The sequence below is a fragment of the beta proteobacterium MWH-UniP1 genome (assembly GCA_036362785.1).
Classification (GTDB): domain Bacteria; phylum Pseudomonadota; class Gammaproteobacteria; order Burkholderiales; family Burkholderiaceae_A; genus Lacustribacter.
Map to the genome: position 1 here is coordinate 1 of CP143625.1, position 229044 is coordinate 229044.

Genomic DNA, 229044 nt, shown 5'->3' on the forward strand with positions numbered 1-229044 from the left:
CTGTGGATAACTCTTGGTCTCAGGTAAAATTCGGCCCATGGAATCCCTCTGGCAAGACTGTCTTTTGCATTTTGAACGCGAGCTGCCTAGCCAGCAGTTTCAAACCTGGTTCAAACCCCTTGAATTGCTTCGTATTGACCAAGACGGCCAATACAGCAAGGTGGTTTTGGCCGCCCCCACCCGGTTTAAGCAAGGGTGGGCCAAAAGCCAGTTCACCCAATCCCTGTCTTCTTGGTGGTCACAGACTCTGGGCACCCCAGTGGATCTCGAAATCGAGGTTTCTGGCCCAGAAGCACTTCAAGACAGCCAAACCAGTCAAAAAAACAGCCAACAAGCCGAAAACCAAAGCTTGGTGTCAGACACCCCAGAAAATACAGGGACACCCAAGTTAGCCGCCCATCAGCCGGCCAAAGCCAATCCAGACCAAGACGATGCCCAGCGGCAACAAAGTCGATTAAACGGCGACTGGACTTTCGATACCTTCGTGCCCGGTAAAGCCAATCAGCTTGCCCGCGCGGCAGCACTTCAAGTGGCCGACAATCCGGGCAAGGGTTACAACCCCCTGTTTTTGTATGGGGGCGTGGGACTCGGTAAGAGCCACTTGATTCATGCGGTCGGTAACGCCTTGCTGCAGCAAAATAAAAATGCGCGGGTCAGATACATCCATGCAGAAGCTTATGTCAGCGACGTGGTCAAGGCCTATCAAAGGAAATCTTTTGATGAATTCAAACGCTACTACCACTCTCTTGATCTGCTGTTGATTGACGATATTCAGTTTTTTGCTGGTAAACAACGCACCCAAGAAGAATTCTTCTACGCCTTTGAGGCCCTGATTGCCGCCCAAAAGCAAATCATCATTACCAGTGACACCTACCCCACCGAGCTTGGCGAAATCAATCCGAGACTGGTTACCCGATTTGCCTCTGGCCTGACGGTAGCGATTGAGCCACCCGAATTGGAAATGCGGGTAGCGATCCTGATGAAAAAAGCGGAACAAGAGAGTTTCCCATTACAGGAAGAGGAAGCTTTTTTTATTGCTAAACAACTCCGCTCTAACGTACGCGAGTTGGAAGGGGCCCTGAAAAAAATCATTGCCTATTGCGGCTTTCATCAGACCAAACCCTCTATCGAGGTGGTGAAAGAAGCCTTGAAAGACCTGTTGTCGATTCAGAAAACTTCTATTTCGGTCGAGAACATACAAAAGTCCGTGGCAGATTTCTACAACATTAAAGTCGCCGATATGTATAGCAAACGCCGGCCGGCCAACATTGCCATGCCGCGTCAGATCGCCATGTACTTGGCCAAAGAACTGACCCAGAAAAGCTTTCCCGAAATCGGTGACCTGTTTGGTGGGCGCGATCACACCACCGTTCTTCATGCAGTGAAAAAGGTATCCGAACAACGCCAGCGCAATGCCGAGCTTAACCACCAGTTACATATCTTGGAACAACAACTCAAGGGATAAATTGTGGATAACCAACAACAACCCAAGAACAACTCAGAGTGGTTGACACAACGACAAAAGGTTGTGCACAACACCAAGACCTTATTCAATTTTTATCCACAGACTTTTACAACCCGTATCACCAAAGCGGTTCTTGCATTGCGGGGCTTATGCACAGAAAAACAGGCCCTTATCTATGACTACTACTTTTTGAAAGTATAAACATCATGAATCTGATCAAAGCACAACGTGATGCGCTTTTAAAACCACTACAAACCGTTACGGGTATTGTGGAACGGCGACATACCCTACCGATTTTGTCCAATGTTCTGATTAACAAAACCGGAACACAGGTGTCATTTTGCTCAACAGACATTGAGATGCAGATCAAAACCCAGTCAGAGATGGGCTCTGGATCTGACGATCTCGCCACCACGGTAGCGGCGAGAAAACTATTAGATATCTTGCGAGCCTTATCGGATCAGCAAGAAATCTCCATGTCGTATGCCAATAAAAAGTTGGTTCTTGCACAAGGCAAATCAAAATTTAGTCTGCAAACACTTGCGGCAGAAGAGTTCCCCACGGTCACTGTTGCAGATGACTATCCTGCCAAGGTTGAATTAAGCCAAAAGGCGTTAAAGCACTTACTGCATCTTGTTCACTTTGCCATGGCGCAGCAAGATATTCGTTACTATCTCAATGGCCTATTGCTGGTGATTGATAAAGACAGTCTAAAAGCGGTTGCAACCGATGGCCACCGTTTGGCTTTTTCGGCAGTGAAATCAGGTGATGCAGGTGTCAACATTTCTAATGCGGGTGACCGGCAAGAGGTAATTTTGCCGAGAAAGGCTGTTTTGGAGTTACAACGGCTTTTGTCTGAATCTGATGAATCCGTCACCATTGAACTGGCCGCCAACCAAGCTCGTTTCCGCTTTGATCAGATTGAACTCATCTCAAAATTAATTGAAGGAAAATTCCCTGATTACCAACGTGTGATTCCTGTGGGTCACTCGAAACTGATCACACTCGATCGCGAAATCCTGTTGGGTTCTTTACAGCGTGCGGCAATTCTAACCACCGATAAATTCAAAGGCGTGCGTCTCACGTTGTCCGCTGGCTTATTGCGAGTTTCCAGCACCAACGCCGAACAAGAAGAAGCTTCTGAAGATCTAGAGGTGGATTACTCTGGAGACCCAGTGGATATTGGGTTTAATGTTCAATATCTCTTAGATGTTTTATCCAACCTCAAAAACAAGACGGTTGAAATTGCCTTGCAAGATCCAAATGCAAGTGCGCTAATCACTACCCCAGAAGATCCAGAATTTAAATATGTTGTGATGCCGATGCGGATTTAAGTTTAAAAACCACTCACCGCATCACCCCATCAAAGGAGTATTACGTTGATCTTTAGTCCGACCCAAAAGTATCAAGAGCAGCAAGATAGTGAACAGGCCCAGGGTTATGGTGCCTCCTCCATCAAGATGCTCAAAGGCCTTGAGGCAGTTAGAAAACGCCCCGGCATGTACATTGGTGACACGCATGATGGCAGTGGTCTGCACCATATGGTGTTTGAGGTGGTGGACAACGCGATTGACGAGGCTTTGGCGGGCCATTGCGACGATATTGTGATTACCATTCATACCGATAACTCCATTTCAGTAACTGACAATGGCCGTGGTATCCCAACCGATATTCACAAAGACGATGAGTTTGGTCGGTCAGCTGCTGAGATTGTGATGACTGAGCTGCATGCCGGCGGTAAGTTCGACCAAAACAGCTATAAAGTGTCTGGTGGTTTGCATGGTGTGGGTGTGTCGGTGGTTAACGCTTTATCAGACTGGTTACGACTGACTATTCGCCGTAATGGCCAAACCCATGCCATGGAATTTCGGGCAGGGGAACGCGTTGAACCCTTAAAAGTTGTTGGGCCAACAGATCGGCGCGGCACCGAGGTTCATTTCTTGGCCAGCGCGGAAATTTTTGGTGATGTCAATTTCCACTTCGATATTCTGGCCAAACGTCTGCGCGAACTAAGCTTTCTCAATAACGGCGTCAAAATTCGCCTGGTGGATCAGCGCGAGGGCAAAGAAGAAAACTTTGCGTTTTCTGGTGGTGTGCAGGGCTTTGTGCAATATATCAATCGCTCTAAAACAAACCTTCACCCAACTGTTTTTTATGTCAGTGGCGAAAAAGACAACGTTGCCGTAGAAGCCGCCCTGCAATGGAACGATAGCTACAACGAAAACGTTTTGTGCTTTACCAACAACATCCCCCAGCGTGACGGTGGTACACATTTAACGGGTCTTCGTGCCGCAATGACCCGTGTTCTGAACAAATACATCAGTGAATCTGAGCTAGCAAAAAAAGCAAAGGTCGATACCTCGGGCGATGATATGCGCGAAGGGCTGAGCTGTGTTTTATCAGTGAAGGTACCCGAGCCCAAGTTCTCTTCCCAGACCAAAGACAAGCTTGTTTCAAGTGAAGTGCGCCAGCCTGTAGAAGACGTGGTCGGCAAAGCCCTTGAAGAGTTTTTGCTGGAACACCCCAACGACGCAAAAGCAATCTGCAGCAAGATTGTGGAAGCAGCCCGTGCCCGTGAAGCGGCCCGTAAGGCCCGCGAGATGACCCGCCGTAAGGGGGTTTTAGACTCTTTTGGGTTATCTGGAAAATTAGCAGACTGCCAGGAACGAGACCCCTCCAAGGCCGAGTTGTATTTGGTCGAGGGCGATTCCGCTGGTGGCTCAGCCAAACAGGGCCGTGACCGAAAGTTTCAGGCGATCTTGCCACTAAAAGGCAAAATTCTGAATGTTGAAAAAGCACGTTTTGACAAACTGATTGCTTCTCAAGAAATCGTCACGTTGATTCAGACCTTGGGCACAGGCATTGGCAAAGACGACTACAACCCAGACAAGCTTCGCTATCATCGCATCATCATCATGACCGATGCTGATGTTGACGGTTCACACATTCGCACCCTGTTGTTGACTTTTTTCTACCGTCAAATGCGTGAGCTGGTTGAGCGTGGTTACATTTATATTGCCCAACCACCGCTTTACAAGGTCAAACACGGCAAAGAAGAGCGCTACATCAAAGATGATGCGCAGATGCAGGAATACCTATTGGCGATTGCCCTGCAAGATGCACAAATTCAAGCGCCGGCGGGGCAGCAAGAAGCCCCCAAAGATTTATCCGACTTGGCAAAGACTTATCTGCAAGCCAACAACGTGATTCAACGGCTTTCGAAAATCATTGATGAACAACTCTGCCGCGCGGTGTTGGATGGCGTGAAGCTGGATCTCTCGACCAATGAAACGGCTATTGCCACTGCTGACACATTGCAAAAATGGATGAATCAGCAGCAAGTGCAGCTTGGCGCACAAGATTCACAGCTGAAGGTTTTTGCAGAATTTAATAGTGACAAAGAAAAATGGCGCTTGAAAATAGAGCGGCCTCATCACGGCAATGTTCGGTTGACCAGTCTTGATGCAGATTTTCTAAATACCGAAGATTACAAAACACTCACGCACGCCGCTCAGACACTGAAAAGCGCCGTACCAGCCGGAACTACGGTCTCTCGCGGCAAGGGTGAGCAAGTCAAGTCCGTTCAGGTGCGTGATTTTGGTCAAGCGATGGAGTGGCTGCTTCAAGAGGCTGAGCGTGGTCTATCGAAGCAGCGGTACAAAGGTCTGGGGGAAATGAATCCAGAGCAGCTCTGGGAGACCACCATGAATATTGAGAGCAGAACTTTGTTACAGGTGAAGATTGAAGACGCCATTGCGGCAGACAGTATCTTCACCACTTTGATGGGCGAAGAGGTGGAGCCCCGCCGACAATTTATTGAAGACAATGCCTTGCGGGTTGCCAACCTAGATGTCTGATCGACCGCTCAGTTTATGAACGATTGGACACCCTGTAAAAGTTGCCCTTATGCCGGTTGACTTAACAGATCAGCTTGTCATCGCGCTTTCATCGCGGGCGCTTTTTGATTTCGAGGAAGAAAATCGAATCTTTGAGCAATCCGATGACCGGGCCTATATGCAGCTTCAGAGCGAGCGTATGCAGACACCGGCAAACCCGGGTGTTGCCTTTCCTTTGGTTCGCAAACTACTGTCGTTTAATTCCCCCGATCGGCAACGCGTAGAAATTGTGGTGTTGTCTCGAAATGATCCTGTTTCTGGTCTGCGGGTATACCACTCAGCACAGGCCCATGGGCTGCCGATTCAACGGGGAGTGTTTACACGGGGCCGATCCCCTTACCGTTACCTGAAATCACTTGGCGCCCACCTTTTTCTTTCCGCCAACGCATCGGATGTCGAACAGGCCCTGCAGGCGGGCTATCCGGCAGCTCACGTGTACCCCCACTCGGCAAAGTCTGTCGAGAACTTTCCAAATGAATTGCGGATTGCCTTTGACGGAGATGCGGTGCTGTTTAGTGACGAAGCCGAGCGCATTTATCAGCAGCAGGGGTTAGATGCCTTTGTTGCCCACGAGATTCAGCGGGCCGACACCCCACTGCCCCCTGGCCCATTTAAGCCCTTGTTGCTCGCCCTGCATCAACTTCAGCAGGACACTCGTGACAACCCCACCATGAAGCTCAGGACGGCCTTGGTCACGGCCCGCTCTGCCCCCGCCCACGAGCGGGCTGTCCGCACGCTGATGGATTGGAAGATCGAAATTGATGAGGCCATGTTCCTGGGGGGGTTAAACAAGGGCGATTTTCTAAAAGAATTCGAACCCGATTTCTTTTTTGACGATCAGACCAGGCATTGTGAATCCAGTGCCAGTGCCGGCCCGACCGGCCATGTCCGATCGGGCGTCACCAACGAACCAAAGTAGTTCTAATCTTTAGATTTCTTTGTTCCGGTTTTGCTGGCTTTGGTGGCACTTTTTTTCGCACCCGCTTTTGGTCCCGCAGCTTTGGGCGCCCTGGCCTCAAATTCAAATCCAATTTTCCCTTCCGGTGTCTTCACCAGATATGCCTTGAATTTACGCCGGGTTCTTGCGGAAACAAATCCATCGAGCAAATCGGTCTTGCCGGTGGCCAGGAGTTTTTGAACCTGCTCCGGCGAAATGGTCTGCTGCAAGATCATCATGCCGGTGCGGAAATCACAGCTTGGCCCTGGGCCCACACTTTTTTCACAGACATAAGCGTTGCCATGGACAAAGACATTCGCATTGCATTTCGGGCAAGACCCAAGGGCGGTTTGGTTACTGAAATCCACAGGCTCGTTGGCACCTTCGGCGTCAGGGCTATTGCCAAAATCAAACTCAAGTTTGTGGTCTGCTGTAATTTTTAGGCTGGCCACAAATGGTCGACCCATTTTGCTGCGAAAACCGTCGACTGGGCCGAATGTTTTTTCTGACAATAAGGTTTCGATTTCGGGCAACTCAAATGCCCGGCCGCCTGGAATTTTCGAAATAGAAAAATCACAGCTGCTGCAGGCAAATCGCCGATAGTTTTCCTTCACCACGCCCCCACATTTCGGACAGGGTGTTTTTAAGGTGGCGTAATCACCCGGGATCGTGCTGTCGGTATAGTTTTTCGCCTGATTCACAATATGCTCAGTGATCGCGGCAATTTCTTTCATGAAGGCTTCGCGAGACATCTTGCCTTCTTCAATCTGTCGAAGTTTGTATTCCCATTCGCCGGTTAACTCTGGCATCGATAACTCTTTGACATCTAGGCCACGCAACAGCGTCATCAGCTGGAAGGCTTTGGCAGTCGGAATTAATTCGCGGCCATCTCGAATCAGATATTTTTCAGCAAGCAGCCCTTCAATAATCGCGGCACGTGTGGCGGGCGTGCCCAGACCTTTGCCGGCCATGGCCTCACGAAGCTCTTCATCGTCAATGGCTTTGCCAGCACTTTCCATTGCAGAGAGCAGGGTCGCCTCACTAAAACGGGCAGGCGGCTTGGTCTTTAAGCCTTCGGCAGCAACCGGGTCGGCAATCGGCTTTTCCTTCGGGCCTACGGGCACCAACATGGCGTCACTACCGGCACTTTCACGACCATAGACGGTCATCCAGCCGGGGTTGACCAGTACCTTGCCTTCGGTCTTGAATTGGTCCGATCCGATCGTGCTGATGCGTGTCGTGACTTGAAACTCTGCTGCTGGATAAAACACCGCCAAGAAGCGCCGAACGACCAGTTCAAATATTTTTTGTTCTGGCTCGGACAGGGCTTTGGGCAAGACACCCGTTGGAATAATGGCAAAGTGGTCTGAGACCTTGGTGTTGTCGAAAATCCGTTTATTGGGTTTGATCCATTTGTTTTTCAGAATTTCTTGAGCGAACCCAGAAAAACTCGCGGCTTTGGCCAAGGCGTCAATCGTGGTCTGAACCGTCCCGATGTAGTCTTCTGGCAGGGCTTTGGAGTCGGTTCTGGGATAGGTCAGAACTTTGTGTTTTTCATACAAGGCCTGCGCAAGGCCCAGAGAGTTCTTGGCAGAAAAACCAAATCGTGCGTTGGCTTCACGCTGAAGACTGGTGAGATCAAATAATGCTGGCGCAATCTGGCTAGAAGGCTTGCTTTCTTCGGTGACGGTGGCGGGCTTGCCCTGGCAGCGCTTGGCAATCTCGTCGGCTTGTTTGGCGTCCCAAACCCGTTCAGCCTTTAGTTCGGGGTCCTGATCATTCTTTTTGAAACCGGGGGCAAACCACCGTCCCTCGTAAGGGCCTGCATTGGCCTGAAAGGTTGCGTGAATCTCAAAATAGTCTCGGGCCACGAATTTGCGAATCTTTTCTTCGCGCTCGACCACCACGGCAAGCGTTGGGGTCTGCACCCGGCCCACGGTGGTGAGAAAAAACCCACCTTCTTTTGAGTTAAAGGCGGTCATGGCTCGGGTGCCATTGATGCCAACCAGCCAATCGGCCTCGGACCGGCACCGTGCCGCATCGGCAAGCGGTGTCATGTCGTGATCGGAACGCAGCTGCGCAAAGGCGTCCCGAATCGCTGATGGCGTCATGGACTGCAGCCACAGTCGTTCAATGGGCTGCTTTGCCTTGGTGTGCTGGACGATATAGCGAAAAATCAGTTCACCCTCACGGCCCGCGTCACAGGCATTGACCAGCCGATCAATGTCCTTCTTTTTGATGAGCCTGGCCAAGGTCTTGAGTTTGGCTTCGCTCTTGGCAATCGGATTGAGATCAAAGTGCGGGGGAATCACGGGCAGGTTCGCAAATGACCATTTGCCCCTTTTGACGTCGTATTCTTCGGGGGCCGTGATCTCCAAGAGATGGCCCACAGCCGAGGCCACGACCATGTCGTCACGCTCAAACACGTCGTCATGTTTGGTGAAGCCGCCAAGTGCTTTTGCAATATCAGAGGCGACGGAGGGCTTTTCAGCGATAACCAGTGCTTTGCTCATAGGGCGCGGATCATAGGCGCACTCCATGAGAACCTGCAAACATTTTTTTATCCTGAAAACCAAAAATACCTAATAAAGTAAGTAAACACTTATGTAAAAGATCTTTGTTTAAGCCACTTTCCATCAGGTAATCTGCTAGCGAGTCCACAAAGCTCTAAAACCAACAAGGCGCCGTAGAGATCCTTTTCTGCCACACCGCTCTGTGTCGCTAAGTCGGCGACTGCCAGGGGGTAGAAATTCAAGGCCTTTAAGACCCGCTGGCTTGTCTCGTCGAGCGCCAGCTCTAGTGGCCTTTGAGAGCTGTTTTGATCAAGGCGGCCTTTTCGAGCGGGGCTGCGGGTCTTCGATAAAGGCTCCCCCATGAAAGAAACCGTCCCCGGCATTGCGTTGGCTACCTGAACGCCGAGATCTTCAAGTAGCTGCTCTGGCGATTGGGTGAGTTGGGCCCCCTGACGGATCAACGCGTTGCAGCCGATGCTTTGCATCATGTGAATGGATCCGGGCACAACGAAGACATCAATGCCGAGTTCTAAGGCATGTCGAGCGGTGATTAACGAGCCACTTTTGGGCGTTGCTTCTACAACCAGAACCGCCCGAGATAGGGCGGCAATAATCCGGTTGCGCTGAGGAAAATAACCCGGTAACGCAGGCGTGCCTGCGGGGTATTCCGTAATGAGCGCACCCCCCTGCGACACAATCTGTTCGGCAAGCGCGCGGTGTTGTGGGGGATAGATTGTTTGTAATCCGTGGCCCAGTACTGCAATTGTCTGACCTGGCCCATCCAAGGCACCCTCGTGGGCGCTGGCATCAATGCCCTGGGCCAGTCCACTGATGACAGTGAGGCCGGCTTTGGAAACAACACTGGCAAACCAGTGGGCATCGGCGAGCCCTTGGCTGCTGGCTTGGCGGCTACCAACAATGGCCAGGCCCGGATTTTGGGCCATGGTGCTGACAAGATTTTTATTGCCCCTTCCGTAGATCCGTAAAACGGCAGGGTGTGTTTGGCCCAGTGGCGTGGGAAAATCACTGGCAGAGGCGTTGAGTTCGAAAGTCTGTTGGTTGGCAAGAGAGGTCATCTGGCTAAACTAAGCCACCTGCAGGCTTTCCACTATCGACCAAATTGGCTAAGAATCTCAGCCCAAGCAAAGTGGTTGAGATGCGTAATCATCTTGGAGCAAGACGATGGCAAAGTTGAAGTTGTTGCACTACCCCGATGAGCGGCTAAGAACCGTCGCTAAGCCGGTGGCCGTGGTGGATGACCGGATTCGTGAAATTGTTCGTGACATGGCCGAGACCATGTATGCCGCGCCAGGCATTGGACTTGCGGCCACCCAGGTCAATGTGCATGAGCGCATCATTTTGATTGATACAACCGAAGAGCAAAATGACCTTCGGGTCTTGATCAACCCTGAGATTGTTGCCCACAGCTCGGATAAAAAAGTCTTCCAAGAGGGCTGTTTATCAGTACCTGGTATTTACGACGAAGTAGAGCGGCCGGATGCCATTCGAGTTCGCGCTCTGAATGAGCGTGGCGAGTCGATTGAGTTTGACGCCGATGGATTGCTCTCGGTCTGTATTCAGCACGAGATTGATCACTTAAATGGCAAAGTCTTTGTTGATTATTTGTCTCGCCTAAAACAGGGTCGCATTAAGACCAAAATGATCAAGGCCAAAGAGAGCGGCGCTTTTGACGTCGATCCGGAATTTACGCGCCGGCCGGACCGCATGGTTGAAAAAGTCTAGGTCAGGCGTAACCAATTTATGCGTCTGGTCTTTGCGGGAACGCCCGAGTTTGCTCGCCGAGCCTTAACAGCCTTGCATCAGGCTGGTCACGATATTGTGGCCGTGTTAACTCAGCCAGATCGGGTCTCCGGCCGCGGGCTGACCTTATCAATGAGCCCCGTTAAGAGTGAAGCGCTCCGGCTTGGTCTACCGGTTTTTCAGCCCCAATCTTTACGGCAGGGTAAGCCTGGCGCGCAGGAAACCAAAGAAGCTTTATCTGCACTCTCACCAGAGTTGATGGTGGTGGCTGCCTATGGATTGATTCTGCCCAAAGAGGTTCTAGCGCTTCCAAAGTTCGGCTGTCTCAACATTCATGCCTCGTTGCTGCCGCGCTGGCGGGGGGCCGCACCGATCCAGCGGGCGATCGCTGCCGGGGATTCGCAAACGGGTGTCGCACTGATGCAAATGGAAGAGGGTCTGGACACGGGACCGGTTTGGCAAGAGGAGGTCACGCCGATCTTTCCTACGGACAATTTTCAGTCGCTGCATGATCGGCTTGCCGATCTGGGCGCCAATTCTGTTGTCGATTTGTTAAAGGATTTTCCGCCAGCTGGCCGGCAGCCCACGATCCAATCCTTAGACGGCGTTGTCTATGCCCATAAGATTGGCAAAGAAGACGGCCAGATTGATTGGTCAATGACGAGTCGCCAGGTCTGTGATTTGATTCGGGCCTTTGATCCGGTGCCTGGGGCAGTGACTGGTTTTGCGGGTGAGTGTGTAAAACTCTTTGATGTCTCAGATCTTGCCGGCGGCCCGGCGGGCCAGGCCTTGAAAAACCATAGTCCCGGACAAATTATTCAGGCAGACAAAGACGGATTATTGGTGGCCTGTGGCCAGGGAGCTGTCAGAATAGGCGCCCTCCAGAGGCCTGGCGGGAAGCGGCTGGGGTTTCGGGAATTTTTAAACGGCCGACGTGTCTTATCCGGCCAACAGTTTGAGACCGTTTCCGGTTGATCTGACAAAGGAGTTTTAAGCATGGGAAATTGGCTAAAAACAGCCGTGTTGATGTCGGCTATTGTGGCCTTGTTTGGTGTCATTGGCAGCATGCTGGGCGGTCAAAGCGGCATGTTGATGGCGCTCGGCTTTGCTCTGCTCATGAATATTGGCGCGTACTGGTTTTCCGACAAGCTCGTCTTGCGGATGTACAACGCCCAGGAAGTCGATGCCTCCACAGCACCAGAGTTTTACAACATGGTGAAAGAGCTGGCAGATCGTGCGCAGATGCCGATGCCTCGTGTTTATATTATTGATGAGCAGGCCCCTAATGCGTTTGCCACGGGCCGAAACCCGGAGAACGCTGCGGTTGCTGCCACCACTGGCATTTTGCGGCTTTTGTCGGCAAAAGAAATGCGTGGTGTCATGGCCCACGAGTTGGCCCACGTGGCCCATCGCGACATTTTGATTTCCACCATTTCCGCCACCATGGCCGGTGCTATTTCTGCGCTGGCGAATTTCGCCATGTTTTTTGGTGGCCGTGATTCTTCTGGCCGCCCTGCCAATCCGGTGGTGAGCATTGCCGTGATGATTCTTGCTCCTTTGGCGGCCAGCCTGATTCAAATGGCCATTTCACGTGCCCGTGAGTTTGAAGCGGATCGTGGTGGTGCCGAAATGTCTGGCGATCCTTTGGCTTTGGCCAGCGCCTTAGAAAAAATTGATCACTACGCCCGTGGAATTCCATTTGAGGCTGCTGAGCGGCACCCAGAAACCGCCCAGATGATGATCATGAATCCGCTGTCTGGCCGCGGCATTGCTGGTTTGTTTTCCACCCATCCTGCCACCGAGGATCGCGTGGCAAGGTTACGCGATCTTGCGCGTTCGATGAATGGATAAGGCCGCTGGCTCGCGCCCCCTGTCGCAGGACATTGCTCAGGCGGCGCGAGAAATCGCGGTCATCCTAGAAAAAAACGAATCCCCACGTAACGCAAAGCTGCCCTCTGCTGTTGCTGATTTAACTTATCGGGGTCTTCGGCATTGGGGCCTTGCCCAGGTTCGCGCCAAGAGACTGGCATCCAAATTGCCAAGCACAGAGATCCTGGCCGTCTTGGCTATCGCCTGGGCCGCGCTTCGAGAACAGCTTCGCGCAGATCATGTGGTGGTCGATGAGGCGGTGGCCGCCACAAAATTCTTGGCGGGGGATCGGCAAGGTCGTAACCAAGGGGCACAAAACAAGCTTGCTGGCTTTGTAAATGCTTTGTTGAGAAAGACCCTGTCGGACCCAGCCTCTGCCAATCGCGATTTAGAGGATCCGGTCGCCAGGTGGAATGCACCCATCTGGTGGATCCAAAAAATTCAGGCGGATTATGGAAAACAGGCCCCCGCGGTGCTGGATGCCTTGGCCCACCGTGGCTCTTTGACGCTTCGGTTATCGCCTGCGGCACCCGCTATGGCCGATTACATGGCTTTGCTTGAGACGTCTGGATTCCAGGGCGTTCAGGTGGGGCCGCATGCGGTCGTTATCCGTCCTGCAAGCGCAGTCGAGCGTATCCCCGGGTTTTCTGCTGGGCAGGTCAGTGTGCAAGATGCCTCAGCCCAGTGGGGGGCCGAGATTTTTTCAGAACTAAAACCCACGAATGTCTTGGATGCGTGCGCTGCCCCGGGTGGGAAGTCGGTCGCCATGGCCCAGCATCTTTCGGCAACGATTTGGGCCATGGATCAGTCCACTCCCCGGCTGGAGCGGCTTGCCCGGGATCTACCACGGGTTCAACAGACCCTGATGGGTACCATCAAAACGATACAGGCCGACGTTTTAAAACCAAGTGGCTGGCCTGCCGGCCTGCCGGCATTTTTCGATGCAATCTTGTTGGATGCCCCGTGTTCGGCATCTGGGGTGACCCGGCGCCACCCAGAGATTGCCTGGCGGCGGGATCCGCAGGCGATCGCCCATGTGGTTGATATCCAACGCCGCATGCTGGATATTCTTTGGCGAAGACTGAAACCCGGGGGAGAATTGGTCTTCGTCACGTGTTCCGTGTTTTCAGAAGAGGGTGAAGAACAGCAACGAGCATTTCTTGAGCGGACCCCAGATGCCCAACTGATGCCGTCACCAGGACGGTGTCTGCCAATGGCAAATCTTGCGGAAGGCCAAGACCAAGATGGCTTTTTCTTTGCAAAATTTAAAAAAAGACTCGGAACAGATGATGCGACTTCTTCCAATTCTGCTGTTGTGGCTGGCCACGCTGATGTCACCAGCCCTGGCCAATGAGTCAGAGTCCATCCGTTTAAATCAACCCACCCTGTCTTTATCGCTGGAAAAAACCTGGGCTATTGATGCCAATGTCCAGGTGACACTCAGTCCGGTGTTGATTGAGGCAGTCAGTCGTGGCGTGCCGCTTTATTTTGTCGCCGAGTTTGAAATCCTTAAAAACCGGTGGTATTGGTTTGATGAGAAAGTGCTCACACAAACAAAGGTCGTGAGACTAAGCTATCACGCGGTTACCCAACAATATCGAGTGGCTGTGGGCGGCCTGCATCAGATGACGTATCCAGAGCTTGATCAGGCGTTAATGGCAGCCACCAGCATGCGTGGCTGGCAGATCGGGGACCCCGAAGGTCAGACGCTGGTCTCGGTGATGCAAGCGGTTCAGGCCAAGCCTGACGCCTATGAGCTGCGACTTCGTGTCCGCCTCGATAGCGCACAGCTGCCAAAACCACTGCAAGTCAATGCCTTGACCAATCGCGACTGGAACCTTTCGAGTGATTGGGTCCGCCCCAAAGTCGTCACCAAATCAATGTCCGAATTATCGGGAGCATTGCAATGAGCCTGGCCTTGCGCCTTGCGTTATTGATGGTGTTTGTGTTGGCGGGGGTTTTGATTCTGCTTTTGGCGGCAGCCAGCTCCAGCAGTTCGGCCTTTGATCGTTATTACCCATGGTTGATTGGCGCGAATGCGGTGGTTGCCGCCTTGATGGCTGCCCTAACGGTGGGTGTCGTGATTCGCGTCTGGCGGCGCTATCGTCAAAAAGTCTTCGGCGCACGAATCATGGTGCGTCTGGCCATTGCCTTTGCATTGATTGGGGCGGTGCCAGTGGCATTGGTGTCGTTGGTCTCGGCCCAGTTTCTGGCCAAAACGATTGATAGCTGGTTTAGTCAGGGCGTGAATGTGGCCCTGGAATCGGGTGTTGCCATGGGCAGGGCCTCTTTAGAGGCGATTCAAACCGATGCCATGTCTAAGGCCCGCCGTCTGGCCATTGCAATCGAAGAAGTGCCCCCCAGCCAGATGATTGCCAGCATTGAAAAAGTTGTGGATGGCCGCGAGGGTGTCGACGTTTTGGTGCTATCTGGGTCTGGGAGTGTTTTGGCAAGTCGAAGTGCCCAGCTCACCACGCTTGTTCCGGAGCTGCCTCCCGCCGAGGCACTCAATCGCGCCAAAGCAGCACGTCAATATGTTTCAGTCGAGCCCCAGGCGGGCGCGACAGACCGGGCCTTGCAGGTCCGGGCAATTGCCATGAGTTCTCGCGTCACAGCAATGGGGGACGAGACCCGTTTTGTTCAGTGGGTGGAGTTAATTCCTCCCGGCTTAACACGCAATATTGAAGTGTTAAACGATGGTGTTCGCGACTATCAGCAGCTTGCTTTGGGCAAACAGGGCTTAAGAAAAATCTATGGCGTGACGCTTTTACTCACCCTGCTGCTTGCTTTTTTTGGGGCCTTGCTCAGTGCGGTTTTGTTAAGCGGCTGGTTAGCGGGCCCATTGCGTCAGCTGGAGCGTGCGACCAAGGCAGTCGCTTCCGGAGACTATCGCCCCCTGCGTTTTGATCCGAAATCAACTGATGAATTAAATGTCTTGGTGGGCTCATTTAATGCCATGACCGCCCAGCTCAATGAGGCCCGAGAAATTGCTCAGAAGAGCCGGCTGCGCTTGGAAGAGTCCAATCTTTTTTTACAGCAGGTGTTGGGCCATCTTTCCGCGGGTGTGCTGGTCTTGGATGAAGCTTGGCGGCTGATCGACTTTAACGGCAGTGCTGAGCGTATCTTGGGCATGCCTTTGATCACGCAAAAAGCCGTCATGCTTTCTGAGATTCCCATTTTGGCGGCCTGTCAGGACCAGATTAGAAAAGGTTTGGCCGATCAAGAGGACATTCAATTTCAACACGAGACGAGCCGTGCAGATGGATCAGCACTGACCTTGTTGGTCAGTGGCTCTCGGCTACCGGGTAAGGCACCCCAATATGTGGTGATTTTTGATGACATTGGGGAACTCCTGTCGGCCCAGCGATCAAGGGATTTTGCTGAAATGGCCCGCCGCCTTGCCCACGAGATCAAAAATCCGTTAACTCCGATACAACTATCGGCAGAGCGCCTGCAGCGGCGTTTATTAGATCGGCTGGTCCAGGAAGATGCCGATTTGCTCAACCGTTCGACGCAAACCATTGTGGATCAGGTCACGGCCTTAAAGGCCATGGTCGATGAGTTTAGAAATTACGCACGCCTACCGGCCGCCAATCCAGAACCGGTGGAACTCAGACGTCTGTTGACTGAGATGCAGACCCTTTATGCAACAGACAAACGTATTCAATGGCCCGCCGCCCAGGGCGAATTTTGGATTTCTGTTGACCGTGCCCAGCTGATTCAGGTGATTCACAATTTGATCCAGAACGCGCAGGATGCGATTGGCGACGCCCCGCAAGCTAGCCTGAGTCTGGCCCTGGAAACTATCCCAGCGGGCCCTGGCGCGGCCCGAATTCGGCTTGCAGTGGCAGATACGGGTCCGGGAATCACGCCCGAAATCAAGACGCGTCTGTTTGAACCCTATTTCACCAGCAAGGCCAAGGGCAGTGGTTTGGGCCTTGCAATCGTGAAGAAAATTGTTGAAGAGAATCGTGGCCGGGTGAGCCTGACCAACCGGGCAGAAATCTGGCCCAACGATGGCCCTGGTGCGGTGGCCTTAGTTGAATTTGCGAAACTCGGCGATGCGTCCGACAATCTCAAAGATATGGAAAAAACCCAGCGGGCATATGGCTGACATTCTCATCGTTGATGACGAAATCGGCGTTCGTGAATTACTAAGCGAAGTCCTTCAAGATGAAGGCTATGCCGTCTCGCTTGCTGAAAACGCAGCCCAGGCGCGGGATCTTCATTCCACAAAACATCATGATCTTGTCCTCCTGGATATCTGGATGCCGGACATGGATGGTGTGTCGCTTCTGAAAGAGTGGGCAGCCCAACAACGCTTAACGGTGCCCGTCATCATGATGTCGGGGCATGCCACCATTGAGACTGCTGTCGAGGCCACCCGAATTGGCGCAATTGATTTTTTAGAAAAACCCATTGCACTCACCAAACTCTTACAAACGATTGAATCGGCACTCACCCGGCAAGCGAAAAAAGCCCTGACACCCGAGCTTTCCGCCTATGCATTAAATCAGGAGCCCGAGACCGAATACACCAATCTCGAGCCAGCCGAACCAAGCACACCCCAGCCTGAGAGCACGCCGGTACCCACGCCTTTGTCCCTGCGGGAAATTGCCCAGCAGACACTTGGCAGTATCGATGTCGATGCGCCGCTCAGAGAAGCGCGGGACGCCTTTGAGCGGGCGTATTTAATCTATCACCTTGAAAACGAAAACGGCAGCATGACTCGCGTTGCCGAAAGCACCGGTTTAGAGCGAACCCACCTTTACCGAAAGCTCAAGCAGCTGGGCATTGACAAGCGTTAATTAGCCCATTCAATTCTTCTAGGCACGATGTCATGAAAATTCTGATCTTAGGGGCAGGCCGTGTTGGCGCAAGCCTTGCCGAACAGTTGGTGCTGGAGAAAAATGACATCACGGTGGTCGATACCTCTGCCGAGAGTCTGGCGGATCTGCAAGAGCGGTTTGATTTGCGCACCGTGACCGGAACAGCAACCTCACTGGCAGTCTTGGAGGAAGCAGGCGCTGCAGATTCAGACATCATGATTGCGGTTACGGCAGACGATGAGGCCAATCTCGTGGCCTGTCTATTGGCGCAGCGTCGATTCAATGTTCCTAAGCGGATTGCGCGGTTTCGTTCCACCCAGTGGGTTCAAAATCCGGATCTATTAGGCCCAGATGCCTTTGCTGTTGATATGGCCATTAGTCCAGAGCAGACGGTGACGGACTATTTGTTAAAACTGATTGAGATTCCCGAGGCCTTGCAGGTGATTGAATTTGCCCGAGGCCTGGTCAGTTTGTTGGCGGTCAAGGCGGACTCGGCAAGTCCGCTGGTGGGCCACCCGGTGCGCGACTTAAAAGACCACCTTCCCCAGATCGAGAGCAGGATTGTCGCCATTTTTCGCGATAAAGCTGCGATCGCTCCCGATGGCGATACCCGGATCGAAGCGGGTGATGAGGTCTTTTTTGTTACCGCCACCAAAGACATTCGTCAGGTCACCAAAGAACTTCGGCAAGAAGAACGAAGCGTCAAACGCATGATGATTGCCGGCGGCGGAAACATCGGTTTCCGTGTCGCCAAGGGTGTTGCTGGATACATGACCCCGAAAATTATCGAGGGCAATCGCAACCGTTGTAATTATTTGGCCCAGCAGTTAAATGGCCAGGCCTTGGTGTTACATGGCGACTCCACCGACGAAGAACTACTTGCCCAAGAAAACGTGGGCAACATGGATTTGTTTTTGGCGCTGACCAACGACGACGAAAACAACATCATGTCGGCCTTGTTGGCCAAGAAAATGGGCGCGCGCCGGGTCATTGCCTTAATTAATCGCCGGGCTTATGCCGAGTTGATGGAGTCTGGCCGGCTTGATGTTGCGATTACCCCTTCTCACGCCACGATTGGTGAGCTGTTGAAGTACGTTCGCCGTGGCGATGTGGCTGCTGTGCATAGTCTGCGTCGTGGTGCAGCCGAGGCATTAGAGGTTGTCGCCCATGGCGATAAAAAAACATCCAAAGTGGTGGGCCGGCGGATCGAGGAAGTCGCCTTACCTGCGGGTGCAAGCATTGGTGCCTTGGTCAGGGGTGTGGACACTGAAGATGCCCAGGTCTTAATGGCCCATCATGACACCGTGATTGAGAGTGACGATCATCTGATTGTGTTTGTGACCGACAAACGGATGATTCCAAAGGTAGAAAAACTTTTTCAGGTAACAGCAGGTTTTTTCTAAGGTATCAGGCTGCAGTGGAAAGAATCGAAGACACCCGGGTGGAGAGCAACTGGCCATTTCTGGCTGTTGTTCGCATTCTGGGGATTGTGATTGCGCTTTTTTCACTCACGATGTTGGTGCCTGTTGGGGTTGCGCTGTACTACAACGATGCCGCCTTGCTGGCCTATGACGAGGCCATCTTAATTACTGGGATCTCAGGCATTTTGATTGCCGCGGTAACCTGGTGGCATAAGCGGGAGCTTTATCCCCGAGATGGTTTTTTATTGGTGGCCTTGGTCTGGATGGTCTTGCCGGTTTTTGCGGCAATTCCCTTTCTTCGATATTTCCCAGACATTACCTTTGCCCAGGCCTATTTCGAGGCGGTCTCGGGCCTGACCACCAGTGGTTCTACTGTTTTGGTGGGATTGGATGGCATGCCCCAGTCGATTTTGATCTGGCGATCTTTGTTGCAATGGCTCGGTGGCATGGGCATTTTAATTCTGGCCTTGGCCATTTTGCCGCTTCTGGGTGTCGGGGGCATGCAGATTTATCGTGCCGAGATGGCGGGCCCAATCAAAGACAGCAAGCTGACCCCGCGAATCGCCGAGACAGCCAAGCTGCTTTATGGCGCTTACCTGTTTTTTTCAATTGCCTGTTTTTTCGCCTATTGGGGCGCAGGCATGACCCCTTTTGATGCGGTGGTGCACACAGGAAGCACTATGGCACTTGGCGGCTTGTCTTCGCACGACGCAAGCTTTGGCTACTTTAATAACCCCCTGATTGAGTGGGTCGCAATTATTTTTATGCTGATTGCGGGTGTGAACTTCGTTGTGCATGCCATTGCATTGCGTACCCTGTCGATCAGGTCTTATCTTGTTGATGCCCAGGCCCGGTGGTTTTGGTTTACCGCCTTGGCGGGCAGTGGGGTGGTGGGAACTTTTCTTTTTTTAAACGGCGTGTATCCGACCTTTCCAGAATCCATGCGGCATGCATTGTTTAATACGGTTGCCGTGGCCACCACAACAGGCTATTCCACCCAAGACTATGGGGCCTGGCCGCCTTTTGCGGCCTGGTTCATGATTTTTCTAAGTGCTTTTGCCACGAGTTCTGGTTCGCCAGGTAGTGGTATTAAGATGATTCGGCTGGTATTGCTGGTAAAGCAGGCCCGACGCGAGTTGATGCGAATCATTCACCCTCGATTGATTAGCCCTGTGCAGCTTGGCGATTCTGTAGTGAGCAATAAAGTAATTTTTGCGGTCTTGGCCTACATGCTTTTTTATGGCGCAACCGTGATGGTGGCGTCTTTTCTTTTGTTGATGACCGGCATGGACCCGATCACGGCAGTCAGCGCCACGCTGGCCAGCGTGAATAACCTTGGCCCTGGGCTTGGGGATGTTGGGCCAGCAGCTACCTATGCCAATTTATCGAGTTTTCAGCTCTGGATCTGCTCGATCACGATGCTCTTGGGCCGACTTGAACTCTTAACGCTTATCGTGGTGCTGACGCCGGCTTTTTGGAAAGACTAGCCGGATCGCGGGCAACCGATAACGACAGCACGGTCAGGCCAATCCAGATGGCTGTGGCGGCAAAGCCCCACTGAAATGCCGCGCCATCATAGCGGCGTACGCCCTCGACCAACAGGCCATTCCAGCGCCAATCCAGAATTGCGCCAAAAAGCGGCTGCAGACCAATGGCGCCGAGCGTGACCGAGAGATTCACAATCGATGTGATGGTGGCCGTCTTTTGTCCGCCCACCAAGTCTTTGCCATAGGCAAATGAAATCACCATGGCTCCTGCAGAAATGCCGATCAACCAAAGTACAAAAACGGTTAGCCACAGCGATGCGAATGTAGCGCCACTGGCCAACAAAGCAAATCCAACCAACGACAAACAAGTGCCCACCAGCAAAGGTTTTTTACGTTGGCCGCTTCGGTCAGACCAGGGGCCAAAAATTAGGCTGCCGATCGCAAATCCCACCATCATCAACGATGTAAACCCAGTCGCGGTGCGAGCACTAATGTCAAAAACTGTTGTTAGAAACGGCACCCCCCACAGGCCCGCCATCATCACCATACTGCCAGTGACCGCGGTCTGGCCAATGCACAAAAACACCAGGTCTCGCATGGGTAGCCCAGCCAGAGACTCACGAATGGTCATTTTTGCCAACGCATCTTTTGTCTCGGGCGCTGGTGACCAGCTTCGATAGCCACGCTCGCTGGGATCGTCGCGCATGATAAAGATCATGCCCACCATGAGCAGTAAGGCAAAGCCAGCACTTCCTGCGACTACGATTCGCCAGCCGAACTCATCGGATAAAAGTCGCAGCGGAAATCCAGCCAACACAGCACCGAGTGTGCCGACCGCAAGGGATAAGCCCGAGATCGACGCGAATTTTTGCGGCGAGAACCAGTGGGCAGCAAGTTTGAGCATGCCGATCCAGCCCACTGCGGCCGCACCACCAATAATGCCCCGCCCAACGGCAGCGGTAGTGAAGGATTCTGCAAACGCGAACAACAGGGTGCCTGCTGCGGCGGCAGCAGAAGCGCCAATAAAGAGTTTACGTGGCCCAAATTTATCAGCGAGCAGCCCTGACGGCAGCTGCATGATGGCGTAACAGTAGAAATAAGTGGCGGACAACCAGCCCAAGGCCGTTGCCGTTTGCGCAAGTTCTTTCGACAGTTCGTGAGCAAGGGCAGCCGGCGTTACCCGTTGAAAAAAACCGTACAGGTAAAAGGCGGCTGCTAGCCCCCACATGAGAAAGGACAGCCCAAGGGGCGGGATCGCCGCCCGAAGGGCGTCTTTATGGCTTGAAGTCACGCTCGAGAAGGGCCTTGAGATTTAATAGTTATAAAAGCCGCGCTTTGTTTTTCGGCCCAGATAGCCCGCATCCACCATTTCTTTAAGTAATGGGGCAGCGCGATATTTTGGATCTTCAAAGGCTTTATAAAGCACATCCATGACGGCGAGCAGCACATCTAAGCCAATCAGGTCGGCTAAGGCCAAGGGGCCAATGGGATGGTTGCAGCCCAGCTTCATGCCTTCGTCGATTTCTGCGGCGCTGGCCAGGCCCTCTGCATAGACAAAAATTGCCTCGTTGATCATGGGGCACAGGATTCGGTTGACCACAAAACCCGCCTGGTTTTTCACGCCGATGGGGGTCTTGCCCAAGGCGGTTGCCAGCTCTGTAACAGTCTGAACAGTGGCATCGGAGGTTTGCAGGCCACGAATCACTTCTACCAGGGCCATCATGGGGACTGGATTGAAAAAGTGCATGCCGACAAACTGTGCTGGGCGCTGTGTTGCTGCAGCAAGTTTGGTGATAGACAAAGAAGAACTGTTGGTGGCGATAATGGTTTCAGGGCGCAGTACTGCTTCTACTGCCTGAAGAATTTTTATTTTGATGGCCTCGTTTTCCGTGGCTGCTTCAATGACAAGGTCCGCTTTGGCAAGATCATCTACCTTGGTCGTTGTGCAGATATGGCGCAGTGTTTCCTGTTTCACGTCTTCCGTGAGTACGCCTTTTTTGATCAGCCGATCCAATGAGCTGCTAACAGTGGCTAACCCTTTTTCCAGGGCAGGCGCAGCGATATCTTGCATGATGACGTCAAACCCTTTTGCAGCAAAGGCTTGTGCAATGCCGTTTCCCATGGTGCCGGCACCAATAACGCCAATGGTTTTAATGGCCATAAGTTTTTCCTTTATTTCTTTTTAAAACGATACACGGCGAGCGTGCTTCTTAAGCCAGCAAGCCAGTTAATCTTTTGGTTATCGTGTAAAAACGCTCGATTCAGAATTTCAAAGCCAAGTTTGGCCAACAACTCTTCAAAATCATTGGCGGTGGCAAAGTGGCGGTTGGGTGTGTTGTACCAGGCAAAAGGCAGACGCTTATTCACCGGCATGTGCCCGCTTAGCAATGACGTTATCGTAGACCAGTGCCCAAAATTTGGAATACTGACAATACACTCACTGCCAATTTCTCCAATCTCACGCAAGACCCGCTCGGTCTCTTGGGTCGCCTGCAGGGCCTGAGACAGCACGACGACATCAAACCTGCCGCGGGCAAACATGGCCAAGCCACGGTCGATGTCTGCTTGTATTACAGGCACTTGACGGCCCACACAGGCCAAAACTTTTTCGTCGGCAATTTCTACCCCAACGATTTCGCAGTCTTGCTCTTGAGATAACCAGTGCAGCAAGTCGCCATCACCGCAGCCAAGGTCTAAGACACGGGTTTTGGGTTTGATCCAGGTGGCAATCTCTGCCAAGTCGGCCCGCAAGAGTTTTTTGCTCATGCCTGACACTCCTTGGCAACACGATCAAAATAGGTGGCGATCAGACGATGATAACGAGCATCGTCCATTAAAAAGGCGTCGTGACCATGGGGGGCATCAATCTCCGCGTAGGTGACAGATTTTTTTTGTGCCAATAGCGCCTCAACAATTTCACGGCTCATTTCGGGCGGGAAACGCCAGTCGGTCGTAAACGAGACCAGTAGGCTGTTGGCCGTAATGGGTGAAAAAGCCTTGGTCAGCTGGCCGTCGTGATCTTTCGCTGGATCAAAATAATCCAGGGCCCGTGTAATCAGCAGATAAGTATTGGCATCGAAATAAGTGGAAAACTTTTCCCCCTGATAACGCAGATAGGACTCAATTTCGAATTCCACATCAAAGCCAAATTTGTACTGGTTTCCCCCCCGAAGCTGGCGGCCAAACTTTTCTGCCATATCGTCATCTGAAAGATATGTGATGTGGCCAATCATGCGTGCGACCGACAAGCCAAGCCGTGGCACCGTATTTTTCGCGTAGTAATTGCCACCATGGAAGTCTGGGTCATTCACAATGGCCCGTCGTGCGACTTCATTGAACGCGATGTTCTGCGCTGAAAGCCTTGGGGTAGAGGCCACGATCACCGCATGCCGAAGCCGGTTGGGATAAGCCATTGCCCATTGCATGGCCTGCATGCCGCCAAGGCTGCCACCCATGACGGCCGCAAATTGTTCGATCCCCAGTTGGTCGGCAAGGCGGGCCTGGGCATTGACCCAGTCATCAACAGTCACCACTGGAAAACTTGCCCCATAGGGCTGGCCGGTTGCTGGGTTGATCGAGGCTGGCCCAGTTGAGCCGAAACAGGACCCCAGGTTGTTGATCCCAATGACAAAAAATCGATTGGTGTCGACGGGCTTTCCTGGCCCCACCATGTTGTCCCACCAGCCGATGTCTTTTGGATTGCTGGCATGCCAGCCTGCTACATGATGGGATGCGTTGAGCGCATGACAGATCAGAACGGCGTTACTTCGGTCGGCGTTGAGCTGCCCATAAGTCTCATAAACCAAGTGATATGGCGCAAGCGACTGCCCGCTCTTTAAAGCAAGCGGTTCGGTGAACTCAGCGGTTTGAGGAACAACGGCACCTACAGACTGGGCCTCGGGTTTTTTTTGCATGCCTAATTCTGACCTAAGCCGTTAAAAGTACCTAGCCGGGCCAGGTTCTGTCAAACCCGTGACAATCTTTGACAAAGCCTGGCCTGTGGCTTTGGCGTGTCCACACAGAGTTGACCTTTTGTGACAATTTTTGGACTACTGCAATTTGATACTCACTCTTGCCCACTATGAAAGGAGGCAAGAGATGACTACCCACCCCAACCACTATCGACCCCAGCGGCCAAACCAGACGGTTATTCCGCCAACATCCTTGCTGGCGCGAGATGCAGCACCCAGGCCCTTTCGGCGGCTTGAAGTCCGCCCACTTGAGCAGCCTCAGGCAATTACTCCCCGCCAGCAAGAGGTTCTTTACTGCCTGGTTGAAGGCAAACCCACCAAAAGGATTTGCGCTGAATTAGGCATGTCCGAGGGAACAGCCAAGGTTCACATTGGGGCGATTTTCCGTGCACTACGGGTGAGAAACCGGACGCAGGCGACTCTGGTGGCACTGAAAGAGGGCTGGATTTACCCCGAGATGTGGTCTCGTTCTTGATTCCACTTTGCCAGGGCGGCGGACAACTTATTGGGGTCGCCCTGGCGCAAGATTTTTGCAGAGTGTTTTACACAATCACTTGCCCGGGAGCGCAACAGTTCTTGCTTTACCACCAAGACTTGGGCGGGATGCATTGAAAACTCACGAAGACCAAAGCCAAGCAATAATCGGGTAAGGTCTGGATCACCAGCCATTTCGCCGCAGACGGATACTGGCACCTTGCGTTTGTCGCAGGACTGGATAACGCCCCGAATCAATCGGAGCACGGCAGGATGTAAGGGGTTATACAAATGGGCCACTTCCCCGTCCGCACGATCAATTGCCAGGGTGTATTGAATTAAATCGTTGGTACCCAAGGATGCAAAGTCAATCACTGGGATCAACCCATCAATTGCAAGTGCCGCAGCGGGCACCTCAATCATGGCCCCAATCGGAATTGCGGCATCAAATTTCTTGTTTTCTGCCTCTAGTTGCTCCATCGCGTGTTTGACCAGCTTTCTGGCGGCAGCCATCTCTTGCGGACCGCTCACTAGGGGAACAAGCAGTTTGATGGGGCCGTGGGCAGAGGCACGCAGAATTGCCCGAAGCTGCGTGATAAAGAGTTCAGGTTCGGCAAGACAAAGACGAATGGCTCGAAGGGCCAGGGCGGGATTGGACGGTGTTTCTCGATGGGCTGAGACACTGGGCACCTCTTTGTCCGCCCCAGAGTCGAGTGTTCGAATGGTGACCGGGCGACCCTTCATGGCTACCACGACATCGCGATAGGCCTCGTACTGTTCGTCTTCTGAAGGTGGGTCGTTGCGATTCATATACAGAAATTCGCTTCGGAAAAGCCCTACGCCATGGCAGCCGACATCAAGCGCTCGCGGGGCATCGGCGGGCAAGTCTAGGTTGGCAAATAACCGAATCGATTCTCCGTCCAGGGTCTGGGCCGCGACATTTTTCAGTCGGACAAGCCGGCTTTTGGCCAGTGCCTGCTCGGCCTGGCGAACCTCATAGATGCTGCGGATTGGCGCATCGATACTGCCAAGAACAACACCAGCTTCTGCATCGATGATGATTGGTTCGCCCTGTTTGACGAGTCGGTGCAGGGTCTGAAGGCCGACCACGGCGGGCAGCCCAAGACTGCGGGCAAGAATGGCCGTGTGGGAGGTGGGGCTGCCGGTATCCGTTGCAAAACCAACAAAGGAGTGCTGTTTTAATAACAGCATGTCCGCAGGTGCAATGTCGTGGGCCACCAAAATCCAGGGTAATGCAGGGTCGTCTTCCGCGGAACCAACGTGATCAGAAGGCAATGCTATTCGGTGGCCGCCATCGGGGTGACGCATGGCTTTTAGAATCCGTTCAACAATCTGGCGGACATCCGTACGGCGTTCTCTTAGGTAGGCATCATCAATATTGTCGAATTGCTCTGCGACTAATTCATATTGCTGCACAAGCGCCCATTCAGCATTACAGCATTCCGACAAGATGCGATCGCGGGTTGCCTCGATCAGCATAGGGTCGTGCAACACAATCGCCTGCAAGTCTAGAAACGCCCGTAATTCAGCGGCCACTTCCTGGCCAAGGTCACCCCGCATCCGTTCAAACTCTTCATCAACCGCATGAACAGCAGCGTAGAGTCGATTTACTTCTTGGGGGGCTTCATCTTTTGAGGTGTTGCGTCTTGGCACATCTAAAGATGCTGGGGCTAGTACCCAGGCCTTGCCAATCGCTATTCCACGGCCAACAGAAATTCCCGATACAGAAAAAGCCATGGTTAGGATTCCTCGCCAAATCGGTTTGCGAATAGCTCGACAATCGCCAAGAGTGCCTCGTCGGCCTGATCACCAATAGTTTCGACTTCGACCTCGGTGCCTTTACCGGCGGCTAACATCGTGACCCCGAGTACGCTTTTGGCATTGACCCGCTTGTTGTTGCGGGACAGCCAGACTTCGCAGGGATACTTGGTGGCCAGTTGGCTAAGCTTTGATGACGCCCTGAGATGTAAGCCAAGCGCGTTGATGACCGAGACAGTCTGTTTGGGCATAGGTTATCCAGCCGGACTAATTGGGGCGCAGTTGGGGGCGATGCAATCGGCCAGCTTGTCTGCCAATTGCTTGGCAGGAAGGTGTCGATAGGTTAGCGCCTTGAGCATCATGGGTACACTCACACCAGTCAATCCTTTCACCTCGATTTCAGGGTGAATGGACATCCAGGCGGATGCCGCATTCGATGGTGTTGCGCCCAACAAATCAGCCAGCAGAAGCACCTCGGCCGGCCGGCCTTCTTCAATCCAGATCTTTTCGATGGCCGCCGCTGCTTCATCAAGGGAGGCGTTTGCCGCGATGTCTGCCACCAATACGTCTGGAATGTAACGACCAAAGGCATGGCAGGCGACAGCATGAAGGGCCTGCCCCAGGGGCGCGTGGCAGATCAGAATCAATGCGGTCATGAATGAATAAAGGGATGGGCGACGATAAACCGAGTTTATTGCGCTGGCATGACAGCGTCTATAAATATTGCTGCCACATCGATTCCCGCCTGCGCCGTGATTTCTTGAAATCCAGTTGGGCTTGTTACGTTAATTTCGGTTAAGCACTTGCCAATGATGTCGAGTCCGATCAGCGCAAGCCCCCGGGGGGCGAGCTTTCGCCCCACCGCCCGTGCGATTTCTCGGTCATGCTCAGAAATAGGCTGAACGACACCCTTGCCACCAGCCGCAAGATTGCCCCGGGACTGACCAGCCGGCGGTATGCGGGCCAGTACATGATCGATCGGCTCACCGTTAATCACGATGATGCGTTTATCCCCATCAATAATTTCTGGCAGATAGCGTTGGGCCACGATGCTTGTGGAACCGGTCTGCGTGAGCACTTCGATGGCCGATGGAAGATTGGGGTCATTGGATTGCAGCACGAAAACACCAGCCCCACCCATGGCATCCAAAGGTTTGATCACGATTTTCTCGTGATGGGCTGCAAAGGCCTTGATCGATTGAATATTGCTTGAAATTAGCGTGGGTGGCGTAAATTCAGGAAACTCCAGGGCCGCCATTTTCTCCCCATGATTGCGTAGAGCCTGAGGGGAGTTCACCACAGGCACACCCTGCCGTTCGGCAATCTCAAGCAGTTGCGTGGCTACAAAATAATTCTGATCAAAAGGCGGGTCTTTGCGCATGATGATGACATCAAAGACAGTGGCTTCTTTCCAACTCGCCTCATCTTCGATCCACCATGGCTGGGCCTCGGGCTGATCAATCCGAATTCGGTGGGAAAACACCTGCAGTCTGGCTTGACTCTGATCGGCAGCGGCCCGAAGTTCCTGAAGGCTTGCCGCATGAATTTCAATGCCACGTTTTTGGCATTCCCGCATCATGGCAAAAGTGGTGTCTTTGTAAGTGGCAAAGCCGCTAAGTGCGTCGCAAACAAACAAGACCCGCTGGCTCATGATGCGCCCTGCTCCAGCTCCATTGATGCGGCCAATAAGGCCAGACGAGCAATTACCCCGTAGACATAGAATCGGTTCGGCGCGGCATCTGGGTGGCTGGCATAGTCGGGCTGCAGGCAGCTTTCATCAAAGGGTAGTGGCGCAAATTTCATGCCCGGCGCATTTAAGTTTTCATCGGGGCCACGCTCAGCATGGACCCGATAAAAGCCACCCACCACATAGCGATCCACCATGTAGACAACAGGCTCGGCTACTGCGTCGTCAACGCTTTCCAGGGTGGGCACACCCTCTTGAATCAGGACATCACTGACCTGCATACCCTCTTTGACCACCGCCATTTTGTTGCGTTGTTTGCGGTTGAGATTTACCACTTCACTGGCATCTTTGACCGTCATCACGCCCATGCCATAGGTGCCGGCATCGGCCTTCACTACAACATAGGGTTGTTGGGTAATGCCCAGTTCGTTATATTTTTTCTGAATGCGAGACAACATGCGCGAGACGTTATCGGCCAGACAAGACTCCCCCTCTCGCGCATGAAAATCAACATTTGTACAGGTTGCAAAATATGGGTCTAGCACCCAGGGGTCGATTTTGATTTGCTCGGCAAACATCTCGCAGACTTTCGAATAAGCCGCGAAGTGTTGGGATTTGCGGCGTACCGACCAGCCCGCATGCAGCGGCGGAATGATCTTTTGGCCTTGAATTCCCTTCAGAATTTCTGGAACGCCCGCCGACAAATCGTTGTTGAGCAAAATACCGCAGGGATCAAAGCCAGCCACCCCCACACGGTTTCCGTTCCTAATCAAGGGTTCTAACAGCAGCTGTTCGCCGTTGGGCAGATCAATCGGCGTTGGACTGGTGATCTCTGGAATTAAGGTGCCAATCCGAATATCAAGCCCCGATTGCTTTAGCAGCGCTGCAAGCCGGGCGACATTGGTGAGGTAGAACGTGTTTCTTGTGTGATTTTCAGGAATTAGCAAAAACCGCCGGACATCCGGGCAACGGCGCTCCACTGCAGCACTCATGGCCTGAACAGCCAGCGGCATAGCATCTTCGGACAGGTTATTGAATCCACCCGGGAATAAATTGGTATCCACTACCGATAACTTGAATCCGGCATTCCGTAGATCGACCGATGCATAAAATGGCGGCACGTGGCTGGCCCACTGCGAACGGAACCAGTACTCGATATCGGCACTGGCAGTCAGGATCTGCTGCTCTAGGTGCAGCAGGGGGGCGCCGCCATCGGCAGCATTGAGTATTCGAGGCACCATAACTGGGCATTGTAGCCAAGCTTTTTAAACCCTGTTATTTAAGACCCCAGAAGAAAAAACACCCGCCAGTTGCCCGGCGGGTGGTGAAGAAACACATCGACAAGGAAAAACAAGACTTACATGTAATACGCTTTCTCCCCGTGGGAGGTCACGTCTAATCCTTCACGTTCTTCATCCTCGGGCACGCGCAGGCCAACCACCATCTTCACAATCAGCAGCGCAATCACTGAGACCACTGCGGACAGGATGACGGTAGTGACCACGGCCTCAGCCTGAATCAGCACCTGGGCTCCGATGGAGTAGTTGTCCCCAACTTTGTTGGCCACATAGTCATAGATGCCCATGCCACCCAGCCAAGGCGCTGCAAATACACCCGTCAGGATTGCTCCCACAATGCCGCCCACACCGTGGACGCCAAAAACATCTAGCGCGTCGTCGGCTTTGAGCAGTTTTTTCAGCCCAGTCACCCCCCAGAGGCAAACAAATCCGGACACCAGACCGATCACCAAGGCGCCGATCAATCCGACAAAGCCTGCTGCAGGGGTAATAGCGACCAGTCCAGCGACCGCGCCAGATGCGGCACCCAGCATGGACGGCTTACCCTTTAAGACCCACTCCCCAATCGTCCAGGCCATAACTGCCGTAGCGGTCGCAAACAGAGTGTTGGTGATCGCCAGCATTGCCGTACCGGTTGCTTCCAAGTTAGAGCCACCGTTAAAGCCAAACCAGCCCACCCACAGCATTGCAGCACCGACCATGGTTAGCGTCAGAGAGTGAGGTGCCATGGACTCTTTGCCGTAGCCAACCCGTTTGCCCACCATGTAGGCGGCGACCAGGCCCGCAACACCTGCGTTGATATGAACCACGGTGCCACCAGCGAAATCGAGCGCGCCTTTTGCCCAGAGTGCACCTGCAGCAGCAACCACGGCCTCGAGTGACTTGGCATCAGTAATTGCATCTGGACCATCCCAATACCAGACCATGTGTGCAGTCGGAATGTAGGCAAAGGTGAACCATAGGATCAGGAACAGCAGGACCGCGGAGAACTTCATGCGCTCTGCCGTCGCTCCCACAATCAGTGCACAAGTAAGGGCAGCAAATGTGCCCTGGAAAGCCACGAAGATCAGCTCGGGGATGACCACGCCCTTGCTAAATGTTGCAGCGATGGAATCAGGTGTAATGCCAGTCAAGAAGATCTTATCGAATCCACCGATATACGGGCTACCACCGGTAAAGGCCAGCGAGTAGCCATAAATTGCCCACAACATAAAAATCATGGATGCACCGACCATGACTTGCATGAGTACCGACAACATATTCTTGGTTCGCACCAGTCCGCCATAAAAGAGGGCAAGCCCCGGAATAATCATTGAAAAAACCAAGATCGTTGACAGCATCATGTAAGCCGAGTCACCTTTGTTTGGTACGGGAGCTGCTGGCGGCGTTGCGGCCGCAGCAGGGGGGTCAGCAGCGAAAGCGAGCGATGCCAAGCCTGCGGTGCCGACTGCCGCCAAAATAGTCGGCGCGTATTTCGCGAGAGTAGAAGTGAAAGTTTTCATAAATGCCTCGTTCAAAAAGTGGTCAACACCATCACAGCGCGTCTTTACCAGTTTCGCCGGTTCGGATGCGAATGACTTGTTGCAGGTCATAGACGAAGATCTTTCCGTCACCAATTTTTCCGGTGCGGGCAGCGCCTTCGATCGCTTCTACAGAGCGCTCTAACAGTTCATCTGAAACAGCCGCCTCAACTTTTACCTTGGGTAGAAAGTCGACGACGTATTCAGCGCCTCGATAGAGCTCAGTGTGGCCTTTCTGGCGTCCAAAACCTTTGACTTCCGTTACCGTGATGCCCTGCACGCCGATGGCGGACAGCGCTTCACGCACTTCGTCGAGCTTGAACGGCTTGATGATTGCGGTGATCAATTTCATGTTGTCCTCTTGTTGAAAGTCGGGCCGCGGTGCGGTACCAAGCCCGGTGTGTTGCCATGTTTAATGCTCGGATTAGAAAGCTTTGGTGATTGAAATTGCTGCGCCGGAGTCGTAAAGCTTTTTCGACCGATTGTCAGTTGATGTGTACCAAGCTTTTGTATCGGCACTCATGCTTGACGTGTTGTAAGCCGTTAACCCGATTACCCATCCCTCTAAGTCATAGGCAACTCCAATCGAGTAGTCGGTAAAATCTTTGGTTCCCGCGGTTTTATTAGCTAAGTCTGTTAAACCAACATGCGCCTTTAGCATGAGCTTTGAAGCAATCTCTCTAGAGAAACTTAAGTCGTAGTACATCGTGCCCTTGGCATCCGTAGTGAGAGATATGTCTGCCGGAGTTTTACCAAGACCAAAGTATTGATCACCAAGGGTTCGTGAGACTTTCAGTGAGATCGGCCCGTAACCTGCGCCGATATAGGCCTCTCTGGTGTTGAAGACGTTTTTTGATTCGGTATCGCTTTTTCGTGCGCCAGGGTAGTAGTAATAGATAGCGCCGAGGTCAAAGCTAATACCCATGGCTTCAAACTTGTATCCGCCATAAAGGTCTTGCTCAATTCCAGCCGAGTCATTTGCTGCCCACTCTGAAACCGAGGAGTTCCAGTTACCTAGGTAGAGCCCTGACTTGTGGGCAAAGTCGATACCACCCTGAATAGCTGGTTTTTTGTTGGATTGGGAGATGCCGCGGAACCGGTAGTCCGACGTCAGACCGAAATTTCCACTAATTGTGTAATCAGGTTCCGGCGCTTTTTTATCTTGTGCCAATGCGGGTGCGGTCAGGGCGGCCAGTGAAAGTGCAACCAAGGTCTTTTTCATGGGAATGCTCCTTGTAGGGGTTCGATCTAAAGTGATCGCAAGAAGACAAAGCGAAAGTCGTGCCAGGTCCTTTGGCGTCCGTCTGGCGGACCGGTGGGATGTCTTTTGGGTCTAGTGGCCAGGGTCTGCTGGCCGAAGGGCTGTCGATTCGCACTAAAAAAGTGCGCTTTACGCACCGAATTGAGCCGGAATCGCTATCCTCTCTTCCAGTCCTATCAAGAGGCGTGCTAAATTTGGACTCATGAATAAACCCCCATTCCCTTCTTTTCCGCCCCTTCCCAAGGCGTTTGCTGATTTACAAGACAAAGTCACTGAGTTGATGAAGTCCTCTCCGGCTGCAGATGTAGAAAAGCACATGAAGGGTGCCTTGGCTTCTGCTCTAAATCGGATGGACGTGGTGACACGGGAAGACTTCGATATTCAGCAACAGATGCTGTCTCGTGCCTTGGAAAAGCTCTCTGTGTTGGAAAAGCGTGTTGCTGAGCTTGAAGCCAATAAAAAGGCCTAACCCCTTCGGTCGATAGCGGTTTTTGCTTGCCCCGGGAACAATCCCCGGGTGTCATTAGCAATTGTTCATTCTCGAGCCATTTCAGGCCTGACTGCCTTGCCCGTTCGGGTCGAAGCAGATTTGGCCAACGGCCTGCCCCAGTTCTCGGTTGTTGGGCTGCCCGATGCGGCAGTCCGAGAGGCCCGAGATCGCGTCCGTGCTGCGATCGTTAATTCTGGCTTCGATTTTCCCCAGCGTCGTGTCACGGTGAACCTAGCGCCGGCCGACCTGCCGAAAGACTCTGGCCGTTTCGATTTACCGATTGCCATCGGGATTTTGGCCGCCAGCGGCCAAATCGCTTCAGGCCATTGTGACCAGGCTTTGCAAGATCACGAGTTTGTTGGCGAACTCTCGTTAACCGGAACCCTTTTGCCTGTTAGGGGTGCTTTCGCGCTTGCCATGGGGGTGATCAATGGCCCCTCTTTGACAGGCAGCTTAATTCTGCCAAAGGCCAATCAAGAGGAGGCTTCGCTTACTGAATCCAATCGACTGCGTTTTGCTGCAGGCCTGCGGGAAGTGACTGATTTTTTACAAAAAAACCACCCGCTAGACGGGCCACTTGAAATTGATCAAGCGTTACTCACGATCTCTGATCGGGATTGGTCGGATATTCGGGGGCAGGATTTGGCCAAGCGCGCGGCGCTAATCGCTGCGAGTGGTCAACATAACCTTTTGATGTTTGGTCCACCCGGCGTGGGAAAGTCCATGATTGCATCCCGTATGCCGGCCGTTTTGCCCGCACTTACAAAAAGTCAGGCCTGTGAGTTGGCGGCGATCAAAAGTCTTGAGTCAACCGTGGATCATCACAACTGGAGAATGCCTCCGTTTCGATCACCTCATCACAGCACCCCAGCGCGGGCCATTATTGGCGGTGGTCAGCCCATTCGACCTGGCGAAATTTCGCTTGCCCATCACGGTATTTTGTTTTTAGACGAGCTACCCGAATTTTCTCGTGACGCCTTGGAGAGTCTGCGTGAGCCGCTTGAGACCGGAGAGGTGAGCGTGGCACGGGTCCGTCATCGCGCCCAATTGCCAGCCAATGTGATGTTGGTGGCTGCCATGAACCCCTGCCCCTGTGGTTATTTTGGTGTGTCGCATGGCAAACGCGTTTGCAAATGCTCGCCTGACCGTATTGATCGTTACCGCGGGAAGATATCTGGCCCATTGATGGATCGGTTTGATATTGCTATTCAGCTTTGCGCTGTGGATGATCAGACACTCAGAAAAGCAGCGCGTGTTGATTCGGCGAGCCGTACTTCGGAAATTGCAGCGATCGTCGCTCAGGCCAGAAGCACTCAGATAGATCGACAAGGTAAGCTCAATAGCCGTCTTTCGGTGCCTGAGATCGAGCGCGTCGCCGTGCTGGATGCAAACTCGGAGCAACTCCTGCAGCAGGCCTCTCGCCAGTGGGGCTGGAGCGCACGGTCTTGGCACCGTGTGTTACGGGTGGCGCGCACGGTAGCAGATGTCGACTGCAGCCCCAAGATTACTTTCGGCCACGTGAGTCAGGCCATTGAATTACGTCGGGCTATGGATGCCCATTTGTTGTCTTAGGCTTTCTTAATAACCAAAGCAGGGAAAAGGCCTGAGTGGCGATCCACACGACAAACGCGGCCCGAAGACTGTCGGCACTGCTAAAGCCAAAAGACCCAAACACATCGGCCACGACACCCATGCCCCACTGCACGCTAAAAGCGCCAATAAACACCACGAAATTTAAACTGGTGTTGGCGCGGCCTGCCATCTGCGGTGGAAATGACAGCGTGGCTTTGGCGTAATTCACGGCAGTAAACCCGGTAGCAAAAACCATCAGGCACCAGCCAAACAATGAACTACCCCAGATATTAAAGACGGCTGCGGCGCTGGTGATGAGTAAGACTGCACTGCCGCCAATAATGATGGCGTCTAACGACCAGCCCCATTTTTTAATTTTGGTTGACAGCATCCAGCTCATTGACAGATGGGCAATGGTAGTGACCACGCCCAGTATCAAGAGTGAGACAGCCGCCTGCGTCGATGTTTGACCGTCGACAACGCGAAACCAGGGCCCCATCCACAGGCCTTGCACGGCCATAAAACCACCGTGAATGAAGATTGAAAACGGAATAACGCGACGAATCTCTGCGTGCGAAAAAATTTCCTTCACCCCAGACAGGGTGTCTTGCCAATAAGGCTTGTGATTGGGGTCTGGTTCCGGCAATTGTGGCAATAACCAAAGCAGTCCCAGCAGGGATAAAAAGAATAGACCACCGGTCGCCAAAAACACGCCCCGCCATCCGATATGGGGAAGCGCCAGCTCGACGGGTAGTGTCGCGACCAGCGCGCCAAAGGAGCCCACCACAAGCATGAGCGATGCCAAGGCAGGCTGAAGATCGTCTCGAAAACAAATCCGATAGGCCTTGTAAGACGCCATTAGGCACGCTGACACCCCAATGCCAATGAATGCGCGGCCGATCCAGAGGGCCACAAATTCGGTTGCGAAGCTGCTTATCACGCAACCCACCACCGCGAACAGAAGCAACACGATTTCTACTGTTTTTGGGCCTTTGCGATCCAGTAAGGCCCCCAGGGGGATTTGCATGGCGGCAAAGGTTAAAAAATAGGCACTTGATAAGAGCCCTAACTCAGATGCGGACAGCCCGAGTTCATCAGTCAATGGGCCAGATAGCACCGCGTTGACGGATCGCACGATATACGACAGCAGGTAAGCTGCTGCGAACGGTATAAAAACCTGTGCAACTCTGTAAGGGGGTAAGGCGGGTAAGGACACGAGAGAGATAACTTAGGGCAAAAGAATTAGAGACTTAACAAAGAGTTCCGCGTCGGCTTCAGACAGGCTGTCGGTTGGGCCAAGGGCGATGATTTCAACGACCTGGGTATTGGCTGGCAAGCTCTGAGATGCAGGCGTGGTTCGGGTCACAGTGCGCATCCACAGCATGGCCTCTTTGTCATCCCCGCTGGAATTGACGCGCATGGTTCCTTTTGCCCGAAGCTCTTGGATCACTTGGCCGCTGCTTTGAATCGTTGTGCGCTGAATGGTGTCCGGTCGTGCTGCAATATTGGCCAGCATGGCGGCTTCGAGATGGCCGGCTGTTGATTTTGCCGTGTTAGATATCCAGCCCACAGCAAACAAATTCTCGTCAATTTTTGCTGAGCGCAGGGTCAAGGACACCACGGCCTTGCTCTCGGGCAAAGACAATGCGCGGCTAACTTCAACTGGTTTCGCGGGAAATGTGGCCTGCCATTTGGCCTCTTCATGCCGCAGGTCTCGCCAGTCGTATTTTGGCGCGCAAGCCAGCATAATGAACCCAGTGGCGCTGATCAAGAGCCAACGCAAATAGAATCTGGTTTTACGCAAGGGGTGAATCATGGGGAGCAGTGTAACGTGATCATTGAATTTAAAAGCAAGGCGGCGGGAGCGTTTTTCATGACTGAACCAGTAATGAAAATGGTGTTTGCCGCGATTGATGTGGAACTCACTCCCAAAGGAATTTTTACCGAGACACAGGTGCCGCTGATTCGTGAGCGCTTAGCCCAGGCCATTGAGCGTTCTAGGGGTGCTGATCAAGCCCGTATTCATCAGCATGACGATGCAGTTCGCCAAGGAGAAGCGAGCGGCCGCGATTTACCCGTGGGGTTATCTCAGCGTGCCTTTCCTCTTTTGGAAATGCTGACTGCGGCTGAAAAAAAGAAAGTGTCGGTGGTCTGGGGCGTTTAAAACCCAAGGACTGGCGCAAGCCGGCTCTTGGCAATGTCGCCGGTCACGCCGGCCCGCTTGGCGTAATCCGCCACCTGGTCGTCACCAATGGTTCCCAGATTGAAGTAACTCGCGCTCGGGTGCCAGAAATAAAAACCGCTCACCGCCGAAGCAGGGGTCATGGCCAGGTTCTCGGTGAGTCCCATGCCAACTTCTTGTGCGTTGAGCGCCTTGAATAAATCGGTCTTCACCGTATGATCCGGGCATGACGGGTAGCCCGGCGCCGGCCGAATGCCCTGATATTTTTCAGCGATTAGTTCCGCGTTGTTCAACTGTTCGTTGGGGGCATAGCCCCAGAACTCGGTTCGAATGCGCTGGTGCAGTCGTTCAGCAAAGGATTCAGCGAGCCGGTCGGCAATCGCCTTTACCAAAATGGCGTTGTAATCGTCGCCCTTTGCCTCAAAGTCTTGGGCAAGCTTGTCGGCGCCATCAATACTGACCGCAAAGCAGCCCAGATAGTCTGGGATACCGCTATCGGCAGCAGCAACATAGTCCGCCAGGCTCTTATTAAATTCCCCGGTGGGTTTTTGGGTCTGCTGTCGCAGGCCCACCCAGGTCAGCAGCGGCTGCTGGTGTGCGTCATCCGCGTAGATCGTAATGTCTTCCGGCGCAGTCCGCTGGGCTGGAAATAGCCCAAAGACACCATTGGCCGTGAGTTTGCGTTGTGAGACCAGTTTAGCCAGCATGGCCTTGCCATCGGCATAGACCTGACGGGCCTGCTCACCGACGATGTCGTCGTCCAAAATCGCAGGATAAGGACCAGCCAAATCCCAAGTCTGGAAAAATGGGGTCCAGTCAATCGTGTCAACCAGCTCATTCAAATCGTAAGACTTCAATACCCGGCGACCGATGGTCTTGGGTTTGGGTGGCTTAATGGTGCTGAAATCAATCCTCGGTGCGTTGGCCCTGGCCTGCTCCAAACTCAATACCGGTGTGGTGGTCTTGGCGGCGTGACGCTCCCGCAGCTTTTGATAGTCCCGCATTAAGTCGCCAAGGTAGGCGCCTTTTTGTGCGGGGTCGCTGGTCAATGACTGCGAGACGGGCACCGACCGGCTGGCATCGGGCACCCAGATGACGGGGCCAGAATAATTAGGGGCAATTTTTACAGCGGTGTGTACACGCGAAGTGGTGGCGCCACCAATCAGCAGTGGGATCTGTTTGCAACGGCACCAGTCGTCACGTTCCATCTCTTTGGCAACGTGGGCCATCTCTTCGAGTGACGGTGTAATCAGGCCAGACAAGCCAATAATGTCAGCGTTGTGGTCTTTGGCGGCCTGAAGAATCTGCTGGGCGGGCACCATCACGCCCAGGTTCACAACTTCAAAGTTATTACATTGCAAGACCACCGACACGATGTTCTTGCCTATATCGTGCACATCGCCTTTTACTGTAGCGATAATGATCTTGCCCTTGGCCTGAGTCGTGCCGGAAGCTTTTTGTTCTTCTTCAATAAAAGGTACCAAGTGGGCCACGGCCGCCTTCATCACCCGGGCGGATTTGACCACCTGTGGCAAGAACATTTTCCCCTGGGCAAAGAGATCCCCCACCACATTCATGCCCGACATCAGCGGGCCCTCAATCACTTCAATCGGCCGACCGCCACGGGCTGCAATTTCCTGGCGGGCCTCTTCGGTGTCTTCAACGATGAAGTCGGTTAAGCCATGGACCAGGGCATGCTCTAAGCGTTTTTGTACGTCAAAGCCACGCCATTGCAACTTCGTTTCTTCGCGCTTGCCGTCGTTTTTCAGTGAGCCGGCAAAGTCGATCATGCGCTCGGTGGCATCAGGCCGGCGATTGAGCACGATATCCTCAACACGCTCACGCAACTCGGGATCGAGATCTTCGTAAACGCCAAGCTGACCAGCATTCACAATGCCCATGGTCATGCCAGCTTTCACGGCGTGATACAGAAACACCGTGTGAATCGCTTCACGGGCTGGATCATTGCCACGGAAAGAGAAGCTCACATTGGACACGCCACCTGAAATCTTGGCATGTGGCAGATTGGCCCGAATCCACTTGCAAGATTCGATGAAGTCAATTGCATAGGCATTGTGTTCTTCGATACCCGTTGCGATTGCGAAGATATTTGGGTCAAAGATAATGTCTTCTGGCGGAAATCCCACTGACTCCGTTAAGAGTTTATAAGCCCGGCTGCAGATGTCTTTACGGCGCTCGAGCGTATCGGCCTGACCTTTTTCATCAAAGGCCATGACAATCACGGCCGCACCATACTGGCGGCAGAGTTTGGCCTGGCGCAGAAACTCTTCTTCGCCCTCTTTCATCGAAATCGAATTCACCACGGCCTTGCCCTGTACACAACGCAGGCCGGCCTCGATCACGGACCATTTCGATGAATCAATCATGATCGGCACGCGAGAGATATCAGGCTCCGAGGCAATCAGATTCAAAAACCGCACCATGGCGGCTTCAGAATCCAACATGGCCTCGTCCATGTTGACATCAATAATCTGCGCGCCATTTTCAACCTGCTGCCGTGCGACGGCAATCGCCTGTTCAAACTCGCCCGCAAGAATGAGTCGTGCAAATTGTTTCGAGCCGGTGACGTTGGTTCGCTCACCCACGTTCACGAAGAAAGATTGCTCATCAATATTGCAGGCTTCAAGGCCCGACAGCCGCAGCTTCGGTGCAATGGTTGGAATGGGCCGGGGGGGATAGTCGCGAACCGCTTTGGCAATCGCCGCGATGTGGTCGGGCGTGGTGCCGCAGCAGCCCCCTACGATATTGACCCAGTGCTGTTCTGCAAATTCTTTTAGAAACCCCGATGTAATCGGCGGCGTTTCGTCAAAGCCGGTCGGCGCCATCGGGTTGGGCAGCCCAGCATTGGGGTAGATACAAATCGCGGTGTCCGCGAGCCGGGAAATCTCTTCTACATAGGGCCGCATGAGTGCGGCGCCCAAGGCGCAGTTCAGGCCAATGGTGATGGGCCGTGCGTGCCGCACACTATTCCAAAAGGCTTCTACGGTCTGGCCCGACAAAATACGGCCCGAGGCATCGGTGATCGTGCCGGAAATCATCACCGGCCAGCGCATGCCGCGCCGCTCAAACACCGTTTCCATAGCGAAGATGGCAGCCTTGGCATTGAGCGTGTCAAAGATCGTTTCCAGTAACAGCAAATCAGCCCCGCCATCCAGCAGGGCCTCGATCTGTTCGGCGTAGCTGGCTTTTAGCTGCTCGAAATTAATATTGCGTGCGCCTGGATCGTTCACATCGGGTGAGATCGATGCGGTCCGCGGTGTTGGGCCAACGGCGCCGGCAACAAATCGTGGATGGTCTGGCGTTGAAAATTTTGCACAGGCCGCCTTGGCGATTCTGGCGGACTCTAGGTTCATCTCCCGCGCAAGTTCGGGCAGGTGATAGTCCTCTTGTGCAATGGTGGTTGCACCAAAGGTATTGGTTTCGACGATATCGGCGCCAGCAGTCAGATATTGATCATGAATTTCGGCAATGACATCGGGCCGTGTCAGCGAGAGCAGCTCATTGTTGCCTTTGACATCAATGCCTTCACTGACGGCTTTGGCAATGGCGGCCTGCACAGCAGGGTCCAAGTCTTTGGCCTTGGTGCCGCGATATTCGTCTTCCGAGAGCTTGTACTGCTGAATCATGGTGCCGGTGGCACCATCTAATACCAAAATCCGCTTGGCCAGTTGTTGGCGAAGCGGGGCAAAGGCTGGCGATTCAGGCAGTTGCACTGGCATGACGGTGTCGGGGACCAAGAAATTTCAAAGAAACGAGCATTTTAGCCCCTTGGCTAGGCTTAGAGGCTTGTGTCGCGAGGGGCAATTCTTTACCCCTCTTGCATCAAGCTTAATTTTTTAGCGTATCAAGCCAGCAGACCAGGCCGTCGCTGTTGAGTTTCAAATCAAGATCCAGCACCTCTAAGCATTGGGCCTGCGTTAAGGCCACACCGTGATCCTTCAGCTGTGAGAGCATCAACCCGGCGAGATCTTGGCGAATCAGACTCGCACGATCAGGCCCTGCCCCCCGATGGCGAAGACCAATTTCGGCGTATTGGTCGGTCTGTCGAAGTAAAAAATCACCATGCCGGCCGACATCGCAGACCTGGGCGTAGTGCGTTAGATAAACAGCCGGCGGCTTTGCGGCCAATAGCCGTCGAATCGTCGGGCCCAACTCATCGGGGGAAAACTGTGAGGGCGACGAGGTCACAAAAATATAGGCCCCGTTGGCGGTGTCGAAGTCGCGATAGGAGATGCCAAAGGTGTCGCCCGTGAAAAAGCTATTGGTCTTGGTGTCACGGATATACACATGGTGTTTGGCGTGGCCCGGGGAGTCCCAGAATTCAAATACCCGGCCAGCAAGCGAAATCGTGGCGCCCTCTGGGGTTTCCAAAATTCGATCTTGCGGAATTGGTTCGAGGCCACCGTATTCACGAACGGCCATCTCCTGCCCATAGACATCGCAGACGGCGGCCCAGAGTTTGGATGGATCCACCATATGCCGTGTTCCCCGCGGATGAACAGTGAGCCGCGCATTGGGGCACAGCCGCATTAACTCGCCCGCACCGCCCGCATGATCCAAGTGCACGTGGGTCAAAACAATCCAATCAACATGCTCAGGGCCAAGACCCAGCGCACGAATCGATTCAATGACCCGCGGTGCAGCGTACTTGGTCGAGGTGTCAATAATTGCCACACGGCCCTGCTCAACAACAAGGTGCACTGCGTCGAACTCATCTCGGAAATACCCGGAATCAATGGCGTAAATACCGTTGTCAAAGTTTCGAAGTACTGGCGTGATCAAGGGGGCTTGGGCATGCTGATGGTGGGACGTGGGAAAGGTCATGATGGATGGTTTCTTGATAAAGAATTAGGACGACAGCCTTGCTTTCACCAGGTCAGTCACCTGTTGTGGGTTGGCCTTGCCTTGAGATTTTTTCATGACCTGACCTACTAAGGCATTCATGGCCTTTTCTTTTCCGGCTTTAAATTCATCCACCATTTTTGGATTGGCGGCAATGACCTGATCGACAAGACTAGCAATCAGCCCGGTGTCTTGAATCTGCCGCAGGCCTTTGGCGTCGATGGCGGCATCGGCAGACTCGAATTCGCCTTGCCAAATGGCGTTAAAGACTTCGCGGCCAATCTTGTTGCTGACGGTGCCATCGGCCACGCGGGCAATCACCCCGGCAAGCTGTGCTGCCGATACACGCGATGCAGCGATCTCAATGCCATCACGGTTGAGCTGCGTGGCGAGCTCACCCATCATCCAGTTGGCAACCAGCTTCGGGTCGACCTTTTCAGCAGCCAACACCGCAAAAAAATAATCGGCACTGTCACGGCTTGCCGCAACCATCGATGCATCATAGTCCGACAGGCCATAGTCGCGGGTCAGACGCTCACGCAGGCCTTGCGGCAGTTCTGGCATTTCTGCACGGATTTGATCAATCCAGTCTTGCGAAATCACCAGTGGCGGCAAGTCGGGATCGGGGAAGTAACGGTAATCGTGGGCGTCTTCCTTAGAGCGCATGGCCCGTGTTTCCTCACGGTCCGGGTCGAACAGCCGTGTTTCTTGAACAACCTTGCCGCCGTCTTCAATCAATTCAATCTGTCGTCTTGCCTCGACTTCAATGGCTTTTTCTAAAAAGCGAAATGAATTCAGATTCTTAATTTCGCAGCGGGTACCAAATTCTTGTTGGCCCATGGGGCGCACAGATACGTTGGCGTCCACCCGGAAAGAACCCTCTTGCAGATTGCCATCACAAATGCCGATCCAGGTGACAAGGCTGTGTAGCGCTTTTGCATAGGCAGCCGCTTCTTTTGCCGAACGCATGACGGGCTCACTCACAATCTCAAGCAGTGGTGTGCCGGCCCGATTCAAGTCAATGCCAGAGCAGCCAGTGGGTAGACCCTCAATGCCTTCATGAATGGATTTGCCCGCGTCTTCTTCAAGGTGTGCCCGAGTCAATTCAATCGTCTTCATACCCTGCTCGGTCACGATGGTGATCGTGCCACCCTGCACCACGGGGATTTCGTACTGGCTGATCTGATAGCCCTTTGGCAGATCAGGATAGAAATAATTCTTGCGGGCAAAGATAGATGTGGGCGCAATCTTGGCGCCGATGGCCAGACCGAATCGAATGGCGCAGGCGGCTGCCTCGCGATTCATCACGGGCAGCACCCCGGGCAGCGCCATATCCACCATATGGGCCTGGGTGTTGGGTGCAGCGCCAAACTGTGTGGATGCCGGCGAAAAGATTTTGGACTTGGTCTTGAGTTGAACATGACACTCCAAGCCGATCACGATTTCCCAGTTCATACCGCACCTCCTGCCGCCATCTCGGGGGTTTTGGTGTGCCAATCACTCGCCTGCTGGAATTGGTGGGCAACTTTTAAGAGATGTGCTTCCTTAAAGCGAGGCCCAATGAGCTGTAATCCCACGGGCCGTCTTGCGTGTTGACCCTGACCAAAACCGCAAGGAATCGACATCGCTGGAAGGCCGGCCAGGTTTGCACCGAGGGTATAGATGTCGGCCAGATATTCCTGCAGGGGGTCGCTATGTTGTCGGTCAATGTCCCAGGCGACCGTGGGCGCCACTGGCCCAGCGATCACATCACACTGGGTAAAGGCCGCATCAAAGTCCTGGGCCACCAGGCGTCGCACCCGCTGGGCCTGGATGTAATAGGCGTCGTAATAACCGTGGGAGAGCACAAAGGTGCCAATCAGAATCCGGCGGCGGACTTCTTTACCAAAACCTTCGGCTCGCGAGCGGCAATAGAGATCCTGAAGGTCTTTGGGGTTGGCTGCCCGGTGACCAAACCGGACGCCATCGAACCGGCTGAGATTGCTCGAAGCTTCGGCAGGTGCGATCACGTAATAGGCCGGAATGCTCAAGGCGGTTCTGGGCAGGCTCACCGGGACGGTGGTGGCGCCGAGCCGCTCAAGTGCTTTGATCGCTGAATGAATCGCAGATCGAACCTCATCGCTCAAGCCCTCGGCAAAGAATTCCTGGGGCAGCCCAATCCGTAGTCCAGCCAGCGGCGTAGTCGCCCCGCCCGATGCGATGGGCTCGGCAATGCCCAAAGCAAAGTCTTCGGGGGCCATTTCTAGGCTGGTGGCGTCTTTGGGGTCAAAGCCACACATCGCCGATAGCAGCACGGCACAGTCCAAGGCGGTTCTGGCCATCGGGCCGGCCTGGTCTAGGCTCGAGGCATAGGCAATCATTCCCCATCGAGAGGCCCGACCGTAGGTTGGTTTGATGCCAGTAAGTGCACACATTGAAGAAGGCTGGCGGATCGAACCACCGGTGTCGGTGCCGGTAGCCGCTGGGGCAAGGCCTGCGGCCACAGCCGCTGCAGAGCCACCAGATGAGCCCCCAGGCACGGCCTTGGGGTCCCAGGGATTTCGTACTGGGCCATAGGCCGAATAGGTGTTGCCCGAACCCATGGCGAACTCATCACAGTTGAGTTTTCCAAGCCCCACCATGCCCGCATGAGTGAGCCGCTCAACCACGGTGGCATCAAACGGGCTGCGATAGCCCGCCAAGATCTTGGAACTGGCCGTGGTTGGCCAGTCACGGGTAACGAAGATGTCCTTGTGGGCAACTGGCAGGCCAACCAGCGAAAATGCTGAGTTCGCCTTCTCTTGCCCCTGATCAAGCCGAGCCTGGGCGGCCTTGGCCTGGGCCAAGGTCACATCAGGGTCAACGGCCAAGAACGAGTTGGTGGTGTCTGACTGAATACGAGCCAGATAGGCTTCGGCCAGCTCAACGGCGCTGCATTGCCGGCTGGCCAGGGCCTTGGCCAGGCTGGCCAGATCGGAATAGGGCTGAAATGGGGCCGTCATTCCACCACCCTGGGCACGATAAACAGGCCTGCTGCGGATTGTGGCGCGTTTTGCATCAGGGTCTCGCGGGGTGGCAGGGGCTCGGCCACATCATCCCGAAGCCTCAGGGCCACATCATGGGGATGGGCCATGGGCGCCACGCCCTGAGTTGGGGCATTGGAGAGCTCCCCCACCCAATTCAGAATTGAGGCCAAGGCGGGGAGAACGTCTCGCTGCTCCTCCTCGGAGATGGCGAGTCGGGAGAGTCGGGCAAGCTTTTGAAGGTCTTTAGATTCGAGGTCCACGGCCGGAAAATTTTGGTTGTCGTTGTGCTTTATTATCCTTTTCTTTTAAGGCAGGTTCCTCATGTTCGGATTCTTTCGAAATTACTTCTCTCAAGACATCGCCATTGACCTTGGCACGGCCAATACCCTGATTTATGTCCGCGGCAAAGGCATTGTGCTGGACGAGCCGTCGGTCGTTGCCATCCGCCAAGAGGGCGGCAATAGCGGCAAAAAAGTCATCGAGGCCGTGGGCCTGAAGGCCAAACAAATGTTGGGCAAAGTCCCCGGCAACATCGAGGCTATTCGCCCGATGAAAGACGGCGTGATTGCAGATTTCACGGTCACGGAGCAGATGCTCAAGCAGTTCATTCGTACGGTTCTAGAAAAAAAGTTTTTTTCTCCAAGCCCCCGCGTGATCATTTGTGTTCCCTGTGGCTCCACTCAGGTCGAGCGTCGCGCTATTCGTGAGTCCGCATTGTCGGCTGGCTCAAGCCAGGTCTTTTTAATTGAAGAGCCGATGGCTGCCGCACTGGGTGCGGGGCTGCCCGTGTCTGAGCCCCACGGCGCCATGGTGGTGGACATTGGCGGTGGCACGACCGAAGTGGGCGTGATCTCATTGGGTGGCTTGGTGTACGCAGGCAGTGTGCGCGTTGGTGGTGACAAGTTTGATGAAGCCATCATCAATTACATTCGCCGCAACTTTGGCATGCTGATTGGCGAGCAGACTGCAGAAATGATCAAAAAACAAATTGGTTCTGCATTTCCTGGCAGTGAAATTCGCGAAATGGAAGTCCGTGGCCGCAATCTTAGCGAAGGTATTCCGCGCACCTTTACGGTGTCGAGCAATGAAATTCTCGAAGCCCTGTCAGAGCCTTTGAATCAAATTGTCGTTGCCATCAAAAATGCGCTAGAGCAGACACCGCCTGAATTGGCGGCAGATATCGCCGAGCGCGGCCTGATCCTGACTGGCGGCGGGGCCCTGCTGCGCGATCTTAATCGACTGCTAAGCGAAGAAACCGGTCTGCCAGTTTACGTGGCAGAAGACCCGTTGTCGTGTGTGGTGCGCGGCTGCGGTGCGGCACTCGATCGTATTGACGAGTACCGGGACGTTTTTGCACATGAATAAAGGGAGCGCCATTACGTAATATGGCACTCTCTCAAAGCCCGCCACCGCTTTTTAAACAAGGCCTCTCTGCGCGTTTTCAGCTGCTGATAGCAGTCAGTGCTGCAGCGGCCTTGATTTATGTAGACCTGCACTTTAGCCTGCTTAAACCCCTTCGTCAGGGGCTCAGCGTTGTTCTGTATCCAATTGAGCAAGTTTTGTTGGCACCCCGCGCAGCTTTTTCTTGGCTTGGCGACTATGCAGGTGTGATTGTCTCAACGGTAGATCGGCAGAATGTCCTTGCACAACGCGAGGTGCAAACTGCTGATCAGTTGTTACAGATTGAACAGTTACGCGCAGAAAACGAGGGCCTGCGGGGGCTTTTAGATCTGCGTAAAGCCGTTAAACAAAAGACACTCGTGGCAGAAATTAGTCACGAGATGCGCGATGCATTCAGTAGCCGTGTGGTGATTGATCGCGGCAGTCAGCACGGTATTGCACCAGGCCATCCTGTGATCAACGCCCAAGGCGTTGTCGGCCAGGTGGTGCGTGTCTCCCCCATCACGGCAGAGGTCTCTTTAGTCACCGACCCTTCTTTGGTGATTCCAGTGAGTTTGCCGCGCTCAAGCTCAAGAACCGTAGCAGTCGGCGCTGGTGATGGGCAGCAGGTGGAACTGCGCTATTTGAATATCAATGCAGAGGTCGAACCGGGTGATATTTTGGTGACCTCTGGCTTAGACGGCCTTTATCCACCGGGGCTGCCCGTGGCCAAGGTCAGTCGCGTAAAACGCGCGGGTAGCGGGCAGTTTTCAAATGTCTTGTCCGCGCCTGTTGCGCCGGTGGGCACTTTGCGACATGTGCTGGTGATCATGGTGGATGCAAGCCTGATTCCGCCCGCACCCAGGGACTTGGATAAGGCCCAGCCGGCTGGCAAAAAGCCCGCAGCCACAACAACAGGCACTTTGAAAAAATGAGACGCACCATACTGGGTAGAACACCCTCGACTGCCATGATCACCGCATCGTTTGTGGTGGCCTTGGTGTTGGAGATGTTGCCCTGGGGTAGCTGGCCAATGCCTGAATTTTTGGCGTTAGTTTTGGTGTTTTGGAATGTCTTTCAGCCGCGCCGGGTGGGAATCGCTTTGGCGTGGTTATTAGGCATTGTGATGGACGTTCACTCGGGCGCGCTGCTAGGGCAGCATGCCTTGGTCTATTCATTGCTGTCTTATGGGGCCATTGCAATGCATCGGCGTTTGCTTTGGTATTCCGTTCCCGCTCAGGCCTTGCAGCTATTTCCATTATTTTTGTTGGCCAATGTTGCTGTGACGCTTGTTAACGTATTTTTCTCGGGCGTAGCGCCTTCTTGGGTGTTTTTCTTTGCCCCCGTGCTCACCGCGATTCTTTGGATACCGCTCACCAATCTAGTGCTGAGCCGGTTGAATCGCGCACGTGACTCAACCGCAGCAATCGGGCGATAGGGCGATCCGATCATGAATGACTTTCGCTCGAATACGTCCAGCGACTTTCGGGTGCGCGCCTCGTTTATGGCGCTTTTGGTCTTGGTGCTGTTCGGGGTGCTGTTGCTGCGCTTTGCCTATCTGCAGATTTGGCGATATTTTGATTTCCATGCCTTGTCTGAGGACAATCGGGTGGCATTGCTGCCGGTGCAGGCACCTCGCGGGGAAATTTTTGATCGACATGGTCAAATCATTGCCCGTAACACGTCTGCATTTGCGTTAGAAATTGAGCCCCACAAGGTGCCCGATCTTGAAGAGACTCTGGCGTTTTTGGGCACGTTGATCAAAATTGATGAATTGGATCTGCGGCGCTTTCGGCGATTAAAGGGGGAGCTGCGGCGGTTTGACTCGATTCCGCTAAGGCCGATTATGAACGATGCCGAAGTGGCTAAAGTCGTGGTGCATTTACATCGCTTGCCGGGCGTTTCAGTCAATGTCCGCTCCATCCGTTTTTATCCTCATAACGACTCATCGTCTCATCTGCTTGGCCATATTGGCCGCATTTCGAAATCCGACCGCGAGCGTTTAGAGCAGACAGATCAGGCATCGAGTTACTTTGGCACATCGCACATTGGCAAGCTCGGCCTTGAGCAGTCTTACGAGGCGGAACTTCGCGGCCGAACAGGCTTTGATCGCATGGAAATTACAGCAGGCGGTCGCATGGTCAGAAGCCTGGAGCGCCGACTGCCAATTCCAGGGAAAAACCTGAGACTCTCGATTGATGGAGAGCTGCAACGGACGATTGAACAGGCCTACGGTAATCGACGTGGGGCCTTGGTCGCACTGGAGCCCAGCACCGGTGAGGTCTTGGCCTATGTGTCGATGCCAAACTTTAACCCCGCCTTGTTCATCGACGGCATTGATGCGGCCACCTGGGATAGCCTAAACAATTCACCCGATAAGCCGCTTTTAAATCGCCCGTTACGGGGCACGTATCCGCCGGGGTCCACCTATAAGCCCTTTATGGCAATCGCTGCATTGGAGTCGGGCAAACGTAAGCCAGAGGACACCATTAACGACCCGGGCTATTTTATGTTTGGTAACCACAGGTTTCGTGACAGCAATCCAAACGGCAATGGCATTGTTGATTTGAAAAAATCAATTGTGGTCTCAAGCGATACTTACTATTACATTTTGGCCCGCGACATGGGCGTGGACCTGATCCATGAGTACATCCGGCCGTGGGGTTTTGGTCAGAAAACGGGGATTGATTTGATTGGCGAGGCCTCGGGGATTTTGCCCTCCTCTAAGTGGAAAGAAGAGCGGTTTAAACAGCCGTGGCTGCCCGGGGAAAACATGTCGATTGGAATTGGACAGGGTTACAACTCGTTTTCCATTTTGCAGCTGGCCAATGCGACTGCCACGCTAGCCAATCGCGGCGTGATGATGCGGCCACGAATTGTTCAGTCGATTGATGACCCCAATACAGGTCTAGTAAAAAAAACCGAGCCCGAGATTGTTCGCACCCTACCGGTTAGTCAACAGGCCCTGGATTTGGTGATTGATGCCATGGTCGAGGTCAATAAATCCGGCACCGGTGCTCGGGTATTTGCAGGCGCACCGTATTCGGTTGCTGGCAAAACAGGCACGGCCCAAGTGGTGAGTATTGGTCAGAACGAAAAATATAACGCAGCTAGAGTTGCCGAAAGATTTCGGGACCACTCTTTATACGTGGCATTCGCCCCTGCGGAACAGCCCAAAGTGGCAGTCGCCTTGATTGTCGAAAACGGTGGATTTGGTGCTGCAGCGGCCGCGCCAATTGCGCGGCAGGTATTTGATCATGTTCTTTTAAAGAAACCAGGAGCCAACAGTGGCCGCTGATCGATCTGTGCGCCCCACACCCGGCGGCCCAATTGGCTGGTGGCTGAGCCTGCGGCGCTTGTTCTCAGTGTTGGACGGACCTTTTATCAGCCTGTTTTTCGGTGTGGCTGCCCTGTCTTGCTTAATTGTGTATAGCGCAGGGTATGACTTTCAGGGCCGCTTTCTGGACCATCTGCGCAACTTATTATTGGCCTTTGTGATCATGTGGGCAGTGGCCTATGTGTCGCCCACACAACTGCAACGCGTTGCAGTGCCCTTGTTTGTATTGGGCGTGTTGTTACTTCTTGCGGTAGCCGTTGCTGGTGACACATCGAAGGGGGCCCGCCGTTGGCTCAATATCGGCATCACCCGAATTCAGCCCTCTGAATTAATGAAAATTGCCATGCCACTGATGTTGGCTTGGCTGGTGCACCGGTATGAGGGCTTGAAAAATATCCGTCAGTGGTTGATTGCACTGCTTTTACTGCTCATTCCCACCGCCTTCATTTTGGCCCAGCCAGATCTTGGCACGGCAATGTTGGTATTTGCGGCAGGCCTATTCGTGCTCTTTTTTGCTGGGCTGTCTTGGCGACTGGTGTTTGTGGTGTTGGGGGCGGCCGTGATTGGCATCATTGGGCTGATTATTTTTGGTGATGCGGTCTGTGCCGACGGTGTGGCTTGGCCAGGCCTGCGCGAGTATCAGCGGCAACGGGTCTGTACATTGATTGATCCCATGCGGGACCCCTTGGGCAAGGGATTTCACATTATTCAGTCGGTCATCGCGGTTGGGTCCGGGGGGCTTTTTGGTAAGGGCTGGATGCAGGGCACCCAGACCCATTTGGAGTTTATTCCCGAGCGGACCACCGACTTTATTTTTGCGGCCTATTCCGAAGAGTTTGGGCTCTTGGGCAATATCTTGTTGCTGGCACTTTATGCGGGCCTGATTCTGCGGGGCCTGTGGATTGCCATTGGCGCACCAACACTCTTTTCCAGGCTACTGGCAGGCGCAATTTCACTGACCATCTTCAACTACGCTTTTGTCAACATGGGCATGGTTACCGGCATCTTGCCGGTGGTGGGAGTGCCTCTGCCCTGGATGTCTTACGGGGGAACCGCCATGGTGACCTTGGGCTTTGGTGCTGGCATTTTGCTCAGCATTGCCAGAACCCGTTCCCAGACTGTGCAAGGCTTCGTTCTACAGCGACAATAGTTTCACAAGCGGCACGAAGCCGTTCGCTAACGATCAGATTAGGGGAGAACAGCATGGGCCAGCCCATGGCAGCTGCAAAAACCATTTTGAGTGGGTTTGATCGGCACTACGGACTTTTTCGCTATAACGCCCAGCAGGCCAAGCAATGTTTTGAGTCGGGCAACTATCACGGCATTCGCCGACTCGCCCGTGAACGGATCGCTTTTTATGATCTGCGGGTACGCGAGGCCTATGATCGGATGAAGCTTGAGCTGGGGGAAAACACCCTATCGGGCAATTTTTGGAAAGAAGTGAAACGGGCCTTTACCCTGCTCATCATCGACCATCGCCAGCCGGAGCTTGCCGAGACTTTTTTTAACTCTGTCACAACCAAGCTGTTGAACCGAGAATATTTTCGAAATGACATTTTGTTTGTGCGGCCACAGGTCTCCACCGAATATCTCGATTCTGACCCCCCCTCGTACCGAATTTATTACCCCAAGCAACGAGGGCTAAAGCAAACGCTGCTTGATATTGCTGTGGACACCGGCCTTGCCTGCCCATGGGATGACATCTCTCGTGATTTGCGTTTTGTGCGACGCGCGATTTGCGAGCGGCTTGAGCGGCCCTGGCATTCGCAAAGCGATTTGCAAGTCCATGTATTGCGGTCTTTGTTTTTCCGCAATAAGGGGGCTTATTTGATTGGCCGCATTGTCAATGACGGCGATCCGATCCCCTTTGCAGCGGCCATCTTGCGCAACGACGATGGCAGGCTTTATATCGATACCGCGCTATTTGAACCCCAGCAGATTTCGGTGTTGTTTTCCTTTGCTCGATCGTATTTCATGGTGGATATGGAAGTGCCATCGGCCTATGTGCAGTTTTTGCGCACACTCATGCCGAACAAAGCCAAGAGTGAGCTCTACACCATGCTGGGGCTACATAAGCAGGGCAAGACCTTGTTTTATCGTGATTTTCTACTGCATTTAAAGAACTCTCACGATCGATTCCGAATTGCCGATGGCATCAAAGGCCTGGTGATGTTGGTGTTCACCCTGCCGTCTTTTCCATATGTATTTAAGCTGATTAAAGACAAACGCAATAAAGACGTGACCCGGGAACATATTGAATCGAAGTATCAGCTGGTAAAGGTCCACGACCGGGCGGGCCGCATGGCAGACACCTGGGAGTACTCCAATGTGGACTTTCCACGGGATCGATTCGAACCCAGTTTGTTGGATGAGATTCGTGAGGTTGCGCCCAGCATGGTGACCGAAGTGGGCGGTCGGGTGGTACTCAAGCACCTCTATATTGAGCGGCGCATGGTGCCGCTGAATTTATATTTGGAACACGCCACAGAGACTGAAGTGGACCAGGCAATCAAAGAATATGGCGACTCGATTAAGCAGCTGGTTGCCGCCAACATTTTCCCGGGCGACATGCTTTATAAAAACTTTGGCATGACCCGTCAGCGGCGGGTGGTGTTTTACGACTATGACGAAATTCAGTATCTAACGGAGTGCAATTTCCGCCGCATTCCGCCGCCGCGCACGCCGGAGGATGAAATGGCCTCGGAGCCCTGGTACACCATTGGGCCCAACGATGTCTTTCCGGAAGAATTTGAGACTTTTTTATTGGGCCAGCCCCGGCTGCGGCAGGCGTTTATGCGTTACCACGCTGATTTATTAACGCCAGAGTATTGGGCTGCCCAGCAGGAGCGAATTAAACAAGGCATTTTGGATGACGTCTACCCCTATGCAGAGTCATTGCGGTTTTTACATTACCAACAATGAAATTTGATACGGTGATTGTTGGCGCTGGTAGCGCTGGGTGTCTTTTGGCCAATCGTCTGTCGGCAGACCCTAGCCATCAGGTCTTGTTGATCGAGGCTGGTGGTGAAGATGACTGGCTCTGGATAAAAATCCCTGTGGGGTATTTGTTTACGATTGCCAATCCCCGTACAGATTGGTGTTTTAAGACCGAGCCGGATCCGGGCTTGAACCATCGTTCGATTCACTATGCCCGCGGCCGTGTGATTGGTGGCTGCTCCTCGATCAACGCCATGATTTACATGCGGGGCCAGGCCAGTGATTATGATCGCTGGGTGTCCGCCACGGGGGATGTACGCTGGAACTGGAATCAGTCTCTGGAGATCTATAAGTCACTAGAGGACTATTTTGGCGGGGAAAACGCTTGGCATGGTCGTGGCGGCGAGATGCGTGTCGAGGCACCGCGTGTTCGTTGGGAAATTCTGGATGCTTGGCGTCAGGCCGCCCAAGACCAAGGAATTCCATCGATCGATGAATTCAATCGCGGGGACAATTTTGGCTGCGCCTATTTTCAGATGACTCAAAAGCGTGGCGTGCGCTGGTCGATGGCCGATGCGTTTTTGCACCCGATTCGTCACCGCAAAAATCTCACTGTCTTGACTCAGGCCCAGGTGCTGAGATTAATCACCGCACCTATTTCCGAGTTCACGCGCAATCAACCGCGCTATCAAAAGCAGGCCTGGGCCAATGCCAGCTTAGAGATCACTGGCCTTGAGATTCTTCATAACGGGTCGCGCCAATTGGTTAGCGCCCGCGACCAAGTGATTCTGGCGGCGGGCGCGGTGAGTTCGCCTCATTTGCTTCAGGTCTCAGGCATTGGCCCTGCCCGGGTGCTATCCGCAGCCGGCATATCACCAACCCATGATCTGCCCGGTGTTGGGGAAAATCTGCAAGACCATTTACAGATTCGCACGGTTTACAAGGTACAGAATTGCAAGACCGTGAATACGCTGTATCGCAACTGGTTCACCCGCTTGGGTATGGGGCTGCAATATGCCCTGTTTCGATCTGGCCCAATGACCATGCCGCCATCTACTCTTGGGGCCTTTGCCAAAAGTGATTCCAGTCAGATGACGCCCAATATGGAATGGCATGTGCAGCCGTTGTCCTTACCTAAGTTCGGAGAACCCCTGCATCCGTTTAATGCAATCACACCGAGTGTCTGCAATCTTCGGCCCAGTTCGCGGGGTTGGGTTCGCCCTGCCCATCCGGACCCTATGGCTTCGCCGAAGATTTTTTGTAATTATTTATCGACCGAAGACGATCTTCAGGTGGCGGTTGCGGGGCTGCGGGCTACGCGACGCATCATGCAAAGCAGGGCACTAGCGGCCTTTGCACCAGAGGAAGTTTTACCCGGTGTGGCTTTACAGAGCGATAGCGAGTTACAAAGTGCTGCCAAAGAACTCGGCACCACCATCTTTCACCCAGTGGGCACCTGCGCTATGGGCAAAGTAGATGATGCTGGCCGACCCGATCACCCCGGCACGGTCTTAGATAGCGCGCTTCGGCTGCGCGGTGTGGCGCGGTTGCGGGTGGTGGATGCCTCGGCCATGCCCACGATCACTTCGGGCAATACCAACGCCCCGGTGATGTTGATTGCCGAGCAGGCCGCCCGAACGATTTGCGCTGAACGTGACTAAGAAACTTTCGCACCGTATCTAAGCCGTGTTTTTAGCGCCGAATCAGCAGCACCACTGAAGTCGCTTGATTTTAGGTCGCGTAGTCAATGACGAGCGGCGCATGATCGGAAAATCGATCAGCCGTGTGGATAAAGGTCGCCTTGGCCAATTTCGCAATGCCCGGTGTTGCAATTTGATAGTCGATGCGCCAGCCAACATTGTTTGCCCGGGCCTGGCCACGCTGGCTCCACCAGGTGTATTGATCTGGGCGTGGGTCCAGCTGTCGAAAGACGTCCACCCAGCCAATCTCGTCAAACACGGTGGTGAACCAGGCACGCTCTTCGGGCAAGAAGCCAGAATTTTTCAGATTGCCTTTCCAATTCTTTAAGTCGATTTCCTTGTGGGCGATATTCCAGTCCCCGCAGATCACAAATTCACGGCCATCTTTTTGGTGCTCAGCAAACCACTCCTTTAGCACCGGCAAAAAAGCATCCAGAAATCGAAACTTCGAGGCCTGCCGCTCTTCTGACGCCGACCCCGATGGCAGGTAGACACTCACCACTGACAGTGGGGTTGCGGCTTGATCAAAATCAGCCCGCAACACTCGCCCCTCGTTGTCAAACTCTTCAACACCAAACCCCCGAATGACACGGGTTGGCGTAAGCCCGCTGTAGAGCCCCACGCCGCTGTAGCCTTTCTTTTGGGCAGCGTAGAAGTGCCCCTTTAGATCCCGATCGTTATGGACGATGGACAAATGCACATCGGTCAAATCGGATTCCTGCGCTTTTAACTCCTGAACACAGATGACGTCGGCATGTTGGCCGCCGAGCCAGTGCAGGGCGCCTTTGTTGGCCGCTGATCGGATGCCATTGAGGTTGAGCGATATGATGCGCACAGCGATGGGCTCCAGATGGATAGAGAATGATTGGAAATTTAAACCTAAGGTATATTGTCTCGCATCATGTCTAAGCCCCCTTTAACCCCGTCCACAGACCAGGAATTTATCCGGTTTGCCATTGATGCCGGTGTCTTGCGTTTTGGAAATTTCGTGACCAAGGCAGGCCGGCAATCGCCTTATTTTTTCAATGCTGGCCTGTTTCACCACGGCGGCACCCTGGGCAGTCTTGCGGGCTTTTATGCCAAGACATTTCTGGCGGCTGAGTTCGATGGCCGGCTGCAGGCCGACATGTTGTTTGGGCCTGCTTATAAGGGCATTACCTTGGCCAGCGCAACTGCTGTGGCCCTGGCACAGTCAGGCCGGGACATTGGTTTTGCCTATAACCGCAAAGAAGCAAAAGATCATGGGGAAGGCGGTGTGGTGGTGGGCGCCGAGCTCAAGGGCCGCGTGCTCATCATTGACGATGTGATTTCGGCGGGCACGTCAGTCCGCGAATCAGTGGAAATTATTCGTGGCCAAGGGGCAACGCCTGCAGGTGTCTTGATTGCCCTGGATCGAATGGAACGCGGGGGAACAGCGGCCGCTCCCACTGATCGGTCGGCAGTTCAAGAAGTGCAAGATCTCTACGGCATTCCGGTGATTGCCATTGCCAATTTAACGGGCCTGATGCAGTTCTTAGAATCGAGCAAGGATTCCGAGCTTGCCCATTACAAAGCGGCCGTAAGTGACTACCGCCAACAATGGGGCGTGATTTAAAAGACAGGGCCGGGCGGCAGGGTGTCGATGGTTTTCCCGATCGCTCGGGCATACAGTGGTAGTACCTGATCCAGGTTGCGTTCAATGTCGCGAATGCGACTATTGCCGGATGGGTGGGTGGAGAGCCATTGGGGCGGTGCATTTTTCGAGGCTGCCGACATTTTTCTCCACAGGGTCACGCCAGATCGGGGATCAAATCCACCCCGGGCAGCGATATCCATACCGATTAAATCTGCCTCGCTTTCATCGTCGCGTGAAAATTTCAAAATGGTGAGCTGAGCACCATAGTCCATCACTGTCCGTCCGACTTCACCAAAGCCAAGTAACGATGACAGTAAGCCAGCCCCAATTCCAGTGACTTGGTTTTTGGCAAGCTGAGCCCGGGAATGTTCACGCAGCGCATGGGCCATCTCATGGCCCATGATCATGGCCACTTCATCATCGGTGAGTTGTAGTTTTTCAAGGATGCCAGCGTAAAACCCGATCTTTCCGCCTGGCATACAAAAAGCATTGATGGCGTTCGATTTGAAGAGTTGCACTTCCCATGCCCACTGATTTGCCCTTGGGTTCCACCTTGCGGTGTAAGGCAAGAGTCGATTCGCAATCTGCTTAAGTCGAATCAGCTGGGGGTCGTTGTCGTCGGCCAAGACATTTTTCTTCGAGGCGTCGGCCTTCATCTTGACGAACTGCTGCTGGGCGGACCGCTCCAACTGATCTGCGGGGACCAGTTTGGCAAAGGCGGATGGTTTTTCAACCCGAACGCCCTCTGCCGTATCGAGTCCTTGTTCCTGGGCGTGGGCGAGCGGAGCAAAGCCAGAAAAACTGGCGATCGCAAGAATTCCAATTAGGCCGCAGGCCCGAGAAAAGCGTGACAAGATCAAAGCAAAAACCCCGATAAGCGAAGACAATAGGCGCACCCGTTAGTATCGGGCTAAACATGGCCCGACAAGCATGACTGTATCGAATCGCAAACCACCCAAGCCCCTTACTTTGAACCAGATTCAAGACGACAGTTCCGCCAAGAGTTTGACACCACCGCCGCGTAAATCGTTGTTGGTGATGACACTGATTCTGGGCTTTGCCAGCGGCCTGCCTCTGGCCTTGTCGACGGGAACACTACAGGCCTGGCTCACCGTCGAGGGCGTGGATTTAAAAACACTGGGCTGGCTGACACTGCTGGGCCTGCCCTACACCTATAAGTTTCTGTGGGCCCCGCTCTTAGATCGTTATCAGCTGCCTTTTGCAGGGCGTTGGGCGGGCAGGCGTCGGGGCTGGATCGTGGCCCTGTTGCTGGCGATGGCGGCTGTATTGCTGGCCATGTCGCAGCAGGCCCCGTCGGCATCGACCGATAGCCTCTGGGGACTGGCAATCTTGGCCTTTTGCCTGGTCATTCTCTCGGCCAGCCTCGACATTGTCTTTGATGCCTGGCGTGCCGAGTCTCTGGCGCCAGAGCAGCGCGGCCTTGGTGCCGCCTGGTCGGTGATTGGCTATCGGCTGGCCATGCTGACTTCCGGCGGCCTAGCCCTGATGCTGGCCGACCTGTATCTTGGGTTTGCCGGTGTTTACGGCCTGATGGCCATTTTTTGTGTAGCCCTTGGGACGGTTGCGATATTTGCGCCAGAGCCCACACAAGTGACACCGCCAAGATCTTTGGTGGCCGCAGTGGTCGAACCTTTTCGAGAGTTTTTCAGCCGCCAGGGCGCGATATTGATTCTGCTCACCATTATTTTTTATAAGCTTGGCGATGCCTTTGCGGGCAGTCTCTCCACGGCGTTTTTAATTCGAGGGGCGGGATTCAGTCCGGCCGAGGTGGGCGCTGTAAACAAAGGCGTGGGGCTCTTGGCCACCCTGGTTGGTGGGTTGGCGGGTGGCCTGTTGATGGCCAGAGTCCCGTTGTGGAAGGCCTTGCTCGGCTTTGGGGTGTTGCAGGCCATCACCAATTTGGGCTTTTGGTGGCTGGCCGCCTTCCCACCAAGCCTGATGGATATGACGGCAGTGGTGCTTTTAGAAAATCTGGCGGGCGGCATGGGGACTGCAGCCTTTGTCGCCTTGCTTATGACCTTATGTGATGCGCGGTTTACGGCCACGCAGTTTGCGCTCTTGTCGGCTCTTGCCTCGATTGGCCGTGTGGTGGTGGGCCCCGCCGCGGGGGTCTTGGCCAGTGATTGGGGCTGGGCAGATTTCTTCTTGGTGACCACTGCAGCTGCTCTGCCCGGCCTGTTTATGCTGGTCGCCATTCGACGTTACCTGATTAGTCCTGATACGCCCTCGTCCCAATAAAAAACCCGCAAGGCCGAAGCAGTTGCGGGTTTGTTGGCAGCGACTCGGTCGCGGCGTCTTTACTTTACAACCAAGACGGGAATCGGGCTCACGCTAACAAGTTTGGTGGTGACCGAGCCCAGAATCAGGTCGCTGATACTGCTGCGGCCTTTGCCCCCCATGACCAGCATGTCGACTTTTTCCTTTTTCACCACGTCCAGAATCGTGGCCGCAATCTCGCCGTGGCCTTTGATGACCTGGGCAGTCATGCCCGCGTCTGCCAGGGTTTTTTTGGCCTCTTTAAGTTCTTCTTCGGCGATCTGGTCCATGTACTGCTCGACCTGATGGCGATCAATGCCTTTGGCAACAGGCGAAATCAGTGCTGATAAGTGCACGTTCAGGAGCGTTAGGGTTGGTGTTTCCTTGAGCTGCCGTGCAAGCTGAATGGCATGGTTGACTGCGCGCAGCGAATTTTCGGAACCATCAACAGCAATAGCGATATGCATGACTCAAACCCCCCAATCAATCGAATAAGTCTTTATTCTACCGTGACACTTTTGGCCAGATTCCGGGGTTTGTCGACATCATTACCCCGGGCAAGGGCCACATGATAGGCCAAGAGTTGTAGCGGGATGACGTGCAGGATGGGCGATAGCGGCCCAGCATGATCCCCTAAGGAAATCACGTGGACCCCATCGGAGGGGGAAATCCCCGAGCCCTTGTCGGCCACGATATAGAGCTCGCCACCCCGGGCCCGGACCTCTTGCAGATTGCTTTTGAGCTTTTCCACCAGCTGGTCGTTGGGCGCAATGGCAATCACCGGCATATCAGCATCAACCAGGGCGAGCGGGCCATGTTTCAGTTCGCCAGCCGCATAAGCTTCGGCATGGATATAACTGATTTCTTTTAATTTCAGCGCGCCCTCCAGGGCGATTGGGTAATGAATGCCTCGGCCCAGAAATAGCGCGTGGTGTTTGTGAACGAACCGTGCCGCCCAAGACTTAAATTCAGGCTCTGCAGACAGAATCTGGAGCATCGCCGCAGGCAGGTGTCGCATCTGGGTAAGCAGCTGTTTTTCCATGGCGTCGCCCAGTCTGCCGCGGGCTTTTGCAATGACCAGTGTTAGCAAAAATAGCGCCGCAAGCTGGGTGGTAAACGCCTTGGTCGAGGCCACGCCAATCTCAGGGCCTGCACGCGTTAAGAATCGCAGACTCGATGCCCGCACCAGGGATGATTCCGGAACGTTGCAAATCGCTAGGCTGGCCAGCCGGCCTGGACGGTCCGTGAAGTGAAGGGCTGCAAGGGTATCGGCGGTTTCCCCAGACTGCGAGATGGTGATCACCAGGGTGTTGGGCAGCATGACGCTGTCGCGGTAGCGGTATTCGCTGGCAATCTCCACAGATGTGGGCACCTTGGCAATTGATTCCAGCCAATAGCGGGCCACCATGCCGGCGTGATAGCTGGTGCCGCAGGCCAATATCAAAATGTGATCTACCTGCGACAGGATTGGCCCTGCCTGGTGACCAAATAGTGCTGGTGAAATTGACTGCGCGCCAATGACTTCTTCGAGCGTGGCGGCAATGGCACCTGGCTGCTCAAAAATTTCTTTTTGCATGTAATGGGCATACGGCCCAAGCTCAATCGCATCCAGTGACAGGCTGCTCACAGAAGCTGCGCGTGTCACCGGACGACTGTGTTGATCAAGAAGCTGGACCTGACTGTGGGTCAGGCTGACCAGATCACCATCTTCCAAGTAAATGATGTTACGCGTGACCTGCAGCAGTGCCGATGTGTCTGAGGCAAGAAAATTTTCTGCGGCACCCTCTTGGCCAAGACCAACCAAGAGTGGCGCACCCTGGCGGGCCCCCACGAGTAGGCCCTGATCTTGATTGCAAATCACTGCAATCGCATAGGCCCCGTGAAGCTCTTTTCTGGCGGCATCCACAGCCTGGCTTAGATTGCTGCAGGATTTTCGATAGTGATGAACCAGGTGGGCAATCACCTCGGTATCGGTCTGCGATGTGAACACATAACCTTTGTCACGCAGCTGAGTGCGCAGGGCATCATGGTTTTCAATGATGCCGTTATGCACCACGCACACGGATAGCCCGTTGGCTTCCGAGACATGCGGGTGGGCGTTGTCCGTGGTGACACCGCCATGTGTGGCCCAACGGGTGTGGGCGATGCCGATATTGGCCACCAGATGATTGGTCTGAGATTCCAGTTCGGCCACCCGGCCAACTGCGCGCACCCGGACAATGTCTTGATTACCAAGAAATGCAAGGCCTGCCGAGTCATAGCCACGGTATTCGAGTTTTTTTAATCCCTCGATCAGTACGGGAACAATATTACGAACATCAGCGGACTTGGCGACTGCACCAACAATTCCACACATAATCAATGCGCCTTTTTGTGGGGCCGTTTATAGCCCTTGATCGTCACCTGCTGACTGCGCGATAAGGTTAACTCGTTAGCCGGTGCATCTTGTGTCAGGGTGGTTCCCGCGCCCAGCGTGGCGCCCTTGCCAACGGTGACTGGGGCTACCAACTGCGTGTCAGAGCCGATAAAGGCGTCGTCTTCAATCACCGTGCGGTGCTTTTCTGCGCCATCGTAGTTACAAGTGATCGTGCCTGCGCCCACATTGACACGGCTGCCGATGGTGGCATCTCCCAGGTAGGCCAGGTGATTGGCTTTTGAGCGCGGGCCGAGTTGTGTATTTTTAATTTCCACGAAGTTGCCCACATGGGCGCCCTCACCGAGTTCACTGCCCGGGCGAAGCCGTGCAAAAGGACCCACCACAGCCTGCGGCCCAACAATTGCATTTTCAATATGGGAGAAGGCCTCAATCTTGGCACCAGCACCTATCTGACTATTGCGAATAACGCAGTGAGGCCCAATCACAGCTCCTTTGCCAATGCTGACCTTTCCTTCGAAGATGCAGCCAACATCAATCACTACATCATTAGCACAGCTGAGTTCTCCACGGACATCAAAGCGCGCGGGGTCCATCAGGCACACCCCTTGATCCATCAGGGCCTGTGCTTGACGCTGTTGATAGAGCCGCTCGATCTCGGCGCGTTGCGCCTGGCTATTGATGCCAAGTATTTCGTTGTTAGAACTTGGCTGGACTGAGCCAATGGGTTGCTGATCTTTAGAGGCCATTTGAATAATGTCGGTGAGATAAAACTCACCCTGGGCGTTGTGGTTGGTCAGACGGCCCAGCCAGCCAATCAGAGCAGGGGTTGGGGCGATGAGAATACCGGTATTAATTTCAGAGATTTTACGAATCTCAGCATCGGCATCTTTTTCTTCAATGATTTGTGAAATCTTGCCAGCACGGTCGCGCACGATTCGGCCGTAGCCGGTGGGGTTTTCAAGCCTGGCGGTCAGTAAACCCATTTGCTGGTGTTCATTGGCAACCTGGACCAAGCGTTTTAAGGTGGCCACGTCAATCAGGGGTACATCGCCATACAGCACCAGCGTGGGAACCTCTTTTGCAAGCAATTCAACCGCCTGCGCAACAGCATGGCCAGTCCCCTGGGGCGGGTCTTGCAGAACAAAATGAATCGGCGTGGCAGATTGTTTTACCGCGGAATCAAACTTCGCCCGGACCAAATCAGCGCCATGGCCAATCACCACGATAATTTTTTTCGGACCAAGTGCCTGCGCCGTAGACAAGACATGGCCCAACATGGGGGTGCCGGCAACTTCATGCAAAACCTTGGGCAGATCGGAGCGCATCCGTGTGCCCTTGCCTGCCGCCAAGATCACGATATTCATATGTGACGCGCCTCGCCGCCGTGGCCATGGCCGCGGTTAGGCGACATGTAAGAACCAATAATCATGCCCAAAAAGCTTGCAAAAAGACCCATCAACTGGGGCTCTCCGGGGCCTTCAAACCCTGTGATTTCTAGAATGATCCAGGTGGTCAGCCCCAATGTGATCGCGAGCCCTGCACCGAGATTGCTTGCCCGTTTCCAAAAGAGCCCAGCTGCCAACGGCACGAAAGCGCCCGCAAGCGTAATCCGGTACGCATGCTCCACCATTGTGTGAATGTTGGAGTCTGTTGCAATCGCGTAGTAAGTCACAATCGTGGTGAACACCAAGACGGTGAGCCGTGTTGCCCATAAAAACTGATGATCCGTCATGCGTGGTGCAAACCCTTTGAGTACGTTTTCGGTAAAGGTGACCGACGGCGCCAGCAAGGTGCCCGATGCGGTGCTCATGATGACCGACAGGAGTGCTCCGAAAAATATGACCTGAATCACAAATGGCATATGACTCAGAATCAGCGTTGGAAGAATAAGCTGTGAGTCTTCCACAAGGTATTTTTTGACCATTTCGGGGTCAATAATGTTGGCGGTGTAGGCTAGGAAAAGGGGCACTGCAGCGAAGAAAAAATAGCTCACTCCCCCTAAGGCCGTGCCCCAGATGGCCACCGATTCATTTTTTGAAGAGTTCACCCGTTGAAACACATCCTGCTGTGGGATCGAGCCCAGGGCCATGGTGACCAAGGCAGCAACCCAGCCCAGCATGTCCATTGGGTCAAGTGTGGGGAGAAATTCGAATTTGCCCTCGGCAGATGCCTTGGTAATCACATTGGCAACCCCGCCAGCCTGGTCGGCGGCATTGTTGGCCACGATCAAAAGACCAATGATGATGACAATCATCTGCACAAAAGTGGTCATGGCCACCGACCACATCCCGCCGAACAAGGTATAGACCAGAACCACACCGGCACCGATGAGCATGCCCTGGTTTGTCGAGATCAGATCATTGGACAAGACATTGAAGACCAGACCCAAGGCGGTGATCTGGGCCGATACCCAGCCCAGATACGACACGATGATGCAGATGGAGAGTAGTAATTCGGTCTGACGGTTGTAGCGCACACGGAAGTAGTCGCCCAGCGTCATCAGGTTCATGCGATACAGCGGTCTGGCAAAGATCAATCCAAACAAAACAAGACATATGGAAGCGCCAAGCGGATCCGAGATCAGCCCACGGAACCCTTTTTCTAGAAATGTTGCCGAGATGCCCAACACGGTTTCTGCCCCGAACCAGGTGGCAAAGACCATGGCCAGCACGATGGGCATGGGCAAATTGCGTCCGGCCGTGATGTAGTCCTTGGCGTTGTGAACCTTGGTCGCGGCATATAAGCCGATCGCGATGGAAATCGCCAGGTAAGCAATGACCAGCCAGAGCAGCATGTCGTGGGCCCTATTGACAGGTTAAGGGTGGGAACCAGTACAAAAAACCGGCATTACGCCGGCAACAGTGATTATAGGATTGCCCGGTGTCTTGTAGCGCTCCGGGTCGGCGTGGGGGCCTAATGGAGCCAGACCAGCCAGCGGCTGTCCGTGCCCAGCAAGACCACCACCAAAATAGCCGCCAGCAGGCCTGACATTAGCCACAGCACTGCCCGGGTCTGGCGTTGCGATCGTGCCAAGGCCTGGACCTGTTTTTGCAGTTCTTGGGGGTTTTGGTTGGCCGCATGGGCTAAGGCTTGATGCAAGAGTCGCGGCATCTGGGGCAGGGTCGTAGCCCAGCGTTCGGATTCCTTCATCAGGCCCTTGCGCAGCGCCCGAAACCCGATTTGCTCCTGCATCCAGCGCTCTAAAAATGGTTTGGCGGTTTTCCACAGATCTAGATCAGGGTCTAACTGTCGGCCCAGACCTTCGACATTGAGCAGGGTTTTCTGAAGTAGCGTGAGTTGCGGCTGGATTTCCACATTGAATCGCCGCGAGGCCTGAAAGAGCCGAACCAACACCTGGCCAAGCGAGATCTCTTTTAGGGGCCGGTCAAAATACGGCTCACAGACCCCCCGAATCGCGGTCTCGAGTGCGTCAATCCTTGTCTCGGCGGGAACCCAGCCTGACTCGACATGAAGCTCGGCTACGCGGCGGTAGTCCCTGCGGAAAAAGGCCAGAAAGTTCTGGGCAAGATAATTCTTATCGGTTTCTGAGAGCGTGCCCACGATGCCGAAATCCAGGGCGATGTAGTTGCCAAAATGGGGCCCACGATCGGCAACCAAGATATTGCCGGGGTGCATATCGGCATGGAAGTAGCCATCGCGAAAGACCTGGGTGAAGAAAATCTCCACACCGTCTCGCGCTAATTTTTTCAAATCGATGCCACGTGCCTGGAGTTCATCAAAGCGGTTGATGGGAATGCCATAAATCCGCTCCATCACGATCACATCATGACGACAGAGGTCCCAGACCATTTCCGGGATCTTTAAAAGCTTGGAATTTTCAAAGTTGCGTCTTAGCTGGCTCGCGTTGGCGGCCTCACGCACGAGATCAAGTTCGTCGTGCAGATAGCCATCAAACTCTTCGACGTTCTCCACAGGCTTTAAGCGACGGCCGTCGCTGGAGAATCGGGCAACAAATCGGGCGATGAGTTTCAGTAGGCCCATGTCTTGCTCAATGATGCCCACCATGCCCGGGCGCAAGACCTTGATGGCGACCTCACGGCCATCGAGTAGCCGGCCTAAGTGGACCTGGGCGATCGAGGCGCTTGCAATGGGTGTCTCGTCAAATTCAGAAAAGATCTCGTGAATTTTTTTCCCCAGCGAGCGCTCAATCGTGGCGACTGCCAATTTCGAGTCAAATGGTGGAACCCGGTCTTGCAGCTTAGCCAACTCATTGGCAATGTCTTCGGGCAGCATGTCCCGGCGCGTGGACAGTACCTGGCCGAACTTCACAAAAATTGGGCCCAGACTCTCCATGGCCAATCGAAGCCGAACGCCGCGCGGCTCTTTGGGTTTGCGGCCCAAGTGCGACAGGCCAATGAAGGCATTAAGCAACCTGGAGTCAAAGGTTTTGGCAGCGCCCCCCAGCGCAAGCTGATCGAGTCCATATTTCAGAACAACACGCAAAATGGTGAGAAGGCGAAGAAACGAGCGCATGAACAGCTATCGGGCTTAGAGGTCGGTTGGTTTTTGGGAATGAAAGGTAACAGTGTGCGCTGACTGGGCCGGGTTTTCAAAATCGAAGGCCCGGTCGCCATCGGGGTTGGGCGCGTTGGTCGGCGTTAGTCCGCGGAAATCAAAGAGCTTTGGGTCAAGTAGATGCGATGGAGCTACATTGCCCAGTGCCTGGAACATGGATTCGATTCGGCCTGGAAACTTTTTCTCCCAGTCGATCAGCATCTGTTTGACCTGCTGCCGCTGTAGATTTTCTTGTGACCCACAGAGATCGCAGGGAATGATCGGAAACTGCTGCAACGCCGCCCATGTGGCCAGATCTTTTTCTTCGCAATAGGCGAGCGGCCGAATCACGACATGGCGGCCATCATCAGAGACCAGCTTGGGCGGCATGGCTTTGAGTTTTCCGCCGAAAAACAGATTTAAAAAAAGCGTTTGCAGAATGTCATCGCGATGATGGCCAAGCGCGATCTTGGTGGCCTTCAGTTCTGTGGCCACTCGGTAGAGCACGCCGCGTCGCAGCCGAGAGCAGAGCGAGCACATGGTTTTGCCCTCGGGAATCACTCGCTTGACGATCGAGTATGTATCTTGGTCTTCAATATGAAAGGCGACACCACGGCTTTTGAGATAGTTGGGCAGCGTGTCTTTTGGAAACCCAGGATGGCCCTGATCAAGGTTCACGGCCACGATATCAAAGTCAATCGGCGCACGGGCCTTCATGGACAACAAGATATCGAGCAGTGCATAGCTGTCTTTGCCGCCGGACATGCAGACCATCACCCGGTCACCCGCTTCAATCATGTTGAAGTCCATAATGGCCTGGCCGGTGAGCCGATGAAGACGCTTGGAGAGTTTGTTGGCCTCAAAGGCCTGTTTATCGTTTGATCCCATGGCTTAGGCTGCCCAACGAATAACTTCGATGCCCACCGTTTTGCAGTCGGGATAGACATCCGGCTTTTGGGTCTCGACCCTTGCTGCACGGACATTGGGCTGCGATAGACAGAGGCTGCAGATTTCGTCGATCAAGGTTTCTTGAAGATTAAAGTGGCGAGACTGGGCAATTTTCACAATGCCTGTTCGGATGAAATCGTAGTCGACCACATCGAGCACGTCATCACGTGCCGAGGTGCTGTTGGCAATCGGCACGAACAGATCAACGCTAATTAAGATGCGTTGCGGTGCCTGTTTCTCAAATTCATGAAATCCAATTGACGCATCAATGGAAAAATCTCTGAGAAAAATTCTTCGGCAATCAGAAAGCCGTGGATCGGTAAGTTGCATTATCGAATCATCATCATGACATCACGGGGCTGCGGACTTAAGTGCTGACCGCCATCGACCAGTAGTGTTGTGCCTGTCACCGCACGGGCTTGCGCCAGCCAGACAACCGCCTGCGCAATTTCCTGGGGCCGACTGGATGCACCCAGTGGTGTCATGGTGTGGGTCTTGGCGAATTCGGCTTCGGTCTGGTCCGCAGATGGCAAGGTAATTCCCGGACTAACCCCAACCACTCGCAAGACTGGGGCCAGGGCCATGGCACTGAGTCGCGTGGCTTCGTGTAAGGCCGCCTTGGACAAGGTATAGGAATAAAAATCTGGGTTGGGATTGGCGAGTTTTTGATCCAGCACATGGATCACCACTCCCAACGGGTCTGCCCCAGCAAGATGTTTTGGCTGGAGGTGCTCGTAAAGCAGCCGGGTAAGCAAGACCGGGGCTACCAGGTTGGCTGCGAAATGATTTTGCAGATGATCGGCATTCACGGTTTCTGGCCGATCAAATTCAAAGTGCGAGGCATTGTTCACAACACACGACAGATGCGGTAGTTCTTGCACTGCCTGGCCAAAGGCAGCGCTCACCTGATCGGGTGCATTTAAATCCGCACGAACACAAATGGCCTGCCGGCCCATGGCATGAATTGCCCGCTGCAGTTCCCGCGCGGGCGTCTCTGAATGGCGATAGTGGATGCCGATATCCCAGCCATCCGCTGCCATGGCCAGTGCAATGTCTCGGCCAAGACGCACGGCAGCGCCGGTGATCAGGGCAGCCTTTGGGGCCTTCTCAGCCTTGGCAGAGGGGTTGGGAATTCGGGAATTCGGCATGGGCCTAAGTGTAGCTTTGATACCCTGCTGCCCATGACGCCATTGGTTCGAAAAATACAAGCCCAAATCCAAGACGCTGGGGGGTGGATTGGTGCAGACGCATTTATGCAGACCGCCTTGTACACACCTGGCTTGGGCTATTACACCGGCGGCGCCGACCCGTTTGGCCAGCCGCAGGCCAAGGCCGGATCTGCACGCGGCGATTTTGTGACCGGGCCAATGCTTGGCCCATGGCTTGCCCAGGCCATCTGGGACTGGTCTAAGCCCCTTCGACTGGCCCACCCAGGCCAAGCCACTGCGGCCCCCTTTCGCATTCGTGAATTTGGCGGTGGTCGCGGCGACCTTGCTGCAGCACTTCTTCGCCTTGCACAGGCGAGCCAGGCATGCGCCGATGCGTCGGCCGGGCCAATTGCAATTGAGATGGTGGAGCTGTCGGCCGATCTGCAGGCCCGGCAACAGGCGGCCACCCGTGATCTGGGGAATGTGGTGTGGACATCATCCCTGACGCCAGGCTTTTCAGGTCTCGTACTCGCCAACGAGGTAATCGACGCCATGCCCGTGAGATGTTTCGAATGGGCGGGTGGTGATCAGGTCTTGGAGTGGGGCGTGGGACTCTCTGGTGAAGGGAACCTTGTCTGGCAGTCGCGGCCCGCCGATGCAGAACTGCAAGCCGTGGTGATCGACCGACAGCGGGCGGCAGCCGCTCGTGGTCTGCCTTGGGATCAGGGCTATCGGGGCGAGGTCTGCCCGTGGCTGGCGCCCTGGTGTCGTAGTTTGTTTGAGAGCATGGATCGGGGAGCCGTTCTTCTGATCGATTATGGCTATGCTCAGCCAGAACTCGACCACCCGGGCCGCACACGGGGCACGCTCTGTGCCCATTACCAACACCGGCGTTTTGACGAGCCACGGTATTTGCTTGACCGCATTGGACAGCAAGACCTAACAGCCCACGTTGATTTTTCAGCCTTGGCGCGGGCTGCGACGCAGGCCGGGTTTGAGGTTGGCGGCTTTGTGACCCAGGCCCGGTTTTTAATGAACACGGGCTTATTAGAGTCGGCGCAGCGCCTGTTGCATGAAACGCAGGACATGGTGCTGAGAACCAAGCTGCTCCAGTCACTACAGGTCTTGTTGTCTGAATCCGAGATGGGCGAGGTCTTCAAGGTGATGTTGCTTACCAAAAACCTGCCGGCTGATTTAGCAGAACAATTACACGCAATAGGATTTGCTTTGGGCGATCGCCACACAAGCCTGTGATGCTGCGCCCAACGGTTTAAGTTTTAGGCGGGGCTAATGGGCATTGATAAATTTCGGATGGGTCTTTAACAGGTCTCGGCGGGCCGACCGTGTGGCCTGCGCAATCGACTGGCCCGATTGCTGTGCGGTTTTGGCCGCAAGCCCCACCGCATGGGTAGCGGTATCACTGCACACGATTTCTGCCATGGTGCAAAGATCTTGGGCGAGCGTGCGAGTTAAAAGCCCTGTGATCTCCAAGGCCGTGATCAAGGTCTTAAATCGGTCTGGCTTGCGCACGACATCGGACTGCATCAACCAGTCAAACACCACATCGATAGCGAGTAATGTCGGTTTTTCGAGTGCGGCCATCACGGGTTTAAGCGTGTCAGCCTGTTGGATTGTCAGGACTGCCAAGTCAATACACTGACGTGGCGCCTTAAAAAAATCTGTTGCCAGTGGACTGCCGTGATTAAAGACCAACACGGCATAGCGAAGCTCTAGCGGCAAGTGTTGATGAGCGGCCTGATCAAGCGCAGTCATCGTCGCTGGCAGCGGCGCTCCAGCGCTGGCGTGTAAATCTGACCAGGCACCTGACGCCATCAGCAAATCAAGCATTCGAGAGGGTTGTTCCGCCATTAACCCTTTTTGAATCTCTTGCCAGACACGCTCTGCAACGAGCGCGCGGGTCTCGCCTGCGGTGACCATGGCCTTACATAAGGCCATGGTCTCTTGTGCGACAGTAAAGCTGGGCCATCGTGCAGCGAATCGTGCGATTCTTAAGAGCCGGACAGGATCTTCAGAAAATGCCGGGCCAATATGGCGAAACACCCCTGCCTGCAGATCCGTGAGCCCATGAAATGGATCAATCAACTCACCATGCTGGTTGATTGCAATGGCATTGATGGTTAAATCACGGCGCGACAAGTCTTCGGTTAACGTGACCGAGGCTGACGCATTAAAGACAAAACCTTTGTAACCGGTGCCCGATTTGCGCTCAGTTCGTGCAAGTGCGTATTCGTCATGGCTGACGGGGTGCAGGAACACCGGAAAGTCTTGGCCAACGGGCATAAAGCCCGCCGACAACATCTCATCGACAGTGGCGCCGACCACGACAAAATCAAGATCAGCGTTGGCGATGCCCAGAATCGCATCACGGACTGCACCGCCAACACAGAAGACGCCAATCTTTGGGCCGAGTCGATCCCGAACGGGGTCGGGGGCCGAGAGCACCTTGGCAAGCTGTGACAACGCAGATTGCGCGGTCACAGGCAGTCTGTGCTCAGGTTTTTGCACGACGCTCGGATAATCTTGCGCGGGGTGACTCTTTGCCCAGATAAGCGGGAGCCACCGCATGAATCGAGATTGGATTTTCAATGCCAAGGTCTGGTGACATCGGAGCGGCCGCAACGTTGGGCACACTGGCCGAGGCTAAATTGTCCCGGGACATCATGGGCTTACCGGGCAGGTTTTCCATCAGCCAGGCCTGCACCCAGGCAGCACCGTCGGGCAAGGGAATAATCGGCCGTGGACAGCCTGCATAAACGCCTGCCCAGTGGACCAACTCATACAGCGTCAAGACATCGGGGCCCACACATTCGTATTGCTTACCGATGGTGGCCGGGTTTTCCAGGCAGTTGGCAATGGCGTTGGCCAGATCTTGGACGGCGATTGGCTGAAACCTTGCATGAGGCGTTGCCAATGGAATGACGGGGGCGAATCGTTGCAATTTGGCAAATAGATTCATAAATTGGTCTTCTGCCCCAAAGACCACTGATGGCCGAAGAATTGTCAGATCAATATTTTGATTGGCCCGCAAGGCGGACTCTCCAGCCGCCTTAGAGCGCAGGTACATTGATGGCGCATGCTCGGCTGCACCCAGAGCACTGATGTGTACGAGCCGACGGATTTTGCGCCGGTTCATGCACCGTGCGATTCGGGCAGGAAGCTTGACATGGGCCGCGTCAAAATCTGGCCCCCATGGCTTGCCAGTCTTGCTGTGCAAGACACCCACCAGATTGACGACCATGTCGGCATTTTCAAAGGCGTCGTAAAGCTGGGCCTCGTCGTTGGGGTTGGCCTCGATGATTTCTAGTTTGGGCAATAACCATAGATCACGGGCTTGCTGACGCTTGCGGGTAATCACGCGCACCGATTTGCCACGCGAGATCAAGGTCGACGCCAAGGCGCGACCAATAAAACCAGAACCGCCAACAATGACCACATCAGCATGAAGCAACGGCATAGACATTCTCCGGTAGTAATCCAGGGGCTTGGCTTAACTTGGCTGCTCGCCTGGCACAACCTCGCCAAGCAGCTGCCGAAGCGACGGCACAGACCCTCCATTATGAAGGGCGTTGTATAAGACCGCATTGGTGAGCACTCGTTTCACATAGTCCCGTGTTTCCGGGAAGGGAATCGATTCTGCGAAGGCGGCACCCTCGATCTTTTTTGGTAAGGCGGATCGCCAAGACTGGGCCCGAGACGGCCCCGCGTTATAAGCGGCCGACGCCAACAGCGCCGAACCGCCAAATCGGTCTTGAAGCTGACGCATATAGGTGGTGCCAAGCCGCACATTAAGATTCACATCGGTCAGTTTGAGTTGGCGCGTGTTTTTCATACCAATATTTTTTGCAAGCATGCTGCCCGTGGCTGGCATGATTTGCATCAGTCCTGAGGCACCCACAGAAGATCGAATATCTGAAATAAAGCGTGACTCTTGTCGGATCAGGCCCAGGACCCACCATGGGTCCAAGGCAGCCTGTTTCGCGGCAGGCAACACCGTGTCTTTGTAAGGTGTTGGAAACCGCAGATGAAAGTCGTGCTGAGTTCTAGTGCGATCAGCTGCCGCAATGGCACGGTCAAAAAAACCAGCATCTCGGGCATGCAAGGCCGCCTGAATGAGTTCAGCATCACTTCGATTGCGCATTGCTGCCGACCACTCTTGGACAGCCTCGGCCCGAAGCCCCGCACGCAGCAAGGCATAGCTGCGTTCCATGCCCTGATCCCGATCAAGCCGCTGACGGTCATTGGCGGTGAGTTTCACGTTTGAGTTGGGTGGCAGCCGCACAGGGCTGCCCGTGAGTTCGCGGGCCAACACGCCATAAAAGCCGAAGTCATCTTGTAGGCCTGTGAGTATTTCTCGGGCCAGATCGGCAGACTCTGTTTCTTTGAGTGCAATCGCGCGCCAGTATTGCCAAGTGGGCTCGGCCCGGGCCGACTCCGACATGGCGGCCACAATCGTAGTGAGCCTGGCCCAATCGCTTCGCCGAATTGCTTCGCGGGCCGCATTTTGTAAATTGGCGTCGGGCTGTTGTGACAGACTCTTCCAGCCCTCGAGCATCAGCGGCCAGGCATTGGGATGGCTGCGACGCCAGAGTGCGGCGCCCACCGCAAAAGCGGCGTAATCGTGTTGTTCGAGGGTCAGCTCTTTTTGGTGACGCCGAAAATGTTCCTGGCTTGCCAGGCTGTCATTGCGGGTCAATCGAAGTATTTGACCAAGGGTGAGCTCGGTTTTAAGTGGATCAGGCCCCCTGGCGCCGAGCTCATGTGCTTTGGTATGGCGGCGAAAAATCTCGGCCATTTTGTTGTACTGGCTGTCTTGGCTCGATTGTGCGGCCCAGCGAAACCGTTGGCGTAGATAACCAGCTGTAATTTCCTCGCGCGTCGCCAACGTGTCGATCAGGCCCAGGCAGGTATCCAATGCTTCGTTGCCAATGACAAGCTGGGCAAGCGGGGTTGGCGCTGGCAAAAGCCCAAGCCGACCCTTGGTGCACTGAATTTGCGGGCCGCTCATCGTGACATTTAACTGAAGAATGACCTCGCCGGCCTCTGCCCAAAGGTCGCGCTTCACCAAGGCATTGATGAGATCACGCTGGGCCGATTCCACCAAGGGGTGCTCTGGATGCCGGGAGACAAACCCTTGGGTATGTTCACGCATTTCGCGGGCATCCATACTGGGAATGCTGAGCAAAAGTTTGAGTCGCCAATAGTCTGGCCAAACGGCCAAGAGATGATTCTTGTGCCTTGAAATGATGCGCTCGAGTTCGGGGATTTTGCCCTTCTCGAAAGCGGCCTTCGCTTGAACAATGGGCGCGGCCGGATTTTTCTCTGCCGTCGCTTTTTCAGAGGCCCCTCGATCGGCGGTTGCGTGGGCCAGAGAGGCATCTACCAATACGGCGAAGCAGCAGACCGCCAATTGAACAACGGTATGACGTGCGTGTCGAAGCAACAAAGGGCTTCCCCTAAGGAGATGGGATTGTCGAAGCTGGTTCACAGGGAGTAAATTTAACCGCAAATGGCACAAATCTTATCGATTGAAAAATCACCGTTGCGTCAGCGTCTGCTCGGCCAGCGTGAGCAGTTGTCGGCGCAAAAGCGGCTGGCCGCCGAAAAGAAAATTTCTGATGTCTTGTCGGCAAAGGCCGTCACCCAAGGGTGGTTAAAGGTCGCGGTGTTTCTGCCATGGCGGGGCGAGCCAGACCTGATGTCGACCTGGCGGGCCTGGCATGCCCGCGGCCTGTTATTGGCCTTGCCGGTGGTGGTGGCACGAGACGCCCCCTTGCTGATGCAGGCCTGGCAGCCGGGGGCGGCACTGATTCGGGATGCTATGGGCTTAAGTGTGCCCGCGCAGGCCCACACATTGGACTGCGACACCTGGCTAATCCCCTGTGTGGGGGTGGACCCCCAAGGAGCACGTCTAGGGGCGGGCAAGGGGTTTTATGACCGCACGATTGCGATCACGCCCAGCCCTTGGCCGCGCTTGGTTGGCGTTTGCTTTGATCATGCCCGGCATGACCAGAGTTTCGGTGAGGCGCATGACATCAGGCTCGATGCCTGCGTTACCGAAACTGGCTGGCACGACTTTAGGCGCTGACCAGGCTCAAGTCCCGCAGAATCGATAGCGTCGGTTCTGCGCGGTTCATGGTGTAGAAATGCAGGCCCGGTGCACCACCAGCGAGTAACTGATCACACAGGTCTGTTATCACTTCCTGGCCAAAGGCCTGGATAGATTGGGTGTCATCACCAAAGCCGGCCAAACGCTGCCGAATCCAACGTGGAATTTCCGCGCCACAGGCATCGGAAAAACGGGCCAGTTGCGAAAAGTTGGTAATCGGCATGATGCCGGGAATAACAGGAACATCAACGCCTAATTTCTCAATGTCTTCTAAAAACCGGAAGTAGGCATCGGAATTAAAAAAGTATTGGGTAATGGCCTGATCTGCACCTGCGGCAACTTTTTCTGCAAAAAACCGAAGGTCATCCTGGGCACTCTTGGCCTGCGGATGAATCTCTGGGTAGGCGGCCACTTCAATTTCAAACTGATTGCCGTGATGCTGGCGAATAAACCGGACCAGATCGCTGGCATGCTGAAACTCGCCCCCCTGGCCATAGCCCGAAGGCAGATCGCCGCGCAGTGCCACCAACCGTTGAATGCCCATCGATGCATAGAGTTCGAGCAGCTCTTGCATCTGGGCACTCGTTGCGCCGATACAAGAAATATGTGGCGCCACATCTTGGAATATGGGCAGCATCTGCCGAACCGTATCTAGCGAGCCCTCACGCGTTGAGCCGCCTGCACCATAGGTAACGGACACATATTCCGGTTGAATCAGCTTTAAGCTGGCCGCGACGTGACGCAGCTTGTCGGCGGCCTCTGGCGTTTTCGGGGGAAAGAACTCCAGGCTCAGGCTGATGTCAGCGCTGTCGCCTGAATCTACGGATTCGTAAGCTTGTGATTGCATAACCAGCCTTGGTGGTGGAGAGACTCTCCCGGGGTGCTAGTGATACCGGACCCCGGGGGTATGACGCTAAAGATTAATAACGATAGGTGTCAGGCTTATAAGGGCCCTCGACCGGAACGCCAATGTAGCGGGCCTGTTCGGGCGTGAGCTCGGTGAGCTGTGCACCAAGTTTTTTCAGCTGCAGGCGTGCTACTTTTTCATCCAGGTGCTTGGGCAGCACATAGACCTTGCCGCTCTCGTAGTAGTCCTTGTGGGTAAAGAGCTCAATCTGCGCAATCACTTGGTTGGCAAACGAAGAGCTCATCACATAGCTGGGGTGGCCGGTGCCACAACCCAAGTTCACCAGACGGCCCTGGGCGAGCAGGATGATGCGCTTGCCGTCTGGGAAGATCACGTGATCGACCTGGGGCTTGATCTCTTCCCACTTGCACTTGGAAAGTGATGCCACGTCAATCTCGTTATCGAAGTGGCCAATATTGCAGACAATCGACTGGTCTTTCATCTTGGCCATGTGCTCATAGGTGATCACATTTTTGTTGCCGGTGGCAGTCACAAAAATATCAGCCTTGTCTGCAGCGTAATCCATGGTCACTACGCGATAGCCTTCCATGGCGGCTTGTAGTGCACAGATCGGGTCCGATTCGGTCACCCAGACCTGGGCAGACAGCGCACGCAATGCCTGTGCAGAGCCCTTGCCCACATCACCATAGCCCGCGACCACCGCCACCTTGCCGGCGATCATCACGTCGGTCGCGCGCTTGATCGCATCTACCAAAGACTCGCGGCAGCCATACAGGTTGTCGAATTTGCTCTTGGTGACGGAATCGTTCACGTTGATGGCGCGAAATGCCAGTGTGCCTTTGGCGGACATTTCCTTGAGTCGATGTACCCCCGTGGTGGTCTCTTCAGTCACGCCGATCACAGCTTTCAAATTGCGCTCATAAAAGCCAGGGTCTTTGGCGAGTTGTTTTTTGATCGAGTTAAAAAGACAAGTCTCTTCTTCGCTATTGGGCGAAGACAGCACGGAAGGATTCTTTGCGGCTTCAGTGCCAAGGTGCAACAACAGGGTGGCATCGCCGCCGTCATCCAGAATCATGTTGGATGGCTGGCCATCGGACCAATCAAAAATACGATGGGTGTATTCCCAATACTCTTCCAGAGATTCGCCTTTATAGGCATAGACGGGAACGCCTGCTACTGCAATGGCAGCGGCAGCGTGGTCTTGAGTCGAGAAGATGTTGCATGACGCCCAACGGACTTGTGCTCCCAGATCCACCAGCGTTTCGATCAGCACGGCCGTTTGAATGGTCATGTGCAGGGAGCCAGTGATACGTGCGCCCTTCAGTGGTTTTTTGGCAGCGTACTCTTCCCGAATCGCCATCAGGCCTGGCATTTCGGTTTCAGCAATACGGATTTCTTTGCGGCCCCAGTCGGCCAAAGACAGGTCAGCCACTTTGAAGTCGGGCTGGCCATGTGCATCTACAGGTTTCAATACAGCGCTCATCTCGCGCTCCTTTCATGAAAATCGTTGAAGGTTTCGCGAGCGCCGTTCGATTACAGATTTCTTCAAGCCTGGGAGTGTCGGGCTGTGCCGCACTCTCGCAACGCTCCTTGAAGAGAAGCGAAAGTGTAAAGCAAAGCCCGCCTGATGGCGAGCCTTGCTTGGTTCTACATTACAGGCCGCAGGCAGCGCGCAAGGCGGCTGCTTTGTCGGTCTTCTCCCAAGAGAACTCCGGCAGCTCACGGCCGAAATGGCCATAAGATGCGGTCTTCTCATAAATGGGACGCAACAGATCCAACATCTGCACAATCCCCTTGGGCCGCAGATCAAAGACCTGCTGAACGGCCTGTGCGATTTTTTCATCTGACACCACGCCGGTGCCTTCGGTCGTCACCATGACGGAAGTTGGCTTGGCCACACCAATCGCGTAGCTCACCTGAATCAGGGCTTTTTTCGCCAGGCCCGCTGCCACGATATTTTTCGCAACATAGCGGCCGGCATACGCGGCAGACCGGTCGACCTTGGAGGGGTCTTTGCCCGAGAAGGCACCACCACCGTGGGGGGCAGCACCGCCGTAGGTGTCCACAATAATTTTGCGGCCGGTTAGGCCGCAATCGCCTTGCGGGCCACCCACGACAAAGCGGCCGGTGGGGTTGACCAGGTATTTGATTTCGCCTTTGACCAGCTCTTTTGGGAGCACTGGCTTGATGACCTCTTCAATCACGGCCTCGCGCAGCTTGTCCATGGGGATATCAGGCGAGTGCTGGGTGGAGAGCACCACGGTGTCGATGCTGTCGGGCCGGCCATCGACATAGCGCATGGTGACTTGGCTCTTGGCATCGGGCCGCAGCCATGGCAGGCGGCCATCTTTGCGCAGCATGGACTGGCGTTCCACCAAACGGTGGGAGTAATAAATAGGGGCGGGCATTAGCACCGGCGTTTCATCGCAGGCGTAGCCAAACATCAGACCCTGGTCGCCAGCACCCTGGTCCAGATTGTTGTCCTGGGCCTTATCCACACCCTGGGCGATGTCGGGGCTCTGCTTGTCATAGGCCACCAAGACCGCACAGCCCTTGTAGTCAATACCAAACTCGGTGTTGTCGTAGCCAATACGCTTCAATGTGTTGCGCGCAACCTGGATGTAATCGACATTGGCGTTGGTGGTGATTTCACCGGCCAAGACCACCAGACCCGTGTTACACAAAGTCTCGGCAGCAACGCGTGAACGCGGATCCTGGGCCAAGATGGCGTCCAGAATGGCATCAGAAATTTGATCGGCTACTTTATCGGGATGGCCTTCACCGACCGACTCGGACGTGAAGAAGAATTCTTTAGACACAGCGCTACCTCCTGGTGGATAACCCAACCCTGCGGATGCTAGAGCGGCGCTATCTTGATGACTGATGACCACAGAAGGCAGACGCTTTAGCGGAATTTATTGGACAACAACGTAAACTCTCGTTGCGCCATCGCCCCGCAAGTTGTGAATTAAATCGGCGATGGCCCTAACTATAAGGCAGATGATTCTCCTATTCAAACTCGCAGCAGCCTTGCCCCTATGGGTCGCCAGGGGGATTGGCCTGGCCCTGGGCTGGTTGGTCTGGGCCTTGTCGCCCCGGTATCGTCAGTTAACCCGAGACAATTGGGCGCGCGCCTGCGAATCTGGACGACTCGGCCCGCTACTGCAGCGATCCCCGGCGCGCGCCGCCAGGATTCTGCGCCAATCGATTGGCCATGCGGGTCTAATCGCAGCGGAGTTACCAAAAATTTGGTGCGACCCGGCCTCAGCAACACGCATGCGAATCACGGGCATGGACGCTGTGAAGGAAGCAATTGGCCGTGGCCGCGGCGTGGTGATTCTCACGCCTCACCTTGGCGCTTTTGAGCTATCAGCGCGGGCTTTTGCTCAGCACCTGCCCATCACTGTTTTGTATCGGCCGGCCCGTCAAGCAGCCTTGCGCCGCCTGATGGAAGCGCTTCGCCCCCTGCCCCAGATGGCCACGGCACCCGCAAACAGTGCCGGTGTGCGCCAATTGCTTCGGGCCCTGCGCAAGGGCGAGGCGGTGGGGATGCTGCCCGATCAGGTGCCAAGCAGTGGCGAAGGGCTCTGGGCGGATTTTTTTGGCCGCCCTGCCTACACCATGACCCTGCCCATTCGTCTGGCGCAGACCACTGGCGCAGTGATTGTCTGGGCTCTGGCCATTCGCACGCAGCGTGGTTGGCATCTGGATCTTTCTGTCTGGGATGTCGACCTGCAGAACAAGAGCGTGTCAATGGAGGCCTTGATTGACCAGATGAACAAAGCATTGGAGACCCAGATCGCCCGTGCGCCGGAGCAGTATCTCTGGGCCTATAACCGGTACAAAACCCCGAAAGGGGTTGTCTTGCTCGGGCATGAACGTCCCGAATCACCGGGGGAGTCATCTTGAATCGGGCCCTGACTTGGCTGCTGCTTTGGGGCTGCCGCTTGATTTCTTTTGGGCCGCGCCCACTTCTGCGCGGAATCGCCTGGGTCTTGGGGCAGTTGGTGTTCTGGGTGGCCGCACAGCGTCGCCATGTTGCCCTAGTCAATCTAAAAATCTGCTTTCCGCACTGGACGCAGATGCAGCGGCGCGCAGTTGCCAAACGCCATTTCTATTTCTATGCACGAGCGTTTTTAGAGCGTTTCGAAATCTGGTTTGGTAGCGAGGAGCGGCTGCGCCGTCGCGTGAAGATCATGGGCCTGGCCAATTTCACTGCCCACGAAGGAAAGCCTGTAATCATTCTTGCGCCCCATTTTCTTGGGCTGGATGCGGGCGGCGTTCGCTTTCAGTTGGAGCGCCAATTCGCATCGATGTATTCCCGGCAATCCAATCCTGTGCTGGATGATTGGACCCGCCGGGGTCGCACACGTTTTAATGAGCCGCTGATCCTGCCAAGGCATCAGGGCATGACCACGATTGCCCGTTGGCTCAGGCGCGGTGTACCGCTTTACTTCTTGCCGGACATGGACCTGGGGACTCGCGACGCAGTCTTCGCCCCATTTTTCGGCGAACCTGCGGCCACGGTGACCAGTGTGGTTCGCCTGTCGCGACTGCTGGGGGCAACCGTCGTGCCGCTGGTAACCCGCATGACTGACGATGGCTATGAAGCCACGTTTTATCCGGGCTGGCAGCACCCCAACGACGACCAGCAAGAAACGCTGGAGCAGGCGGCAACCAAAATGAACCAGTTTATCGAGCAGCGAATTCTGGAAATGCCTGAACAATATCTTTGGACACACCGCCGATTTAAATCGCGGCCCCCCGGGATGGCCTCGGTCTATGGATAATCGCGTTTTATGAAGATTGCGTTTACAAAAATGCAGGGGGCCGGAAACGACTTTGTGGTGATTGATGCCACCCGCGCCCCATTGTCTTTCACAACCCAGCAATGGCAAAGAATTGCGGATCGGCGTTTTGGCGTGGGTGCCGATCAGATTTTGATTGTTGAAGCATCGGATACACCGCAGGCAGATTTTGTTTATCGAATTTTTAACGCGGACGGCCAAGAGGTGGAGCAATGCGGCAATGGGGCCCGTTGTTTTGCGCGATTTGTTCGCGACCATGGGCTCAGCACTGCTGAAACCATCCGGGTCAAAACAAAGTCCGGCATTATTTCGCCAACCATTCATGCAGATGGCACGGTCACGGTGGACATGGGCATTCCAAGATATTTGCCCGAGGCAGTTGGCTTTGATGCATCGGGCCTGCCCCATCGCCACGAAGATCGTGCCGAGCTTTGGGAGTTATGTCCACCCCATGGCGCAGCGTTTTGGATCTCGGTGGTCTCCATGGGTAATCCACACGCGGTTCAGTATGTCACTGGCCTTGCTGACTATCCGGTGCAAGACATTGGTGCTTGGCTTGAATCTCACCCGCGATTTCGTCATCGTGTGAACGCTGGGTTTGCTGAGATGGTGTCCTCTCAGGAAATTAATCTACGCGTTTTTGAGCGCGGCTCAGGTGAGACCCTGGCCTGTGGCACGGGCGCTTGTGCGGCGGTCGTGTCTGGCATCTTGCGCGGCATGCTCAAGGCAGACGCAGCCGTATCGGTGAATACCCGTGGTGGACGTTTGGTGATTCGCTGGCCCGGTAATGCCCAAGGCCATGTCATGATGACTGGGCCTGCTGAGCCAGTATTCGAAGGAGTAATAGAACTGTGACGCAAAAAGAGCCAACTTTGGACCTGGGATCAACGCTGACTGCCATGCAGGTTGCGGATTATTTAAAGGCCCATCCAGATTTTTTTGATCAGCATCCGCATGTCTTGGGCGATATTAATGTGCCGCACCCCGAATCGGGCAAGGCCATTTCATTGGTGGAACGACAGGCGATGGTTCTGCGCGACCGCATTAAATCAATGGAATTAAAGCTTGCTGATTTATTGCGTCACGGCCAAGAAAACGACGCCATCTCCAACTCGATTCAGCGCTGGGTTCGCGGTTTATTTCTACACAACGATCTTGATGGCCTGCCAACATTTCTCGCGGATTCCTTGGCCACAACCTTTAATGTGCCGCAGGTGGCCATTTCGATTTGGAATTGCAGCGAAGAGTGGCGAGATAACGATTGGGTGGGAAGCCCAACGGCTGATTTTGTCAGCCAGATAGACGGCCTGCGTGCCCCGATCTGCGGCCCTGCTGGCCTGTCATCGGCGGCCAGGCTTTTGCCTGAAGCAGGCAGAGACTGCCAGTCCATGGCGATTCTGCCCTTGCGTATGGGCGCTGCACCCGAGGCCTATGGTGTGTTGATTCTGGGTTCGCCCGATCCGCGACGTTTTTCTGCCGATATGGGTGTCGCGTTTTTAGAGCGCATTAGTGAGATTGCCAGCGCAGCGCTGTCTCCGCTTTATGCCAACACCAACGCTTGATTCATTCGTTAACGATTTCTTAAATTCGCTGGCACACGAGCGCAGATACTCTGCCCATACGGTGTCCAACTATCGCCGGGATTTGGCAAAGTTGGTGGCAGCCCTCTCTGCCAAACCCGTTCAAGAGATTCGCGCGGTGGATATCCGGCAGCAGGTGGGGCAGTGGCGAATGGGTGGCCTGTCACCCAAAAGTATTTCGCGGCGGCTGTCGGCTTGGCGATCTTTTTTTGATTGGCTTTCGCAACGCATCACCTTGTCGGCCAACCCCGCCAAAAGCGTTCGCGCGCCAAAGCCTGCCAAGCGATTACCAAAGGCCCTTTCCACAGATTGGGCGGTTCAGTTCGTGGCAGGCGACTCTGGCCAGGCCGAAGCGCAGACCGGTGAGCAGGATGAATTCTTGCGGGCCCGCGATACAGCCATGTTGGAGCTGATGTATTCCTGCGGGCTGCGGCTTTCCGAATTGGTGTCTTTGAATGATCGTCCGCCTGCCTCGTCGATCGGCCAGGGTTTTGGTTGGGTCGACACGCAGGCTCAGGAGGTGTTGGTGGTGGGCAAAGGCAATAAGACTCGGCGCGTTCCAATCGGTGGACCGGCACTTGCGGCGCTTGCGCACTGGCGGTCGTGCCGGGCCAAGCATCCCAATGGGGCAATGTCAGAGGCGCTGTTCATCAATAGCCAGGGCGGCCGGCTATCGGGCCGATCAGTCGAGCGGCGCTTTGCTGCCCATGCCCGTAAAATTGGCATGCCAACCCATGTCCATCCGCATATGCTGCGGCATTCGTTTGCCACACATTTGCTGCAATCCAGCGGCGATCTCAGGGCGGTGCAGGAACTTCTGGGTCATGCGCAGATCGCTACAACCCAGGTCTATACCCACTTGGATTTTCAGCGGCTGGCACAGGTTTATGATGCTGCCCACCCCCGAGCCCGGCGAAAGCCCGGCACGGACGGGAACAATTGATTTTGGAGCCTTTATGTCTGCACCAGTTGCAAATCAAACCGCGCCAGCGGTAATCCCTGTCACGATTCTGACGGGCTTTCTCGGCGCGGGGAAAACCACGCTTTTAAAGCGCATCTTGAGTGAGCCCCACGGCGAGCGGATTGCAGTCATTGAAAACGAATTCGGCCAAGAGAGTATCGATAACGAGCTGCTGTTCGGCGATACCCAAGAGCGGATCGTTGAAATGAACAATGGCTGTATTTGTTGCACGGTTCGCGGTGATTTGATTGAGATGTTGAATCGGCTCTGGGAAAAGCGTGCCAGCGGTGCGATTCAGTTTGATCGGGTCATTATTGAAACCACCGGCCTGGCTGAGCCCGGGCCAGTCGCACAGACTTTTTTTGTGGATGACGACATTGCTGAGCGATTTTTGTTAGACGCAGTCATCACAGTGGTCGATGCAGTGCATGGGTCAGAGCAGTTGAGCCAACATGCCGAGGCCCAGGCGCAGGTGGGCTTTGCTGATCGCATCTTGATTTCAAAAAGCGATTTGGTGGAGCCGACCGCTTTAGAGGCCCTGAAGGCCCGGCTCGCCCGCATGAATGCCCGTGCCAGCTTACATCTCGTGCATTTTGGTCAGACCCCGATTCAAGAAATCCTCGATATCCGTGGATTTAATCTGAATGCCGCTCTTGAGATTGACCCCGCCTTTCTGAATATCGATGCGGGCCACAGCCATATTGATGATGTCCAGTCTTTTGTGTACAAATCTACCCGGCCTTTTGATTCTGATCGGTTTGAGGGCTTTATGAGCGCAGTATCTCAGGCCTACGGCCCCCAGCTCTTGCGGTATAAGGGCGTGCTGAACATCAAAGGAAGCAACAATCAAATGGTCTTTCAGGGTGTTCACATGCTGATGGGCGGCGATGTAGGCCGGCCCTGGGCGCCGGGCGAAGCGCGGGAGTCTAAGCTGGTCTTTATCGGCCGAAAGCTACCCCGCGATACAATTGTCAAAGGTTTAGATCAATGTCTTATTTGAAAGTAGCAGGCCATGAATACCGTTTCGTTTAAGCCCATCGCGACTGAAAAAGAGCTGTTGGCTCAGCCAGCAGATCAGTACATGAGTGCGGCACAACTGGATTTTTTTAAGCGCAAATTAATGGCGCTTGAAGCAGAGTTGCGCGTGAATGCGGGGGAGACCACCGAGCACTTACGCGAGACAGTTTTGGTGCCCGACCCTGCTGATCGGGCCACCATCGAGGAAGAGCATGCGCTTGAACTTCGTACACGTGATCGCGAGCGCAAGCTCATTAAAAAAGTCCAGCAGGCCTTGGCCCGCATTGATTCTGGGGAATATGGTTACTGCGAAGAGACAGGGGATCCTATCGGTCTGGCCCGTCTTTTGGCACGCCCAACCGCAACCCTGACGGTTGAGGCCCAGCAACGTCGCGAACTTCGGCAGCGTCAGTTCGGGGATTGATTCACCCCGCCGGGCTTATGAACCCGGCTCCTCCTCTTGGACCATTTCAGAGATGGCGGCCGCACTCATCAAGAGCAGAACGACCAGGCAGTAAATCGTCTCGACCATCACCCATCGCACACCCACCGGCCCCATTGAGACGCGGGCCTTGATCCATCGGGCAGCCAGTAGGGCGACTAGGCCTGCGACCCACAGGCCCCATACGGGCTCTGGCCAAATTCCGAAAAAGCCCAGGGGCAGCATGCCAATGACCAGCATGGCAAGTCGGGTGGTGCCTGTGGTGGAGCGAAAACCAACCACGGGATCCGGTACTGCAGCCAGCACCGCAGCCCGCGACCAGGCGGCACTGCAGATTAGGGTGACGGGGATCCATTCCAGATCGATTTCCGACAAGATTTCTAGCTTTAGCAGGATTAGGACGCCAAGAATCACAGCAGACTTTGGGCTGACCGTCTGTGACCAAGCACCAAGACTTCCTCTGGGCAGTGAGCTTGCGAGACCCAGGCACAGGCTAATCAATAAAGCCACGCGAGCCGGCAAGACCATGCTGATCAGCATAAAAATGGCCGCACACATCACCCCCACCAAAATGCCTGCAGCGGCACTTCCCAAAAGATCTGTGGTTTCTGAACCCGGCCGCCTGGGGGACAGCCGGTGAAGTGGCCACGGGCTGTGGTGGGCAAGAGCGGCGAAGAAATTTTTCACTGAACTGGTTGGATTGGTCAAAAACGCGGCGGACGACTCAGACAATTTTCATGCGGGTGCTTACAATTCGGGCAAAGTGTAGACCATTCCTGTAGGTATCGCGCAGCCATGACCGACTCAATAGAAAATATCCCCAATACGATTGATGCTTCTTTAAAGGCGGCTGTTCTTGCCGAGGCCTTGCCTTACATTCGCCGGTTTCATGGCAAGACAGTGGTCATTAAGTACGGCGGCAATGCCATGACGGAAGAGCACCTGAAGCGCTCCTTTGCCCGCGACATTATTTTGCTGCGCTTGGTGGGTATCTTGCCGGTGATCGTCCACGGGGGTGGCCCGCAGATTGAATCCTTGCTCTCTCGGGTTGGCAAGAAAGGGGAATTCATTCAGGGCATGCGCGTGACCGATACCGAGACCATGGATATTGTGGAGATGGTCTTGGCTGGCCAGGTCAATAAAGAAATCGTCGAACTGATTAATTTTGCGGGTGGGAAAGCGGTGGGTCTTACAGGTCAGGACGGCGGCCTGATTCATGCCCGCAAGATGATGGTCAAGGCCGAAAACCAATCCCAGGGGCCGCTGGATTTGGGCCATGTGGGTGAGATTGAGTCCGTTGATCCCGCCATCATTCATTCATTGTTGGCCAGTGGCTTTGTGCCGGTAATCGCACCGATCGGCTCGGGCGAAGAGGGTGAGACCTACAACATCAATGCGGATTTGGTCGCCGGCAAAATCGCTGAAATTCTGAAGGCCGAAAAATTAATCTTGATGACCAATACCCCGGGTGTACTCGACAAAAAAGGCAATCTCATCACTGGATTAACCGCCAAACAGATTGATGGACTGTTTGCCGACGGCACGATTTCCGGCGGCATGCTGCCCAAAATTTCTTCCGCCCTGGAGGCCGCGAAAAGCGGTGTGCAGTCTGTGCACGTGGTCGATGGCCGTGTACCCCATTGCCTGCTATTGGAGATTCTGACCAACGAGGGCGTGGGCACCATGATTCGGTCCCACTAAAACCGGCCAACTTTATTGTGATTCGCTTTGAGCGCAGGTCCCCTGCCCGCGGGTCCTTGGGCGGGCCTTTGTGGCTAATCGATCTGGATAACACGCTCTACGATGCTTCGTGGCGTGTCATGGGGGAAATCAACCGCCGTATGACGCGTTATGTGGCCGATACCTTGGCCTTGTCTATGGAGGATGCCAGCCTGCTGCGGGAGCGTTATTGGCATCGCTACGGCGCAACACTCTTGGGTTTGGTGCGTCATCATGGGGTTGATCCCCATGATTTTTTGAATCGGACACATCCAGTGGCGGAACTGCCGGAATTTGTGCGCCGCATCCGGGGTGAAAGGCATCGGCTGCTGCGATTACACGGCGAGCGCTGGCTGCTGACCAATGCGCCCAGGGCTTATGCAGAGCAGGTCTTAGCGCTAATTGGTCTTCGGCATCTTTTTGTAAGGATCATCAGTATCGAGGACATGCGGGCCTGCGGCAGACTCTGCCCCAAACCCTCCACACTGCTCATGCGTCAGGTTCTTTGCCGCTCTAAACGCAGCCCCCACCAGGTAGTGCTGGTCGATGATCACAACGAAAACCTGCAGGCTGCCCACCGTCTAAGAATCAAGACCGCAAGAATATGGGCGTCTAAGACAGCTTTGGCCCGGGCCCAGGCCTCCGGGCGACCCCTAACGGCCCGGCGCCCCAGTTATGTTCAGCTTCAAGTAAACTCATTGGCCACACTACTGAGAAACCAGCACCGACTGGTCACGAGAAAACGCTGAACATGGATGCCACCTCTACTGTCACAGAGCAGGCCACAGCGCCAACGCGTAAACGGCCAAAACCCGGCGAGCGCCGACTTCAGATTCTTCAGACGATTGCATCCATGCTGCAAGATGGGGCCGCAGAAAAAGTTACAACGGCGGCATTGGCAGCACGGCTCTCGCTATCCGAGGCTGCTTTGTATCGACACTTCGCCAGCAAGGCCCAGATGTTTGAAGGCCTGCTGGATTTCATTGAAGAGACGGTCTTCTCACTCATCAATCAAATCGAATCGCGTTCTGCCGCGCCTGCCGCTCGAGCAAGAGAAATCATTTTGATGCTTCTGAACTTCTCAGAAAAAAATCCCGGCATGACGCGGGTGCTCATTGGGGATGCCATCGTGAATGAAGATGCGCGTCTGCAGGCCCGCGTGAATCAATTCGTTGAGCGTGTCGAGGCCTCGCTGCGCCAGTGTGCCCGCCTGCAGGCGGCCGAATCCGGGCAGCCTGCAGCAGCAGCTCTCGACCCTGCTGTGCGAGCAGGCCTGGCCATGGCCTATATCCAGGGCCGCTGGCTTCAGTTTGCGAAATCAGGGTTTCGTAAGCGACCGTCGGAGACCGCAGAAGCCGCAGTTCAGGTGTTATTTCCCTGACGGCCCACAGACCGGACATTGCGGGTTTTTTGACACCAGGAGTTGTTGCCAGCTTCCGGTTTTCAGATCAAGCAGCGATAGCCGCTGCGCAGCTTTAGGCAGTTGGTTCTTGCCCGATCGCCGCAATAACATCTTGATGGCTTCTGCCGCCTGAAGGCAGCCCATGGCGCCAACCATTGGGGACAGCACGCCATAAGCACCACAGGCATGGGCCTGCGGTTCCGATGCCGGATCAAACACGCAGGCATAGCAGGCATGGTCCGGGTCGGTTGTATCAATGGCCATTAACTGTCCAGACCACTCGATGGCTGCTGCGGTGATCAATGGTTTTTGGTGGCGCACGCATGCTGCATTGATGAGCTGCCGAATGGACCACTGATCGGTGCAGTCGAGTACGACATCTGCAAGAGGCACCGCATTATTTAAAAAAGCCTCATCTGCAAACTGTGGCACTGCGATGAAATTCACATCTGGGTTAATTCGATGCAGCGCCATCTGGCCCGCGGTCACCTTTGCTTGGCCAATATCGGCTGGGCCAAACAAGGTCTGCCGTGCGAGATTGGTGGCGTCGACCTGATCGCCATCGACCCAATGAATCGTGCCAACACCACTTGCGGTGAGGTAAGTGGCGGCAGGGCAGCCGAGCCCCCCCGCACCAATGATGAGTACTCGCGACCGCTGTAAAACCTCAACGCCCTCTTCGTCAAAGCCGTCAAGCAGTGCATGACGGCTGTGGCGAAGCGCTGCAAGATCAGTCATTTTCCGGGCGAGCGGACGTGACGACTGTTTTGCCCTTGAGATGGTTCAAGGCCTGTTGCAACTGATAGTCGTTGGGGCCACCAAATTCAATCGGTTTGAGGTCTTTCGCATCGGTGCTGTTTTTCGGTTCGGCCTTTGTGTTTGGCTTGGCCTTGTCGTTGCCTGCTTTGGGTTTTGTTTCACCATTGGCCAGATGGCGGTTTAGGTCAGCCTCGCGAACACGCAACCGATCCATGACGGAACCGTCTGCAGTTTCTTCTACCCAGAAATCAGGCGTAATGCCTTTGGCCTGAATGGATTGGCCTTTGGGCGTGAAATAACGCGCGGTGGTGAGCTTGATGGCCGTGTTACTGGTGAGCGGCAAAATCGTCTGCACGGATCCTTTGCCGAAGCTCTGGGTGCCGAGAATTTTGGCGCGCTCATGGTCCTGCAAAGCACCAGCAACGATTTCTGACGCAGAGGCAGAGCCGCTGTTGACCAAGACCACCATGGGCACTTTCTTGGCCTGCGGTGAAAGCTTAACGAGCGGGTCTTCTGTTCGGCCGCGGTGATAGTCGGCAGGAGTGGCAAAGTATTTGCGCTTGGCATCCTCCTGGCGGCCATCGGTCGAGACCACCATGGTTTTTTCGGGCAAAAACGCTGCAGAAACACCAATGGCGCCATTGAGCAGCCCACCGGGATCATTGCGCAGATCCAACACCAATGCCTTGAGCGGCCCCTTGTCGGCCAGACCATTGAAGTGTTTCACCAGATCTTCAACCGTGTGCTCTTGGAATTGCGTGATACGAATGTAACCAAAGCCAGGCTCCAACATCTTGGAGCGAACACTTTGAATCTGAATGATGTCGCGCACGATGGTGAAGACCAAGGGCCTGTTCTCGCCTTTACGGCTAATGGTGAGCGTGACCGATGACTTCGGTTTGCCGCGCATGAGTTTTACAGCTTCATTAAGCGCAAGCCCCTTGGTGGCCTTCTCATCAATTTTGATAATCAGGTCACCAGCCTTCACGCCGGCCCGTTCAGCGGGCGTGCCTTCAATCGGTGCCACGACACGAACAAAGCCGTCTTCAGTGCCAACTTCCAGGCCAAGGCCGCCGAATTCGCCCTGCGTGCCAACCTGCAGTTCTTTGAACGCTTCCGCATCCAAATAGGCGGAGTGCGGATCCAGCCCGGTCAGCATGCCGCTGATCGCTTCGGTGATCAGTTTTTTATCCTCAACGGGCTCGACGTAGTTGCCTTTGATTGCGCCGTAGACGTCGGCAAACTGCCGCAATTCTTCGATGGGCAGCGTGAGCTTTTGGTCGCGCTGTGCCAGCGCATTAAAGCCCATGCTGACCAGCACACCGCTGACCAGTCCGACGGCAATCCAACTCGTGATCTGTAATTTTTTAGACATAGTGACTTTCAAGCCCAAGGCGGCATAAATAAATCCCCGGGAAGCAATGCACCCCCGGGGATATTAGGCTAACCCAATGCAGAAAAGTTTAGGTGGTTTTTGCTTTGCCTTGGTTGGCGACAGCAGCCAAGGCCGCCTCAATGACCTTTGGATCGGCCAGGTATTGGCGGTCGATAAATTTCATATTTTCATCAAGCCGAATGACCAGGGGTTGGGCGGTGGGAATATTTAAGGCAATGATGTCGGCCTCGGACATGTTTTCCAGATACTTGATCAGGGCCCGAATGGAGTTGCCATGGGCGGCGACCAGAACACGCTTGCCGGCTCGGACATCCGGCGCAATCGCCTGGTCCCAGATGGGGATGACCCGCTCAATTGTGTCTTTTAGGCACTCTGTGGCGGGGATCTGGTCGGGGCTTAAGGCCGCATAGCGGGGATCTTTGCCCGCCCAAAATTCATGGCTGGGGGCCATTGCCTCGGGCCGGATGTCGTAGGCCCGGCGCCACTTTAAGACCTGCTCTTCGCCATATTTGGCGGCAGTTTCGGACTTGTTAAGGCCGCTCAACGCCCCGTAGTGCCGTTCATTTAGCCGCCACTCCTTGCGGACGGGGATCCACATCTGGTCCAGGGCGTCTAAGGTGGTCCAGAGCGTGCGGATGGCCCGCTTGAGCACTGACGTGTAGGCCATATCAAAGGCGTAGCCCTTGGCCCGGAGCAGTTCCCCGGCGGTTTTGGCTTCGTCGCGGCCTTTGGCAGTCAGATCGACATCCACCCAGCCGGTGAAGCGGTTTTCAAGGTTCCACTGGCTCTCGCCGTGGCGTAATAGGACGATGGAAAAGGTTTTGCTCATACCCGACATTCTATAATTTCATGCTTTCCACCCCTGTTCCGAACTGAGAGGCTTCGCGTGCAATTCTTTGTTGACAACATTATTTTGATTGCAGCGGCATTTATGAGCGGCGCCCTGTTGCTCTGGCCTTTGGTGGCCAAGGGGTCCAGCGCCCGCGCGATCAATACCCTGGGCGCAACCCAGCTGCTGAATTCCCAAGACGCCCTGCTGATCGACCTGCGTGAGTCCAAGGAACTGGCCAAGGGCTCGCCCCCGCAGGCCCTGCATATTCCTTTGTCGAGCTTGCCAGCCCAGATCGATGACATTAAAAAGCGTGCCGACAAGGGTAAGACCCAGGCCCCGGTCATTCTGATGTGCCAAAGTGGCTGGCGTGGCGCCAAGGCTGGCCGCCTGCTCAAGAAAGCCGGGATTGAGGCAGTCTTTAATCTCGAGGGGGGTTTTGATGCCTGGCAGCAGGCCGGCCTTCCCGTCACCAAGCGGAGCTGAGCATGGCCAAAGTCGTGATGTATAGCACCGCCGTCTGCCCCTATTGCCAGCGGGCGGAGATGTTGTTGAAGCAGCGCGGTGTGGCGGAAATTGAAAAAATTCGAATCGATCTGGATCCCGCCCAACGAGATCTGATGATTGAGAAAACGGGCCGTCGCACGGTACCGCAGATTTTTATCGGTGATCGCCACGTTGGCGGCTTTGATGATCTGGCAGCCCTGGATCGTGATGGCGGACTTGTGCCTTTGCTTTCTCAGTAGTTGTCCATGAGTTGACGGTGCCGGCTGGTGCGGTCAGCAGCCTGTAGATTTGTACTTCCCTTTACTATTTTTGAAAGTGTTTCATGACGGATTCCAATTCGGCCGCTGACGGCCAGATGCCCACCCCTCAATTCAACCTTCAGCGCGTTTATCTGAAAGATTTATCGCTTGAGATCCCCGACGCGCCAGCGGTTTTCCTCGACGGCACAGAGCCCCGTTTGGAGTTTCAGATCGATACCCAAGACAAGACGCTTGCGCCCGGACTCCACGAGGTATCAGTCCGTTGCACGGTAACCTGCCATTTGGGCGATAAGGTGGGGTTTTTGGTCGAGGCCACTCAGGCAGGTATTTTTGAGATTGTTGGCGTGCCCGATGAGCAGCTGGAATTGATCAAGGGTATTAGTTGTCCCAGCATCATCTACCCTTACCTGCGTGCCAACTTGGCTGATGTGATTCAGCGGGCTAGCTTCCCGCCTGTGCATCTCGCCGAGTTGAACTGGGAAGCCTACTACCAGCAGCGTTTGGCGCGCCAAACCACATCGACCGCGAGTGAAAGCGGCATTATTCTTCCGCCCCAGTAAATGACGGCCAACGCCCGCCAGTCGCTCGACCTTCCTGTATTGGTGGTGGGTGCAGGTGCCTGGGGCACGGCGGTGGCAATTCATTTGGCCAAGCGTGCACCCGATAGTGTGGTGTCGCTATGGGCGCGCGATGCCGCCCAAATCCAGGCCATGACGCAGCTTCGGGAAAATAAAAAATACCTGCCAGGTGCGGTAGTTCCTGCGGGCTTGGCGCTGCATTCGGATCTCACCCGGGCCTGTGCGGAGTGGCGAGAAAAAACCAGTGCCCACCGATCCAGTTGTGCCGGTACTGGGCCGCACGGCCTGATTGTGCTTGCAACGCCAATGTCTGGCCTGGCGCAAAGCGCCACTGAGATCTATCGCTTGCTTGGCGAATCGAAACCCGGAGAAGGCTTGCTTTGGCTGGCCAAGGGGCTGCGGTGCATCCCTTCAACAGAGACAGTGGTTGGCGCTCCGAACAAAAAAGATTTAACCCTGATGTGGCCCCATCAGATCGTGGCCCAGGCCTGCCCCGGTTGGACCACCGGCGCCCTATCTGGCCCGAGCTTTGCGCAGGAAGTGGCCAACGGATTGCCCGTGGCCTTGACGCTCGCCAGCAACGACATTGCCTGGGCCCGTGCAGTCGCCCAGGCTTGTCATGGTGGTGGCATGCGAATTTATGCCACTCGCGACTTAATCGGAGTCGAGCTTGGTGGGGCCATGAAAAACGTGTTGGCCATTGCGGCGGGTGTGTGTGATGGGCTTGCACTTGGCGCCAACGCCCGCGCGGCCTTGTTGACTCGGGGCTTAGCGGAGATGGCGCGTCTGGGTGTGGCCATTGGCGCACAGCCCCAGACTTTTATGGGCCTGGCCACGCTTGGTGACTTGATTCTCACGGCAACTGGAGATTTGTCGCGCAATCGTCGCGTTGGGCTTGCCTTGGCGCGCGGCGAAAAATTAAACGACATTGTGCGTGGCCTTGGCCATGTCGCCGAAGGGGTTGCCACGGCCCCTGCCATTGCACAACTGGCCCGTGAGGCTGCGGTGGATGTGCCCATTACGGATTCTGTCTGCAGGCTAATTGCTGGCGAATGGTCAGCACAGCAGGCGATTGTTGAACTCATGTCACGTGAACCAAAAGATGAGCACCACGATTAAAACTGTCACCGTGTTTTGTGGCTCTCGCAGTGGGCACGATCCGAAGTGGGAAAAGATTGCAACGCAGTGTGGTGCCGAGCTGGTGCGCCGAGGGCTGCGCCTGGTCTTTGGTGGGGGCTGTAATGGTCTGATGGGGGCCATTGCCAAATCGGTGATTGCAGCCAAGGGCCAATCGACGGGCATTATTCCGGAAAGTCTGCTCGCCTTTGAGCCCGCACAAGAGGGGTTAACCGAGTTGTTTGTGGTGGACTCGATGCACACCAGAAAACTCTTGATGTCGGAGCGTGCCGATGCCTTTTTGGTGCTGCCGGGCGGCATTGGCACCTTCGAAGAATTCTTTGAGACTTGGACATGGCATCAAATCGGCCTGCACAACAAACCCATCGTGCTGCTCAATGCCTTTGATTACTACACACCACTGCTAGGCTTTTTAGAGCAAGGTATGAATCATGGCTTTATTAATCCCGGCCATCATTGTTATGTTCGCGTGGCCACGTCGGTAACGCAGGCCTTTGATCTGCTGTCAGAGCCCTGTGAGCCGATCCCCGCTGTCGGTTAGTGCTTTACGCGCCACCTTCAAAATGAAGCTGCCGCCAGGCATCAAAGACCACGATCGCAACCGAATTCGATAAATTCAGGCTTCGATTATTCGGCGCCAGCGGAATTCGAATTCGCTGCTCTGGTGCAAAAGTGTCTAACAAAGGCCCCAGCCCCTTGGTCTCGGAGCCAAACACGAACCAATCGTTTTTTTGAAAGCCAACATCGCCAAGTCGGCGCTGGCCTTTGGTGGTGATGGCAAACAGTCGATCTGGGTCAGGCCGCTCGTCGTTTAAAAACGCCTGCCAATCACGGTGGGTTTTGAATAACGTGAGTTCGTGATAATCCAAACCAGCACGCCGCATTTTGGCGTGATCAATTGGAAACCCAAGTGGCTCAATCAGGTGTAATCGTGCGCCAGTGTTGGCGCATAGACGAATCACATTGCCCGTGTTGGGTGGAATCTCGGGCTCAAACAGGACGACGTTGAACATAGGGCGTATGCTTTTGTTTGGATTGTAGGGGCTCTCGGTCATGATGAACGCGGGCAATCACGGCCGCCGCAATGACCTGTCCACCACCTGTGGCTACGGCACGGGCGGCCTCGCGCAGGGTAGCACCGCTGGTCATGATGTCATCGACCAACACCACGCGTTGATCTCGCAGGTGCCTACAAGCCCAAAAAACTCCCTTTAGATTTTCTTGGCGTTCTTGGCGCTGCAAAGACGCCTGCCTTGCGCTCGCTTTTGTTTTTCTTAACCATCGGACTCGCAGTGGTGCCTGCCATGCTTTGGCAACACCCTGGGCGATAAACTGAGACTGGTTAAACCCGCGGTTGGCCAAACGTGTCGACGCCAGCGGAATCGGAATAATCAGGGGCGTGGGGCCAAGCCATGGCCGCGGCAGGCGGCCCAACGACCGGCCTAAAAATCGTGCAGATCCCCAGTCACCATGGTATTTCGCTTGCATGACGATGTCGGTCAGGGGCCCGCCATACGCCTCGCGCCAAATGACCGGAATTCGACAGTCATCAAGGGCCAGACTGCCCATGCCCCAGGGGGAGTGTAGGAGCTGGTGATGGCAGTCTTGGCAGATCTCCAGGCCGCGATCGAACTTTCCGCAGAGCCTGCATGGTGAGTAAAGAAGTTGGCGAATCCACCGGTGGGCGCGACCAGCAAGAGAAGCTGCTTGGGGCGTCTGCACGGACTGGGCAGAGTAAGAAAACATCGCTTGACTATACTGAGCCGGTGCAAAAAGATCCCCTCGTCCGAACGATTGATGCCAAGAGCATGCGGCTGCAGTTGCAGCGCCGCGGCACTGCCCAGATTGCGGCGCACCCCGTCTGGCAAGAGGCTGCGCTGCGATTGCAGGACCGTCTGGCCTACATTAAGACCGACCAAGCGCCTCGGCTTGACCATGGCATTGCTGAATATGGTCTGCCCATGAATCCCGCAGCCGCATCTCTACAGATGATTTGGTCGGTGGGCCTTCTGGCCTATCTCTCAGATTTGCGCAGCACACTGGGTTTCTGGGCGCAGGCGCTCAAGCCCGGGGGGCTCTTGATGTTTTCCACTCTGGGGCCCGACAGTTTTCGCAGCCTGGCTTTGGCGCTTGGCGACCAAGACCAGAGCCGCCACCTTGTGGGATACCCGGATATGCACGATATCGGCGATGCCCTGGTGGGTTTTCGAATGAGCAATCCCGTCATGGATGCTGAGTGGATCACGTTGACTTACTCCACGCCGGAATCTGCTCTGATCGATCTCAGGCGTCTTGGCGGAAACGCCTTGGCGGGCCGCCCAAAGGGCCTCTCGGGGCGGGACTGGCAAAGGAAAGTCTTGGATGCGCTCGAGTTACTGCGGGTGAATGGTCGAATCGCGCTTCAGGTGGAATTGGTCTTTGGCCATGCCTGGGCGGGCACCCCGAAGTCGTCCCGAACAACCGAAAAAGACAGTGTTTCCACCATTAAGTGGTCCGGCAAAATCCCAAAAACGCTGTAACGGGCATATAATCGCGCCGACTTGGTCATCTAGCTTTGAGATGTTAGGGGGAGAAGCGTGGAGACATTGACCAGAACCTGGGTACTGAAGCGCAACTGCGCCATGACACCCGGCCAGCTGTGCATCACCTTTGTCGTTTTGGGTGGTGTGTCGCTGGCAGTCTCTTTGGCCTGGGCCTTATCAGGAGCCTGGGTCGTCCTCCCCTTTGTGTTGTTGGAATGGTGTGTGCTTGCGCTCGCCTTTCTGGTTTACGCGCGGCACGCGGCTGATCATGAGCGTGTCACGTTGAGTCCGGAAATCGTCAGCGTTGAGGTGTGCCGGGGGGAGCGATTGGACCGCCATGAAATCCCCCGCCAGTGGTTGCGCTGCCGCATTGATGATGAACAGCAGGGTCTCGTTCAGTTGGTGAGTCAGCGAAAGGAATTAGGTGTTGGCCAGTTTGTGAATCAGGCGGGCCGACAAAAGTTTTACCAGGAGTTTCGTGCAGCCTTAGCCAGTTAGCCGCTCGAAGCGCCTTGAGCGTTTTTAATTAAAAACATTGAGAGTGGGGAGACATTTCAATGGATGGTCGTTACAACCTGCAGACGCCTGCAAGTGCGATGGCAGCAGATCTTTACAGCCTGCACACGTTTTTGTTTTTGCTGTGTCTGGTGATTTTCATTGCCGTGTTCACGGTGATGTTCTATTCCATCTATGCACACCGCAAATCAAAGGGCCACAAGGCCGCCGATTTTCATGAGAGCACTGCCGTCGAAGTGGCCTGGACAGTGATCCCGCTGTTGATCGTGATCGTGATTGGTGTGTATGCCACGCCGATTGTGATCGCCCAGAAAAATACGGCGAATGCAGACATCACCATCAAGGCCACAGGCTATCAGTGGCGCTGGGGCTATGACTACTTAAAGGGTGAGGGCGAAGGCATTTCTTTCTTGTCCACCTTGTCAACGCCGCGTGAACAAATTACCGGTCAGGCCCCCAAGGGCCAGAACTACCTCTCAGAAGTGGATAACCCCTTGGTCGTGCCAGTTGGCAAAAAAATCCGTGTTGTGACGACCGCCAATGATGTGATTCACGCATGGATGGTCCCGGCTTTTGGTGTAAAGCAAGACGCCATTCCTGGCTTTGTTCGCGATACCTGGTTTAAGCCAGAAAAGATTGGCACCTTCCGTGGCCACTGCGCTGAACTCTGCGGCAAGGACCATGCCTTTATGCCGATTGTGGTGAACGTGGTCTCTGAAGAGGACTACAGCAAGTGGGTGGCTGCTCAGCCCAAAAAGGCAGCTGCCGTGAAGACAGCCGCTGTCGCCACCAGCAAACAATAACCTGCAAACACAGCCCCGAAGGAGAACACAATGAGTGCTGTATTAGGCCCCCAACACGGAATCGCTGGTCACGATGATCATGCTCATGATCATCCCCACGGCTGGCGTCGCTGGTTGTTTGCAACCAACCACAAAGACATTGGAACGCTTTACCTTTGGTTCAGCTTTTCCATGTTGTTTGTCGGCGGTTTCTTAGCCCTTGGTATCCGCGCTGAACTCTTTCAGCCGGGCCTGCAGATTCTTAAGCCTGAACTCTTTAACCAGTTCACCACCATGCACGGCCTGATCATGGTGTTTGGCGCCATCATGCCGGCCTTTGTTGGCTTTGCGAACTGGATGATTCCGCTCCAGATTGGTGCAAGCGATATGGCCTTTGCGCGGATGAATAACTTCAGCTTCTGGTTGTTGATCCCTGCGGCGCTGCTGCTCGTTGTGTCCTTCTTTGTTCCTGGTGGTGCAACCGCCGCTGGCTGGACCCTGTACGCGCCGCTCTCGACCCAGATGGGTATCGGTATGGACTTGGCGATTTTCGCTGTCCATATCCTGGGTGCGAGCTCGATCATGGGTTCGATCAACATCATCACCACGATTCTGAACATGCGCGCCCCGGGCATGACGTTGATGAAGATGCCCATGTTCGTGTGGACCTGGCTGATTACGGCTTACCTGCTGATTGCTGTCATGCCTGTATTGGCCGGTGCCATCACCATGCTGTTGACCGACCGTCACTTTGGCACCAGCTTCTTTAACGCCGCCGGCGGTGGCGACCCTGTGATGTACCAGCATATTTTCTGGTTCTTCGGCCACCCCGAGGTCTACATCATGATTCTGCCGGCCTTTGGCATCGTGTCAGAGATTATCCCGACCTTTTCACGCAAGAAGCTCTTTGGTTACAGCTCGATGGTGTACGCAACAGGATCGATTGCAATTCTGTCGTTCATTGTCTGGGCCCACCACATGTTCACAACCGGCATGCCGGTGACGGGCCAGTTGTTCTTCATGTACGCCACCATGCTGATTGCAGTTCCCACAGCAGCAAAGATTTTCAACTGGCTGGCCACCATGTGGCGCGGGTCTATGACTTTTGAAACTCCAATGCTCTTTGCGGTTGGTTTTATCTTTGTCTTCACCATGGGTGGCTTTACCGGAATCATCTTGTCGGTTGCGCCAGTCGATATTCAGCTCCACGACACTTATTACGTGGTGGCCCACTTCCACTATGTGTTGGTGGCGGGTTCGCTCTTTGCGCTCTTCGCGGGCCTGTACTACTGGCTGCCTAAGTGGACTGGCCACATGTACGATGAAAAGCTGGGCAAGTGGCACTTCTGGATGTCGATGATTTTCTTCAACATCACCTTCTTCCCAATGCACTTCTTGGGTCTGGCCGGCATGCCCCGTCGTTACGCCGACTACAACATGCAGTTTGCTGACTTCAACGCGATTGCATCAATAGGCGCCTTTGGCTTTGGCTTTACTCAGCTGTTCTTGCTCTATATCGTGATCAAGTGCATCAAGGGTGGCCCCAAGGCCGCCGATAACCCATGGGGCAATGACCATGGCCTGGAGTGGAGCGTGCCATCACCCGCACCTTTCCACACCTTTGAGACCCCGCCGGTTGTGAAGTAAACATATGAGCGGCAAAGGATCGAATCTACGGCTCGCCCTGATCTTGGCATCGGTGGCGGCCGTATTTTTTGCTGGCGTGATCGCCAAGTACACAATCTTTCAATAATGGACCAGCAGTCTCTCGACCCAAACAATCAGCAGGCCGTGAAGTCAGATAACGGGCGCATGATGGGCAAACTGCTCATGGTGGCCATCCTGATGTTTGGGTTTGGCTTTGCCTTAGTGCCGTTTTACGAAAAGATTTGCGAGATCACGGGCATCAATGTCTTGGCCCGCAAAGACAAACTGAATTACGCGGAAGCCCGCGAGTTTGCGAAAAACACCCAGGTCGACACGTCGAGAAAAATCACCATCGAGTTCGACGCCAATGTCCAAGGCGCCATGGTCTTTAAGCCCAAGGTGGCCTATATGACGGTCCACCCAGGCGAGCTGGCCACCGTGACCTATGCGGTGGCCAATGCCACGGCTGCGAACCTGGTGGGTCAGGCCATACCAAGTTATGCGCCACGCCACTCCGCAAGCCACTTTAAAAAGCTGGAGTGTTTTTGTTTCCAACAACAAGAGCTCAAGGGTAAAGAGACCCGGGAGTTTCCGGTGGTCTTTGTGATTGACCCGAAGTTACCTGCTGATATTTCAACAATTACTTTGAGCTATACGTTTTTTGAGGTGGCTGGCCGCGCCAATGCTGCGCCGATTGCCGTCAAGTCAGGGGGCTAATCGTTGCAAGACATTAAAGAGGCTGCCAGACGGAAGGCGAGTTTTGGCCAAACAATAAAAGCAGTACTGTGGTCGTTTTTTGGTGTACGTAAGGGGAAAGAGCACGATCGCGATATGGCTCAGCTGAACCCGGTCCATGTCGTGATTGCTGGGGTACTTGCTGGGATTGTGTTCGTGCTTTTGCTGTTGACGGTAGTGAAAGTCGTCGTTAACTAACGCAACGTCAGTGTCAGACATTTGAAGATTTGATAACAACAAGCTTGAATAGGGGAGATTCATGAGTTCAACTAGCCACGCACCTTATTATTTTGTGCCCTCGCCGAGCAAGTGGCCGCTCATCGGTTCGATCGCGATGATCTTTACGCTATTTGGCGCGGTTGGTGCCATGAATAGCCAGGCCTATGGCAAGTGGTCGCTGTTGATCGGGTTTGCCATCCTGATTTATATGTTCTTTGGCTGGTTTGGTGCCGTGATCAAAGAGTCCGAGGGCGGTCAGTACAGCGCCCGTGTCGACGCAAGCTTCCGTTGGAGCATGAGCTGGTTCATCTTTTCTGAAGTCATGTTCTTTGCCGCGTTTTTTGGCGCCCTGTTTTACGCACGGGTCTTGGCCATGCCCTGGCTGGGTGATATGAACCACAAGTCCATCCTCTGGCCTGATTTTCAAGCCGTATGGGGCGTGGGCACCGGCCCCGCAGGCATTATTGAAGAGTTCAAGACCATGGGGCCCTTCTGGATCCCCACCATCAACACAGCCTTGCTGTTGACTTCTGGCGTGACCTTGACGATTGCCCACCACGCTTTGCGGGACAACAATCGCCAGAAGTTAAATATCTTCTTGGCCCTGACCATTATCCTGGGCTTTATCTTCTTGGGCTTTCAGGCGTATGAGTACATGCATGCGTATGCCGACCTGAACCTGAAGTTAACCTCGGGAATCTTCGGTTCTACCTTTTACATGCTGACCGGCTTTCATGGTTTCCACGTTTGTGTGGGTGCCATTATGTTGTCGGTAGTGCTGGTGCGTTGTGTCAAGGGCCATTTCAAGCCCAACCAACATTTTGCCTTCGAGGCCGCCGCCTGGTATTGGCACTTTGTGGACGTGGTCTGGCTTGGCCTGTATATAGTGGTCTACTGGCTGTAACGACACGGATCGGGCAGATCTATAGATCTGCCCTTTAGTAACGAATCCCGGTGCTTTCAATCCAGCCAAGCTGATGGGCAAGGATAAGAAACACAAAGAGCGCCACTGAAAACCCAATGCGAAATGTCAGGGCTTGCACAGTTTTATTGCTGGTGCCGCGGTCGCGCATCAGATAAAAAAGCGCCGACCCAAGACTGATGAGAATCAAAACAAAGGCAACAAGCACCACAATCCGCATAAGGGCTCCAGTGAGAGAGTAACAATGGTAAACAAAACCGGCTGGCAGGCGTGGATTGCGGTGGGTGTGGCGCTGAGCTTGGCAGCGATAGGCGTTGGTTTAGGGTTTTGGCAGTTGGGCCGTGCCGATGAAAAACAGGCCATGATGGATTTGCGTGGCCAACGGGATCGCGACATCGTAATTGGGGACTTACTGCCTTGGCGTGAGGAACGCTCGGCCCAGTCGCTTGATCAGCAACGGGTCTTACTCACGGGCCGCTGGCTCGCCGACAAATCCATTGCCTTGGATAACCGGGCGTGGGAAGGCCAGGCCGGGGTCCATGTGTTGACGCCCCTGCAATTAAAAGACGGCAGCCTGGTCTGGGTGAACCGAGGCTGGTGGCCCAAGCCGCCGGGCGTGACGCAGGTGGATTTACCTGCGCCGACCGGATCAACCGTCGTGTCGCTATCGGGTGTCGCTCTCGCTTCGGTAATGCGCCGCATGGAACTCTCGAGCGCACCGCAGGATCTGCGGCAGGGCAATGTTTGGCAGAACTTTGATTGGGCCGCTGCCAAAGGCTGGCTTACTGGCAATACTTGGCCGGTGATTGTCTGGCAGACGGGTGAAACAGGCGATGGCCTGCGCCGCAAGGTGCCAGAAGTCAGCAGTGATGTACCAAAGCATTTGGGCTATGCCCTGCAGTGGTTTTTAATGTCGGCAGCTGCCTTATTTTTCGCCTGGCGCCTTCGACCAAAACGTGAACGGAAGTCATGAATCAAGTTCAGAAAAAACGCAATCTGTGGCCCCTGTGGGGCGTACTGGCGGTCACGATCGCGCCGGTGATTGCGTCTTACATCACTTATTACGGCATCAAGCCCGACGGCCGCGTGAACTATGGGGATTTCGTGGAGCCCCAGGTAACGCTGTCATCCTTGGCCGTGTCCCCCGTCGTGACGCCTGTCTCTGAGAGCGCCTTTCTCGCGCTGCAAGCGGAGCCCAAGACCCGCCGGGATCTCAACACTCTGGGCAGTTGGTCTGGCCGCTGGTTGATGGTCCGGATAGGCCCTGCAAGCTGCAACGAGGCTTGCAAGCAAGAACTCTGGTTGATGCGGCAGGTACGGCTCACCACGGGCCGAGAGCGTGAGCGGGTTGAGCGGCTTTGGATTGTCACGGATAACGGAGCCCCCGATCCGGCCCTGATGCGCGAGCACGAGGGCCTGTGGGTCGTTCGGCTGGGCAAACAGGCCCCGGTGCCGTCAGGCCCAGCATCGACCTCAGAGAGTCTGATTGCGAACTGGTTATCGGTTGCCGAGCAGGCGGTCGGCCGCAATGCGGGGGCGAGCAACATCTGGGTCGTAGATCCCCTAGGGAATTTAATGATGCGTTTCCCGGATAATCCAGATCCGAACGGCATGAGAAAAGACATCAATCGACTGCTCAAAGCATCGCGGATCGGCTAGCGCCCTATGAATGATTTCACCTTAACGTCTTCGTCGATTTTTAAGCAGTACATGGCGCTGACCAAGCCGCGCGTGGTGATGCTGATCACCTTTTGTGCGGTGATTGGCATGTTCTTATCAACGCCGGGCTGGGTGCCGCTTGGTGTGCTGTTCAATGCCACGGTGGGTATCACTCTAGTCGCAGGTGCGGCAGCTGCAGTGAACTGTCTGGTTGAGCAGCACATTGACGCCAAGATGGCCCGCACGGCCTGGCGGCCACTGCCATCTGGCACGCTCACACCGCAACAAACCCTAATCTTTTCTGGAATCATCGGCGGCATTGGCACGTTTCTGCTCTACGCGTTTGTGAATCCGCTGACCACCTGGTTAACGTTGGCCACTTTTGTGGGCTACGCGATTATTTACACGGTAATTTTGAAGCCACTCACGCCACAAAACATTGTGATTGGCGGTGCATCGGGCGCCATGCCACCGGTTCTGGGCTGGGCTGCAGTGACCGGCCAGGCACCGATCGAAGCCTGGGTCTTGTTCTTGATTATTTTTGTCTGGACGCCACCGCATTTCTGGGCTTTGGCGCTTTATCGCACGGATGATTACGCACGCTCGGGTTTGCCCATGTTGCCGGTCACCCACGGGCCACAGTTCACACGGCTACACATTCTGCTCTACACACTGCTCTTGGTGGCCACCACCATCTTGCCAACGTTAATTGGCATGAGCGGCTTTGTTTACTTAATTGCGGCCTTGGCCCTGGGGGGGTATTTCTTGTGGTTGTCTTGGCTGCTGTATAAAAACTATTCCGAACCACTCGCCCGCAAGACCTTTAAGTACTCCATCAACTATCTGGCCCTGCTGTTTGCAGCGTTGTTGGTGGATCATTATCTCGTCACTTAAAACTCTTTAACCACTGATTACGGGCCAAACGCGCCAGCTACTGCCAATCAAAAGTAGATACCGGTATCACAGCTGTAACCGCAACCTTGGACGAAAAAGACTCGGGATATAAGATTTTCCTAGGGCATAGATTCTCTGAAATATTTTCCGCTGAATTTCACTATACCGATGCCGGCGAAGCATCACTATCCGGAAATAACGGTAGTACTTTTCGGATTGATGGGACTCTTTACCAATTCACAGCAAACAATGCGAAGATCTCCGCATCTGGTACTTCCTACGGCCTCTCGGGGTTGATTTACCTTCCAGTGAATGAAGCTGTAAAACCGTTTGCTCGACTTGGTTTGCATCGCTGGGAGAATAAATTTAACGTTACCTCCTCTGACTACAACGGATCTGTAAAATTTACCGGTACTGATCCGATGTATGGCGTTGGTGTGGACATTGCAATTACAAAAAGCGTATCAGCACGTCTAGAGCATGAAATTTACAAGGCCGATGATGATAAGGTTTCGTTCACCTCGGTTGGGGTAATTTTTTCGTTTTGAGGCGGTTTTAACGTGCAGCGGTTAACCAGCCGCTGCCTACCCCCTGGCGCTGCCCGAGCAATTTAGAAATCGGGTGTTAGCTAAATTCGGTTAAGACAACTGGGCCCGCAGTTTCTTCAATTTGCAGAATAGCTCTACCGCTCCTTTGATGGAGCGCAACCAATCCGCTCTAGACTCTCAACCTTACGCCTAGCCGCTCTGGCTGATTTTCAAATAAGGCTAAGCGCCTTAACCTTGAATACCCTCTTCCAAACGTTATCAGCGGTTGATACAATTGATTGCCCAGCAAGATCCGGGAATTTCCACCCTGCTCGAACTTCATGACCAAATTATTGATCAAGGAAATTCATTTATGCGGGGACTCGACTACCTTATGACCACAAACATCGGCATATCAGCGACAAAGGCGAGCCCTATGAATTTCGGGATGCCCATCAGTTGCTGGCCGATTTTTTCAATGAGGTCGATCGGGTGTTAAGGGAGATCAAAAAGCCATGAAAGCCATTGTGATCGGAATCATGTCCCAAGACCGTATTCGCCAGCGTATGCTTGCAATTGCGCGAGGCCAATACAAACCGAAGGCCACTGAGCCGAAAATTTGGTTTACTTCCATGCGGTCACTCGCCGAGGTGCTAAGCGACGAAAACCGTGCGTTGCTCAGAGTGATTCAGGAAGCGAAGCCTCAATCCATTTCGTCTTTGGCGGACATGACCGGGCGCAAACCGGGAAATCTTTCCCGCACGCTCAAAACCATGTCGAACTACGGGTTCGTTGAAATGAAACGGGAGAACCGTCAGGTACGGCCCATCGCCAAGGCGACTGAGTTCCGAATTGTGGCCTGATTTCAAAAGGCAGCTTGTCGGGCTTCCATGGCTTAAGACAGCTGGGACCTGAGCTTCTTTAACGCCGCTGATTCAATCTGTCGCACCCGTTCAGCCGAAATGCCATAGCGATCGGCGAGCTCTTGCAGGGTTGTGCCGCCGCCCTCGTCTTCATCGCGTAGCCAGCGGGCAATCATGATTTCCCGGCTGCGCCCATCCAGCGAGTTAAGTGCCCGCAGCAGGCCCTCCGACTGAATGGTCTGGGACTGTTGGGCCTCAACCACCTGGGCGGGGTCCGCATCTGGCGCTTCCAGATAGGCAATCGGGGCAAACGACTCTTCGCTATCGTCCACTCGGGATTCGATCGCGATATCACCGCCCGACAGCCGCTGGTCCATTTCCAAGACTTCCTTGGGGGCGACATCGAGCTGCTTGGCAATCACCTTCGCCTGGTCGTCGGACACGCTGTCTTGTACGCCAAGCGACTGCTTAATCGAGCGTAGATTGAAAAAGAGTTTGCGCTGGGCCTTGGTCGTGGCGACTTTGACCAGCTGCCAGTTGCGCAGGATGTATTCGTGGATTTCGGCCTTGATCCAGAGCATGGCAAAAGAGACCAGCCGTACCCCCCGGGTGGGGTCAAAGCGCTTGACCGCCTTCATCAGGCCGATATTGCCTTCTTGGATTAGGTCGGCCTGGGCCAGACCGTAGCCCTTGAACTGGCGGGAAACAGATACCACCAGACGTAAGTGAGAGAGCACTAACTCACGGGCAGCGTCAATATCATTGAGGGTTCTAAAGCGGAGTGCGAGCTCTTCTTCCCGCTCGGGCGTGAGCATAGGAAACTGCTGGACGGCCCGTACATAAGCGTCCAGATTGCCGCCTGGCGAGAGTGAGAGCGTGGCCAGGGCGTGGTCAGCAGCGAAAGCTTGAGCCGTCATGCAAAACCCTCCTTGTTCCGGATAGACCAAGTTTAGCACTCTCGGTTCCCGAGTGCTAAGGCCCCAGGCACCACTTAAGTCAAGGCGGGGCCGGGGTTTTTGTCCTACTATCGCCTCTCTGTTTTTGGGAAGGGCCCAGCCAATGAAGTTTCGTTTTCCAGTGGTCATCATTGATGAGGATTTTCGTTCTGAGAATGCCTCGGGTTTGGGGATTCGTGCCTTGGCCGATGCCCTGGAAAAAGAAGGCGTCGAGGTCTTGGGCGTCACCAGTTATGGCGACCTGACCCAGTTCGCCCAGCAGCAAAGCCGTGCATCCGCCTTTATTTTGTCGATTGATGACGAAGAGTTCGGCTCTGGCTCGAAAGAAGACACCGATGCCGCGCTGAAAAATCTGCGGGCCTTTGTGGGCGAGCTGCGTTTCCGTAATGCTGAAATCCCCATTTATATCTATGGCGAGACCAGAACATCGCGCCATATTCCCAATGATGTGCTGCGTGAGCTCCACGGCTTCATTCATATGTTTGAAGACACCCCAGAGTTTGTGGCCCGACATATCCTGCGCGAAGTGAAGTCATATATGGATTCACTTGCGCCACCGTTTTTCAGGGCGCTACTGGATTACGCCCAAGACGGTTCTTACTCGTGGCACTGCCCCGGGCATTCCGGTGGTGTGGCGTTTTTAAAGTCCCCCGTGGGTCAGATGTTCCACCAGTTTTTCGGCGAGAACATGCTGCGTGCAGACGTGTGTAATGCAGTGGATGAATTGGGCCAGCTGCTAGATCACACTGGGCCTGTGGCTGCATCCGAGCGAAACGCGGCGCGAATCTTTAATGCCGACCATTGTTTCTTTGTGACCAATGGCACATCGACATCCAACAAGATTGTCTGGCATTCATCGGTTGCGCCTGGTGACATCGTGGTGGTGGACCGCAACTGCCACAAGAGTGTGCTGCACTCGATCATCATGACCGGTGCTATTCCCGTGTTTCTTATGCCCACGCGTAATCACCTGGGCATCATCGGGCCGATTCCTTTAGAGGAATTTAAGCCCGAGAACATCCGCAAGAAAATCGAAGCCAATCCATTTGCCCGCGAGGCACTGAAAAACGGCAATGCCAAGCCCCGCATTCTCACCATCACGCAAAGCACGTATGACGGTGTTCTTTATAACGTTGAGATGATCAAAGACGTGCTGGGTAGCTGCGTGGACACCCTTCACTTTGACGAGGCATGGATTCCTCACGCGGCCTTTCATGATTTCTACAAAGACATGCACGCGATTGGCAAGGACCGGCCCCGCCCACAAGACCCCCTGATCTTTTCGACGCAGTCAACGCACAAAGTACTCGCTGGTCTGTCGCAGGCCTCTCAAGTCTTGGTGCAGGAATCCGCGACCCGCAAGCTCGATCGCGACATGTTTAACGAGGCGTATCTGATGCATACGTCGACCAGTCCCCAGTACGCCATCATCGCTTCATTGGATGTGTCGGCGGCCATGATGGAGCCCCCAGGTGGCACGGCCCTGGTTGAGGAATCCATTATTGAAGCGTTGGATTTTCGTCGGGCCATGCACAAGGTGGACCAAGAGTTTGGTGAAAACGATTGGTGGTTCCAGGTCTGGGGCCCGGAAGATGTGACCTCTGACAGTAATGGCATGGCTAACCGCAATGAGTGGGGGCTTGATCCAGAAGATGAGTGGCATGGGTTTGATGGGCTAGTGCCCGGCTTTAACATGCTGGACCCCATTAAGGCCACTGTGGTGACACCGGGCCTGAATATCAAGGGCGAATTCGATAAGCGCGGTATTCCCGCATCGATTGTGACCAAGTATCTGGCCGAACACGGTGTGATTGTGGAGAAGACGGGTCTGTATTCCTTCTTCATCATGTTCACCATCGGCATTACCAAGGGTCGCTGGAATACGCTACTCACCGCCTTGCAGCAGTTTAAAGATGATGTAGATAAGAACCAGCCACTCTGGCGCGTACTGCCCGAGTTCTGTGCCAAGCACCCACGCTATGAGCGGGTGGGTTTGGCAGATCTTTGCCAGCAGCTGCACGACATTTACAAAGCCAACGATATTGCACGGCTCACCACCGAAATGTATCTGTCGAACATGGAACCTGCCATGAAGCCAGCAGATGCGTTTTCATGCCTGGCCCATCGCAAGACTGAGCGAGTACCCATTGATGAATTAGAAGGCCGTATCACCACCAGCCTGCTGACCCCTTATCCACCAGGCATTCCCCTGTTGATTCCGGGTGAGCGGTTTAATAAAACTATTATTCGCTACCTGCAATTTGCACGTGACTTTAACGGCAAGTTCCCTGGCTTTGAGGCCGATATTCATGGCCTGGTGCAGCAGGAAGTCGATGGCGTGAAGCAGTACTTTGTCGACTGCGTCGCGAATTAAACTGTGAATTCAATCGCGATCTAATTCGCGATTGAATTCAGAACGCGGGGCTTTTCTAAATCTCACCCACCAGGGCCTGTGCAAAGGCCCTGGCATCAAAGGGTTGCAGATCTTCAATGCCCTCGCCTACCCCGACATAACGCACGGGGATTGGCCGAGCCTTGGCAATGGCCAGTAGTACACCGCCTTTGGCGGTGCCATCCAACTTGGTGACGACCAATCCAGTAAGCCCCAGGGCATCATCAAAGGCCTTGACCTGCGCAATGGCGTTTTGTCCGGTGCCACCATCAATCACTAGCCAGACCTCGTGGGGTGCTTCCATCATCGCCTTGGCCATGACACGCTTGACCTTTTTAAGCTCTTCCATCAGATGCAGCTGAGTGGGCAGCCGGCCTGCCGTGTCCACCAACACAATATCGACGCCACGGGCCATGCCGGCACTCACGGCATCAAAGGCAACGGCTGCTGGGTCGCCCTGGGCCTGAGAAATGACATCCACTTGGTTACGTTCACCCCAGACGATGAGTTGTTCGCGGGCGGCCGCACGAAAGGTATCGCCCGCACCCAGCAAAATCTTTTTCCCTTCAGTCTTCCAGGCGTGGGCCAGCTTGCCAATGGACGTGGTCTTGCCCGCGCCGTTCACGCCTGCCACCATCACGACCTGCGGCCGGGGGCCGGCTGGCGAGTCTGCGGCCATAATCGGGGCAAGGGCCAACTCAATGCAGTGGCAGACAGCGGCCTGCAGTTCCTCGGGGCTGCTGTCGTTGTTCAGCTTGCGGGATTTCACCTCCCGCCGGATGGCATCTAACAATTCCTGGGTGGCCTGCGTGCCCACATCGGCGGTGAGCAGGGCGGTTTCGACATCGTCAAACCACTCAGCATCGAGCTTTCGGCCTGAAAATAAAGCACCCAGCTGGGCGCTGGTTTTGGTCAGGCCTTCTTTAAGTCTGCTAAGTTTGAGCCGATCAAGGGTTCGGCCTAACCCTAAGAAACCTATCATGGGTTTTGTGGTCTGCTAATACTCGGATGTCTTAGATTCTATAGGTTGAGATTTATTGATGCTGACACGATGCGCTGCTTTTCTTATTGGTGTGTTGGGCCTGTCTTTTGCAGGTGTTGTGGCCGCAAGCCCGGCCAAGCCCACTCTGGATCGAACCCTGCCCAATGGCATGCGGGTGCTGGTCTATGAAAACTCCAGGGCGCCTACCGCCTTGCATATGGTCTGGGTCAAGGCCGGGTCGATGGATGAAATCAATGGCCGCACGGGTTTGGCCCATGTCTTGGAGCACATGATGTTTAAGGGCACCAAGACTCTGGCCCCCGGCGAATTCAGTCGCCGAGTGGCAGCCCTTGGGGGGCGGGAAAACGCATTTACCTCGAAAGATTACACGGGGTACTTTCAGCAAATCCACAAGGATTCGTTGCGTGAGGTCATGCGGCTAGAAGCAGACCGCCAGCGTTTTTTGAAACTTAAGGAAGAGGAATTTAAAAAAGAAGTTCAGGTGGTGATGGAAGAGCGGCGGCTTCGCACAGATGACAATCCCACCAGCCTGGCTTATGAATCTCTTTACGCCCAGGCTTTTGCCGCCAACCCTGTGCGCAATCCCATCATTGGTTGGATGAGTGATCTTGAGCATCTCTCTGTGAAAGACCTAGAGGACTGGTATCGCACCTGGTATGCACCTAACAATCTGATTCTGGTGGTGGCCGGTGATGTGAAATCTGAGCAGGTCTGGAACTGGGCCAAAGAGTTTTATGGCCCCATGAAATCGCGCGCACTGCCCGCACGTAAACCCCAGGCCGAGCCGCAGCAAAACGGCATTCGTCGCGTGGGCCTGCGGGCACCCGCACAAAACGCCTTTGTCATGATGGGCTACAAGGCCCCAACGCTCAACGAAACCCTTGGTCCGTTGACACCCTCAGCAGGAGCGGCCCGTGATTTTGTCGCCCTTGGTGTCTTGGCTGCACTCTTAGATGACCCAGGTACAGGCCGATTGACCAAACGCCTGGTGCGCGAAGAAAAAGTCGCGGTATCCGTTGGCGCGGGCGCCGATAGCATTGCCCGTGGTCCGGGATTATTTGTGATTGATGTCACGGCATCGCCTGGCGTCACGCTGGAATCCTTAGAGGCCAAAGTCAAAGAAGAAATTGCAGCCATTGCGACATCGGGCGTGGAAGAAAAAGAGCTCACCCGTATCAAGCGCCAGGCCAAGGCCAGTCAGGTCTTTCGTCAGGATTCGGCATTCTCTTTGGCCATGGAGGCTGCACGTCTTTTATTGTCTGGCCGCGACTTGAAAGATGCAGACCGTTGGCTAGAGGTGCTCGATGCCATCACATCGGAAGATATTCAGCGTGTTGCCAAAGGGTTTTTCTCTGATCATCAACTCACCGTCTTGGCCTTTGAACCCCTGCCACTTGATCAGGCTGCTGCACGCAAGCCATCGACGATCCCCGGCATGCGTCATTAATAAAAAAGTAGATCACTATGTTTAAGAATTTTTTCGCTCTGTTTTGTGGGGCATTTCTATCGGCGACCGTGGTCTGGGCCCAGCCGCAGGACCGTGGCGCCAATCTGCGCGAGTGGACTACCGGTAGTGGCGTTCGCGTTTTATTTCTCGCTGCTCCTGAAATCCCGATGGTGGATGTGTCGGTTGATGTCGATGCCGGTTCGCGCTGGGACCCGGCTGATCGTGCGGGATTGGCCAGCATGACGCATGCCATGTTGGCCCTGGGTGTGCGTGGCGGTGAATCACAGCCCGCCTTAAACGAAGTGGAAATTAGCGAACGTTTCGCCGAGCTTGCGGTGCAGCGCGGTGGCGCAGCCGGCTTGGATCGTGCCAGCATGACCATGCGCATGCTGTCAGACAGTGATGTCCGTGCGAATGCATCGCGCCTGTTAGCGCGCATCATGGCAGCCCCCAGTTTTGATCGCCAAATCTTAGAGCGCGAAAAAAAGCGCACCATCGCGGCCATTCAGGAATCCATGACACAGCCCCAGTCGATTGCGACCAAGGCCCTGTGGAAGGCCATGTATGGGAAGCATCCTTATGGCGCTGAACCAACGCCTGAGTCGATCGGCGCCATCACGGCAGAAGATTTAAAAGCCTTCCACTCACGTTACTGGCAGCCTGAGCGTATGCGCATCACCATTGTAGGAGCGCTTTCAGAGCCGCAGGCCCGTGAACTGGTTGACCAATTGATGGATCAATTCCCCAAACAGGCCGCAGTCCCAAGCCATCCAATTCGCCAGCAACCAGCGGTGATCACCGCAACTCCTGCAAGTCGTCAGGCAATCGCCCACCCTGCCTCACAAAGCCATGTCTGGCTGGGGCTGCCCGCACTTAGCCGTGACGACCCTGATTTTTTTGCAATGACGGTTGGCAATTACATCTTGGGTGGTGGTGGGTTCGTGTCGCGTCTTACAGAAGAGATTCGTGAAAAACGTGGCCTGTCTTACAGCGTGTTCAGTGCCTTTTCACCCTTGGCGCAGCCTGGCCCGTTTTTAATGGGGCTGCAGACACAGACCGCAAAAGCCCCCGAGGCCCTGCGTGTGGTGGAAGACACTCTGGCGCGTTTTCTAAAAGAGGGCCCAACTGAAAAAGAGTTAAAGGCGGCCAAACAAAATCTGATTGGCGGTTTTGCCTTGCGTGTCGATACCAATCGAAAACTCTTAGACAACCTGGCCCAGATCAACTATTACGATCTACCACTCGATTATTTGAAGACCTGGACAGATAAGGTCGCGGCGGTCACGGTGGCCGATATTCGTCGGGTGATGAATCGTGTCGTGCGCCCAGCTGATTTGTCGGTCGTGGTGGTCGCGGGTCCCGCAGGCTTTCAGCCCTAATCACGGCCTGAGTCGCAGAGTTCATGGGCCAGTTGCGGATTATTGGTGGGCAATGGAAACGCACCCCCATTCCTGTTCATGACGCCCAGGGCCTGCGGCCAACGCCGGACCGGGTCCGTGAGACCCTGTTTAATTGGCTGGGCCAGACGATTCCCGGCTGGCACTGCCTGGATCTGTTTGCGGGGGCAGGCAGTCTTGGCTTTGAGGCCGGCTCTCGGGGCGCGGCCCATGTGGTCTTCGTTGAGCCTGAGGCCCGCGCGGCCAAGGCCATCGGCCAGCTGATTGAAAAGTTAGGGGCTTCCGATCGGCTGAGTCTGGTCCGTGGCCGGGCGCAGGATTGGCTGGCCAAGGCAAAAGAACCCTTTGATCTGATTTTTTTAGACCCACCCTTTGGCCAGGGCCTGATCGAGACAGTTCTGCCCCAGGCAATGGCCCGATTGTCGGCGCAAGGGTTCCTCTACATTGAGTCTGATCAAGCAATTGATTCGGAGTGGGCCGAAAAACATGGCCTGCGGCTGATTCGCGCAGACAAGGCTGGCGCGGTTCATTATCATCTGCTCCAACACTGTGCAGTGCAGGGAGAGCAAGATGCTGAGAGCCGTATATCCGGGGACGTTTGACCCCTTAACGCGGGGCCACGAGGACCTGGTACGACGTGCTAGCAAACTCTTTGACCATGTGGTCGTTGGGGTTGCCGATAGCCGTTCAAAAAAACCGTTCTTCTCAATGGAAGAACGGGTTGAGATTGCCCGCGAGGTGCTGGGCCACTACCCCAATGTCGAAGTCTCGGGCTTTACTGGCCTGCTGAAAGACTTTGTGCGCAAGCACGACGCCAAAGTGATTATTCGTGGTCTGCGGGCCGTCTCTGACTTCGAATATGAATTTCAGATGGCGGGTATGAATCGTTACCTGCTGCCCGATGTGGAGACCCTCTTCTTAACGCCTTCTGACCAATACCAATTCATCTCGGGCACGATCGTTCGTGAGATTGCCCAGCTGGGCGGCGATGTCAGCAAGTTTGTATTCCCGTCGGTTGAGAAGTGGCTTGTCGGCCGGCTCAATGATCAGGCGGCAAAATAGGCCGCTATGGCACTCTTAATTACCGATCAATGCATCAATTGCGATGTCTGTGAGCCGGTCTGCCCCAACGATGCAATTTCCATGGGGGCCGAGTTCTACGAGATCGAGCCATCACGCTGCACGGAATGTGTGGGCCACTTTGATGAGCCCCAATGCCAGGTGGTCTGCCCGGTCGCCTGTATCGAGCTCAACCCGGCCTGGGTCGAGACCAAAGACCAGCTACAGGCCAAGGTCCAGGCCCTGGGCACCCTGTCCACGGTAAAAGGCGATAATTAGCATTTGTTTGTAACGCTGGCTTTTTCGTGCGGATGATCAGCCGAAGGCCTTCAACCTGAATCGAGAAATCAATGGCACTTCAATGCGGCATCGTCGGCCTGCCCAATGTCGGCAAATCGACATTATTTAACGCGCTTACCAAGGCAGGTATCGCTGCAGAAAATTATCCCTTTTGCACCATTGAGCCCAATGTGGGCATTGTGGAAGTGCCCGATCCGCGGCTTGCCAAACTCGCCGAAATCGTCAAACCCGAGCGCATCCTGCCAGCCACCGTTGAATTTGTTGATATTGCTGGTTTGGTGGCGGGTGCCAGTAAAGGTGAGGGTTTGGGTAATCAGTTTCTGGCCAATATCCGCGAGACCGATGCGATTGTGAATGTGGTCCGCTGCTTTGATGACGACAACGTGGTCCATGTGAGTGGCCGAGTCGATCCACTGGCCGATATTGAAACGATTGAAACGGAATTGGCCCTGGCCGATCTGGCCAACGTGGAAAAACAGATTCAGAAAAGCGCCAAGCTCGCGAAATCCGGCAATGACAAAGAGGCAGTGCGTCTTCTCGCGGTTTTGGAAAAGTGTCAGGCCCAGCTGGATCAGGCCAAACCCGTTCGCGGCATGGCGCTTGATGCCGAAGAAAAAGCCTTGATTCAGCCCTTTTGTTTGATTACGGCCAAGCCCGCCATGTTTGTGGCCAATGTGTCGGAGAGTGGGTTTAAAGACAACCCGTATCTTGAGAAGCTACAGGCCTATGCCAAGGCTCAGAACGCCCCCGTGGTGGCGATCTGTGCAGCCATTGAGGCTGAGATTGGCGATATGCCGGAAGAAGACAAGGCCGTGTTTTTAGCAGACATGGGCATGGACGAGCCCGGCTTAAATCGATTGATTCGTGCTGGTTTTAGCTTATTAGGCCTGCAGACTTACTTCACTGCCGGTGTGAAAGAAGTCCGTGCCTGGACCGTGAAGGTCGGCGCCACGGCGCCACAGGCTGCGGGAGTGATCCACACTGATTTCGAACGTGGATTTATTCGTGCTGAGGTCATCGCTTATGACGACTACATCACCTATAAGGGTGAGCAAGGCGCAAAAGAAGCCGGCAAGATGCGGCTAGAGGGCAAAGACTACATCGTCAAAGACGGCGATGTGATGCACTTCCGGTTTAACGTCTAAGTCAACTTGTTTTATAGGCCGTGTAACTTACGCTGCACGGCTGCCACCTGACCTGACACGAGCGCGGGCAGTTCTTTCACGATTTCATCGACGGCGCGGTCAATCGCGATTTTTTCTTCTAAGCGTGGCGCATTCAGCACAAAGGCCGCCACGTCTTGCTGAAGATTGAGTGTGCGTGGGTGCCCAATGCCGATGCGCAACCGCCAGAAGTTGGGTGAACCCAGATGCGACTCAATATCCCGCACACCATTGTGACCACCATGGCCACCGCCTTGTTTGAGTCGCACACCGCCGGGCGGCAGATCGAGTTCGTCGTGAATGACCAGCACATCAGCCGCTTCTAAACGATGAAAACGTGCAAAGGCACCTACCGCTTCGCCCGAGGCATTCATAAACGTGGCGGGTTTCATGAGCCAGCGGTCCTCATTGGCGATACGAACCTTGACGATATCGGCCTTGAACTTGGTTTCGCGTGACCAGCCAGAACTCGCGAGCTGATCCACCACCCAAAAGCCAACATTGTGGCGATGGTGTTGGTATTGCTGTCCGGGATTGCCGAGTCCAACGATCAGTTTCATGGCGTTAAAGACTTATAAAAAAGGCTGCAACAGGGTTCGTCATCCCATTGCAGCCTGTTTGCCCAGGGCTTAAAAATCAAGCGGCGGGTTTCTCACCGGCGGCTGGTGCAGCGGCAGCTGCCTCGGGTGCAGCTTCGTCGGCAGCACCACCCGGTACCGATGCGGTCACCACGGTTGGGTTCTCACCCTCGTGCAGCACTAGTGTGACGCCAGCAGGCACCACCAGGTCGCGCACGTGAACCGAGTGGCCAACAGCCAGTGTCGAGAGGTCAACTTCGATGAACTCGGGCAGGTCTTTCGGCAGGCAAGAGACCAACACATCGTTGATCACGTGGCTCACGATGGCGCCATTGAGTTTCACTGCAGGAGAAATCTCCTGGTTTTTGAAGTGCAGCGGCACCTTGGTCTGCAGCTTGGCCTTGGCATCAATGCGCTGAAAATCGACGTGCAGCACCAAAGGCTTATAGGGGTGCATTTGATAGTCACGCAGCAATACCTGCTCGGTCTTGCCATCAATTTCCAGGTCCAGAATGGAAGAGTGGAAGGCCTCGACTTTGAGCGCGAGAATCACGGGGTTGTGATCCATCTCGATATTGAGAGGGGTTTTTTGTGCGCCGTACACAATGCCGGGCACTTTGCCGTTACGGCGGAGTCGGCGGCTCGCACCCGATCCCTGCACCGTGCGGGAAGTTGCAACTACTTTCATTTACTACTCCTTAAAAAACGCACGCCCTTTGGGGTGCGCGGTCAAAAACCTTTCATCAATTTGGACGCCGCGACCAGCAGTTCCAAGCCAAGGAAAGGAACGAAAAATTACTCCACAAACAAAGAGCTGACGGAATCAGACTTCACGATTCGCAGCAGGGTCTCGGCCACCAGGCCCGCGCAGGACAGTACGCGAATACGGCCAGTAGCCTGTGCTTCCTTAGAAAGCGGGATTGAGTCAGTGACCACCAATTCATCCAATGCAGACTTGGCGACACGCTCAACCGCGCCACCCGAGAGAACCGCATGTGTGCAATAGGCTACAACGCGATCAGCGCCATGATCTTTTAGTGCTTGGGCTGCTTTGGTAAGCGTGCCGGCGGTATCGACCATGTCGTCCATGATCATGCAGACGCGGCCACGCACATCACCAATGATGTTCATGACCTCTGACACATTGGCCTTGGGCCGGCGCTTGTCGATGATGGCCAGGTCACAATCCATTTGCTTGGCAAAGGCTCGGGCCCGCACCACGCCGCCCACGTCGGGCGAGACCACCATCAGGTTGGGATAGGTCTGCTGCCAGACATCCGCCAGAATGATGGGGGCTGCGTAAATATTGTCGACCGGAATATCAAAAAAGCCTTGGATCTGATCGGAGTGCAAATCCATGGTGAGCACACGATCCACGCCAACGCTTTGCAGCATATTGGCCACGACTTTGGCGCTAATCGGCACGCGGGATGAGCGCACACGACGGTCTTGACGGGCATAGCCGAAGTAGGGAACTGCGGCGGTAATCTTTTCGGCAGAGGCGCGACGCAAGGCATCGCACATCAGCATGACTTCCATCAGGTGGTCATTGGCTGGTGCACAGGTGGATTGCAACACCACGCAGTGTTTGCCACGCACGTGTTCCAAAATTTCAACGGTGGATTCGCCGTCACTGAATTGCGCGACGTTGGCGCGACCAACCCGGGTATTGAGATGACGCGCTACATCGGATGCCAATTTGGGATTGGCATTGCCGGTAAAGATCATCAGCCCCTCGGGGGCACCGCCGTCTTTGTTTAGTATGCGGTCGACCATGTCTGCGCTTTGTCCAGGGGCTAAAAAATTTGGCTGGGGAGGAAGGACTCGAACCCTCGCATGCCGGAATCAAAATCCGGTGCCTTAACCAACTTGGCGACTCCCCAACGGTTTAACTACGGTGCTCCGGGTGCACTGATAAGGTCTGACAGACTCGAACCTGCGCCAGCATGTGGCCTTGCGCAGAACTCTGAAAACCCTTCATGCGATCCAAGATGCGATGCGCAGAATCAGGATCTGGTGCGGTGCAAAAAACCGCACCACCGGAACCCGACATCCGCACCGCAAGCGGGGCAATATTCTCAACAGCAGCGGCCTGGGTTAACCAATTCAACACCTGGTCCACCTGGGGAAACCTTGCCCGGGTGACGGGTTCTAAATCGTTGTGCCCAAACACCCAAACAGGGTTTATCGCCGCTTCAGCGAAACCCGAGATTTTCAAGGGTTTAGAATTTCGTGTCAATTCGGGGGCCCGAAAGATTTCGGCGGTCGGGACCATGACCGCCGGCACGGCCACCACCAATGACCGCTCCACGCTCTTATAAGCCTGAAGGTCTTCGCCAACCCCCTGGGCAAAGGCAGCTTGTCCGAATAAGAAGAACGGAACATCTGCCCCCAGCCCAAGGCCGATAGCCGATAGGGTGGCTTGGTCAAGCCCAAGGCCCCACAGCCGATTTAGGCCCATGAGTGTGGTGGCGGCGTCCGAACTGCCACCGCCCAAACCCGCTCCGGCGGGAATCGATTTCTGGACTGTGATGACCGCCCCGGGGCCGCCTGCGGCCAGCCAGGCAGGGTGGCGCTGAAGGGCTCGGGCAGCCCGAACTGCCAAGTCGTCTTCGGGCGGTCCAAGCAGGTCCCCTTGTCGAATGATGTCGCCCCCTGGCCGCACCGAGAGGGAGACGGTGTCGCACCAATCAATCAGCTCAAAGGCACTCTGGAGCAGGTGATAGCCGTCAGGCCGTCGGCCGACCACATGCAAAAACAAATTAATTTTTGCGGGGGCCAGTAGCTGGGTTGTTGTTGAAGTCAAGGCGAATTAATGCGTCAAGGTGAAGAAGTTATGGCTGATCAAAGGCAATGCGCAGATCGATGACTGCCTTGCCAACTAGGAATTGTGATTCATGTCGTGTTGCTTGTGCGTTTACCGATGCCTGAAAAAATCTCATGATCGATTGCAGGGCGACATAAACTTCGTCATCACTCATGGCAAGCGCATCGCCGCCCAGCACTGCAGAAAGGAAACGTAACTGATCTTGATGTGTGAGCCGTAGCCCTTGCTCGTCATAGGCAGCAATGGCTGGCCCTGAAACCGGCTGCCAGCGTTGCTCAAGACTGGCGGCTGATTGGCCTAGCGGCCCCAACCAGATCAGTACCTGGCGTGGAGCCCCCTGGCTCGACCGATACTCCAACCACTCAAATCTTCCCTGTGTGCCGCGCTCACCAAGATTGGGGGCCTGGCCCTGCAACACAAAACGGCCGGCCCGTGTCTGCACCAAGATCTCATCGCTGCGCTCCAGCACGAGTCGCTCGCGGACAGTTTGATCTGGGGCAATTGATGCACAGCCCGCGATTACCGCAAAGAGCATCAGACTGCAGAGCCAACGAGACAGCTGACGCAACATGAGTGATGTTGTACCGCTGGTTTTATTGGGGGTGAACGCGGGTTGGTGAAATGCCAAGGCGTTTTAAGGTGTCGTTTAACACCGGATTGCGTGGGTCCATCGTAAAGGCTGCTCGCAGAAAACGTTCTGCCTCTGCGGTTTGGCCTTTCACCCAAAGGACTTCACCAAGATGGGTTGAGATCTCGGGATCGGGCTGCTGCTGATGGGCCTGCCGTAAATAACGCTCGGCAAGGTCAAGGTTACCCTTGCGAAAATACACCCAGCCCATGCTGTCAATAATGTGTGCGTCTTTGGGGGCGAGCGTGAGTGCGCGTTCAATCAGTTGAAGGGCTTCGTCGAGACGCTCATTGCGATCAGCGAAGTGATAGCCCAGTGCGTTGTGGGCATGGGCATGATTGGGTTCGCGTCGGATCAACTCCCGCAGCAATCGCTCCATCTCGGGATGCTGGCCAGCACGCTCATGGAGCATTGCCTTGGTGTACATCACGCTGGATTTATTGCGGTCGGGATCGGTGATGCGCTCAAAGAGCTTGAGTCCGTCTTGGCGGTTGGCAGACCGGCCGGCAAGCCCTGCGACATAGTCGTAAAACGCATCCAGTTTGTTTTCCTTGGCGGCAAGGGTACGACGTGTTGACAGAGAGCGCACCAATTTCTCTTGCTCACCCAAGATGATTTGCAGCAGATCAAGTGTGCTCTGGGCCTCGGCATCGGCAGGCGCATTTTTTAGCCAGATGGCAGCGGCTTCCTCGGCGTACTGCGGTGCCCGAGCTTCAATGGCCAGTTCGGTGGCCCGTTTGGCTGCAGCGGGGTCTTGTGTCTGGCGTGCCACACTGAGATAAGTGGCTGCCGCAACACCGATTTCCCCTTGGGCTAAGGCCAGCTCGCTGGCCAGAATCTGGAATACGATCGATGCCTGCTGTTGGCCACGATCGGCAAACGCCTGTGCATTGGTGGACCAGGACAGGCCCATAGCCAGGCAAATGCCAGCAATCTGGAGATGTCTTTTGAATACCATGCGCTTACAGTACCTGATTCTGAAAATTTCGTGTCATGCCTGAATTACCGGAAGTCGAAGTGACTGCCCAACATCTTGGCGCGGTTGTGCAGGGGGCAACACTCCTGTCGGCCCACTTCAGCGGCAAGCGCCTTCGCCATCCGTTTCCCCGGCAGGCCCTTGCGGGCCTGGCCGGGCAGACCCTTCGGCGGGTTGGCCGACGCGCCAAGTATCTGCTTTTAGAGTTCGACCCCGGCTGCGTGGCGGTCCACTTGGGCATGTCGGGCGTCATGCAGTGCTGTGACCCGCAAACGCCGCCACAGTTGCACGATCATGTGCGGCTCCTCTTTCGGCTTCCCAGTGGTCGGCGACAAGATGTGGTCTTTCATGACCCCAGGCGCTTTGGTAGTTTTCAATGGATTGACCGCGCCGGCCTGTCTCAGGCTGAGGATATCGGCCAGCATCTGGGCGAGAGTGCTCGCGGCATGGAGCCCTTTGATCCGGCTTTTGATGGGGATTTTTTGTATCGACAGTCACGCGGCAAAACCACTCCAATCAAGCATTGGCTGATGAGTGGGCAGACGGTGGTGGGGGTGGGCAACATTTATGCCTGTGAGGCCTTGTTTGAAAGTGGCATTCATCCGTCGCGGGCGGCGGGCAGCATTTCCAAGGCGCGTTATCAGACCTTGGCGATAGGCATTCGCCGCATACTGGCTGCAGCCATTGCATCAGGTGGCAGCACCATTTCTGATTTTCTTGGGGCCGATGGCCAGGCGGGTCGTTACGGGCAATCCCATCAGGTCTACGACCACGAAGGTGACCCCTGCCCGCGCTGCAGCCAAGCCGGCAAGGCACACGTCAGAATTCGACGCATGGTGCAACAACAACGAAGTACTTTTTACTGCTATGTCTGCCAACATTAATTCAACAGACTTTGCGCAACGGTTGATTCACTGGCAGCGGCAGGCCGGCCGCCACGATCTGCCCTGGCAGTCGTCCCCACCGAACGCTTATTGGGTCTGGCTTTCTGAAATCATGCTGCAGCAGACCCAGGTTCAAACAGTCATTCCATACTTTGTTCGATTCACCCAACGATTTCCGAATCTTCAGGCATTGGCCAATGCCACCGAACAAGAGGTGTTGGCCCTGTGGTCGGGCCTGGGCTACTATCAACGCGGCAGAAACCTGTTGGCCTGCGCCAAAGAAATTCAAGATCGTTTTGGTGGCCATTTCCCGAACAATGCCCAGGCATTAATGACTCTGCCGGGCATCGGGCCTTCAACGGCTGCGGCCATTGCATCGGTGGTTTATCAAGAACGTGTTGCGATTTTGGATGGCAACGTGAAACGGGTCTTGGCCAGAGTGACCTGCGCTGATGCACCCTGGGGTTCGCCCGCGCTTGAGAAAATGTTGTGGCAAGAAGCCCAGGCCCGGCTTCCGCAGAGTGCACCACAGATGCCCATCTACACCCAGGCCATTATGGATCTTGGGGCAATGGTCTGCCGCGCGAAAAATCCGGATTGTCCGGCGTGCCCTGTTCGAGCAGACTGCAAGGCCCATGCCAGCCAAACGGTGGCAGATTTTCCAAAACCAAAACTAAAAAAAATCACATCACGCAGACAAGCCCATTGGGTTGTGTTGTGTAACCCCGATGGGGTCTGGCTAATGCAGCAGCCCACGCGTGGGATTTGGCCTGGGCTCTGGGTGCCATGGCGTCTTGATTTGCAGGCCATGCCCAATAACTGGGACCAGACGGTATCTCAGTTGATTCAAGTCATCGAGATGAAGCATGCCTTTACCCACTACAAATTAGACATCTCGGCGGGTGTGATCCGCTGGCCCATGACCTCAAAACCGATATTGATAAGGCCCGGGCAAGTAACAGCCAAAGAATTAAGAGCCGGTGGTTTGCTGCCGGTTGGCGCACCGAGCGGGCTCGTATTTTTTTCTTGGCACCAGGCTTTTGACTTGCCCTTACCAGCGCCGGTCAGGACATTGCTGTCTAAGCTCTACCCTTTTGAGAAAGCGAGCGGTGGCGAATCGCGCAAGAGTAGTCCGAAGAAAAGCGTTGTTTGAGTTGCTCGGCGCAATAGACAGATCGGTGTTGCCCGCCGGTGCAGCCAATGGCCACCGTTAAGTAGCTTCGGTTTTCTTCAGCGTGCCGGGGTAACCACTTCGATAAGTAGCTGCCAATGTCGGTAATCATTTCGGCAACTTCCGGCTTGGATTCAAGATAACGAATCACCGGCTCGTCCCGGCCGGTCAATCCTTTTAGCTCTGACACGTAATATGGGTTGGGCAGACAACGCGCATCAAACACCAAGTCGGCGTCCATGGGGATGCCATCTTTAAAGGCAAAGGATTGAAAGAGCAGCGTTAGTCGTGTGGTCTGAAGATCCAGAATCTCTCTCACCCAACGGCGCAAGACCTGGGGTTGCAAGTCACTGGTGTCTAGCGGAATGGCCAGCGACTCAATCTCGGACAAAATCTCCCGCTCTCGGCGGATGCAATCCGCCAGGGTCTGGACCAAGTCACTTTCAAGCGCGGAGACGGCAGTTGGTTGCCGGCTCAATGGGTGGCGACGGCGGGTCTCGGAGTAGCGCTGAATCAGCGTTTCATCCCGCGCGTTTAAGAAAATCACTTTGACCTCATGGCCATCGCGCTTGAGCTGGGCAAGACTCTTGGATAACTGGCCCAGCGACCCCACTGTTCGCGCATCAACCGCCACCGCCAGTTGTGTCTGGCCTTGGCCAATTAAATCGCCAACAGCTTGCTCTAAAAATGCAACGGGCAGGTTGTCGATACAGAAGTAACCCGCGTCTTCCAACACATTTAAGGCAACGGATTTTCCTGAGCCCGACATGCCCGTGACCAACACAATCTTCATTGTGACTGCCCGTCGGTCTGCTCCCGCATGGCCGCCTGTTGACGTTCCAAAAATTCTTGCATGGTGTCGATGCCGCGAAGACTTAAAACGGTATTTCGCACAGCAGCCTCGACCAAGACGGCCAGGTTTCGGCCAGCCGCCACTGGGATCACCACTTTGCGCACCGGCAGGCCCATGATGTCTTGTGACATGGCCTCGAGTGGTAGCCGCTCAAACTCATCCATGGAGCTTCGGCGAATCAACTGCACAATCAGCTTGAGCCGCATTTTGCGGCGCACAGAGGTCTCGCCAAAGATGGTGCGAATATCCAAAAGCCCCAGCCCACGAACTTCCAACAGGTTTTGAATCAAGGGCGGGCAACGGCCTTCAATAGCGTCAGGCGCAATACGTGTGAGATCCACGACGTCATCGGCAATCAGGCCATGGCCACGGGTAATTAATTCGAGCGCCAACTCACTTTTGCCAAGCCCAGATTCGCCGGTGATCAACACACCCATGCCCAGCACGTCCATGTAAACACCATGCATCTGGGTCTTGGGGGCCAGGATTCGCGATACCTGCGCCCGAGCGATTTCAATGATTTGTGCCGCCGAGACGGGCGTGCGTAATAACGCAAGGCCTTCTCGTTCGCAGGCAGAGAAAATTTCTGCTGGCGGAATCTCGTCGTCGGCAATGATGATGGCCGGGGGCTTGCCTGCGATGAGCTCAGCCGTGAGATAGCTTTTTCGTTGGGGGTCGAGCCGGTTGTAGTAGACCACCTCGGCTGTGCCCATGACCTGAATTCGGTTGGGGTGAATCAGGTTTAAGTGGCCGATAAGATCGGCACTTTCGACCGACTGGATTGCAATTTTTTTACTGGCGCCGGCCTGGCCTGTTAAAAAGCTCAGTTGTAGCGCCGCCGCGTTTTCTTCGAAGAGTGACTTAACGTCAAGCACGTGCAGGCTGCCAGGATTCCAGTGCCTGATGAATCAGATCGGCCTGACTCTCGTTGAGCAAAGTTTCACGCATGGATTTGTCGGACAACATTTCGGCGACTTCGGACAAGATTTCTAAATGTTGTTGGGTGGCCTGCTCGGGCACCAATAAAAAGAGCAACAGGTTGACCGGCTTGCCGTCGGGCGCGTCGAAGGCCACCGGCTCTGCAAGCCGAACCAGTGCCGCTACGGCCTCTTTCAGTCCTTTGATTCGACCATGGGGAATAGCGATGCCCTCCCCAAGGCCGGTCGAGCCGAGTCGCTCGCGAGCGAATAACGAATCAAAGACCTTGACCCGGGCAATGCCCTGGTTGTTTTCAAACAAAAGACCCGCCTGCTCAAAGACACGCTTTTTGCTGCTGGCCTCAAGACCAACCACGATGTTGGTCGCTGGAAGTAACTGGCTTATGCGGTTCATCTCTCCGCCTCGTCTAGTCGAGTGGGCGGATTATAGATCGTTTGTTGCGCCGCGTTATGCCACCTTATGAGATCACGGTGTGGGTTACCCCCTGGCCCCGATGGACGCCGGGACGGTGGGTTTCCTTGTACCGGAGTACCTGGCGGTCCAGCTTGTCGGAAAGCAGGTCAATGGCGGCATAAAGGTCCGTGTGGCTGGCCTCGCAGTGGATATCTTTGCCGGGCAGATGAACGGTAACTTCTGCAATCTGGTTGAGCTTTTGCACACTCAGGACCACATGGACCTCGTTGACTTGGTGGAAGTGACGCCAGGCGCGGCCGAATTTCTGGTCGACGTAGTCGCGAATTGCTGGGGTGATTTCAACGTGATGTCCCTTAATGGTCAGATGCATGACACAACCTCCTTTTAGAGTTGTTTACGTTGGCCTACGGGGTTAATTCTGAGCGCTTCTCTGTACTTTGCAATCGTGCGGCGCGCAACGTGGACACCCTCTTGTACGAACCGGTCGGCGATTTGCTGATCGGACAAGGGGTTGCGGGGGTTTTCTTGGGAAATCCACTGCTTGATTTTCGCCCGAATGGCGGTGGAGGAGGCGGTGCCACCAGTGTCGGTGCTGACATGGCTGGCAAAAAAATACTTAAGTTCAAAAGTGCCCTTGGGTGTCAGGATGTATTTGTTGGTTGTGACCCGCGACACGGTGGACTCATGAAGCTCACAGAGTTCCGCAATTTCTCGTAGGACCAGCGGCTTCATGGCGAGTTCCCCATGCACAAAGAAGGCCTGCTGCTCCATGGCAATCGCCTGGGCCACCCGAAGAATGGTGTCAAACCGCTGCTGGATATTTTTAATCATCCATCGGGCCTCTTGTAGCTGACTGCTCATGCGGTGGGCCGGGTCTTTGCGAATCGTCTCGGCGTAGACCGGGTTGATGGTGAGCCGCGGGACTGCAGATTCGTTGAGCCGCACCTGCCAGACGGGGCCTGTTTTGGTCTGGACCTGGTAGGCAATCACATCTGGAATAACGTTTTCGGCAGTGTCTTGTTGGAACGCTTTGCCAGGGTGGGGGTTTAGGCTTTGGATGAGTTTGACACTGCCACGCAAAGACTCCTGATCGCAGGCCAGCACTTTGCATAAATTCTTGAACTCTTTTGCACCCAATGCTTTTAGGTGCGCATCATGGCTGACGATACGTTTTGCAAGCGCCAGTGTTTCGGGCTCGCAGACCAATTCGTTGGTCTGCTCGAGTCGCTCAAGCTGCAGCAGTAAACAATCCTGCAAGCTTCGCGCGCCCACACCGGGCGGGTCCATGCTCTGCAAAAGTTTTAGCCCAAGTTGTAGCTCGTCTTGGGCAAGCCGCTCACCGAAATTGGTCTCGAATAAATCAGCAATGGCAGCTTCGATCTCCACCAGGCTTTCTCGCAGATAGCCATCGTCATCAAGTGACTCGATCAGAACATCAAGCCAGGCCATATCACGCTCGGATAGCGTTAGATCGTGGGCCTGCTCGTGTAAATGGTCACGCAGACTGAGGGGCTGGGCTCGTCGGGCGGACCAATCCTGATCATCGTCGTCGCTGGTGCGGCCCGCGCTTGCTGCCCAAACTTCAGTGGCGCCTGGCTGGCCTTCATCAGTGGGGCCTGCATCAGCGGAGTCGTGTTCAAAACCCGCTGAAAGACTGTTGGTCGAGTCTGCGGCGGCAATGCTTTGCGCGGCCTGGTCCTGTGTTTCTAAAAGTGGATTTTCAGCAAGAAATTTTTCAATTTCTTCTTCGAGCTCGGCGGTCGACATCTGCAAGAGCCGAATAGACTGCTGGAGCTGGGGCGTGAGCGCCAGGTGTTGGGAGATCCGCAGTCCAAGAGCGGGCTTCATGGGCCGCAGAGTTACATCCGGAAATGTTCCCCAAGGTAGACCTTGCGAACATTTTCATTGGCCACGATTTCTTGTGGTGTACCGCTGGCCAGGACCGACCCTTCACTGATGATGTAGGCACGATCACAAATACCCAGGGTCTCGCGGACATTATGGTCCGTAATCAGTACGCCAATGCCACGGCTTTTTAAGAACCGAACAATGCGTTGAATCTCGATGACCGCAATGGGGTCTACGCCCGCAAAAGGCTCGTCAAGCAAAATGAATCGGGGGGAAGTCGCCAAGGCCCGCGCAATTTCAACCCGTCGCCGCTCGCCACCGGACAAAGAAATGGCCATGCTGTCGCGAATGTGGCCAATCTGTAAGTCGTCTAAGAGCTCGGTCAGTCGGGTCTCAACGGTTTTGGCGTCAAGTGGCCGACCATCACGATCGGTCTGAAGCTGCAAGATCGCACGGATATTGTCAGCCACCGAGAGTTTGCGAAAGACCGATGCTTCTTGCGGCAGATAGGAAAGCCCCATACGTGCCCGTTGATGGATCGGCATGCGGGCCAGGTTCCTTCCGTCCATCAGAATCTCGCCAGCGTCGGATTTCACCAGGCCAACAATCATATAAAAACTGGTGGTCTTGCCTGCCCCATTGGGCCCAAGCAATCCAACCACCTCGCCGCTCGAAATCGTCATCGAGACGTTTTGCACCACGGTTCGGCCCTTGTAGGCCTTTCGTAACGCCTGAATATCGAGGGTGCTCAAATGGGCATTCATGAATTATTTACTGGCTGCAGGGCTGGCTTTGCTGTCACCCTTGGGCATGAGGAACATTCGTGAGCGCGGCTGTCCTTGGCCGGATTCCACCACATAACGCTCCGTGATGTTGTTGTACGTCAGCCGGTCACCAGAGACCTGGTCTTTGAGCACATCGCCCTCTAAGCGACGCATGATGGCGTTGTTGGTCAGGATGACGATCTCTTCTTTGCCATCGTAATCAAGTCGTAATGCCTCACCTTCCATGAACTCGTTGGGGAGGTCACGTTTTTGGCGAAAACGTGCGGGCCGACCGGTCATGATGCCGAAGTAATTGCCAACCGCGTCTTGCCACATTTCCATACGATCGCCACGCATGATCAGGGTGCCTTTGGTGAGCACCACATTGCCCGTGAAAATCGTGATTTGCTTTTGATCGTCGTGATTGAGCTTGTCAGAGTCAATAGTGGTGGGTTTGTCGCGATCGGCCCGCTCAGCCTGCGCTGACGGCAGGTGAATTGTCAGCATCACGCCCAGCGCGGCGGCCATCAATGGCAATGACCATGGGTAGTGTTTCATTGTTTCTTGTTTTCCTTGGGAACCACCATCCGGGATTCCGAAACGATATCAATCTTCTGGGTTTTCTGATCAAACCGCATGCCAATGCCCTGCAGGGTGGATAGACCCCGCTGTACAAAAACCGGCGCTGTGGTGCTGGCCTGCTCTTCAGCAACCAGCAGGGTCGCCTTCGAAGTGGTGATTTTTGCAGCGGGTTGTGTGCCGAAGGCTTCTCGAGTGATCACCACGTCGCCATTGAGATCGATTTGATTCTGTTGGTCGGTCGCAATGGCCGTGTTGGCCCGCACTACAGTCTTGGGTTTATCGATTGCCAGCGAGGTCATCACCGGGAACTCTAGCAAGCTTTCATCGCCGCGTTCGTTGTGCAGAATTCTTTTGGCTTCAAGCCGGTACTGCGGTTTTCCGAAGATATCGGTTCGCGTAATCGTTGGGTTTTCAATGATGGCGTTGGGGCCACTGCCAACCACAGCCTGGTCGTTGAGTCGGCCGCGCTGCAGCACTTCGCTTAGGCCCCAAGCGGCGATCGCAAGCACGCCAAACAAGAGAATGGAGATTGTGTTGCCAATCCACTCGGTGTTTTTCATGCGCGGCTTTTCAGAATAAATTCACAGCATTCGCGCACTGCCCCATCACCGCCTCTGCGACTCGAGACCCAGTGGGCCTGGGCCAAAACATCGGCCGTTGCATTTGGAACTGCTGCGGCAAACACGACACGTGAGAACAGATCTAGGTCAGGCGTGTCATCTCCCATATGGCCGCAGCGCGCCGGGTCAATGCCCTGGGTTTTAATCAGCTGATCAAAAGCAGCCCCTTTGTCTGATTGCCCCTGCAGCACGACATCAAACCCTAGTTCCTTTGCGCGGGTGGCGGTTGCGTCATGCTGCCGGCCACTGATGATGCCAATTCGGATGCCGGCTTTACGCAAAAGTTTTAAGCCATGGCCATCGAGCACATGAAACCGCTTCAGGCTTTCACCTTGCGGACCATAAAACAGGCCCCCATCCGTCATCACGCCATCCACATCAAAAAACATCCACTCCACTTCGCGTGCGCGGGCAGCAGCATCTTTGGGGCTCGCATCAGTTGGATGGGGAACAAATAACGACATGGCAATTCACTCAGAGTATTTTTGATTCGAGCAGATCATGAACGCCCACCGCACCAATCAGCACACCAGATGGATCGACCACGAGCAGATGATTGATACGCGTGGTGTCGATCAGATGGGCCACCTCACTGGCAAGCCGCTGAGGCTCAATCGTTTTCGGGTTGGCGCTCATGACTTGATCAATCTTAAGGTTTCGCACATCAACACCCTGGGACAGGACTCGACGCAAGTCGCCGTCGGTAAAGATCCCCACGGCCTGATGTTGATCGTTCACCACTGCGGTCATGCCCATGCGTTTGGCGCTGATCACTTGGAAGGCTTCGGTCACCGGGGTGCCAAGCGGCACCACTGGCAATTGATCGCCCTTGCGCATCACGTCTTCTACCCGCATTAAGAGTTTTCTTCCCAGGCTTCCGCCCGGGTGCGATCGGGCAAAGTCCTCGGCACTAAAGCCTTTTAAATCAAGCAAGACAAGCGCCAAGGCATCGCCCAGCGCCAAGGCTGCCGTGGTGCTTGCTGTTGGCGCAAGGTTTAAGGGGCAGGCCTCGGCCTTGACCGAGGCATTCAGATGCAGGTCGGCAATTTTTGCCAAAGATGATTCCGGATTGCCGGTGACCGCAATTAAGGTTGCGCCAAGCCGTTTGATGTGTGGGGCGATGGTGGCCAGTTCTTCTGTCTCGCCAGAATTGGAAAAGGCCAGCACAACGTCATCGGATTGAATCATGCCCAGATCGCCATGCCGAGCTTCTCCCGGGTGTACAAACAGGGCCGGTGTACCGGTCGAGGCCATGGTGGCGGCTATTTTTCTGGCGATATGGCCAGATTTGCCCATGCCAGAGACAACCACTCGACCCGAGCAGGCCAGAATACGCTGTGCGGCCTGGACGAGTTGCAAGTCGAGCTGCTCCAGTAGCCCCAACACGGCGTCAGCCTCGATGCGTATGACCTCGCGGGCCCGCTGAAAGACGCGGTCTGCATTCACGCTGCTTAAGGGCAGAGTTTCCGACGGCGGGGCGCTAGGTTTGCTGGTGTTGGCGTGGTCCATTGTTACACTTGGATTGTAAGAAGGTCAGTGTAGCAAAGGGCCTTTGCCAACCTTAAGCCAATTTCATGGAATCACTTCTCGGGATCATCGTGGTGCTGCTGGCCGTTTCGGTCGGCGTAGTCTCGGCAGCCCGGGCCCTGAAGCTGCCCCCGATTGTGGGCTATTTGTTCGTGGGGCTTTTGCTTGGCCCCCATGCCCTTGGCCTGGCCCCAGACACCGAGGTCACCCGCTGGTTGGCCGAAATCGGCGTGGTCTTTTTGATGTTTTCGATTGGCCTGGAATTTAGCCTGCCCAAATTACGTGCCATGCGAACTCTGGTCTTTGGGCTGGGCGGTGTTCAGGTCGGCCTGACTATTTTGGCGGTGGTCGCAGCAGTCTTGGCTACCCAATCCTTTCATGGCTTGACCTGGCAGGCCGGGGTTGCCCTGGGCGGGGCCATGGCCATGTCATCGACCGCCATGGTCATGCGTCTGGCCAGTGACCGGGGCGAGGTGGAATCCACCCACGGCAAACCGGTGGTGGGTGTGTTGCTCTTTCAAGACTTGGCCGTGGTGCCCCTCTTGGTGTTGATTCCCGCGCTGGCTGGTCTGGGCGTGGGTGCCGAGCAAGGCATTTGGTTTTCGCTGGCCATTGCGATTGGGAAGTCGACCCTGGTGTTGATCGCGGCCCTGCTGGTGGGACAACGGCTGGTGCGGCCCTGGCTCACGTTGGTGGCGCGATACAAATCCCAAGAACTCTTCACCTTAAACGTGCTGATGATGACCCTTGGCCTGGCCTGGGTGACCGAGCATGCCGGGTTATCGCTTGCTCTGGGCGCTTTTTTGGCTGGCATGCTGATTTCCGAAACTGAGTATCGCTATCAAGTGGAAGCGGATGTGAAGCCCTATCGAGATGTGTTGATGGGCTTATTTTTTATTTCGGTGGGCATGCTGCTGGATCTCTCCGTGGTGGCCGAGCAGTGGCTATTGGTGTTCGCCCTGGTGCTGGGGCCGATGCTCTTTAAGTTTGCGGTGATCGCTGCCCTGGCCAAACTCTTTCGGGTGGCCACTGGCCCATCGTTAAAGACTGGCCTGTGGCTCTGTCAGGCGGGTGAATTTGGCTTTGTGTTGATGGACCCGGTGGGCTTAAATGGCCTGGTGCCAGCTGAAATTCTCCAGCCCATACAGGCCGCCATGGTGCTGTCCATGCTGATCGCGCCTTTCATCATTGAGCAGAGTGACCGTTGGATTTTGCGTCTGGTGAAAAATGAGTGGTTCACCCGATCACTGGAAATCCACCGAATCGCGTCCCAGACCATTTCATCTGACGGCCATGTCATCGTTTGTGGTTTTGGCCGCTGTGGTCAGAATCTTGCACAGATGTTAGACGCCGAGCATATTTCTTATGTCGCACTTGACTTGGATCCTCAGCGCGTTCGCGAGGCCGCAGCGGCGGGCCATTCCGTGGTGTTTGGTGACGCTGCCCGACGGGAGACCCTTTTGGCCGCAGGCCTGCATCGGGCCACTACCCTGGCCGTGACCTATGCCGACCGGGCATCCGCGATTCACGTGATTCACATGGCCCGTGGTCTTGCGCCGGCGTTGCCTATCGTGGTCCGATCCCGAGACGATAGCGACTTAGAGGCCTTGCGAACTGCCGGCGCCACAGAAGTGGTGCCAGAAGTTGTGGAGGGCAGCCTGATGCTGGCGTCTCATGCCCTGGCCCTGGCGGGGGTTCCGCTCCACCGGGTCTTGCGTCGTGTCCGTGAAATTCGGGACGGACGCTATGCCTTATTACGCGGTTATTTCCACGGGGCTACCGATGATCTTCAGGAGCGGTCCTCAGAGGTCTTACTGAAATCCTTTCCCTTGGCGGCTTCGTTTGAAAGTGTGGGCCGGCCCCTGGCGGAGCTGGATCTGTCGCAGGCCGGGGTGGAAATCAGCAGTGTTCGCCGCGGCCGAGACCGTTTAGAGGGCATGGAGAACTTGATCTTGCAGGCGGGAGATGTATTGGTGATGCGGGGGTCGCTTGAGGGCCTGGCCTTGGCAGAAGAACTGTTGAGCGGCAAATCAAGCCTAAAATAGTTAGCCTGTTGACTGACAGCGTCGCCACCCATGGCGGGCATTTTCTCCAAAGGAAGTCTTTTGTCTCTTGCTGTAGCCAATTCACTGCGCCAACCAGTAGATCACAGCGATGCGCCCTGTGTGGTGGCCTTCCATGACCTGAGCTTTGGCTATGGCGATCGCCGCATCATTGACCAGGTGAGCTTTGAGATCCGCCGCGGGGAGGTGGTGGGTCTGATGGGCGGCTCAGGCGTTGGCAAGACCACGCTTTTGCGGCTGATTAGTGGCTTGGTTGGCCCACAGGCGGGTAGCGTTGAAGTCTTTGGCAAGACCCTGGACCGACATAACCAACAAGAATTGTTTGATGCCCGCCGCCGGATGGGGCTCTTGTTTCAGTTTGGCGCCCTGTTCACCGATCTCTCATGCTTTGAAAACGTGGCCTTTCCGCTGCGAGAGCACGCCAAGCTTTCTGAATCAATGATCCATGATCTGGTCATGTTAAAGCTGGAGTGCGTTGGCCTGCGGGGTGCTGCCCATTTAAAGCCTGCCGAAATTTCTGGTGGCATGGCTCGGCGCGTGGCCTTGGCGCGCGCGATCGCCTTGGACCCGGAGTTGATTCTTTACGACGAGCCGTTTGCTGGTCTTGACCCAATTTCACTTGGCGTTACCGCCAATCTCATTCGGGAATTAAATGAGGTGTTGGGCGCGACATCCATCGTGGTGACTCATGATGTGGCCGAGACCTTTGCGATTGCGGACCGCATCTTGGTCTTTGCGGCATCGCCAACCGGGGCCCGGTGCATTGCCCAAGGAACACCAGAAGAGCTGCGCCAAAGCCAAGACCCGTTTGTGCGCCAGTTTTTGGATGGGCAGGTTGATGGCCCGGTTCGTTTCCACTATCCCGCTCCACCGATTGCCCAGACATTGGGGCTGGGGGGGCCGACATGACGGTCGTTTTGAATTGGGTCGCCTCGGTTGGCGCCCTGATGCTGCGCTTTGTTGAGAGTCTGGGCGTTTTTGGCCGATTGTTAGTTCAGATTCTTTTGCGCACACCCGCAATTTTGCGCCGGCCGCGCCTGATTGCGAGCCAGATCCATTTCTTGGGCAACCATTCTCTGGCGATCATTTTGGTCGCGGGGCTATTTGTGGGCTTGGTCTTGGGCCTGCAGGGTTATTACACCTTGCGTCGTTATGGGTCGGAGCAGGCTTTGGGCTTGCTGGTAGCACTCTCACTGGTGCGAGAGCTGGGCCCAGTCATTGCCGCCCTGCTCTTTGCTGGTCGCGCGGGAACATCGCTCACGGCGGAAATTGGTCTGATGAAGGCGGGCGAACAACTCTCGGCCTTAGAGACCATGGCGGTCGATCCCATTGCCCGGGTCCTGGGCCCGCGGTTTTTTGGCGGACTGGTGGCGGTGCCACTTCTGGCCACCCTTTTCTCAGCCGTGGGCGTCATTGGCGGCTGGCTGGTCGGCGTGGTGTTGATTGGTGTAGACCCCGGCGCCTTTTGGTCGCAGATGTCCGATGGCGTCGATTTCTGGGACGATGTCATCAATGGTTTAATCAAGAGCATTGTGTTCGGTGTGGCGACTACCCAGGTGGCCCTGATGCAGGGTTATGAATCAAAACCAACGCCCGAGGGCGTGGCCCGTGCAACAACGTTGACCGTCGTGGTGGGTTCTTTGGCGGTACTTGGGCTGGATTTCATTTTGACCGCACTGATGTTTGGAGATACGTAATGCAGGGTCGTAATTTAAATCTCGCTGTCGGCGCCTTTGTGCTGCTTGGCCTATTGGCCCTGTTCTTTATGGCATTGCAGGTCAGCAACCTAAGCGCCATGCGCAATGGCAGCACCTACGAGGTCAAGGCCTACTTTGACAATATTGGCGGCTTAAAGCCACGGGCAGCGGTAAAGAGTGCCGGTGTGGTGGTGGGCCGTGTGCGCCAGATCCAGTTTGATGACCAGCAATATCAGGCCTTGGTCACGTTGGATTTGGACACCCGCTACCAATTTCCTAAAGACACATCGGCGAAGATTCTGACTTCCGGTCTGCTTGGCGATAACTACATTGGCTTAGAGCCTGGCGCTGACACGGAAATGTTAAAACCTGCCCAGCGCATCACCATGACCCAGTCGGCGGTGGTATTGGAAAATCTGATCTCTCAATTTCTTTACAACCGTCCATCATCGGATTCCTCGTCGAATTCCAATAGTTCCGGGGCGGCCGGTAAATGAACGGATTCAAAGGACTAACGCGTCTTTTCGCCTTGTCACTGATTCTGGTCGTTGCGGGCTGCGCAAGTCTGCCGGCAGGGCATGTGCCGGATTCGCGCGACCCTTGGGAGCGGTACAACCGGGCCATGTTTGAATTCAATGACAACGTGGACCGCGCGGTGATCAAACCCGTCGCAGAGGTTTATCGTGATTACGTGCCCGAGCTATTTCAGGTCACGCTCCGAAATTTCTTTGGCAACCTGCGGGACGTAGCGGTCACGGTGCATCAGCTTTTGCAGGGCAAACCAAGCGAAGCAGGGAACTCTGCGGCCCGAGTGCTGATCAATACCACTATTGGTTTTCTTGGTTTGGGAGACCCGGCCAGTGAAATGGGCTACAACAAAACATCTGAAGATTTTGGCCAGACCTTTGGCCGCTGGGGTGTCGAGCCAGGGCCTTACTTTGTGATTCCGATCCTTGGCCCCAGCACGGTGCGCGACACCTTTGGCACCGTATTGGATTTCACTTACAGCCCAACGGATAGCGTGATCACTGACGCGGCTGATCGAAATGTATCCCGTGGGCTGATCGGCATTGATCGCCGCAGACAATTGCTCGACGCTGAGAGGTCGATTGATGCATTATCTTTTGACAAGTACACCAGTGTTCGAGACGCCTGGTTGGCACACCGTCGAAGCGACATCTATGACGGCGACCCGCCACCAACGCCTTTTAAAGACGAAGAATGATGAAAACACTATTTAGAAAAATTTTCGCCATGATTGGCCTGGCCTTGCTGGCCAGCCTGGCCGGCGCACAAAATGCCCAGACACCGCCAGACGAACTCGTTCGCACGGTCTCTCAGGGTGTGCTGGATGAAATCAAGGCTGATCGCACATTGCAGGCAAACGCAAATATTGAACGGTTGAATACGCTCGTTGATAAGCGCGTCATGCCTTATGTGAATTTTCAGCGCATGACTGCCTTGGCGGTGGGCCGTAACTGGCGTGCTGCTTCGCCCGAACAGCAGACTGCCTTGCAGACCGAGTTTCGCAGGCTGTTGTTGCTGACCTACGCAGATGCAGTCCGCCAAGTGACCGACACCACCATTCAGGTCCGACCCATGCGCTCTGCGCCCGCTGACGATGAAGTGATTGTTCGCACCCAGGTCTTGCGCCCAGGCAAGGAGCCCATTCAGTTGGACTACCGGCTGCAGAAAACGCCGGCCGGCTGGAAGATTTTTGATCTGAACATTATGGGTCTGTGGCTGATTGAGCACTATCGCAATCAGTTTGCGCAGGTGGTGGGGGCCAGTGGTATTGACGGTCTGATCAAGTCATTAAAAGAAAAAAATCAGAGCCTTGCCCAAACGGCAACGGCCCAGCGGTAAATCGCATCAGCGCCACCGCAAAACGACCAACCAATCGGCCAAGGCATGCCAGACATCATCCTGAAATTCTCAGAGCGCGTGACCCTGGTCAATGCCATGGCGGAACTTGCAAAGCACCAAGATGTTTTGCGCCGCCAGCGATCATCGGCAGGCGCAAAAGATCAGCAGGTTGTGGCAGATCTCAGCGGTTTGAAGGATGTGGACACGGCAGCCTTATCGGTAATTTTGCATCTTGATCGTGAACTTCGCGAGCACAATGGCAGACCGCTTGTGATTCGTGCCGCACCAAACAATTTAATGTCGCTTGCCCGATTAAGCTCTTTGTCTGACACCCTTCATTGGGAAGAAAACGCTGCCTAGCAGCCCCATGGATCGGCCAACCCTGTCATGACTATTTCTCGCGATCAAAGTGCGATACCTGCAGTTTTAGTGGAGCGGGTGTCGAAAACCTATAGCCGACAGCGCGGCACCGTTGACGCACTAAAAGGCGTGAGCCTGCGTATTGAACAAGGAGAATTTGTGGGCCTGCTTGGGCCAAACGGCGCAGGCAAGACCACCTTGATCCAAATTCTTGCGGGCCTGGTGCGAGCGACTCAGGGCCACGCCTCCATTTTGGGTTTTGATGTGGCCCGTGACTCGGTCATGGCGCGCCGCAGTCTAGGTGTGGTGCCGCAGGAACTGGTCTTTGATCCATTTTTTACGGTGCGCGAGACGCTTCGGATTCAGTCGGGTTATTTTGGTCTGTCGAACAATGACGATTGGATTGATGAGTTGCTGCACAACCTTGGCCTGTCGGATAAGGCAGACGCCAATATGCGGGCCTTATCGGGCGGCATGAAGCGTCGTGTCTTGGTCGCCCAGGCCCTAGTCCATCGGCCACCTGTGATTGTGTTGGACGAACCCACTGCCGGAGTGGATGTGGAATTGCGGCAAAGTCTGTGGGCCTTTATTCGCCGGCTGAACCAAGAAGGCCATACGGTCATGCTGACCACCCACTATCTGGAAGAGGCCGAGTCTCTCTGCGAGCGGGTGATTTTGTTGAAATCCGGCACGATTTTGGCCGATCAGCGGACCGAGGCCCTGCTGCAGCATCCCGAGGAAAGCCTGGAGACCGCCTTTTTACGCATGCTCCGGCAGCCCGATCCACCGCCCGCGCCGCTACAATAGCGGCCATGGTGACCCCTGAAAACATTCAAAGCTATATCGCTGCCGGCCTAGCCTGCGAGCACCTGCACGTGGATGGCGATGGCCATCACTTCGAGGCCGTGATCGTGAGTGCCGCCTTTGAGGGCAAACGGCCCATTGCGCGACACCAGATGGTCTATGCCGTGTTGGGGGACCGCATGAAGGCTGAAATTCATGCGCTTTCCATGAAAACCTTGACCCCTGCCGAATGGGAACAGCGCGCCTCTTAATCGCAAGTCGACAGCATTGGTCGGCAATGGTCTGACCAGAAAATTTTCAATATGGATCGTTTCAAAATTACAGGCGGCTCGCCACTACACGGCGAGGTCGTTATCTCGGGCGCGAAAAACGCAGCCCTGCCAATTCTCTGCGCCTCGATCTTGAGTGCCGAGCCGTTGATCTTGGCCAATGTGCCGGGCCTGCGGGATGTCAACACCATGAAAAAGCTGTTGGCACAAATGGGCACACGTATCGATGTGGTGCGCTCCCAGGCCGATGGCCAAGAGCAGATCAGTCTGACTTCAGATGCCATGACACATCTGCAGGCGCCTTACGAGCTAGTCAAAACCATGCGGGCCTCGGTCTTGGTCTTGGGGCCTATGTTGGCAAGGTTTGGGGAAGCCTTGGTCAGTCTTCCCGGTGGCTGTGCCATTGGTCAGCGGCCTGTGGATCAACACATCAAAGGCCTGGCGGCCATGGGTGCCGAGATTCAGATTGAACATGGCTACATCAAGGCCCAGGCCAAGCGGCTGCGTGGCGCACGCATCGTGACCGACATGGTTACGGTCACGGGCACAGAAAATCTGATGATGGCGGCCACCCTTGCTGAAGGTACGACGGTGATTGATAACGCAGCACGCGAACCCGAAGTCGTGGATTTGGCCAACTGCTTAATTAAGATGGGCGCCCACATTGAGGGCGCAGGCACGGATCGCATTGTGATTCATGGTGTCGAGCAGTTGCATGGTGCCAATCATGCGGTCATGCCCGATCGCATTGAGGCGGGAACATTTTTATGTGCGGTGGCCGCTGCCGGCGGTGAGCTGATGGTGCATCATGCCCGTGCGGATATTCTGGGCGCCACTCTGGATAAACTGCGTGAGACCGGCGTCACCATGATTGAGTCTGACGCGGGCATTCATATCAAATCGAACGGCCGGCCCAAGGCATTTAATTTTCGGACGGCGCCATTTCCTGGCCTGGCCACTGACATGCAGGCCCAGTTGATGGCGGTGGCCACCATTGCGCAGGGCACCTCCATCATTACGGAAACCATTTTTGAAAATCGTTTCATGCATGTCCAAGAGATGCGGCGGCTCGGTGCCCAGATCGAAGTCGATGGCCACACTGCTGTGGTGAAGGGTGTGGCGCAATTGTCGGGCGCCCGTGTGATGGCCACCGATCTGCGCGCGTCGGCAGGCCTGGTCATTGCTGGGTTGGTGGCCCAGGGGGAAACCGAGATCGACCGCATTTATCATCTTGATCGTGGCTACGACCGCATGGAAGAAAAACTCCGCGCTATTGGCGCCAACGTTGTTCGAGTGAGCGAACCCCAATCATGATGACATTTGCCTTATCGAAAGGCCGAATCTTTGAAGAGGCCCTGCCGCTTTTAAAGTCGGTCGGCATCATTCCGTCCGAGTCGCCCGAGTCATCGCGCAAATTAATTCTTGGCACGAACCGGCCAGATCTGCGTTTGTTAATTGTGCGTGCGAGCGATGTGCCCACCTATGTGCAGTATGGCGCTGCCGATATGGGCATTGCCGGTGCCGATGTGTTGGCCGAGCAGGGCAGCGAAGGCTTGGTGCAGCCGGTAGATCTGGGTATTGGTAAGTGCCGCATGAGTGTGGCGGTGCCAGTTGGTCTGGACTATGAACGCTTAGCCACACGCGGCGCACGGCTTCGTGTGGCCACCAAATATGTCAACACGGCACGCACCCACTTTGCGGCCAAGGGGGTGCATGTTGATCTCATTAAACTCTACGGCTCAATGGAGTTGGCCCCATTGGTAGGGCTCGCCGATGTGATTGTCGACTTGGTGTCCACCGGCGGCACACTCAAGGCCAATGGGCTCAAAGAAGTTGAAAAAATTGCCGATGTATCGGCCCGACTGATTGTGAATCAAGCCGCACTTAAGACCCGTCCAGAAGCCCTGCGTCCATTTATGGAAACCTTTGCCCAGGCAGCGGGTCAGAAATAAAGCTATGGATTCTTCCGTCAAGATCACCCGATTAAGTTCTTCTCAGCCTGATTTCCAGTCGGTCCTCGGCCGGCTGTTGAAGTTTGATGCTGCCCAGGATGACGCGATTTCCAAAACCGTGAAATCCATCATTGCGGACATTCGTGGCCGTGGCGATCAGGCCCTGCTGGAATACACATCCCGTTTCGATGGCGTGTCCGCGGCAAGTGTTGCAGATTTGGAAATCTCGAAATCAGAATTGCAGCAGGCGCTCGATAGCCTGCCGGCTGAGCAGCGTACAGCGCTGGCGGAAGCCGCCAAACGCATTCGTGAATTTCACGAATTACAAAAGCAGCCGTCTTGGACCCATACCGATGCCGCTGGCAACCGGCTGGGCCAGCGCATCAGCGCGGTGGATCGCGCAGGGCTCTATGTGCCTGGTGGCAAGGCGGCTTATCCGTCTTCTGTACTGATGAATGCAATCCCAGCCAAGGTTGCTGGTGTTGCAGAAGTCATCATGGTGGTGCCCACACCTCAAGGCACGCGCAATCAGCTGGTCTTGGCCGCCGCCTGTCTGGCGGGAGTCGACCGTGTCTTCACCATTGGGGGCGCCCAGGCAGTTGCAGCATTGGCCTACGGCACGCAGACCATTCCATGCGTGGACAAAATCGTTGGTCCTGGCAATGCCTATGTGGCAGAGGCCAAGCGCCAGGTCTTTGGTCAGGTGGGCATCGATATGATTGCGGGCCCATCGGAAATTCTGGTGATTTGTGATGGCAAGACACCAGCCGACTGGGTTGCGATGGATTTGTTTTCTCAGGCCGAGCACGACGAGATGGCCCAATCCATTTTGCTTACCCAAGACGCCGCCTACATCGATGCCGTGCAGGCCTCGATTGATCGCTTGATTGCAGACATGCCACGTAAAGATGTCATTCGTGTGTCGCTTGAAAATCGTGGCGCACTCATTCATGTCAAAGATTTGGACGAAGCCTGTGAGATTGCGTCGAGCATTGCCGCAGAACACTTGGAAATCTCAACTGACAATCCAGAACATTGGGCACAGAAGATTCGTCACGCAGGCGCCATGTTCTTGGGCCGCTATGCTTCTGAATCTTTGGGTGACTATTGCGCTGGGCCCAATCACGTACTGCCCACCATGCGCACGGCGCGCTTCTCGTCACCGCTGGGTGTTTACGACTTTCAAAAGCGCACCAGCATGATTGAGATTAGCGAGTCGGGTGCCCAGTCTCTCGGTCAGGTCGCGTCCACTCTGGCCCACGGCGAATACCTGACGGCCCATGCGCGTGCTGCTGAGCTTCGGCTGAAATCGAAGTAAAAAAACACGAGGGGAGAACGTCCGGGATTCGGCCCGATGAGCGTGGTGTTTTCGCGAAGAGGGCGAAACCCGACGGTAGGCCCCGAGCCCAGTAATTCCTAAGTTAAGTCTTTCAGCGCTGCCAGAAGCGCCGCCACCTGAGCATCGGTCCCCACCGTAATCCGCAGATACTGATCAATCCGCGGCTTTGCAAAGTGCCGCACCAAGATCTTGCGCTCACGCAGTGCCTGCGCCAAGGCTGCCCCTTCGTGCTTCGGGTGTCTGGCAAAGACAAAGTTCGCCTGCGATGGAATCACCTCGAAGCCAAGCGCCGTTAGCCCCTGTGTCATACGCTCACGTGATGCGATGACTTTGGCCGAGTTGTCTTCAAACCAGGCCCGGTCATCCATCGACGCGGCTGCCGCCGCCTGTGCCACCCGATCCAGAGGGTAGGAGTTAAAGCTATTTTTGATCCGATTCAGTGCATCGAGCAGGGTTGGCTGGCCGATTGCAAAGCCAACACGTAATCCGGCGAGTGCGCGTGATTTCGAAAATGACTGCGTGACCAGCAGATTCGAATACTTAAGTGTGAGCGGCACGCAAGACTGCGCGCCAAAATCCACATAGGCCTCGTCGACCACCACCATGGTGTTGGGCCGTGATGCGACAAAGGCGTCGATCACATCGCGTGGCAGGCTACGGCCAGTAGGCGCATTGGGGTTGGGGAAGATCACCGCACCGGCATTCGCTGGAACTTTGGCGAGATCGAGCGAAAAATCTGACTCCAGGGACAATAACTCGTAGCGTAGGCCATAAAGACCACAGTAGGTGGGGTAAAAGGAATAGGTGATGTCAGGAAAGACCAGTGGCCCCGGCTGATCCAGCAGCCCCTGGAACACAAAGGCCAAGACTTCGTCTGAGCCATTGCCGACAAATACATGGTTGGTGGGCACCTGCCAGAACCGGCCAATTGCTTCGCACAGGCCCTGAGATTCTGGGTCGGGATAAAGCCGCAGGGCGTCAGCGGGCACGGCCTGGGCTGCCGCAAAGGCCTTGGCCGAGGGCGGGTATGGGTTTTCGTTGGTGTTAAGTTTGATGAGCCCTTCGATTTTGGGCTGCTCACCCGGCGTGTAAGGGGTCAGCCGGCGGACCACGGAACTCCAGAATGCACTCATGGCACGAATGTATCATTGAGCCAAAGGAGCCGTCATGAGAACTGCCGAAGTCAGCCGAGATACCGCCGAGACCCAGATTCGGGTGTCGATCAATCTAGATGGAACGGGCAATCGCAGCCTGAATTCCGGCCTGCCCTTTTTGGATCACATGCTCGATCAAATCGCGCGCCACGGCCTTATTGATTTGGATGTCCAGGCCAAGGGCGATCTTGAGATCGACGCCCACCACACCGTTGAAGACTTGGGGATCACGCTGGGCCAGGCTTTTGCCAAGGCCATTGGCGATAAGCGCGGTATTCGTCGTTACGGCCATAGCTATGTGCCGCTCGATGAGGCGCTCTCGCGCGTGGTCGTGGATTTGTCCGGCCGGCCGGGTCTGGAGTTCGGCGTTCAGTGGAAACGCAGCATGGTGGGCCAGTTCGATCTGGATCTTATTCATGAGTTTTTTCAGGGCTTTGTGAATCACGCCCTGGTCACACTCCACATTGACAACTTAAAGGGTGACAACGCCCACCACCAGTGCGAGACGATTTTCAAAGCATTTGCTCGGGCGTTGCGCATGGCCGTGGAAGTGGATCCGCGGTTATCGTCTGACGTGATTCCCTCGACCAAGGGGTCGCTCTGATTGATCGCGATCGTTGACTACGGCTCGGGAAATCTTCGAAGCGTCCTGAGGGCCTTTCACGCAGTAGCCCCCAATGCCGATGTGCAGATCGTCTCGGACCCACAGGCGGTCTTGCGTGCCGAGCGGGTGGTCTTCCCCGGCCAGGGCGCTATGCCAGATTGCATGGCAAGTCTGGCCCGCTCTGGGCTAAAGGAAGCCATTATTGAAGCCTGCCGCAGCAAACCCTTTTTTGGTATCTGTGTCGGTGAGCAGATGCTCTTTGATCACAGCGAAGAGGGGAACACGGCAGGACTCGCCGTCATGCCGGGCGATGTTGTGAAATTTACGCCAGACCGTGGCGCACGCGATGCAGCAGGTGCCCCACTGAAAGTCCCCCACATGGGCTGGAACGAAGTCCATTGGCGATGGAACCATCCAGTAACCGCAGGGCTACCCACTGGCGGCTGGTTTTACTTTGTACACAGTTTTCATGCCGAACCCCGCAATCCCGAGCATGTTTTGGGTGAAAGTGAGTATGGAATACGCTTTACCTGTGCTGTAGCGAGAGATAACATCGTTGCAACGCAGTTTCACCCGGAAAAAAGTGCTGCTGCCGGGCTGAAACTTTTGTCGAATTTTGTCACTTGGAAACCGTAACTTTTTATAGCCCAGCCTTATGCTGTTGATTCCCGCGATTGATCTTAAAGATGGCCAGTGTGTTCGCTTAAAGCAGGGTGACCTGCAAGACGCGACCGTGTTTTCTGATAAACCAGGTGACATGGCCGCCCATTGGAAAAAACTCGGGGCCCGCCGTCTGCATGTGGTCGACCTAAATGGCGCGATCGCAGGCCGTGTGAAAAACGAAGCGGCGATTAAAGCCATCATCAAATCCGCTGGTGACGATATGCCGGTTCAAATTGGCGGCGGCATTCGCGACTTAGACACGATTGAGCGCATGCTGGATGACGGCGCAAGTTATGTGGTGATTGGTACAGCGGCTGTGAAAAACCCTGGCCTACTGCAAGACGCCTGTGTGGCCTTCCCTGGTCACATCATCGTGTCGATCGATGCCAAAGATGGAAAGGTGGCAACCGATGGCTGGAGCAAACTCTCGGGTCACGAAGTGATTGATCTGGCCCAAAAGTTTGAAGACTATGGCGTTGAATCAATTCTTTACACCGACATTGGCCGCGACGGCATGCTCACCGGCGTGAATCTGGAAGCCACCTTAAAGCTGGCTCAGAGCATCTCCATTCCTGTGATTGCCAGCGGTGGCATTGCCAGCATGAAAGACATTGATGCCCTGTGTGGTGTTGAATCCGAGGGTGTCACGGCTGCGATTCTTGGCCGTTCGCTGTACGAAGGTCATATCGATTTTCAAAAGGCGCAAAAGCGCGCTGATGAGCTGTCTGCGAAAGCCAAATAATTGCTGGCCAAGCGCATCATTCCCTGCCTTGACGTCAACGCTGGTCGTGTGGTCAAGGGCGTGAACTTTGTCGATCTGCGAGACGCAGGCGACCCGGTGGAAATTGCCCGCCAGTACGATCAGCAGGGTGCAGACGAAGTCACGTTTTTGGATATCACAGCCTCTAGCGATGCACGTGATTTGATTCTGCCGGTGATTGAAGCGGTGGCCGATCAGGTCTTTATTCCGCTTACGGTGGGTGGTGGTGTACGTACGGTCGAAGATGTGCGCCGACTGCTGAACGCCGGGGCGGACAAGATCAGCATCAACACCGCAGCGATTCAAAACCCAAATCTTGTGCGTGATTGCTCCGATAAATTTGGTGCTCAGTGCATTGTGGTGGCCATTGATGCCAAGCGTGTTGGCGATCACTGGGAAGTCTTTACCCATGGGGGCCGCAATCCTACGGGCTTAAACGCAGTGGACTGGGCCCGCCGTGTTGCCGAACTTGGCGCTGGGGAAATTCTGCTCACCAGCATGGACCGTGATGGCACAGGCCAGGGCTTTGATTTAGAGCTCACTCGGGCGGTTTCTCAGGCCGTCAACATTCCGGTCATTGCCAGTGGCGGCGTGGGCAGTCTTGATGACTTGGTCGATGGCGTGACCAAGGGGGCCGCTGATGCAGTGCTTGCCGCGTCGATTTTTCACTTTGGCCAGCACACGATCGGTGAGGCTAAGCGGTATATGGCCAGCAAGGGTGTCTGCGTGCGTGGCCTGCCTGAGCAAAGCGCGTGATGCCATGACCACAGATTGGTTCGACCAAGTGAAGTGGGACGACCGCGGTCTGGTGACCGCAGTTGCCCAAGACGCCGCGTCTGGCCGGGTGCTGATGGTGGCCTGGATGAATCGTGAATCACTCATTGAGACAGCCACGACCCATCGTGCCGTCTATTTTTCTCGCTCACGCAGCAGGCTCTGGCGCAAGGGTGAAGAGTCGGGCCATGTCCAACGCGTTAAAGAAATTCGTTTGGATTGTGACGCTGATGTGATCCTGCTGATGGTAGAGCAGGTAGGCGGCATTGCCTGCCATACCGGCCGTGAGTCGTGCATGTATCTGCGCTTAGACCAGGGCACGGATGGCCGGCTTGTCTGGCAGGCGGTCGATCCGGTGTTAAAAGACCCGGCGACCATGTATGCCAACCCAAAGTCATAAAATCGGATCATCATGCCCAATCAATCAAATGCTCAGCCCCAACAGCAGCCCGCCGATCGTGAGCTGCAAGACCCTGCCCATGTGTTGGCCCGGTTGGCCGATGTCATCGCCAGTCGCAAAGGCCTGGATCCATCGAGTTCATATGTGGCCCGGCTTTTGGCGGCGGCCCCGGATGCTGCGCTCAAAAAAATTGGGGAAGAGGCCGCTGAGGTCATCATGGCCGCCAAAGACGGCGTCGCTGAGCGCACGGTCAGCGAGATGGCCGATCTCTGGTTTCACTGTCTGGTGGCCTTGGTGCAGGCGGGCCTTCGGCCCGAACAGGTCTTGGCTGAACTTGCCCGCCGGGAGGGCATCTCAGGCTTAGATGAAAAAGCGGCTCGCAAAGCCCAGTCAAAGTCCTGACGTTTTAAAAGGATATTGAAGATGTCGTTCGACTCGAACTGTATTTTTTGCAAGATCGCCCAGGGTCAGATCCCAGCCGACAAAGTCTATGAAGACGACGAGCTGCTCGCCTTTCGTGACATTCATCCCAAGGCCCCTCTGCATCTGCTCATCATTTCCAAAACCCACATTGAATCGCTGCAGCAGGCCGATAGTTCGCACCAAGCCCTCTTGGGGAAAATGCTAGTGCTTGCTCCGCGACTTGCCGCGGAAAATGGGTCTCCCGATGGCTTTAAGACCGTGATTAATACCGGTCGAGTGGGCGGACAGGAGGTGTATCATCTTCACGTCCATGTTCTCGGCGGGCCGAACCCCGTTGGGATGAGGCTTTAACCCCTAATTTTCGGAGACCGTGATGGGTTCCTTCAGTGTCTGGCATTGGCTAATCGTTTTATTGATCATCTTGTTGGTGTTTGGCACCAAGAAACTGCGCAATCTGGGATCGGATCTTGGCGGCGCCGTGAAGGGCTTTAAAGAAGGTATGAAAGAGGGCGGCACGTCAGCCGATGCCTCCGCCACGCAGAAGACCGAAGCCCCGACGATTGACGTCCAGGCCAAAGATAAGACTCCTCAATAACGGCCGCGGCCCAGTCCATTGATGGCGGGCCTCGGACAACATCGTTTGGTGATTGGCGCCCGCTTGGCCGTCAATCCCCGTCTCGCGTTAGCGTCTCATGTTTGATATTGGCTTTTCCGAACTCGTGTTGATCGGCCTGGTGGCCTTGGTGGTGGTTGGCCCCAAACGCCTTCCCGTCGCCACACGGACGATCGGCACACTCTTGGGCCGGGCCCAGCGCTATGTCAACGATGTGAAGTCTGATATTCAGCGGCAGGTCGATTTGGAAGAGCTGCGCAAGGTCCAGGCCCAGGTTCAAAACGTGGGCGAACAAATCCAGTCCGGTGTACAAAGCGTTGAAAAAGAAGTAACCGGGGTAACGTCCAGCATCACGAGTGCGACGAACGATGTCTGGGAAGGGTTTGACGGTGATTTAAAAGAACCCCAGGCAAGTGGCACGTCTTACCGCGGCGGTGGTTTTATCAGCGCACCAGAGCCATCCTGGACAGAGCAAAATGAGCAGCGCCGTATCCGCAGCAAGGTCCGCAATCGTCTGCGCAAGCGTTTTCACACCAAACGCCCACGTGATGAATAACCCGCAGTGAAAAGACTTCTAATGTCATGACGCAATCCACAAACGATCCCCAAAATGAGCTCAAGGAAGAGGGCTTTGTCACGCACCTGGTAGAGCTGCGGGATCGGCTAATGCGCGCAGCAGGCGCGGTGATCGCTTGCTTTTTGGCGCTGGTGTATTGGGCCCCAGACATTTACTCGGCGCTTGCCAACCCACTGATTCAAGCATTGCCGGCGGGCACATCCATGATCGCGACCGATGTGACAGCCCCGTTTTTTGTGCCGATGAAAGTCACCATGATGGTGGCCTTTGTCATCGCCCTGCCTTATGTGCTGTATCAGGCCTGGGCCTTTATTGCGCCGGGGCTCTATGAGCACGAAAAGAAATTAGCGGCCCCCATCATTATCAGCAGCTTCGTATTGTTTTTGTTGGGCATGGCCTTTGCCTACTTCTTTGTGTTTCCGGCGGTCTTTAAATTCGTTGCGGCCTACACGCCCGCTGGTGTGCAGATGGCCACCGATATCGACAAATACCTGAGCTTTGTCATGACCTTATTTCTGGTGTTTGGCCTGTCGTTTGAAACACCTGTGGTCGAGATGGTGTTGGTGCGATTGGGAATGGTCACGCTGGCCAAACTTAAAGCATTCCGCTCTTATTTCATTGTGATTGCCTTCATTATTGCGGCCATCGTGACGCCCCCTGACGTCATCAGCCAGTTCATGTTGGCCGTGCCGATGATCCTGCTTTACGAGCTTGGCATGGTGATGTCGAAGTGGATTACACCCCGCGAAAAACTCGCCGAGGCAGAGGCCCAAGCGCAGGCCGAAGCCGCAGAAGCTGCTGAGGCAGCGCGATCAAATAAAGGCTAACCCTATCGCTGCGCTGAACTTGGCCGTTCGGCGATTTTTACAAGAACCTCAGCAGTTTTCCCTTGCCGCTGTAATTTAAATTTCGCCTGGCTGCCGGGCGAAATCGCGGCAACAGTCTGCATCAGTTCTGTCATATTGCGGACATTGCGGTCGTTCACGGCCACCACAATATCGCCAGGCTGTATGCCGGCCTGATCGGCTGGCCCATTGCGCAGCACGCCGGCAATCAGGCTGCCATCTCCTTCCGGCGCGTCCCGCGGTTCAACGCCGATATAACCGCGGCTGACCTTGCCCTTGGTGACCAGTGCCTCCATGACGGTTCGGGCGGTGTCTGCAGGAATGGCAAAGCCAATGCCCTGATTGCCGCCCGAGCGCGTGTAGATCGCCGTGTTAATCCCAAGCAGATGCCCCTGGGTATCGACCAAGGCCCCGCCGGAATTGCCCGGATTGATGGCTGCATCGGTCTGGATAAAGTTTTCATAGGTGTTGATGCCAAGCCTGGTGCGGCCAAGGGCACTGATGATGCCTTGGGTCACGGTCTGGCCCACACCAAACGGATTACCAATGGCCAAGACGGTGTCGCCAACCCTGGCATCTGCCGGCCGGCCAAAGGCAATCACGGGTAACTTTGACAGTGAAATTTTTAATACGGCCAGGTCGGTCTCGGGGTCTGAACCCACCAAGGCGGCCTTGGCCCGCCGGCCGTCGGCCAAGCCCACCTCAATCTGATCGGCCCCCTGGATCACATGGTGGTTGGTCAACACATAGCCTTTTTCTGACACGATCACCCCAGAGCCTAAGCCAGACGTGGGTTCCCGGCCGGGAGCGTCTTTAAAGAACCGGCGCAGAATTGGGTCATCCAGCAGGGGGTGGTTCGGGATCTGCTTCTGGGTGGTAAAGATGTAGACCACGGCAGGCATGGCCCGGGCGGCTGCATCACGAAAACCGTGCGCAGCAATCGGGGCACCACCTTCACGCAGGCCAAGATCACCGGAACCCGTGAGCGTGGGATTGGTCCCAAGGTTGGCAACCCAATGGGGCTTGAAGGTCAACACCACGAAAAGTGCCGCCAAAGCCAGGGTTGTTGCCTGAGCGAAAATCAACCAAATGCGTCTTGCCATAGCCGCCATTATTGCTGGAACTTACCCCCTTGGCTGGCTTAGAATACGTGTTTGCCCTAATCGTGACTCTAAGGAGGCTTTTTTATGTCTCAGTCCAACCAAGAACTTAGTTTCCCTCCCTCAACGGACAAGATTGAACCCGAGCGTCGCACCTGGTTGATTGCTTGTGGTGGCGCTGGCGCTGTGGCCGCAGCCGCAACTGCGGTACCCCTGCTGACCTCGATGGCCCCTTCTGAAAAGGCCCGTTCTGCTGGCGCACCGGTCGAAGTCGACATTTCGGATATCCCTCCCGGCGGCGTGAAGACCGTGGAGTGGCGCGGCAAGCCGGTTTGGGTGGTTCGCCGCACGCCCGAAATGCTCGCCAGCCTGGAAAAAATCGAAGGCCAGCTTGCTGACCCCAAATCGGAGCGTACGGCGCTTCCAGTGCCCGAATACGCCAAAAACCGTCACCGCTCGATCAAACCTGAAATTCTGGTGACCGTTGGTATCTGCACCCACTTGGGCTGCTCGCCGGTCAACAAGTTTGAAACTGGCAACCAGCCGGGGCTGGATGCCAACTGGCAGGGCGGCTACTTTTGCCCATGTCACGGCTCTACCTTTGACCACGCAGGCCGTGTGTATGCCAACAAGCCGGCACCCGATAACCTGGAAGTACCCCGCCATATGTATCTGTCGGACACCAAGATCGTGATCGGTAAAGACGAAAAAGGCGAAACCTAATTCAACTTAAGCGATACCGCGCACAACTCAGAATTGAATCTCGGAGATTTGAATGGCAGCTGAAAAAAACATAACAACCACGGGCCTCTTGGGCTGGATCGATCATCGATTCCCGCTCACCAAGATGTACAAAGAGCACCTGTCGGAATACTACGCACCGAAAAACTTTAACGTCTGGTATTTCTTTGGCTCACTGTCCATGGTGGTCTTGGTGCTGCAGATTGTCACCGGCATCTTTTTGACCATGCATTACAAGCCAGACGCATCGCTAAATGCCGCAGGCGTTCCCGTGGCCTTTGCCAGCGTGGAATACATCATGCGGGAAGTGCCGTTTGGCTGGCTGATCCGTTATCTCCACTCCACGGGCGCCTCAGCGTTTTTCGTGGTGGTGTATCTGCATATGTGGCGCGGCATGGTCTACGGTTCTTATCGTGCACCACGTGAGTTGATCTGGATCTTTGGCTGTCTGATTTTCTTGATGCTGATGGCAGAAGCCTTCTTCGGTTACCTGCTTCCCTGGGGCCAGATGTCTTACTGGGGCGCCCAGGTGATTGTGAACCTGTTTGCCGCGATTCCCTTGATTGGTCCTGATCTGTCGGTCTGGGTCCGTGGCGACTTTGTGGTGGGCGATGCTACTTTGAACCGCTTCTTTGCCTTCCACGTGATCGCCATTCCGCTCGTGTTGGTTGGTTTGGTCGCGGCCCACATCATCGCCTTGCATGAAGTCGGCTCGAACAATCCCGATGGTGTTGAGATCAAGGCCAAGAAAAATGCCGACGGTATTCCTTTGGACGGCATTCCTTTCCATCCCTACTACACGATTCATGACATTCTGGGGATCGCCGGTTTCTTGATTATTTTCTGCGCCATCGTGTTCTTTGCGCCCGAGCTTGGCGGTTACTTCCTAGAATTCAATAACTTCATTCCGGCTGATCCGCTGGTAACGCCGCCGCACATTGCGCCGGTCTGGTACTTCACGCCGTTTTATTCCATGCTGCGTGCTGTGACCGATGTCTTTACTTGGGTCATGGTGGGTGGTGCTGCAATTGGTGCAGTGGCGGTGTTGCGTGCCAACTTGTCCATGGTCATGAAGGCCGGCGGCATTGCTGCTCTGGTGGTGTTAGCCATCACTTTCCGCGTGCTCGATGCCAAGTTCTGGGGTGTTGTGGCGATGGGCGCAGGCGTGGTGATTCTGTTCTTCCTGCCTTGGTTAGATAAGAGCCCAGTGAAGTCGATTCGCTATCGCCCCATGTGGCAAAAGCTGCTGTACGCCGTGTTTGTGATCAACTTTTTCATCCTTGGTTACCTCGGCGTGTTGCCCCCGTTCCCGTTTGGTCAGATGTATTCCTTGGTGGGCACAGTTTTTTACTTCGCGTTCTTTGCTCTGATGCCGCTGTGGTCAACAATCGGGCAGTTCAAGCCTGTCCCTGACCGCGTTACGTTCAAACCCCATTGAACCGGCACCATTTTTAAGGAACTACTCAGATGAACATTCATAAGTCCCTCCGTAAAGCTCTCGTTGCCGTGTCGGCTGTGGTGACGGTGGCCCTTGCGCCCCAAGCCTTCGCAGCGGTTGGTGCGGCTGCACTGGATGCCGTGCCGGCAGCCAAGCTTGGCAGCAAGGAAGCCATGCAAAATGGCGCCAAGATTTTTCTTAATACGTGTATCGGCTGCCACGGCATGTCGGCCATGCGTTACAGCCGCCTGACTGACATTGGTTTCACCGAAGAGCAGATCAAGGCCATCATGCCCCCTGGCGCAAAGATGGGCGACTACATCCGCACGTCCATGAATCGCACGGATGCCAAGGGCTGGTTTGGTGCCGCCCCCCCTGATCTTTCCGTGACTGCCCGTGCCCGTTCTTCCGCGGCCGGATCCGGCACAGATTGGGTCTACACCTTCTTGCGCACTTACTATGAAGACCCAACCCGTCCGAGCGGCTGGAACAACAAGACCTTTGTTGGTGTGGGCATGCCCCATGTCTTGTGGGAAGTGCAAAAGACCAAGTCGCCTGCCGAGTTCGACTCTTATGTCGGTGATCTGGCCTCGTTTTTGGCGTATGCCGCAGAGCCTGCCCAATTCCAACGCAAGACCATTGGCATCGTGGTCATGATCTTTTTGGCCATCTTCCTTGTTTTGGCTTGGCGCTTGAACAAGGCCTACTGGAAAAACATCAAGTAATTCCAGGCGGTTGTTTGCACATTTTCAGGGTGGGGCTTACAGCTCCACCCTTCGTTTATTAAGGAGCCATAAAAATGATGGTGCTCTACTCCGGTACGACCTGCCCTTTTAGTCATCGTTGCCGCTTCGTGCTGTTTGAAAAAGGCATGGACTTTGAAATTCGTGACGTGGATCTCTTCAACAAACCCGAAGACATCTCGGTCATGAATCCCTACGGCCAAGTGCCCATCCTGGTTGAGCGAGACTTGATCCTGTACGAGTCCAATATCATCAACGAGTACATCGATGAGCGCTTCCCCCACCCGCAGTTGATGCCGGCCGACCCGGTTCAGCGTGGCCGTGCCCGTCTTCTGTTGTTGAACTTTGAGCGTGAGCTTTTTGTACATGTCGAGGCGCTTGAAAAACAAGACGCCAAGAAAGTCGACAAGGCCCGCGTTCTGGTGCGCGATCGTCTGGCCCAGCTCGCCCCGGTTGTGACCAAAAACAAATTCATGCTGGGTGAAGAGTTCTCCATGATCGATGTGGCCCTGGCCCCATTGTTGTGGCGCCTGGATTACTACGGCATTGAGCTGCCCAAGACGGCTGTGCCTGTACAGAAATACGCCGAGCGCATTTTTTCGCGGCCAGCGTTTTTCGAGGCACTAACCCCGCCAGAAAAAATCATGCGTCGATGATCGGCATTCGTCGCTATCGACACAATAGATAGCGCCATATCTTCGCTGATCACCAACACCGCACACATGTCTGAAGTCCAACCCAGTTCCACCAAGCCCTACTTGGTCCGCGCCATTCACGAATGGTGCACGGACAATGGGCTTACCCCCTACCTGGCTGTCTCGGTAACCGAGGGTGTACGCGTGCCTTCCGAGCACGTAAGAAACGGTGAGATTGTGTTGAATATCGGCATGCTGGCCACTGACAAACTCGTGATCAGCAACGACGACATTTCTTTTCAGGCGCGCTTTTCAGGCCGTGTTCATCAGATCTTCGTCCCGATGGACAATGTGGTGGCCATCTACGCGAAAGAAACGGGCAACGGCATGGCCTTTGAAGTGCCCAAGGCCATGGCAGAATCAGAGCCGAGACTTCAGGCCGTGGGTTCGGCCACGGAAGCCGACGAAGGCCACGCAATGCCCGAGCAAGACGTTCAGGAATTCACCACAGCGGAATCAAGCGAAGCGCCACCGGCCCCAAAACCAACGGGCGGGCGGCCAAAACTGACTCGCGTAAAATAAGGGGCACATTCGGAAGTTCAGGCCGTACACAACGCCGACTTAGCTCAGTTGGTAGAGCAATCGCCTTGTAAGCGATAGGTCATCTGTTCGAGTCAGATAGTCGGCACCATTAAATCGCCTGGGTTTTCCGTTGTAGTGTTTCTTGGTTGTGGCGACACTTGATCAATAACAGGTGCGCAGTCCTGGGAGGGACAGGAAATGAACAAAGCCTGCTGTTGTAGTGGCCGCGAATTCTGGAAATCCGCAACGGCGTTGGCCGTGTGGGCATTAAGTGGGTTTGCCCTGATCGCACTGCCCACAGCGAGTTTCGCCCAGACCCTTGCTCCTGAAAAACTCCAACTCTGCGCGAGTTGCCATGGTGCCAATGGCGCATCATCCACAACACCAGACATTCCTTTTTTGGCCGGGCTTCAGCCGACGTACTTTGCCCGTCAGATGGCAGATTTCAAAAGCGGCAAGCGTAAATCAGCCGTCATGCAAGGCATCATGGCGAGCATTGATGAAAAAGATTTCCAGGAATACGCCAACTATTTTCGGGCACAAAAACCACCTGCACCAGGAAAAGGTGACGCCAAAATAACCGGCCAGGGTAAAGAAATTTATTTTGAAGGTGTTGTGGGTACGGCGGTGCCAGCCTGTTCGGGTTGCCACAACGACGACGGCACCGGCACAAATCGGTACCCAAGGCTTGCTGGCCAAAATCCAACCTACACAATTCAACAAATGCTGGCCTATAAAAATGGTCAGCGTGACAATGATGATCGCGGCCTGATGCGTGCTGTGGCCCAGCGTATGAGTGAAGCGGAAATTCGTGCGGTGTCGGAATTTATCGTCACCATGAAAGGGGATACAGAATGAGACTCACCAAAACCAAAAGCAATCTAGTTCAGCGCGGCACCATGTCTTTTGGCATGGCCCTCGGCCTTTTTGTTGTTGGTCTCACTGTCGCAATCTCATCAGCCAAGTCGGCAGAGCCTGCGCCCAGTCCTCAGGTCTATGGCGGCAAGACCTATGAGTGGGGAAAGCTTTTGCCAGAGCAGGTTGAGATTTTTAAGCTCACGGGGAATATGGAAAACGGGAAAGAAGCCTTTCGTGGCTGCCGAGGCTGCCACAAGGCTGACGCCGGTGGACTATTAGACGGCACCTATCCGCGGCTGACCGGCCAACATGCTAGCGTGGTGATCAAGCAAGTCACCGAGGTTCGCGCGGGTATTCGCGTGAACCCAAAGATGGAGCCGTTTTCCAATGACCATGCGGTCACCCCACAAGAGATTGCGGATATTGCTGTGTATGTAGAGTCACTGCAGACCACACGTGAAAATGGCAAAGGATCCGGCTTGGCGTTGGCGCGGGGCAAGGCCCTGTACGACGGGGGTAACTGTGCCACCTGCCACGGCCAATTCGGCGAGGGTCAGGCCAGTATGGCTTATCCCGTGATTGCCGCCCAGCATTACGGCTATCTGGTGCGCGAGATGGAATACATCCAGAAGGGCATCCGCGGTAACTCCCATCCGAAGATGGTCAAGGCGATTGAGAAATACACCCGCGAAGATATCGAAGCGGTGTCCGATTACATCTCAAGAATGCCTGACTATCGGCTGGCCAAGCAGGTTAAGAAATAACACTTTGCCTGGCGCGTTAGATTCGCCAAACACGCTTGTGCGCTTGGCGAATCTCATTGCGATATAGCGTTGTTAACCCGTGGCGCCAGCAGCGTCCAGGGTCTTTTTTAATTCGCCACTTTCATACATCTCACCCATGATGTCGGCACCACCAATGAACTCGCCGCTGACATAGAGTTGGGGTACGGTGGGCCAGTTGGAGTAGTCCTTCACGCCTTGGCGAATTTCTTCGTCTTCCAGCACGTTGACCGTCACCACGTTTTTCACACCACAGGCTTTCAGCAACTGCACAGCCCGGCCCGAAAAACCACATTGCGGAAACTGTGCGGTGCCTTTCATGAACAGCACGACTGGGTGTTCGGTAACTGTTTTATGAATAAATTCTTTTGCGTCCATAAGCGTTCTCCAAAGATGGGGAAAGTGTACTGCACCAAGGTCCAGCCGGCGCGTTAATCGTTTAGTACGACCCCCGAAAACCAAGCACTGCACGGGGGTTATTGGCCAGATCTGTGAGCCCCCTCACGAGAACAAGACCGGCCTGTTGAAACACCTCCATCACGGCTGCCTGCTGATCAAACCCATGTTCGATCAATAAAAAACCATTCGGTTCGAGACGATTTATCGCCCCCCCCACAATGGTTCGGATGTCGTCTAAGCCATTGCCCTGGCCGACCAAGGCTTGAACAGGTTCGAATCTGAGGTCACCCTGGCTAAGGTGCTGATCTCCCGGTGCGATATACGGGGGGTTGCTCACGATTCCGTGAAAGGTGGCCGGGGCCTGACCCAAGGCCTGCCACCAAGCGCCCTGATAAAAGCGCATTCGGGGCCCGGCACCAAGCCAGACCGCATTGTTACGTGCCACCTGCAGGGCACCGCCCGATATATCACTGGCACAGACTTGGGCCTGGGGAAATTCCAAGGCAAGCGTAATTCCAATACAGCCGCTTCCCGTGCCCAAATCACAGAACCGAAGGCCCTCACCGCCATGTTGGCCCAGCAGGTCCTTGACCGTGTCAATCAAAAGTTCCGTTTCCATGCGTGGAATCAGGGTGTGGCCGTTGACCCAGAAATTTCTGCCATAAAACTCACGGCCGCCCACCAGATAGGCCAGCGGCACGCCAGCCTGGCGTTGCCCAATCCAGCGCAAAAACAGGGCCTGCGCGCCGACATCAACCAGATCGGTGTCATGGGCCAGAATGAATTCACGTGGCCTGCCACTGGCGGCTTCTAATAGCGGCCAGAGCTCATGCTTGGGCAGCGGGGTTGCCGCGATCAGCTCACGAAAACTAGATCTCTTCATCAGCGCAACGCCTGGTTGAAAATTTTGTGTGCGTGAAGTGCTGGTGTGCCTGACGCATTGGCGATTTATTGCTCGCCCATGGCAGTGAGCATCTCGGCCTGGTGCTCCGCAATCAATGCGCCGGTGAGCTCATCAAGATCTCCGTCCATCAGGGCATCAATCTTGTAGAGCGTGAGATTGATCCGGTGATCGGTCACGCGGCCCTGTGGGAAGTTATAGGTACGAATGCGTTCTGATCTATCGCCAGAACCCACCATCAGCTTGCGGGCGCTGGCCTCTTTGGCCTGCGCAGCGCGTTCTTGCTGATCACGTACACGTGCCGCCAACACCTTCATAGCTTTTTCTTTGTTTTTGTGCTGGCTGCGATCATCTTGGCATTCCGCGACCAGGCCCGTGGGCAGGTGGGTAATGCGCACCGCGGATTCGGTTTTGTTCACGTGCTGACCACCTGCACCGGAAGCTCGAAACACATCAATGCGGAGCTCATCGGGCGTAAAGACGACCTCCTCTAATTCATCGGCCTCGGGTAGAACCGCAACCGTACAGGCCGATGTGTGAATTCGGCCCTGGGTCTCGGTCTGTGGCACACGCTGCACACGGTGGCCCCCCGATTCAAACTTTAATTTGGAATAGGCGCCCTGGCCCACGACACGAACAATCACTTCGCGATAACCACCCAAGTCCGATTCACTTGCGGACAAAATCTCGGTCTGCCAGCGTTTGCGTTCGGCGTAGCGCATATACATCCGAAGTAAATCGCCCGAGAACAAAGCGGATTCATCACCGCCCGTGCCAGCACGAATTTCTAAAATCACATTGCGGTCATCGTTGGGGTCTTTGGGCAGCAAGAGCCGTTGAAGCTCGGCAACCTTGTCTTCGATGGCCGCCTTTAATCGTGTGATCTCGTCTTGTGCAAAGGCCTTTAGCTCTGGGTCATTTAGCCAGTCTTGTGCTGCCGCGTAATCGGCTTGCAGGCCCTCATAGGCGTGAAAGCTCTCGACCACCGGGGCCAAGTCCGCCCGCTCTTTGGAGAGCTTGCGGAATTCATCCATGCGGTTGGCTACCTCGGGCGCCGACAGCAGACGGTCGACCGCCTCCAGGCGTTCGGCCAGCTGCTGGAGTTTGACCAGCAGGCTGGGTTTCATCTAGTGGTCTCGATTGTTTTTCTGAAGACCGAACAGCTCACGAATCAGTTCGGCTTTGTGTTCACGCTCGGCAGGGTCTAAATGCCCCATCTGGTGAAGTTGGGCATAGGCCCGATGCAGATATTTTTGGGAAAGACCATGGGCGAGCGATTTCAACACGGCATCCACATCATCGCCCTTGGCCAGACGCTTTTTGGCCAAGGCCAACTCGCTGGCTTGAATTTCTTCCGCATGCTGGGAAAGGGCACGAATCACGGGCACTTGCTGCCGCGATTCTTTCCACTGGATAAAGGACTGCACACCGTGATCAATAATCGCTTCGGCCTGCACCACAGCATCTTGCCGCGCCTGCACGCCTTCTTTGATCAGCTCGCCCAGATCGTCGACCGTGTAAAGAAAGGCATCATCCAGATCGGCCACTTCTCGTTCAATGTCGCGGGGCACGGCCAGATCGACCAGGAACATTGGCCGGTGTTTGCGTTGCTTAATTGCCCGCTCAATCATGCCCAGGCCAATAATGGGCAGGGTGCTGGCGGTGCAGCTCACCACCACATCAAACTCGTGCATGCGTAGTGGCAGCTCTGCCAGGGCAATGGCTTCGCCATTAAACTCATGGGCAAGGATCTGGCCACGATCGAGTGTGCGGTTGGCCACGACTATCTTTTTTGGGTGCTGAGCAGCAAAGTGGGTGGCCACCAACTGGATCATTTCTCCGGCACCAATAAATAAGACATTGGTCTGGGACAGGTCGCCAAAGATTCGCTGGGCCAGCTTCACCGATGCGGCCGCCATCGAGACCGAATGCAGACCAATCTCAGTCGTGGTGCGGACTTCCTTTGCAACCGAGAAGGCCTGCTGGAAAAGATGGTGCAGATGGGTGCCTAAACAGCCAGCCTCTTGGGCCTCGCGGGCAGCGAGCTTCATCTGACCAAGAATCTGTGGCTCACCCAGCACCATGGAATCCAGCCCGCAGGCCACACGAAAGGCATGGCGCACGGCTTGGTCGTCTGGCAGTTGATAAAGATGGGGGGTCAGATCCGCTTCGCTGGTGCCCGATTTCCAGGCCAGCCAATCCAGTGCCTGGCCTTTGGCTTCCTGGAAATTTTCTGCTGCCAGATACATCTCGGTCCGGTTACAGGTCGAGAGCAGGGCCTGCTCCGGCGCCGCCCGTTTCAGGCTAGACCGCAACTCTTGCAGCCCATCACGCAGTGCGTCGCCCGGAAAGGCGAGCTTCTCCCGCAAAGAAAGGGGAGCGGACTGGTGGTTTAAACCAAGGGTAATAAGCTGCATTAATTAGGGGTTCTAATGGAATCCCCTGATTTTACGAGAAAACATCCACCCGGTAACCCACTCCGTAGACAGAATGCAGGCGAATCTCTGTCTGGTCATCAAGCCCGAGCTTTTGCCGAAGACGGCCCACGTGGGTATCCAGGGTTCTGGAGCTTTGGTAGTCATGTCGGCCCCAGACCAGCCGCAAAATCTCGGCCCGGTCTACCGTCTGGCCCCGTTTTAGAAACAGTAGCCAGGCCAGCCGGAATTCCTTTTGGGACAAGGGCACCACCTGCTGGTGGACCGTGGCTTCGAGCGTTGCCAGATTCAGGCGAATTGGGCCCACCGAGATTGGTTTGTCATCGAAGAGTCTGGGCTGTGCCCGCCGGACCATGGTTTTGGCCCGAATCAGGAGTTCTTCACCGCGAAAGGGCATCAACAAAAAATCATCAGCCCCATGGTCGAAGGCCTCCTGCATCACCGTGGGGTTTGGTGCTTGGGTCACGATCATGGTGGGGATGTGCCGAAGCAACAGCCGCTCTTGTGATTTCAACTTAGCCAAGACCTGCAGCCCGGACATGTCCGGCAGCCGCATATCGATCATTGCAAAGTCGAAGTCACACCGGCAGGAACGAGACAAAAACCGGCCCCCGGAAGAAAAAAGCTCTGTGCTGGCCCCGTCATTGACAAACAATTCTTCAATGCGTTGTCGCTGGACTGGATCATCTTCAACAATGGCGATACGCATCAGGCGAAAAGACTTGGCAGATTAAATGGCAGTGGAAGTTAGCCATTAGCCTAGTGTCCGGGGCGCTGCGCCACATCTGTCAGGGCGTTTTGCTGTAAAAACTTTTACCGTAAAAAATCTTTCAGGCTGACTTCTCCCGGGGTCTGGATAAGCCGCCTGATTGATTTACGCCGACAGAAACATTTGGTAGCCGGGGTGCTGGGTTTCTTCCCAGTGCGGGTAGCCCAGTTGTTTTAAGAAGTCTTGTAGCGCCGCTTCATTCTGATCGGGCACCTGTATGCCCACCAGAATTCGGCCGTAGTCAGCGCCGTGGTTCCGATAATGGAAAAGAGAAATATTCCAATCGGGATGCATCGACGATAAAAACCGCATCAAGGCGCCAGGCCGCTCTGGAAACTCAAACCGAAAAAGCCGCTCATTTTTTGCCAGTGCAGAGCGGCCGCCCACCATATGCCGCAGATGCAGCTTACCCAGCTCATCGTCGGTCAAATCCAGAGTTTTAAAGCCGCCCGACTCAAAGGCTTTCGCAACATCGTGGGCCTCTTGCCGATCACGGGTCTGGATGCCGACATAAATATGGGCGGCCTTGGCGTCAGCGATTCGATAATTAAATTCTGTGACATTGCGATCGCCAATGGTTTGGCAAAAGCGCTTAAAGCTTCCGCGTTCTTCTGGAATGGTCACGGCAAATACAGCTTCGCGTTGCTCACCGATTTCAGCACGCTCGCTGACAAAACGCAGCCGGTCAAAATTCATGTTGGCACCACAGGCCACTGCAACCAAGGTCTTGTCTTTTACCTGCTCACGCTCGACCCAGGCCTTCATACCCGCAATGGCCAGTGCGCCTGCGGGCTCCAAGATGGCTCGGCTGTTTTCAAAGACATCTTTAATGGCTGCGCAGACAGCATCGGTGTCGACCAGCACAATGTCATCGACATATTTCTGGCAGAGACGAAAGGTCTCTTCGCCAACGAGCTTGACGGCAGTGCCATCCGAAAACAGACCCACCTCCTTAAGTGTCACACGGTGCCCGGCTTTCAGGGACTGGGCCATGGCATCGGAGTCGGTCATCTGCACACCAATGATCTTGATTTCAGGCTTGACCTGCTTGATGTAGCTGGCCATGCCGGCAATCAGTCCGCCCCCGCCAATGGCAATGAAGACGGCATCAATTGGCTCCTGATGTTGCTGCAAGAGTTCCATGGCAATGGTGCCTTGGCCCGCAATCACATCGGGATCGTCAAAAGGATGCACAAAGGTTAAGCCCTCGCGCTGTTGAACATCCAAGGCGTGCTGATACGCGTCGGAGTAAGAATCCCCAAAGAGCAGCACTTCTCCCCCCAGGGCCTTTACGGCGTTGATCTTCACGGCTGGGGTGGTGACCGGCATCACGATCACGGCCCGGCAGCCCATCCGGCTTGCCGATAGCGCCACGCCCTGGGCATGGTTCCCAGCAGAGGCGGCGATCACGCCCCTGGCCAGTTGGGCTTGGGTGAGATGAGCCATCTTGTTATAGGCCCCGCGCAGCTTGAAAGAAAACACCGGCTGCATGTCTTCCCGTTTGAGCAGCACCCGGTTGCCGAGTCGCTGGGACAGGCCGCGGGCGGGCTCCAGCGGAGTCTCCTGGGCCACGTCATAGACCCTGGCGGTCAAGATTTTTCGTAAATAATCAGATTCCATGTTGGTTTTATAACCCAAATCCCCCAAAGCCCTATGCCAGCGCTGCATTCCAGTCTGCGTTTTGGTGGCAAAACAGGGAAAATAACGGATTCCGAACCACCCGACCGGTCTCAATGAACGCTCCGTTAAACCCGATTGTCTTGGCCCAGCTCGATCGTGCCGATCCGGCCCGTAATCCCGCACGGCTTCGCGAGATCCCATACAACTACACGTCGTTTTCTGATCGTGAGATTGTCTTGCGCGTTCTGGGGGCCGAAGGCTGGGCGCTGATTTCGGAACTCCGTGGCGAGCGTAAAACCGGCCGCTCGGCCCGCATGCTCTATGAAGTGCTGGGCGATATCTGGGTGGTGAGCCGCAACCCCTATCTGCAAGACGATTTGCTGGACAACCCCAAGCGTCGCCGTCAGCTGATCGAAGCCCTGCATCACCGTTTATCGGAAGTGAATCGCCGTCGATCGATTGATCAGGTCGAAGCCGCTGTCAGCGCACTCGATGCCGGCCTGCAGCAAGGCCGCGATCAAAAGGTCGGCCGTTTATTAGAGCTGGCAACAACAGCTGTTCAAAAATTTGATGCAGAGTTCGATGAAACCAGCAGACTGCGCAAACGTGTTCGCCGTGTTTTGGCCAAAGCGACTGCCAGCGACAACGTGAAGTTTGACGGTCTATCCCGTGTCTCGCATGTAACGGATGCTACGGACTGGCGTGTGGAGTACCCCTTTGTTGTTTTAACGCCAGACACTGAATCTGAAATTCCTGCCTTGGTGAGCGGCTGTATTGAGGCGGGCCTCACCATCATCCCGCGCGGGGGTGGCACGGGTTACACCGGTGGCGCGGTGCCGCTGACCTCCCGCTCGGCGGTGATCAACACTGAAAAACTCGAGACCCTCGGTCGCGTTGAACGCATCGCTCTGCCGGGCATGACAGAGCCTGTGGCCACCATCTTCAGTGGCGCAGGTGTGGTGACTCGCCGCGTGTCGGATGCAGCAGATGCCTCTGGCGTGGTCTTCGCAGTGGACCCAACTTCGGCAGATGCCTCTTGTATTGGCGGCAACATCGCCATGAATGCCGGCGGTAAAAAAGCAGTGTTGTGGGGCACTGCCATTGATAACTTGGCCTGGTGGCGCATGGTGGACCCACAGGGCAACTGGTTAGAAGTCACTCGCCTAGATCACAACATGGGCAAGATCCACGACGCGGAGTGGGCAACATTTCAACTCTCTTGGTATGCGCCAGAGCAGTTTTTGCCCGGCAATTCGGCCAACCCTGCTGGCGCCATGCAGGGCCAAGCCATTCGCCAAGAGACCGTCAAACTGGAAGGCTGGCGTTTTCGCCGGCTGGGCCTTGGCAAAGACGTAACCGACAAAGTTTTAGGCGGCCTGCCCGGCATCCAAAAAGAAGGTTGCGATGGTTTGATCACCAGTGCCCGTTGGGTCTTGCATCGCATGCCCCACCATATCCGCACGGTCTGCCTGGAATTCTTTGGCAATGCCCAAGATGCTGTCCCGTCGATTGTGGAGATCAAAGACTTCCTGGACCAAAAGCCCGGTGGCGCATTGTTGGCAGGCCTGGAGCACTTGGATGAGCGTTATCTGCGTGCAGTGGGCTACGCCACCAAGAGTAAGCGTGGCACCCTGCCCAAGATGGTGCTGATTGGCGACATTGTGGGGGATGACGACCAGGCGGTGGCCAAAGCGGCCTCGGAAGTCATTCGATTTGCCAATCGCCATGCAGGCGAAGGCTTTGTGGCCATTTCACCAGAAGCAAGAAAGGCGTTTTGGTCAGAGCGGGCCCGCACCGCCGCGATCGCACGTCACACCAACGCCTTCAAAATCAATGAAGATGTGGTCATTCCATTAAAGCGCATGGGCGAGTACACCAATGCGATTGAGCACATCAATATCGAGCTCTCCATTGGCAATAAGTTAAAAATCATTGCCGCGTTTCGTGATCTGTTGGCGAGCAATTGGCCAGCCACGCACCTGCATGCGACCGACTTAAATAACGGCGAAACGCTGGAAGAAGATCTGGCCCGTCGCATTGGCCATGCCCAGCAGCTCTTTGATCGAATCGCTGGCCGTTGGTCGTTTATCTTGTCGCACCTCTATGACTCAGTGGAGTCGTTGCGCCCGCAGCTGTTGGCCCATGGCATTGATTTCTCAGAGGCCCAGCTGCAAGAACGTCTGTCACGCGCAGCCGATTGTCGGCTGGTGGAGCTGGTGCAAGAGCACCTGATTCGGGTGTCGTGGAAGCGTGAATTGCGTGAACCCCTGCGTGGCATTTTCGTGGGCAATGCATTTGTGCCGCTCATGGAAAAGCTAGAGACCACGCACAAGGAAGTTTTGCGCTCGCGCGTTTTTGTGGCCCTTCACATGCATGCGGGTGATGGCAATGTGCATACCAACATCCCGGTGAATTCTGATGATTACGACATGCTGCAAGAGGCCCACCGTGCAGTGGCCCGCATCATGGAAATCGCCAAATCACTTGATGGCGTGATCTCTGGTGAGCACGGCATTGGTATTACCAAGATGGAATTCTTGACCGAAGCCGAACTCGATGCGTTTGCGCAGTACAAGGCCAAGGTCGATCCCGAGCAGCGCTTTAACGCTGGCAAACTCTTGCGCGGGGGCAACCTGGAAAACGCCTATACGCCATCCTTTGGCCTGATGGGTGCAGAGAGCCTGATCATGCAGCAGTCGGACATTGGATCGATTGCGGATTCATTTGCCAACTGTCTGCGTTGCGGTAAGTGCAAGCCGGTCTGCGCCACCCATGTGCCGCGTGCGAACCTTTTGTATTCACCGCGCAACAAAATTCTGGCGACCTCGCTTCTGATCGAGGCCTTCTTGTACGAAGAGCAGACCCGTCGCGGAGTGTCGATCAAGCACTGGGATGAATTTGGCGATGTGGCGGATCATTGCACCGTCTGTCATAAGTGTTACACGCCCTGCCCTGTCGATATTGATTTCGGCAATGTCTCCATGAATATGCGCAATCTCTTGCGCAAGATGGGCAAAAAGAAATTCAATCCGGGCGCCGTCGCATCCATGTTCTTTTTGAATGCAACCAACCCGCAGACCATTCAGCTCACCCGCAAGGTCATGATTGAGTGGGGCTACAAGGCCCAGCGCACGGCCAACAATGTGCTAAAAAAATTCGCCAAGGCCCAGACGGCCAAGCCGCCGGCAACTCTTGGCCGGGCCCCGGTGCGCGAACAGGTGATCCACTTCATCAACAAGAAAATGCCCGGCAATCTGCCCAAGAAGACGGCACGCGCACTCTTGGATATTGAAGATCAGAACTACGTGCCGATCATTCGCAACCCAAAAGTCACAACGAGTGAAACCGAGGCCGTGTTTTATTTCCCGGGCTGTGGCTCAGAGCGGTTGTTTTCGCAAGTGGGTCTCGCCACCCAGGCCATGCTCTGGCATGTGGGTGTGCAGACCGTGTTACCACCGGGTTATCTCTGCTGCGGCTATCCCCAGCGCGGTTCCGGCCAGTTTGATAAGGCCGAGAAAATTATCACGGACAACCGGGTGCTCTTTCACCGTGTGGCCAACACGTTGAACTATCTGGACATCAAAACGGTGGTGGTCTCCTGTGGCACCTGCTACGACCAGCTCTCCACCTATGAGTTTGAAAAGATCTTTCCGGGCTGCCGGATTGTGGACATTCACGAATACCTGATGGAAAAAGGAATTCGGTTGGATTCGGTCACAGGTGTACGCTACATGTATCACGACCCCTGCCACAGCCCCATGAAGCAGCACCAGCCATTGAAAGTGGTGAACACACTGATCAACAGCGACCTTAATGGCAAGGTTGATAAAAATGATCGGTGCTGCGGTGAGTCGGGCACTCTGGCGGTTACTCGGCCAGATGTCTCCACTCAGGTGCGTTTCCGCAAAGAAGAAGAGATGCGCAAGGGCGCAGATGCACTTCGCAATGAATCGGGCACGGACACTCAGGTGAAGATCCTGACCTCTTGCCCATCGTGTCTTCAGGGCTTGGTCCGTTACACCGAAGATGTGTCGGTCGATGCAGACTACATCGTGGTGGAGCTTGCGAAGCACATGCTGGGTGAAGAGTGGCTACCCAGCTATGTTGATGCTGCGAACAACGGTGGCATTGAGCGGGTCTTGGTTTAAGCGCAGGGTCGTTGATGCATCATCTTCAACTTAGCCTGCGCTAGAGGCGGCTTGATTAAACCGATTTTTTGAGCCGCCGCTCTGGAAAGACAATCGAAAAGCAGCTGCCTTTCCCGACCTCGCTATCAATCACCAGCTGGGCCTGATGCCGGGTGGTGATGTGCTTCACAATCGCTAAGCCCAGGCCGGTGCCACCTGTTTCTCGGGACCGGCTACGGTCCACACGATAAAAACGTTCGGTCAATCGGGGCAGGTGCTGGGATTCAATGCCAGGCCCAGTATCGCGAACAGAAAACACGCCGCAGCCTTTGGGGTTAATCGACCATTCGAGTGTGATCTTGCCGCCAACAGGTGTGTAGCGAATAGCATTGCTCACCAGGTTTGAAAACGCACTAACCAACTCATCTTCGGCACCCATAAGCCGTATATCTACGATTTGGCTGGCCTCAATCTGGTGTTGGTCGCGGCTCATGCCTTTGGCGTCAGCCAGCAATCGGCCAATCACCAGCTTCATGTCAATCTCATCTTCCTGCGACGGCCCGCTGGTTGATTCCAGCTTCGAGAGCATCAGCAGGTCTTCCACAATGTTTTGCATGCGCCGGGCCTGGCCATGCATGAGCCCCAGATATTGTTGACGTTGCTCTTCGGAAAGCGGCAGGTCGCGTAGAGTTTCAAGAAAACCACTTAACACGGTAAGGGGTGTCTTTAATTCATGTGACACGTTGGCCACAAAGTCACGCCGCGTGGTCTCCAGTCGATCCAGTTGGGTCACATCCCGTGTCATCAATAAGCGTTGCCGGGTGCCGTACGGAATTAACTGAATCTGCAGGGCTCGGTTTGAACTCCGCAGGCCCTTTAGCGTGATGGACTTGTCCCACTCGGTGCCATTTAAATACGCCACAAACTCGGGGTGGCGGACGATGTTGATCAGATTGCGGCCCGAATCTTTTTCGTTGCTAATGCCCAGTTGCTCTTCGGCCTGTTCATTGGCGTAAATCACCTGGTTGTCTTCATCCAGTGTGACCACGCCGTCGGGCATCGCCTCGGTGGCGCTACGAAAATCTTTCAGGGCCTCGGTGAGTTGCTGCCGCTGATGCTCGCTGGATTTTGCAAGTCGATAGATCTTGGCCGCTAACAGTTCCCATGTGCCCGACATGTGTGGGACCTGGTCCAGGCGGAAATTCTCCAGCCAGCCCATGGTCTTTTGCAGGTAATAGAGCTGATAGACCACCCAGCCGCCCAGCAAAAGCACAGCGGTAATCCAGCCATTGCGGGGGCCGCCAATCAGGCCAAAGATCCAGGCGATCAGGCCGATGCCGCCCAGATACGTCACGATGCGAACCCAGAATCCAGTCATAGCGGAATTATCGCTCGCGCAAGATGCGTTCGCGCGGCCAATTTCGGTAGAGAAGCAAGTTTTTCAAACGAACCGGGCCAGGGAAAGCCGACCCCAGCGTTGGGGGTGTCGTTGCCCGCGCTTACTGGCTACCGGGCTTGGCACTAATCCGATAACCGCTGCCGCGGACCGTTTCAATTAACTGGTCATGGCCAGTCGCTTCGAGTGCCTTGCGTAGCCGCCGAATGTGGACATCTACCGTGCGCTCTTCCACAAAGACATGGTCGCCCCAGACTTGATCCAGAAGCTGGGCCCGGCTGTGGACCCGCTCGGGGTGGGTCATAAAAAAGTGCAACAGACGAAATTCGGTGGGCCCCAGGTCCAGCACCAAGTCTTCGCCCTGGTGTTTTGCCCAGAGCCGGTGGGTGGCCGGGTCAAGCCGCAGCCCCCCAATTTCCACGGTGTCATTGGTCAGCTGGGGTGCCCGGCGGCGCAGTACTGCCTTGATCCGGGCCATGAGTTCTTTGGGCGAAAAGGGCTTGGTGATGTAGTCATCAGCCCCTGTTTCCAGGCCTTCCACCTTGTCGGTCTCGTCGGTGCGGGCGGTCAACATGATGATCGGAATGTCCTTGGTCCGATCTTCACTGCGAAGCTTTTTCGCCAGCTTTACCCCCGACATGCCCGGCAGCATCCAGTCCAGCAGGATCAGATCCGGAAGCTCAGAGGCCACCATGTGGATCGCGATCTCGGCGTCCTGAGCAACCAAGACCCGATGGCCCGCAAACCCCAGATTGACCGACAGTAGCTCGGCAATCGCGGGTTCGTCTTCAATAACCAAAATCGTGCTTTGCATAAGGGTGGGTCTGGCGCCTAAATATCCACAAAAGTCCGGAGTGTGTTTGGATGGAATTTCTGCCATCCTAACCCTGTATAAAAGTCCGGTTGGCCGGACTTTATTTCATCAATATGACAACTCGGTGACATGCATATGGCCAATGATCCAACAGTTTCCTCGGTTCCTTCTAGCCTGACGGTCCACGTCAAATCCAAGGTTCTGGAAGTCGGCTACGAAGGCGGCGAACAGTACCGTATCCCATTTGAGCTGATGCGGGTCTATTCTCCTTCGGCCGAGGTCATGGGCCACGGCCCCGGCCAAGAGACCCTCCAGGTTGGCAAAAAGCACGTGATCATCGAGTCGCTCGATCCGGTCGGCCATTACGCGGTGAAGCCAAAGTTTAGTGACGGCCACGAATCTGGCATTTTTTCTTGGGATTACATTGCCTGGCTTGGCAAGAACCAAGACGCTCTTTGGGCTGACTACCTGGCCCGCCTGACCCAGGCAGGCGCAAGCCGCGAGCCCGATTTGGCCGCTATGGCGCAAGACAGCGGGGGTGGCTGTGGCAAGCCAGGCTGTGGCTCGGGCGGCTGCGGTAGCCACTAACGCGCCGCCAGTCTCTAAAGCGCAACCAAAAAAATCGCGTCTTAAGCCGCCGTTACAATTCGGTTATGACTACAAACGACACGACCCACTTTGGTTTTCAGGAAGTCCCGACAGGCGAAAAAGCCAAGCGCGTCGCCCGGGTGTTTGACTCGGTCGCAGCCCGCTACGACTTAATGAACGACGCCATGTCAGGCGGCCTGCATCGGCTCTGGAAGCTCTCCACCATTTCACAGGCCAATGTGCGGCCTGGCCAACAGGTGCTGGACGTGGCCAGTGGCACGGGCGATCTGGCCTTGGCTTTTGCCAAGAAAGTTGGCCCCCAGGGCCGCGTGGTCATGAGTGACATCAATGGCCAGATGTTGATGCGTGGCCGAAACCGATTAATTGACGCGGGCTATCCGACCGAGGCCGTGGTCTGCGATGCCGAGCATCTGCCCTTCCCCGACAACGAGTTCGACCTGGTGACCGTGGCCTTTGGCCTGCGCAACATGACCGATAAGCTGGCTGCGCTCAAGCAAATGCATCGGGTATTGAAACCTGGCGGCAAATTAATGGTCTTAGAATTTTCCAAGGTAGCCCCTCCGCTGGAGAAGCTCTACGATGTCTACTCCTTTAAGGTGCTGCCCTGGCTGGGTAAAAAGATCGCCAACGATGAAGAGAGCTATCGCTATCTGGCAGAGTCGATCCGTATGCACCCCGGGCCGGAAGAGTTGGCCCAGATGCTGCGTGATGCTGGCTTTGACATTGTGCGCTTCAGCACAATGACGGCAGGCGTGGTGGCACTGCATCAGGCAATCAAGCTGTAATTGAAGTGGTTTAAAGAAGATCAATCAGGAGACCGTCAAGTGAATAAGAAATCATGGTTGGCTGCTGTTGTTAGCGTGATGTTGGTCGGTGCCCCCGTCATCGAGGCCGAGGCCAAGCGCCTTGGCGGTGGCAGCAACATCGGCCGCGTTGCACCGTCTAAAACTGCGCCCACAACCACACCGGCAAAACCTGCCACAGCACCGCAGACTGCACCCCAGGGTCAGCAGGCCGCCAATCCCGGTGCAGCATCAACCGCTGCCGCTCAGCCAGCGCGTAAAAGCTGGATGGGCCCCTTGGCCGGTATTGCTGCGGGCTTGGGCCTTGCAGCACTTGCTTCTTATTTGGGCTTGGGTGAAGAGCTCATGAGCCTGATGCTGATTCTCTTGGCGGTCGTCGTGCTCTTCGCAGTATTTCGCATGTTTGCCGCGCGTCGTCAGGCCGCAGCTGGCAGTTACGGCCAGCCTGCGATGGCCAAAACCGGCTACGGCAATCACGACCTTGGTGCTGAAGCACGCCCCTCTAATGTGTCTTGGCCATCATCGTCGGGCGCAGCTGGAACGGGCGCTGGCGCCTTTGATGCCGCACCCGCTGCTGTCACAACCGCCGTGTCTCAGGAAGAAGTTCAGCAGTTCGTAAAAGTCGCGCGTGAGCAATTCACCAAACTCCAGGCTATCTGGGATTCGGGTGATATTCATGCCTTGGCAGAGTTCTGCACGCCTGAAATGACACGTGAACTGTCACATCAAATCGCTGATCGCAAGGGCGCCGTTAACCAAACCCAGGTCGTGAATTTAGATGCGGAGTGGCTTGGCATGTCCGATGCCCAAGACGATTTCGGCAAACCGGTTGATGAAGTCCAGATTCGCTTCAGCGGTCTGATCCGTGAAAGCGCAGAGGCGCCCGCTGTTGACTTCGATGAAGTCTGGACCCTGCATCGCGTGAAAAACGGCGACATGGGCTGGATGCTGGCGGGTATCACTCAGGTTGAAGCCTAAATTTTGAAAAACAATCTGATTGCCGCCCTGAACTGGGCCATTGCCAAAGATGATGATTTGCACAAGGCCCTTCGGGGCCTTGCGGGCAAGCGCATGCGGATCGTCTTTCCCATCGGCGGCAGTGTGGATTGGGAAATCGAAGCCGATGGTCTTTTGAAAGAAATCGGCTTAATTGCGGCGCGCTCCAACAACCCCGTGATTGATGCCAACGAGATCAAAGAGCCCCATGTCACGATTGTGATTGGCTCCGACATCACCAAGAGCCCGCGGATCGAGGGCGATGCCATGGTGGCCGAAAAACTTGGCCCCCTGGTGCAACTCATGAAAGAGCGTATCTCGCCCTGGGAGCGTTTTTGGAATCAGTCACCCGCAGGCCTTTTCGCAAAACAAGTCGCGGACTATGCCATTCACGAAGGCCAGGTGGTGGTCGGCCGCCGCCAGGCAGATGCCCATCATCAGGCCCTGCGGGAATTTCGTGACGCCATTGATCGTTTAGAAAAACGTATCGACGCCCTGTCGCGCTAAGACATCACGGCGATATTACGGATCACGATGTCTACATCACGGTGTCAGACACCGTAACGTGGTGTCTGACACCGTGTTGGATACCGGTGACAATCAGCGTGGTGGCACCAGCGTCTTGTAAAGACGCCAGGTCGTGTGGCCAATCAGCGGTGCAGTGATTGCCAAGAGCGGCAAGAAGATCGCCAGGCTTGCGCCAATAATCACCACGATACAAATTGCCCAGACCAGCATGGCCGTTGGGTTCGCCCACAATGCCTTGGCGCTTGTGCCGATCGATTCCATGGTGTCGGACCCGCGGTCCAGCAACATGGGCATGGATACCACCGAGATTGCGAAGACCAGGCTGGCAAACACAAAGCCCACCCCTGACCAGACCATCAAGAACTCGATGTTGTCGAGCGAGATGATCTTGCTGATCATGTCTTTCAGGTCGGGGTAATTGTGGGTGCCAAATAGTGCGAAAAGTACCACCGACACCCGGGCCCAGACGATCATAAAAAACGTCAGAATCGCTGCGAAAAACGCGATGGACTTCCAGTTGCGGGACCAGCTCATGGTGCTGGCAGACACATTGATCTTATAGCCCCGCTCCTTTTGTCGGGAAATGTCGTAGATGCCGCAGCATAAAAAGGGCCCCACCAGAAAAAATCCAGCGGTAAGCCCCATGGTCATCTGCCACAGGTGCTGGTACACGGTTTGTATGGCATACCCCATCAGCACAAAAATAACGCCGTAGACCACACCCTTAAATTGCGTTTCGCGCATTTCGCGCCAACCCTGGGCAAGCCATCCAAATGCGGCGGTGGCCGGTAATTGCTGCGGTTGTTCCATGACTGCTGACATCGTCTCCCCCTTTGTCAGTTAAACGGCCTGGATATTCGCCGTTTGTTTGAGATTTTACGAGGACTCGGCCGGAAAAATCCGCTATGGTGTGGGTTGTGCCGTCCCTCAGGCAAAAAGCATGATGACCAAGTTCCAACCACCGAACCCCAATTTAAGGCCGACCACGTCGCCAAGCGCCCCCCCGGTTCCCGAATATCTTCGGGCCCATTACTGGTGGGCTTATGTCCACCCCAAGGCTGTTCGTTTTTTTGAGCGCCAGTGGCTGGTCAATCTCATTTTGTGGGGCAATTACAACCGCCTGCGAGATGCCGCTTTGCGTGCCCTTGGGCAGCCCATTCAGGGAAAAAATCTGCAGGTGGCCTGCGCCTATGGCGACATTACCCCAATGATGGTGGACCGTCTGGCCCCGGATGCATCGCTCGAAATCGTGGACATCCTGCCGGTTCAGCTTGGCAATCTCAGTGCGAAGCTTGCGCCCGATCAGCGGGTTCATTTGTATTGCATGAACTCCGGGGCATTGAAGTTTGCTGACGATAACTTTGATCAGGTCTTGCTGTTCTTTTTACTGCATGAGCAGCCCGCTGATGTCCGTGAAAAAACACTGCAAGAGGCTGCCCGGGTGTTAAAGCCTGGTGGCACCATGGTCGTTGTGGATTACTCAAAACCCACCCGGTTCAATCCATTCCGTGTTTTTTGGAAGCCTGTGCTTCAGGTGCTCGAGCCCTTCGCAACGGACCTGTTCACCAAGGGCATCGCCCATTGGTTACCAAAAGACTGCGGCCTTACGATTGAATCCACCCAAGATTTTTTTGGGGGCGTTTATCAGGTGCTAACAATTAAGCGCGCTTAGCCCTTGTACGCCGTTACATCAATCTCGATTTTCATTTCCGGCTTCATTAACTGAGCCACCAGCAGGGTGATGGCAGGCCGCACATCACCAAAGACTTTGCCCAGTACCGGCACGATGGCGTCTGCATATTCGGGTTTAGAAATGTAGTAATTGGCCCGAATCACATCTTTCATTTCAAAGCCTGCTTGTGCCAGGGCCGACTGAATCGTAGCCAAGGCGTTTTCTGCCTGAGCCGCAACGTCATCGGGCATTTCCATCTTGGCGTAGTCATAGCCCGTGGTGCCAGACACAAAACAAAACGGCCCCTGGGCAACGGCCCGTGAGTAGCCCATGGTTTTTTCAAAGGGTGAACCGGTCGAAATTAGTTGTCGCATTCTTCTTTCTCAATTTTTTTGATTCGGTGTCTGATGTAAAACCACAGCCCGAGTAGCACTAACAGGCTACCGGCGATGAGCGAACCGATAAATAAATAAACGGCTTCGGCATTTGTCATAGGCGTTACCCCCGAATTCTACCCAGAGACGCGTTTCGGTCTGGACAAGAACAGAATGCCTTCAATGATTAAAAACCCAACGGCCAGCCAGATCGGGCCATAGGTAAAGTATTCCGTACCGCTGATGGTTTCGCCAAGCAGTAGTGCCACGAATAGCAACAACACAGGCTCCACGTAACCCAGTAGCCCAAAAAGCCCAAAGCTTAAGTAACGGACCGAAACAATATAGGCTATCAGGGCGCATGCACTCAGCAATCCGAGTATGGGCAGCAGCCACAGGAACTTAGCGTTTTCTTGTACAAAATCCATGCTGACCTGCCCTTGTAGTGCAAACCAGATCGCAACCGGCAGCAGCAACACCAAGTCAAACCATAGCCCACCAATGTGGTCGATCCCAAACTTTTTGCGCACCACAAAATAGACTGGGTAGCCCAGAGCGACGGCCAGGGCTTCGATCGAGAAGCTTCCGGCCCGAACCAGTTCATGGGCCACGCCAATGAGTGCCGATAAGGCAGCAAGCCTCTGCCAACGGGTGAGTTTTTCTTTGAATACCACCCGGCCAGTCAGCACCATGGTCAGGGGCAGCATGAAGTAGCCCAAAGACACTTCAAGTGCTTTATTGGCAGTTGGTGCCCATAAAAATAGCCAGAGCTGCAGACCTAAAAAAGCCGACGATGCCAGGAGCACCAGAATTAAGGTGGGTTCGGTTTTGACGCGCTTCCAGATGGCCTGAACCATGTGGCCATCGCCCACAGCCGCCACAAAGCCGACCATAAAGGGGATGGTGAAAATCATTCGCCAAGCAAAGATATCTTCACCACTCAGCGGGGCCAGCAGAGTGCTGTAGTAATACAGCACGCCAAAGAGCACCGAGGCGGTAACAGACAGTAAGACGCCCTTGGACATCCCGATTGAGCAAATGCCCTGAAAAAGTTGGCACCCGGCGCATCAACGCCAGGCATGTTGAGCCGGTCTAGCCGACGTTGACGTTATAGAGAAACCAGCCCATCGCCGATACGCCCGCGATCAGCGCGATAAATGCTGCGCCATACATGGTGTACATCTTGACGACTTGGTCTTTGGTTTCTACAGCACGGTTTACAGACATGGCAACCTCGTAAAAACTCAGCTCTCAGATGAGCTGGAGTTGTCAGTGTATCAGGGAAACCCTAGGGTGCTGGCCTTGGGGGCGGCTTTTTGAGTGGAATTGGCTCGGTCTTGCTCTGGCATTTTCATTTGCCTCTAATCCGTATACATTTATAAAAAAACACCACTTGATTTCGATCATGAAGGTCCCTTTAGCCCCATTTTTTTACCGCCTGACCGGTTTTTTGATCGCTGGTTTTTGGCTGCAAACTGCCCAGGCGAGTTGCCCGGAGCCTAGGTTTACTGATCCGGGGGCGATTCAGATCAAAGACCGCGCGGTTTTAATCGTGACCCATGCTTCGAGTGTCTTTGAACCCCGTCACGCTACGAAATACGGCGTGGACGCAGCGGTACGGTTTGCCAAACAAGGAAAGATCCCAGTTGTTTATTTGGTGGATGAGAGCCCACTTCAGAGCTACTTTTTCGAAGACTGTCAGCCTGACTACTGGGTCAAATCCATCGACGGAGACATAGCGTTCCCGGTCAATGTCCAGCAGATTTATCTCGCCGGCGGGCATGCCGAACTTTGCCTGTCTCGGTCCATTCACGATCTGATACTTCAGGCAGCGCAGCGCTCCCAACGTAACCTGACCGTGACTTATCTGATGGATGCCGTCTATTCCAATGGAAAGACTGTCGATGAATCCGATCCCTTTTATAAAGATTTCACTTCGTTTCTGAGTGTGGTTACGTATGGCCGGCCGGGCGGCGAGAGGTGGCCCAAGCTCACTCTGCTCGAGGCCACGGGGGCAATCAAACGCCTGGAATGGGACTACATGTATCTGAAAGAACTGCTGCCCCGGTGGGATCGCACGTTTAGCGAGGACTATCGCGTGGAGCTGCAGATGGATGAACTTGAAACCCGAGTTTTGCGCCGGGGGGCCGGCCTTAAGCCACCCACTATAAAATTCCATTTCATTGATTCTGCGGATTTAATCCAATAACCCCCCCCCGCTTTAAGAAAAGGATTCTGAAATGGACTGCACCATTCGCTGGGCTGGCAAAGAGACCATGAGCTTTATTGCCGAGACCGGCTCCGGCCACAGTTTCGTGATGGACGGCGCTCCCGAAGGCGGTGGCCGCAATCTTGGCCCGCGGCCCATGGAAGTGGTGCTTTCAGGCGCGGCTGCCTGCACCGCTTATGATGTGGTGCTGATTCTGCAGAAAAGCGGACTCGATTTACATCAGTGTCAGGTGGTTACCGAGTCTACTCGTGCCGAGACCGACCCCAAGGTCTTCACCAAGATCCATCTGCTTTTCAAAATCTATGGCCGCAATCTAAAACCAAATCTGGTTGAGCGCGCTATTAATCTGTCGCAGTCTAAATACTGTTCTGCCACCAAAATGTTGGGCATGACTGCAGAGATTACTTCTGCGTATGAGTTGCACGAGATTTGATTTTCAACCAAAGCATGATTAGTGCGAAATAGACTTTGAAAACACGTTGATTACCACAACCCCTAAGATGATCAATCCAATTCCCATAAGCGCAGCGACATCAAGCTTTTGTCCCAGGGCTAACCAGCCAATGACACCAACCAGCGCAATGCCAGCCCCCGACCAGATCGCGTAAGTGATGGCAAGTGGTAGGGTCTGAACGACTTTGGCAAGCAGAAAAAACGCCAGACCGTAGCCAAAGATGACCACAAGAAGGGGCAAGGGCTTAGTAAAACCCTGGGTGTATTTCAACGCGACTGTGCCAGCGACTTCAGCCAAGATGGCAATGCTTAGGTAAAGCCAAGCCAAAAAATGCACTCCTTTAAGAAATCCGTCGTATTGTCAGGGTGCAGCGTTGCTCGATCAAGTTCACGATTTGTTCGACCACACCATGGTTGGTGAAGCCATGCTTGGGGTCTGACTGCAGTTCACGCGCGGCAAGCGGCATCAATTTCGCCAATGCCAAGATCCGCTTTCTGGTCTGAGCTTTGCTTAGTGCAACTGCTTCAGCGAACCGATCCCAGTGCCGCGCCTGGACGTCATCGAACTTGTATTTGCCACCAATCTTCATCGCCATCTTCGGCGTCAACCCTGGATAGACCGCTGTCGAAAGCACGTCATAGAGCGGCGCCAGCACGGCGGACTTGCCCGCATAGAGCAGCGAGAAATTCTTGGCGTGTGCGTCATGATTGCCGATCAATGCATTGAAGATCACATAGTCGAGCAAGCGCAGAATTTGTGGTGCGCTAGGCCGCACAACCCGCCGAACTAGATCAAAACATTGCGCCAGATCCGGGCCACCCTCGTTCTGGTATTTCATTTCTGGCACTACGCCTAGCGCCTGGCAAAAGTCCTCTTGGTGCAGTCGCTGCCGATGGCCTCGCGCATCGACCACCCGGTCGTAGCGCTCGACCAACAGAAACTGTCGCCCCAACACAGAATGCACCTGTGACATGGCTGGCTTGAGCTGCATAGCTTCGGCCAGCGCCAGGCAAAACCCCTCGTTGGTGACTGTGTCTGCCAGGGTAGGGATGGCAGGCTTCAAGATATGTGAGCTGGGCGTCCCGTTTCTAGGAAGGCCAATCCGGGCGCCATCGAAGACCACGGGCAGCTTGTCTTGAGCGCCGGCCAGTGAGAGCCGCAAGCCAGTCTTGCCAGCCAACATCGGCCGGTGTGGCAGTTCATCAATAATGGCGACAATCTCCTCGCCGCTTAGCCACTGAACATCTTCCTCTTGCTCAGAACTACGCATCGACTGCCCTGGCTCCAGCAGGGTCACGGCCCCGGCACACTCCCCACCGATATGGTCAAGCAGCGCAAAATCGTTCTGGCTCGACACCTGAAATTGCTTTGCAATGAGTCGCCGGAGTTGCCCCTCTGGCAATAGTCCCGCAAAAAAGGGCCGCGTGTGATGATCGTGGAATGGTTCTGCTTGCAGAGGCAGTAAGCTGGACAGGGGCGCCGCGTCAGGGCGTGAGAGCCAATCCGGGGCGTAACGGAAACTCAATCGACCCTCGCTCAGGGACAGGATTCCAATCCGATCGGCGAACAGCCAGACCTCCAGCTCATGCACCATGCTTGTCGCCTGCGGGGTGATTTTCAGGGGCTGATGATGCTAGGCCAGTAATTTGGAGCGTTCCCCCCAAGGCGTCGATCACGCGCAGCACGTTTTCAAAACGCAGAGTGGGCTTTCCTGCCTCAAGGTCCACGATGAAGCGCACACCAACCCCGGCCGCCAAAGCAAGCTGGGGCTGCGTTAGGCCTAGCTGCTTGCGTGCAGCACGCAGTGCATCGCCGAGGTTTTCTGTGGTTTGTATGGAGCTCATGAATCGCTTTGTTTCCCGTTCGGGAAATTATTGCCCAGAGTGAAGAGCGGTGCAAGCGTTATTTCCCGTTCGGGAATTTTTTACAAAAAAGACTGCTTTTTAGACTGAAAATTCCCGATCAGGAATTTTTTGTGTGGATTTTTGTTAGTCGCTAAGATCTTCAGACATACGCGTCAGGCTACCCAGTAGGTGGAGAGTGAATGCTGCATTCCCCGTTAATGGGGGAGAGTCAGTCGATAGACGGTTAGAGAGTGGTGGCTCGGGGCGGAATCGAACCACCGACACAAGGATTTTCAGGGTCTTCTAAGCCGTTGATTTGCCGTGAAAGTCACAGCGATTAATTTGCTAAAAATTCGATGTCGAAAAACACGGCTAAAGCTCTGAAGCCTTGCGGCACCGTCTGGCATGGTCTGCCAGTCGCACAACCTTTCACGGCCGAAGTGGGCATCTGGGGCCGTCTCCCTTGGCCGCTCAATCGTCCTGTCTGATTAGTTAGCGATTTGATACTGTAGTGAGCGAGAAGACAGCAAGGCGCAGCACAAGGCTTATCAACGCGCCGCTGTTCGCACCTTCCTCAAAATTAATACTATCCGGTAGGTGTACAAGACGAAGAATAGGGCCAAGAGTTCCTCAAATGCCTCGCTATGTCCTTTAAAACTAAATCCCGCCATCGCAAAGATTAAAACAGAGAAACTCGGTGGGGGCGCAATCAAAAATAAAAGCGCATGGACTTTCTTTGCTGGAAACACCCAAAACAAAACACTGGAAACAAAAAACGACACTCCAACCGCTGGATAAATGAAGGTAAAGAGAGGATTAAAAAAGTTATGAATCGTGGTTTCTTGTTGAAAGTTGTACTTTTCGAAGATACCAAACGACTCCCAGCCGAACACTCGCTGCCCCCAGCTCAGTTCCTCACCAAAAAGCACTAGAAGAACAACGCCAAGGCAGCCTAAGAACAGCCTTGTAGATTTTGGAAGTATGTCAATATCCGACTGCTTCCGAGCGTGGAAAAGAGCATAAAACGCCAAGAATCCCGCCAAAAGAAAACAAAAGGTGCTGGTCGTTTCCAAAAGTCCCTCATGGGCTGGCTCACCAATAATCAGTACAAGCAAATGCATTAATAAGGCTGCCGCTGTGCTTGCTATAAAAAATCTCTTTTCAGTTGTCTCTTGCAGGCGGGAATTAGCAAACAAAAAACTCCTAAGCCTTGACGTGTCTATAGCTGCTTCGCATAATTTCCGAAAAGCAAGCCATAAAATGTACCCAAGGGGCGTGGCCAGTAAAACACCCAACACAACTAGACAAATTTTTAAAAGAAAGAAATATGCAGCAATCAGCATGATCGTCTGCGGCTCGAGTTGGTTATCAGGCGAGAGATAACGCTCTACAAAAAAGACGATAGCGTCCAGCGACTGCTGATGAAAAAATGAGATCGTGGCCGCACACATGAGTAAAAGACCACCGACGGCCTTGAGGAAATGTCTCATCATCGAAGTAATCCAAAAATGGGATCGATTTACTAAAAAAGCGTACGTTGAAAAGTCGGCGCGGTGATGCCTAACGGCGCGTGGCGGGGCGGTTCAATCCGACCAAAGCCGAGTATGCCTGATCTGCGCGTCATCCCGTCCAGCTGGTGGTTGCCTGGTTCCGAGGTTCAGTCGCACCTATGCCGTTGATAATATACGCTTCATACTCAAACCTAATTTCAGCATCGTATGGCACTCAGTATCGAAGAAATTGGCAGAATTGACCATCTTGTCGGCGACTGGTGTATCCGGCGTGTGCCGCCGGAGATCAAGAAGCAGCTTGACTACGACTACGAAATTGATGGGCAAGCCGTGATGCTTCTCGAGGTTCGTCCGGTTTGGCGGGGCGATCCGGGCGAATTCACCAGAAGCCCATTTGCCAAACTCAGGTACATCAAGACCGCCGACCTATGGCATATCTACTGGATGCGAGCCAGCGGAAAGTGGCAAGCTTACGAACCTGACCCCGTCGCAGATACCATTGAAGAGGCTCTGGCGATCATTGAACACGATCGCTACGGTTGTTTCTTTGGTTGAACCCTAGAAAAAAATTTAGCTTTAGTAGTGGTTATACGACGGGGTCGATATGGTGAATTCGCATCGGGCACTGCATCCGAATGCATCTCATAAGGGAGACGGCCCTGTGGTTTCAGTCCTTGAGTTGGTCAAGGCCGACTCTCTTGATTTCGCTGACAAAATGTGGAATGTCTATCGTCGCGGTTGTCCAGACGATCTCCTCATCCACGGTGATATATGCGTGAATCAATTCGTTACGCATACCAATCGCTTCACGCCATGGAAGACCTGGGTAGCTCGCTTTAGTTTGAGCTGAAATTTGAGAGGAAGCTTCGCCAATAATCTCGATAGCTCTTATAACCGCATACCGAAGCATCTTGTCAGATGACAGCGAAGCCCTGTCCTTGCCCTCTAAAAACTTTGATAAGTCTTCTGCTGCTTCGAGAATGTGCCCAATTCGAGCTATGTCTTTAATTGCCATACTGCAGCAATGCTTCTTTTAGAACTTGGTCACGAAAGAAATGAGAGAGCCCCATCGGGGTTTTAAGATCAATTTTTCTTCCCTCAACCATTTCTGATAGTTCGCACTCCATGCGCACGATTCCAAAAAACCCTGGCACCCGATCCGGATAAAACTCCACCAATAAATCAATATCACTGTCAGGCCTTGCGGTGCCATGCAGCTGCGAGCCGAACAGTGACAACTTGCGAATGCCGTTGGCTTCGCAAAAAGCAGCGAGTTTTGTGGGTTCAATCGGCAGGCGTTTCATGCTGCCGATTATGTGCCCGGGCGGGCAGGCCATCAAGGGATGGTGGCTCGGGGCGGAATCGAACCACCGACACAAGGATTTTCAGTCCTCTGCTCTACCGACTGAGCTACCGAGCCACATTCGTCATGCCGAAAAGGCATCAAAACGAGGACGACAGTATAGCCTAAGCCCCGCACCGACTTGCCTTGCCCGCCCCTCTCGGGCGATCCTTAGGGTCCTTTCTCCAATGGGCCCCTCACCGAGGATGGCTTCTGAGAGCCATTTCTGGGGTGCTTGAGGATGTTAGAGCCATGGGAAAGACCTGCCGAGACCGCCGAGCCAGGGGAATTTTTGAGTGCTTCCTTGGGTTTTCCTTGTTACTCCCTTAACTCCTCCTCGACCCAAGCGAAGACCTTCCTAGACGCATAGACGCCTACTACCAGCATGAAGATTTGAAAATATTCAGTCATTTTTGCCTTTATGTGTGTAGTTAGATGTAAAAAATTTGATCACTTGAGGACCTTTAAAAGCACCAGGATCCGAACGGCTACGAAAACCACTACTCCGGCCTTGAGTGTTTCTTCAAAGGTCCCCTCCCCGCCAAACAGCCCGAGGAGTGCCAGGATCACTACATACTCTGCGGACCGAAGCCCAAGCCATTGCCCAAACGTAAGTTTTTTTGTCATGTAAGCATCTTTCATGCGTAAGTTTTCTTGACGGAAATGAGAGCCCGATTAAATCTAAAAATGACATGACTGAGCCCATTTGGCTAGTTCGATGTGCATTGGGGTGCCTGAGCCCGTTGGATTACTTTCGAGGCGCTATTCACAGCACTCTGAAGGGTCGCTGTCGTCAGATGGCTGTATCTGTTCTACTTCTTTAGGTTTACTTTTCGCACACTCTACCGCGTTACTGGGCAACTCAAGTCGCCCTCTTCACAGTTAAGAAAACGACTGAGCTCTTTAATGCGCTGTTGAGTCATTTCTGCCAGGCAAGCGTCACGTACCATCGGATACGCAGATCCACCTTCGACTCCGGATGCCGTAAATTTGCACTTCAAGTCTCGGAATTTAATCCACGCCAATTGAATTTCCTTCAGTTTGGATTTTTGCTTTTCATCCAACTTTGCTCTGAGATCGCCATATACGCTGTTTATTTTCTTCGTTTCGCGATCAAGAGCTGATGAAGCACATGCGTTCATCTCGCGCTGTGTTATTGCATTTTTACAATTCGACGCAAAAGATGGGAGCGCCGAAAAAAATAAAATGCAAGTCACAAACTTTGTCGGTAGTTTTTTTAAGTGTTTCATAAGCATGCTGCCCTTTTTTTACCCACTTGCGCCAAATCGCAAATTAAAACGATTTTATGGTGTAATCGTTATCTATATAAAAAACTTTAAAAAGGCGGTCACTATGCAAAAGCGAACAGTTTTAAAAGGGCTGGGGGCGTTGGCGTTGTATCCAGTCGCTGGCTGCTCGGTTGTTCAGCCTGAGCCTCCTCCGAAGGTGGTTATAGAGGCGAAAGACATTAAGTCTGTGGGGCATTTGATAGAGGAGATGCGAAAAGGCGCCGGGAAATTTGCTCCAAAGGAAATTGATCTAGACGAGGTTTACCAAACAATCGCTGATGCGTTTGTAGCGTACGCCAGAGATGCTATCGAGCTCGGAATCGCTATTCCCAAGCAGATTGTAGAAAAACTCCCATTGAGAAAAAAGACGGCGGTGCCTGCAATGGTTATCTTTGCGCTCTGGGGGGTTACATTCATCGTTCCAATTAAAGCTTTTTTCGACGCTGCTCTAGGATCACTTGTGGTGCTCGGGCTTTTTATCGGGGCCGCGATTAGCGCAGCCGCAAAGGGCAAAGGAAAAGAAAAGATTTGAAACTTCCAGCAGTCGTAATGGTTTAAGACTTCGCTAAGCAAAACACACAATTTAAGGGCTCAAGCATGTCAACTGTCCTTGCCTACTTCTTCGGCGCAATCATCATAGCGTCAGTCGGTTACAGCTTATTTAGATACGGAATCGGCCGGTCTTTGATTGTGATTTTTTGGTTGCTGGTGGCCTCAATGCTTTTTTTGCTCGCCAAAGGACTTTTTAATTTTTAGGAGGTCAAAAATCACTTCTTCTCAAATCGATCTTTGACAGAGTTACTTACGCCTTCTGCCGTACTGCTTACACCATCTTTTACTTTGTTAAAACCTTCTTTGACAGAGTTTGCAACATCGTTAATCACTTCTAGCAGCGATTTTGCGACCACTCCTACTGTACGACCAAGTGTGTCGATACTCTCTTTCACAAATTTCCTAAGGTCTGCAAGATTTTCTGATGAAAGGCTTCGTTTAAGCGAGGTAGTAACGTAGTTGATCATTGCGCGGATAAGCTCTTTTCCCACATTGAATGTCTCGCAGACTTTCTCAAGGATTGAGTCTTGCTCTTCAACGTTTAACGCTTTCCAGCCGTAGTAGATGGCGCCGATCGCGCCACAGGTCATCGCTAGCGGGTTGGTCAAAATTACACCGCTAGTTGCCGCCCCGATTGCGGAAAGGTTGTTACCTAGGATTAGCTGCCCGACGACGGTTATCGCAAGCGGAGTGATATAGCCAATTCCAAAACCAAACTTCGCGCCCTCTAGTACGCGCCCTGCAGAACTGATGGTTTGATTTTCGCTTTCAATCATCTCTTGAATGTGTTTGTCTACGAACGCATTCAGGTCGCCTGCTATTTGATAAATTGCACGAATACCGGCAATTAGGGGATTGAGTGGGTTAACAGGTATGGCGACCATTTCGTTCTCTCCGGGCGAGGTTGACTCTGGCAACAGCTTTTTGCCACATATCTTTATTTGTTAAGGTTAAATTATCTGAGGTATTGATGGCTAAATTACTAAAGGCGACTAAAGCGCTCTAGTACATTCTTACCAATGTGGGTCTGTTTTACCGGTCTTAAGTCTAGGCATTGCACCCGAACCTGTCCCATAAGGAAGACTACCCTGTGTTTTCAGTCCTCTGCTCTACCGACTGAGCTACCGAGCCACATTCGTCATGCCGAAAAGGCATCAAAACGAGGACGACAGTATAGCCTAAGCCCCGCACCGACTTGCCTTGCCCGCCCCTCTCGGGCGATCCTTAGGGTCCTATGACCAATAAACATCACTCCAAATCCCTCCCAGCCCAGGCGGGCATCGCCGTTATCGGCGGCGGCATCATGGGCGCTCTTGCCTGCCTGACGGCAGCCCACCTTGGCCATCAAGTCATCTGGTTTGGTCCCGAAGAGCAGGGCCGCACCGACGGTGCCGATGCTCGTAATTACGCCCTGGCGCCCCTTACCGTTGACCTATTAAAGCGCCTGGGCGTGTGGACTGCCGCACAGCCCCATGCGTGCACCGTCACCCGCATGGAGGTCTTCACTGGCAACACGCGTGTGGACCTCTCCGCAACCGACGCGGGTGCTGATTTCCTCTCGGTCATGATCCTGCATCGGGACCTGCTGAACGCACTCGAGCAAGCCGTTCAGTTTCGCCCCCAGATCCATCGCGTAAAAGCAAAACCAGATGCGGTCAAGGCATCGGTCGATCAGGTCGAAATTACCTACGCTGGCCAGACCCTGCAGACCAAGCTGGTGGTCGGTGCAGATGGTGCCCGTTCTTGGGTGCGCCAGCAGGCGGGCATTTTGTGGGGTCAGCGGGACTATGGCCAGCAGGGTGTGGTGGCCACGTTTAAGACTGAAGCCCCCCATGGCGGTGTGGCGACTCAGTGGTTCGATGAGGGCGAGATTCTCGCCCTGCTGCCACTCTCAGATCCACACTTGGTGTCGATGGTCTGGTCCACTTTCAAAGAAAATCCAACATCACCAGAATCGATTGCGGAATTCGCCAGTCGAATCACCGACCGTTCGCAGCATCGTTTTGGCACATTGACCCTGCAGGGCGAAGCGGCAAGTGCGCCGCTTCGCATGATCCTGACGGATGCGCAATCGGCATTGCGCACTGTGTTGATTGGTGATGCAGCCCACACGGTGCATCCCTTGGCAGGCTACGGGTTAAATCTTGGCGTTCAAGATTTATTGGTGCTGGAAGAGCTCTGGAAAGACGCCAAAGACGATCCCGGTGCACACAGCCTGGTGGGTAGCTATGACAAACAGCGGCGACATCGCGTGAAGCGAGTCCAGTGGGGGTTAGATATGTTGCAGCGGTTCGTTATCCAGACTCACCCATCGATGACGCGACTGCGCAGCTGGGGCATGCGTTTGGTGGCCGACATTGGGCCATTGCGTCAATTCCTGATCCGTCAGGCCATTTCGCCGCAGTAAAGTAATCAAGAATTGATACGGGTTTGGAGAACTTGATGAGATTAAATTTTTTTCATGCGCCGCGCTGGATATCAAGACTGCTGATTGCGGTCATCGGCGTTGCGCTGGTGAATCTGTCGTTTGCCCAGACCACTGCGCCACAAAAGGTGCCGCCAGCAATTGAATCCACTGTAAAAAAAGCAGTCGAGACCTGGCTTCAGGGCCGCTACAAAGTCGAATCTGTATCGAAGACCCCAATGGCGGGAATTGTGGAAGTCCGCATTGGCACCGATCTGCTTTATGCCGATGAAAAGGGCACCTTTGCCATCGTCGAGGGCCAGCTGGTCAACCTGAAAACAGGCGCCAATCTCACCGCTGGCCGTATGGAAGAGATCAACAAGATTGACTTCTCGAAACTGCCATTAGATCTTGCACTCAAAACAGTACGCGGCAACGGCAAGCGTGTCATGGCCGTGTTTGAAGACCCGTATTGCAGCTTCTGCAGAACCTATCGCAAGACGTTGCTCGACATGAACAATGTCACGATCTACACCTTCTTTTTCCCGATTCTGCGTGCCGAATCAGAGACAGTCTCGCGTAACGCCTGGTGCGCCAAAAACCGTGAGGAAGCCTGGAACGATTGGATGTTGTTTGGCAAAGAGCCGCCTGCCGCACCAAGTGGCTGCAAATTCGAAGCCGAAAAACTCTTGGCCTTGGGCAAGTCACTCGGTGTGACCGGCACACCCACCACCTTCTTATCCGATGGCCGCAGGCTTCAGGGCGCGGTCGCGAAAGATCGCTTAGAGGCTGGGCTCTCGGGGAAGTAAGCCCCGCGGAAGTAAATCCTGCCCAGATTAATCTCAGCAGGATTTGTTAGTTGGGCAGCAGCACGAACAGCTGCCCATCACTGCGCATACGGCCGGCAATCTCACCGGCCTCGCTTCCTGTTCCAAAAAAGATATCGCTTCGGTGGGCGCCAAGAATGGCGCTACCGGTGTCTTGCGCAATCATCAGCCGCTGAAACGGAACGCCAGGATCACGCGGTGGTGCTGTGGGCCTGGGTACGCGCGTCGACATATAGACAAGGCTTCCGGTGGTAATGAATCTTGGGTCCACCGCGAGCGAGCGCTGTGCCGTCAAGGGCAACCCCATCGAACCCAGCGGCCCGTTTGCAGCATTTAAGTTTGAAATCTCTTTAAAGAAAACCACACTTGGGTTCTGGTGCAAGAGCTCGTCGCGCCGATGGGGGTTGGCCGCCACCCAGGCCTTGATCCCTTGCATGGAGGCATCACTCACACGGAGTTCGCCCTTTTCCACCAAATACTTCCCAATCGATCGATACGGATAGCCGTTTTGTTCGGCATAGCCCACCCGAATCGATTCGCCATTGGGTAGTTGAATGCGGCCCGAGCCCTGAACCTGCAAAAAGAAAGCCTCAATCGGATCGTCGACCCAGAGTAATTCTTGGCCGGCGAGCAGACCCTTGGATTCAATTTCTGCCCGCGTGGGATAGGGCACCACCCGATTGCCCTCGAGTCGGCCCCGAAGCCTGAGCGCCTTGATCTCGGGATAGATCGACGACAGGTCCACATTGATCAGGTCTTTCGGGGTTCGGTAAAGCGGCACCTGATACGGCCCGCCCCGGCTGCGTGAACCCCGCAACAGCGGCTCGTAATAACCGGTGATGGTTGCGGACCGGGCACCATTGGTATCGCTTAATTCATGGGGCGTGAATCGGGACTCAATCAATTGGCGAATCGCAGTGCTATCGCCCGCAGAAATTCCATCGGCTTCCCGACAGATACCCGCCCAGTTACTCGCCCGCAGCCGCATAACAGCACAGTTGTTCGACAGGGCCTGCCAGAAGCCCTTGAAATCCTCAAACTCCCAGCCAGGCAGGTCGCCAAACCGAATTGGCCGAAGCGTGGCCATAGGGCCCGGACCCACCCCATTTGCAGGAGCGCCGTTAGGCCGTGTGGGCTGGGCCGCCTGCCCCTTGGCCCTCCCGCTGCCAGATGCCGCACTCCCTGGTTGGCCTCTCAAGCCCTGGGCCTCGCTGATGGGGGCCTGGGCCAGCGCCTGTTGCGCATGGGCTGAATCAATCAGGGCGGCCGCACCCCCCGCCCCAAGCTCGACACTGAAAACCATTGCCAGCAGCCCGATTACTCGCAGGGTCTGGCTCTTAAAATGGCGCGTTATCAACTTGGGGTCAGCAGTCATGTGGCTTATTTTCCTTGAGGCCGGGCTTGCTCTGGCAATTTTTCTGTTCATTATCTGGTGGACCATGCGGGGGAAGCGCTGATCTAGAATGCGCTTATGAGCGCAAACCCCACCTATCGTATTGCCCCGAGCATTCTGTCTGCTGATTTTGCCCGCCTGGGCGAAGAGGTTAGCCGAGTCGAAGCAGCAGGTGCCGATTTCATCCACTTCGACGTGATGGACAACCATTACGTTCCGAATCTCACCATCGGGCCCATGGTCTGCAAAGCCATCCGGCCCCACGTCAAGATCCCGATTGATGTGCATTTGATGGTCTCCCCGGTGGATGCCCTGGTGGTGGACTTTGCCAAGGCCGGCGCAAATCTGATCACCTTTCACCCCGAGGCTTCGCCCCATGTCGATCGCACCCTGCAGTTGATTCGTGATCAGGGCTGTAAAGCGGGCATTGTGTTGAATCCCAGCACGCCGATTGAGCACATGGACTGGGTCATGGACAAGCTGGACATTGTCTTGCTCATGTCGGTGAACCCTGGCTTTGGTGGCCAGTCCTTCATCCCCAACACGCTGCAAAAGTTAAAAGCCGTGCGCGCCAAGATTGATGCCTATACTCAGGCAGGTGGCCAGTCGATTCTTTTAGAAGTCGATGGCGGAGTCAAGGTTGACAACATTGCGTCTGTGGCAGCTGCCGGTGCTGATACGTTTGTGGCGGGCTCGGCCGTGTTTGGTGCACCTGATGCAGATGGCGGCTATCGGGGAATCATGTCTAAGTTTCGAGACCAATTGCAGTGACCAGTCTGACCGAATTTCAGGCGCTGGCGGCCCAGGGCTATAACCGTATTCCGTTGGTGCGTATGCTGCAGGCGGACTTAGACACGCCGCTCTCGCTCTATCTAAAGCTTGCCAATCAGCCCAATAGTTTCTTATTGGAATCGGTCGTGGGTGGGGAGCGTTTTGGCCGCTATTCGTTTATTGGCCTGCCGGCCCGCACCCGCATTGAAGCGCGTGACGATGCCATTACTGTGAAAACCGATGGCAAGTTGGTTGAGTCCCATACCGGTGATCCAATCGAGTTTGCTCAAGCGTACATGTCGCGCTTTAAGGCTGCGATCACGCCGGGCCTGCCCCGCTTTTGTGGTGGTTTGGCGGGCTACTTTGGCTACGACACGGTTCGTTTTATTGAGTCGCGCCTTCGTAATCAAAAAGCCAAGCAAAAAAGTGATCCACTCAATGCGCCAGACATTGTGCTGCTGCTCACCGAACAGCTGGCGATCATTGATAACCTGGCGGGCCGGCTCTATTTGATTGTGTATGTGGACCCAACAGCACCTGCCGGTGTCGATGCGGCCTATGCAGCGGGTCTTGCAGAGCTCGATCGGCTCGAAGCCAAGCTCTCTACCCACGTGGTGCCACCGAAGGCTGACAAGCTGGCGCCCACAGAAGTCATTCGGGATTTCAAAAAAGAAGACTTTTTAAAAGCGGTCGCTGTTGCCAAAGAATATGTTGCGGCTGGCGATGTGATGCAGGTGGTCATTGGCCAGGCCTTAAAGAAAACATATGCGGGCTCACCGCTTACGCTTTATCGTGCCCTGCGTTCGATCAATCCATCGCCGTATATGTATTTTTATGATCTGGGCGATTTTCAGATTGTCGGTGCCTCGCCAGAAATTCTGGTGCGCCAAGATCGCATCGAACACAACGGCAAGCGCGAGACCCGCGTGACCCTGCGGCCCATTGCGGGCACCCGCCCGCGCGGCAAAACGCCGGAAGAGGATGTGGTACTGGAGCAAGAGCTCATTGCAGACCCCAAAGAGCGGGCCGAGCATGTCATGCTGATTGATCTTGCCCGCAATGACATTGGCCGCATTGCCCAGACCGGTTCGGTCAAAGTCACCGAACAGATGGTGGTGGAGCGTTATTCGCATGTGATGCACCTGGTCTCAAACGTCGATGGCCTGCTCAAACCAAACTTAAGTGCGCTTGATGTGCTGCGGGCGTCTTTCCCTGCGGGCACCTTGACAGGCGCGCCCAAGATTCGCGCCATGGAAATCATTGATGAGCTAGAACCCAGCAAACGCGGTGTCTATGGGGGTGCCTGTGGCTACTTGTCGTTTGCGGGGGATATGGATCTGGCCATCACCATTCGTACCGGTGTACTGAAAGACGGCATTCTCTATGCCCAGGCGGGTGCGGGGATTGTGGCTGACTCGGTGCCCGAGATGGAATGGCAGGAAACCGAGAACAAAGCCCGTGCGGTGATTCGTGCGGCTGAGCTTGCGGAAAATGGTTTGGTGCCATCAGGGGGTTCGAAATGAAAGTCCTGATGATTGATAACTACGATTCATTCACCTACAACCTGGTTCAGTACTTTGGCGAACTTGGCGCAGACGTTGAAACAATTCGCAACGACGCCATTACGGTTAAAGAAATTCTTGGTCGAGGTGCAGCCACGCGCCCAGACCGTATCGTGATTTCACCCGGCCCCTGCAGCCCTGCCCAGGCTGGCATCTCTGTGCCCCTAATTCAGCAGGCCGCAGGCAAGATCCCGCTGCTGGGTGTCTGCCTGGGCCATCAGGCCATCGGCGCCGCCTTTGGCGGCAAGATTATCCGCGCGCAGACCCTCATGCACGGCAAGACATCCGAAATTCAACACAACGGCAGCGGCGTATTTCGTGGGCTGCCCAGCCCCATGACCGTGATTCGATATCACTCGCTTGCTATTGAAAGGGCGAGCCTACCGAAAGAATTAAGCATCACCGCTTGGACCGATGACGGTGAAATTATGGGTGTTCAGCACAAGACCCTGCCCATTCATGGCGTGCAGTTTCACCCCGAATCGATACTGAGCGAGCATGGCCATGCCATGCTGAAAAACTTTTTAGATAACCCCTAATGTCTGTTGCGCAGCCGCTGTCCGCGGGTGCACCAGTCCAACTGTTGAAAGAGTGGCCATGGCCTTTACGATCCCTCAAGCCCTAAATCGCATTGTTGCCCACCAAGACTTAACGCATGGCGAGATGATCGACATCATGCGGGCCATGATGTCGGGCGAGACCTCGCAGGTGCAGACGGCGGGTCTGCTGGCGGCCCTGCGTGTGAAAGTGGAAACCACCACTGAGATTGCCGCCGCCGCCGCGGTGATGCGTGAGTTCTCCACCAAGGTCGATGTGGATGTGCCGCATCTGGTTGATATGTGTGGCACGGGCGGTGATGGCGCCCACACCTTCAACATCTCCACTGCAGCCATGTTTGTTGCTGCGGCTGCCGGTGCCAACATCGCCAAGCATGGCGGCCGCTCGGTCTCATCGACATCGGGAAGCGCAGATATCTTGGAAGCCTTAGGGGCCAATATCCATCTGCCGCCAGCGCAGGTGGCCAAGTCGATTCAACAGTCGGGCATTGGCTTTATGTTTGCGCCCAATCACCACCCCGCCATGAAACACATTGCGCCGGTTCGAAAAGAGCTTGGTGTGCGAACTGTGTTTAACATTTTGGGCCCACTCACCAACCCCGCGGACGCCAAACATCAGCTCATGGGCGTATTTCACATCGAGCTGGTCGGCATCATTGCCGAAGTGTTGCGTAAACTTGGCTCAGACCATGTTCTAGTGGTCCATGGCCATGGTGGTCTGGATGAAATTGCCATTACCGGTCAGACATCGATCGCGGAACTTAAGTTTGGCCATGTGGAGCAGTACCACATCACAGCCCAGCAATTTGGCTTTCCCAACTACTCAGTCCAAGAGTGTGATGCAGCGCTACGAATCACCAGCGTGCAAGACTCAATGGACAAGATCAATCGGGTGATGAATAACGAGTCTGGGCCCGCACGCGATATCGTGGCCTTAAATGCTGCGGGGGCCCTGTTGGCATCGAATGTTTCTGAGAGCTGGCAGGCAGCAGTCGATCTTGCTTTGCGCACGATCGCAAGCGGCGCTGCGAAGAAAAAATTAAGCGACTACGTAGCGACCACCCAAGCCTTGGCGGCAAGTGCAGGCTAAGTCATGACTGATATTTTGAACAAAATCCTGGCGGTCAAGGCCGAAGAAGTAAAAGCAGCCAAGGCATTGCATTCTGAGCAAGAGCTGCTTAGCCAGATTCGCCATCAAGCCTCGCAAACCGAACACCAGCCCCGTGGCTTTGTAAATGCGATCCGTGCCAAGCACGCCAAGGGCCAGCCGGCCGTGATTAGCGAGATCAAGCGGGCCAGCCCCAGCAAGGGGCTACTGCGCGATCCCTATCGCCCGGCGGACATTGCCAAAGACTATGAGCAAGGCGGTGCAGCCTGTTTGTCGGTGTTGACCGATAAAGATTTTTTTCAGGGAAGCCCAGAAGACTTAATCGCAGCCCGTGCCGCATGCCAACTGCCCGTCTTGCGCAAAGACTTTATGGTGGACCCCTATCAAGTACTGCAGGCCCGCGCCTGGGGCGCGGATTGTATTTTGTTGATTGTGGCTGCGCTCACCGACACACAGATGCAGGAGTTGGAATCTGCCGCGCTGAATCTTGGTATGGATGTCTTGATTGAGACGCATGATCGGCACGAGCTGGAGCGTGCCTTGCGCTGTAAGTCACCCTTAATGGGAATTAACAATCGCAACCTGCGCACTTTCGAAACATCGCTCTCGATCACGCTTGACATGGTGGGCATGGTGCCGCCCGATCGCATCATCGTGACCGAAAGCGGTATTCACACAGCTGCAGATGTTGCCCTGATGCGCAAAGCGGGCGTTGAAACATTTCTGGTTGGCGAGGCCTTCATGCGGGCAGCATCGCCCGGTGCACAACTTAAAACACTTTTCTTTGAATAATTTTTAAGTAGTAAAAGTCTGTGTAAAAAACTGCCGTTAATTTTCTAATTCAATGTTCATCATCAGGGAGAGCACATCGATGTCTACAGAACAAAACGCCGCCACTGAAGCGCCCATTCTTACGGAGGTCCAGGGCCGCGCCGCCATCATTCGATTCAATCGCCCTAAGCAACTTAATGCATTAAACGACGCCGTGATGGATGCGCTTGGTGCAGCACTATTGGCTTTTGATGCCGATGATGCAATCGCCGCCATCATCATTACCGGTAATGAAAAAGCATTTGCAGCAGGCATGGACATCGCCGGTGCCAAAGATTTGAGCTACGCGGAAGTTGTGAACAGCAACATGATCACGCGCAACTGGGAAGCGCTTTTAAAAGTGCGCAAGCCCGTGATTGCTGCAGTGAATGGCTACGCACTCGGGGGCGGCAGTGAATTGGCCATGATGTGCGACCTGATTGTGGCCAGCGAAGACGCAAAATTTGCCCAGCCCGAGGTCAAACTCGGCATCCCACCGGGCGCGGGCGGCACCCAGCGTACTGCTCGGGCCCTGGGCAAGGCCAAGGCCATGGATCTGTGCCTTACCGGCCGCATGATGGATGCCCAAGAGGCGGAGCGCTGTGGTCTGGTCGCCCGCATCGCCCCGGCCGGCAAGGCTTTGGACGAGGCGCTGGCCATGGCCCAGACCATGGGTCAGTACTCCTTACTGACTCTGCGGACCATTAAGGAGTGCATTAATCAGTCCTTCGAGACCCCGTTGACCGAGGGAATACGCTTTGAGCGGCGCATGTTTCATGCCGCTTTTGCCACCCAAGACCAAAAAGAGGGCATGGCGGCCTTTATTGAAAAGCGCCCCGCAGCCTTTAAGAACAAATGATTTTTTTATCTAAAATGGCGTCGGCAAGCCGTCTATGGCCTATTTCACACAAAAAAGAGATGGCCCCAAAAAAGCCATTTGACATCGGATAAATTACCCCCCATAATTCCATCTCTTCGCTGCTCACACGTAGCAACGCAGTAAAAAATCGGATTGTCGGCATGGCCCGGGAATCCTTTTCTCTGCGAAAACGTGTTGATGTGGCGAATCGCTCTTTAACAATGAACAGCCGATAAGTGTGGGCACTTGGGGTAACGGCGCAACAGTTCTCGGTCAGGGTCAAACCTGATTCGAAGCTGATGCTCAAAAACTAAGTGCTCACAAAAATAGACGTGTATTTGTCTGTCAAGAGAAATACTCGTCAATTTGTTGAGTTAAGAAATATTGCGTCAGATGTAAATTAGACGCCACGAGATTGAACTGAAGAGTTTGATCCTGGCTCAGATTGAACGCTGGCGGCATGCCTTACACATGCAAGTCGAACGGCAGCACGGGAGCTTGCTCCTGGTGGCGAGTGGCGAACGGGTGAGTAATACATCGGAACGTACCCAGTAGTGGGGGATAACGCACCGAAAGGTGCGCTAATACCGCATACGACCTAAGGGTGAAAGCGGGGGACCGTAAGGCCTCGCGCTATTGGAGCGGCCGATGTCTGATTAGCTAGTTGGTGAGGTAAAGGCTCACCAAGGCTTCGATCAGTAGCTGGTCTGAGAGGACGATCAGCCACACTGGGACTGAGACACGGCCCAGACTCCTACGGGAGGCAGCAGTGGGGAATTTTGGACAATGGGCGAAAGCCTGATCCAGCAATGCCGCGTGTGCGAAGAAGGCCTTCGGGTTGTAAAGCACTTTTGTCAGGGAAGAAATCTTTTAGGCTAATACCTTGGAAGGATGACGGTACCTGAAGAATAAGCACCGGCTAACTACGTGCCAGCAGCCGCGGTAATACGTAGGGTGCGAGCGTTAATCGGAATTACTGGGCGTAAAGCGTGCGCAGGCGGTTTGTTAAGACAGTCGTGAAATCCCCGGGCTTAACCTGGGAACTGCGATTGTGACTGGCAAGCTAGAGTACGGCAGAGGGGGGTAGAATTCCTGGTGTAGCAGTGAAATGCGTAGAGATCAGGAGGAATACCGATGGCGAAGGCAGCCCCCTGGGCTAGTACTGACGCTCATGCACGAAAGCGTGGGGAGCAAACAGGATTAGATACCCTGGTAGTCCACGCCCTAAACGATGTCAATTAGTTGTTGGTCCTTTATTGGATTAGTAACGTAGCTAACGCGTGAAATTGACCGCCTGGGGAGTACGGTCGCAAGATTAAAACTCAAAGGAATTGACGGGGACCCGCACAAGCGGTGGATGATGTGGATTAATTCGATGCAACGCGAAAAACCTTACCTACCCTTGACATGGTCGGAATCCCGCAGAGATGTGGGAGTGCTCGAAAGAGAACCGGCACACAGGTGCTGCATGGCTGTCGTCAGCTCGTGTCGTGAGATGTTGGGTTAAGTCCCGCAACGAGCGCAACCCTTGTCATTAGTTGCTACGAAAGGGCACTCTAATGAGACTGCCGGTGACAAACCGGAGGAAGGTGGGGATGACGTCAAGTCCTCATGGCCCTTATGGGTAGGGCTTCACACGTCATACAATGGTCGGTACAGAGGGCTGCCAACCCGTAAGGGGGAGCCAATCCCTTAAAACCGATCGTAGTCCGGATTGAGGTCTGCAACTCGACCTCATGAAGTCGGAATCGCTAGTAATCGCGGATCAGCATGTCGCGGTGAATACGTTCCCGGGTCTTGTACACACCGCCCGTCACACCATGGGAGCGGGTTTTACCAGAAGTAGCTAGCCTAACCGTAAGGAGGGCGGTTACCACGGTAGGATTCGTGACTGGGGTGAAGTCGTAACAAGGTAGCCGTATCGGAAGGTGCGGCTGGATCACCTCCTTTCTAGAGATCGCGCCAGCGCTCTAAGTGTCCACTCTTATCGGCTGCAACCATATGGGTCTGTAGCTCAGTCGGTTAGAGCACCGTCTTGATAAGGCGGGGGTCGTTGGTTCGAATCCAACCAGACCCACCACCGACTTTGTTTTCGGGGGTGTAGCTCAGCTGGGAGAGCACCTGCTTTGCAAGCAGGGGGTCATCGGTTCGATCCCGTTCACCTCCACCAAATATGTGTTGGCTGTTCATGTAAAAGTTTTTTGTTGTTGTTTGGCTGTTGATCGCCCACCGGGCATCAAAGCGAAACAGGAACAATCGCTCTTTAACAATCTGATCTTTAACGCGTAATCCAGTGATGAGCTGGATTACGAGTTGTGATTGCTTTAATCACACAAGTTGTTCTCAAGCAAATGCGTGAAGAAATTCGGCATGTCGGCTTTAAAGTAGTAAAACCTATAACGTCGCTAACGTTATAGGGTCAAGTGAATAAGTGCATATCGTGGATGCCTTGGCGATTACAGGCGATGAAGGACGTTGTAGACTGCGAAAAGCTTCGGGGAGCCGTCAAACAGGCTTTGATCCGGAGATGTCCGAATGGGGAAACCCACCCGCAAGGGTATCCCACACTGAATACATAGGTGTGCGGAAGCGAACCCGGTGAACTGAAACATCTAAGTAGCCGGAGGAAAAGAAATCAACCGAGATTCCGAAAGTAGTGGCGAGCGAAATCGGACAAGCCTTTGAGTTTTAGCAGCTTTGTTAACAGAACGGTCTGGAAAGGCCGGCCATAGTGGGTGATAGCCCCGTATGTAAAAACATCGTTGTGGAACTAAGCTCAAGACAAGTAGGGCGGGACACGTGTAATCCTGTCTGAACATGGGGGGACCATCCTCCAAGGCTAAATACTCGTAATCGACCGATAGCGAACAAGTACCGTGAGGGAAAGGCGAAAAGAACCCCGGGAGGGGAGTGAAATAGATCCTGAAACGATATGCATACAAACAGTCGGAGCCTCGTAAGGGGTGACGGCGTACCTTTTGTATAATGGGTCAGCGACTTACGTTTAGTAGCAAGCTTAACCAATAGGGAAGGCGCAGGGAAACCGAGTCCGAACAGGGCGATTAGTTGCTAGGCGTAGACCCGAAACCGGATGATCTACCCATGGCCAGGATGAAGGTGCGGTAACACGCACTGGAGGTCCGAACCCACTAGTGTTGCAAAACTAGGGGATGAGCTGTGGGTAGGGGTGAAAGGCTAAACAAATCCGGAAATAGCTGGTTCTCTCCGAAAACTATTTAGGTAGTGCCTCGTGTATTACTCCAGGGGGTAGAGCACTGTAATGGTAGTGGGGGTCATTGCGACTTACTGCGCCATAGCAAACTCCGAATACCTGGAAGTATGAGCACGGGAGACAGAGCACTGGGTGCTAACGTCCAGACTCAAGAGGGAAACAACCCAGACCGCCAGCTAAGGTCCCCAATATTGACTAAGTGGGAAACGAAGTGGGAAGGCATTGACAGTCAGGAGGTTGGCTTAGAAGCAGCCATCCTTTAAAGAAAGCGTAATAGCTCACTGATCGAGTCGTCCTGCGCGGAAGATGTAACGGGGCTAAGTCAATAACCGAAGCTGCGGATCTCGTAAGAGATGGTAGGAGAGCGTTCTGTACGCCTGTGAAGGTGACTCGTAAGGGTTGCTGGAGGTATCAGAAGTGCGAATGCTGACATGAGTAGCGTTAAAAGCAGTGAAAAACTGCTTCGCCGAAAGCGCAAGGTTTCCTACGCAACGTTAATCGACGTAGGGTGAGTCGGCTCCTAAGGCGAGGGCGAAAGCCGTAGTCGATGGGAAACAGGTTAATATTCCTGTACCGCCGTTCAATGCGATGGGGGGACGAAGAAGGTTAACTCAGCCAGGTGTTGGATGTCCTGGTTTAAGCGTGTAGTCGTGCCTGGTAGGCAAATCCGCCGGGCTTAGATGAGGCGTGATGACGAGCGGACTTGTCCGCGAAGTGAGTGATACCCTGCTTCCAAGAAAAGCCTCTAAGCTTCAGTTGAACGGTGACCGTACCGCAAACCGACACTGGTGCGCGTGCTGAATATGCTCAGGCGCTTGAGAGAACTCAGGAGAAGGAACTCGGCAAATTGATACCGTAACTTCGGGAGAAGGTATGCCCCTAGTAGGTGAAGGAGTACATCCGGAGCCAAATGGGGTCTCAGAGAATCGGTGGCTGCGACTGTTTATCAAAAACACAGCACTCTGCTAACACGTAAGTGGACGTATAGGGTGTGACGCCTGCCCGGTGCCGGAAGGTTAAGTGATGGGGTGCAAGCTCTTGATCGAAGCCCCGGTAAACGGCGGCCGTAACTATAACGGTCCTAAGGTAGCGAAATTCCTTGTCGGGTAAGTTCCGACCTGCACGAATGGCGTAACGATGGCCACACTGTCTCCTCCTGAGACTCAGCGAACTTGAAATGTTTGTGATGATGCAATCTCCCCGCAGCTAGACGGAAAGACCCCATGAACCTTTACTGTAGCTTTGCATTGGACTTTGAACCGGTTTGTGTAGGATAGGTGGGAGGCGTTGAGACGAGGATGCTAGTTCTCGTGGAGCCGTCCTTGAAATACCACCCTGATCTGTTTGAGGTTCTAACCTTCGCCCGTTATCCGGGCGGGGGACAGTGCATGGTAGGCAGTTTGACTGGGGCGGTCTCCTCCTAAAGAGTAACGGAGGAGTTCGAAGGTGCGCTTGGTACGGTCGGACATCGTGCCTAAAGTGCAATGGCAAAAGCGCGCTTGACTGCGAGACTGACAAGTCGAGCAGGTACGAAAGTAGGACATAGTGATCCGGTGGTTCTGTATGGAAGGGCCATCGCTCAACGGATAAAAGGTACTCTGGGGATAACAGGCTGATACCGCCCAAGAGTTCATATCGACGGCGGTGTTTGGCACCTCGATGTCGGCTCATCTCATCCTGGGGCTGTAGCCGGTCCCAAGGGTATGGCTGTTCGCCATTTAAAGAGGTACGTGAGCTGGGTTCAAAACGTCGTGAGACAGTTTGGTCCCTATCTGCTGTGGGCGCTGGAAATTTGAGGGGGCCTGCTCCTAGTACGAGAGGACCGGAGTGGACATACCTCTGGTGTACCTGTTGTCACGCCAGTGGCATCGCAGGGTAGCTAAGTATGGAAGAGATAACCGCTGAAAGCATCTAAGCGGGAAACTCGCCTCAAGATAAGATTTCCCTCAGGATTTAATCCTGCTAAAGGGTCGTTCAAGACCAGGACGTTGATAGGCTGGGTGTGGAAGTGTAGTAATACATTAAGCTAACCAGTACTAATTGCCCGTGAGGCTTGACTCTATAACCTTGGCGATGTCGAAAGACCAACCAGGTTAAAAGCAAGCCGCTAAATAGAATGTTGATTTGTTCCGCAAATGCGCCGAACAACTTGTGTGTTTAAAGCGATTACAACTCGTTAAAAATGTGGCCAATGAGCCACTACCGTTAAAGATCAAGGTTGTTGACAGTTTTGCCTGACGACCATAGCGAGGTGGTACCACCCCTTCCCATCCCGAACAGGACCGTGAAACGCCTTTGCGCCGATGATAGTGACTTAACTGTCGTGAAAGTAGGGCATCGTCAGGCTCCCTAAAAGAAAAACCCCAGCTCTAACCGGCTGGGGTTTTTTGTTTTCTGCTTGGGTTATTCCAAACAACTGGACCACCAAAACCCTCTCTGCGCTTTATACAAATAATCAGGCTAAGCTTTCTGCTCGCGAGTGATTCGTTTGTTGCGAACAGCATTGCCCTCTCGCGGGATTTTTAATTTTGTTATCCAAATCTAGATCGCCATTTCATTCGTGAATCCTCTCGTTATTGATTGCCACGGCCATTACACCACCCACCCTGCATCTCTTGAAACCTGGCGAAATCGTCAGGTTGCCTTCGCCCAAGGCAAATCATCAGATAAGCCAGCGCCAAAGGACCTGAAGATTTCGGACGACGAGATTCGCGAAACGATCGAAAAGAACCAGCTACGCCTCATGAATGAGCGTGGCACCGATGTCACCATCTTCAGTCCCCGCGCGGTCTACATGGCCCATCACATCGGTGGCTTTGATACGTCGGCCCAGTGGGCAGGCATTCTGAACGAGCTCATCTATCGCATCACGCAGATGTTTCCCCAGCGATTCATTGGCGGGGCCATGCTGCCACAGTCGCCAGGCGTACCGATTGAAACGTGCATCCCAGAACTTGAGCGGTGCATTCGTGAATACAACTTTGTCTGTCTCAACCTCAATCCTGACCCGTCGGGGGGCAAATGGGAGTCTCTGCCGCTGACGGACCGCTACTGGTATCCGCTCTACGAGAAAATGGTGGAGCTTGATATTCCGGCGATGGTCCATGCGAGCACCAGTTGCAATGCCTGCTTCCACACGACGGGCGCGCACTATATCAATGCCGATACCACGGCATTCATGCAGTTTTTGAATTCAACCTTGTTTAAAGACTTCCCAACGTTGCGCTTTGTGATTCCCCATGGTGGCGGTGCGGTGCCCTATCACTGGGGCCGTTATCGTGGGTTGGCCCAGGCACTGGGCCACCCTGAGTTGCGAGCACACATGCTCAATAACGTCTATTTCGATACCTGCGTCTATCATCAGCCCGGGATCAATCTGTTGTCTGAAGTTATCCCCGTAAAAAACATTTTGTTTGCATCTGAAATGATCGGGGCCGTTCGCGGAATTGATCCGGAAACTGGCTTTAACTTCGATGACACCAAGCGCTACATCGTCAATGCCCCGCAACTGACAGATGCGGATCGTGCCGCGATCTTTGAGCAGAATACCCGGCGGGTCTATCCGCGCCTGGATCAGATCCTGAAGGCGCAGGGGCGATAGATAAGCTTCACTAGTAGCAATCTCGATTACATAGATCAGCCTGCAAGATTGGTGATGTGAATGGTGATGTGAATACAGGGCAACAAATTCAAGTTTCTTAAGGAGAGTCTTATGTTTAACAAACCCAAGAAGTTACTCGCCGCACTGCTGGGCTTTGGATTCATCGTTCCGATCGCACCAGTGTTTGCGCAGGATTACCCCACAAAGCCCGTGCGAGTCATCATTGGCTTTAAGGCTGGCGGCGCAGTCGACACAGTCGCGCGTACCGTGGGCGCAGCCCTGTCTCAGCAGCTGGGCCAGCCCTTTGTGGTGGAATACCGGCCCGGTGCTGCGACCAACATCGCGATCCGGACCCTGACCGACGCTGCACCCGATGGTCACACCATCATGCTCACGGCCAACAATGCCGCGATTAACCCCGCGCTTTTTAACCCACCCCCGTTTGACCCTGAAAAAGATTTCGTTCCGGTCTCTCTCGTGGGCCGCGTGCCAGTGGTGATTGCAGCCAACACCAGTTTTCCCGTGAACACGCCGGCAGAACTTGTGAAGCAGGCCAAAGCCAAACCCGACACCATCAGCTTCGGCAGCCCTGGCAACGCCTCCACCCCCCACTTGGCTGTTGAGCTCTTTGCAAGTGCTGCCGGCATCAAACTTCGGCATGTGCCTTACCAAGGTGGGGCCACGGCCATTACCGATGTCCTCGGCAACCATATTCCTTTGGTGGCAACCAACGCATTAGAAGTCTCACCCCATGCCACGGCTGGCCGGCTCAAGGTATTGGCCGCACTGAGTGCCCAGCGCATCCCGACCATGCCCAACGTGCCGACCATCGCTGAATCGGGTTACCCAGGCTTTGAAGCGTCGGTCTGGTACGGCTTTATCGCACCCAAGGGCACGCCCCCTGCAGTGGTGAAAAAACTCCACGCCGAGATCCAAAAGGCATTGGCGACAGACGAGGTGAAAGCCCGTATGACCCAGGTGGGCGGTGTGGTAAGCCTGGGCAGCATTGATATGTTTGCCAACCTGCTGCGGTCTGAGCGGGCCCGTTATGCCAAGCTAATCAAAGAAGCCAATATCAAGCCCGAGTAGGGTAATTAAATGTAATGAGCAACGGTCGTCATGACCTTGCCGCTGGCTCGCATCAAGGCCTGTACTGGCCCGGGCAGGTCTGCACCGCCGTGATTAAGCGCAGTGTCACGGTGCTTAATCTCATCGATCTTCATCTGCTCAATCACCGCCTTGGATGCCTCATCGGCCTGCGGAATGCGCGACATATGCTCCATCAGGTGTTGCTCCACCTGCCGCTCAGTCTCGGCCAGAAAGCCCAGGCTGATGCGGTCGCCCAGGCGGCCGGCAACAGCGCCAATGGCAAAGGCACCCACATACCAAAAGGGCGACAGAATGGATGTACGGCTGCCCAGGGCCTCAATACGTTTAGCCGTCCAGTTCAGGTGGTCGGCCTCTTCCACGGCGGCCTCGTGCAGCAGCTTGGCCATTTCAGGGGTTTTGGCGGTGAGCGCCTGGCCCTGGTAAAGCGCCTGTGCCGCCACTTCACCGGAATGATTCACCCGCATGAGTGCTGCAGCTAATTTGCGTTCCGTATCGGTGAGATCAGCCTCTGGAATGTTCTTCGCAGGATAGGGCCGGCTGCTGGGCGGCGTGGTCGCGACCGACCGCAAAAAGTTGTCGGCAGCGTTTAAAAATTGGTCAATCGGATTAAGAGTTCGCATAGTGGGGTGAATGATCTAAAAATTCCCGTGACTGGGGTTTGATCTAGGTTAAATAACGCTTCGTCAGCAGCTGCCAAAACGTGGCGCCAATCGGAATCAGATCGTCATTAAAGTCATAACTGGGGTTATGCAGCGCGCAGGGCCCAAGGCCATGGCCGCGGGCACGGTGCAGACCATCTAAGTCTCCGTTGCCCAGAAAAATATAGGCGCCGGGCCTTTCTAAAAGCATGTAGGCAAAGTCTTCTGCGCCCATAGTGGGCTCCACCGACCGCTGCACCATGGGTTCACCCACAATTTCAGCAGCCACATCAGCTGCAAACATGGCCTCGGTTGCGTGGTTGATGGTGGGTGGATAGCTGCGAATAAATTCAAAATCAGCATGGGCGTTAAAGGCCGGCGGCAGCTGATTGCAGATGCGCCGCATGCCGTTTTCAATCGTATCCAGTGCACCTGTTGAAAAGGTACGCACGGTGCCCTTCATCACACAGGTATCGGGAATGACGTTAACCGCTTCGCCCGCATTGATCTGAGTGACCGAAATTACCGTGGCATCAATTGGCTTGGTCTCGCGAGAGACCAGGCTCTGAAAAGCCTGAATCAGGTGGCTCGCAATCAGCACAGGGTCGACGCCCAAATGGGGCATCGCCGCATGGGCACCCTTGCCCTTGAGCGTGATTTCAAATTCGTTGCTAGAGGCCATTATTGGCCCAGGGTTTATGCCAAATTCTCCAACCCGCAGACCTGGCCAGTTGTGAATCGCAAACACCGCGTCACAGGGGAAGCGCTCAAACAAACCATCATCAATCATGGTCTTGGCGCCACCACCACCTTCTTCAGCAGGCTGGAAAATAAAGACCACAGTGCCGGCGAAATCACGGTCCATCGACAATGCTTTGGCAGCCGCAAGCAATGTTGCGGTATGGCCATCATGGCCGCAGGCGTGCATCTTGCCGTGGTGTTTGCTGGCATGCTCAAAGGTGTTGAGCTCAGACATGGGCAGGGCGTCCATATCCGCCCGAAGCCCAATCATTTTTTTCTGCGCAGTTGGGGCAACAGGTTTGCTTCCCCGCAGCACGCCAACCACCCCAGTCTTGCCAATACCGGTGTGGACCTCGTCTACGCCATAAGCCTGCAGCTCATTGGCCACTAGTTCAGCTGTGCGGTGCTCCTCGAACCGCAGCTCGGGGTGGGCGTGAATGTCGCGGCGAATCGCCCGAATGGGGCCAATAATGCCGCTAATGGCGTCAGGGATTTTCATGGTTTGATTCTAGTCTGCCGGCACTTGTACCGGCTATCAGGGCAACACCTGAAATACACGTTTTACAGCGATTTAACGGTATAAAACCTCGACCGATTCTTGGGGGAAATGTTCCCCAAGGGTGCGCAGCAATTCCTCTTCTGGCCGCACCCGCCAGTCTTCAGGCAACTGAATATCGCATTCGGCGTTGTTACGCAGCATCCGAATTACGATCGGGCAGCCCTGCTGCGGTGCCCGCCAGGGCTCGAGCAGGCTGCGCAGCTTCTGGGTCACGCTAGCCCCGTTATGGTTGCCGTTTCCCACCTTGCCAGCCGAGACATTACCGCCACCGCTGCCCATGCCGTTGGGGTCAATTCTTAAACGAATGCCAAGAGAAAATTTCATGCGGGCCTCGCCCAGGGTCAGAATCTCAGATGCTGCCCCGCGATAGCCGCCAGAAAAGTCGTCGTTTTCAATTCGGGCGCAGACAATCAGCGGCTCATCGACCTTGATCGAATGCCGGTTCTTATCCCAAAGCTCGGTGAAGACCGTAATCTCAAGCTTGGCGGTGCCATCATCAATCTCAACAATCCGCATCATGCCGCGCTTGGTCATTTGGGCGCGGCTGGCGCTCACAATGCCCGTGACCCATACCGGGTCACGCCCCGGTGTGATGCGATTCAGCGGTGTCGAAACAAAGCGGCGAATCTCAGCGGCATACGGTGTAAACAGATGCCCAGAGAAACAAAACCCAAGGGCCTGCTTTTCTTCTAAGAGTCGCTGCCGCTCATTCCATGGCGCGACCTTTGGCATCTCAATGGCCTGTGTCTCGGCACCCATGGATTCGAAAAGACCACCTTGGTGGGCACTGGCCTGTGCTTGGTCAGCAGCTTGAATGGCTAACGGAACAGTGGCCAGGACCTGCGCACGGTTGTTATGCAATCGATCAAAGGCGCCTGCCTTGACCAACGCTTCAATTGAGCGGCGGTTCACCACGCGTCGATCAATGCGGCTGCAGAAATCAAAAATATCTTTAAACGGTCCGTCTTGTCGGCGTGCGGCCAGAATGTTCATGACCGCGTTTTCACCCACTCCACGAAGTGCGCCCAAGCCATATTGAATCTGAAGTGATCTGGCCTCGCGATCAGGCGTATCCAATGCGTTGTCGGCTGCTGATTGAGTACCCGCCACCGGCTTTGTTGGCGCCACACGCACGGGTTCAAATCGATAGTTCGACGAATTGATATCGGGTGCCAAGACCTTGACACCATTGGCACGGGCATCGGCCATAAAAAACGCCACCTTGTCGGTGTCGTCCATATCGGCCGACAGCGTGGCGGCCATGAATTCCGCAGTGTGGTGGGCTTTCAGCCACGCGGTCTGATACGTCAGCACGGCGTAAGCGGCCGTGTGGGATTTGTTAAAGCCGTACTCGGCAAACATCTCCATTAAATCAAATAGCCGGGTGGCAAGCGCTTGGGTGTGGCCTTTTTCTAGCGCGCCTTTGATGAAGATTTCACGCTGCTGGGCCATTTCTTCAGGCTTTTTCTTGCCCATAGCCCGGCGCAGCAGGTCAGCGCCACCCAGTGAATAGCCCGCAATGATCTGGGCAATCTGCATCACCTGTTCCTGATACACGATCACGCCATAGGTGGGCGATAAGCAGTCTTTCAGTGACTCATGAAAGTAGTCAATTGGCTGTTCACCACGTTTGCGCTTGATGAAGTCATCCACCATGCCTGAGTTCAGCGGGCCTGGCCGATAGAGCGCGAGCACAGCAATGATGTCTTCAAAACGGTCTGGCTGAAGTTTGGCCAGAAGTTTTTTCATGCCGTCCGATTCCACCTGGAAAATCGCGGTGGTATTGGCATCACGTAGCACCTGATAGGCAGCGGGGTCATCAAAGCCGTCTAATTCACGCAGCGTCAAATGCCGATCGGGGTTGAGCCCATTGATGTAGTCCACCGCCATTTGAATAATGGTCAGGTTGCGCAGTCCCAGGAAGTCAAACTTCACCAGACCTGCCGCTTCCACGTCGTCTTTGTCATACATCGACACCACGCCATCATCTTCCGATGCGCCGGGCGCCTGATAAAGCGGGCAGAAGTCTGTGAGTTTCCCTGGGGCGATCAACACACCACCGGCGTGCATGCCCACGTTACGGGTCAGATCTTCAAGCGGCGCAGCCAGCGCAAAAAGCTCGCGGACTTCGTCCTCTTTTTGTTCACGTTCCGCAAGAATGGGTTCTTCTTTTTTCGCGGCCTCTAGTGACAGTGGTTTGTTCTGGACCACTGGAATCAGTTTTGAGAGCTGATCGCAGAAGTTATACGGCAGATCGAGCACGCGGCCCGCATCGCGAATCACGGCTTTCGATGCCATGGTGCCAAAGGTCACAATCTGGCTGACTGCATCTTTACCGTATTTGCTGCGCACGTAATCAATCACCTTGTAGCGATTGTCTTGGCAGAAATCGATATCAAAGTCGGGCATGGACACCCGCTCTGGATTTAGGAAGCGCTCAAACAGCAGGGCATACGAAATGGGGTCTAAGTCTGTAATGCCCAGGCTATAGGCCACCAGCGATCCCGCACCAGAGCCCCGGCCAGGCCCCACGGGCACACCATTGCGCTTGGCCCAGTTAATAAAGTCCGCCACGATCAAGAAGTAGCCCGGAAAGCCCATCTCAATAATCGTCTTGATTTCCAAATCCAGTCGGGCCCGATAGGCAGGCTCGTGTTCAGCACGAATGGATTCTGTGGGGTAGCGCTCAATCAGTCGAGCATCCAACCCCGCATGGGCGGAGATTCGCAAATACTCTTCCAGAGTTTCGCCATTGGGCGTTGGAAACTGGGGCAGCTGTGGCTTGCCCAATTGCAGGGTGACGTTACAGCGTTGTGCAATCTCCAGCGTGTTCTCTATGGCCTGTGGAATATCGGCAAACTTTTCCAGCATCTCTTCTTGCGATAAGAAATACTGTTGTTCCGTAAAACGCCGTTGGCGGCGGCCGCTGGCCAGTGTTTCGCCTTCGGCGATACAGACCCGGGCCTCGTGTGAGCGGAAGTCTTCTGGGTGAATGAACTGCACTGGGTGGGTGGCCACGACTGGTAATTCCAGTGCAGTGGCAAGCGCTACGGCCTGGCGCAGGTATTGTTCTTCCCCGGGCAGGCCAGCCCGCTGAATCTCAATGTAAAACCGATCACCAAAGGCAGCAATATATTTTTTAGCGACCAATTCGGCCTTGTTTGGCCCTTTGGCAGCAGTCTTTCCAGAGGCACTGGCTTTGCTCTTTTGTAGTGCGTCGGCAAGCTCACCCTGGGGCCCGCCGGATAGTGCAATCAGGCCGCTGGCCAGTGTGAGCGTGTTGGGTTTTTTCGAAGTGGTTTTTTCTGGCGGCGCTTTTTCCGCCAATGATTTTTCGGTTAACTCGGGAGCAGCGGCAGCCGCATCAATCGGTTCGTTAAACCATTCCAACAAAATCTCGCCGCGGTCGCGATAACTGTTTTTTAGCCAGGCCCGGCTAATCAGTTCACACAGGTTCTTATAGCCCTGCTCGTTTTGCACCAAGAGCAGCAGCCGATAGGGCCGGTCCCGCTCGGATTCATTGGTGATCCAGACATCGGCACCCAAAATGGGTTTCACTCCCGCACTGCGGGCGGCCTTGTAAAACTTGATATAGGCAAAGGTGTTGCCCAAATCAGTAATGGCCAGTGCCGGTTGGCCGTCTTCTGCAGCTCGCTGGACCGCTGCATCCAAGCGGACAATGCCGTCCACAATCGAGTATTCCGAGTGCAGCCGAAGATGGATAAAACGGGGGGCAGTCATAGCCTGAATTTTCTCACGTTCCCCCGCCATCGACTTGTTAGGCCGCACTTACTGGGGAATGCCCGAATACGGGCGCAGACGGCTTGTGAAAGCCAACTGATTGACGTTTCGGCCTGCAAAAAAATCAAAATAGTTACAAAATTTGCAAATGAAACTCAAACCCTTGGAAAGAGCCGGCCTGCACGCTCTGGGCGGCACGCTGTTTTTATTCTTGATTCCGATTGGCCTTGGCTATCAGTTCTTTGCAGGGGGTAGCGGCAGTACGCTACTCACAATCGCAGTTTTGGTGCTTTCGACCATTAGCGCAATTGTTGGTGGGCTCTTCTTTTGGGCCGCCATGCTCTATTTGATTGCGCATAGCAAAGAACGCGTGGCGCAAAAAAACAAGCAATAAGTTCAGGCGACTTCACTGCGAGAGCAGTTCAACATAGGCTTGATAGCTGTAGCTTCTGTTTTTTTTCTGACCTGTCATCTCAGTAACCATGCCCAGATCTTCCAGCACTTTAACGGCTGCTGTGGCGGTAGGAAAGCTGGTGTCGAGTTGCTGGCGAACGCGCTCAATCGTGAAGCGCGGCATCATCGGCAACATCTCAAACAATCGGTAACTGGCCGGCCCCGCCTTTGGGGATTGCAGTAGGCGTTTACGGTCCGCTGCTACCAAACTAGCCACTTCGATAATGCTGTGCTCTGCATCTGCCGCAGCCACGCACACGCCTTCTAAAAAGAAAGTTACCCAAGATTCCCAGTCGCCTTCGGTGCGAATGTTTGACAGGCGGCGATAGTACTCGGCCTGGTGTTGTTTCAGGTAGCCGCTGAGGTACATCAGCGGTTCCGCAAGCAATCCCCAGTGCTCAAAAAGCGCTGCAATCAACAGCCGCCCAATGCGGCCATTGCCATCCAGAAAAGGGTGGATGGTTTCGAACTGGGCATGGATCAGCGCCACCTTCACCATTGGGGGTAAATCGGCCGCACTGTTGTGAATGAATCGCTCCATGTCGGCCAGCAATTGGGGCACGTTTTCTGGCGGTGGCGGCACGAACACTGCGTTTCCAGGCCTTGTGCCACCAATCCAGTTTTGTGAGCGACGCAGTTCCCCCGGCTGTTTACCCGCACCTCGCACGCCATTGAGTAGCTGGCGATGTGCATCGCATAGCAGTCGCACACTAATCGGCAGCCCCTTGGGGTCACGCAACTGCTCTTGAACCAATCGGAAGGCTCGAAGGTAATTGGTGACTTCCTCTACATCGTCAGTGTTGCTCACCTTGAAGCCTGCTTCTTCGTCGAATAGATCGGTTAGGGTGGCCTGCGTGCCCTCAATCTGCGACGTGAGCAATGCTTCCTTGCGGATTGCGCTGTAAAGCAGCCAGTCGACAGAAGGGACCAAACCCGACACACCCGAGAGGCGCGCCAGCGCCATCTCCGCCTTGTGGTTCAGGTCCCGATAGACCTCTAATGCCAGGGTTGGATTTTTTGGGGGCAATGAATCAGGCACGAATGCGTTCACCGTCTCTCCCAGCGTGGTGGACTTTACGTAAACTCCTGTGAGCCGATTCATAGCTAAACCCTCTTTAATTCACCCTCCCAATATTAAAGACCTCTTTAATTTAAATCAATCAAATTAAAAATGTCTTTAATTTGAGCATGGACGAAACAAGGCTTTTCGACAGCCTTTGTCGTGTTGAACTCTAGGATTTTGTTAAAAATGGGAGCTTAAAAAAGCGTTGGTGCCGAGGGTCGGACTCGAACCGACACGCCTTGCGGCACCGGATTTTGAGTCCGGCGCGTCTACCAGTTCCACCACCCCGGCACGGGAAGGAAGACCGATAGTATACCGGCTGTGGAACTAGATCGCATCTCGCTCGCCCGTGACCAGACTCAGGTCTTCTCTGGCTTATCGCTGAAGCTTGATGAGCCCAGAATTGGCCTGATTGGCCCCAATGGCTCGGGCAAGAGTTCGCTTCTTCGGGTCATCAAGGGGCTTCTAAAGCCCCAATCTGGCCAGATCACGGGCTTGCCAAATCAGGTCGGATTTGTCTTCCAAAACCCAGACCATCAGATTCTGTTCCCCACCGTGATGGAAGAGCTCTGCTTTGGCCGAACTGAGCAGGGCGAGTCGCCAGACGCAGCTGCTCAAGCAGCCAAGGCCTTGCTAGATCAGCATGGCATGGCTCACTTATTGAACAAAGCCACCCATGAACTGAGTGATGGCCAAAAGCAGCTGATCTGCATTTTTTCCGTGCTGATGGACGGGGCCCAGACTCTGCTCTTTGATGAGCCCTGTGCCAGCCTGGATCGCCGCACCAGCCAGTTGGTGATGCGGGTGATTCTCGATCTACCGCAGCAGGTCATATTCGCAACCCACGACCTGTCGCTGATTGAAGAATTTGATCGCGTCATCTGGCTGGAGTCTGGGGAAGTGCGGGCAGACGGCAAACCCGCTGAGGTCATCCCTGCCTACCGGGCGAGCACTTAGCCAAATGATCTCTCTCTACATTTCTCAACCAACTTGGCTACATAAATGGCGTGCTGGCGCAAAGCTTTTGATGTTGGCGGCCTGTTCGATCGCAGTACTGCCAGTGGGTGATTGGAGGGTCTTGCTAGCAGGCTGTGCGGCGGTAAGCCTCGTCTACATCAGCCTGGGCCGTGTCGGCCTCAATCGCTGGTTGGCATTGCGGGCTCTATTGTTTTTGATCCTTGGTCTGGGGGTGTTTCAGGCCTTAGTCATGACTTGGCAAGACGGACTTCTATCTGTTTTTCGAATTCTTTTTATGGTGATGTTGGCAGATCTAGTCACCGCAACCACGCCCATGCAGGACATGATTCGGGCGGTGATGCCAGTCTTAAAGCCCTTGTCGGTGCTTGGCCTAAAACCTGACCGTCTTGCCCTGGCCGTTGCCTTGGTCATTCGTTTTGTACCGGTGTTGTTTGCCCAGTGGCAATCCCAGAGTGATGCCTGGCGGGCTCGCTCAAATCGCTCGCCAGGAATTAAACTCTTTGCACCCTTCATGTCCGAGGCGCTCAAGCGCACTGATCAAATTGCAGAATCCATTGCCGCCAGAAAAATCCGCTGAAACCCCTTCGGGGTCAGCCATAACCAACCAATCAAAGCCTGACTCGCCGAGTGTCGATCAGTCCAGCAGTCATCAGGCGGTTCCTGTCCAAACCGTCGCGTCATCAAGAACTGCGATTTCTTACTCAGACTTGGTTCGCATTTCTTTGTTTGCATCGCTCATCGCTGTGCTGGGATTAATCCCTAAATTTGATCTTCCCTTTACTGCCGGTGTGCCCATTACTGCACAGACGCTCGGCGTGATGTTGGCCGGCTTGGTGTTGGGCGGGCGAAACGGCGCCTTGGCCGTATTGTTGTTTTTATTCCTGGTCGCACTTGGTGCGCCAGTGCTCTCTGGTGGGCGTGGGGGCCTGGGCGTGTTCTTCGGGCCCACGATCGGGTTCTTATTGGGATGGGTTGCGGGCGCCTTGGTCTGTGGCGTGGCCTATCGGATTCTCAAAGAGTGGATGCCAACCAAAATCTTTCTTTCAGCGCTACTGGCCTGTCTGATCGGGGGCGTCTTCACCATCTATGCCTTTGGCATTCCGGGCTTAAGCGTTGTGGCGAAGATGGAAGCTTCGAAAGCTGCCCTTGCAACACTGGCGTTTCTTCCCGGGGACATCCTGAAGTCCGTGATCGCGGCCTGGTTGGTGACCAAGCTATCGCCAGTCGTTGTGTCCAAGATTTGAGTTGATTCCCAGGTCCCTGAAGCCGCAAAAGTTACGGGGATCGTATTTTTGATAGATTGATCTATCATTTTTGATAGATTAAACTATCAAAATGCAAAAACCTTACCAGCGCGCCTTTGTAAGCCGGCTTGCCCAGCGCCTAGCCGCGCCCGAGCCCCTGATCCAGGTGCTAATCGGCCCACGCCAGGTGGGCAAGACCACGGGTCTGCGCCAGTTATTGGGGGACTGGTCCGGCCCGGCGCACTACGCCAATGCCGACGATCTTCTGTCGACTGATCGAACCTGGTTACTTGAGCAATGGCAACGAGCCCGCGCACTGGGCCAGGGCACTCTGTTGGTGGTTGATGAGATTCAAAAAGTCTTCAATTGGCCAGAGACGATCAAATCGCTTTGGGATGCAAATCCATATTGCCTTCGCGTTGTTTTGCTTGGGTCGAGTGCTCTACAGCTACAAAGCGGGCTATCGGAAAGTCTCGCTGGTCGTTTTGAGCAAATTCGCGTGCATCACTGGGACTTTACCGAGCTGCATGAGGCGTTCGGTTATGACTTGGATCGCTATCTTCGTTATGGCGGATATCCGGGTGCCGTGCAGTTTGAGCAAGATTTTGATCGTTGGTACACCTATTTAAAAGAATCAATCATTGAAGCGGTCATTGGCAAAGATATTCTTCAAGCAAAACGGGTTGCAAATCAGGCGCTATTTCGTCAGGCGTTTGAGCTCTTGTGTCATTACCCAGCGCAAGAAATTAGCTACACCAAGCTTTTGGGGCAGCTTCAGGACCGCGGCAACGTTACCTTAGTCAAAAATTACATTGAACTGTACGAAGGCGCTTTTATGGTTCGTACCATTCAAAAGTACTCCGAAAAACCTTGGATCTCAAAATCTTCTAGCCCGAAGATTTTGCCGGCGTGCCCAGCCCTTGTTGCCTTGGTCGCAAGGCATGCATCCATGGATGACCCGGATTGGCGGGGTCGCGTATTTGAGTTGGCAGTGGGTTTGGTGCTTGCACAACAGCAGGGAGAACTTTTTTACTGGCGCGAGAAAAACCTGGAAGTGGATTTTATTTATCGCTCTCGCGAAGCGCTTTACGCAATTGAAGTAAAGTCTGGCCGAAAGCAGTCTGAAAAGGGTCTTCAGGCGTTTTGTGATCGGGTGAAGAAGGCCAAACCGATTGTCATCACACAAGACACTTTTCCTGTTTTTTCTAGAGATCCGCAACGGTTCTTTAGCGCAGTCGCTTAACTTTTCTCTGATTTTTACTCTTGCAAAACCCAATCACCACCCGAATCGAACACTGGGCGAGTACCACGCCTGACAAGACCGCACTGATTCTGGGTGAGCGGGTTTGGACATATTCAGAACTTTGGGAGACGGTCGAGGGGTCAGACACCTTGTCTGCGGTATCTGCGGTATCTGCGGTGTCTGACACCGTATCTGCCACCTTACCGGCGTTAACGATTGATCCAGAGGCATCCGCTTTCGATCAAGTTATCAAAGCGCTCGCAAAACTCCATGGCGGCCAGCCAATCATTGGCGCTACATCTGGCTCAACGGGTGCGGCGAAGCGTTACCAGCGATCGCAGGTATCGTGGTGCGCCAGCTTTGCATCCGACCAAAAAGAATTTGGTATTACGCCATCCGATGTCATCGTGGCCCCGGGCAATCTCACCCACTCCCTGTTTTCTTACGCAGTCATTCATGGTCTGTATGTTGGCTCAACGGTAGTGGTTAGTGAGTCCTTTCGGCCGGATCGAGTGCTTCAGCAAATCAAAACGCATCAGGCGACCGTGCTTTATGGCGTGCCAACGCAACTCAAAATGTTGGCCATGGTGGGCGCCGATCAAAAGTGCTCATCTGTTCGTTTGGTACTGTCATCCGGTGCGCGGTGGTTCTCGGAAATTACGTCCTCACTGCAGTCGCTATTCCCGAAGGCTGTGATTGCAGAGTTTTACGGGGCCTCTGAGTTAAGTTATGTCAGCCTTGCCAAGCACGGTGTGGATACAGATTTACCAGCGGGGTCGGTTGGCCGTGCTTTTGATGGCGTGAAGATCAAGATCGAGCCATCTGCTACTGGCCGCATCTGGATCAACTCCGATGGATTGTTCGAAGGTTATCTCTCTCCGCCCCCCGCAGACTTTTCAGAAAAAACAGATGAAGCTGGCAGGCGCTGGATGTCAGTGGGTGACGTGGGATATCTGGATGCCAAAGGTTATTTGTTTCTGGTCGGCCGCGAGAGCCGCAAGATTGTGGTCAGCGGAAAGAATCTCCATCCCGAAGAAGTTGAGCAGGCACTGCTAGCCCAATCAGCGATTATCCAGGCAGCGGTATTGGGGGTAAATGACGACATGCGTGGCGAGCGGTTGCTCGCCGTGGTGCAACTGAAACCAAATAGCACCATCACGCGTGCAGAGTTGATCGCGGGGATCAAGCCCTTACTGGAAGACTATAAAATTCCGCGCGATTATTTTGTGTTGGCGGATTGGCCAGTAACGGCATCGGGTAAGACAGATTTCGGTGCGATTAAAGCCGCGCACACCAGTGGTCAGACTCGGCCGCTCGCTGTATCGACAACTCCCACAAAACAACGCGCAGCTAACACCATTTAAACTGCGCCCATGACTGCCTATATCGTTGCGTGTGCCCGAACTGTGATTGCGCCCAAAGGGGGCCTGCACCGCGACACGCCATTGCATGATTTAGCCAAACCCGCCTTGCGATACGCATGGCAGGCGCTGCAACACTCCAAACTAGCGGTAAAAACAGCAGCGCCCGACATGGTCATCATGGGCAATGCTTTGGCAGCGGGGGGTAATCCCGCGCGCGTGGCCACCCTTGCTGCCTTTGATGCAGCGGTACCCGCAATGACTTTAGATTCCCAGTGTTGTAGCGGCATGGATGCCATCGCTCAGGCTGCGGCATTGATGTCACTGGGGGGTGCGCAAGCGATATTGGCGGGTGGTCTAGAGAGCCACAGTCAAGCTCCGCTGCGCAGTCGAAAAACACGGGCTGGCTATCAGCCCTATCGGCAGGCACAGTTCACGCCATGGGAAGACCGCGACCCTAATGTCTTAGATGCTGCCCGGACCTTTGCGCAGGCCCATGAAATCACACGCGAAGCGCAAGAGCGATATGCCATTGAAAGCCATGCGAAGTTATTGCGGCATGCGGCTATAAAAGACCCGTATACGCGTGAGCTCTCGCTAGCGATCTGTCAGCGTATGCCCGCCCTAGTCTCCGGTGGATCTACCGCCTTCGCCATCACCGCCGCAACGGTGGCGCCGGAGGCCGACGGTGCAGCAGCGCTATTGATCGTTAATCAAACACTCGCCAAACAGTTTCCAATTGCTTTAGAAGTCGTTGCGCATGCACAGGCGGGTTGCGACCCGATTAGTCCAGCATTGGGTGGTGTTGTCGCCGCAGAAAAGCTCTTGGAAAGCATTGCTCCGGCCACACGTAAAAAAATCAGAGTCATTGAAATGATGGAGTCCTTTGCGGCGCAAGCAATTCATAACCGGCGTTGGCTCACTCAACGCTATGGTTTTAATGACCAGATCATTAACCGCCATGGTGGACTATTGGCGATTGGCCACCCCATTGGCGCATCGGGTGCGGTCTTGGTGGGCAATCTGTTGATGCGGTTGGCGAGCTGCCCTGTTGGCACTTATGGCATGGCCTGTATCCCCGCGGCAGGTGGGCTGGGCTCGGCAATCCTGGTCAAGCGTGTCGGGCATTAAAGCGGCACAATTTAGCTCAATCATGTACCGACTCTCTGATTTTGATTTTGATTTGCCACCTGAGCTTATTGCCCAGCACCCCGCGGGGGAGCGCTCGGGCAGTCGACTTTTGGTGGTCAATCCAGGTACCGCCGATCAAAGCGCGATTAAATTAAGCGCGGCTGACCCGAGTACACACCACCCCAAGTTCGAAGACCGTCAATTCAAAGACCTGATCGACTTAGTGAACCCAGGCGATGTCTTGGTCTTTAACAACTCCAAAGTCATTCCCGCCCGACTGCATGGCACCAAAGAAACGGGTGGGGCAGTCGAGATCTTGGTGGAGCGGATTGTCTCGACCCATGAAGCGATGGTCCTGCTGCGGGTGAGTAAAAAACCCGCACCAGGTTCAATCATTAAGCTAACCACGGCCCGCGCGAACTTAAGAAGCAACCCGATTACTGATACGCCAAGCGATGCGAGCGCATGCGCGGCTGCTGATGCAACGGCCCCAATCAACACCCCCACCATCACCGTGCTGGGCCGCGACCCCGATCACGATGACCGTTTTCGTCTGGCCTTCGACCAGCCGGTATTGGATGTGCTCTATGCCCATGGCGAGATTCCGCTACCCCCTTATATCGAACACAAGCCCAATCAAGACGATGTCACCCGTTATCAGACCGTCTATGCCGCCACACCTGGTTCGGTCGCAGCGCCAACAGCGGGGCTTCACTTTGATGAGTCGGTATTACAGGCACTGGATAAAAAAGGCGTGAAGCGGGCCTTTGTCACGCTGCATGTGGGTACTGGAACTTTTGCGCCGGTGCGCAGCGAAAACCTAGAAGAGCACCGCATGCACTCTGAGTGGTGCGAAATTTCAGAAGAAACCGCCAACACTATCGCCAACGCAAGAAGAGCGGGTACCCGCGTCATTGCCGTGGGCACTACCAGCCTGCGCACGCTTGAATCAGCCGCGATTCCCGGTGGCCTTGTGAAGACAGGCGCCTGGGACACCGATATCTTTATTCGCCCGGGCTATCAGTTCCAGGTGGTGGACTGCCTAGTGACCAACTTTCACCTGCCCAAATCCACGCTCTTGATGTTGGTGGCCGCCTTTGTGGGCTATGACACCATGCGGGCCGCATACCAACACGCCATTGATCAGCGTTACCGGTTTTTCAGTTATGGTGACGCCATGTTTTGCACACGACCCCATGAAATTTGATCTGATCACTACGGATGGCCGCGCACGCCGCGGCCGGCTCACGCTGAACCATGGCGTGGTTGAGACACCCATCTTTATGCCGGTGGGCACTTATGGGTCGGTCAAGGCCATGTCGCCGAGTGATTTAGAGGCAATTCGTGCGCAGATCGTACTGGGCAATACCTTTCACCTGTGGCTGCGGCCTGGGTTAGATGTCATGGCCAAGCATGGCGGCCTGCACGAGTTCATGAATTGGTCCAAGCCTATTCTTACGGACTCGGGCGGCTTTCAGGTCTGGAGCCTGGGCGAGCTTCGTAAGATTTCAGAAGAGGGTGTGGCCTTTCAGTCACCGGTCAACGGCGACAAACTCTTTCTCACACCAGAAGAATCCATGCGAATTCAGCGGGTGCTGAACTCCGACATCGTCATGATCTTTGATGAGTGCACGCCTTATCCGGCGACACGGGATCAGACGGCTGACTCCATGCGCTTATCGCTTCGTTGGGCCAAACGATCCAAAGCCGAGTTTGAGCAGCTGGCCAACCCCAATGCGCTCTTTGGCATCGTTCAGGGCGGCATGATGGAAGACCTGCGGCAAGAGTCCGCCCAGGCCTTAATTGAGATGGACTTTCATGGCTATGCCATTGGGGGCCTGTCGGTGGGCGAGCCCAAGGAAGACATGCAGCGGGTGCTGGCCCATACCGCCCCCCAGCTGCCGGACCACAAACCCCGGTACTTGATGGGGGTGGGCACCCCAGAAGACCTGGTCGAGGGCGTCTCCCAGGGCATTGATATGTTTGACTGTGTCATGCCCACGCGCAACGCCCGCAATGGCTGGATCTTCACCCGATATGGGGACATCAAAATCCGCAATTCCCGCTATCGGGACGACATGGCCCCGTTGGATGCCACCTGCGGCTGCCCGGTCTGTGCCCCCCATCTGCATGGGGATAAGCGGCCTGCCTTTACCCGAAGCTATCTTTATCACTTGCAAAAAGTCCAAGAAATTCTGGGGGCCCACCTGGCCACCGTCCATAACCTGTACTTCTATCTGGACCTAATGCGCCAGATGCGCGAGGCCATCGGAAGCGGAACGTTTGCGGACTGGCGGCGCCAATTCCATCAGGACCGCGCCCGTGGCGTCTAGGCCACCCCGTTATACTTAGGCGCCTGCATTTTTAACGAATTTCAAGGAGTCTTTCCGTGTTGATTAGTCCTGCATACGCCCAAGCAGCTGGCACCCCCGAGTCTTCGCTGATGAGCTTTTTGCCGCTCATCCTGATGTTTGTGGTGCTTTACTTTTTGATGATTCGCCCCCAGATGAAACGGGCCAAAGAGCACAAGGCCATGATCTCTGCTCTAAACAAAGGTGATGAAGTCGTGACCGCCGGCGGTGTGGTGGGCAAGATCACGGAAGTCTCCGATGCTTATGTCACGGTGGATATCGGCAGCGATGCGCCCGTCACCATCCATGTCCAAAAGCAGGCTGTGCAGACCCTGCTGCCCAAGGGCACGATCAAAGGTATTTAAAAAAAGCAATGAATAAGCTTCCGATCTGGCGCGGCATAGTGATGCTGCTGGCCTTAGCGTTTGGCCTGCTCTACACGCTTCCCAATTTCTATGGCGAGGCGCCTGCTGTGCAGGTCTCCAGTGCCAAGGCCACTGTCAAGGTCGATCAGGAAATCGCCCAGCGCGTAGATCGCGCGCTGGAGATCGCGAGCATTCCGAACGATGGCGCATTGTTAGATGGCAACAGTGTTCGTGTGCGGTTCAAAGACACTGATACCCAGCTTAAAGCCAAAGACACAATTGAAAAAGCATTAAACGCCGACCCCACCGACCCCCGGTATGTGGTAGCCCTCAACCTGATTTCGAGCTCACCAAACTGGCTAACCGCCATGCGCGCTCTGCCCATGTATCTGGGCCTGGATCTGCGCGGCGGTGTGCATTTCCTGCTGCAGGTGGATATGCCCGCTGCTTTAAGTAAGCGCATGGATGTGCTGATGGCAGACGCACGCTCCGCACTGCGTGAAAAGAGTCTGCGTCATGCGGGTATCACTCGCACCGCCCAGGGCGTTGAGATCCGGTTCCGCGATGCGGACACCCGTGAAAAGTCCCGCGGATTGTTGCTCACCCAAGTGTCCGATCTAAACTGGGCCGAAGTCACCCTTGGTGGTGAGCCCGCTTTAGTGGGCACCATGAAGCCCGAGACTGAAAAGCGTGTGCGGGACTATGCGGTCAAACAAAACATCACCACACTTGCCAATCGCGTGAACGAGCTTGGTGTGGCCGAGCCAGTGATTCAACAGCAGGGGCCTGAGCGGATTGTGGTGCAGCTGCCCGGTGTGCAAGACACCGCAAAAGCCAAAGACATTCTGGGCCGCACCGCCACTTTAGAAATTCGTATGGTTGAAGACAGCCTCGAGGCATTAAATGCCCTGGCCACTGGCCGCGCGCCTGCCGGCCTTGAGATGTACACCGAGCGTGGCGGCGGACCGATTCTTTTGAAAAAAGAAGTCGTGCTCACGGGCGAGAACTTAACGGATGCCCAGGCTGGCTTTGATTCCCAAAACCCTGGTGAGCCCGCTGTGCACCTAACGCTTGACGCGAAAGGCGCTCGGATCTTTCGCGAAGTCACCCGTGAAAATGTGGGCAAGCGGATGGCTATTCTGCTGGTTGAAAAAGGCAAGGGTGAAGTTGTTACCGCGCCAGTGATTCGTGGCGAGATTCCCGGCGGCCGTGTGCAGATCTCGGGCCGTATGAGCACGGTCGAAGCAGCCGATACTGCGCTGCTCTTGCGCGCGGGCTCCTTAGCAGCGCCCATGGAAATTATTGAAGAGCGCACCATTGGCCCAAGCCTGGGTGCGGACAACATTCAGCGCGGCTTTAACTCCACGCTCTATGGTTTCATCGTGGTGATGCTCTTCATGGTGGCCTATTACATGTTGTTTGGTGCGTTTTCAGCAGTCGCGCTCACTGTCAACGTGATGCTTCTGGTTGCGGTGCTGTCACTCTTGCAGGCCACCTTAACGCTTCCCGGTATCGCGGCTATCGCGCTCACGCTGGGTATGGCGGTGGATGCCAACGTGCTAATCAATGAACGGGTGCGGGAGGAGCTACGTACCGGTGCTAGCCCGCAGGCGGCCATTACTCAGGGCTATGAACGTGCCTGGGCCACCATTTTGGACTCCAATATCACCACGCTGATTGCGGGCGTTGCCCTGTTGGTCTTTGGCTCTGGCCCTGTCCGTGGTTTTGCGGTGGTCCATTGCCTGGGTATTTTGACGTCGATTTTCTCGGCGGTGTTTTTCTCGCGCGGCCTGGTGAACCTTTGGTACGGCGGCAGGAAAAAGTTGGCTGGCCTGTCGATCGGTTAAGGGGATAAGAAAAATGGAATTTTTCCGAATCAAAAAAGATATTCCCTTCATGCGGCACGCCAAGGTGCTCAACATCATTTCGATGTTGACCTTTGTCGCGGCAGTCATCTTTATCGCTGTTCGTGGCCTGCATTTCTCGATTGAATTCACTGGCGGCACGGTCATGGAGGTCTCGTATCCCCAGGCTGCCCCTTTGACGCAAGTCCGCAAGGTCATTGAAGACCTGGGATACGCCGATGCGCAAGTTCAGAACTTTGGCACTTCTCGCGACTTGATGATTCGCTTGCCGCTGCGGGCCGGCCAGGCATCTGGTGGTGAAGCGGCTGCTGCAAAAGCCACAAACGCCCAGAGCGAAAAAGTGATGGCCGCACTCAAAGAGGCCACCCCAGGTGTGATGCTTCGCCGAGTGGAGTTTGTTGGTCCGCAGGTGGGGTCTGAGTTGGCAACCGATGGTGCCATGGCCCTGCTCTTTGTGATCGTGGGTATCATGATTTACCTGGCTATTCGTTTTGAGTGGAAGTTCGCGGTCGCAGCGATTGTGGCCAACCTGCACGACGTGGTCATCATCATTGGCTTTTTCGCGGCCTTTCAGTGGGAGTTTTCGCTCTCGGTGTTGGCGGCAATTCTTGCGGTGTTGGGCTATTCGGTGAACGAGTCGGTGGTGGTTGCCGACCGGATCCGCGAGAACTTCCGCAAGATGCGCAAGGCCTCGGTGCGTGAAGTCATTGATAACGCGATTACCACCACCATGAGCCGTACCATCATCACCCATGCCACCACGGAAGCCATGGTCTTGGCCATGCTGATCTTCGGTGGCCCGGTGCTGTTTTACTTCGCCCTGGCACTCACCATCGGTATCGTGTTTGGCATCTACTCGTCGGTCTTTGTGATGGCGCCCATCACCATGTGGCTTGGCATTAAGCGCGAAGATCTGGTGAAGGCCGTTAAGAAAAAAGACGACGGGCCCGAGGTTTACACTCCGTAATATCTACCAAAACCGATATATTGACTTTATCGGTTTTGGGTAATATATTTTGATTATCACCTAAAAGCGATAATCAAGCATGGACTACCCTATTCATTTTGCTGAACAGCTTGGCCAACACTTAAGGGCATTTCGGAAGGCGCGCGGTCTCACGCAGGTTCAGTTGGCCGCGCATCTCGGTGTTACCCAGTCCCGAATCGCGGATATTGAAACCAATCCGGGCAAAGTCAGTTTAGAAAATTTACTGAAAGTTTTTTCGGCGCTTGATCTTCGGCTGCGATTAGAAGATGCGTCAACAAGTGCCTCTATCACGCAACGCGCGGATACATCTGCCACTCTTGCAGACCTGAAAAAGAAGCAGGATCAAGCCAGCTCTGAAGGCCAAGACTGGTGATGCGATCGCTTAATGTCTGGATGAACGGCCTATTCGTGGGCACTTGGTCCTATGAGCGGGGCGGTCTGCATCGGTTCACATACGACCATAGCTGGGTGCAATCCCCTGCCTGCCGTTCCCTCTCTCTTTCTCTACCGATCACGGGCACCTTGGAGATTCGTGGTGATGCGGTCGAAAATTATTTTGACAATCTGCTGCCGGACAATGAACGAATTCGTAAGCGATTAAGCGCCCGTTACCAAACCAAGTCTGCGCGAGCTTTTGATTTATTAGAGGCGATCGGGCGCGATTGTGTCGGGGCGGTTCAGTTATTGCCGCAAGGATCTGAGCCCACGGGATTTGACCGTATTAGCTACGAATCCTTGGATGAAGCCGCGGTGGCAAAACATTTGCGGATGGTGACGGCTTCACCTGCTTATGGGTGGATTGATGACTCAGACTTTCGAATATCGATTGCAGGCGCTCAAGAAAAAACCGCTTTGCTAAAAGTGGGGGCGAATTGGTGCTTACCTAAGGGATCAACACCGACTTCTCATATTTTCAAGCTTCCATTGGGGCTGGTTGGGGGGTATCAATACGACCTTCGAAATTCGGTGGAAAACGAGTGGCTTTGCTTAAAATTTCTTGCAGCGATTGGGCTCCCGGTTGCTACTGCAGAGATTGGTCTATTCGAGGACCAAAAGGTGCTAATCGTCGAGCGGTTTGATCGGCGTTGGGTGTCAGGCCAACAGGGGCGGTCACGTTGGTTGGCCAGGCTTCCTCAGGAGGATTTTTGCCAGGTGCTTGGGATTTCAGCTGATCGAAAGTACCAGTCGATGGGAGGGCCGGGTATTGAGGCGAGTCTGAAGATACTTCAGGGCAGTCAGGGGGCTGACTTAGACAGAGCAATTTTTGTGATGGCGCAGTTTGCTTTTTGGTTGTTGGCCGCAATCGATGGCCACGGAAAAAACTTTTCGGTACGTTTGCATGCTCAAGACAAATACGAGCTAACCCCCCTTTATGACGTGATTTCGGCCTGGCCAGTTATCGGCCATGGCGCTAATCGCTTGCCTTTGCAAAATGCAAAACTGGCTATGGGGTTAAAGGGTAAGAACATTCACTATGCAATCTCCGAGATACGTACTCGGCATTGGAAATTGCTTGCTAAGAATTCCGGGCTGCCCGGGATTTGGGAATTGATGCTAAAAACCGCCGAGACAATTGAGAGTGCGATTGCGAGCGTAATGCAGCAACTGCCTGACCACTATCCTGAGCCACTGGCTGAGGCCGTTTTCAACGGTGTGCGGAAACAAACCGCAAAGTTTTTAAAAGAAGCAGACGTTTAGTGGTTCTATTCGGAATTCCGACAAATAAAATTAAGCGGTCGTCTTTACTAGCGAGGCCGCTAGCTTCGCCCGCTCACGGGCCTGATCGGTGTCTTTGCCACTGGCCAGCGCAACACCCATCCGCCGCTTGGTAAACGACTCAGGCTTGCCAAATAAACGAATGTCGGTGCCATGAACGCGCAGTGCTTCATCCACACCGGTAAAGCCAATTCCTTTGGCTTCTAAGCCACCATAAATCACAGCAGAGGCACCGGGGTTACGCAGGGTGGTATCCACCGGCAACCCAAGAATCGCGCGGGCATGTAATTCGAACTCGTTTTGAGACTGGGTCGCCATGGTCACCATGCCCGTGTCATGGGGCCTCGGGCTGACTTCAGAAAACCAGACCTGATCACCCTTTACAAACAACTCCACACCAAAGATCCCCAAACCACCCAGCGCAGTAGTGACGGCCTGGGCGATCTCACGGGCGCGCTCGAGCGCGGTCTCTGTCATGGCCTGTGGCTGCCATGATTCGACATAGTCGCCATCAATCTGCACATGGCCAATCGGGGCGCAGAAGTGGGTTTCTACTTCGCCATTAGCGCCCAGGGCACGAACAGTTAACTGTGTGATTTCAAAATCGAATTCAATCATCAACTCTGCTATTACCCGTGCATTGGCCACACGGCCGGCCGATTGCGCGTAGTCCCATGCGGCTTTCACATCTGCGGCCGAATTCAATTTGGATTGGCCCTTGCCTGAAGACGACATCACAGGCTTCACAAAGCAGGGGTAACCCACGGCATCGCAGGCTGCTTGAAGTTCTTCCAGTGATGAGGCGAATTGATACTTAGAAGTTGGCAAGCCCAACTCTTCAGCCGCCAAGCGCCGAATGCCCTCACGGTTCATGGTCAGGAAAGCTGCGCGTGCTGTTGGAATGACCGTGGCCTTGCCTTCTTTTTCCAGCTCAACCAACGCGGGTGTGGCAATCGCTTCAATCTCGGGCACAACCAAGTGGGGCCGCTCTTGCTCAATTAATGCGCGCAGCGCCGCTGGGTCCGTCATGTCTATCACATGGGACCGATGGGCCACCTGGTGGGCAGGTGCATTGGCGTAACGGTCTACTGCAATTACTTCAACGCCCAGGCGTTGCAGGGCAATCACGACCTCTTTGCCGAGCTCACCAGAGCCCAACATCATGACGCGGGTGGCGTTGGGGCAAAGAGGCGTGCCAATCATGATTACTGCACCTTTCCGATTTTCTTCACCACTTCGGCTAAACGCTTGGCATCGTTATCGATGTATTTTTGGAACTCAGGCGCATCCAAAAACTGAATGGCAGGGCCAGCACCGGTGTACGGGATGTGGGTAATCGAGAAGCACTCGGCGATTTTCAACTGTTCCATGGGCACATGCATGGTACCGTAGTTGCCAGAAGAGCCATAGCCCTGGCGACATCATTTCCACCGGCACGCCAGTGGGCGTGGGCATCGGCTTTAAGCCGCCGAAGTATTTGGTGGCGGGCGATAAGGTTCGCGTTGAGATCGACGGTATTGGGGCGATTGAGAATCCGCTGGTTTAAAGTAAAAGGATTTATTTAATCAGGGGTGGTTTTCAAAAACTCGATTTCATGCTTACATTACGAGATCTAGAAAAACCTAAATTGGCTTAATTTTTGACAGTTCAACACTCAGCTAGAGAAGCTTTGCCCGTTTTGGCCGTTGACTTAGACGGCACCCTTACGCTTTCTGACACGCTACACGAATTAGCCTTCGGTCTGCTACGTGATAGTCCCCTTAAGGTATTCGCCCTGCCATTTTGGTTATTACAGGGGAAAGCGGCGCTTAAAGCCAAAGTAGCAGACAGTGTCAGTCTAGATGTCACCACGCTGCCTTTTAACATCGCGCTAATTACTTGGTTAAAAGAAGAGCGGACTGCAGGTAGGCGGATTGTGCTGTGTACGGCAGCAGATAAGCGCGTGGCTCAAGCCATCGCAGACCATTTGGGTGTTTTTGACGAAGTGCTGGCAAGCGATGGTACGACCAATAACGCAGGCGCAAACAAACGGGCTGCATTAGAAGCCAAGTACGGGGAAAAGGGTTATGACTACGCAGGTAATTCTGCGGCAGATTAAGAAGTGTGGGCTGGCGCGCGGCAGGCGATTGTGGTGAACGCTAGTGAAGCGATTGCTAAGCAAGCTGAAAAAGTAGCTACTGTGTCTAAAGTCTTCCCGCCGCAAGTGGTAATGCTTTCGCATTGGCTAAAGACGCTTCGGGTTCATCAATGGCTAAAGAATTTGCTGCTTTTTGTGCCACTGCTTGCAGCCCATCAGATGGGCAACTTCCAATCGCTATCTACGTTGGTTCTCGCTTTTGTGTCATTTAGCTTGTGTGCCTCTGCGGTATATATGGCCAATGACCTATTGGATTTAGAAAGCGACCGCAGACACCCCCGGAAGCGCCACCGCCCTTTCGCTTCAGCAGCCGTTCCCCTTAAAGTGGGGGCGGTACTTTTGCCACTGTTTACTGCTACAAGCCTTGCATTGGGGCTGGTGGTAGGTGCAGCGTTTGCAGCTTGGTTAATAGTCTACTTCTTACTGACCTGTGCGTATTCCTTGTGGTTAAAGCGCCTGGCGCTGATTGATTGCCTAACATTAGCTGCGCTTTACACATTACGCATTATTGCTGGCGCAGCAGCAGTGACCATCCCTCTATCTTTTTGGCTTTTAGCGTTCTCGGTCTTTATCTTTTTGTCACTTGCTTTCGTTAAGCGATACGCAGAGCTACAAGTGCAGGCGGCTGCCGGTAACGCCTTCGCCCATGGCAGGGGCTACGCCGTAACAGATGCGCCCTTGGTTCAGACTTTGGGCATTACGGCTGGCTATGCAGCAATACTGGTGTTAGCACTTTACTTGCAGGGAGAAACAGTCGTCACGCTTTATGTGCAGCCTGAACTGATTTGGTTGGCCGTGCCTTTAATGCTGTTCTGGGTAAGTTGGGTATGGATGAAGGCGCACAAAGGCGAAATGCACGACGATCCGATAGTGTTCGCCATAAAAGATAAAGCCAGTCTTACGGTTGCTGTGCTTATTGCATTTTCTTTTCTGCTTGCTACAAAAGGTATTGGTAGCTAATGGCAAAAACGGCGGTCAGCCTTGCCGTGCTGTATACGCTTTTTGCAGCGTTTTCCACGGCGATTAATATTGGCGCGCAGATGCTGTGCATTTGGGCTTACACAGGGCCTTATTCTGTTGAGGTGTCTATTTTGATTGGCACTGGTGCGGGCTTGCCACTGCGTTACCTGTTAGAAAAACGGTATATTTTTGCGTTTCAGAGTAACAACATCGCGCACGATGGGAAGCTCTTTGTGCTTTATAGTTTTATGGGCGTTTTTACCACCGCCATCTTTTGGGGTGTGGAGTATGCGTTTCACTTTATCTTCGCGACAGACATCATGCGTTATGTGGGTGGCGTGATTGGCCTAAGTCTTGGCTTTTATATCAAGTACCAGCTAGACAAAAAATACGTGTTTGTCAGCGGCGATAAGCAGGTGGCGGTATGACGGCTGCCCCCCAAACAACTGCCACCACAACGATTAGTGGATGGGGTGGCTATCCAACACAAGAAGCACAGGTGATAATTCCGCGGTCACTTTCTGGCTGCAAAACTGAACTAGAGCGCCACTCATCGCTCATTGCACGGGGCATGGGCAGAAGCTATGGCGATAGTGCCAATGCTGCAACCGTCTTACAGACCACCTGCTGTGACCACTTCATTGCGTTTGATGACAAAACGGGTTTGCTGACAGCGGAGGCAGGCGTAACACTGCGAGACATATTAAAAATTACGGTAAAGCACGGTTGGTTTTTACCTGTAACACCAGGCACGAGTTATGTCACAGTGGGTGGGGCAATCGCCAGTGATGTGCATGGCAAAAACCATCATGTCGCAGGTACATTTGGGCAGCATGTCGTGTCTTTGACTTTGCTGCTTGGCACAGGGGAAATTGTTACTGCATCACCTACGCATCTGCAAGACCTGTTTCACGCGACGTGTGGCGGCATGGGGCTAACGGGTGTGATTCTCGTTGCCACTATTCAGCTCATTCCAGTTAAGTCAGCTCAAATCACGCAAAAAACCATCAAGGCAGCTTCGTTAGAAGAAGCTTGCGAGGCTTTTGAAGTGTATAGCGCATCGACTTATAGCGTGGCGTGGATTGATTGCTTGGCGACAGGTAAACGCTTGGGCCGTAGCGTGGTAATGCTGGGGGAACATAGCGACAGCGGAGGGCTGAACCTAACAGTTAAAGACCCCGTCACTGTTCCTATCCATACGCCTGCCGCCTTACTGAATAGCATGACAATGCGGGCATTTAACATAGCTTATTGGGCAAAAGCAGCACATGACAAAACACAGACCGTGCCACTGCAGCCCTACTTCTATCCGTTAGATGCACTAGGTGGATGGAACAAGCTTTATGGTAAAGCCGGGTTCGTGCAATATCAGTTTGTGCTACCTAAAGCCGATGGCGTTTCTAACATGCGCACCATTCTTACCCAAATCGCCGAAAGTGGTGCGGGGTCGTTTTTGGCAGTGCTAAAACAATTCGGCCCTGCCAACAAAAACTTACTGTCATTTCCAATAGAGGGCTACACCCTAGCGTTAGACTTTAAAATGTCCTCATCTGTAGTAGCGTTATTGCACAGGCTAGACGATATGGTGGCCGGAATGGGCGGCAGGGTTTACCTAACGAAAGATGCGGTAATGAAAGAACTTACGTTTAAAGCGACATACCCAGAATGGCAGGAGTTTGAAGCAGTGCGTCATAAGTATGGGGCCCTGGGCAAGTTTGCCTCTGCTCAATCGAAACGATTGGGGTTGGCGTGAGAAAAATTCTCATTCTTGGCGCAACATCTGCTATTGCTGAACACTGTGCACGGATATGGGCAGCTAGGGGTGATGCCCTCTATTTGGTGGCGCGAAATGAGGAACGTCTTAAAACGATGACTGCTGACTTAATAGTAAGGGGGGCAGAACAGGCCCACAGCTTCTGCGTGGACTTAAACGATATGCAGAAACATGTTGCTCTATTAGACGCAGCAGAAACAGCAATGGGCGGCATAGATACAGTGCTGATTGCGCACGGAACTTTATCGAATCAAAAAGCTTGTGAACAAAATGTCGAGCAAACCCTTGCAGAGATAAACACCAATGCATTGTCAGTCATCAGTCTGCTAACGCATATTGCAAATCGGTTTGAAGCAAAGCAGTCGGGAACAATCGCTGTGATTTCTTCTGTTGCGGGAGATCGAGGCAGGGCCAGCAACTATGTTTATGGCTCAGCCAAAGCAATGGTCACGGCATTTACATCGGGCTTACGGCAGCGACTGCATAAATCAAATGTGGCAGTGGTCACCATTAAGCCGGGTTTTGTAGATACGCCCATGACCGCATCATTTAAAAAAGGGTTGCTATGGGCTAAACCCGATCATGTGGCACCAAAGATTGTGCAGGCTATTGATAAGAGAAAATATGAAGTGTATGTGCCCACATTTTGGTGGGTAGTTATGGCGGCCATTAGACTGCTTCCCGTCAGAGTTTTTCTCAAACTAACTTTCTAAGCCAAAGCGCTTTTACGTAAAAGGTTTCAGTTTGTTATTTAATCCAAAAGCTGTCTTTTTCTTAGCTTTTCTTTGTACGCTCATTGCCAAGCTTTGGCTTGCGTACGTGGTCCCTATTACTGGGGACGAAGCGCTATTTTTTTGGTGGGGGCGTTATCCCTATTGGGGATATTATGATCACCCGCCAATGGTGGGTTGGATGATTGCTTTGCTTAGTCTCATTGGCGAATCACCCCTGGCATTGCGGATTTTGACAGTTAGCGCAACTTTTTTTGTTTCTTTAGGTATTCTCGATTTAGTCAATCGACTTGCGCCACACAAAGTAAATGCGAAATGGAACGCGGCAACGCTGTATCTGCTGACCCCAATCAGTTGGATTGGCGTTCCTGTAACCAATGACACACCGTTAATTTTATTTGTTTTTCTTTCGTTTTATTGTTTCGCTCGCGGAGAATTGTTACGTAGTGTGTCGAGCAAGACTATGGGAAGAACCTTTCCCCAGGAATTTTGGTGGTTTGTCTTAACTGGACTAATGCTTGGGCTTGCGTTTTTATCAAAGTACCTCGCTGTAGTTATAGCGTTCGCCTATGCAGTTACTCTTCTCAGAACGCCAAAGCTGGGAGGGCCTAGTCTCGCGCACGGCCTAAAAATTCTTGTAACAATTTTTATTGCGGCATCACCATTTGTTCTGTTGAACGTTGCCTACAACGCGACAAATTGCTGGAACAACGTCATGTTTAACGCAATAAATCGCCATGACGACGTATCTGTAGGCCTGAAGAATTTAGGCATCTTCATCGTCATGATGATTTATTTGGTTGCACCATGGACATTATGGGGCCTGTGGAAGTCACGAAAGCATATCCATCTCCACTTTGCTGTGTTTGTTTTGGTTTGTGTCTCTTTCGGATGTTTTTTGCTGCTTTCGTTGTTTAGGTCTGTCGGACTACACTGGGTGTTAGCTTTTCTGCCGTTGTTATTCGTGCTTACGGGTGTTCTCCTTTCAGAAGATCGTCTGCGGCGCTACATTGGCTGGACTGCGCTTTGGTGTATGCCACACGTTGTTCTTGTCGTTGGTTTTTTTGGTTTCCCTGGTTTTTGGCTAGAACACACCAAGCTCAAAGGTGCCGGCTTTGTTTACGATGCCAAGGAACTCCCAGCTATGGTCATGCTAGGCGCTTCAGATACGACTACGCTAATGGCTGAAGGATACAGTCCAGCGTCGATTCTTGGTTATCATGCAAAGCGCTACGTGCCTGTTTTTGGGGTTGGCTCTCGATATGCTCGGCAAGACGACTACCAGGTGGATTTCCAACAGTTTGATGGCAAACCCGTGCGAATTCTGCTGAGTAGCGAGCGGCCTTTGGCGGATTTCCTTCCTTTTTTTGATTCGGTCAGCCTGCACACCCTGCAAGTCCGTAATCGGCAATATTGGGTCATTCACGGAGAGAAATTTAAATTCTCTGCATATCGAGAAACGGTCATTGCCGAAATCGCCAAACGTTATTATCAGATTCCGGCCCTGTTGCCCATGTACTCTTGTCCTTTTACTGAACGTTACGACTTAATGGTTGAGGGCAGAGCGCGGTCAACATACTAACTAACATTTACAGCGTTTGGCTGACGGCAAATTTATCCGTTCGATATGTCTAAATAGTTAGCCGAAGTTTAATTCGTCCTTCGCCAACTTTGCTGCCAAGCCCGTGTAACTCGCGGGTGTCATCGCCATCAGCCGTGCTTTGTCAGCAGCGGGCAGGTCTAAGCCGTTAATGAAGTTACGCATCGTGGTCTCGGTCATGCCTTGGCCGCGGGTCAGCGCTTTTAACTGCTCATAAGGCTGCGGCAGGCCATAGCGGCGCATCACGGTCTGAATCGGTTCGGCCAATACTTCCCAGGCCTGGTTAAGATCGTCCGCAATTCGTGCTTCATTAATCTCAAGCTTGCCCAGCCCCTTTAGGCACGAGTCATAGGCCAGCAGACTGTGGCCTAGTGCCACACCCAGATTACGCAACACAGTGGAATCCGTTAAATCACGTTGCCAGCGGGACACGGGCAGCTTGTCGCTTAAGTGACGAAGCAGTGCATTGGCAATGCCCAGATTGCCTTCTGCATTTTCAAAATCAATCGGGTTGACCTTGTGCGGCATGGTGGAAGAGCCCACCTCACCCGCTTTTAGTTTTTGTTTGAAGTAACCCAGTGAGATATAGCCCCAAATATCACGCGACAAATCTAAGACGATCGTGTTGAAACGTGCAATCGCATCAAAGTACTGGGCCATCCAGTCGTGCGGTTCAATCTGAATGGTATGACTATTAAATTCTAGCCCAAGGCCTTCAATGACACGCTTAGAAAACGCGGGCCAGTCGATACCGGGTGCGGCCGATGTGTGGGCGTTATAGTTGCCCACCGCGCCGTTCATCTTGGCGCGTGGTGCCACCGCGATAAATGCATCACGTGCAATCCGCAGGCGCTGACGTACATTGGCCAACTCTTTGCCCAATGTTGTGGGTGATGCCGTCTGGCCATGGGTGCGCGATAGCATTGGCAGCTCAGCCGTCAACTCAATCAAGCTATGCAGCCGATCTGTCATCATCTGCATGGCGGGTAAGATTGCTTGCTTGCGTGCTTCTCGCAACATCAACGCGTGGGACGTGTTGTTAATGTCTTCCGAAGTGCAGGCAAAGTGGATGAACTCGGCCGCCTTGGCCAACTCTGGCAAGCCAGTCTCAGCCGCGGCCTTTTCTTTCATCCAATATTCCACGGCTTTTACGTCGTGGTTGGTTGTAGCCTCAATCGCTTTGATTCGGGCGGCATCATCGGTTGAAAAATTATCAACCCAACTCTCTAACGCAGTTCGTGCCGCAGGGCTAAAGGTGGGTAGTTCCGCAAGTCCCAGATCCGATAAGCCAATTAGCCAGGCGACTTCGACCTCGACCCGGTGTTTCATAAAGCCAGCTTCAGAGAGCAGGGGCCGCAGGCTATCGAGTTTCGATGCGTAGCGGCCATCAAGTGGCGAGAGATTTAAAAGCTGCTGGTTAGCACCAGAATTAGACTTGGAATTGAGAGTGTTCATGCCGGTCATTTTATAACCGGGGCACTTTTACGCTCGTAGCCATTGGGCAGAACAATTCGCTGATGGATTAAGACAATCTGATGCACCGGCCGTCTTTCAGCTAGATCGCCCCGAAATAATCCCACCACCCAGGCAGACTGGGCCGTCATAGATCACGGCGGACTGGCCTCGGGTGACCGCCCACTGGGCTTGCGGGAAAGCCAACTCGAACCCATCAACCCCACCCCGATAGGTGCAGGCCGCGTCTGGCTGGCGGTATCGGGCCTTGGCAGTCAATAGGGCGCCGTCTGCAGGCGCGGTGCCTGACACCCAGCTGGGGTCAATGGCTGTCAATCCATGGGACAGCAGGCCCGGGTGATCGTGGCCTTGGGCCACGATGAGCCGGTTGCCCGCCATGTCTTTATCCAACACAAACCAGGGGCTGCCATCACCCGCCTTATCGCCCCCAATGCCCAAGCCCTTGCGCTGGCCCAAGGTATAAAACGCCAGGCCCATATGCTGGCCAACCGTGCGGCCTTCTGGCGTGACCATGGGCCCAGGTTTGGTGGGCAGGTAGCGGTTCAAGAACTCCCGAAATGGCCGCTCACCGATAAAGCAGATACCTGTGGAGTCCTTCTTCGCCGCGTTGGGCAGACCAATTTTTCTGGCCATATCCCGCACCACAGACTTATGTAAATCGCCAATCGGGAAGATAGTACGTGCTAACTGTTGTTGATTTAGGCGGTGCAGAAAGTAGGTCTGGTCTTTGCCCGGGTCGGCACCCCGGACCAGCTGGACCTGGTGGCTTGAGACCCACTGGACCTGTGCATAGTGGCCCGTGGCAATACAGTCGGCCCCCTGGGCCATGGCGTGGTCCAAAAAGGCCTTGAACTTAATTTCGGCATTGCACAGCACGTCGGGGTTGGGGGTTCGGCCAGCCTGGTACTCCCGCAAGAAATCCGCAAAGACCCGGTCTTTGTAGTCCTTCGCAAAGTTCACCGCCTGCAATTCAATGCCGATCACTTCGGCCGCCGCAGCGGCATCTAGGAAGTCTTGGCGGGTGGAACAGTACTCGCTGTCGTCATCGTCTTCCCAGTTTTTCATGAAAAGACCAATAACTTCACAGCCAGCCTCTTTGAGTCGCCAGGCGGTGACCGATGAATCGACCCCGCCCGACATGCCCACCACCACCCGTTTGCGGCCCCGCAGTGAGTCTTTCCAATTTAAAACGGGGTGATTGCTCATCATGTGTCGGAGTGTCGCGAACAGGCGCCTAAAACCAGAGAAATGGGACCCATGATTCTAGTCTGCCCGCCCACGCTTGGTGCGGTTGTCGGGTAGCATTTAGCCTGTAACTCAATCCCCACACGTTATGGAGACCATCGAATGCACGTTGGCATTCCCAAGGAGTCATTGCCCGGCGAAACGCGGGTAGCGGCGACACCCGAGACGGTGAAAAAATTTATTGCCCAGGGGCATCAGGTCACGATTGCTGCTGGCGCGGGCGTGTCCGCGAATTTTATTGACGAGGCCTATACGGCTGTTGGCGCAAAGGTCGGTTCTCAGGCTGATGCCATGGGCACCGATTTGGTGCTGAAAGTCCGCATCCCGTCAGATGACGAAGTCAAACAGATGAAGCAGGGTGCCGTGCTGATCGGCATGCTGAACCCCTTTGACCGTGCTGGCTTAGAGCGCTTAGCTGGCGCTGGCATTACCGCCTTTGCCATGGAGGCAGCCCCCCGCACGACCCGTGCCCAGAGCATGGACGTGCTGTCATCCCAGGCCAACCTGGCGGGCTACAAGGCCGTCATGCTGGCTGCGGATGCCTATCCCAAGATCTTCCCCATGCTCATGACCGCTGCCGGCACGATTAAGGCCGCTCGCATGGTCATTTTGGGCGCTGGTGTTGCCGGTCTGCAGGCCATTGCCACGGCCAAGCGCCTGGGTGCTGTGGTGGAAGCCTCTGACGTTCGCCCGGCTGTGAAAGAGCAGATTGAGTCCCTTGGCGCGAAATTCATTGATGTGCCCTTTGAGACCGATGAAGAGCGCGAGATCGCCCAGGGCGTGGGCGGCTATGCCCGGCCCATGCCGGAAGCTTGGATGAAGCGCCAGAGTGCAGAAGTGGCTAAGCGCATCGCGGCTGCAGACATTGTGATTTCCACCGCCTTGATCCCTGGTCGTAAGGCCCCAACCCTGATCACAGAAGACATGGTCAAGTCCATGAAGCCGGGTTCGGTGATTGTGGACATGGCCGTTGAGCAGGGCGGTAACTGCCCCTTATCGGAACTGGGCAAGACAGTGGTCAAGCACGGCGTGATCATTGTGGGCCAGCCCAACCTGGCGGCCTTGGTGCCAACGGATGCCAGCGCGCTCTACGCCCGCAACCTGCTGGACTTCATGAAGCTGATCGTGACCAAAGAGGGCGCGCTCAGCATCCCCGCAGACGACGACATTGTGACGGCCACTTTGGTGACCAAAGACGGCGCTGTTTTACGTAATTAATTCAAATAGAGAGTGATGCGATGGAAGCAATCAGTCCAACCCTTGTGAACTTAATCATCTTTGTGCTGGCCATCTACGTGGGTTACCACGTGGTCTGGAATGTCACGCCTGCCCTGCACACGCCACTCATGGCTGTGACCAATGCGATTTCCGCCATCGTGATCGTGGGTGCCATGCTGGCGGCCGCACTGACTGAAACCGTGCTGGGTCAGACCATGGGTGTCTTGGCCGTGGCACTTGCTGCCGTGAATGTGTTCGGTGGCTTCTTGGTCACCCGCCGTATGCTGGAGATGTTTAAAAAGAAAGAGAAAAAACCCGCTGCGAACGCAAAGGAGGCTGCATAAATGTTAAGCCTCTCGATGAATACCGTAACGCTGCTCTATCTGATCGCGTCGGTCTGTTTTATTCAGGCGCTAAAGGGCCTGTCGCACCCCACTACATCGATTAAGGGCAACTTATTTGGCATGACCGGTATGGCGATTGCGATCTTTACCACGGTCGGTTTGATTTCCACCATGTCGCAAAGCCTAGCCCCCACAGGCATTGAGGCCGCACTGCAGTCCGCTCAGAATGCCGTGAACCAGGCCATGGGCAAAGCACCCGCAGCCGAGAACGGTCTAATGAAGGGCCTGCTCTTGGTGCTGGGTGGTTTGGTGGTGGGCGGCGCCATTGGCGCCACCATGGCCAAGCGGGTGGAGATGACCAAGATGCCAGAGCTGGTGGCCTTCATGCACTCCATGATTGGTCTAGCAGCTGTGTTTATTGCCGTTGCTGCCGTTGCTGAGCCGTATGCCTTGAACATCACGCAAAAAGGCCAGCCCATTCCGATCGGCAACCGCTTAGAGCTCTTCTTGGGCGCAGCCATTGGTGCGATTACTTTCTCAGGCTCTGTGATTGCGTTTGGCAAACTCTCTGGCAAATACAAGTTCCGCCTGTTCCAGGGCGCGCCAGTCGTGTTTTCTGGCCAGCACATGCTCAACCTGATTTTGGGTATCGCCACGATCGCGCTTGGCCTGGTGTTTATGTTTACGGAAAGCTGGCCGGCGTTTTTTGCCATGCTGGCACTCTCGTTTGTGCTGGGTGTGTTGATCATCATCCCGATTGGCGGTGCCGATATGCCAGTGGTGGTGTCGATGTTAAACAGCTACTCTGGCTGGGCGGCAGCGGGCATTGGCTTTAGCTTGAATAACTCCATGCTGATCATTGCGGGTTCGCTTGTGGGTTCCAGCGGTGCGATTCTGTCTTACATTATGTGTAAGGCCATGAATCGGTCGTTCTTCAACGTGATTCTGGGTGGCTTTGGTGGTGACGCTGCAGCAGCTACTGGCGGTGCACAAGAACAGCGCCCGGTGAAGAGTGGTTCGCCCGATGATGCTGCCTTTATGCTGACCAATGCCGAGACGGTGGTGATTGTTCCCGGTTACGGTTTGGCGGTTGCCCGTGCCCAGCATGCACTCAAAGAGTTGACCGAAAAGCTCACGCACAAGGGCATCACGGTGAAGTACGCCATCCACCCTGTAGCTGGCCGTATGCCGGGCCATATGAACGTGCTCTTGGCGGAAGCCGAGGTGCCGTACGATCAGGTCTTTGAGATGGAAGATATCAACTCAGAGTTTGGTCAGACCGATGTGGTCTTGGTGTTGGGCGCGAATGACGTGGTCAACCCCGCCGCCCGCACGCCAGGCTCCCCTATCTTTGGCATGCCGATTCTGGAAGCCTATAAAGCCAAGACCGTTATTGTGAACAAGCGCTCTATGGCTGCTGGTTATGCTGGCTTGGATAACGACCTTTTCTACATGGACCGCACCATGATGGTCTTTGGTGATGCCAAAAAGGTCGTTGAAGATATGGTGAAGGCGGTGGAGTGATTCGCTTTAACCGAACTAAGAAGTTGTAACGCAAAGAAAAACGCCACTCATCGAGTGGCGTTTTTCGTTCTTTTAGCGGTTCTAGAAAAAGATGGCTTTAGGCTGAAAAGCTTGAACCACAGCCACAAGTGGTCGTCGCATT

Annotated in this window: 229 protein-coding genes, 6 tRNA genes, 3 rRNA genes, 4 pseudogenes and 1 riboswitch (1 of these 243 only partly in view); of the genes and pseudogenes, 144 read left to right on the plus strand and 98 right to left on the minus strand. The window is 54.5% G+C overall.

Going from position 1 to position 229044, the window contains the following annotated elements; translation table 11 throughout:
- Positions 1-37: 37 nt before the first annotated feature.
- The 4 genes from dnaA (at position 38) to AOB54_00020 (ending at position 6280) form a co-directional block, all read left to right on the plus strand.
- On the plus strand, positions 38-1465 hold the full coding sequence (dnaA, locus tag AOB54_00005) for a chromosomal replication initiator protein DnaA (GenBank protein WVN41808.1): 1428 nt from the start codon (positions 38-40) through the stop codon (positions 1463-1465).
- 206 nt (positions 1466-1671) lie between these two features.
- The gene (dnaN, locus tag AOB54_00010; protein ID WVN41809.1) at positions 1672-2799 is read left to right on the plus strand and encodes a DNA polymerase III subunit beta; all 1128 of its coding nucleotides are present in this window, start codon (positions 1672-1674) and stop codon (positions 2797-2799) included.
- A gap of 48 nt (positions 2800-2847) precedes the next feature.
- Positions 2848-5322, plus strand: a complete 2475-nt coding sequence (gyrB, locus tag AOB54_00015) for a DNA topoisomerase (ATP-hydrolyzing) subunit B (GenBank protein WVN42833.1) — start codon at positions 2848-2850, stop codon at positions 5320-5322.
- A 49-nt stretch (positions 5323-5371) separates the two neighbouring features.
- Positions 5372-6280: a 5'-nucleotidase gene (locus tag AOB54_00020; GenBank protein WVN41810.1), complete on the plus strand. Its 909-nt coding sequence runs from the start codon at positions 5372-5374 to the stop codon at positions 6278-6280.
- A gap of 2 nt (positions 6281-6282) precedes the next feature.
- Here the strand turns inward: AOB54_00020 and AOB54_00025 are convergent, their stop codons facing one another.
- On the minus strand, positions 6283-8811 hold the full coding sequence (locus tag AOB54_00025; GenBank protein WVN41811.1) for a DNA topoisomerase III: 2529 nt from the start codon (positions 8809-8811) through the stop codon (positions 6283-6285).
- Between the two features lie 89 nt (positions 8812-8900).
- A complete protein-coding gene (dprA, locus tag AOB54_00030) occupies positions 8901-9887 on the minus strand; it encodes a DNA-processing protein DprA (protein WVN41812.1) in 987 nt (328 codons plus the stop codon).
- Positions 9888-9993: 106 nt separating this feature from the next.
- Here dprA and def point away from each other — a divergent pair, with 106 nt between their 5' ends.
- Genes def through AOB54_00075 form a run of 9 tightly spaced genes read left to right on the plus strand, consistent with a single transcriptional unit; the run spans position 9994 to position 20178 of the window.
- Positions 9994-10554: a peptide deformylase gene (def, locus tag AOB54_00035; protein WVN41813.1), complete on the plus strand. Its 561-nt coding sequence runs from the start codon at positions 9994-9996 to the stop codon at positions 10552-10554.
- Between the two features lie 18 nt (positions 10555-10572).
- Positions 10573-11547, plus strand: coding sequence for a methionyl-tRNA formyltransferase (gene fmt / locus AOB54_00040; protein ID WVN41814.1), 975 nt, complete (start codon positions 10573-10575; stop codon positions 11545-11547).
- 21 nt (positions 11548-11568) lie between these two features.
- Positions 11569-12423 carry a zinc metalloprotease HtpX gene (gene htpX / locus AOB54_00045; protein WVN41815.1) on the plus strand — a complete coding sequence of 285 codons (855 nt, stop codon included), beginning with the start codon at positions 11569-11571 and terminating at the stop codon, positions 12421-12423.
- Positions 12416-13795, plus strand: coding sequence for a hypothetical protein (locus AOB54_00050; GenBank protein WVN41816.1), 1380 nt, complete (start codon positions 12416-12418; stop codon positions 13793-13795). Before htpX ends, AOB54_00050 begins: the two co-directional genes overlap by 8 nt.
- On the plus strand, positions 13728-14351 hold the full coding sequence (locus AOB54_00055) for a DUF4390 domain-containing protein (protein WVN41817.1): 624 nt from the start codon (positions 13728-13730) through the stop codon (positions 14349-14351). The genes AOB54_00050 and AOB54_00055 overlap by 68 nt, the downstream gene beginning before the upstream one ends.
- Positions 14348-16555, plus strand: a complete 2208-nt coding sequence (locus AOB54_00060; GenBank protein ID WVN41818.1) for an ATP-binding protein — start codon at positions 14348-14350, stop codon at positions 16553-16555. Before AOB54_00055 ends, AOB54_00060 begins: the two co-directional genes overlap by 4 nt.
- Positions 16548-17249 carry a response regulator gene (locus AOB54_00065; GenBank protein WVN41819.1) on the plus strand — a complete coding sequence of 234 codons (702 nt, stop codon included), beginning with the start codon at positions 16548-16550 and terminating at the stop codon, positions 17247-17249. Before AOB54_00060 ends, AOB54_00065 begins: the two co-directional genes overlap by 8 nt.
- 32 nt (positions 17250-17281) lie before the next feature.
- A complete protein-coding gene (trkA, locus tag AOB54_00070) occupies positions 17282-18673 on the plus strand; it encodes a Trk system potassium transporter TrkA (protein ID WVN41820.1) in 1392 nt (463 codons plus the stop codon).
- A 14-nt stretch (positions 18674-18687) separates the two neighbouring features.
- The gene (locus AOB54_00075) at positions 18688-20178 is read left to right on the plus strand and encodes a potassium transporter TrkG (protein ID WVN41821.1); all 1491 of its coding nucleotides are present in this window, start codon (positions 18688-18690) and stop codon (positions 20176-20178) included.
- Here AOB54_00075 and AOB54_00080 read toward each other — a convergent pair.
- Genes AOB54_00080 through AOB54_00095 form a run of 4 tightly spaced genes read right to left on the minus strand, consistent with a single transcriptional unit; the run spans position 20141 to position 24092 of the window.
- A complete protein-coding gene (locus AOB54_00080; protein ID WVN41822.1) occupies positions 20141-21469 on the minus strand; it encodes an MFS transporter in 1329 nt (442 codons plus the stop codon). The genes AOB54_00075 and AOB54_00080 overlap by 38 nt on opposite strands.
- A 21-nt stretch (positions 21470-21490) precedes the next feature.
- Positions 21491-22339 carry a 3-hydroxybutyryl-CoA dehydrogenase gene (locus AOB54_00085; GenBank protein ID WVN41823.1) on the minus strand — a complete coding sequence of 283 codons (849 nt, stop codon included), beginning with the start codon at positions 22337-22339 and terminating at the stop codon, positions 21491-21493.
- A gap of 11 nt (positions 22340-22350) precedes the next feature.
- A complete protein-coding gene (gene metW / locus AOB54_00090) occupies positions 22351-22944 on the minus strand; it encodes a methionine biosynthesis protein MetW (protein WVN41824.1) in 594 nt (197 codons plus the stop codon).
- On the minus strand, positions 22941-24092 hold the full coding sequence (locus AOB54_00095; GenBank protein ID WVN41825.1) for a homoserine O-acetyltransferase: 1152 nt from the start codon (positions 24090-24092) through the stop codon (positions 22941-22943). Before AOB54_00095 ends, metW begins: the two co-directional genes overlap by 4 nt.
- Positions 24093-24276: 184 nt before the next feature.
- On the opposite strand from AOB54_00095, the gene AOB54_00100 reads away from it, so the two are divergent.
- Complete coding sequence (locus tag AOB54_00100) at positions 24277-24624, plus strand: LuxR C-terminal-related transcriptional regulator (GenBank protein ID WVN41826.1); 348 nt, start codon at positions 24277-24279, stop codon at positions 24622-24624.
- On the opposite strand, the gene ptsP is transcribed toward AOB54_00100, so the two are convergent.
- The 8 genes from ptsP to AOB54_00140 form a co-directional block, all read right to left on the minus strand.
- Positions 24597-26381 carry a phosphoenolpyruvate--protein phosphotransferase gene (gene ptsP, locus AOB54_00105; protein ID WVN41827.1) on the minus strand — a complete coding sequence of 595 codons (1785 nt, stop codon included), beginning with the start codon at positions 26379-26381 and terminating at the stop codon, positions 24597-24599. The two genes, AOB54_00100 and ptsP, sit on opposite strands and share 28 nt — an antisense overlap.
- A 2-nt stretch (positions 26382-26383) precedes the next feature.
- Positions 26384-26653: an HPr family phosphocarrier protein gene (locus AOB54_00110; protein ID WVN41828.1), complete on the minus strand. Its 270-nt coding sequence runs from the start codon at positions 26651-26653 to the stop codon at positions 26384-26386.
- Positions 26654-26656: 3 nt separating this feature from the next.
- The gene (locus AOB54_00115; protein ID WVN41829.1) at positions 26657-27058 is read right to left on the minus strand and encodes a hypothetical protein; all 402 of its coding nucleotides are present in this window, start codon (positions 27056-27058) and stop codon (positions 26657-26659) included.
- 35 nt (positions 27059-27093) lie between these two features.
- The gene (gshB, locus tag AOB54_00120; protein ID WVN41830.1) at positions 27094-28053 is read right to left on the minus strand and encodes a glutathione synthase; all 960 of its coding nucleotides are present in this window, start codon (positions 28051-28053) and stop codon (positions 27094-27096) included.
- Positions 28050-29330 (minus strand): glutamate--cysteine ligase, encoded by a 1281-nt coding sequence (gshA, locus tag AOB54_00125; GenBank protein ID WVN41831.1) that lies wholly within the window; start codon positions 29328-29330, stop codon positions 28050-28052. Before gshA ends, gshB begins: the two co-directional genes overlap by 4 nt.
- Before the next feature lie 116 nt (positions 29331-29446).
- Positions 29447-30889 carry an ammonium transporter gene (gene amt / locus AOB54_00130; GenBank protein WVN41832.1) on the minus strand — a complete coding sequence of 481 codons (1443 nt, stop codon included), beginning with the start codon at positions 30887-30889 and terminating at the stop codon, positions 29447-29449.
- A gap of 31 nt (positions 30890-30920) precedes the next feature.
- On the minus strand, positions 30921-31259 hold the full coding sequence (gene glnK / locus AOB54_00135) for a P-II family nitrogen regulator (GenBank protein ID WVN41833.1): 339 nt from the start codon (positions 31257-31259) through the stop codon (positions 30921-30923).
- Between the two features lie 72 nt (positions 31260-31331).
- Complete coding sequence (locus AOB54_00140) at positions 31332-32129, minus strand: TorF family putative porin (protein WVN41834.1); 798 nt, start codon at positions 32127-32129, stop codon at positions 31332-31334.
- A 241-nt stretch (positions 32130-32370) separates the two neighbouring features.
- Here AOB54_00140 and AOB54_00145 point away from each other — a divergent pair, with 241 nt between their 5' ends.
- Together AOB54_00145 and AOB54_00150 are read left to right on the plus strand one after the other, a co-directional pair.
- Positions 32371-32637 carry an accessory factor UbiK family protein gene (locus tag AOB54_00145; protein WVN41835.1) on the plus strand — a complete coding sequence of 89 codons (267 nt, stop codon included), beginning with the start codon at positions 32371-32373 and terminating at the stop codon, positions 32635-32637.
- Between the two features lie 48 nt (positions 32638-32685).
- Positions 32686-34230 carry a YifB family Mg chelatase-like AAA ATPase gene (locus tag AOB54_00150; protein ID WVN41836.1) on the plus strand — a complete coding sequence of 515 codons (1545 nt, stop codon included), beginning with the start codon at positions 32686-32688 and terminating at the stop codon, positions 34228-34230.
- On the opposite strand, the gene AOB54_00155 is transcribed toward AOB54_00150, so the two are convergent.
- Both AOB54_00155 and AOB54_00160 read right to left on the minus strand, forming a co-directional pair.
- On the minus strand, positions 34205-35446 hold the full coding sequence (locus tag AOB54_00155) for an MFS transporter (GenBank protein ID WVN41837.1): 1242 nt from the start codon (positions 35444-35446) through the stop codon (positions 34205-34207). The two genes, AOB54_00150 and AOB54_00155, sit on opposite strands and share 26 nt — an antisense overlap.
- A 12-nt stretch (positions 35447-35458) precedes the next feature.
- Positions 35459-36034, minus strand: a complete 576-nt coding sequence (locus AOB54_00160; protein ID WVN42839.1) for a hypothetical protein — start codon at positions 36032-36034, stop codon at positions 35459-35461.
- Here AOB54_00160 and AOB54_00165 point away from each other — a divergent pair.
- Entirely contained in the window at positions 35933-36394 is a 462-nt protein-coding gene (locus tag AOB54_00165; GenBank protein WVN41838.1) for a DUF1840 domain-containing protein, read from the plus strand. The genes AOB54_00160 and AOB54_00165 overlap by 102 nt on opposite strands.
- On the opposite strand, the gene metH is transcribed toward AOB54_00165, so the two are convergent.
- From metH to gatC, 5 genes are all read right to left on the minus strand, one after another.
- Positions 36391-40152 (minus strand): methionine synthase, encoded by a 3762-nt coding sequence (gene metH, locus AOB54_00170; GenBank protein WVN41839.1) that lies wholly within the window; start codon positions 40150-40152, stop codon positions 36391-36393. The two genes, AOB54_00165 and metH, sit on opposite strands and share 4 nt — an antisense overlap.
- A gap of 109 nt (positions 40153-40261) precedes the next feature.
- Positions 40262-41257, minus strand: coding sequence for an MBL fold metallo-hydrolase (locus tag AOB54_00175; GenBank protein ID WVN41840.1), 996 nt, complete (start codon positions 41255-41257; stop codon positions 40262-40264).
- Between the two features lie 24 nt (positions 41258-41281).
- Positions 41282-42730 carry an Asp-tRNA(Asn)/Glu-tRNA(Gln) amidotransferase subunit GatB gene (gene gatB / locus AOB54_00180; protein ID WVN41841.1) on the minus strand — a complete coding sequence of 483 codons (1449 nt, stop codon included), beginning with the start codon at positions 42728-42730 and terminating at the stop codon, positions 41282-41284.
- Complete coding sequence (gene gatA, locus AOB54_00185; protein WVN41842.1) at positions 42727-44256, minus strand: Asp-tRNA(Asn)/Glu-tRNA(Gln) amidotransferase subunit GatA; 1530 nt, start codon at positions 44254-44256, stop codon at positions 42727-42729. Before gatA ends, gatB begins: the two co-directional genes overlap by 4 nt.
- Positions 44253-44540 carry an Asp-tRNA(Asn)/Glu-tRNA(Gln) amidotransferase subunit GatC gene (gatC, locus tag AOB54_00190; protein WVN41843.1) on the minus strand — a complete coding sequence of 96 codons (288 nt, stop codon included), beginning with the start codon at positions 44538-44540 and terminating at the stop codon, positions 44253-44255. The genes gatA and gatC overlap by 4 nt, the downstream gene beginning before the upstream one ends.
- Positions 44541-44601: 61 nt before the next feature.
- On the opposite strand from gatC, the gene AOB54_00195 reads away from it, so the two are divergent.
- From AOB54_00195 to AOB54_00225, 7 genes are all read left to right on the plus strand, one after another.
- Positions 44602-45645 (plus strand): rod shape-determining protein, encoded by a 1044-nt coding sequence (locus AOB54_00195; GenBank protein WVN41844.1) that lies wholly within the window; start codon positions 44602-44604, stop codon positions 45643-45645.
- A gap of 20 nt (positions 45646-45665) precedes the next feature.
- Positions 45666-46595, plus strand: a complete 930-nt coding sequence (gene mreC, locus AOB54_00200; GenBank protein WVN41845.1) for a rod shape-determining protein MreC — start codon at positions 45666-45668, stop codon at positions 46593-46595.
- Entirely contained in the window at positions 46592-47098 is a 507-nt protein-coding gene (mreD, locus tag AOB54_00205) for a rod shape-determining protein MreD (GenBank protein ID WVN41846.1), read from the plus strand. The genes mreC and mreD overlap by 4 nt, the downstream gene beginning before the upstream one ends.
- Before the next feature lie 12 nt (positions 47099-47110).
- Positions 47111-48958, plus strand: a complete 1848-nt coding sequence (gene mrdA / locus AOB54_00210; GenBank protein WVN41847.1) for a penicillin-binding protein 2 — start codon at positions 47111-47113, stop codon at positions 48956-48958.
- Positions 48959-49025: 67 nt separating this feature from the next.
- Positions 49026-50147 (plus strand): rod shape-determining protein RodA, encoded by a 1122-nt coding sequence (gene rodA, locus AOB54_00215; protein WVN42834.1) that lies wholly within the window; start codon positions 49026-49028, stop codon positions 50145-50147.
- A 53-nt stretch (positions 50148-50200) separates the two neighbouring features.
- Positions 50201-51919 carry a bifunctional isocitrate dehydrogenase kinase/phosphatase gene (aceK, locus tag AOB54_00220; protein WVN41848.1) on the plus strand — a complete coding sequence of 573 codons (1719 nt, stop codon included), beginning with the start codon at positions 50201-50203 and terminating at the stop codon, positions 51917-51919.
- Positions 51916-53595, plus strand: coding sequence for a GMC family oxidoreductase (locus AOB54_00225; GenBank protein WVN41849.1), 1680 nt, complete (start codon positions 51916-51918; stop codon positions 53593-53595). Before aceK ends, AOB54_00225 begins: the two co-directional genes overlap by 4 nt.
- A gap of 70 nt (positions 53596-53665) precedes the next feature.
- On the opposite strand, the gene AOB54_00230 is transcribed toward AOB54_00225, so the two are convergent.
- Positions 53666-54469 (minus strand): exodeoxyribonuclease III, encoded by an 804-nt coding sequence (locus tag AOB54_00230; GenBank protein WVN41850.1) that lies wholly within the window; start codon positions 54467-54469, stop codon positions 53666-53668.
- A gap of 66 nt (positions 54470-54535) precedes the next feature.
- On the opposite strand from AOB54_00230, the gene pyrE reads away from it, so the two are divergent.
- On the plus strand, positions 54536-55228 hold the full coding sequence (gene pyrE, locus AOB54_00235; protein WVN41851.1) for an orotate phosphoribosyltransferase: 693 nt from the start codon (positions 54536-54538) through the stop codon (positions 55226-55228).
- Here the strand turns inward: pyrE and AOB54_00240 are convergent.
- On the minus strand, positions 55225-56103 hold the full coding sequence (locus AOB54_00240; GenBank protein ID WVN41852.1) for a M48 family metallopeptidase: 879 nt from the start codon (positions 56101-56103) through the stop codon (positions 55225-55227). The genes pyrE and AOB54_00240 overlap by 4 nt on opposite strands.
- A gap of 76 nt (positions 56104-56179) precedes the next feature.
- Here AOB54_00240 and AOB54_00245 point away from each other — a divergent pair, with 76 nt between their 5' ends.
- A complete protein-coding gene (locus AOB54_00245; GenBank protein ID WVN41853.1) occupies positions 56180-57508 on the plus strand; it encodes an MFS transporter in 1329 nt (442 codons plus the stop codon).
- Positions 57509-57567: 59 nt separating this feature from the next.
- Here AOB54_00245 and AOB54_00250 read toward each other — a convergent pair whose 3' ends face one another.
- The 8 genes from AOB54_00250 to AOB54_00285 all read right to left on the minus strand — a co-directional run bounded on the left by AOB54_00250 (position 57568) and on the right by AOB54_00285 (position 66514).
- Positions 57568-57993, minus strand: a complete 426-nt coding sequence (locus AOB54_00250) for a universal stress protein (GenBank protein ID WVN41854.1) — start codon at positions 57991-57993, stop codon at positions 57568-57570.
- Positions 57994-58025: 32 nt separating this feature from the next.
- Positions 58026-59882: a glutamine--fructose-6-phosphate transaminase (isomerizing) gene (gene glmS, locus AOB54_00255; GenBank protein WVN41855.1), complete on the minus strand. Its 1857-nt coding sequence runs from the start codon at positions 59880-59882 to the stop codon at positions 58026-58028.
- A 2-nt stretch (positions 59883-59884) separates the two neighbouring features.
- Positions 59885-61267 (minus strand): bifunctional UDP-N-acetylglucosamine diphosphorylase/glucosamine-1-phosphate N-acetyltransferase GlmU, encoded by a 1383-nt coding sequence (glmU, locus tag AOB54_00260; GenBank protein WVN41856.1) that lies wholly within the window; start codon positions 61265-61267, stop codon positions 59885-59887.
- Entirely contained in the window at positions 61264-62697 is a 1434-nt protein-coding gene (locus AOB54_00265) for a sodium:solute symporter family protein (protein WVN41857.1), read from the minus strand. Before AOB54_00265 ends, glmU begins: the two co-directional genes overlap by 4 nt.
- Before the next feature lie 119 nt (positions 62698-62816).
- Positions 62817-64397, minus strand: coding sequence for a ubiquinone biosynthesis regulatory protein kinase UbiB (gene ubiB / locus AOB54_00270; GenBank protein ID WVN41858.1), 1581 nt, complete (start codon positions 64395-64397; stop codon positions 62817-62819).
- Positions 64398-64412: 15 nt separating this feature from the next.
- Positions 64413-65306: a tRNA 2-thiocytidine(32) synthetase TtcA gene (gene ttcA / locus AOB54_00275; GenBank protein ID WVN41859.1), complete on the minus strand. Its 894-nt coding sequence runs from the start codon at positions 65304-65306 to the stop codon at positions 64413-64415.
- Positions 65307-65309: 3 nt separating this feature from the next.
- A complete protein-coding gene (locus AOB54_00280; GenBank protein WVN41860.1) occupies positions 65310-65696 on the minus strand; it encodes a dihydroneopterin aldolase in 387 nt (128 codons plus the stop codon).
- On the minus strand, positions 65696-66514 hold the full coding sequence (locus AOB54_00285) for an SDR family oxidoreductase (GenBank protein ID WVN41861.1): 819 nt from the start codon (positions 66512-66514) through the stop codon (positions 65696-65698). Before AOB54_00285 ends, AOB54_00280 begins: the two co-directional genes overlap by 1 nt.
- A 33-nt stretch (positions 66515-66547) precedes the next feature.
- Here AOB54_00285 and AOB54_00290 point away from each other — a divergent pair, with 33 nt between their 5' ends.
- Entirely contained in the window at positions 66548-67768 is a 1221-nt protein-coding gene (locus AOB54_00290; GenBank protein ID WVN41862.1) for an SAM-dependent methyltransferase, read from the plus strand.
- 33 nt (positions 67769-67801) lie between these two features.
- Here the strand turns inward: AOB54_00290 and AOB54_00295 are convergent, their stop codons facing one another.
- From AOB54_00295 to AOB54_00305, 3 genes are read right to left on the minus strand one after another with little or no spacing between them, the layout of a single operon-like run.
- Positions 67802-69013 (minus strand): hypothetical protein, encoded by a 1212-nt coding sequence (locus tag AOB54_00295; protein WVN41863.1) that lies wholly within the window; start codon positions 69011-69013, stop codon positions 67802-67804.
- A 13-nt stretch (positions 69014-69026) separates the two neighbouring features.
- On the minus strand, positions 69027-69989 hold the full coding sequence (locus AOB54_00300) for a complex I NDUFA9 subunit family protein (GenBank protein WVN41864.1): 963 nt from the start codon (positions 69987-69989) through the stop codon (positions 69027-69029).
- A 33-nt stretch (positions 69990-70022) separates the two neighbouring features.
- A complete protein-coding gene (locus tag AOB54_00305) occupies positions 70023-71978 on the minus strand; it encodes a transglycosylase SLT domain-containing protein (protein WVN41865.1) in 1956 nt (651 codons plus the stop codon).
- A 63-nt stretch (positions 71979-72041) separates the two neighbouring features.
- On the opposite strand from AOB54_00305, the gene AOB54_00310 reads away from it, so the two are divergent.
- Entirely contained in the window at positions 72042-72620 is a 579-nt protein-coding gene (locus tag AOB54_00310) for a 5-formyltetrahydrofolate cyclo-ligase (GenBank protein WVN41866.1), read from the plus strand.
- On the opposite strand, the gene metF is transcribed toward AOB54_00310, so the two are convergent.
- From metF to metK, 3 genes are all read right to left on the minus strand, one after another.
- Positions 72610-73488, minus strand: coding sequence for a methylenetetrahydrofolate reductase [NAD(P)H] (gene metF / locus AOB54_00315; GenBank protein ID WVN41867.1), 879 nt, complete (start codon positions 73486-73488; stop codon positions 72610-72612). The genes AOB54_00310 and metF overlap by 11 nt on opposite strands.
- Before the next feature lie 73 nt (positions 73489-73561).
- Positions 73562-74992, minus strand: a complete 1431-nt coding sequence (ahcY, locus tag AOB54_00320) for an adenosylhomocysteinase (GenBank protein WVN41868.1) — start codon at positions 74990-74992, stop codon at positions 73562-73564.
- A gap of 30 nt (positions 74993-75022) precedes the next feature.
- Positions 75023-75107: riboswitch (S-adenosyl-L-homocysteine riboswitch) on the minus strand.
- Between the two features lie 54 nt (positions 75108-75161).
- Positions 75162-76328 carry a methionine adenosyltransferase gene (gene metK / locus AOB54_00325; protein WVN41869.1) on the minus strand — a complete coding sequence of 389 codons (1167 nt, stop codon included), beginning with the start codon at positions 76326-76328 and terminating at the stop codon, positions 75162-75164.
- 181 nt (positions 76329-76509) lie between these two features.
- Here metK and AOB54_00330 point away from each other — a divergent pair, with 181 nt between their 5' ends.
- Genes AOB54_00330 through dksA form a run of 7 tightly spaced genes read left to right on the plus strand, consistent with a single transcriptional unit; the run spans position 76510 to position 82299 of the window.
- A complete protein-coding gene (locus AOB54_00330; GenBank protein WVN41870.1) occupies positions 76510-77418 on the plus strand; it encodes a lysophospholipid acyltransferase family protein in 909 nt (302 codons plus the stop codon).
- The gene (locus AOB54_00335) at positions 77415-78299 is read left to right on the plus strand and encodes a lipid A biosynthesis acyltransferase (GenBank protein WVN41871.1); all 885 of its coding nucleotides are present in this window, start codon (positions 77415-77417) and stop codon (positions 78297-78299) included. Before AOB54_00330 ends, AOB54_00335 begins: the two co-directional genes overlap by 4 nt.
- 9 nt (positions 78300-78308) lie before the next feature.
- Complete coding sequence (dapF, locus tag AOB54_00340; GenBank protein WVN41872.1) at positions 78309-79172, plus strand: diaminopimelate epimerase; 864 nt, start codon at positions 78309-78311, stop codon at positions 79170-79172.
- Entirely contained in the window at positions 79169-79879 is a 711-nt protein-coding gene (locus AOB54_00345; GenBank protein WVN41873.1) for a DUF484 family protein, read from the plus strand. Before dapF ends, AOB54_00345 begins: the two co-directional genes overlap by 4 nt.
- A complete protein-coding gene (xerC, locus tag AOB54_00350; GenBank protein ID WVN41874.1) occupies positions 79860-80840 on the plus strand; it encodes a tyrosine recombinase XerC in 981 nt (326 codons plus the stop codon). The genes AOB54_00345 and xerC overlap by 20 nt, the downstream gene beginning before the upstream one ends.
- Positions 80841-80853: 13 nt before the next feature.
- A complete protein-coding gene (locus AOB54_00355) occupies positions 80854-81858 on the plus strand; it encodes a GTP-binding protein (protein WVN41875.1) in 1005 nt (334 codons plus the stop codon).
- A 12-nt stretch (positions 81859-81870) separates the two neighbouring features.
- Positions 81871-82299: an RNA polymerase-binding protein DksA gene (gene dksA / locus AOB54_00360; protein ID WVN41876.1), complete on the plus strand. Its 429-nt coding sequence runs from the start codon at positions 81871-81873 to the stop codon at positions 82297-82299.
- Positions 82300-82314: 15 nt separating this feature from the next.
- On the opposite strand, the gene AOB54_00365 is transcribed toward dksA, so the two are convergent.
- On the minus strand, positions 82315-83004 hold the full coding sequence (locus AOB54_00365; GenBank protein ID WVN41877.1) for a hypothetical protein: 690 nt from the start codon (positions 83002-83004) through the stop codon (positions 82315-82317).
- A gap of 108 nt (positions 83005-83112) precedes the next feature.
- Between AOB54_00365 and argB the strand changes: the two genes are divergently transcribed.
- From argB to slmA, 3 genes are all read left to right on the plus strand, one after another.
- Positions 83113-84018 carry an acetylglutamate kinase gene (gene argB, locus AOB54_00370; GenBank protein ID WVN41878.1) on the plus strand — a complete coding sequence of 302 codons (906 nt, stop codon included), beginning with the start codon at positions 83113-83115 and terminating at the stop codon, positions 84016-84018.
- Positions 84019-84086: 68 nt separating this feature from the next.
- Positions 84087-84785 carry a pyrimidine 5'-nucleotidase gene (locus tag AOB54_00375; protein WVN41879.1) on the plus strand — a complete coding sequence of 233 codons (699 nt, stop codon included), beginning with the start codon at positions 84087-84089 and terminating at the stop codon, positions 84783-84785.
- A 2-nt stretch (positions 84786-84787) separates the two neighbouring features.
- A complete protein-coding gene (gene slmA / locus AOB54_00380) occupies positions 84788-85417 on the plus strand; it encodes a nucleoid occlusion factor SlmA (GenBank protein WVN41880.1) in 630 nt (209 codons plus the stop codon).
- Here the strand turns inward: slmA and AOB54_00385 are convergent.
- The 3 genes from AOB54_00385 to gpmA all read right to left on the minus strand — a co-directional run bounded on the left by AOB54_00385 (position 85406) and on the right by gpmA (position 88422).
- A complete protein-coding gene (locus tag AOB54_00385; protein WVN41881.1) occupies positions 85406-86176 on the minus strand; it encodes a HesA/MoeB/ThiF family protein in 771 nt (256 codons plus the stop codon). The two genes, slmA and AOB54_00385, sit on opposite strands and share 12 nt — an antisense overlap.
- Positions 86169-87572 (minus strand): S41 family peptidase, encoded by a 1404-nt coding sequence (locus AOB54_00390; protein ID WVN41882.1) that lies wholly within the window; start codon positions 87570-87572, stop codon positions 86169-86171. Before AOB54_00390 ends, AOB54_00385 begins: the two co-directional genes overlap by 8 nt.
- An 88-nt stretch (positions 87573-87660) precedes the next feature.
- Positions 87661-88422 (minus strand): 2,3-diphosphoglycerate-dependent phosphoglycerate mutase, encoded by a 762-nt coding sequence (gpmA, locus tag AOB54_00395; GenBank protein ID WVN41883.1) that lies wholly within the window; start codon positions 88420-88422, stop codon positions 87661-87663.
- A gap of 57 nt (positions 88423-88479) precedes the next feature.
- On the opposite strand from gpmA, the gene AOB54_00400 reads away from it, so the two are divergent.
- The 5 genes from AOB54_00400 to AOB54_00420 all read left to right on the plus strand — a co-directional run bounded on the left by AOB54_00400 (position 88480) and on the right by AOB54_00420 (position 91445).
- Positions 88480-88908 carry a rhodanese-like domain-containing protein gene (locus AOB54_00400; GenBank protein WVN41884.1) on the plus strand — a complete coding sequence of 143 codons (429 nt, stop codon included), beginning with the start codon at positions 88480-88482 and terminating at the stop codon, positions 88906-88908.
- Between the two features lie 2 nt (positions 88909-88910).
- Positions 88911-89168, plus strand: coding sequence for a glutaredoxin 3 (gene grxC, locus AOB54_00405; protein ID WVN41885.1), 258 nt, complete (start codon positions 88911-88913; stop codon positions 89166-89168).
- Between the two features lie 83 nt (positions 89169-89251).
- Positions 89252-89749 carry a protein-export chaperone SecB gene (gene secB, locus AOB54_00410; protein WVN41886.1) on the plus strand — a complete coding sequence of 166 codons (498 nt, stop codon included), beginning with the start codon at positions 89252-89254 and terminating at the stop codon, positions 89747-89749.
- Positions 89750-90886: an NAD(P)H-dependent glycerol-3-phosphate dehydrogenase gene (locus tag AOB54_00415; protein WVN41887.1), complete on the plus strand. Its 1137-nt coding sequence runs from the start codon at positions 89750-89752 to the stop codon at positions 90884-90886.
- On the plus strand, positions 90870-91445 hold the full coding sequence (locus AOB54_00420; protein ID WVN41888.1) for a TIGR00730 family Rossman fold protein: 576 nt from the start codon (positions 90870-90872) through the stop codon (positions 91443-91445). Before AOB54_00415 ends, AOB54_00420 begins: the two co-directional genes overlap by 17 nt.
- A gap of 4 nt (positions 91446-91449) precedes the next feature.
- On the opposite strand, the gene AOB54_00425 is transcribed toward AOB54_00420, so the two are convergent.
- Positions 91450-91917, minus strand: a complete 468-nt coding sequence (locus AOB54_00425; GenBank protein WVN41889.1) for a tRNA (cytidine(34)-2'-O)-methyltransferase — start codon at positions 91915-91917, stop codon at positions 91450-91452.
- Positions 91895-92473: a phosphoribosyltransferase family protein gene (locus AOB54_00430; protein WVN41890.1), complete on the minus strand. Its 579-nt coding sequence runs from the start codon at positions 92471-92473 to the stop codon at positions 91895-91897. Before AOB54_00430 ends, AOB54_00425 begins: the two co-directional genes overlap by 23 nt.
- An 80-nt stretch (positions 92474-92553) precedes the next feature.
- Between AOB54_00430 and AOB54_00435 the strand changes: the two genes are divergently transcribed.
- The 8 genes and pseudogenes from AOB54_00435 to AOB54_00470 all read left to right on the plus strand — a co-directional run bounded on the left by AOB54_00435 (position 92554) and on the right by AOB54_00470 (position 98229).
- Positions 92554-93423 carry a hypothetical protein gene (locus AOB54_00435; protein ID WVN41891.1) on the plus strand — a complete coding sequence of 290 codons (870 nt, stop codon included), beginning with the start codon at positions 92554-92556 and terminating at the stop codon, positions 93421-93423.
- A gap of 57 nt (positions 93424-93480) precedes the next feature.
- Positions 93481-93924 carry a DUF2244 domain-containing protein gene (locus tag AOB54_00440; GenBank protein WVN41892.1) on the plus strand — a complete coding sequence of 148 codons (444 nt, stop codon included), beginning with the start codon at positions 93481-93483 and terminating at the stop codon, positions 93922-93924.
- 14 nt (positions 93925-93938) lie between these two features.
- Positions 93939-94691, plus strand: a pseudogene (gene coxB / locus AOB54_00445) (cytochrome c oxidase subunit II).
- Positions 94692-94775: 84 nt separating this feature from the next.
- A complete protein-coding gene (gene ctaD / locus AOB54_00450) occupies positions 94776-96371 on the plus strand; it encodes a cytochrome c oxidase subunit I (GenBank protein WVN41893.1) in 1596 nt (531 codons plus the stop codon).
- A gap of 4 nt (positions 96372-96375) precedes the next feature.
- The gene (locus AOB54_00455; GenBank protein ID WVN41894.1) at positions 96376-96477 is read left to right on the plus strand and encodes a cytochrome oxidase small assembly protein; all 102 of its coding nucleotides are present in this window, start codon (positions 96376-96378) and stop codon (positions 96475-96477) included.
- Positions 96477-97088 (plus strand): cytochrome c oxidase assembly protein, encoded by a 612-nt coding sequence (locus AOB54_00460; GenBank protein WVN41895.1) that lies wholly within the window; start codon positions 96477-96479, stop codon positions 97086-97088. Before AOB54_00455 ends, AOB54_00460 begins: the two co-directional genes overlap by 1 nt.
- A gap of 3 nt (positions 97089-97091) precedes the next feature.
- The gene (locus AOB54_00465) at positions 97092-97304 is read left to right on the plus strand and encodes a DUF2970 domain-containing protein (protein WVN41896.1); all 213 of its coding nucleotides are present in this window, start codon (positions 97092-97094) and stop codon (positions 97302-97304) included.
- A 61-nt stretch (positions 97305-97365) separates the two neighbouring features.
- Complete coding sequence (locus AOB54_00470) at positions 97366-98229, plus strand: cytochrome c oxidase subunit 3 (GenBank protein ID WVN41897.1); 864 nt, start codon at positions 97366-97368, stop codon at positions 98227-98229.
- A gap of 34 nt (positions 98230-98263) precedes the next feature.
- On the opposite strand, the gene AOB54_00475 is transcribed toward AOB54_00470, so the two are convergent.
- Positions 98264-98467 carry a twin transmembrane helix small protein gene (locus AOB54_00475; protein WVN41898.1) on the minus strand — a complete coding sequence of 68 codons (204 nt, stop codon included), beginning with the start codon at positions 98465-98467 and terminating at the stop codon, positions 98264-98266.
- A gap of 24 nt (positions 98468-98491) precedes the next feature.
- Between AOB54_00475 and AOB54_00480 the strand changes: the two genes are divergently transcribed.
- The 5 genes and pseudogenes from AOB54_00480 to AOB54_00500 all read left to right on the plus strand — a co-directional run bounded on the left by AOB54_00480 (position 98492) and on the right by AOB54_00500 (position 102190).
- Positions 98492-99220: an SURF1 family protein gene (locus tag AOB54_00480; GenBank protein WVN41899.1), complete on the plus strand. Its 729-nt coding sequence runs from the start codon at positions 98492-98494 to the stop codon at positions 99218-99220.
- Positions 99217-99906: a cytochrome C oxidase subunit I gene (locus AOB54_00485; protein ID WVN41900.1), complete on the plus strand. Its 690-nt coding sequence runs from the start codon at positions 99217-99219 to the stop codon at positions 99904-99906. Before AOB54_00480 ends, AOB54_00485 begins: the two co-directional genes overlap by 4 nt.
- A gap of 6 nt (positions 99907-99912) precedes the next feature.
- Entirely contained in the window at positions 99913-100800 is an 888-nt protein-coding gene (gene cyoE, locus AOB54_00490) for a heme o synthase (protein WVN41901.1), read from the plus strand.
- Positions 100801-100859: 59 nt separating this feature from the next.
- Positions 100860-101348: pseudogene (locus AOB54_00495) on the plus strand (outer membrane beta-barrel protein).
- 494 nt (positions 101349-101842) lie between these two features.
- Complete coding sequence (locus AOB54_00500; protein WVN41902.1) at positions 101843-102190, plus strand: transcriptional regulator; 348 nt, start codon at positions 101843-101845, stop codon at positions 102188-102190.
- A gap of 32 nt (positions 102191-102222) precedes the next feature.
- Here the strand turns inward: AOB54_00500 and rpoH are convergent, their stop codons facing one another.
- The gene (gene rpoH, locus AOB54_00505) at positions 102223-103107 is read right to left on the minus strand and encodes an RNA polymerase sigma factor RpoH (GenBank protein WVN41903.1); all 885 of its coding nucleotides are present in this window, start codon (positions 103105-103107) and stop codon (positions 102223-102225) included.
- 142 nt (positions 103108-103249) lie between these two features.
- Here rpoH and AOB54_00510 point away from each other — a divergent pair, with 142 nt between their 5' ends.
- Positions 103250-105520: an arginine/lysine/ornithine decarboxylase gene (locus tag AOB54_00510; GenBank protein WVN41904.1), complete on the plus strand. Its 2271-nt coding sequence runs from the start codon at positions 103250-103252 to the stop codon at positions 105518-105520.
- Positions 105521-105575: 55 nt separating this feature from the next.
- Here the strand turns inward: AOB54_00510 and ftsY are convergent, their stop codons facing one another.
- Entirely contained in the window at positions 105576-106520 is a 945-nt protein-coding gene (gene ftsY, locus AOB54_00515) for a signal recognition particle-docking protein FtsY (protein ID WVN41905.1), read from the minus strand.
- A gap of 58 nt (positions 106521-106578) precedes the next feature.
- On the opposite strand from ftsY, the gene AOB54_00520 reads away from it, so the two are divergent.
- From AOB54_00520 to ychF, 6 genes are all read left to right on the plus strand, one after another.
- Entirely contained in the window at positions 106579-107988 is a 1410-nt protein-coding gene (locus AOB54_00520) for a pitrilysin family protein (GenBank protein ID WVN41906.1), read from the plus strand.
- Between the two features lie 17 nt (positions 107989-108005).
- The gene (locus AOB54_00525) at positions 108006-109367 is read left to right on the plus strand and encodes a pitrilysin family protein (protein ID WVN41907.1); all 1362 of its coding nucleotides are present in this window, start codon (positions 108006-108008) and stop codon (positions 109365-109367) included.
- 23 nt (positions 109368-109390) lie between these two features.
- Entirely contained in the window at positions 109391-109987 is a 597-nt protein-coding gene (gene rsmD, locus AOB54_00530) for a 16S rRNA (guanine(966)-N(2))-methyltransferase RsmD (protein WVN41908.1), read from the plus strand.
- A complete protein-coding gene (gene coaD, locus AOB54_00535) occupies positions 109956-110447 on the plus strand; it encodes a pantetheine-phosphate adenylyltransferase (protein WVN41909.1) in 492 nt (163 codons plus the stop codon). The genes rsmD and coaD overlap by 32 nt, the downstream gene beginning before the upstream one ends.
- 6 nt (positions 110448-110453) lie before the next feature.
- Entirely contained in the window at positions 110454-110723 is a 270-nt protein-coding gene (locus tag AOB54_00540; protein ID WVN41910.1) for a YfhL family 4Fe-4S dicluster ferredoxin, read from the plus strand.
- A 71-nt stretch (positions 110724-110794) separates the two neighbouring features.
- On the plus strand, positions 110795-111889 hold the full coding sequence (gene ychF / locus AOB54_00545) for a redox-regulated ATPase YchF (GenBank protein WVN41911.1): 1095 nt from the start codon (positions 110795-110797) through the stop codon (positions 111887-111889).
- 11 nt (positions 111890-111900) lie between these two features.
- On the opposite strand, the gene pth is transcribed toward ychF, so the two are convergent.
- The 7 genes from pth to AOB54_00580 all read right to left on the minus strand — a co-directional run bounded on the left by pth (position 111901) and on the right by AOB54_00580 (position 116898).
- Positions 111901-112467, minus strand: coding sequence for an aminoacyl-tRNA hydrolase (gene pth / locus AOB54_00550; GenBank protein WVN41912.1), 567 nt, complete (start codon positions 112465-112467; stop codon positions 111901-111903).
- A 76-nt stretch (positions 112468-112543) separates the two neighbouring features.
- Positions 112544-113173: a 50S ribosomal protein L25/general stress protein Ctc gene (locus AOB54_00555; GenBank protein ID WVN41913.1), complete on the minus strand. Its 630-nt coding sequence runs from the start codon at positions 113171-113173 to the stop codon at positions 112544-112546.
- 107 nt (positions 113174-113280) lie between these two features.
- On the minus strand, positions 113281-114213 hold the full coding sequence (locus AOB54_00560) for a ribose-phosphate pyrophosphokinase (protein ID WVN42835.1): 933 nt from the start codon (positions 114211-114213) through the stop codon (positions 113281-113283).
- 78 nt (positions 114214-114291) lie between these two features.
- Positions 114292-114368: transfer RNA gene (locus AOB54_00565), tRNA-Gln, on the minus strand.
- 5 nt (positions 114369-114373) lie between these two features.
- Positions 114374-115291 carry a 4-(cytidine 5'-diphospho)-2-C-methyl-D-erythritol kinase gene (gene ispE / locus AOB54_00570; GenBank protein ID WVN41914.1) on the minus strand — a complete coding sequence of 306 codons (918 nt, stop codon included), beginning with the start codon at positions 115289-115291 and terminating at the stop codon, positions 114374-114376.
- A gap of 28 nt (positions 115292-115319) precedes the next feature.
- The gene (locus AOB54_00575) at positions 115320-115940 is read right to left on the minus strand and encodes a hypothetical protein (protein WVN41915.1); all 621 of its coding nucleotides are present in this window, start codon (positions 115938-115940) and stop codon (positions 115320-115322) included.
- Complete coding sequence (locus AOB54_00580; GenBank protein WVN41916.1) at positions 115906-116898, minus strand: tetratricopeptide repeat protein; 993 nt, start codon at positions 116896-116898, stop codon at positions 115906-115908. The genes AOB54_00575 and AOB54_00580 overlap by 35 nt, the downstream gene beginning before the upstream one ends.
- A gap of 35 nt (positions 116899-116933) precedes the next feature.
- Here AOB54_00580 and mutM point away from each other — a divergent pair, with 35 nt between their 5' ends.
- Positions 116934-117800 carry a bifunctional DNA-formamidopyrimidine glycosylase/DNA-(apurinic or apyrimidinic site) lyase gene (gene mutM, locus AOB54_00585; GenBank protein WVN41917.1) on the plus strand — a complete coding sequence of 289 codons (867 nt, stop codon included), beginning with the start codon at positions 116934-116936 and terminating at the stop codon, positions 117798-117800.
- Positions 117784-118953, plus strand: a complete 1170-nt coding sequence (gene mutY, locus AOB54_00590) for an A/G-specific adenine glycosylase (protein WVN41918.1) — start codon at positions 117784-117786, stop codon at positions 118951-118953. Before mutM ends, mutY begins: the two co-directional genes overlap by 17 nt.
- Here mutY and rapZ read toward each other — a convergent pair.
- From rapZ to AOB54_00640, 10 genes are all read right to left on the minus strand, one after another.
- Positions 118880-119764 carry an RNase adapter RapZ gene (rapZ, locus tag AOB54_00595; GenBank protein ID WVN41919.1) on the minus strand — a complete coding sequence of 295 codons (885 nt, stop codon included), beginning with the start codon at positions 119762-119764 and terminating at the stop codon, positions 118880-118882. The two genes, mutY and rapZ, sit on opposite strands and share 74 nt — an antisense overlap.
- On the minus strand, positions 119761-120699 hold the full coding sequence (hprK, locus tag AOB54_00600; GenBank protein WVN41920.1) for an HPr(Ser) kinase/phosphatase: 939 nt from the start codon (positions 120697-120699) through the stop codon (positions 119761-119763). Before hprK ends, rapZ begins: the two co-directional genes overlap by 4 nt.
- Positions 120692-121156: a PTS IIA-like nitrogen regulatory protein PtsN gene (gene ptsN / locus AOB54_00605; protein ID WVN41921.1), complete on the minus strand. Its 465-nt coding sequence runs from the start codon at positions 121154-121156 to the stop codon at positions 120692-120694. The genes hprK and ptsN overlap by 8 nt, the downstream gene beginning before the upstream one ends.
- Positions 121157-121220: 64 nt before the next feature.
- Positions 121221-121547 (minus strand): ribosome-associated translation inhibitor RaiA, encoded by a 327-nt coding sequence (raiA, locus tag AOB54_00610; protein WVN41922.1) that lies wholly within the window; start codon positions 121545-121547, stop codon positions 121221-121223.
- 14 nt (positions 121548-121561) lie between these two features.
- Entirely contained in the window at positions 121562-123025 is a 1464-nt protein-coding gene (locus AOB54_00615) for an RNA polymerase factor sigma-54 (GenBank protein WVN41923.1), read from the minus strand.
- 11 nt (positions 123026-123036) lie between these two features.
- Positions 123037-123789 (minus strand): LPS export ABC transporter ATP-binding protein, encoded by a 753-nt coding sequence (gene lptB / locus AOB54_00620; GenBank protein WVN41924.1) that lies wholly within the window; start codon positions 123787-123789, stop codon positions 123037-123039.
- A 3-nt stretch (positions 123790-123792) separates the two neighbouring features.
- Complete coding sequence (gene lptA, locus AOB54_00625) at positions 123793-124347, minus strand: lipopolysaccharide transport periplasmic protein LptA (protein ID WVN41925.1); 555 nt, start codon at positions 124345-124347, stop codon at positions 123793-123795.
- Positions 124344-124931, minus strand: coding sequence for an LPS export ABC transporter periplasmic protein LptC (lptC, locus tag AOB54_00630; protein WVN41926.1), 588 nt, complete (start codon positions 124929-124931; stop codon positions 124344-124346). The genes lptA and lptC overlap by 4 nt, the downstream gene beginning before the upstream one ends.
- Positions 124928-125455 carry an HAD hydrolase family protein gene (locus AOB54_00635; GenBank protein ID WVN41927.1) on the minus strand — a complete coding sequence of 176 codons (528 nt, stop codon included), beginning with the start codon at positions 125453-125455 and terminating at the stop codon, positions 124928-124930. Before AOB54_00635 ends, lptC begins: the two co-directional genes overlap by 4 nt.
- A 10-nt stretch (positions 125456-125465) precedes the next feature.
- The gene (locus AOB54_00640) at positions 125466-126500 is read right to left on the minus strand and encodes a KpsF/GutQ family sugar-phosphate isomerase (GenBank protein ID WVN41928.1); all 1035 of its coding nucleotides are present in this window, start codon (positions 126498-126500) and stop codon (positions 125466-125468) included.
- 65 nt (positions 126501-126565) lie between these two features.
- On the opposite strand from AOB54_00640, the gene AOB54_00645 reads away from it, so the two are divergent.
- From AOB54_00645 to hisD, 12 genes are all read left to right on the plus strand, one after another.
- On the plus strand, positions 126566-128563 hold the full coding sequence (locus tag AOB54_00645) for a cation:proton antiporter (protein ID WVN41929.1): 1998 nt from the start codon (positions 126566-126568) through the stop codon (positions 128561-128563).
- Positions 128564-128686: 123 nt separating this feature from the next.
- Positions 128687-129490 (plus strand): ABC transporter ATP-binding protein, encoded by an 804-nt coding sequence (locus AOB54_00650; protein WVN42836.1) that lies wholly within the window; start codon positions 128687-128689, stop codon positions 129488-129490.
- Positions 129487-130278, plus strand: a complete 792-nt coding sequence (gene mlaE / locus AOB54_00655) for a lipid asymmetry maintenance ABC transporter permease subunit MlaE (GenBank protein ID WVN41930.1) — start codon at positions 129487-129489, stop codon at positions 130276-130278. The genes AOB54_00650 and mlaE overlap by 4 nt, the downstream gene beginning before the upstream one ends.
- Positions 130278-130775, plus strand: a complete 498-nt coding sequence (gene mlaD / locus AOB54_00660; protein ID WVN41931.1) for an outer membrane lipid asymmetry maintenance protein MlaD — start codon at positions 130278-130280, stop codon at positions 130773-130775. The genes mlaE and mlaD overlap by 1 nt, the downstream gene beginning before the upstream one ends.
- Positions 130772-131503, plus strand: coding sequence for a VacJ family lipoprotein (locus AOB54_00665; protein ID WVN41932.1), 732 nt, complete (start codon positions 130772-130774; stop codon positions 131501-131503). The genes mlaD and AOB54_00665 overlap by 4 nt, the downstream gene beginning before the upstream one ends.
- Positions 131500-132144, plus strand: a complete 645-nt coding sequence (locus tag AOB54_00670; GenBank protein WVN41933.1) for an ABC transporter substrate-binding protein — start codon at positions 131500-131502, stop codon at positions 132142-132144. The genes AOB54_00665 and AOB54_00670 overlap by 4 nt, the downstream gene beginning before the upstream one ends.
- 45 nt (positions 132145-132189) lie before the next feature.
- Positions 132190-132504, plus strand: a complete 315-nt coding sequence (locus tag AOB54_00675) for an STAS domain-containing protein (GenBank protein WVN41934.1) — start codon at positions 132190-132192, stop codon at positions 132502-132504.
- A 54-nt stretch (positions 132505-132558) separates the two neighbouring features.
- Positions 132559-133311 carry an ABC transporter ATP-binding protein gene (locus AOB54_00680; GenBank protein ID WVN42837.1) on the plus strand — a complete coding sequence of 251 codons (753 nt, stop codon included), beginning with the start codon at positions 132559-132561 and terminating at the stop codon, positions 133309-133311.
- A 5-nt stretch (positions 133312-133316) separates the two neighbouring features.
- Complete coding sequence (locus AOB54_00685; protein WVN41935.1) at positions 133317-133559, plus strand: BolA family protein; 243 nt, start codon at positions 133317-133319, stop codon at positions 133557-133559.
- 51 nt (positions 133560-133610) lie between these two features.
- Positions 133611-134891, plus strand: coding sequence for a UDP-N-acetylglucosamine 1-carboxyvinyltransferase (murA, locus tag AOB54_00690; GenBank protein ID WVN41936.1), 1281 nt, complete (start codon positions 133611-133613; stop codon positions 134889-134891).
- Positions 134888-135529, plus strand: a complete 642-nt coding sequence (gene hisG, locus AOB54_00695) for an ATP phosphoribosyltransferase (protein WVN41937.1) — start codon at positions 134888-134890, stop codon at positions 135527-135529. Before murA ends, hisG begins: the two co-directional genes overlap by 4 nt.
- 4 nt (positions 135530-135533) lie before the next feature.
- Positions 135534-136847, plus strand: coding sequence for a histidinol dehydrogenase (gene hisD, locus AOB54_00700; GenBank protein ID WVN41938.1), 1314 nt, complete (start codon positions 135534-135536; stop codon positions 136845-136847).
- A gap of 98 nt (positions 136848-136945) precedes the next feature.
- Here the strand turns inward: hisD and hisC are convergent, their stop codons facing one another.
- Positions 136946-138001 (minus strand): histidinol-phosphate transaminase, encoded by a 1056-nt coding sequence (gene hisC, locus AOB54_00705; protein ID WVN41939.1) that lies wholly within the window; start codon positions 137999-138001, stop codon positions 136946-136948.
- 34 nt (positions 138002-138035) lie between these two features.
- Between hisC and hisB the strand changes: the two genes are divergently transcribed.
- The 10 genes from hisB to tatC all read left to right on the plus strand — a co-directional run bounded on the left by hisB (position 138036) and on the right by tatC (position 143663).
- A complete protein-coding gene (gene hisB / locus AOB54_00710; GenBank protein ID WVN41940.1) occupies positions 138036-138626 on the plus strand; it encodes an imidazoleglycerol-phosphate dehydratase HisB in 591 nt (196 codons plus the stop codon).
- A complete protein-coding gene (gene hisH / locus AOB54_00715) occupies positions 138627-139262 on the plus strand; it encodes an imidazole glycerol phosphate synthase subunit HisH (protein ID WVN41941.1) in 636 nt (211 codons plus the stop codon).
- A 19-nt stretch (positions 139263-139281) separates the two neighbouring features.
- Positions 139282-140031, plus strand: coding sequence for a 1-(5-phosphoribosyl)-5-[(5-phosphoribosylamino)methylideneamino]imidazole-4-carboxamide isomerase (gene hisA, locus AOB54_00720; GenBank protein ID WVN41942.1), 750 nt, complete (start codon positions 139282-139284; stop codon positions 140029-140031).
- The gene (gene hisF / locus AOB54_00725) at positions 140032-140805 is read left to right on the plus strand and encodes an imidazole glycerol phosphate synthase subunit HisF (GenBank protein WVN41943.1); all 774 of its coding nucleotides are present in this window, start codon (positions 140032-140034) and stop codon (positions 140803-140805) included.
- A gap of 4 nt (positions 140806-140809) precedes the next feature.
- On the plus strand, positions 140810-141223 hold the full coding sequence (hisI, locus tag AOB54_00730; GenBank protein WVN41944.1) for a phosphoribosyl-AMP cyclohydrolase: 414 nt from the start codon (positions 140810-140812) through the stop codon (positions 141221-141223).
- Positions 141224-141235: 12 nt separating this feature from the next.
- Positions 141236-141625 carry a phosphoribosyl-ATP diphosphatase gene (locus AOB54_00735; protein ID WVN41945.1) on the plus strand — a complete coding sequence of 130 codons (390 nt, stop codon included), beginning with the start codon at positions 141236-141238 and terminating at the stop codon, positions 141623-141625.
- A 21-nt stretch (positions 141626-141646) separates the two neighbouring features.
- The gene (locus AOB54_00740; protein ID WVN41946.1) at positions 141647-141997 is read left to right on the plus strand and encodes a histidine triad nucleotide-binding protein; all 351 of its coding nucleotides are present in this window, start codon (positions 141647-141649) and stop codon (positions 141995-141997) included.
- 22 nt (positions 141998-142019) lie between these two features.
- Complete coding sequence (gene tatA, locus AOB54_00745; GenBank protein WVN41947.1) at positions 142020-142241, plus strand: Sec-independent protein translocase subunit TatA; 222 nt, start codon at positions 142020-142022, stop codon at positions 142239-142241.
- 97 nt (positions 142242-142338) lie between these two features.
- The gene (gene tatB / locus AOB54_00750; GenBank protein WVN41948.1) at positions 142339-142815 is read left to right on the plus strand and encodes a Sec-independent protein translocase protein TatB; all 477 of its coding nucleotides are present in this window, start codon (positions 142339-142341) and stop codon (positions 142813-142815) included.
- A 26-nt stretch (positions 142816-142841) separates the two neighbouring features.
- Complete coding sequence (tatC, locus tag AOB54_00755; protein ID WVN41949.1) at positions 142842-143663, plus strand: twin-arginine translocase subunit TatC; 822 nt, start codon at positions 142842-142844, stop codon at positions 143661-143663.
- A gap of 2 nt (positions 143664-143665) precedes the next feature.
- Here tatC and AOB54_00760 read toward each other — a convergent pair whose 3' ends face one another.
- Entirely contained in the window at positions 143666-144784 is a 1119-nt protein-coding gene (locus tag AOB54_00760; protein ID WVN41950.1) for a trypsin-like peptidase domain-containing protein, read from the minus strand.
- A gap of 84 nt (positions 144785-144868) precedes the next feature.
- On the opposite strand from AOB54_00760, the gene petA reads away from it, so the two are divergent.
- The 8 genes from petA to AOB54_00800 all read left to right on the plus strand — a co-directional run bounded on the left by petA (position 144869) and on the right by AOB54_00800 (position 150542).
- Positions 144869-145504: a ubiquinol-cytochrome c reductase iron-sulfur subunit gene (gene petA / locus AOB54_00765; protein WVN41951.1), complete on the plus strand. Its 636-nt coding sequence runs from the start codon at positions 144869-144871 to the stop codon at positions 145502-145504.
- Between the two features lie 52 nt (positions 145505-145556).
- Positions 145557-146960, plus strand: a complete 1404-nt coding sequence (locus AOB54_00770; GenBank protein ID WVN41952.1) for a cytochrome b N-terminal domain-containing protein — start codon at positions 145557-145559, stop codon at positions 146958-146960.
- A gap of 29 nt (positions 146961-146989) precedes the next feature.
- A complete protein-coding gene (locus tag AOB54_00775) occupies positions 146990-147685 on the plus strand; it encodes a cytochrome c1 (GenBank protein WVN41953.1) in 696 nt (231 codons plus the stop codon).
- A gap of 74 nt (positions 147686-147759) precedes the next feature.
- Positions 147760-148359 carry a glutathione S-transferase N-terminal domain-containing protein gene (locus AOB54_00780; GenBank protein WVN41954.1) on the plus strand — a complete coding sequence of 200 codons (600 nt, stop codon included), beginning with the start codon at positions 147760-147762 and terminating at the stop codon, positions 148357-148359.
- A 66-nt stretch (positions 148360-148425) separates the two neighbouring features.
- Entirely contained in the window at positions 148426-148920 is a 495-nt protein-coding gene (locus AOB54_00785; GenBank protein WVN41955.1) for a ClpXP protease specificity-enhancing factor, read from the plus strand.
- 33 nt (positions 148921-148953) lie between these two features.
- Positions 148954-149029: transfer RNA gene (locus AOB54_00790), tRNA-Thr, on the plus strand.
- A gap of 89 nt (positions 149030-149118) precedes the next feature.
- A complete protein-coding gene (locus AOB54_00795; protein WVN41956.1) occupies positions 149119-149778 on the plus strand; it encodes a c-type cytochrome in 660 nt (219 codons plus the stop codon).
- Entirely contained in the window at positions 149775-150542 is a 768-nt protein-coding gene (locus AOB54_00800; GenBank protein WVN41957.1) for a c-type cytochrome, read from the plus strand. The genes AOB54_00795 and AOB54_00800 overlap by 4 nt, the downstream gene beginning before the upstream one ends.
- A 72-nt stretch (positions 150543-150614) precedes the next feature.
- On the opposite strand, the gene grxD is transcribed toward AOB54_00800, so the two are convergent.
- The 6 genes from grxD to ilvA form a co-directional block, all read right to left on the minus strand.
- Complete coding sequence (grxD, locus tag AOB54_00805; protein ID WVN41958.1) at positions 150615-150938, minus strand: Grx4 family monothiol glutaredoxin; 324 nt, start codon at positions 150936-150938, stop codon at positions 150615-150617.
- Positions 150939-150999: 61 nt separating this feature from the next.
- Entirely contained in the window at positions 151000-151842 is an 843-nt protein-coding gene (gene prmC, locus AOB54_00810; protein WVN41959.1) for a peptide chain release factor N(5)-glutamine methyltransferase, read from the minus strand.
- Positions 151843-151907: 65 nt separating this feature from the next.
- Positions 151908-152987 (minus strand): peptide chain release factor 1, encoded by a 1080-nt coding sequence (prfA, locus tag AOB54_00815; GenBank protein ID WVN41960.1) that lies wholly within the window; start codon positions 152985-152987, stop codon positions 151908-151910.
- Positions 152988-154277 carry a glutamyl-tRNA reductase gene (hemA, locus tag AOB54_00820; protein WVN41961.1) on the minus strand — a complete coding sequence of 430 codons (1290 nt, stop codon included), beginning with the start codon at positions 154275-154277 and terminating at the stop codon, positions 152988-152990.
- A 31-nt stretch (positions 154278-154308) separates the two neighbouring features.
- Positions 154309-155004 carry a response regulator transcription factor gene (locus AOB54_00825; GenBank protein WVN41962.1) on the minus strand — a complete coding sequence of 232 codons (696 nt, stop codon included), beginning with the start codon at positions 155002-155004 and terminating at the stop codon, positions 154309-154311.
- Positions 155005-155169: 165 nt separating this feature from the next.
- A complete protein-coding gene (gene ilvA / locus AOB54_00830) occupies positions 155170-156684 on the minus strand; it encodes a threonine ammonia-lyase, biosynthetic (protein ID WVN41963.1) in 1515 nt (504 codons plus the stop codon).
- Between the two features lie 113 nt (positions 156685-156797).
- Between ilvA and AOB54_00835 the strand changes: the two genes are divergently transcribed.
- On the plus strand, positions 156798-160832 hold the full coding sequence (locus AOB54_00835) for a DUF3683 domain-containing protein (protein WVN41964.1): 4035 nt from the start codon (positions 156798-156800) through the stop codon (positions 160830-160832).
- A 55-nt stretch (positions 160833-160887) separates the two neighbouring features.
- On the opposite strand, the gene phoR is transcribed toward AOB54_00835, so the two are convergent.
- Together phoR and phoB are read right to left on the minus strand one after the other, a co-directional pair.
- The gene (phoR, locus tag AOB54_00840; protein WVN41965.1) at positions 160888-162189 is read right to left on the minus strand and encodes a phosphate regulon sensor histidine kinase PhoR; all 1302 of its coding nucleotides are present in this window, start codon (positions 162187-162189) and stop codon (positions 160888-160890) included.
- A gap of 121 nt (positions 162190-162310) precedes the next feature.
- Entirely contained in the window at positions 162311-163021 is a 711-nt protein-coding gene (gene phoB / locus AOB54_00845) for a phosphate regulon transcriptional regulator PhoB (GenBank protein WVN41966.1), read from the minus strand.
- Between the two features lie 135 nt (positions 163022-163156).
- On the opposite strand from phoB, the gene AOB54_00850 reads away from it, so the two are divergent.
- The 4 genes from AOB54_00850 to AOB54_00865 all read left to right on the plus strand — a co-directional run bounded on the left by AOB54_00850 (position 163157) and on the right by AOB54_00865 (position 165936).
- Positions 163157-163609, plus strand: coding sequence for a DUF971 domain-containing protein (locus tag AOB54_00850; GenBank protein WVN42838.1), 453 nt, complete (start codon positions 163157-163159; stop codon positions 163607-163609).
- 65 nt (positions 163610-163674) lie between these two features.
- On the plus strand, positions 163675-164415 hold the full coding sequence (gene ubiE / locus AOB54_00855) for a bifunctional demethylmenaquinone methyltransferase/2-methoxy-6-polyprenyl-1,4-benzoquinol methylase UbiE (protein WVN41967.1): 741 nt from the start codon (positions 163675-163677) through the stop codon (positions 164413-164415).
- A gap of 39 nt (positions 164416-164454) precedes the next feature.
- Positions 164455-165411, plus strand: a complete 957-nt coding sequence (locus AOB54_00860; protein WVN41968.1) for a TIM44-like domain-containing protein — start codon at positions 164455-164457, stop codon at positions 165409-165411.
- A gap of 3 nt (positions 165412-165414) precedes the next feature.
- On the plus strand, positions 165415-165936 hold the full coding sequence (locus AOB54_00865; GenBank protein WVN41969.1) for a hypothetical protein: 522 nt from the start codon (positions 165415-165417) through the stop codon (positions 165934-165936).
- A gap of 93 nt (positions 165937-166029) precedes the next feature.
- Here the strand turns inward: AOB54_00865 and AOB54_00870 are convergent, their stop codons facing one another.
- Positions 166030-166779, minus strand: coding sequence for a DUF2189 domain-containing protein (locus tag AOB54_00870; GenBank protein WVN41970.1), 750 nt, complete (start codon positions 166777-166779; stop codon positions 166030-166032).
- Positions 166780-166897: 118 nt separating this feature from the next.
- Here AOB54_00870 and rquA point away from each other — a divergent pair, with 118 nt between their 5' ends.
- Positions 166898-167629, plus strand: a complete 732-nt coding sequence (gene rquA, locus AOB54_00875) for a rhodoquinone biosynthesis methyltransferase RquA (GenBank protein ID WVN41971.1) — start codon at positions 166898-166900, stop codon at positions 167627-167629.
- On the opposite strand, the gene AOB54_00880 is transcribed toward rquA, so the two are convergent.
- From AOB54_00880 to AOB54_00890, 3 genes are all read right to left on the minus strand, one after another.
- Entirely contained in the window at positions 167626-168003 is a 378-nt protein-coding gene (locus AOB54_00880) for a RidA family protein (GenBank protein ID WVN41972.1), read from the minus strand. The two genes, rquA and AOB54_00880, sit on opposite strands and share 4 nt — an antisense overlap.
- Positions 168004-168140: 137 nt before the next feature.
- Entirely contained in the window at positions 168141-169028 is an 888-nt protein-coding gene (gene rarD / locus AOB54_00885) for an EamA family transporter RarD (protein ID WVN41973.1), read from the minus strand.
- A gap of 67 nt (positions 169029-169095) precedes the next feature.
- Positions 169096-169230, minus strand: coding sequence for a hypothetical protein (locus tag AOB54_00890; GenBank protein WVN41974.1), 135 nt, complete (start codon positions 169228-169230; stop codon positions 169096-169098).
- Between the two features lie 178 nt (positions 169231-169408).
- On the opposite strand from AOB54_00890, the gene AOB54_00895 reads away from it, so the two are divergent.
- Positions 169409-170212: a hypothetical protein gene (locus AOB54_00895; protein ID WVN41975.1), complete on the plus strand. Its 804-nt coding sequence runs from the start codon at positions 169409-169411 to the stop codon at positions 170210-170212.
- A gap of 31 nt (positions 170213-170243) precedes the next feature.
- Positions 170244-170666: an OsmC family protein gene (locus AOB54_00900; GenBank protein WVN41976.1), complete on the plus strand. Its 423-nt coding sequence runs from the start codon at positions 170244-170246 to the stop codon at positions 170664-170666.
- Between the two features lie 18 nt (positions 170667-170684).
- Here AOB54_00900 and AOB54_00905 read toward each other — a convergent pair whose 3' ends face one another.
- From AOB54_00905 to AOB54_00920, 4 genes are all read right to left on the minus strand, one after another.
- Positions 170685-171014: a multidrug efflux SMR transporter gene (locus AOB54_00905; protein WVN41977.1), complete on the minus strand. Its 330-nt coding sequence runs from the start codon at positions 171012-171014 to the stop codon at positions 170685-170687.
- Positions 171015-171027: 13 nt separating this feature from the next.
- Positions 171028-172281: a type II toxin-antitoxin system HipA family toxin gene (locus AOB54_00910; protein ID WVN41978.1), complete on the minus strand. Its 1254-nt coding sequence runs from the start codon at positions 172279-172281 to the stop codon at positions 171028-171030.
- Entirely contained in the window at positions 172271-172531 is a 261-nt protein-coding gene (locus AOB54_00915) for a helix-turn-helix transcriptional regulator (protein WVN41979.1), read from the minus strand. Before AOB54_00915 ends, AOB54_00910 begins: the two co-directional genes overlap by 11 nt.
- Before the next feature lie 548 nt (positions 172532-173079).
- A complete protein-coding gene (locus AOB54_00920; GenBank protein WVN41980.1) occupies positions 173080-174024 on the minus strand; it encodes a hypothetical protein in 945 nt (314 codons plus the stop codon).
- Positions 174025-174249: 225 nt separating this feature from the next.
- Between AOB54_00920 and AOB54_00925 the strand changes: the two genes are divergently transcribed.
- A complete protein-coding gene (locus tag AOB54_00925) occupies positions 174250-174597 on the plus strand; it encodes a DUF3024 domain-containing protein (protein ID WVN41981.1) in 348 nt (115 codons plus the stop codon).
- A gap of 112 nt (positions 174598-174709) precedes the next feature.
- Here the strand turns inward: AOB54_00925 and AOB54_00930 are convergent, their stop codons facing one another.
- The 5 genes from AOB54_00930 to AOB54_00950 all read right to left on the minus strand — a co-directional run bounded on the left by AOB54_00930 (position 174710) and on the right by AOB54_00950 (position 176640).
- Positions 174710-175057, minus strand: a complete 348-nt coding sequence (locus AOB54_00930; GenBank protein ID WVN41982.1) for a HepT-like ribonuclease domain-containing protein — start codon at positions 175055-175057, stop codon at positions 174710-174712.
- Entirely contained in the window at positions 175047-175346 is a 300-nt protein-coding gene (locus AOB54_00935) for a nucleotidyltransferase domain-containing protein (GenBank protein ID WVN41983.1), read from the minus strand. The genes AOB54_00930 and AOB54_00935 overlap by 11 nt, the downstream gene beginning before the upstream one ends.
- 40 nt (positions 175347-175386) lie before the next feature.
- Positions 175387-175462, minus strand: a tRNA-Phe gene (locus tag AOB54_00940).
- A gap of 372 nt (positions 175463-175834) precedes the next feature.
- Positions 175835-176026, minus strand: coding sequence for a hypothetical protein (locus tag AOB54_00945; protein WVN41984.1), 192 nt, complete (start codon positions 176024-176026; stop codon positions 175835-175837).
- A 200-nt stretch (positions 176027-176226) separates the two neighbouring features.
- Positions 176227-176640 (minus strand): lysozyme inhibitor LprI family protein, encoded by a 414-nt coding sequence (locus AOB54_00950; protein WVN41985.1) that lies wholly within the window; start codon positions 176638-176640, stop codon positions 176227-176229.
- On the opposite strand from AOB54_00950, the gene AOB54_00955 reads away from it, so the two are divergent.
- The gene (locus AOB54_00955; protein ID WVN41986.1) at positions 176639-177205 is read left to right on the plus strand and encodes a hypothetical protein; all 567 of its coding nucleotides are present in this window, start codon (positions 176639-176641) and stop codon (positions 177203-177205) included. The genes AOB54_00950 and AOB54_00955 overlap by 2 nt on opposite strands.
- Before the next feature lie 235 nt (positions 177206-177440).
- On the opposite strand, the gene AOB54_00960 is transcribed toward AOB54_00955, so the two are convergent.
- Positions 177441-178109, minus strand: a complete 669-nt coding sequence (locus tag AOB54_00960) for a hypothetical protein (GenBank protein WVN41987.1) — start codon at positions 178107-178109, stop codon at positions 177441-177443.
- 350 nt (positions 178110-178459) lie between these two features.
- Here AOB54_00960 and AOB54_00965 point away from each other — a divergent pair, with 350 nt between their 5' ends.
- Both AOB54_00965 and AOB54_00970 read left to right on the plus strand, forming a co-directional pair.
- Positions 178460-179632, plus strand: coding sequence for an FAD-dependent monooxygenase (locus AOB54_00965; GenBank protein WVN41988.1), 1173 nt, complete (start codon positions 178460-178462; stop codon positions 179630-179632).
- A gap of 35 nt (positions 179633-179667) precedes the next feature.
- Complete coding sequence (locus AOB54_00970) at positions 179668-180438, plus strand: DsbC family protein (protein ID WVN41989.1); 771 nt, start codon at positions 179668-179670, stop codon at positions 180436-180438.
- A 46-nt stretch (positions 180439-180484) separates the two neighbouring features.
- Here the strand turns inward: AOB54_00970 and AOB54_00975 are convergent, their stop codons facing one another.
- Positions 180485-181831, minus strand: coding sequence for a murein transglycosylase A (locus tag AOB54_00975; protein ID WVN41990.1), 1347 nt, complete (start codon positions 181829-181831; stop codon positions 180485-180487).
- A 96-nt stretch (positions 181832-181927) separates the two neighbouring features.
- Between AOB54_00975 and rpe the strand changes: the two genes are divergently transcribed.
- From rpe to AOB54_01040, 13 genes are all read left to right on the plus strand, one after another.
- Entirely contained in the window at positions 181928-182620 is a 693-nt protein-coding gene (rpe, locus tag AOB54_00980; GenBank protein WVN41991.1) for a ribulose-phosphate 3-epimerase, read from the plus strand.
- Positions 182617-184143 carry an anthranilate synthase component I gene (gene trpE / locus AOB54_00985; GenBank protein WVN41992.1) on the plus strand — a complete coding sequence of 509 codons (1527 nt, stop codon included), beginning with the start codon at positions 182617-182619 and terminating at the stop codon, positions 184141-184143. Before rpe ends, trpE begins: the two co-directional genes overlap by 4 nt.
- Positions 184140-184721 carry an aminodeoxychorismate/anthranilate synthase component II gene (locus AOB54_00990; protein ID WVN41993.1) on the plus strand — a complete coding sequence of 194 codons (582 nt, stop codon included), beginning with the start codon at positions 184140-184142 and terminating at the stop codon, positions 184719-184721. Before trpE ends, AOB54_00990 begins: the two co-directional genes overlap by 4 nt.
- Positions 184722-184779: 58 nt before the next feature.
- Entirely contained in the window at positions 184780-185829 is a 1050-nt protein-coding gene (gene trpD / locus AOB54_00995) for an anthranilate phosphoribosyltransferase (GenBank protein ID WVN41994.1), read from the plus strand.
- 3 nt (positions 185830-185832) lie between these two features.
- The gene (gene trpC / locus AOB54_01000; GenBank protein ID WVN41995.1) at positions 185833-186639 is read left to right on the plus strand and encodes an indole-3-glycerol phosphate synthase TrpC; all 807 of its coding nucleotides are present in this window, start codon (positions 185833-185835) and stop codon (positions 186637-186639) included.
- Positions 186640-186718: 79 nt separating this feature from the next.
- Positions 186719-187516 (plus strand): enoyl-CoA hydratase-related protein, encoded by a 798-nt coding sequence (locus AOB54_01005; GenBank protein WVN41996.1) that lies wholly within the window; start codon positions 186719-186721, stop codon positions 187514-187516.
- A gap of 417 nt (positions 187517-187933) precedes the next feature.
- Positions 187934-189466: ribosomal RNA gene (locus AOB54_01010) — 16S ribosomal RNA — on the plus strand.
- Between the two features lie 53 nt (positions 189467-189519).
- Positions 189520-189596 (plus strand) — tRNA-Ile (locus tag AOB54_01015).
- A 14-nt stretch (positions 189597-189610) separates the two neighbouring features.
- Positions 189611-189686, plus strand: a tRNA-Ala gene (locus AOB54_01020).
- 247 nt (positions 189687-189933) lie between these two features.
- A 23S ribosomal RNA gene (locus tag AOB54_01025) occupies positions 189934-192809 on the plus strand.
- A gap of 172 nt (positions 192810-192981) precedes the next feature.
- Positions 192982-193094 (plus strand): 5S ribosomal RNA (gene rrf, locus AOB54_01030).
- The 16S, 23S and 5S rRNA genes sit together here with 2 tRNA genes alongside, the layout of an rRNA operon.
- A gap of 214 nt (positions 193095-193308) precedes the next feature.
- Positions 193309-194349, plus strand: coding sequence for an amidohydrolase family protein (locus AOB54_01035; protein WVN41997.1), 1041 nt, complete (start codon positions 193309-193311; stop codon positions 194347-194349).
- A gap of 111 nt (positions 194350-194460) precedes the next feature.
- A complete protein-coding gene (locus tag AOB54_01040; GenBank protein ID WVN41998.1) occupies positions 194461-195438 on the plus strand; it encodes a tripartite tricarboxylate transporter substrate binding protein in 978 nt (325 codons plus the stop codon).
- A gap of 5 nt (positions 195439-195443) precedes the next feature.
- Here the strand turns inward: AOB54_01040 and coq7 are convergent, their stop codons facing one another.
- The 3 genes from coq7 to dnaE all read right to left on the minus strand — a co-directional run bounded on the left by coq7 (position 195444) and on the right by dnaE (position 201138).
- Positions 195444-196079, minus strand: a complete 636-nt coding sequence (coq7, locus tag AOB54_01045; protein ID WVN41999.1) for a 2-polyprenyl-3-methyl-6-methoxy-1,4-benzoquinone monooxygenase — start codon at positions 196077-196079, stop codon at positions 195444-195446.
- Positions 196080-196122: 43 nt separating this feature from the next.
- The gene (locus tag AOB54_01050) at positions 196123-197337 is read right to left on the minus strand and encodes a M20 aminoacylase family protein (protein ID WVN42000.1); all 1215 of its coding nucleotides are present in this window, start codon (positions 197335-197337) and stop codon (positions 196123-196125) included.
- Positions 197338-197409: 72 nt separating this feature from the next.
- On the minus strand, positions 197410-201138 hold the full coding sequence (gene dnaE / locus AOB54_01055; protein WVN42001.1) for a DNA polymerase III subunit alpha: 3729 nt from the start codon (positions 201136-201138) through the stop codon (positions 197410-197412).
- Between the two features lie 148 nt (positions 201139-201286).
- Here dnaE and AOB54_01060 point away from each other — a divergent pair, with 148 nt between their 5' ends.
- On the plus strand, positions 201287-201532 hold the full coding sequence (locus AOB54_01060) for a hypothetical protein (protein WVN42002.1): 246 nt from the start codon (positions 201287-201289) through the stop codon (positions 201530-201532).
- A 12-nt stretch (positions 201533-201544) separates the two neighbouring features.
- On the opposite strand, the gene AOB54_01065 is transcribed toward AOB54_01060, so the two are convergent.
- The gene (locus tag AOB54_01065) at positions 201545-202693 is read right to left on the minus strand and encodes a Fic family protein (protein ID WVN42003.1); all 1149 of its coding nucleotides are present in this window, start codon (positions 202691-202693) and stop codon (positions 201545-201547) included.
- A 167-nt stretch (positions 202694-202860) separates the two neighbouring features.
- Positions 202861-202945 (minus strand) — tRNA-Leu (locus AOB54_01070).
- Between the two features lie 30 nt (positions 202946-202975).
- Between AOB54_01070 and AOB54_01075 the strand changes: the two genes are divergently transcribed.
- The 13 genes from AOB54_01075 to AOB54_01135 all read left to right on the plus strand — a co-directional run bounded on the left by AOB54_01075 (position 202976) and on the right by AOB54_01135 (position 215878).
- Entirely contained in the window at positions 202976-203611 is a 636-nt protein-coding gene (locus tag AOB54_01075) for an energy-coupling factor ABC transporter ATP-binding protein (protein ID WVN42004.1), read from the plus strand.
- Positions 203612-203615: 4 nt separating this feature from the next.
- Complete coding sequence (locus AOB54_01080; GenBank protein WVN42005.1) at positions 203616-204209, plus strand: energy-coupling factor transporter transmembrane component T; 594 nt, start codon at positions 203616-203618, stop codon at positions 204207-204209.
- A gap of 130 nt (positions 204210-204339) precedes the next feature.
- The gene (locus AOB54_01085) at positions 204340-204876 is read left to right on the plus strand and encodes a biotin transporter BioY (protein ID WVN42006.1); all 537 of its coding nucleotides are present in this window, start codon (positions 204340-204342) and stop codon (positions 204874-204876) included.
- A 91-nt stretch (positions 204877-204967) separates the two neighbouring features.
- Positions 204968-206119, plus strand: coding sequence for an ATP-binding protein (locus AOB54_01090; protein ID WVN42007.1), 1152 nt, complete (start codon positions 204968-204970; stop codon positions 206117-206119).
- 20 nt (positions 206120-206139) lie between these two features.
- The gene (locus tag AOB54_01095; GenBank protein WVN42008.1) at positions 206140-207483 is read left to right on the plus strand and encodes an AMP-binding protein; all 1344 of its coding nucleotides are present in this window, start codon (positions 206140-206142) and stop codon (positions 207481-207483) included.
- 9 nt (positions 207484-207492) lie between these two features.
- Positions 207493-208611 carry a thiolase family protein gene (locus tag AOB54_01100; protein ID WVN42009.1) on the plus strand — a complete coding sequence of 373 codons (1119 nt, stop codon included), beginning with the start codon at positions 207493-207495 and terminating at the stop codon, positions 208609-208611.
- Positions 208612-208633: 22 nt separating this feature from the next.
- The gene (gene queA, locus AOB54_01105; GenBank protein ID WVN42010.1) at positions 208634-209818 is read left to right on the plus strand and encodes a tRNA preQ1(34) S-adenosylmethionine ribosyltransferase-isomerase QueA; all 1185 of its coding nucleotides are present in this window, start codon (positions 208634-208636) and stop codon (positions 209816-209818) included.
- Positions 209808-210944: a tRNA guanosine(34) transglycosylase Tgt gene (tgt, locus tag AOB54_01110; GenBank protein WVN42011.1), complete on the plus strand. Its 1137-nt coding sequence runs from the start codon at positions 209808-209810 to the stop codon at positions 210942-210944. The genes queA and tgt overlap by 11 nt, the downstream gene beginning before the upstream one ends.
- Before the next feature lie 110 nt (positions 210945-211054).
- On the plus strand, positions 211055-211327 hold the full coding sequence (gene yajC, locus AOB54_01115) for a preprotein translocase subunit YajC (protein ID WVN42729.1): 273 nt from the start codon (positions 211055-211057) through the stop codon (positions 211325-211327).
- An 8-nt stretch (positions 211328-211335) separates the two neighbouring features.
- Positions 211336-213174 carry a protein translocase subunit SecD gene (secD, locus tag AOB54_01120; protein WVN42012.1) on the plus strand — a complete coding sequence of 613 codons (1839 nt, stop codon included), beginning with the start codon at positions 211336-211338 and terminating at the stop codon, positions 213172-213174.
- 13 nt (positions 213175-213187) lie between these two features.
- Positions 213188-214159 carry a protein translocase subunit SecF gene (secF, locus tag AOB54_01125; GenBank protein ID WVN42013.1) on the plus strand — a complete coding sequence of 324 codons (972 nt, stop codon included), beginning with the start codon at positions 213188-213190 and terminating at the stop codon, positions 214157-214159.
- A gap of 79 nt (positions 214160-214238) precedes the next feature.
- Entirely contained in the window at positions 214239-214553 is a 315-nt protein-coding gene (locus AOB54_01130) for a helix-turn-helix domain-containing protein (GenBank protein ID WVN42014.1), read from the plus strand.
- 20 nt (positions 214554-214573) lie between these two features.
- Complete coding sequence (locus AOB54_01135) at positions 214574-215878, plus strand: type II toxin-antitoxin system HipA family toxin (GenBank protein WVN42730.1); 1305 nt, start codon at positions 214574-214576, stop codon at positions 215876-215878.
- A gap of 30 nt (positions 215879-215908) precedes the next feature.
- On the opposite strand, the gene purT is transcribed toward AOB54_01135, so the two are convergent.
- Positions 215909-217099 carry a formate-dependent phosphoribosylglycinamide formyltransferase gene (gene purT / locus AOB54_01140; GenBank protein ID WVN42015.1) on the minus strand — a complete coding sequence of 397 codons (1191 nt, stop codon included), beginning with the start codon at positions 217097-217099 and terminating at the stop codon, positions 215909-215911.
- 2 nt (positions 217100-217101) lie between these two features.
- Positions 217102-217293 (minus strand): annotated as a pseudogene (locus AOB54_01145) (tripartite tricarboxylate transporter substrate binding protein).
- Positions 217294-217307: 14 nt separating this feature from the next.
- Between AOB54_01145 and AOB54_01150 the strand changes: the two are divergent.
- The 7 genes and pseudogenes from AOB54_01150 (at position 217308) to AOB54_01180 (ending at position 223080) form a co-directional block, all read left to right on the plus strand.
- Positions 217308-217442 (plus strand): annotated as a pseudogene (locus tag AOB54_01150) (fumarylacetoacetate hydrolase family protein).
- A gap of 93 nt (positions 217443-217535) precedes the next feature.
- Complete coding sequence (locus AOB54_01155; protein WVN42016.1) at positions 217536-217994, plus strand: haloacid dehalogenase-like hydrolase; 459 nt, start codon at positions 217536-217538, stop codon at positions 217992-217994.
- A 3-nt stretch (positions 217995-217997) separates the two neighbouring features.
- A complete protein-coding gene (locus tag AOB54_01160; protein ID WVN42017.1) occupies positions 217998-218993 on the plus strand; it encodes a UbiA family prenyltransferase in 996 nt (331 codons plus the stop codon).
- Entirely contained in the window at positions 218993-219421 is a 429-nt protein-coding gene (locus tag AOB54_01165; protein WVN42018.1) for a GtrA family protein, read from the plus strand. Before AOB54_01160 ends, AOB54_01165 begins: the two co-directional genes overlap by 1 nt.
- Positions 219418-220746 (plus strand): FAD-binding oxidoreductase, encoded by a 1329-nt coding sequence (locus AOB54_01170; GenBank protein ID WVN42019.1) that lies wholly within the window; start codon positions 219418-219420, stop codon positions 220744-220746. The genes AOB54_01165 and AOB54_01170 overlap by 4 nt, the downstream gene beginning before the upstream one ends.
- Complete coding sequence (locus AOB54_01175; protein ID WVN42020.1) at positions 220743-221480, plus strand: SDR family oxidoreductase; 738 nt, start codon at positions 220743-220745, stop codon at positions 221478-221480. The genes AOB54_01170 and AOB54_01175 overlap by 4 nt, the downstream gene beginning before the upstream one ends.
- Positions 221481-221511: 31 nt before the next feature.
- A complete protein-coding gene (locus AOB54_01180) occupies positions 221512-223080 on the plus strand; it encodes a glycosyltransferase family 39 protein (GenBank protein WVN42021.1) in 1569 nt (522 codons plus the stop codon).
- A 57-nt stretch (positions 223081-223137) separates the two neighbouring features.
- Here the strand turns inward: AOB54_01180 and purB are convergent, their stop codons facing one another.
- Both purB and mnmA read right to left on the minus strand, forming a co-directional pair.
- Positions 223138-224553 carry an adenylosuccinate lyase gene (gene purB, locus AOB54_01185; GenBank protein WVN42022.1) on the minus strand — a complete coding sequence of 472 codons (1416 nt, stop codon included), beginning with the start codon at positions 224551-224553 and terminating at the stop codon, positions 223138-223140.
- A 96-nt stretch (positions 224554-224649) separates the two neighbouring features.
- Positions 224650-225777, minus strand: a complete 1128-nt coding sequence (gene mnmA / locus AOB54_01190; protein WVN42731.1) for a tRNA 2-thiouridine(34) synthase MnmA — start codon at positions 225775-225777, stop codon at positions 224650-224652.
- A 141-nt stretch (positions 225778-225918) separates the two neighbouring features.
- On the opposite strand from mnmA, the gene AOB54_01195 reads away from it, so the two are divergent.
- From AOB54_01195 to AOB54_01205, 3 genes are read left to right on the plus strand one after another with little or no spacing between them, the layout of a single operon-like run.
- Complete coding sequence (locus AOB54_01195) at positions 225919-227034, plus strand: Re/Si-specific NAD(P)(+) transhydrogenase subunit alpha (protein ID WVN42023.1); 1116 nt, start codon at positions 225919-225921, stop codon at positions 227032-227034.
- Positions 227035-227054: 20 nt separating this feature from the next.
- Positions 227055-227378 (plus strand): NAD(P) transhydrogenase subunit alpha, encoded by a 324-nt coding sequence (locus tag AOB54_01200; GenBank protein ID WVN42024.1) that lies wholly within the window; start codon positions 227055-227057, stop codon positions 227376-227378.
- On the plus strand, positions 227379-228902 hold the full coding sequence (locus tag AOB54_01205; protein ID WVN42025.1) for an NAD(P)(+) transhydrogenase (Re/Si-specific) subunit beta: 1524 nt from the start codon (positions 227379-227381) through the stop codon (positions 228900-228902).
- Between the two features lie 97 nt (positions 228903-228999).
- Here AOB54_01205 and erpA read toward each other — a convergent pair whose 3' ends face one another.
- A protein-coding gene (erpA, locus tag AOB54_01210; protein ID WVN42026.1) for an iron-sulfur cluster insertion protein ErpA crosses the window boundary here: on the minus strand, positions 229000-229044 show its final stretch. It continues 321 nt past the right edge of the window; only the last 45 of its 366 coding nucleotides appear in the window; the start codon falls outside the window, past its right edge — the gene reads right to left on this strand; the stop codon is at positions 229000-229002.

What these genes read in the sequence shown, in the direction of transcription:
- AOB54_00250 (WVN41854.1), bottom strand. Translation starts at nt 57,993, where the DNA reads ATGCATATCGCTATTGCTGTTGATGGTTCCGAAAATTCGCTGCGCGCA.
- dprA (WVN41812.1), bottom strand. Translation starts at nt 9,887, where the DNA reads ATGACCTCTCTTGCCAACCAACAGACTTTCGAACTCAACGCCTCTGCC.
- AOB54_01060 (WVN42002.1), top strand. Translation starts at nt 201,287, where the DNA reads ATGAAACTCAAACCCTTGGAAAGAGCCGGCCTGCACGCTCTGGGCGGC.
- mnmA (WVN42731.1), bottom strand. Translation starts at nt 225,777, where the DNA reads ATGAGCAATCACCCCGTTTTAAATTGGAAAGACTCACTGCGGGGCCGC.
- AOB54_00020 (WVN41810.1), top strand. Translation starts at nt 5,372, where the DNA reads ATGCCGGTTGACTTAACAGATCAGCTTGTCATCGCGCTTTCATCGCGG.
- AOB54_00800 (WVN41957.1), top strand. Translation starts at nt 149,775, where the DNA reads ATGAGACTCACCAAAACCAAAAGCAATCTAGTTCAGCGCGGCACCATG.
- AOB54_00050 (WVN41816.1), top strand. Translation starts at nt 12,416, where the DNA reads ATGGATAAGGCCGCTGGCTCGCGCCCCCTGTCGCAGGACATTGCTCAG.
- trpD (WVN41994.1), top strand. Translation starts at nt 184,780, where the DNA reads ATGGCCTTTACGATCCCTCAAGCCCTAAATCGCATTGTTGCCCACCAA.
- ttcA (WVN41859.1), bottom strand. Translation starts at nt 65,306, where the DNA reads ATGGGATCAAACGATAAACAGGCCTTTGAGGCCAACAAACTCTCCAAG.
- hisD (WVN41938.1), top strand. Translation starts at nt 135,534, where the DNA reads ATGGATTCTTCCGTCAAGATCACCCGATTAAGTTCTTCTCAGCCTGAT.
- AOB54_00935 (WVN41983.1), bottom strand. Translation starts at nt 175,346, where the DNA reads ATGAAACGCCTGCCGATTGAACCCACAAAACTCGCTGCTTTTTGCGAA.
- coq7 (WVN41999.1), bottom strand. Translation starts at nt 196,079, where the DNA reads ATGCGAACTCTTAATCCGATTGACCAATTTTTAAACGCTGCCGACAAC.
- AOB54_00540 (WVN41910.1), top strand. Translation starts at nt 110,454, where the DNA reads ATGGCACTCTTAATTACCGATCAATGCATCAATTGCGATGTCTGTGAG.
- AOB54_00385 (WVN41881.1), bottom strand. Translation starts at nt 86,176, where the DNA reads ATGACTGATCTTGCAGCGCTTCGCCACAGCCGTCATGCACTGCTTGAC.
- yajC (WVN42729.1), top strand. Translation starts at nt 211,055, where the DNA reads ATGAGCTTTTTGCCGCTCATCCTGATGTTTGTGGTGCTTTACTTTTTG.
- AOB54_00775 (WVN41953.1), top strand. Translation starts at nt 146,990, where the DNA reads ATGAACATTCATAAGTCCCTCCGTAAAGCTCTCGTTGCCGTGTCGGCT.
- dnaE (WVN42001.1), bottom strand. Translation starts at nt 201,138, where the DNA reads ATGACTGCCCCCCGTTTTATCCATCTTCGGCTGCACTCGGAATACTCG.
- pyrE (WVN41851.1), top strand. Translation starts at nt 54,536, where the DNA reads ATGTCTAAGCCCCCTTTAACCCCGTCCACAGACCAGGAATTTATCCGG.
- purT (WVN42015.1), bottom strand. Translation starts at nt 217,099, where the DNA reads ATGATTGGCACGCCTCTTTGCCCCAACGCCACCCGCGTCATGATGTTG.
- coaD (WVN41909.1), top strand. Translation starts at nt 109,956, where the DNA reads ATGCTGAGAGCCGTATATCCGGGGACGTTTGACCCCTTAACGCGGGGC.
- AOB54_00930 (WVN41982.1), bottom strand. Translation starts at nt 175,057, where the DNA reads ATGGCAATTAAAGACATAGCTCGAATTGGGCACATTCTCGAAGCAGCA.
- AOB54_00580 (WVN41916.1), bottom strand. Translation starts at nt 116,898, where the DNA reads ATGGTATTCAAAAGACATCTCCAGATTGCTGGCATTTGCCTGGCTATG.
- AOB54_00430 (WVN41890.1), bottom strand. Translation starts at nt 92,473, where the DNA reads ATGGGCAGTCTGGCCCTTGATGACTGTCGAATTCCGGTCATTTGGCGC.
- cyoE (WVN41901.1), top strand. Translation starts at nt 99,913, where the DNA reads ATGAATGATTTCACCTTAACGTCTTCGTCGATTTTTAAGCAGTACATG.
- AOB54_00965 (WVN41988.1), top strand. Translation starts at nt 178,460, where the DNA reads ATGACCAATAAACATCACTCCAAATCCCTCCCAGCCCAGGCGGGCATC.
- AOB54_01200 (WVN42024.1), top strand. Translation starts at nt 227,055, where the DNA reads ATGGAAGCAATCAGTCCAACCCTTGTGAACTTAATCATCTTTGTGCTG.
- AOB54_00770 (WVN41952.1), top strand. Translation starts at nt 145,557, where the DNA reads ATGGCAGCTGAAAAAAACATAACAACCACGGGCCTCTTGGGCTGGATC.
- slmA (WVN41880.1), top strand. Translation starts at nt 84,788, where the DNA reads ATGGATGCCACCTCTACTGTCACAGAGCAGGCCACAGCGCCAACGCGT.
- metW (WVN41824.1), bottom strand. Translation starts at nt 22,944, where the DNA reads ATGAGCAAAAAACTCTTGCGGGCCGACTTGGCAGAGATTGCCACCTGG.
- rarD (WVN41973.1), bottom strand. Translation starts at nt 169,028, where the DNA reads ATGTCCAAGGGCGTCTTACTGTCTGTTACCGCCTCGGTGCTCTTTGGC.
- hisA (WVN41942.1), top strand. Translation starts at nt 139,282, where the DNA reads ATGCTGTTGATTCCCGCGATTGATCTTAAAGATGGCCAGTGTGTTCGC.
- ychF (WVN41911.1), top strand. Translation starts at nt 110,795, where the DNA reads ATGGCACTTCAATGCGGCATCGTCGGCCTGCCCAATGTCGGCAAATCG.
- AOB54_01100 (WVN42009.1), top strand. Translation starts at nt 207,493, where the DNA reads ATGACTGCCTATATCGTTGCGTGTGCCCGAACTGTGATTGCGCCCAAA.
- phoR (WVN41965.1), bottom strand. Translation starts at nt 162,189, where the DNA reads ATGACTGGATTCTGGGTTCGCATCGTGACGTATCTGGGCGGCATCGGC.
- AOB54_00785 (WVN41955.1), top strand. Translation starts at nt 148,426, where the DNA reads ATGTCTGAAGTCCAACCCAGTTCCACCAAGCCCTACTTGGTCCGCGCC.
- lptC (WVN41926.1), bottom strand. Translation starts at nt 124,931, where the DNA reads ATGAAAAACACCGAGTGGATTGGCAACACAATCTCCATTCTCTTGTTT.
- AOB54_01090 (WVN42007.1), top strand. Translation starts at nt 204,968, where the DNA reads ATGCAAAAACCTTACCAGCGCGCCTTTGTAAGCCGGCTTGCCCAGCGC.
- xerC (WVN41874.1), top strand. Translation starts at nt 79,860, where the DNA reads ATGCCAACACCAACGCTTGATTCATTCGTTAACGATTTCTTAAATTCG.
- mrdA (WVN41847.1), top strand. Translation starts at nt 47,111, where the DNA reads ATGAATGACTTTCGCTCGAATACGTCCAGCGACTTTCGGGTGCGCGCC.
- AOB54_00735 (WVN41945.1), top strand. Translation starts at nt 141,236, where the DNA reads ATGCCCAATCAATCAAATGCTCAGCCCCAACAGCAGCCCGCCGATCGT.
- AOB54_00085 (WVN41823.1), bottom strand. Translation starts at nt 22,339, where the DNA reads ATGGCCATTAAAACCATTGGCGTTATTGGTGCCGGCACCATGGGAAAC.
- AOB54_00795 (WVN41956.1), top strand. Translation starts at nt 149,119, where the DNA reads ATGAACAAAGCCTGCTGTTGTAGTGGCCGCGAATTCTGGAAATCCGCA.
- rsmD (WVN41908.1), top strand. Translation starts at nt 109,391, where the DNA reads ATGGGCCAGTTGCGGATTATTGGTGGGCAATGGAAACGCACCCCCATT.
- AOB54_00300 (WVN41864.1), bottom strand. Translation starts at nt 69,989, where the DNA reads ATGCCGTTGCTTCATGCTGATGTGGTCATTGTTGGCGGTTCTGGTTTT.
- AOB54_00895 (WVN41975.1), top strand. Translation starts at nt 169,409, where the DNA reads ATGAAGGTCCCTTTAGCCCCATTTTTTTACCGCCTGACCGGTTTTTTG.
- AOB54_00435 (WVN41891.1), top strand. Translation starts at nt 92,554, where the DNA reads ATGGTGAGTAAAGAAGTTGGCGAATCCACCGGTGGGCGCGACCAGCAA.
- mutY (WVN41918.1), top strand. Translation starts at nt 117,784, where the DNA reads ATGTCTGCCAACATTAATTCAACAGACTTTGCGCAACGGTTGATTCAC.
- mreD (WVN41846.1), top strand. Translation starts at nt 46,592, where the DNA reads ATGAGACGCACCATACTGGGTAGAACACCCTCGACTGCCATGATCACC.
- AOB54_01005 (WVN41996.1), top strand. Translation starts at nt 186,719, where the DNA reads ATGTCTACAGAACAAAACGCCGCCACTGAAGCGCCCATTCTTACGGAG.
- petA (WVN41951.1), top strand. Translation starts at nt 144,869, where the DNA reads ATGTCTCAGTCCAACCAAGAACTTAGTTTCCCTCCCTCAACGGACAAG.
- hisI (WVN41944.1), top strand. Translation starts at nt 140,810, where the DNA reads ATGACCACAGATTGGTTCGACCAAGTGAAGTGGGACGACCGCGGTCTG.
- AOB54_00900 (WVN41976.1), top strand. Translation starts at nt 170,244, where the DNA reads ATGGACTGCACCATTCGCTGGGCTGGCAAAGAGACCATGAGCTTTATT.
- AOB54_01050 (WVN42000.1), bottom strand. Translation starts at nt 197,337, where the DNA reads ATGAAAATCCCTGACGCCATTAGCGGCATTATTGGCCCCATTCGGGCG.
- AOB54_01135 (WVN42730.1), top strand. Translation starts at nt 214,574, where the DNA reads ATGAACGGCCTATTCGTGGGCACTTGGTCCTATGAGCGGGGCGGTCTG.
- prfA (WVN41960.1), bottom strand. Translation starts at nt 152,987, where the DNA reads ATGAAACCCAGCCTGCTGGTCAAACTCCAGCAGCTGGCCGAACGCCTG.
- AOB54_00635 (WVN41927.1), bottom strand. Translation starts at nt 125,455, where the DNA reads ATGTCGTTATTTGTTCCCCATCCAACTGATGCGAGCCCCAAAGATGCT.
- amt (WVN41832.1), bottom strand. Translation starts at nt 30,889, where the DNA reads ATGAAAACTTTCACTTCTACTCTCGCGAAATACGCGCCGACTATTTTG.
- AOB54_00225 (WVN41849.1), top strand. Translation starts at nt 51,916, where the DNA reads ATGAAATTTGATACGGTGATTGTTGGCGCTGGTAGCGCTGGGTGTCTT.
- htpX (WVN41815.1), top strand. Translation starts at nt 11,569, where the DNA reads ATGGGAAATTGGCTAAAAACAGCCGTGTTGATGTCGGCTATTGTGGCC.
- mreC (WVN41845.1), top strand. Translation starts at nt 45,666, where the DNA reads ATGGCACTCTCTCAAAGCCCGCCACCGCTTTTTAAACAAGGCCTCTCT.
- AOB54_00670 (WVN41933.1), top strand. Translation starts at nt 131,500, where the DNA reads ATGATGAAAACACTATTTAGAAAAATTTTCGCCATGATTGGCCTGGCC.
- dksA (WVN41876.1), top strand. Translation starts at nt 81,871, where the DNA reads ATGAATACCGTTTCGTTTAAGCCCATCGCGACTGAAAAAGAGCTGTTG.
- mlaE (WVN41930.1), top strand. Translation starts at nt 129,487, where the DNA reads ATGACGGTCGTTTTGAATTGGGTCGCCTCGGTTGGCGCCCTGATGCTG.
- gatA (WVN41842.1), bottom strand. Translation starts at nt 44,256, where the DNA reads ATGACGGCCCCATTTCAGCCCTATTCCGATCTGGCCAGCCTGGCCAAG.
- dnaA (WVN41808.1), top strand. Translation starts at nt 38, where the DNA reads ATGGAATCCCTCTGGCAAGACTGTCTTTTGCATTTTGAACGCGAGCTG.
- rpe (WVN41991.1), top strand. Translation starts at nt 181,928, where the DNA reads ATGAGCGCAAACCCCACCTATCGTATTGCCCCGAGCATTCTGTCTGCT.
- glnK (WVN41833.1), bottom strand. Translation starts at nt 31,259, where the DNA reads ATGAAATTGATCACCGCAATCATCAAGCCGTTCAAGCTCGACGAAGTG.
- AOB54_00560 (WVN42835.1), bottom strand. Translation starts at nt 114,213, where the DNA reads ATGATCTTTACCGGCAATGCCAATCCCAAATTGGCATCCGATGTAGCG.
- glmU (WVN41856.1), bottom strand. Translation starts at nt 61,267, where the DNA reads ATGAATATCGTGATCTTGGCGGCAGGCAAGGGCACACGGATGCGCTCC.
- glmS (WVN41855.1), bottom strand. Translation starts at nt 59,882, where the DNA reads ATGTGTGGAATTGTTGGTGCAGTCGCCAAGTCCGCTGATGTTCGTAAT.
- AOB54_00645 (WVN41929.1), top strand. Translation starts at nt 126,566, where the DNA reads ATGGAATCACTTCTCGGGATCATCGTGGTGCTGCTGGCCGTTTCGGTC.
- tgt (WVN42011.1), top strand. Translation starts at nt 209,808, where the DNA reads ATGAAATTTGATCTGATCACTACGGATGGCCGCGCACGCCGCGGCCGG.
- AOB54_00480 (WVN41899.1), top strand. Translation starts at nt 98,492, where the DNA reads ATGGTAAACAAAACCGGCTGGCAGGCGTGGATTGCGGTGGGTGTGGCG.
- AOB54_00100 (WVN41826.1), top strand. Translation starts at nt 24,277, where the DNA reads ATGACTACCCACCCCAACCACTATCGACCCCAGCGGCCAAACCAGACG.
- AOB54_00475 (WVN41898.1), bottom strand. Translation starts at nt 98,467, where the DNA reads ATGCGGATTGTGGTGCTTGTTGCCTTTGTTTTGATTCTCATCAGTCTT.
- AOB54_00925 (WVN41981.1), top strand. Translation starts at nt 174,250, where the DNA reads ATGGCACTCAGTATCGAAGAAATTGGCAGAATTGACCATCTTGTCGGC.
- lptA (WVN41925.1), bottom strand. Translation starts at nt 124,347, where the DNA reads ATGAAACACTACCCATGGTCATTGCCATTGATGGCCGCCGCGCTGGGC.
- ubiE (WVN41967.1), top strand. Translation starts at nt 163,675, where the DNA reads ATGACTACAAACGACACGACCCACTTTGGTTTTCAGGAAGTCCCGACA.
- ahcY (WVN41868.1), bottom strand. Translation starts at nt 74,992, where the DNA reads ATGAGCGCTGTATTGAAACCTGTAGATGCACATGGCCAGCCCGACTTC.
- rquA (WVN41971.1), top strand. Translation starts at nt 166,898, where the DNA reads ATGATGACCAAGTTCCAACCACCGAACCCCAATTTAAGGCCGACCACG.
- ftsY (WVN41905.1), bottom strand. Translation starts at nt 106,520, where the DNA reads ATGATAGGTTTCTTAGGGTTAGGCCGAACCCTTGATCGGCTCAAACTT.
- fmt (WVN41814.1), top strand. Translation starts at nt 10,573, where the DNA reads ATGCGTCTGGTCTTTGCGGGAACGCCCGAGTTTGCTCGCCGAGCCTTA.
- grxD (WVN41958.1), bottom strand. Translation starts at nt 150,938, where the DNA reads ATGGACGCAAAAGAATTTATTCATAAAACAGTTACCGAACACCCAGTC.
- AOB54_00760 (WVN41950.1), bottom strand. Translation starts at nt 144,784, where the DNA reads ATGGCAAGACGCATTTGGTTGATTTTCGCTCAGGCAACAACCCTGGCT.
- AOB54_00025 (WVN41811.1), bottom strand. Translation starts at nt 8,811, where the DNA reads ATGAGCAAAGCACTGGTTATCGCTGAAAAGCCCTCCGTCGCCTCTGAT.
- gshB (WVN41830.1), bottom strand. Translation starts at nt 28,053, where the DNA reads ATGAGCCAGCGGGTCTTGTTTGTTTGCGACGCACTTAGCGGCTTTGCC.
- secF (WVN42013.1), top strand. Translation starts at nt 213,188, where the DNA reads ATGGAATTTTTCCGAATCAAAAAAGATATTCCCTTCATGCGGCACGCC.
- AOB54_00470 (WVN41897.1), top strand. Translation starts at nt 97,366, where the DNA reads ATGAGTTCAACTAGCCACGCACCTTATTATTTTGTGCCCTCGCCGAGC.
- gatB (WVN41841.1), bottom strand. Translation starts at nt 42,730, where the DNA reads ATGAACTGGGAAATCGTGATCGGCTTGGAGTGTCATGTTCAACTCAAG.
- AOB54_01130 (WVN42014.1), top strand. Translation starts at nt 214,239, where the DNA reads ATGGACTACCCTATTCATTTTGCTGAACAGCTTGGCCAACACTTAAGG.
- AOB54_00425 (WVN41889.1), bottom strand. Translation starts at nt 91,917, where the DNA reads ATGTTCAACGTCGTCCTGTTTGAGCCCGAGATTCCACCCAACACGGGC.
- AOB54_00110 (WVN41828.1), bottom strand. Translation starts at nt 26,653, where the DNA reads ATGCCCAAACAGACTGTCTCGGTCATCAACGCGCTTGGCTTACATCTC.
- mutM (WVN41917.1), top strand. Translation starts at nt 116,934, where the DNA reads ATGCCTGAATTACCGGAAGTCGAAGTGACTGCCCAACATCTTGGCGCG.
- AOB54_00330 (WVN41870.1), top strand. Translation starts at nt 76,510, where the DNA reads ATGATTCTCCTATTCAAACTCGCAGCAGCCTTGCCCCTATGGGTCGCC.
- rpoH (WVN41903.1), bottom strand. Translation starts at nt 103,107, where the DNA reads ATGACGGCTCAAGCTTTCGCTGCTGACCACGCCCTGGCCACGCTCTCA.
- hisB (WVN41940.1), top strand. Translation starts at nt 138,036, where the DNA reads ATGAGAACTGCCGAAGTCAGCCGAGATACCGCCGAGACCCAGATTCGG.
- AOB54_00665 (WVN41932.1), top strand. Translation starts at nt 130,772, where the DNA reads ATGAACGGATTCAAAGGACTAACGCGTCTTTTCGCCTTGTCACTGATT.
- grxC (WVN41885.1), top strand. Translation starts at nt 88,911, where the DNA reads ATGGCCAAAGTCGTGATGTATAGCACCGCCGTCTGCCCCTATTGCCAG.
- AOB54_00950 (WVN41985.1), bottom strand. Translation starts at nt 176,640, where the DNA reads ATGCTTATGAAACACTTAAAAAAACTACCGACAAAGTTTGTGACTTGC.
- AOB54_00290 (WVN41862.1), top strand. Translation starts at nt 66,548, where the DNA reads ATGACGCCATTGGTTCGAAAAATACAAGCCCAAATCCAAGACGCTGGG.
- AOB54_00140 (WVN41834.1), bottom strand. Translation starts at nt 32,129, where the DNA reads ATGAAAAAGACCTTGGTTGCACTTTCACTGGCCGCCCTGACCGCACCC.
- ptsP (WVN41827.1), bottom strand. Translation starts at nt 26,381, where the DNA reads ATGGCTTTTTCTGTATCGGGAATTTCTGTTGGCCGTGGAATAGCGATT.
- queA (WVN42010.1), top strand. Translation starts at nt 208,634, where the DNA reads ATGTACCGACTCTCTGATTTTGATTTTGATTTGCCACCTGAGCTTATT.
- lptB (WVN41924.1), bottom strand. Translation starts at nt 123,789, where the DNA reads ATGAATGCCCATTTGAGCACCCTCGATATTCAGGCGTTACGAAAGGCC.
- murA (WVN41936.1), top strand. Translation starts at nt 133,611, where the DNA reads ATGGATCGTTTCAAAATTACAGGCGGCTCGCCACTACACGGCGAGGTC.
- def (WVN41813.1), top strand. Translation starts at nt 9,994, where the DNA reads ATGGCAAAGTTGAAGTTGTTGCACTACCCCGATGAGCGGCTAAGAACC.
- ubiB (WVN41858.1), bottom strand. Translation starts at nt 64,397, where the DNA reads ATGCGCTCGTTTCTTCGCCTTCTCACCATTTTGCGTGTTGTTCTGAAA.
- ctaD (WVN41893.1), top strand. Translation starts at nt 94,776, where the DNA reads ATGAGTGCTGTATTAGGCCCCCAACACGGAATCGCTGGTCACGATGAT.
- AOB54_00850 (WVN42838.1), top strand. Translation starts at nt 163,157, where the DNA reads ATGGCCAATGATCCAACAGTTTCCTCGGTTCCTTCTAGCCTGACGGTC.
- ilvA (WVN41963.1), bottom strand. Translation starts at nt 156,684, where the DNA reads ATGGAATCTGATTATTTACGAAAAATCTTGACCGCCAGGGTCTATGAC.
- AOB54_00060 (WVN41818.1), top strand. Translation starts at nt 14,348, where the DNA reads ATGAGCCTGGCCTTGCGCCTTGCGTTATTGATGGTGTTTGTGTTGGCG.
- AOB54_00460 (WVN41895.1), top strand. Translation starts at nt 96,477, where the DNA reads ATGGACCAGCAGTCTCTCGACCCAAACAATCAGCAGGCCGTGAAGTCA.
- AOB54_00960 (WVN41987.1), bottom strand. Translation starts at nt 178,109, where the DNA reads ATGGTCGCCATACCTGTTAACCCACTCAATCCCCTAATTGCCGGTATT.
- gpmA (WVN41883.1), bottom strand. Translation starts at nt 88,422, where the DNA reads ATGAGCAAAACCTTTTCCATCGTCCTATTACGCCACGGCGAGAGCCAG.
- AOB54_00390 (WVN41882.1), bottom strand. Translation starts at nt 87,572, where the DNA reads ATGTCTAAAAAATTACAGATCACGAGTTGGATTGCCGTCGGACTGGTC.
- AOB54_00420 (WVN41888.1), top strand. Translation starts at nt 90,870, where the DNA reads ATGAGCACCACGATTAAAACTGTCACCGTGTTTTGTGGCTCTCGCAGT.
- AOB54_00915 (WVN41979.1), bottom strand. Translation starts at nt 172,531, where the DNA reads ATGAGCTCCATACAAACCACAGAAAACCTCGGCGATGCACTGCGTGCT.
- AOB54_00510 (WVN41904.1), top strand. Translation starts at nt 103,250, where the DNA reads ATGAAGTTTCGTTTTCCAGTGGTCATCATTGATGAGGATTTTCGTTCT.
- secB (WVN41886.1), top strand. Translation starts at nt 89,252, where the DNA reads ATGACGGATTCCAATTCGGCCGCTGACGGCCAGATGCCCACCCCTCAA.
- rapZ (WVN41919.1), bottom strand. Translation starts at nt 119,764, where the DNA reads ATGAAGATTGTGTTGGTCACGGGCATGTCGGGCTCAGGAAAATCCGTT.
- AOB54_00520 (WVN41906.1), top strand. Translation starts at nt 106,579, where the DNA reads ATGCTGACACGATGCGCTGCTTTTCTTATTGGTGTGTTGGGCCTGTCT.
- AOB54_00355 (WVN41875.1), top strand. Translation starts at nt 80,854, where the DNA reads ATGTCTGCACCAGTTGCAAATCAAACCGCGCCAGCGGTAATCCCTGTC.
- AOB54_00835 (WVN41964.1), top strand. Translation starts at nt 156,798, where the DNA reads ATGAACGCTCCGTTAAACCCGATTGTCTTGGCCCAGCTCGATCGTGCC.
- trkA (WVN41820.1), top strand. Translation starts at nt 17,282, where the DNA reads ATGAAAATTCTGATCTTAGGGGCAGGCCGTGTTGGCGCAAGCCTTGCC.
- AOB54_00500 (WVN41902.1), top strand. Translation starts at nt 101,843, where the DNA reads ATGAAAGCCATTGTGATCGGAATCATGTCCCAAGACCGTATTCGCCAG.
- AOB54_01065 (WVN42003.1), bottom strand. Translation starts at nt 202,693, where the DNA reads ATGAATCGGCTCACAGGAGTTTACGTAAAGTCCACCACGCTGGGAGAG.
- AOB54_00910 (WVN41978.1), bottom strand. Translation starts at nt 172,281, where the DNA reads ATGGTGCATGAGCTGGAGGTCTGGCTGTTCGCCGATCGGATTGGAATC.
- AOB54_01165 (WVN42018.1), top strand. Translation starts at nt 218,993, where the DNA reads ATGGCAAAAACGGCGGTCAGCCTTGCCGTGCTGTATACGCTTTTTGCA.
- metF (WVN41867.1), bottom strand. Translation starts at nt 73,488, where the DNA reads ATGCAATCACAAGCTTACGAATCCGTAGATTCAGGCGACAGCGCTGAC.
- AOB54_00780 (WVN41954.1), top strand. Translation starts at nt 147,760, where the DNA reads ATGATGGTGCTCTACTCCGGTACGACCTGCCCTTTTAGTCATCGTTGC.
- hisG (WVN41937.1), top strand. Translation starts at nt 134,888, where the DNA reads ATGATGACATTTGCCTTATCGAAAGGCCGAATCTTTGAAGAGGCCCTG.
- AOB54_00740 (WVN41946.1), top strand. Translation starts at nt 141,647, where the DNA reads ATGTCGTTCGACTCGAACTGTATTTTTTGCAAGATCGCCCAGGGTCAG.
- purB (WVN42022.1), bottom strand. Translation starts at nt 224,553, where the DNA reads ATGAACACTCTCAATTCCAAGTCTAATTCTGGTGCTAACCAGCAGCTT.
- AOB54_00880 (WVN41972.1), bottom strand. Translation starts at nt 168,003, where the DNA reads ATGCGACAACTAATTTCGACCGGTTCACCCTTTGAAAAAACCATGGGC.
- metH (WVN41839.1), bottom strand. Translation starts at nt 40,152, where the DNA reads ATGCCAGTGCAACTGCCTGAATCGCCAGCCTTTGCCCCGCTTCGCCAA.
- AOB54_00970 (WVN41989.1), top strand. Translation starts at nt 179,668, where the DNA reads ATGAGATTAAATTTTTTTCATGCGCCGCGCTGGATATCAAGACTGCTG.
- AOB54_00825 (WVN41962.1), bottom strand. Translation starts at nt 155,004, where the DNA reads ATGCGTATCGCCATTGTTGAAGATGATCCAGTCCAGCGACAACGCATT.
- secD (WVN42012.1), top strand. Translation starts at nt 211,336, where the DNA reads ATGAATAAGCTTCCGATCTGGCGCGGCATAGTGATGCTGCTGGCCTTA.
- AOB54_00280 (WVN41860.1), bottom strand. Translation starts at nt 65,696, where the DNA reads ATGCAACTTACCGATCCACGGCTTTCTGATTGCCGAAGAATTTTTCTC.
- trpC (WVN41995.1), top strand. Translation starts at nt 185,833, where the DNA reads ATGACTGATATTTTGAACAAAATCCTGGCGGTCAAGGCCGAAGAAGTA.
- dnaN (WVN41809.1), top strand. Translation starts at nt 1,672, where the DNA reads ATGAATCTGATCAAAGCACAACGTGATGCGCTTTTAAAACCACTACAA.
- AOB54_00245 (WVN41853.1), top strand. Translation starts at nt 56,180, where the DNA reads ATGACTGTATCGAATCGCAAACCACCCAAGCCCCTTACTTTGAACCAG.
- AOB54_00175 (WVN41840.1), bottom strand. Translation starts at nt 41,257, where the DNA reads ATGACCTTTCCCACGTCCCACCATCAGCATGCCCAAGCCCCCTTGATC.
- AOB54_00265 (WVN41857.1), bottom strand. Translation starts at nt 62,697, where the DNA reads ATGCTGCTCTGGCTGGTCATTGCTTACCTGGCGATTTCCATCGCGATC.
- AOB54_00945 (WVN41984.1), bottom strand. Translation starts at nt 176,026, where the DNA reads ATGAAAGATGCTTACATGACAAAAAAACTTACGTTTGGGCAATGGCTT.
- hemA (WVN41961.1), bottom strand. Translation starts at nt 154,277, where the DNA reads ATGCAGCTTATTACCCTTGGTTTAAACCACCAGTCCGCTCCCCTTTCT.
- AOB54_00890 (WVN41974.1), bottom strand. Translation starts at nt 169,230, where the DNA reads ATGTCTGTAAACCGTGCTGTAGAAACCAAAGACCAAGTCGTCAAGATG.
- pth (WVN41912.1), bottom strand. Translation starts at nt 112,467, where the DNA reads ATGAAACTGATCGTTGGACTCGGCAATCCCGGACAGCAATACCAACAC.
- AOB54_00955 (WVN41986.1), top strand. Translation starts at nt 176,639, where the DNA reads ATGCTGCCCTTTTTTTACCCACTTGCGCCAAATCGCAAATTAAAACGA.
- AOB54_01170 (WVN42019.1), top strand. Translation starts at nt 219,418, where the DNA reads ATGACGGCTGCCCCCCAAACAACTGCCACCACAACGATTAGTGGATGG.
- AOB54_00525 (WVN41907.1), top strand. Translation starts at nt 108,006, where the DNA reads ATGTTTAAGAATTTTTTCGCTCTGTTTTGTGGGGCATTTCTATCGGCG.
- dapF (WVN41872.1), top strand. Translation starts at nt 78,309, where the DNA reads ATGAAGATTGCGTTTACAAAAATGCAGGGGGCCGGAAACGACTTTGTG.
- AOB54_01205 (WVN42025.1), top strand. Translation starts at nt 227,379, where the DNA reads ATGTTAAGCCTCTCGATGAATACCGTAACGCTGCTCTATCTGATCGCG.
- aceK (WVN41848.1), top strand. Translation starts at nt 50,201, where the DNA reads ATGGGCCAGCCCATGGCAGCTGCAAAAACCATTTTGAGTGGGTTTGAT.
- tatA (WVN41947.1), top strand. Translation starts at nt 142,020, where the DNA reads ATGGGTTCCTTCAGTGTCTGGCATTGGCTAATCGTTTTATTGATCATC.
- gshA (WVN41831.1), bottom strand. Translation starts at nt 29,330, where the DNA reads ATGGTGCCTCGAATACTCAATGCTGCCGATGGCGGCGCCCCCCTGCTG.
- AOB54_00285 (WVN41861.1), bottom strand. Translation starts at nt 66,514, where the DNA reads ATGCCGAATTCCCGAATTCCCAACCCCTCTGCCAAGGCTGAGAAGGCC.
- AOB54_00615 (WVN41923.1), bottom strand. Translation starts at nt 123,025, where the DNA reads ATGAAGCCCGCTCTTGGACTGCGGATCTCCCAACACCTGGCGCTCACG.
- hisC (WVN41939.1), bottom strand. Translation starts at nt 138,001, where the DNA reads ATGAGTGCATTCTGGAGTTCCGTGGTCCGCCGGCTGACCCCTTACACG.
- AOB54_00310 (WVN41866.1), top strand. Translation starts at nt 72,042, where the DNA reads ATGGCACAAATCTTATCGATTGAAAAATCACCGTTGCGTCAGCGTCTG.
- AOB54_00165 (WVN41838.1), top strand. Translation starts at nt 35,933, where the DNA reads ATGCCGCAGGTCTCGCCAGTCGTATTTTGGCGCGCAAGCCAGCATAAT.
- tatC (WVN41949.1), top strand. Translation starts at nt 142,842, where the DNA reads ATGACGCAATCCACAAACGATCCCCAAAATGAGCTCAAGGAAGAGGGC.
- AOB54_00640 (WVN41928.1), bottom strand. Translation starts at nt 126,500, where the DNA reads ATGGACCACGCCAACACCAGCAAACCTAGCGCCCCGCCGTCGGAAACT.
- AOB54_01080 (WVN42005.1), top strand. Translation starts at nt 203,616, where the DNA reads ATGATCTCTCTCTACATTTCTCAACCAACTTGGCTACATAAATGGCGT.
- AOB54_00145 (WVN41835.1), top strand. Translation starts at nt 32,371, where the DNA reads ATGAATAAACCCCCATTCCCTTCTTTTCCGCCCCTTCCCAAGGCGTTT.
- AOB54_00990 (WVN41993.1), top strand. Translation starts at nt 184,140, where the DNA reads ATGAAAGTCCTGATGATTGATAACTACGATTCATTCACCTACAACCTG.
- AOB54_00870 (WVN41970.1), bottom strand. Translation starts at nt 166,779, where the DNA reads ATGTCAGCAGTCATGGAACAACCGCAGCAATTACCGGCCACCGCCGCA.
- argB (WVN41878.1), top strand. Translation starts at nt 83,113, where the DNA reads ATGACCGACTCAATAGAAAATATCCCCAATACGATTGATGCTTCTTTA.
- AOB54_00065 (WVN41819.1), top strand. Translation starts at nt 16,548, where the DNA reads ATGGCTGACATTCTCATCGTTGATGACGAAATCGGCGTTCGTGAATTA.
- AOB54_01195 (WVN42023.1), top strand. Translation starts at nt 225,919, where the DNA reads ATGCACGTTGGCATTCCCAAGGAGTCATTGCCCGGCGAAACGCGGGTA.
- AOB54_00195 (WVN41844.1), top strand. Translation starts at nt 44,602, where the DNA reads ATGTTCGGATTCTTTCGAAATTACTTCTCTCAAGACATCGCCATTGAC.
- AOB54_00095 (WVN41825.1), bottom strand. Translation starts at nt 24,092, where the DNA reads ATGCAAAAAAAACCCGAGGCCCAGTCTGTAGGTGCCGTTGTTCCTCAA.
- prmC (WVN41959.1), bottom strand. Translation starts at nt 151,842, where the DNA reads ATGAAGAGATCTAGTTTTCGTGAGCTGATCGCGGCAACCCCGCTGCCC.
- AOB54_00055 (WVN41817.1), top strand. Translation starts at nt 13,728, where the DNA reads ATGATGCGACTTCTTCCAATTCTGCTGTTGTGGCTGGCCACGCTGATG.
- AOB54_00975 (WVN41990.1), bottom strand. Translation starts at nt 181,831, where the DNA reads ATGACTGCTGACCCCAAGTTGATAACGCGCCATTTTAAGAGCCAGACC.
- AOB54_00685 (WVN41935.1), top strand. Translation starts at nt 133,317, where the DNA reads ATGGTGACCCCTGAAAACATTCAAAGCTATATCGCTGCCGGCCTAGCC.
- phoB (WVN41966.1), bottom strand. Translation starts at nt 163,021, where the DNA reads ATGCAAAGCACGATTTTGGTTATTGAAGACGAACCCGCGATTGCCGAG.
- AOB54_01040 (WVN41998.1), top strand. Translation starts at nt 194,461, where the DNA reads ATGTTTAACAAACCCAAGAAGTTACTCGCCGCACTGCTGGGCTTTGGA.
- AOB54_00675 (WVN41934.1), top strand. Translation starts at nt 132,190, where the DNA reads ATGCCAGACATCATCCTGAAATTCTCAGAGCGCGTGACCCTGGTCAAT.
- AOB54_00555 (WVN41913.1), bottom strand. Translation starts at nt 113,173, where the DNA reads ATGAAAGTAGTTGCAACTTCCCGCACGGTGCAGGGATCGGGTGCGAGC.
- AOB54_00415 (WVN41887.1), top strand. Translation starts at nt 89,750, where the DNA reads ATGACGGCCAACGCCCGCCAGTCGCTCGACCTTCCTGTATTGGTGGTG.
- tatB (WVN41948.1), top strand. Translation starts at nt 142,339, where the DNA reads ATGTTTGATATTGGCTTTTCCGAACTCGTGTTGATCGGCCTGGTGGCC.
- AOB54_00485 (WVN41900.1), top strand. Translation starts at nt 99,217, where the DNA reads ATGAATCAAGTTCAGAAAAAACGCAATCTGTGGCCCCTGTGGGGCGTA.
- ptsN (WVN41921.1), bottom strand. Translation starts at nt 121,156, where the DNA reads ATGAACCGCATAAGCCAGTTACTTCCAGCGACCAACATCGTGGTTGGT.
- AOB54_00115 (WVN41829.1), bottom strand. Translation starts at nt 27,058, where the DNA reads ATGACCGCATTGATTCTGATCTGCCACGCGCCCCTGGGGCAGGCCCTT.
- AOB54_00920 (WVN41980.1), bottom strand. Translation starts at nt 174,024, where the DNA reads ATGATGAGACATTTCCTCAAGGCCGTCGGTGGTCTTTTACTCATGTGT.
- raiA (WVN41922.1), bottom strand. Translation starts at nt 121,547, where the DNA reads ATGCATCTGACCATTAAGGGACATCACGTTGAAATCACCCCAGCAATT.
- mlaD (WVN41931.1), top strand. Translation starts at nt 130,278, where the DNA reads ATGCAGGGTCGTAATTTAAATCTCGCTGTCGGCGCCTTTGTGCTGCTT.
- AOB54_00455 (WVN41894.1), top strand. Translation starts at nt 96,376, where the DNA reads ATGAGCGGCAAAGGATCGAATCTACGGCTCGCCCTGATCTTGGCATCG.